Below are 221,685 nucleotides of genomic sequence, written 5' to 3' on the forward strand. Positions count from 1 at the left end.
GTAGCTCACGCCGTCACGCTCACGCAGCCATTGGCAGCGGTGCGCCAGGCCGGCGAAGGTGCGCAGGGTGGCCAGCATCGGCTCGAACGGCAGGCCCACGGCGTGGCCCAGGGCCAGCGCGGCCAGGGCATTGGCCTGGTTGTGCGAGCCGCGAATTTTCAACTCGCTGACTGGCATCAGGTTCTGGAATTCGAACGCCAGGTACTTCTGGCCGTTCTCTTCGCGCAGGCCGAAGGCCTTGAAGTCTGGCTTGTTGAGACCGAAGGTCCAGCACGGCAGGCCCTCGCCCATCAGCGGCCGGGTCAGGGCATCCTGGCGGTTGTAGACCACCTGGCGGGCGCCACGGAAGATCCGGTGCTTGGCCAGGTGGTACGCCGGCAGGCCGCTGTAGCGGTCCATGTGGTCTTCGCTGATGTTCAGCACGGTGGCCACTTCGGCGTTGAGCTGGTCGGTAGTCTCCAGCTGGAAGCTCGACAGCTCCAGCACGTACAGCTCGACGTCGTCGGCCAGCAGGTCGAGGGCCGGGGTGCCCAGGTTGCCGCCCACGGCCACGCGCTTGCCAGCCGCGGCCGCCATGTCGCCGACCAGAGTGGTGACGGTGCTCTTGGCGTTGGAGCCGCTGATGGCGACGATGGGCGCCTGCGCGTTACGCGCGAACAGCTCGATGTCACCCGACAGCCGCACGCCACGGGCAGCGGCCTGCTGCAGCGCCGGCGTGGCCAGGGCCAGGCCGGGGCTCACCAGCAGCTCGCTGGCGCGGCACAGGAACTCCACGTCCAGCTCGCCACAGCGCACTTCAACCTGCGGGTAGTCACGGCGCAACGTCGCCAGCTCCGGCGGATTCTCGCGCGTGTCGGCCACGGCAAAGGCAATGCCCCGGCGCGCCAGGAAGCGCACCAGGGACATGCCGCTCTTGCCGAGGCCGACAACGATGCGGAATTGGTCAGAAGCGATCAGAGACACTCGTTCTACCTCAGTTTCAGGGTGGCAAGGCCGATCAGCACGAGGATCACGGTGATGATCCAGAAGCGGACGATCACGCGCGGCTCGGGCCAGCCCTTGAGTTCAAAGTGGTGGTGGATAGGTGCCATGCGGAACACGCGGCGACCGGTCAGTTTGAAAGAGGCCACCTGAATGACCACTGACAGGGTCTCCATCACGAACACGCCACCCATGATGAACAGCACGATTTCCTGGCGCACGATGACGGCGATGGTGCCCAGGGCAGCGCCCAGAGCCAGCGCACCGACGTCACCCATGAAGACCTGGGCCGGGTAGGTGTTGAACCACAGGAAGCCCAGGCCGGCACCGATCAGCGCGCCACAGAACACGATCAGCTCGCCCGCGCCCGGCACGTACGGGATCAGCAGGTAGTCGGCGAATTTCACGTTGCCCGACAGGTAGCAGAAGATGCCCAGGGCACCGCCCACCATCACGGTCGGCATGATGGCCAGGCCGTCCAGGCCATCGGTGAGGTTCACCGCGTTGCTGGAGCCCACGATCACGAAGTAGGTGAGGATGATGAAGCCCACGCCCAGGTAGATGCTGGCGTCCTTGAACATCGGGATGATCAGGGTGGTTTCCACGGCGCTTGGCGCGGTGGCGTACAGGAAGATCGCCGCGCCCAGGCCGAATACCGACTGCCAGAAATACTTCCAGCGGCTAGGCAGGCCGCGCGAGTTCTTCTCGATCACCTTGCGGTAGTCGTCCACCCAGCCGATGCCGCCGAACAGCAGGGTCACCAGCAGCACGGTCCACACGTAGCGGTTGGTCAGGTCGGCCCACAGCAGGGTGCTGATGCCGATGGCCGACAGGATCAGGGCGCCGCCCATGGTCGGGGTGCCGGACTTGGACAGGTGCGATTGCGGGCCGTCGTTACGCACGGCCTGGCCGATCTGACGAATCTGCAGGGTACGAATCATCCAGGGGCCCAGGAACAGGGCCAGCGACAGCGCGGTCAGCACACCCAGGATCCCGCGCAGGGTCAGGTACTGGAAGACCGCGAAGCCTTTGTAGAACTGTTGCAGATACTCCGCCAGCAGCAGCAGCATTAATGTTTCTCCCCGCTGGAACCGCACAAGGCCGCCACGACGTTTTCCATCGCAGCGCTGCGCGAACCCTTGATCAAAATAGTGGTGTTCTTGCCTTTCTCGGCGCCAAGCGCAGCGATCAGGTCAAGTTGTGTGCCGAAATGGCGAGCATTGGTACCGAACGCATTCACTGCGTGAACCATGTTCGGGCCCACGGCGTACAGGGTGTCGACCTTGCCGAGGGCGTATTCGCCCACCTGCCGATGCCCCTCTTCCGCCCATTGCCCCAATTCGCCGATGTCCCCGAGCACCAGGACGGTGCGTCCGGAAAAGCCGGCGAGTATATCAATGGCCGCGCACATTGAGGTGGGGTTTGCGTTGTATGTATCGTCAATTACACGCACGCCGCTCGGCGCGATCTGCGCCACGGTGCGGCCCTTGACCGGCTGCACGCTTTCCAGGCCACGGGCGATGTCGCCAATGGCCAGACCAAAGGCATGGGCGGCGGCCGCGGCGGCCAGGGCGTTCTGCACGTTGTGGGTGCCCAGCAGGTTCAGCTGGACCCGCGCCGTGCCTTGCAGGCCGTGCAGGTTGAAGCTCGGGCAGCCGCGTTCATCGGCCTGGATGTCGCTGGCGTGGAAATCGGCTGCCGTGTTGGTCAGGGCGAAGCTGAGCACGCGGCGCTGGCCGGCACGGGTGTGCCAGATGCCGTAGGCCTTGTCGTCCAGGTTGAGCACCGCAGTGCCGTCGGCGGCCAGGCCGTCGATGATTTCGCCCTTGGCCTCGACGATCTTCTCCGGCCCGCCGAACTCACCCACGTGGGCGGTGCCGGCGTTGTTGAGGATGGCCACGTGGGGCTGGGTCAGGCCCACGGTGTAGGCGATCTCGCCCAGGCGCGAGGCGCCCAGCTCGATGACCGCGGCGGTGTGCTGCGGGGCCAGTTCGAGCAGGGTCAGCGGCGCGCCCAGGTCGTTGTTCAGGTTGCCACGGGTCGCCAGGACATCGCCCTGGGTGCGCAGGATGCCGGCCAGCAGCTCCTTGACCGTGGTCTTGCCGCTGGAACCGGTGATAGCGGCGACAGGACGGTTGAAACGGGCACGGTTCAGCGCGCCCAGTTGGCCCAGCGCCACGCGGCAATCAGCCACCACCAGTTGCGGCAGGTCGACGCCGGCCACTTCACGCTCCACCAGCGCGGCGACCGCGCCCTTGGCGGCGACGTCGGCCAGGTAGTCATGGCCGTCGAAACGCGGGCCGGTCAGTGCCACGAACAGCTGGCCGGCGACGATGGCGCGGCTGTCGATGCTGACACCGTTGAATTCCACATCCTGGCCATGCAAACGCGCAGCCAGCGGCTTGAGCAGTTCTGCCAGGGACATGGGCTTAAGCATGGTCCACCTCCCAGGTAGCCAGGGCCTTGGCGGCCTCCTCCAGATCGGAGAACGCCAGGCGCTGGCCGTTGATTTCCTGATAATCCTCGTGCCCCTTGCCGGCCAGCACGATCACGTCGTCGGCATTGGCCTTGGCGATGAGCTGGGCAATGGCCGGGCCACGCCCCGAGACGAACTCGACCCGGGCATCAGCGCTGAAACCGGGGCGAATGTCGGCAAAGATCTGCAGCGGGTCTTCGCTGCGCGGGTTGTCGTCGGTGACCAGCACGCGGTCGGCCAGGCGCTCGGCCACTTCGGCCATGAGCGGGCGCTTGCCACGGTCACGGTCGCCGCCACAGCCGAACAGGCACACCAGCTCGCCCTTGGCGTGCGGGCGCAGGGCCAGCAGCACTTTGTCCAGGGCGTCGGGGGTGTGGGCGTAATCGACCACCACCAGCGGCTGCTTGCCACCGCCCAGGCGCTGCATGCGCCCCAGGGGGCCTTCCAGCTGCAGCATCACCTTGAGGATGTCATCCAGCGGGTAATCCAGCGCCAGCAGCGTGCCGACCGCGGCCAGCACGTTGCTGAGGTTGAAACGCCCCAGCAGGCGGCTGCGCAGCACGTGCTCGCCCTGGGCAGTGACCAGGGTGGCGCGCACGCCGTGGTCGTCGAACTCGGCTTCGCGGCAATACAGGGTGGCCGCCGGGTCCAGCAGGCTGTAGGTGATCAGCCGCGACTCATGGGCTTCCTCGGCCAGGGTGCTGCCGAAGGCATCATCCAGGTTCAGCACCCGGCAGCGCAGGCCGGTCCAGCCAAACAGCTTGGCTTTGGCGGCAGCGTAGGCCTGCATGCTGCCGTGGTAGTCCAGGTGGTCGCGGCTGAGGTTGGTCAGCACCGCCACGTCGAATGCCAGCGCGGCCACGCGGCCCTGGTCCAGGGCGTGGGACGACACTTCCATGGCCACGGCCTTGGCCCCGGCCTTCTTCAGGTCGGCCAGGGTCGCCTGCACGGCGATCGGGTCGGGCGTGGTCAGGCGGCCGCTTTGCAGGGCTTCGTAGAAACCGGTGCCCAGGGTGCCGATCAGGCCGCAGCGCTGGCCCAGCAGGTCCAGGGCCTGGGCCACCAGTTGGGTGACGCTGGTCTTGCCGTTGGTGCCAGTGACACCCACCACGTTCAGCAGGCGGCTCGGGTCGCCGTAGAAGCGCCCGGCAATGTCGGACAGCTGGCGCACCAAGCCCTTGACCGGAATCAGCGGCACGTCGGTGATCGGCAGCACGGTGGCGCCGTCCACTTCGTAGGCCACGGCGGCAGCGCCACGGCCCAAGGCGTCGGCGATGTGCGCACGGCCATCGACCTTGGCCCCTGGCACGGCCAGGAACAGGTCGCCGGGGCGCACGCTGCGGCTGTCCAGCGCCAGCTCGCGGATCAATGGATCGCGGTTGGCCTGGGCGAAAATCTTGCTCAGCGGCATGCTCATCAGCCACGCCCTCCCTTGCTGGCCGCAGGCTGGGCCTGGGCTGTTTCCTGCGGGGTGCTCGGCAGGTTGTCGGGGGTCACGTTCATCAGCCGCAGCGTGCCGGACATGACCTTGCTGAACACAGGTGCCGATACCAGGCCACCGAAGTAACCGGCCTTGCTCGGCTCGTCGATGACCACGACGATGGCGTAGCGCGGGTCGCTGAGCGGGCCGAAGCCGGCAAACAGCGAACGGTAGGCGTTCTCGGTGTAGCCGCGCGAACCGATGGTGGCCTTACGGGCGGTACCCGACTTGCCGGCCACGTGGTAGCCCGGCACCCGCGCACGGTAGACGCCGCGCGAGTCCTCGATCACTTCCTTCATCATGCCTTGCAGGGTCTTGGCCACCTGCTCTGGCATCACCCGCGTGGCCGCCGGCTTGCCGTCGACCTTGAGGATGCTCAGCGGCACGATCTCGCCGTCGTTGGCGATGGCCGAATAGGCGTGCACCAGCTGCAGCGCGGTCACCGACAGGCCGTAGCCGTAGGACAGGGTCGCGGTCTCGGCCTTTTTCCAGTCGCGGTGGTTGGGCAGGTTGCCCACGCGCTCGCCCGGGAAGCCCAGGCCGGTGTATTGGCCAAGGCCCACGGCCGACATGGCACGGAAGATGTTCTCGCCGCCGACATCGAAGGCCACCTTGCTCATGCCCACGTTACTGGAGTTGATCAGGATGCCGGTGAGGTCGAGGATCGGGCCCTCGGTCTTGGTCACGTCTTTAATGGTGTAGCGGCCGATCTGCAGGCTGCCGGGGTACACCTCGACCTTGTCGGTCGGCTTCCAGCGCCCGGTCTCCAGGGCCGCGCTCATGGAGATCGGCTTCATGGTCGAGCCGGGCTCGAACACGTCGGTGATCGCCCGGTTGCGCATGGACGCCGGGAACATGGTCTTGCGGTTGTTCGGGTTGTAGGTGGGCTGGTTGACCATGGCCAGCACTTCGCCGGTCTTCACGTCCATGATCACCAGGCTGCCCGCCTTGGCCTCGTTCTCGACGATGGCGTTGCGCAGCTCGCGGCTGGCCAGGTATTGCAGGCGCAGGTCGATCGACAGGGTCAGGGTCTTGCCCGCCTTGGCGTTCTTGGTGACCTGCACGTCCTTGATCAGGCGGCCGCGGCGGTCCTTGATGACCTGGCGCTTGCCCGGCACGCCGGCCAGCCAGTCTTCGTACGCCAGCTCCACGCCCTCGCGGCCGTGGTCGTCCAGGTCGGTGAAGCCGACCATGTGCGCGGTCACGTCACCGGCGGGGTAGAAACGACGAAATTCCTCGATGCCGTAGACACCAGGAACCTTGAGGTCGAGCACGGTCTGGCCCTGCTCCGGCGTAAGGCCGCGCACCAGGTAGATGAATTCCTTGGTGGCCTGGGCGTCGAGGCGCGTCGACAGCTCCTTGGGGTCCTGCCCCAGGGCTGCTGCCAGTGCCGGCCATTTGCTCTTGTCCGCCTGCATCTCCTTGGGGTTGGCCCACAAGGTGGTGACCGGCGTACTGACGGCCAACGGCTCGCCGTTGCGGTCGGTGATCAGGCCGCGGTGCGCAGGAATGGGAATGTGCCGCACGCTGCGGGCATCGCCCTGGCCCTTGAGGAAATCATGGTCGATGACCTGCAGGTCGACGATGCGCCACACGATCGCGCCCACCATGATGCCCAGCAAGGCCACGAGCACCCGGAAACGCCACGGGTACAGGGCGCCGTCGAGCTTCATCATGGCGTCACCATCTTGATTTCGGCGGCGTCGGGAATACGCATTTTCAGTTGGCCGCTGGCCAGCGCCTCGATGCGGCTATGGGCGGTCCAGGTGCTTTGCTCCAGGATCAGCCGGCCCCACTCGGCCTGCGCCTTGTCGCGCTCGCTCAACTCGTTGTACAGGCTGTTGAGCAGCTGACGGTTGAGGTGCGCGCTATAGGACACGGCGATGGCCGACACCAGCACGGCAATGAACAGCAGCAGCATCAGGAAGCTGCCGCCCGGCAAAGGCTTGGCGTAGAGCTTGCTCACCGCAGCTTCTCCGCCACGCGCATGACCGCGCTGCGCGAGCGCGGGTTGGCCTTGAGCTCGGCTTCAGACGCGAACTGGGCCTTGCCGTGAACCTTGATTTTCGGCTCGAACGCCTGGAAGCGCACGGGAAGGTTGCGCGGCAGGTTGTCGGCCTCGCCCTTGGCGAGCTTGCGCATGAACAGCTTGACGATGCGGTCTTCCAGCGAGTGGAAGCTGATGACCACCAGGCGGCCGCCGATTTCCAGCGACTCCAGCGCGGCTTCAAGGCCCGCCTCCAGGTCAGCCAGCTCGTTGTTGACGTGGATACGCAGGCCCTGGAAGGCACGGGTAACCGGGTTCTTGCCCTTTTCCCAGGCAGGGTTGGCGACCTTCAGCACTTCGGCCAGGTCGGCGGTGCGCTCGAATGGCTTGATTTCACGGCGTGCGACCACGGCATTGGCCATGCGCTTGGCGAAGCGCTCTTCGCCGTATTCCTTGAACACGCGGGCAATTTCTTCGGCCGGGGCGTTGGCGATGAACTCGGCGGCGCTGACGCCGCGGCTTGGGTCCATGCGCATGTCCAGCGGGCCGTCGTTCATGAAGCTGAAGCCGCGCTCGGGGTCGTCCAGCTGGGGCGAAGACACACCCAGGTCCAGCAGCACGCCGTTGACCTTGCCGGCCAGGCCTTGGCTAGCAATTTCGCTACCCATTTCCGCAAAACTGCGCTGCACAATGACAAAGCGGCCGTCTTCGGCCGCCAGCGCTTGCCCCGTGGCAATCGCTTGTGGGTCCTTGTCGAAGCCCAGCAATCGGCCGTCCGGCCCCAGGTGCTTGAGGATCAACCGGCTGTGACCACCCCGCCCGAAGGTACCGTCCACATAGCAGCCATCGCCCTGTATGGCGAGAGCCTCGACGGCTTCGTCAAGCAATACGGTGATGTGGTTAAAGCCGCTATCTATAGTCACAGAATCAAATCACGCAGTTCATCAGGCATGGCGCCCGGTTGTTGAATAGCTGCCAGGTCCGCATCAGCAAGCGCGTTCCAGGCATCCTCGTCCCACAGTTGAAACTTGTTCAGCTGGCCTACCAGCATCACTTTCTTGTCCAGCTTCGCGTACTCGCGCAGGCGCGGCGGAACCAGAAAACGCCCGCTGCCGTCGAGCTCCAGGTCAACCGCGTTACCAATCAGCAACCTTTGCAGACGGCGGTTTTCTTCCCGGAGCGACGGCAGCGCGCGCAGCTTTGTTTCAATTAATTCCCATTCGTCCAGCGGGTACACACACAGGCAGCGGTCGACGGCGTCGATGGTCACGATCAACTGGCCATTGGAGCGCGAAACCAGCTCGTCACGGTACCGGCTCGGCATGGCGAGACGGCCCTTTGCATCGAGACTGATGGCATTAGCTCCGCGAAACACAGAGGCGCTTCCCCAAGATTTAGTTTTTCGTGCCTAAAAACCCACTTTGTGCCACTTTCCGCCACTTGCGCACACTATAGGAATGCGCCCACACCACCGTCAAGGCACGCTCGTAAGGAAAACCCTTACAGATCGGCGATTTAGGTGACAAAAGGAAAGAGATGGGCTAAATCGAGGGAAACGCGGGGGTATAAAGCCAAGTTAACTCAAGGGTCTACGCGTCAAACTTAAAGTGATTTATTAAGAGTAAGATTTTTTCGGTATTACCAGGGCCGCTTCTGCTATTGATTGATGCAGAAGGGAAAAGAGGTGGAGAGTCGATCTGTAAGCCGGGTTCTGTCGAGGACAGTCATTCCTCTACGATGGCCATCACTGGACACCTTTAGCAACCTACCCGGTTCCAACGCGGGCCGCGCCATGTGGAACCCTATTTGGTCTTGCTCCGAGTGGGGTTTGCCTAGCCACGAACTGTTACCAGACGTGCGGTGCGCTCTTACCGCACCTTTTCACCCTTACCGGCGCCGAAACGCTTAGGCGGTTATTTTCTGTGGCACTTTCCGTAGGCTCGCGCCTCCCAGGTGTTACCTGGCACTCCGCCCTATGGAGCCCGGACTTTCCTCCCCCCGCTTTTGCGGAACAAAAGCAGGCAGCGACTGTCCAATCGACTCTCCGCCGACAAGGTTACGGAATAGCTAGGCCAGCTGCAAGCTTTAAGCTTCAAGCTGCGCGCTTGAGTGCCTGTCTTGCAGCTTGCCCCTCGCAGCTTTAGCTGCTTTTCTGCCGCTCCAACGCCACCTGGTACAGCACATTCTTGCGCGCCCCGGTAATTTCCGCCGCCAACGCCGCCGCGCGCTTGAGGGGCATCTCCTTGAGCAGCAGGTCCAGCACGCGCATCACCTCGGCGCTCACCACCTCGTCACTTTCGGGCGGCGTCCAGCCTGCCACCAGCACCACGCACTCGCCGCGCTGCTGGTTGCTGTCGCTCTCCACGAAGGCACGCAGCTCGGCCAGCGGCAGGCCCTTGAGGGTCTCGAAGGTCTTGGTCAGTTCGCGCGCCAGCAGCGCCGGGCGCTCGGGGCCGAACACCAGCTCCATGTCCTGCAGGCATTCCAGGATACGGTGCGGCGCCTCATAGAAGATCAGCGTACGCGGCTCTTCGCGCACCTGCTCCAGGCGCGAGCGGCGGCCGACGGTCTTGGCCGGCAGGAAGCCTTCGAAGATGAAACGGTCGGACGGCAGGCCGGCCGCCGACAACGCCGCGATCAGCGCGCAAGGGCCGGGCACCGGCACTACCGGGATACCCGCGGCGCGTACCTGGCGCACCAGGTGGTAGCCAGGGTCGGAGATCAGCGGCGTGCCGGCGTCGGAGATCAGCGCCACGCTCTCGCCCGCCAGCAGCTTGTCGAGGAAGCGCCCGCCCTCGTCGCGCTCGTTGTGCTCGTGGCACGCGGCCAGCGGCGTGTTGATGCCGAAGTGCTGCAGCAGGCGGATCGAATGGCGGGTGTCCTCGGCGGCGATCAGCGCCACGTCGTTGAGGATCTTCAACGCCCGAGCGCTCATGTCGTCCAGGTTACCGATGGGCGTGGCCACCACATAAAGTGTTCCCATCGCGGAATTCGAAGCACCTGGAGCAGTCACAGCACACACCTGTCGTTGGCAAAAGCGGCATTGTAGCGCGCCCTTTCGCCCAGCGGCCAAAAAGCCCGCGGTAAAACCCTGAATGACCTTTGATGCGCCTTTCACGCCAGTGACATCGCACCGGGGGCCGTGCTTGGGTACAATTGCGGGCCTAACCGATCGAGTATCAGGAAGATATACATGACAGCTTGCCTGCGGCTGCTCTCAGCCCTATGCCTTGCCGCCCTGTTGGCGGCCTGCGCCAGCGCGCCTTCCAACAGCCTCGGCGAACTGCCGCGTACGCCTGACGCCACCATCGAGCAACTGCTCGGCCAGGCCGCCTCGGCCAAGACCCCGGCCGACGCCGCCGTGCTGCGCCTGAGCGCCGCCGACCTCGCCTACCGCCAGCACGCCAACCAGCGTGCCGCGCAGATCCTGGCACAGGTGCAGGTCGAGCAGCTCAACGTGGGCCAGCAGATCATCGCCAGCACCCTGGCAGCCGAGCTGGCCCTGGCCCGCAACCAGCCCAAGGAAGCCCTGGCCGCGCTCAACCACCCCAGCCTGCAGCGCCTGAACGAGGCGTCGGTAGAGCAGCAGGTCCGCGCCCACACCGTGCGTGCCCGCGCCCTGGAAGCCGACGGCCAGCCCCTGCCCGCCGCCCAGGAACGCGTGTTCATCGCCCCGCTGCTCAGCGGCGACGCGGCCGCCGCCAACAACGAAGCCATCTGGACCCTGGTCAGCAGCCTGCAGGTCGACCAGCTGCAATCCACCGGCACCGACGACCTGGCAGGCTGGCAGAGCCTGGCCCTGGCCGTGAAGAGCGCCGGCACCCTGGACCAGCAGAAGGCTGCCATCGACAACTGGCGCAGCAGCCACCCCGACCACCCCGCCGCCAAGCAATTGCCGGTGGCACTGGTGAAGCTCAAGGAGCTGACCAGCCAGCCGCTGACCAAGATCGCCCTGCTGCTGCCCCAGCAAGGCCAGCTGGCCTCGGTGGGCAAGGCCCTGCGTGACGGCTTCATGGCCGCCTACTACCAGGCCCAGCAGGCCGGACAGAAGCCACCGGTGGTGGAAGTGTTCGACAGCTCCCGCGTGACCTCCATGGATGACTTCTACCGCCAGGCCCAGGCCGCCGGCGCGCAGCTGGTGGTCGGCCCGCTGGAGAAACCGCTGGTGAAACAACTGGCCGGTCGCCCACAACTGCCCATCACCACCCTGGCGCTCAACTACAGCGACGGCACCCAGGCCAACCCGCCACAACTGTTCCAGTTCGGCCTGGCCGCCGAAGACGAGGCCCGCGAGGTTTCCCGTCGCGCCCGTGCCGATGGCCTGCACCGCGCCGTGGCCCTGGTGCCGCGCGGCGAGTGGGGCGACCGCGTGCTGGCCGCCTTCCGCCAGGACTTCGAAGCCAACGGCGGCCAGCTGCTGGGCTCCCAGCGCGTTGACCAGCCCGTGGCCCTGGCCCAGCAGATCGGCGACCTGATGCAGGCTCGCCAGGGTGGCAACGGCAGCAACGGCTCGCGTCGCCAGGACGTCGACTTCATCTTCCTGGCCTCCACCCCGCAACTGGCCCAGCAGATCAAGCCGACGCTGAACTTCCAATACGCCGGTGACGTGCCGGTGTACGCGACGTCCAACGTCTACAGTGCCAGCGGCGACCAAGCCCAGTACAACGACATGAACGGCGTGCGCTTCTGCGAAACCCCGTGGCTGCTGGACAACAGCAACCCGCTGCGCCAGCAGGTGGTGCACCAGTGGCCCCAGGCCGGTGGCAGCCTTGGCCGCCTGTACGCCATGGGTGCCGACGCCTTTGGCCTGGCCCCGCGCCTGGCGCAGTTGAAAGCGCTGCCGGACAACCGCCTGCAAGGCCTGTCGGGCAACCTGAGCATCAACGCCGGCCAGCGCATCGAGCGCCAGCTGCCGTGGGCCCAGTTCGCCAATGGCCAGGTGCAGCGCCTGCCGGACACTGTGCAGTAATGCTCGCCAGCTCGCCGCGCCAGGCCGGCCAGGAGGCCGAAGCGCAAGCCCTCGCACACCTGCAGCAGCAGGGTTTGCAGGTGCTTGCGCGCAACTGGCTGTGTAAAGGCGGCGAGCTTGATCTGGTCATGCTTGATGGCGATACAGTAGTATTCGTCGAAGTTCGTTACCGCCTGCACGCACAATGGGGTGGCGCGCTCGAAAGTATCGACGCGCGCAAGCGTGCCAGAGTGGTCAATGCCGCACATTCGTTCCTGCACCAGGAAGCACGCTGGGCCAACCACCCATGCCGCTTCGACGTGATCGCCCTGGAAGGCACCGCCAGCAAGGATTTGCGCCTGAACTGGCTACGCAACGCCTTCGACAGCTGACCAGGCCATCGTGAGCGCTGCCGTTTACCCCCTTATTCCAACGTTTTTTGCTCTTTGCTTTGCGGGCTGCACATTCATGTGCCGGGACGCTGAACAGCGCCCGACCAGCCGCCCTAATTAAGGTCACACTGATGGACATGCAATCCCGAATTCGCCAGCTTTTCCAGGCCAGTATCGATACCAAGCAACAGGCGATGGAAGTCCTTGCACCGCACATCGAGCAAGCCAGCCAGGTCATGGTCAACGCGCTGCTCAACGAAGGCAAGATGCTGTCCTGCGGCAACGGCGGCTCGGCCGGCGACGCCCAGCACTTCTCCTCGGAGCTGCTCAACCGCTTCGAGCGCGAGCGCCCGAGCCTGCCGGCCATTGCCCTGACCACCGACAGCTCGACCATCACCTCGATTGCCAACGACTACAGTTACAACGAAGTGTTCTCCAAGCAGATCCGCGCCCTGGGCCAGCCCGGCGACGTGCTGTTGGCGATCTCCACCAGCGGCAATTCCGCCAACATCATCCAGGCGATCCAGGCCGCACATGACCGCGAAATGGTTGTCGTAGCCCTGACCGGTCGCGACGGTGGCGGCATGGCCTCGCTGCTGCTGCCCGAGGACGTGGAGATTCGCGTCCCGGCCCACGTCACCGCACGCATCCAGGAAGTCCACCTGCTGGCGATCCACTGCCTATGCGACCTGATCGACAGCCAACTGTTCGGGAGTGAAGAATGACCCCTAATCGCCTTGGCCTGATGGCCTTGACCCTGTGCCTGAGCCTGACCGGCTGCAGCTCGTTCCTGACGGCTACCCGCGACAAGCCGATCGAGGATGACCGCGGCACCCGCACCTTCGGCAGCAAGATCGACGATTCGCTGATCGAGACCAAGGTGTCGGTGAACGTGGCCAAGGCCAGCCCTGACCTGGACCAGAACTCGCACATCATCGTCAGCAGCTTCAACGGTGTGGTGCTGCTGGCCGGCCAGACCCCGCGCGCCGACCTCAAGGCCATGGCCGAACAGGCCGCCGCCGGCGTGCAGCGCGTCAAGCGCGTGCACAACGAACTGCAGGTGATGGCGCCCTCCTCGATCCTGGCACGCAACAACGACGCCTGGCTGACCACCAAGATCAAGACCCAGATGCTGGCCGACGCCAGCATCCCCGGCTCGCGCATCAAGGTGATCACCGAGAACGGCATCGTCTACATGCTGGGCCTGGTGACCCAGAAGGAAGCCGCCCAGGCAGCCTCGCTGGTGCAGGGCGTGGGTGGCGTGCAGAAGATCGTGAAGCTGTTCGAATACATCGATTGACCGCCTGTAGCCGCTGCCGCCAGGCTGCGCTGGCCCTGTGCCTCACTGAAGATCCTCAGGGTTCACGCCGGCCAGCGCAGCCTGGCGGCAGCGGCTACAGATCCTGGCACAAAAAAAGGCGATCCAACTGGATCGCCTTTTTTGTTACTTGACCACCTTCAAGCTAGGCCGCCCTGCCGGGCGTTGCGGTCGCCCGCCATCGGGCGGCAGGTCATCGTCGCTGCCATCGAGCACGACTTCTTCTTCCTCGGCCAGCGATGGCTCCAGGTCGAAGACCATGCCCTGGCCGTTTTCCCGGGCATAAACGCCCAGGATAGCGCCGATCGGCACGTAGAGCGTGTGCGCAACGCCGCCGAAGCGACCTTCGAAGCTGACCGCGTCGTTGTCCATGTGCAAATGGCGCACGGCACTGGGCGACACATTGAGGACGATCTGGCCATCACTTGCAAAGCCCTTGGGGACCTGCACCGAACGGTGTTCGGAATTGACCAGCATGTGGGGCGTGCAATCGTTATCCACGATCCACTCGTAGAGTGCACGTACAAGGTACGGACGACTGGAGTTCATCAACGGCTCCTTAAACCGGGCGCATTTCACGTTCAGCGGCCGAGAGGCTAGCCTGGAAGGCCTCACGGGCGAACTGACGTTCCATATAGTCCAGCAGCGGCTTTGCAGGCCGCGGCAATTCGATACCCAGCACTGGCAAGCGCCAGAGTATGGGCAGTAGACAGCAATCAACCAGACTTTGCTCCTCACTGAGGAAGAAAGGCTTGTCGGCAAACAGGGGCGAAACGCCCGTCAGGCTCTCACGCAACTCCTTGCGGGCCTGTACACGCGCCGGTTCCTTGGTGCGCGCGTCAAGAATCAGGTCCACCAACCCGCACCAGTCGCGCTGGATCCGGTGGATCAGCAGGCGGCTGTTGGCCCGCGCCACCGGGTACACCGGCAGCAGCGGCGGATGCGGGTAACGCTCATCCAGATATTCCATCACCACGGTGGATTCGTACAGCGCCAAATCCCGATCGACCAGCGTCGGCAGGCTGCCGTACGGGTTCACTTCGATCAGCTTGGCCGGCTGCGAACCTGCCGCCACACTGATGATCTCGGCGCTTACACCCTTCTCGGCGAGAACGATGCGCACCCGGTGAGAATAGTGGTCAGCGGGGTCGGAGTAACAGGCCAACCGGTTGGTCACGCCCATGGCGGTCCTCCTCGCGTATAAAAAACATGAATAACACAAAAACGAGCGCGCCCCTGAAGCACTCCCTCGGCGAAGGTGGCTGGAACGGCTTCCAGCTTCGCCATGCAACGGAGTCGCCAAAGGGGCGCGCGCATTTAACAGCAGATCTTACCGCATATTCAATGAACGTCTTTCCAGTATTCACGTTTGAGCAGGTAAGCAAAGATGAACAAAACCGCCAGGTACAGCAGCACGTACGTGCCGATTCGCTCGGCCTGCAGCTTGTTGGGGTTGGCCGAGTACGCCAGGAAGGTCACCAGGTTCTTGATCTTCTCGTCGAACTGCTCGGGCGTCAGGCTGCCGGTTTTCGGTAGCAGGGTCAGCTGGTCACAGGCCTCGTGGGTCAGCGGCGCGCCGGTGAGCGGGTCGTACTGCTTCTTGCCGTCAGTGACCACCTGCACCTGCTTGCAGCCGATCACCTGGCGGCCCTGCAGGCCGCCCAGCACGTTGGGCATGCCGACGTTGGGGAACACGGCGTTGTTGACGCCCCAGGGCCGCGCAGGGTCCTCGTAGAACGAGCGCAGGTAGCCGTAGAGCCAGTCGGTGCCACGCACCCGCGCCACCAGCGTCAGGTCCGGCGGCGCCGCGCCGAACCAGGCCTTGGCGTCGGCGGGCTGCATGCCGATGGTCATGTGGTCGCCGATCTTGGCGCCGGTGAACACCAGCTTCTGCAGCATCAGGTCGTGGGGAATGCCCAAGTCATCGGCGACACGCTCGTAGCGCTGGAACTTGGCGCTGTGGCAGCCCATGCAGTAGTTGGCGAAGGTGCGGGCGCCGTCCTGCATGGCGGGCTTGTCGGCCAGGTCGATGTCGACCTTCTCCAGCTCCGGGCCTTCGGCAGCCAGGGTCAACGCGGGCAGTAACGCAAGAATGAATACCGCTAATAATTTTTTCATCAGCCAGTCACCCTTTCCGGTACCGGTTTGGTCTTCTCGAAGCGGGTGTAGAACGGCATCAGGATGAAATAGGCGAAATACAGCACCGTGCACACCTGGGACACCAACGTTCGCTCCGGCGTCGGCGGTTGCACGCCCAGGTAGCCCAGGGTCATGAACGACACGCAGAACAGCGTCAGGGCCACGCGGCTGACCCAGCCCTTGTAGCGCATGGACTTCACCGGGCTGCGGTCCAGCCAGGGCAGCACGAACAGCACCGCAATGGCGGCGCCCATGGACATCACCCCCAGCAGTTTGTCGGGCACCGCACGCAAGATCGCGTAGAACGGCGTGAAGTACCACACCGGGGCGATGTGCTCGGGCGTCTTGAAGGCGTTGGCCTGCTCGAAGTTGGGTTTTTCCAGGAAATAGCCGCCCATTTCCGGGAAGAAGAACACGATGGAACAGAACACGAACAGGAACACCACCACGCCGACAATGTCCTTCACCGTGTAGTACGGGTGGAAGGCAATGCCGTCCAGGGGCACGCCGTTTTCGTCCTTGAGCTTCTTGATTTCGATGCCGTCGGGGTTGTTGGAGCCCACCTCGTGCAGCGCCAGGATATGCAACACCACCAGACCCAGGATGACGATGGGCAAGGCAATCACGTGCAGGGCAAAGAAGCGGTTCAGGGTGATGCCGGAAATCAGGTAGTCGCCGCGAATCCACTGGGTCAGGTCATTGCCGATCACCGGGATGGCGCCGAACAGCGAGATGATCACCTGCGCGCCCCAGTACGACATCTGCCCCCACGGCAGCAGGTAGCCCATGAAAGCCTCGGCCATCAGCGCCAGGTAGATGAGCATGCCGAAGATCCAAACCAGCTCCCTGGGCTTCTTGTAGGAGCCGTACAGCAGGCCGCGGAACATGTGCAGATACACCACGATAAAGAACGCCGAAGCGCCCGTGGAGTGCAGGTAGCGCAGGATCCAGCCGTAGGACACGTCGCGCATGATGTACTCGACCGAGGCGAACGCCTCTTCTGCCGAGGGCGTGAAGCTCATGGTCAGCCACACGCCGGTGATGATCTGGTTGACCAGCACCAGCAGCGCCAGCGAGCCGAAGAAATAGAAGAAATTGAAGTTTTTCGGGGCGTAGTATTTGGTGAGGTGCTCTTCCCACATTTTTGTCGCGGGGAAGCGGGCATCCACCCAGGCCATGAACTTGCTCATCACGCTTTCTCCTGATCGACGCCGATGACAATCACATCGTCCGACTCGTAAGAGTGCGGCGGCACCGCCAGGTTGAGCGGTGCGGGCTGGGACTTGTAGACGCGACCGGCGAGGTCGTAGTGGGAACCGTGGCAAGGGCAGAAATAGCCCCCCACCCAATCCTTGCCCAGGTCGGCCGGGGCCACCTCGGGGCGGAAAGTCGGTGAGCAGCCCAGGTGCGTGCAGATGCCGATCAGAATCAGCACCTGCGGCTTGATGGAGCGCAGCTTGGGGTCGACATAGGCAGGCTGGGTCGAGTTCTTGGACTCGGGGTCGGAGAGACGGTCTTCGATCTTGCCCAGGTTGGCGATGATCTCGTCGGTGCGGCGCACCACGAACACCGGCTGGCCACGCCATTCGGCAATCACCTGCTGGCCGGGCTCCACCTTGCTGATATTGAACTTGACTGGAGCCCCCGCCGCCTTGGCCTTGGCACTGGGAAACCAAGACCCCACGAACGGGACCGCAGCCCCTACCGCTCCTGCTGCGCCGACCACGGACGTGGCCGCTACGAGGAAGCGACGCCGGCCTGCATTCACGCCGTCATTGCTCATTCAGTCCTCTCCCATCAGCTTGGTGGCCTGTTGCAACAGGCATCTACATTGTTGGTTCCATCCAGCCAGGCCCGGTCAGCCTGAAAATCTGCCGAATGGTAGTTAAAAGCCCATACATAGACAAGGGAAATACCCGCGGCAAACGACTGCGCCCCCGGCCTTGCGCGGCGTGCGCAGGTGCAGCAAGCCGCTGCACAAAAACTTCGCACCCCACGTCACTCATCGTAGTCGCTGGCGAAGGCCCACGACTGTCACCGTAGTCTAGCCGACATAAAAAAAGCCCGGTTCCAAAGGAACCGGGCTTTTTTTGAACGGAGTCGCGAAGCTTTGAATTAACGCTTCGAGTACTGCGGACGCTTACGCGCTTTACGCAGACCGACTTTCTTACGTTCAACTTCACGAGCGTCACGAGTCACGTAGCCAGCTTTACGCAGGGCGCTACGCAGGGTCTCGTCGTATTGCATCAGTGCACGGGTGATACCGTGACGGATTGCACCGGCTTGACCGCTGACACCACCACCGATAACGGTGACGTAGATGTCGAACTTCTCGGTGGTCTCGGTCAGTTCCAGCGGCTGACGAACTACCATGCGGGCAGTTTCACGGCCGAAGAAAGTGTCCAAAGAACGGTTGTTGATGGAGATGTTGCCAGTACCCGGACGCAGGAAAACGCGTGCGGTAGCGGTCTTGCGACGGCCAGTGCCGTAATTTTGAGTCGCCGACATAATGAACTATTCCGTTAAATCTTCAGTTCTTGGGGCTGCTGAGCAGTATGAGGGTGAGCAGCGCCCGCATAGACTTTCAGCTTACGGTACATGTCGCGACCCAGCGGGTTCTTCGGCAGCATGCCTTTTACCGCGGTCTCGATCACGCGCTCAGGGGCTTTGGCGATCAGCTTCTGGAAGTTGATCGACTTGATGCCGCCCGGGAAACCGGAGTGGGAGTAGTACATTTTGTCAGTGGTCTTGGCGCCAGTGACACGAACCTGCTCAGCGTTGATGACGACGATGTAGTCACCGGTGTCAACGTGAGGGGTGTATTCTGGTTTGTGCTTGCCACGCAGACGGCTCGCGATCTCAGTAGCCAGACGACCCAGGGTCTGACCAGCAGCATCAACGACGAACCAGTCGCGTTTTACTGTTTCCGGTTTAGCAGTAAAAGTTTTCATTCTTTATAGCCTCGAAGGCCGTCCAGCAAAAAGAGACGGCAGATCTTACTGAATAGTGCGTACTTTGACAAGTCAAAGGCAGCCGGATACAGACGCTATCGGGGGCTCGGGTCAGCGCGTCCAATATACGGCAAGATTCTTCGGCGAGCGGCGCATCACTTCCACTGCAGAGAGAGGGGGCGAATTATCCAGATTGCGAAAAAAATATCAACCTGCTTTTATGATTCCTTTGCCTTGAGGAGACGCAGATGGATTATCGCCGACTGGGACGCACCGACATCAAGGTCAGCGCCCTGTGCCTGGGCACCATGACCTGGGGCGAGCAGAACACCGAGGCAGAGGGCTTCGCGCAGATCGAGCGGGCCAAGCAGGCGGGCATCAATTTCATCGACACGGCGGAAATGTACCCCGTGCCCCCCCGTCCGGAAACCTACGCGGCCACCGAAAAAGTCATTGGCAACTATTTCAAAAGCCGCGGTGATCGCGCCGACTGGGTGCTGGCCAGCAAGATCGCCGGCCCCGGCAACGGCATCGCGCACATCCGCGACGGCCAGCTGCGCCACAACCGCCAGCACATCGTGCAGGCCCTGGACGCCAGCCTCAAGCGCCTGCAGACCGACTGGATCGACCTGTACCAACTGCACTGGCCCGAGCGCAGCACCAACTTCTTCGGCAAGCTGGGCTACCAGCACACCCAGGACGAGCTGATCACGCCGCTGGAAGAAACCCTGGAAGCGCTGGACGAGCAGGTGAAGGCCGGCAAGATCCGCCACATCGGCCTGTCCAACGAAACGCCGTGGGGCACCATGAAGTTCCTGCAACTGGCCGAGAGCCGTGGCTGGCCGCGGGCTGTGTCGATCCAGAACCCCTACAACCTGCTCAACCGCAGCTTCGAGGTGGGCCTGGCGGAAGTCGCCATCCGCGAACAGTGCGGCCTGCTGGCCTATTCGCCGATGGCCTTCGGCATGCTCTCGGGCAAGTTCGAGAACGGCGCCAGGCCGGCCAACGCGCGCCTGACCCTGTTCAGCCGCTTCAGCCGCTATTCCAACCCGCAGAGCGTGGCTGCCTGCAGCCGCTACGTGGCGCTGGCTCGCGAACACGGCCTGGACCCGGCGCAGATGGCCCTGGCGTTCGTCACCCAGCAGCCGTTCGTGACCAGCAACATCATTGGCGCCACCTCGCTGGAGCAGCTGGACGCCAACATCGCCAGCTTCGACCTGAAGCTGAGCGACGCGGTGCTGGAAGGCATCGAGGCGATTCACAAGGACCAGCCCAACCCGGCGCCTTGATGGCCCTGACGCGGCCTGCGCCCGCTGCTACGAAGCCCGTAGCAGCGGGCGCAGGCCGCGTCCCCAGCCTCCTCAAATCACCGAACGGGCAATGATCTCCTTCATGATTTCATTGGTCCCGGCATAAATGCGCTGCACCCGCGCATCCGCCCACGCCCGGGCAATCGGGTATTCCCACATGAAGCCGTAGCCGCCGTGCAACTGCACGCACTCGTCGAGCACCTTGCACTGCAGGTCCGAGCCCCAGTACTTGGTCATCGCTGCCGTGGGCACGTCCAGCTCGCCCTTGAGGTGCAGCTCCAGGCAGCGGTCGATGAACACCCGGCCGATCTGCACTTCGGTGGCAATCTCCGCCAGCTTGAAGCGAGTGTTTTGGAAGTCGGTGATGGCCTTGCCGAACGCCTTGCGGTCGCGGGTGTAGTCCAGGGTCCATTGCAGCGCCGCCTCGGCCGAGGACACCGCGCCGATGGCCACGGTCAGGCGCTCCTGGGGCAGCTCCTGCATCAGGTAGGCGAAGCCCTGGCCAACCTGGCCCAGCAGGTTGTCCTTGGGAATGCGCACGTTGTGGAAGAACAGCTCGGAGGTGTCCTGGGCCTTCATGCCCACCTTCTCCAGGCGCTTGCCCTTGTCGAAGCCCGGGGTGCCCGCCTCCACCACGAACAGGCTGGTGCCCTTGGCGCCGGCCTTGGGGTCGGTCTTGGCCACCACTATGACCAGGTCGGCGAGGAAGCCGTTGGTGATGAACGTCTTGGAGCCGTTGATCACGTACTCGTCGCCGTCCAGCACCGCCGTGGTCTTCACCCCTTGCAGGTCGGAACCGGCGCCCGGCTCGGTCATGGCAATGGCGCTCACCAACTCGCCGCTGACCAGGCGCGGCAGGTATTTGTGCTTCAGGGTCTCGCTGCCGTAGTGAAGGATATAGGGCGCGACGATGTCGGAATGCAGCGAGAAGCCAATGCCGCTCAGGCCCAGGCGGCTGATCTCTTCGATCACCACTGCGCTGTAGAGAAAGTCGGCGCCCATGCCGCCGTATTCCTCGGGGATGTGCGAGCACAACAGCCCCGCATCGCCGGCCTTGTTCCACAACTGGCGGTCGATGTGGCCCTGTTTTTCCCACTGGGCGTGAAAGGGCGCGGCTTCTTTCTCGAAGAACTTGCGCACGCTGGTGCGAAACAGTTCGTGGTCGGAGCTGAACACTGTCCTAGGAATCATCCTACACCTCTCGCTGAGCAATCCATGGTAGATAGCTGAGACTAAGCGCGGCGGCATGTATCGGCACTGGACACAAACGCCAAAAAATAAGACGATCCAGCCGCTTATTGACCACTATCCCTTATAAGAATAATGAACATGATGTTTACCCCGAATACCCCGTCCCTGCGGCGCGTGAGCATTCTGGCCATCGACAAGGTGTTCGCCTCGACGCTGATGCATGCCAAGGATTTTTTCCACCTGGCCGGCCTGCGCCATGGCAAACAGATGGGCCAGGGCCTGACGTCGCTGTTCGAAACCCGCCTGATCAGCCCCGACGGCCAACCCGTGATTACCTTCAGCGGCGTACAGGTGCCCGTGGACGGCACCCTGGAAGACGCCGACATCATCGTGCTACCCGCCTTCTGGGATGACTTCGACGCCCTGTGCCTGCGCTACCCGCAGGTGCTGCCGTGGCTGCGCGCCCAGCACGCCCGTGGCGCGGTGCTGTGCGGCGAGGCCAGCGGCGTGTTCTGGCTGGCCGAGGCCGGCCTGCTGGACGGCAAGGAGGCCACCACCTACTGGCGCTTCTTCGGCCAGTTCGCCGAGCGCTTCCCCCAGGTGATGCTCAACCAGGACAAGCACCTCACCGACGCCGACAACCTGTACTGCGCCGCCGGCACCACATCGGCCTGCGACCTGTACATTTATTTGATAGAGCGCTTCTGCGGCGCCAGCGTCGCCCAGGCGGTGTCGCGCGACATCCTCTACGAGGTGCAGCGCAACTACACACCGGGGCGCATGGGTTTTGGCGGGCAGAAACTGCACCAGGACCTGATCATTCTGCAGATCCAGCAGTGGCTGGAGGAGCACTTCGCCGACAAGTTCCGCTTCGAGGACGTGGCGCGCGAGCATGGCATGAGCATCCGCAACTTCATGCGCAGGTTCCAGAACGCCACGGGCGACAAGCCGCTGCACTACCTGCAGCGGCTGCGCATCGAAACGGCTAAGGGTTTGCTGTCGGGCTCGCGCAAGAGCATCAAGACCATCAGCTATGAGGTGGGCTACGACGACGCGAGCTTCTTCGCCCGCCTGTTCCGCCAGCACACGGCGCTGTCGCCGAACCAGTACCGGCAGCAGTTCCTGCAAGAAGCCTGACCCGCCCGTAGCAGCGGCCGTCAGGCCGCGTCCAGCCGTTGCACAAAGGTGTTGCCGGACGCGGCCTGACGGCCGCTGCTACGGGGTCAAGGCTTGTGTGCGCGCGACAGGAATTCGTGCGACTGCATTTCCAGCAGGCGGCTGAGGGTGCGCTGGAACTCGAACATCAGGCGGCCGCCGGTGTACAGGTCCTTCAGCTCGACTTCGGCCGAGATGATCAGCTTCACGTTGCGGTCGTAGAACTCGTCGACCATGTTGATGAAGCGCCGGGCGATGTCGTCGGTGGCCACGCCCATCTGCTCCACGCCGCTGAGCAGCACGGCATGGAAGATCTTGCCCAGTTCGATGTAGTCGTTCTGGCTACGCGGGCCGTCGCACAGTTCGCGGAAGTCGAACCAGGCCACGTCGTCACAGGTCTTGAGCGCGCGAATCTCGCGGTTCTCGATCATCAACACGTCGTTTTCCACCGCCGCGGTGCATTCCGGGGTCAGCGCCTTGAAGCTCTTGCGCAGGCTTTCCGCCGCCGCCTCGTTGAGCGGGTAGTGGAACAGCTCGGCTTGCTCCAGGTGGCGCAGGCGGTAGTCCACGCCGCTGTCGACGTTGACGATCTCGGTGTTCTGCTTGATCAGGGCGATGGCCGGCAGGAAGCGCGCGCGCTGCAGGCCGTCCTTGTACAGGCCGTCCGGGACGATGTTGGACGTGGCCACCAGGGTCACGCCGTTCTTGAACAGCTCTTCCATCAGCGTGCCGAGGATCATGGCGTCGGTAATGTCAGAGACGAAGAATTCGTCGAAGCAGATGACCCGGGCTTCGTCGGAGAAGCGCTTGGCGATCACCGTCAGCGGGTTTTTCTCACCCTTGAGGGTGCGCATTTCTTCGTGCACGCGCTTCATGAAGCGGTGGAAGTGGGTACGCACCTTTTCCTTGAACGGCAGCGCCTCGAAGAAGGTGTCCACCAGGTAGGTCTTGCCCCGCCCTACGCCGCCCCAGAAGTACAGGCCCTTGACCAGGGTCGGCTCTTTCTTGCCGAACAGCTTGCCGAACAGGCCCGGCTTGCTGTCATGCGCCGCGATCAGGTCGTCGTACAGACGCTGCAGGTGACGCACCGCGGTTTCCTGCGCAGCATCATGGAAGAACTCGGGGCGTTTGAGGTCAGCTTGATATCGTTCTAGAGGCGTCATATTCGTTAGCAGGGCAACAAAAACGGGCCGTCACTGTAACGACGACCCCGGGTTATGGCAATTAGACTTGCGACAGTTGGTCGCATTAGTCCTGTTGGGGCTGCAAGGCCACGCGCAGGGCCTCTACCGCGGCATCACGGGCAGCGCTGTCGGCGAAGGCGGGGCTGTCGCCCACGCAGGCGTCATCCAGCCACAGGGTGAAGCCATTGCCTTCGCTGCGCACGTCCAGCGCCGCACCGCTTTGCAGCTGCTTGCTGACCTGGCCGGCGGCCTTGCCGTCGGCGAAGTTGCGCGACAGCAGCAGTTGCTCGCCATCGGCGCCCAGCAGGCGGAAGCGGAAGCTACCGTCCTCGTCGCGGAAGCTGACGAAGCGCGCGGCCTTGGCGGCCTTCTTTTTGGTGGCAGTGGCGACCTGCGCCTGCTCGCGGAACGAACGCAGGCCCACGGCTTCGCGCAGTTCACCAAGGAACGGCGTGGCCACCTTGCGGGCCTTGGCGGCGCCGGCCAGCAGGATGTCTTCCAGGTCGGCCGGGCGGGCGATGAACTGGTGGTATTTCTCGCGGGCTTCGCCCAGTTCGTTGTCCAGCAGGGTGAACAGGCGGCTCTTGGCCTCGCCCCAGCCCAGGCCCTGCAGCAGTTCTTCGCGGAACTCGGCCTGTTGCGCCGGGGTGGCGAAGGCCTGGTACAGGGTGAACAGGTGGGAATTGTCCGGATCCTTGGCCTCGCCCGGCGCACGGGAGTCGGTGACGATGCGCGAGATGGCGTCCTTCATGTCCTTGGCGCTGGTGAACAACGGGATGGTGTTGTCGTAGCTCTTGGACATCTTGCGCCCGTCCAGGCCCGGCAAGGTGGCCACGCTTTCCTCGATCAGCGCCTCGGGCATCACGAAGTACTCGCGGCCCTGGCCGAACAGGTGGTTGAAGCGCTGGCCGATGTCACGGGCCATTTCCACGTGCTGGATCTGGTCACGACCCACCGGCACCTGGTGGGCGTTGAACATCAGGATGTCGGCGGCCATCAGCACCGGGTAGCTGAACAGGCCCATGGTGATGCCGGCGTCCGGGTCTTCGCCGGCTTCCACGTTCTTGTCCACCGAGGCCTTGTAGGCGTGGGCGCGGTTGAGCAGGCCCTTGCCGGCCACGCAGGTCAGCAGCCAGGTCAGCTCGGGGATCTCGGGAATATCGGACTGGCGGTAGAAGGTCACACGGTCCACGTCCAGGCCGGAAGCCAGCCAGGTGGCGGCGATTTCCAGGCGCGAGCGCTGGATGCGCAGCGGGTCGTCGCACTTGATCAGCGCGTGGTAGTCGGCCAGGAAGTAGAACGAATCGGCATCGCTCTGGCGGCTGGCGACGATGGCCGGGCGGATGGCACCGGCGTAGTTGCCCAGGTGCGGCGTGCCAGTGGTGGTGATACCGGTCAGGATACGTGTGGTCATGGGCTAATTCTTGTCTGTCTGCAATCAGTTCGAAAGGCGTGGCAGGACCAGATCTTTCAGGTCGGTCAGCTTGCCATGAAAAAAGTGTCCGCATTCTGCCACTTTCAGCAGCTCATGGGGACGTTGCAGCTGCTCGGACCAGGCATACACCAGGGCCGGGTCCACCACTTCGTCGGTTTCGGGCTGGATCACGGTCAACGTGCCGCCCAACGGCAGGCTATGCTCCGGCGTCAGGCGCATCACTGCCGGCGCCACCATGAACAGGCGCTGCACGCTCTGCCCCGCCCCTTCCAGGCGCCCACCCAGGCCGGCGGCCACGAAACCGCCGAAGGAGAAGCCCAGCAGCGTCAGCGGCAGCTCGGGGTGCTGGCTGCGCAACCAGGCGGCGGCGGCCTGGGCGTCATCGATTTCGCCGTTGCCCATGTCGTGGCTGCCGGCGCTGGCGCCCACGCCACGGTAATTGAAACGCAAGGTAACAAAGCCAGCGTCACGCGCCGTGCGCTGCAGGGTCGAGATGACCTTGTTGAGCATGGTGCCACCCTGCACCGGGTTGGGGTGGCAGATCAGCGCAATGCCGCGCGCGTCGGGGGTGTCCAGGTACAGCGCCTCGAGCTGGCCCTGCGGGCCATCGATGAAAACGGGGGTTTCGCGGATCAGCAAGGGTACACTCCGTGACCTCGAAAGGGGTCGACTCGTCTAGTCGAAGGATTCTGTCTGAAATATTTGCGATTGCTCGCGGTATACAGCGCAGGTTAGAGCCGTTAACGTAAAGCAAAGCCGTTTATAGAGGAAGGACTCGTGGAACACTCGCTCTTAGTTTGGTTGTTGCCGACAATCGCCCTCGTCGTGGGTGTCGTGATTGGCCTGGTCGTCGCCCGCCTCGTGCCCAATGCCGCTCCCAGCAGCACTCAGCGCCAGCTGGACGAGATCCAGGAACGCTTCGACAGCTACCAGAATGACGTGGTCACCCACTTCAACACAACGGCTTCGCTGGTCAAGAAAATGACCCAGAGCTATCAGGAAGTGCAGGAGCATCTCGCCGAGGGCGCCAACCAGCTGGCCCTGGACGAACTGACCCGCCAACGCCTGCTGGCGGCCCTGCACGCTGAAAGTGCCGGCCCCCGCGAACGCCTCACCCCACCGCGCGACGCCGAGCCGCCCCGCGACTACGCGCCCAAGGCGCCTAACTCGCCCGGCATGCTGGACGAGCAGTACGGGCTCAAGCGCAAGTAAGCGCCCGTGTCATTGAAAAAGGAGCCTGTTGGCTCCTTTTTTGTATCCTGCAAGGACAGCTTTCGTGAAACATACCGACTGGCTGCGCCCTGCCCTGCTGGGCACCCTGGTGTTTCTCTGGCTATGGACTGCCGCCGTCTGCCTGGGCCCCGGCTTTGACTGGGGCCTGAAGATCATGGCCGAAGCCGGCGTGCAGGGCTGGCTGGCGAGCCTGGCGGTGATTGGCGGCGCGCTCTGTGATGCCGCGCTCGGGCTGGCCCTGCTGTTCAAGCGCTGGCGGCGCAAGGCGTTGTTGGCGCAGTTGCTGCTGATGATCGCCTACACCCTGTTCATCAGCGTGGTGCTGCCCCATTACTGGTTCGATCCCTATGGGGGCGTGGCGAAGAACCTGGTGCTGATGATCGTGACCTTGTGGCTGCATGGCCAGGAGGCCGTTCGATGAGCCTGTACCTGACGCTCAAGACCCTGCACATTCTGTCGTCCACGCTGCTGTTCGGCACCGGGCTGGGCTCGGCGTATTACGCCATGCGTGCGTGGCGCACGGGTGACGTGGCGGTGATCCGCGCCACCTTCCGCCACCTGGTGTTCGCCGATTGGGCCTTCACGGCCACCACGGCGGTGTTCCAGCCGCTGAGCGGCCTGGGGCTGGCGCATTTGGCGGGATGGCCGCTGGCGAGCCCGTGGCTGCTGTGGAGCCTGGGTTTGTATGTGTTCGCCGGGGTGTGTTGGCTGCCGGTGGTGTGGTTGCAGATTCGCGTGCATCGGCTGGCGGAGCAGGCCGTGGCGCAAGGCACAGGCATGCCGCTAGTGGCCAGGCGCTACATGGCATGGTGGTTTGGCCTGGGGTGGCCGGCGTTCCTGGCGTTTATCGCGATTTTTTATTTGATGGTAGGCAAAGGCGCGTAACCCCGTAGCAGCTGCCGCCAGACTGCGTCGGGGCCCAACGCGTTGTACCTGGTGTACTGCGGTGCCTGGGACGCGGCCTGCGGCCGCTGCTACGGGATTATTCGGCGATAATGCGAACAGCACTTATGAAAAAGCCCGCGACTCTTGCGAGGCGCGGGCTTTTTCATACAGCGGTGGGGCTTAGATCGCGCCGCGCGAACGCAGCAGCTCCAGCACCTGCTTCACGCCTTCTTCCAGCGAAACGCTCTGGGTGTCGACCACCAGGTCAGCGTTCAACGGCACATCGTACGGGAAGGACTCACCCGGGATGTTGTCGCCATCGGCAGCGTACAGGCCTTGCGGGTCGCGCTCGCGGCACGCCTGTGGCGACGCCTGCACGTAGACGGTCAGCAGGCGGTCGGCGCCAATCAGCGCCTTGGCCTGTTCGCGGCCTTCGGCATCCGGCGCCACGAAGGCGGCCAGGGTCAGCAGGCCGGCTTCGTTGAACTGGCGCGCCACGTGGGCGGCACGACGCCAGTTCTCGGTACGCCCGGCGCGGTCCTGCGGCAGGCCCTTGTTCAGGTCGTGACGCAGGTTCTGGCCGTCCAGCACGAACACCGCGCGGCCCATGTCGAACAGCTTGCGCTCCACGGCGTAGGCCAGGGTGCTCTTGCCGGCGCCCGACAGGCCGCTGAACAGCACGGTGGCCGGCTTCTGGCCGAAGCGCAGGGCGCGCTCCTCGGTGGCCACGTGGGCCAGCTTGCCGTGATGGCCCGCCGCGCCGTGCGGTACCACTGGCGGGGCGATGATCATGCCGGCGCCGACGGTGCCGTTGGTCAGGCGGTCGATGACGATGAACGCACCGGTGGTGCGGTTGCTGTCATAGCCGTCCAGTGCGATCGAGCTGTCCAGCGCGACCTTCACGCGGCCGATCTCGTTCAGGGCCAGCGCGCTGCCCGGGCCTTCGGCCAGGGTGTTGACGTCGACCTTGTGGACGATGCTGGCAATGCTGCCCGGCACGTAGCTGGTGGCACGCTTGATGTCGTATTTCTTGCCCGGCAGCATCGGTTCTTCAGCCATCCACACCAGCATGGCGTCGAAGCTGTCAGTCACCGTTGGCACGTTGTCGGCATGCACCAGCAGGTCGCCACGGGAGATGTCGATCTCGTCTTCCATGGTCAGGGTCACGGCCTGGCCTGGGCCAGCCTGTTCCAGCTCACCTTCGAAGGTGACGATGGACTTGACCCGGCTGCTCTTGCCCGACGGCAGCACCACGACTTCGTCGCCCTTGTGCACGACGCCGCTGGCCAGGGTGCCGGCGAAGCCGCGGAAGTTCAGGTTCGGACGGTTGACGTACTGCACCGGGAAGCGCAGGTCGGTCAGGTTGCGGTCGCCCGAGACTTCCACGGTTTCGAGGATTTCCATCAGCGACTGGCCGGTGTACCACGGCGAGCGCTCGCTGCGGTTCACCACGTTGTCGCCCTTGAGGGCCGACATCGGCACGAAGTGCAGGCTGCTCGGCTTCAGGGCGATACCTTCGGCGAACTTCAGGTAATCGGCCTTGATCTCCTCGAACACGCCTTCGTCGAAGCCCTTCAGGTCCATCTTGTTGATGGCAACCACGATGTGCTTGATGCCCAGCAGCGAGGCAATGTAGCTGTGGCGACGGGTTTGGGTCTGCACGCCGTAGCGAGCGTCGACCAGAATGATCGCCAGGTCACAGGTGGAGGCACCGGTGGCCATGTTGCGGGTGTACTGCTCGTGGCCCGGGGTGTCGGCGATGATGAACTTGCGCTTGGCGGTCGAGAAATAGCGGTAGGCCACGTCGATGGTGATGCCTTGCTCGCGCTCGGCCTGCAGGCCGTCCACCAGCAGCGCCAGGTCAATGTCGTCACCGGTAGTGCCGACTTTCTTCGAGTCACGGGTAATGGCTTCCAGGTGATCTTCGTAGATCATCTTGGAGTCGTGCAGCAGGCGCCCGATCAGGGTGCTCTTGCCGTCGTCGACGTTGCCACAGGTCAGGAAGCGCAACAGCTCCTTGCGCTCGTGCTGGCCCAGGTAGGCGAGGATGTCCTCGCTGATCAAATCGGATTGATGCGACATGGTTCGACCCTAACTTAGAAATAGCCCTGACGTTTCTTGTCTTCCATCGAACCGGCGCCATCATGGTCGATGACCCGGCCCTGGCGCTCGGAAGTTCGCGTCAGGAGCATTTCCTGAATGATGTCGGTCAGGCTCTCGGCCTCCGACTCCACCGCGCCCGTCAACGGGTAGCAGCCAAGGGTACGGAAACGCACTTTCTTCTTGACGATCTGCGCCTTCTCTTCCTCGCTGAGGTGCTCGAGGATGCGATCGTCGTCGATCATGATCAAGGTGCCGTTCTTCTCGATCACTTCGCGCTCGGCGGCGAAGTACAGCGGCACGATCGGGATACCTTCCAGGTAGATGTACTGCCAGATATCCAGCTCGGTCCAGTTCGACAGGGGGAACACGCGAATGGACTCGCCCTTGTTGACCTTGCCGTTGTACACGTTCCACAGCTCGGGGCGCTGGTTCTTCGGGTCCCAGCGGTGCTTGCTGTCACGGAACGAATAGACACGTTCCTTGGCCCGCGACTTCTCTTCGTCGCGGCGCGCGCCACCGAAGGCGGCGTCGAAGCCGTACTTGTCCAGCGCCTGCTTGAGGCCCTGGGTCTTCATGATGTCGGTGTGCTTGGAGCTGCCGTGGGTGAAGGGGTTGATGCCCTGCGCCACGCCTTCGGGGTTCACGTGCACCAGCAGGTCCAGGCCCAGTTCTTCAACCATGCGGTCGCGGAACTTGTACATCTCCTGGAACTTCCACTGGGTGTCCACGTGCATCACGGGGAACGGCAGCTTGCCGGGGAAGAACGCCTTGCGTGCCAGGTGCAGCATCACGGCGGAGTCTTTGCCGATGGAATAGAGCATCACCGGGTTATCGAACTCGGCGGCCACCTCACGGATGATGTGGATGCTCTCCGCCTCCAACTGTTTCAAATGCGTCAGTTTGTCGACCATGGCTACTCACGGGGATTACATTCGTTATGGACGGCCTGCGGGCCGTGTTCGAGCCGCCCACTCTAGCACAGCGGCATCTTCTATCTAATTGGGTGGTTAGAACGAAGCAGTATAAGAATATGCCTGGGAGTTTGGGCCCTCCCCATCAGATGGGATTGGGGATGTCGATGAAGATATGCTCCAACGCGAAGCGCCGCGCCAGGTAGTCGCCCAGCGCCTGCACGCCGTAGCGCTCGGTGGCGTGGTGGCCGGCGGCAATGAAGCTTACGTCGTTTTCCCGCGCGCTGTGGAAGGTCTGCTCGCTGGCCTCGCCGCTGATGAACAGGTCGACGCCGGCGGCGATGGCCTGGTCGATGTAGCCCTGGCCGCCGCCGGTGCACCAGCCGACGCGGCGGATCATGTCGCTGCCTTCGATCACCAGCGGCTCGCGGCCCATGACTTCCTGCACCCGGCGGGCGAAATCACGGGCGGTCATGGGCTCGGCCAGCGAGCCTACCAGGCCCACTACCCGGGCGTTGTCCGGGTCCAGCGGGCCTTCCACGGTAATGTCCAACTGGCGGGCCAACTGCACGTTGTTGCCCACGTCGGGGTGCAGGTCCAGCGGCAGGTGGTAGGCCAGCAGGCTGATGTCATGCTTGAGCAGCGTCTTCAGCCGGCGCTGCTTCATGCCCACCACGCAGGGGTTCTCGCCCTTCCAGAAATAGCCGTGGTGCACCAGCACCAGGTCGGCCTGGGCCTCCACCGCCGCGTCCAGCAAGGCCTGGCTGGCAGTGACGCCGCTGACGATGCGCATCACCTGCGGGCGCCCTTCCACCTGCAGGCCGTTGGGGCAGTAATCCTGGATTTTCGCGCTGTTGAGGTAACGGTCGGCTTCTTCGACCAGGGTGCTCAGGGCAACAGCCATAAAAGACTCCTAAATAGCAGTTCAGAGCGGCTAAAGCACTCGTATAATGGCGCCCATTATGAGCCACCCAGGCGGGTTTGGCTCACGCTCCGTGCAAACTCCCAGGATCCGTTAAATGTTCAAGGCACTGCGTTATTTTGGCTGGCCGCTGCTGACTGGTTTACTCATCGCATTGCTGATCATCCAGCGCTTCCCGCAACTGGTCGGGTTGCCAAGCCAGGACGTCAACCTGCAGCAAGTGGCCCAGACCTCCTCCAGCGTGGTCCAGGGCCCGGTCACCTACGCTGACGCGGTGGTGCTCGCCGCCCCGGCGGTGGTCAACCTGTACACCACCAAGGTGGTCAACAAGACCAACCACCCGCTGTTCGAAGACCCGCAGTTCCGCCGCTTCTTCGGCGACAACCTGCCCAAGCAGAAGCGCATGGAATCGAGCCTGGGTTCGGGCGTGATCATGAGCCCCGAAGGCTACCTGTTGACCAACAACCACGTGGTCACCGGCGCCGACCAGATCGTCGTGGCGCTCAAGGACGGCCGCGAGACCCTGGCCCACGTCATCGGCAGCGACCCGGAGACCGACCTGGCGGTGCTGAAGATCGACCTCAAGAACCTGCCGTCGATCACCATCGGCCGCTCCGACAACATCCGCATTGGCGACGTGGCCCTGGCCATCGGCAACCCGTTCGGCGTCGGCCAGACCGTGACCATGGGCATCATCAGCGCCACCGGCCGCAACCAACTGGGCCTGAACACCTATGAGGACTTCATCCAGACCGACGCCGCCATCAACCCCGGCAACTCCGGCGGCGCGCTGGTGGACGCCAACGGCAACCTGACCGGCATCAACACCGCCATCTTCTCCAAGTCCGGCGGCTCCCAGGGCATCGGCTTCGCCATCCCGATCAAGCTGGCGCTGGAGGTGATGAAGTCGATCATCGAGCACGGCCAGGTCATCCGCGGCTGGCTGGGCATCGAAGTGCAGCCGCTGACCCAGGAACTGGCCGACTCCTTTGGCCTGAAAGACCGCCCAGGCATCGTCGTCGCCGGCATCTTCCGCGACGGCCCGGCGCAGAAGGCCGGCCTGCAGTTGGGTGACGTGATCCTGAGCATCGACGGCCAGCCTGCCGGTGACGGGCGCAAGTCCATGAACCAGGTGGCACGCACCAAGCCCAATGACAAGATCAGCATCCAGATCATGCGCAACGGCAAGGAAATGAAGCTCACCGCCGAAGTGGGCCTGCGGCCGCCGCCGGCGCCGAGCGCCACCGAAGAAGTGCAGTAACGAAAAAGCCCGCGCAAGCGGGCTTTTTCATGGAGTGCCGTTACGCAAGCTCCGTAGCAGCGGCCGCCTGGCCGCGTCAGGGCCGCCCCGTCACAGCGCGTCCAGCAGCGCCTGGTTCTGCGCAGGCGTGCCGATGCTGACGCGCAGGAACTGGGCGATGCGCTGTTGCTTGAAGTGGCGCACGATCACGCCCTTCTCGCGCACCTTGGCAGCGATGGCTGCGGCGTCCTGTTGCGGGTGGCGGGCAAAGATGAAGTTCGCCGCCGACGGCAGCACTTCGAAACCACGCTGTTCCAGTTCAGCCACCAGCTTCTCGCGGCTGTCGATCACCAGCTTGCAGGTGTGCTCGAAGTACTCGCGGTCCTTGAACGACGCGGCACCACCGACGATGGCGAGGCGGTCCAGCGGGTAGGAGTTGAAGCTGTTCTTGACCCGCTCCAGTGCCTCGATCAGGTCCGGGTGGCCTACGGCCAGGCCCACGCGCAGCCCGGCCAGGGAGCGCGACTTGGACAGGGTCTGGGTGACCAGCAGGTTGGGGTAGCGGTTGACCAGGCCGATGGCCGTCTCGCCGCCGAAGTCGATGTAGGCTTCATCGACCACCACCACCGAGTCCGGGCTGCCTTTCACCAGCTGCTCCACCGCGTCCAGCGCCAGCAGGCAACCGGTAGGGGCGTTGGGGTTGGGGAAGATGATGCCGCCGTTGGGGCGGGCGTAGTCTTCGACGCGGATCTGGAACTGCTCGTCCAGCGGCACCTGCACGAAGTCGATGCCGTAGAGGCCGCAGTACACTGGGTAGAAGCTGTAGCTGATGTCCGGGAACAGCAGCGGCGCGTCGTGCTGGAACAGGCCGTGGAAGATGTGCGCCAGCACCTCGTCCGAGCCGTTGCCCAGGAACACCTGGTTGGGCTGCACGCCGTAGAACTCGCACACCGCCTGCTTGAGCAGGTCGCTGTTGGGATCCGGGTACAGGCGCAGGCTGTCACCCAGCTCGGCGCGCATGGCTTCGATCGCCTTGGGCGACGGGCCGTAGGGGTTTTCGTTGGTGTTGAGCTTCACCAGGTTGGCGACCTTGGGCTGCTCGCCCGGCACGTAGGGCACCAGTTCCTTGACGAAGGGGCTCCAGAATTTGCTCATGTCTCAGTTCCCTTGCTTGTCGTCGGCGAGAATGCGGTATTCGGCGCTGCGGGCGTGGGCGCTCAGCGACTCGCCGCGGGCCAGGATGGAAGCGGTCTTGCCCAGTTCGGACGCACCTTGCTGCGAGCAGAAGATGATCGACGAGCGCTTCTGGAAGTCATACACGCCCAGCGGCGAAGAGAACCGCGCAGTGCCCGAGGTAGGCAACACGTGGTTGGGGCCGGCGCAGTAGTCGCCCAGCGCTTCGCTGGTGTGGCGGCCCATGAAGATCGCGCCGGCGTGGCGGATCTGCGGCAGCCAGGCCTGGGGGTCGGCTACCGACAGTTCCAGGTGTTCCGGGGCAATGCGGTTGGCGACTTCGATGGCCTGCTGCATGTCCGCCACCTTGATCAGCGCGCCACGGCCGTTGATCGAGGTATTGATGATCTCGGCGCGATCCATGGTCGGCAGCAGTTTGTCGATGCTGGCGGCCACTTTGTCGAGGAACTCGGCGTCGGGGCTGACCAGGATGGCCTGGGCGTCTTCGTCGTGCTCGGCCTGGGAGAACAGGTCCATGGCGATCCAGTCCGGGTCGGTCTGGCCGTCGCACACCACGAGGATCTCGGACGGGCCGGCGATCATGTCGATACCGACCTGGCCGAACACGTGACGCTTGGCGGTGGCTACGTAGATGTTGCCCGGCCCTACTACCTTGTCCACCTGCGGCACGCTTTCGGTGCCGTAAGCCAGCGCGGCCACGGCCTGGGCACCGCCGATGGTGAACACACGGTCGACGCCGGCGATGCAGGCGGCGGCCAGCACCAGCTCGTTCACTTCACCGCGCGGGGTCGGCACCACCATGACCACTTCGGTCACGCCGGCCACCTTGGCGGGAATGGCGTTCATCAGCACGGACGATGGGTACGACGCCTTACCGCCCGGCACGTACAGGCCGGCGCGGTCCAGCGGCGTGACCTTCTGGCCCAGCACGGTACCGTCGGCCTCGGTGTAGCTCCAGGAATCCTGCTTCTGCTTCTCGTGGTAGCTGCGCACGCGGGCGGCGGCGGTTTCCAGGGCCTGGCGCTGCTCGGGGGTAATGCGCGTCAGGGCCAGTTCCAGGCGCTCGCGGCCCAGGATCAGCTCGGCCATGGAAGCCACTTCCAGGCCGTCGAAGCGCTGGGTGAACTCCACCAGCGCCGCGTCGCCGCGCTCGCGCACGGCCTTGATGATATCGAGCACGCGCTGGTTGACCGAATCGTCGGACACGCTTTCCCAGCTCAGCAGATGATCCAGATGGCGCGCGAAGTCCGGATCAGTGGCGTCGAGTCGGCGGATTGCAGTGGACGTGGTCATAGCGGGCCTCAATAGTTGGCGAATGCTGAAAATAGCAAATCTCAGGCGCCGCTAGACTACCAAGCCATCCGCGTGGGCACCTGAGAATTCTGGCTATGACACGGATAGATGGGCGCGGCTCAAGGCCGCGCGAGTGGATCAGCCGCGGTGTCGCGACTCCACAGCCTTGCGCAGGGTGTCGATCAGCGCCTGGATGCGGGCGTGCTGCATCTTCATGGACGCCTTGTTGACCACCAGGCGCGAGCTGATGGTGGCGATCAGCTCCTGGGGTTCCAGGCCGTTGGCCCGCAGGGTGTTGCCGGTGTCGACGACGTCGATGATCTTGTCGGCCAGGCCGATCAGCGGGGCCAGCTCCATGGAGCCGTACAGCTTGATGATGTCGACCTGGCGGCCCTGTTCGGCGTAGTAGCGCTTGGCAACGTTGACGAACTTGGTGGCCACGCGCAGGCGGCCCTTGGGCTCGACGGCACCGATGGCGCCGGCGGTCATCAGCTTGCACTTGGCAATCTGCAGGTCCAGCGGCTCGTACAGGCCCTGGCCGGTGTATTCCATCAGCACATCCTTGCCCGCCACGCCGAGGTCGGCGGCGCCATGCTCGACATAGGTCGGCACGTCGGTGGCACGCACGATCAGCAGGCGCACGTCGTCCTGGGTCGTGGGGATGATCAGCTTGCGGCTCTTATCCGGATTCTCGGTCGGCACGATGCCCGCCTCTGCCAGCAATGGCAGGGTGTCATCGAGAATGCGGCCCTTGGACAGCGCGATGGTCAACATGGAAAACGTCTTTCCTTAATCAGGATTGTGCCCGGTCGCAAACGGCGCCGGGCCACTGCCAGGCCCACAAGGCCTGGCTGGACAGATTCATGGGGCGCGTCCCTGCGCCCGGTAGCAGGTTAGCCCGGCACGCGACGGATCTTCGCGCCCAGCATCTGCAGTTTTTCCTCGATGCACTCGTAACCACGGTCGATGTGGTAGATGCGGTCGATCAGGGTATCACCCTCGGCCACCAGGGCCGAGATCACCAGGCTGGCCGAGGCGCGCAGGTCGGTCGCCATCACTGGCGCGCCCTTGAGCTTCTCGGTACCGGTAACGATGGCGGTGTTGCCCTCGACCTGGATGTGCGCGCCCATGCGGTGCATTTCATACACGTGCATGAAGCGGTTCTCGAAGATGGTCTCGATGACCGCGCCGGTGCCTTCGGCAATGGCGTTCAGGGAGATGAACTGCGCTTGCATGTCGGTCGGGAACGCCGGGTACGGCGCGGTGCGCACGTTGACGGCCTTCGGACGCTTGCCATGCATGTTCAGCTCGATCCAGTCCTCGCCCACGGTGATCTCGGCGCCCGATTCCTTCAGCTTCTCAAGTACCGCTTCGAGAATGGTAGGGTCGGTGTCCTTGACCTTCACGCGGCCGCCGGTGGCGGCTGCGGCCACCAGGTAGGTGCCAGTCTCGATACGGTCCGGCATCACCTTGTAGGTGGCCGAGTCCAGGCGCTTCACGCCATCGATGGTGATGGTGTCGGTGCCGGCGCCGTGGATCTTGGCACCCATGGCGATCAGGAAGTTGGCCAGGTCGACCACTTCAGGCTCGCGCGCGGCGTTCTGCAGCACGCTGCGGCCGTTGGCCAGGGCAGCGGCCATCATGATGTTCTCGGTACCGGTCACGCTGACGGTGTCGAAGAAGAAGTTGGCACCACGCAGGCCGCCTTCCGGCGCCTTGGCCTTGATGTAGCCGCCTTCCACGTCGATGACCGCGCCCATGGCTTCCAGGCCACGGATGTGCAGGTCGACCGGACGCGAGCCGATGGCGCAACCGCCAGGCAGGGCGACTTCGGCTTCACCGAAACGGGCGACCATGGGGCCCAGCACCAGGATCGAGGCGCGCATGGTTTTCACCAGCTCGTACGGTGCGACCAGGGTCTTGATGGTGCGTGGGTCGATTTCGACCGACAGTTTCTCGTCGATCACCGGCTCGATGCCCATGCGACCGAATAGCTCGATCATCGTGGTGATGTCGTGCAGGTGTGGCAGGTTGGCAACGGTTACCGGGCCATCGGCCAGCAGCGTGGCGGCCAGGATCGGCAGGGCAGAGTTCTTCGCCCCGGAAATGCGGATTTCGCCATCAAGACGAACGCCGCCAGTAATAATCAGTTTGTCCATAAGAATCTCGACGCCCTCAGGCTCAGGTGCGCTCAGCCCAGGCTGCGCTGCTGAAAAATTTCATTGTGACCGCATGGATGCTGCCATCGACGATCCAGGGATTGAGATGAGCATAGATCTGCTGCTGACGCTTGACCGGACTCAAGGCGGCCAGCTCGTCACTGATCACGTTCAATTGGAAGTTGCAGCCTTCGCCTTCAACTTCGACCTGGACATTTGCCAGCTGTGCTTCAAGGAAGCTTTTAACTTCTACGGCCTGCATGCTCAACCTCGATCGGCGCCCTGTGCGCGCGGGTCGGCCATCATACAAAAAAAGCCCCTCGCCTGCGAACCCTGGTTGCAAGGACTCGGACGGAGGGGCTTGTTCATTGTGCCTGAATGTTCACGCGGCCGACAAAATACCGCTCACCTGGCACACTTCGGCGATCTGTTGCATGTCGCGCGGCAAGCCCCGGATAGCCAGGGTCTTGCCGGCGGCGATGGCGTCGCGCTGCAGGCACAGCAGCAGGGAAAGCCCCACGCTGCTGGACTTGAGCACGCCCGAACAGTCGAGCACCAGGGCATTGCCGGGGCTGGCCTTGACCAGCTTCTGGCCCTGGTTGCGCAGGGCCTTGCCGGTGCTGTAGTCCAGCACGCCGGTCAACAGCAGCTCGCCGCCAGCGCCTTGGCTGATGGCTGCTTCAGTCATTGCGCAGCACCCGTGCCCTTCTCGGCCTTGGCCTTGGCCACTTCGCCAGCCCAGCCGTCGATGGTCTTGTCCAGGTTGTTGCCGTTGCGCTGCATGGCATCGGCGAACTGGTCACGGAACAGCTTGCCCAGGTTGATGCCGTTGACGATGACGTTACGCACTTTCCATTCGCCGTTCAGCTTGACCAGGGTGTACTGGACCGGATAGACCGCGCCGCTGTCGCCCTTGACGGTCATGTCGACGCTGGTACGGTCGCCCTCGTCGCCCTTGGCCGGGCCGACGGTGATGCCCTGGTTGTTGTATTCGAGCAGTGCATTGCCATAGAACTGCATCAGGCCCTTCTTGAAGTTCTCTTCAAAACGGGTGATCTGTGCAGGGGTGGCGCCCTTCGAGTACTTGACGGTCATGATGCTCTTGGAAATGCCTTCCGCATCGACAGCCGGGCCGATGATGTTGTTCAAGGCGTCATAGAACTTGGTCGGATCCGCCTTGTACTGGGCCTTGTTCGCCGCCAGGTCTGCCAGCAGTTCCTTGGTGGTGCGATCCACCAGGTCATGGGCGGACTGGTCGGCAGCATTGGCCAACAGCGGCACACAGGCCAACAGCACCAGCAGGCCACGTCGCAGGATGGACATCATGGAGTAACTCCTCATTTGGCGTCTTTGTTAACGGTATTGAGCAGGAATTTGCCGATCAGGTCTTCCAGTACAAGGGACGACTGGGTGTCGTGAATGGTTCCGCCGTCCTTGAGCAGGGTGTCTTCACCGCCCACGCTCAGGCCGATGTATTTCTCGCCCAGCAGGCCAGCCGTCAGGATAGATGCAGTGGAGTCGGTCGGCAGGTTATTCACCTTCTTGTCGATCTGCATGGTGACGCGGCCGGTGAAGGTGTCACGGTCCAGGTCGATGGCGGTGACCTTGCCCACGGTGACGCCGGCCATGGTGACCTTGGCGCGCACGGTCAGGCCGGCGATGTTGTCGAAGTTGGCGTACAGCTTGTAGGTATCGTTGGCGGCGCTGGTGGACAGGCCGCTGACGCGAAGGGCCAGCAGAATCAGTGCCAGAATCCCGGCCAGCAGAAACATGCCGACACCGATTTCCAGGGTGCGGTTTTGCATCAGAAATCTCCAAACATCAAAGCGGTCAGAATAAAGTCCAGGCCCAGGATGGCCAGCGAGGCATACACCACGGTCTTGGTGGTGGCGCGGCTGATGCCTTCGGAAGTCGGGTCGCAGTCGTAGCCCTGGAACACGGCGATCCAGGTCACCACGAACGCGAACACCAGGCTCTTGACCACGCCGTTGAGGACGTCGTCGGTGAAATTGACGCTGTTCTGCATGTTGGCCCAGAACGAGCCGTCATACACACCCAGCCAGTCGATGGCCACCCACGAGCCGCCCCAGATGCCCACGACGCTGAAGATCATGGCCAGGATAGGCAAGGAAATGAAGCCTGCCCACAGGCGCGGCGCAGCGATGTACTTGAGCGGGTCGACGCCGATCATTTCCAGGCTCGACAGCTGCTCGGTGGACTTCATGTTGCCGATCTCGGCCGTCAGCGCGGAGCCCGCGCGGCCGGCGAACAGCAAGGCGGTGACCACCGGCCCCAGCTCGCGCAGCAGGGTCAGGGCGACCATCTGCCCCACGGCCTGCTCGGAACCGTACTTGGTGAGAATGCTGAAGCCCTGCAGGGCCAGCACCATGCCGATGAACATGCCCGACACGACGATGATCAGCAGCGACATCACGCCGACCGAATACAGCTGCTTGACCAGCAGCTGGAAGCCACCGCCCACGCCACGACGCCCGACCAGCGCATGCATCAGGAACAGCCCGGAACGCCCCAGCACCGCCAGCATGTCGATGGCCGCGCGGCCGAACAGGCGAATGCGCTCCAGTAGTGATTTCTTGCGCATCAGCGCGTCCCCAGAAGATCGGCGCGGTAGTCCGGCGCCGGGAAATGGAAAGGAACCGGCCCATCGGGGTCGCCTTTCATGAATTGGCGAATGCGAGGATTGTCGGCCGCCATCAGTTCCTGCGGCGTGCCCTGCCCCAGCACCTGCCCGTCGCCCACCACATAGATGTAGTCGGCGATGCTGGCGGTTTCGGCCAGGTCATGGGAGACCACGATGCTGGTAATGCCCAGGGCATCGTTGAGCAGGCGGATCAGGCGCACCAGCACGCCCATGGCGATAGGGTCCTGGCCGACGAATGGTTCGTCGTACATGAGGATCTGCGGGTCCATGGCAATGGCGCGGGCCAGGGCCACGCGACGCTTCATGCCACCGGACAGCTCGTCGGGCATCAGTTCCACGGCACCGCGCAGGCCAACGGCCTGCAGCTTGAGCAGGACGATGTCGCGGATCATTTCCTCGGGCAGGTCGGTGTGCACCCGCAGCGGGAACGCCACGTTCTCGAACACGTCGAGGTCGGTGAACAGAGCGCCGCTCTGGAACAGTACGCCCATGTGCTTGCGGGCGTCGAACAGGTCGCTGCGCGACAGGGCCGGCAGGTTCTGGCCATTGACCCAGACCTCGCCACCACTGGGGCGCAACTGCGCGCCCATCAGGCGCAGCAGGGTTGTCTTGCCGCAGCCGGAAGGTCCCATGATACCGGTGACCTTGCCTCTTGGAATGCGGATATCGACATTGTTGAAGATACTCCGCGAACCGCGCTTGAAGGACACACCCTTCAGCTCGACCGCGTAGTCATTATCGGCACTCATCTAAACTCCTTGCGATGCAGCCTGTCCTCGGACGCTTTCCCCCGTCGCGAAGACACGCGCGCTTCTGGCGGGCCAACTGGCGGCGAACTATATCACCCCAGACACACGCGCCCCAAGGCCGTTCCAAAAGCGAATAGGCAACAAGACATTTAATGGATGACGATCGAACGTGAGGGTTTCGATCAATACGGCTATAATCGCCGCCTTTTCATCAGGCAATACGTTTCCGACATGAGCCAATCCAGCGACCTGATCCAATCGGCACAGCGCACCATCCGCCTTGAACTCGAGGCGGTAGAGGGCTTGCTGGCCCATATTGATGCCGACTTCGTCCGCGCCTGCGAAATGATCCTCGCCAGCAAGGGCCGCGTCGTCGTGGTCGGCATGGGCAAGTCAGGGCATATCGGCAACAAGATCGCTGCGACCCTGGCCAGCACCGGCACCACGGCGTTTTTCGTGCACCCGGCCGAGGCCAGCCACGGCGACATGGGCATGATCACTCGCGATGACATCATCCTGGCCCTGTCCAACTCCGGCTCCACGGCCGAGATCGTCACCCTGCTGCCGCTGATCAAGCGCCTGGGCATCCAGCTCATCAGCATGACCGGCAACCCCGACTCGCCGCTGGCCAAGGCCGCCGAGGTCAACCTGGACGCCCGCGTGGCCCACGAGGCCTGCCCGCTGAACCTGGCGCCCACCTCCTCCACCACCGCGGCTCTGGTGCTGGGCGACGCCCTGGCCATCGCCCTGCTGGAGGCCCGCGGCTTCACCGCCGAGGACTTCGCCTTCTCGCACCCCGGTGGCGCCCTGGGCCGCCGCCTGCTGCTCAAGGTGGAGAACGTGATGCATGCCGGCGAGGAACTGCCGCAGGTGGTTCGCGGCACGCTGCTCAAGGATGCGCTGATGGAAATGACCCGCAAGGGGCTGGGCATGACCGTGGTCCTTGAAGAGGATGGCCGCCTGGCCGGGATATTCACCGACGGCGACCTGCGCCGCACCCTGGACCGCACCATCGACGTGCACAGCGCGCGCATCGAGGAAGTGATGACGCCCCACGGCAAGACCGCCCGCGCCGAGATGCTCGCCGCCGAGGCCCTGAAGATCATGGAAGACCACAAGATCAGCGCGCTGGTGGTGGTCGACAAGCAGGACCGCCCGGTTGGCGCCCTGAACATGCACGACCTGCTGCGCGCCGGAGTAATGTGATGACCCAGCACCTGTTGCAACGCGGCCAGGCCGTGAAACTGGCGGTGTTTGACGTGGACGGCGTGCTGACCGACGGCCGCCTGTACTTCTGCGAAGACGGCAGCGAGATCAAGACGTTCAGCACCCTGGACGGCCAGGGCATCAAGATGCTGATCAACTCGGGCGTGGCCACGGCGATCATCACCGGGCGCAAGAACCCGATCGTCGAGCGCCGGGCCAAGAGCCTGGGCATCGCCCACCTGTACCAGGGCCGCGAAGACAAATTGGTGGCACTGGACGACCTTCTGGCGCAACTGGGCCTAAGCTATGAACAGGTAGCCTACCTGGGCGACGACCTGCCAGACCTGGCCCCCATCCGCCGCGTCGGCCTGGGCATGGCCGTGGCCAACGCCGTGCCGTTCGTGCGCGAGCACGCCGACGGCGTGACCCAGGCCCGTGGCGGCGAAGGCGCTGCCCGCGAGTTCTGCGAGCTGATCCTGCGCGCCCAAGGCAACCTCGAAGCGGCCCTGGCCGCCTATTTATAGAGTTTCCCATGCCGAGTAAAAAACTGCGCAATCTCCTGTTGTTCTGTGTCGTCGTGGCGATCTTCGTCTCCGTCGGCTACTGGAACATCAACCCGGACACCTTCCTCGACAAGCCTGCGGCTGCTGTCGACGAAAGTGCCATCGACTATTACGCCATCAACGCCCACGCTGTGCAGTTCCTGCCTGACGGCGGCGTGCAGTACCGCATGACCGGTGACAAGGTCGAGCACCTGCAGGCCAGCCAGGTCACCAAGGTGACCAACCCGGACATGAACCTGTACCGCGGCACCGTGTACCCCTGGCACGTGACCAGCGACCACGGCGAAGTGAACCCCGACGGTACCCAGGTCGAGCTGATCGACAACGTCCGCGTGGCCCGCACCGACCAGAAAAACCGTCCTACCCTGATTACCACCACGCGCATGACGGTATTCCCACAACAGCAATATGCGCAGACTGACCGAGACGTTAGAATCGACGGCGCCGGTGGCGTCTCGACGGGCACGGGCATGAAGGCATATTTGAAAGACAGCAAGATCAACTTGCTGTCAAACGTAAGAGGACTGTATGAGGCTCGCTAAAACCCTCCCTTTATTGCTCTCCCTGGGCTCTGCACTGGGGAGCGCTGGCGCCTGGGCACTGCCTACGGATCGCGACCAGCCGATCCACATCCAGTCCGACGACGCACAACTGGATGACAAGCAGGGCGTGGCCGTCTACAAGGGCAACGTCATCATCACCCAGGGCACCATGAAGATCACCGGCAACACCGTGACCATCACCCGCAACGCCCAGGGCGACGTCGACACCTTCACCTCGGTGGGCAACCTGGCCTACTACGAGCAGAAGCCGGCGATCGACAAGCCCATCGTCCAGGGCTACGGCAAGACCATCCAGTATTTCTCGGCGCAGAACCGCATCATCCTGATCGACCAGGCCAAGGTGGTGAACGACGGCAACACGTCCGAAGGCGAGAAGATCGTCTATGACACCGTCAAGCAGGTGGTGAACGCCGGCCGCGCCACGGGCGCCAAGGTCACGCCACGACCACGCATCGACATGGTCATCCAGCCGAAAAGCAAAACCGACCAGCAGCAGGGCAAGTAATGGCTATCCTCAAAGCCCAGCACCTGGCCAAAGCCTACAAGGGCCGGCAAGTGGTGCGTGACGTCAGCATGTCCATCGAAAGTGGGCAGATCGTCGGCCTCCTGGGGCCTAACGGCGCCGGCAAGACCACCTGCTTCTACATGATCGTCGGCCTGGTGCGCGCCGATCAGGGCCGCGTGCTGATCGACGACCTGGACGTGAGCCACCAGCCCATGCACGGTCGTGCTCGCTCGGGCATCGGCTACCTGCCGCAGGAAGCCTCGATCTTCCGCAAGCTGTCGGTCTCCGACAACATCATGGCCATCCTGGAAACCCGCCCGGAGCTGGACAAGGCCGGCCGCGTGAAGGAGCTGGAAAGCCTGCTGCAGGAGTTCCACATCACGCACATCCGCGACAACCTGGGCATGAGCCTGTCGGGCGGCGAGCGGCGCCGGGTGGAAATTGCCCGCGCGCTGGCGACCGCGCCCAAGTTCATCCTGCTGGACGAACCCTTTGCCGGTGTCGACCCGATCTCGGTCGGCGACATCAAGCAGATCATCCACCACCTCAAGAACAAGGGCATCGGCGTGTTGATCACCGACCACAACGTTCGCGAGACCCTGGATATCTGTGAAACCGCTTACATCGTCAACGATGGCCAGCTGATCGCCGAAGGCGATGCCGAGACCATCCTGGCAAACCAACTGGTGAAAGAGGTTTACCTCGGCCACGAGTTCCGCCTGTAACGGCGAGGTGTTTGGCTGGTTGCCCGGGGCGCGCCGCGAATTAATTGCGGTGTCGCTCTAGGCAAACACTTCGGTTTCAGGCATATAATTTGCTTACGACAAAAGCCGAGAGCCTCGGCGCCCGTAGTGGATGGCGCTTTGCGCCGGCGAATAAGGTGTTAAGCCCCTGCCATGAAACCATCGCTCGTCCTAAGAATGGGCCAGCAACTGACGATGACACCGCAGTTGCAACAGGCCATCCGCCTCCTCCAGCTCTCCACCCTGGACCTCCAACAGGAAATCCAGGAGGCCCTGGAATCCAATCCGATGCTCGAACGCCAGGAAGAAGGCGACGACTTCGACAACAGCGACCCCATGGCCGACAAGGCCGAGCAACAGGTCACCCCGGAAATCCAGGAGCCCAGCTACCAGGAAACCTCCGCCCCCACCGTCGACAACCTCGAAGACGGCGAGTGGAGCGAGCGCATTCCCAACGAGCTTCCCGTCGACACCGCCTGGGAAGACATCTACCAGACCAGCGCCAGCAGCCTGCCCAGCAACGATGACGACGAATGGGACTTCACCACCCGCACGTCGGCCGGCGAAAGCCTGCAGAGCCATCTGCTGTGGCAACTCAACCTGGCGCCCATGTCCGACACCGATCGCCTGATCGCGGTCACCCTGATCGACTGCATCAACAACCAGGGCTACCTGGACGAGACGCTGCAGGAGATCTGCGACTCCTTCGACCCGGAACTGGACATCGAGCTGGACGAAGTGGAAGCCGTGCTGCACCGCATCCAGCAGTTCGAGCCCGCCGGCATCGGCGCCCGCGACCTCAGCGAATGCCTGCTGCTGCAACTGCGCCAGATGCCCCCACGCACGCCGTGGCTCAGTGAGGCCCAGCGCCTGGTGGCCGACTACATCGACCTGCTGGGCAGCCGCGACTACAGCCAGCTGATGCGCCGCATGAAGCTCAAGGAAGACGAGCTGCGCCAGGTCATTGAACTGGTGCAAAGCCTCAACCCGCGCCCTGGCTCGCAGATCGAGTCCAGCGAAGCCGAGTACGTGGTGCCCGACGTCATCGTGCGCAAGGACAACGAGCGCTGGCTGGTGGAGCTGAACCAGGAAGCCGTACCGCGCCTGCGCGTCAACCCGCAGTACGCCGGCTTCGTGCGCCGCGCCGACACCAGCGCCGACAACACCTTCATGCGCAACCAGTTGCAGGAGGCGCGCTGGTTCATCAAGAGCCTGCAGAGCCGCAACGAGACCCTGATGAAGGTCGCCAGCCAGATCGTCGAGCACCAGCGCGGTTTCCTCGACTACGGCGACGAGGCCATGAAGCCGCTGGTGCTGCACGACATCGCCGAGGCGGTGGGCATGCACGAGTCGACCATTTCGCGGGTGACCACGCAGAAATACATGCACACCCCGCGCGGCATCTACGAGCTGAAATACTTTTTCTCCAGCCACGTCAGCACCTCCGAGGGCGGAGAATGCTCGTCCACGGCGATCCGCGCGATCATCAAGAAACTGGTTGCCGCGGAAAATCAGAAAAAGCCATTGAGTGACAGCAAGATCGCTGGTTTACTGGAGGCACAAGGCATCCAGGTAGCCCGCCGCACTGTCGCCAAGTACCGTGAATCCCTAGGGATCGCGCCGTCCAGCGAACGCAAGCGGCTGATGTGAATCCTGGCAGCGCCAAGGCGCTGCCAGTGGGCTTGCCGGATGTGCCACAGCGTTCCAGTGGCAGGTTAACCAACCTGTCTCTTTATGCACTGGCAATAAGGAGAAAGCGGTATGCAAGTCAACATCAGTGGACATCAACTGGTTGTGACCGACGCCATGCGCACTTACATCGGTGAGAAACTCGACCGATTGGAGCGCCATTTCGACAAGATCACCAACGTGCAGGTCATCATGGAGGTCGAGAAGCTGAAACAGAAAATCGAGGCCACCCTGCGCGTACCCGGTGGCGAAGTCGTGGCAAACGCGGAACATGATGACATGTACGCGGCCATCGACCTGCTGACCGACAAGCTCGACCGCCAACTCAAAAAGCATAAGGAAAAACAGCAGAGTCTGCTGCAAGGCCAGACCGCCCGCTGACACTCCCCCCTCATGATCCGACTTGAAAACATCCTGACCCCCGGCCGTTCCCTCGTGAACGCGCCGGGCGGCAGCAAGAAGAAAGTACTCGAACACATCGCCACCCTCATCGCCCGGGAAGTCCCGGGCCTTGAGATGCAGGTAGTGTTCGAAAGCCTGGTCGCCCGCGAAAAACTGGGCTCGACCGGTTTTGGCAACGGTATTGCCATCCCCCATTGCCGCCTGGTTGGCTGCACCACGCCGATCAGCGCCCTGCTGCACCTGGAGAACAAGATCGACTACGACGCCATCGACGGCGCCCCGGTCGACCTGGTCTTCGTGCTCCTGGTCCCCCAGGAGGCGACCAATGAACACCTGGCGTTGCTGAGCCAGATCGCCGGCATGCTCGACCGCGCCGACGTGCGCGAGCGCCTGCGCTCGGCGAAAAGCAGCGATGCCCTCTATCAGGTTGTGCTGGACGAACAGAAAGGTCATTGACCATGCGCCTGATCATCGTCAGCGGCCGCTCCGGCTCGGGCAAAAGCACCGCGCTGGACGTGCTGGAAGACAACGGTTTCTACTGCATCGACAACCTGCCGGCCGGCCTGCTGCCGGAATTGGCCGAGCGCGCCCTGATCCGCACCGAGCTGGCCCAGCCGCTGGTAGCCGTGTCCATCGATGCGCGCAACCTGCCCAGCGACCTGTCGCGTTTTCCGCAACTGCTGCAGGAAGCCCGCGACAAGCACATCCAGTGCGACGTGCTGTACCTGGACGCCGACGAAGAAACCCTGCTCAAGCGCTTCTCCGAGACCCGCCGCCGCCACCCGCTGAGCAACGCCAGCCGTTCGCTGGCCGAAGCCATCCGGGTGGAAACCGACCTGCTCAGCCCGATCGCCGACCTGGCTGACCTGAAGATCAACACCACCCACCTGAACCTGTACCAGCTGCGCGACTCGCTCAAGCTGCGCCTGCTGAACAAGCCGGAGCCGGGCACCGCGTTCCTGGTGGAGTCATTTGGTTTCAAGCGTGGCATGCCGGTGGACGCCGACCTGGTGTTCGACGTGCGCTGCCTGCCCAACCCCTATTGGAAGCCGGAACTTCGCGACCATTCAGGCCTGGAGCAACCGGTCATCGACTACCTGGCCGCGCAGCCCGACGTCGAGGAGATGTACCAGGACATCTCAAGCTACCTGCTCAAGTGGTTGCCGCGCTTCGCCGCCAGCAACCGCGCCTACGTCACCATTGCCATCGGCTGCACCGGCGGGCACCATCGCTCGGTCTACCTGACCGAACGCCTTGGCCAGGCCCTGCAGCAGACGCTCAAGAATGTCCAGGTTCGCCACCGCGACCTCAGTTGAAAGGATCCCCACCGCGATGCCTGCTCGTGAAATCGAAATCATCAACAAGCTTGGCCTGCACGCCCGCGCGGCCGCCAAGTTCGTCGGCGTCGCCGGCCGCTTCGGCAACTGCCAGGTCCGCATCGGCCGCAACGCCGACAGCATGATCGACGGCAAGAGCATCATGGCCGTCATGATGCTGGCCGCCGGCAAAGGTACCCAGGTGTACCTGTCCACCGAAGGCGAGGAACAGGACGAAGCCATGGCGGCGATCGTCGAGCTGATCAACAACAAGTTCGACGAAGGCGAATGACCGCCCTGCCACAACAAAAAGCCCGGCCAAGTGCCGGGCTTTTTGTTGGGGGGGGCAAACGCGGATGTCAACTCGCGAAATTATCGATCCTTACCTGCCCATCCGGGAAGGTTGCGATAATGTCCAACTCCCCTCCCATCGCCCGGATGTAATTTCGCAGCGTACTGATGTACATATCGGTTCGGCGCTCCATTTTCGAAATAGCCGCCTGGTTGACCTGGAGCGCCTGCGCAAGCGCGGCTTGACTCAACGCCTTGGCCTGGCGCAGTTCATGCAGCGGCATTTCCCGCAGGTGCTGCTGAAAAAGCGCTTCTGCGTTAGCTTGTGATTCTTGCGGCATAGCCGCTTCCAGATCCGAGAATTTCCTAGCCATTATCCATGCCCTCGTCACGAAGGTTTTCAAGGTGCTCATCATAGAGCCGTTCTGCCAGAGGGACGAATATCCGGTACCAACGCTCGTTCCCCTTCTTGTTCCCCCCCAATAGCAACAATGCAGTCCTTCTAGGATCGAACGCGTAAAGCACCCGAATGGGGAAGCCCTTGTGCTGTATTCGAAGCTCGCGAAGGTTCCCCCGGCGAGACCCTTTGATATTGCTGCTATGGGGAAAACCAAGCAGCGGCCCTAACGTTCTCAGTAGCTTGACACTGGCCGCTACAGACTCTTGCTCGCCTGCCTGGAGTTCCTGCCACCACACCTCGAACGTAGCGGTATGTTCGACATCCCAGCTCATCGTTTATTATTCCTCCTGAGGAATATAACCTCAAGGGAATAATCTCACTATTCAGCCTTCACCCCTAAATGCTGAATCATGAGATTTTGTGACCGCCCCCCCAACAAAAAGCCCGGCCAAGTGCCGGGCTTTTTGTTACCTACCACACCCCCGTAGCAGCGGCCACCAGGCCGCGTCCCGGGGCAACCCGTTACAGCAGGTACACCGCGGACGCGGCCTGGCGGCCGCTGCTACAGGAGTGGCGCGAAGCGCGCCAGGGCTTCGGCGATGATGATGGCCGCGCCCGCCAACAGCAGGGCGCTGCCCAGGATCAGCCGCAGCCGGGTCAGCAGCAGGCGCCGATTCAAGCCAGCGCTGCCTTGTAGCGCCGCTCTACCTCGGCCCAGTTGACCACGTTGTAGAAGGCATTGATGTATTCAGGGCGACGGTTCTGGTACTTCAGGTAGTAGGCGTGTTCCCACACGTCCAGGCCCAGGATCGGCGTGTTGCCGTGCATCAGCGGGCTGTCCTGGTTGCCGCTGCTTTCCACCACCAGTTGCTTCTGCGGGGTCACGCTCAGCCATGCCCAGCCGCTGCCAAAGCGGGTCAGCGCTGCCTTGGTGAAGGCCTCCTTGAAGGCATCGAAACCGCCCAACTGCTTGTCAATGGCTTCAGCCACGCTGCCTTGGGGCTGGCCGCCGCCCTTGGGCGCCATCACGTCCCAGAACAGCGAGTGGTTAGCGTGCCCGCCACCCTGGTTGACCACCGCCGGCTGCAACTTCTCGGGCAACTGCTTGACGCTGCCGACCAGCTTGTCGATCGGCCACTCGGCGTACTCGGTGCCTTCGACGGCGGCGTTGAGGTTGTTGATGTAGGTCTGATGGTGCTTGGTGTAGTGGATTTCCATGGTGGCCGCGTCGATGTGCGGTTCCAGGGCATCGTAGGCGTAGGGCAGCGCAGGCAAGGTATAGGGCATTTCAATGGACTCCGTGTTGGGGGGCCGCGCGGCCCCGGGTTTCCTGGCCGAACAACAGCCGGCTGGTGCGCGGGTATTCGCCGTATTCGCTGATGAAGGCCAGCAACTCGGCGTAGGTCTTGCTGCTGTGGCGCAGCGCTGCCTCACGCAGCGCCGGGGTAAGGCGCGGGTCCTGGGCGGCCTGCAACAGGCGCTGGTGGATGGCGCACAGGTACTCGGCGCTCTCCTCCGGCTGCATCAGGCGCAGGTGCAGGTCGGCCAGGTTGTGATGGGAAATCACGCACGCCGCCACCGCTTCGTCGACATCCGCCCAGCGTTCGAACAGCACCTGGGCCAGCGCGAGGGCCTGCAGGTACAACTCCCGCGCATCGACCAAGTCACCGCGGGCGAAGCAGGCGTTGGCCATTTCGATGGTGCGTTTCCAGTGCTGCATGGTGTGCCTCCGAAGCGATAGAACAGCGGCTCAGATGCCGCCGGCGGTGAGCTTTTCCGGGTCCAGCAGGGTTTCCAGCTGGCTGCGTGACAGGTCCGTGTGCTCCAGCGCCACATCAATGATCGGGCGGCCTTCCTTGTAAGCGGTCTTGGCGATTTCGGCGGCCTTTTGGTAGCCGATGATCGGGTTCAGCGCGGTGACCAGGATCGGGTTGCGCGACAGCGCTTCCTTGAGCTTGGCTTCGTTGACCTTGAAGCTGGCAATGGCCTTGTCGGCCAGCAGGCGGCTGGCGTTGGCCATCAGCTCGATGCTCGACAGCAGGTTTTGCGCGACGATGGGCAGCATCACGTTGAGCTCGAAGTTGCCCGACTGGCCGGCGATGGCGATGGTGGTGTCATTGCCGATGACCTGGGCCGCGACCATTGCAGTGGCCTCCGGAATCACCGGGTTGACCTTGCCCGGCATGATCGAGGAGCCCGGCTGCAGGCCTTCCAGCTCGATCTCGCCCAGGCCTGCCAACGGGCCGGAGTTCATCCAGCGCAGGTCGTTGGCGATCTTCATCAGCGACACGGCCGCGCCTTTCAGCTGGCCGGACACGGCCACGGCGGTGTCCTGGGAGCCAATCAGGGCGAACAGGTTCTGGCCCTGGGTGAACTCCACGCCGGTCAACAGGCTCAGCTGGTGGCTGAAACGCTTGGCGAACTGTGGGTGCGCGTTGATCCCGGTGCCTACCGCCGTGCCACCCTGGGCCAGCGATTGCAGGCTGGGCAACAGGCCGCGCAGGTGGCCGATGTTGGCGCGGATCTGCGCCGCCCAGCCGTTGAGCACCTGGCTCATGCGCACCGGCATGGCGTCCATCAGGTGAGTGCGGCCGGTCTTCACGTAGGCATGCACCTGCCCGGCTTTTTGCTCGATCACCTGCACCAGGTGCTCCAGCGCCGGCAGCAGTTGCTCGTGCAGCGCCAGGGCGGCGCTGACGTGAATGGTGGTGGGGATGATGTCGTTGCTGCTCTGGCCACAGTTGACGTGATCGTTGGCATTAACCGTGGCGCCCAGGCGACGGGTGGCCAGGGTGGCGATCACTTCGTTGGCGTTCATGTTCGAGCTGGTGCCCGAGCCGGTCTGGAAGATGTCCACCGGGAAGTGCTGCATGAAGTCTTCGGCCAGCAGCTGCTGGCAGGCCTGGACGATGGCGTCGCCCTGGGCGGCGCTGATCTGCTCGAGCTCGACATTGGCCTTGGCCGCGGCAGCCTTGGCCAGCACCAGCGCGCGAATGAACTGGGTGGGCATGGGTTGCCCGCTGATCGGGAAGTTGTTCACCGCGCGCTGGGTCTGGGCGCCGTACAGGGCCGCCTCCGGCACCTGCAGTTCGCCCATGCTGTCACGCTCGATTCGGGTATTACTCATCGGGATGTCCTTGCAGCAGATCGGAAAAGGAAATCGATGGCAGCAGCGTGCACACGGCCAGTTGCCGGCCATGCTGGTGCCACAGTTGCAGGTGTTCGGGGGTGCGCGCGGCCAGGCGCATGTCGCGTAGCGGGCGGTAGGCCTGGTCCAGGCACAGGCAGCGCCAGTGCCACGGCAGGGCCGGGTCGGTGGCGGTGTCCAGCAGCAGGCGGAAGCAGGTGCGGGCCACGGTCCAGGCCGAGGCGGCGCCACAACTGATGAGGAAACGGCCTTCGGCCATGTAGTCCTCGATGATGCGCGGGTCGTTCGGCGTCAATGCGCAGCGGATCTGCCGGCTTAACCAGCGCCAGTTTTCCAGGTAGGACTGCTCTTGAACGGCGGACTTCATCGACGCGGCCTCATGGCGATAATGATATTTATTATTAATTGATATTGAGAATCAAAACAAGCACAAACAAAAAAGGCGTGACGCCCTAAAGCGTCACGCCTTTGCTCGAATCCCCGTAGCAGCTGCCGAAGGCTGCGTCAGGGGGCAACACCGCATCGCCTGTAGACGCGGCCTGCGGCCGCTGCTACGGGGGTAAGGATCAGCTGCCGGCCACGGTCATGCGTTCGATCAGCACGGAACCGGTGCGCACATTGCTGCGCAGCTCCAGGTCGCTGCCAACGGCGACGATCTGGCGGAACATGTCCTTCATGTTGCCGGCAATGGTCACTTCCTGCACGGGGAACTGGATCTCGCCATTCTCGACCCAGAAACCCGCCGCGCCACGGGAATAGTCACCGGTCACCATGTTCAGGCCATGGCCCATCAGCTCGGTCACCAGCAGGCCGCGGCCCATCTGCTTGATCAGCGCAGCCTGGTCTTGGTCGCCATGGGTGACGAACAGGTTGTGCACGCCGCCGGCGTTGGCGGTGCTCGGCATGCCCAGCTTGCGGCCCGAGTAGGTGCTGAGCACGTAAGACACCAACCGGCCGTTTTCGACGAACGGCTTGGCATAGGTGGCTAGGCCGTCGCCGTCGAACGCGGCGCTGCCCAGGGCACGCTGCAGGTGCGGACGCTCGTCCAGGGTCAGCCACTCGGGGAACAGGGTCTGGCCCATGGCGCCTTCCAGGAACGACGACTTGCGGTACAGGTTGCCGCCGCTCACGGCCGACAGGAAGCTGCCGAACAGCCCGCCCGCCAGCTCGGCGCTGAACAGCACCGGCACTTCGCAGGTAGGCACCGGGCGTGCACCCAGGCGACCGGCGGCACGTTGCGCGGCGCGCTGGCCGATCAGCGCCGGGTCCTGCAGCAGCTCACCCTGGCGGTTGACGTCATACCAGTAGTCGCGCTGCATCTGGCCATCTGCCTCGGCAATCATCACGCAGCTGAGGCTGTGGCGGGTCGAGGCGTAGCCACCGATGAAACCGTGGCTGTTGCCGTACACGCGGCAGCCCTGATGGCTGCTGAGGGTGGTGCCATCTGCGTTGAGAATGCGTGGATCAGCGTCGAACGCCGCGGCTTCGCACGCCAAGGCGCGCTCGATGGCCTGCTCCGGGCTGATGTCCCAGGCGTGGTACAGGTCGAAGTCCGGCTGCTCGCGCGCCATCAGGGCGGCGTCGGCCAGGCCCGAGGCTTCGTCTTCGGAGGTGTGCTTGGCAATGGCCAGGGCCGCCGCCACGGTTTCGCGAATGGCGTCCGGGCCGCTGGCCGAAGTGCTGGCCGAGCCCTTGCGCTGGCCCACGTACAGGGTGATGCCAAAGCCCTGGTCGCGGTTGAACTCCACGGTTTCCACTTCGCGCTGGCGCACCGAGGTCGACAGCCCCTGCTCCAGCGACACCGCCACTTCACAGGCGCTGGCGCCCTGGCGCTTGGCTTCGGCGACGATCTGCTCGACCTGTTCCTGCAGGGCCGGCAGTGCCGCGGGACCGACGCTTTGAATTGCGTTCATGGTGTTCTCCACTCAAATTCTGCTGTCATCAGGGGGTCAAGCTACGACCGGGCCGGACAAGCGGCCCCTGACTGGTTATCATGGCGGCGTTTATTAGCGGACTGCCCCCATGGTTGATTCTTACGACGACTCCCTCGACGAGGGAAAAAGCAAATCTCAGGTCAAACGCGAGCTGCACGCGCTGGTTGACCTCGGTGAGCGCCTGACCACACTCAAGGCCGATGTACTGGCCAAGCTGCCCCTGACCGACGGTTTGCGCCGTGCCCTGGCCGACGCGCCAAAGCACACCGCGAACATCGCGCGCAAGCGGCACATCCTGTTCATTGGCCGGCTGATGCGCGACCAGGACACTGATGCGATCCTGCAACTGCTCGATCAACTCGATGCCTCCACGCGCCAGTACAACGAGCGTTTCCACAACCTGGAGCGCTGGCGCGACCGTCTGGTCTCGGGCACCGACGAGGTGCTGGAGAAATTCGTTGGCGAATACCCCGACGCCGACCGCCAGCACCTGCGCCAGCTGATCCGCCAGGCCCAGCACGAGACCGCGCAGAACAAACCGCCAGCGGCCACGCGTAAAATCTTCAAGTACATCCGCGAGCTGGACGAAGTGCAGCGCGGCTTGCGCTGATCATTCGACCGCCAGCTGTTGTGGGAACTGGCTTGCCAGCGAGCTTCTGAGCACCCGAAAAGCTCGCTGGCAAGCCAGCTCCCACAACATGTTTCACTTAAGCGCCTGTGCCACCCACGGTAATCGCGTCAATCTTCAGCGTCGGCTGGCCAACGCCCACCGGCACCGACTGCCCGTCCTTCCCGCACGTACCCACGCCGCTGTCCAGCGACAGGTCGTTGCCGACCATCGATACCTTGCTCATGGCCTCAGGGCCGTTGCCGATCAGTGTTGCGCCCTTCACCGGGGCGGTGATCTTGCCGTCCTCGATCAGGTACGCCTCGCTGGTGGAGAACACGAACTTGCCGCTGGTGATGTCCACCTGGCCGCCGCCCAGGTTGGCGCAGTAGATACCGCGTTTCACCGAAGCGATGATTTCTGCCGGGTCGCTTTGGCCGCCCAGCATGTAGGTGTTGGTCATGCGCGGCATGGGCAGGTGCGCGTAGGATTCGCGACGGCCGTTGCCGGTGGCGGCCATGCCCATCAGGCGGGCGTTGAGCTTGTCCTGCATGTAGCCGGTGAGCACGCCGTTCTCGATCAGCGTGGTGCACTGGGTAGGCGTGCCTTCATCGTCCACGCTCAGCGAGCCGCGGCGGCCGGCCAGGGTGCCGTCGTCGACGATGGTGCACAGCTTGGAGGCGACCATCTCGCCCAGGCGGCCGCTGTAGTTGGAGCTGCCCTTGCGGTTGAAGTCGCCTTCCAGGCCGTGGCCCACGGCTTCGTGCAGCAGCACGCCGGACCAACCCGAACCCAGCACCACGGGCAAGGTACCCGCCGGCGCCGGAATGGCTTCCAGGTTCACCAGCGCCTGGCGCAGGGCCTCGCGGGCGTAGCCCATGGCGCGGTCGTCCTGCAGGAAGTAGCGGTAGTCGGTACGCCCGCCACCACCGTGGCCGCCACGCTCGCGGCGGCCGTTCTGCTCGACGATGACGCTGACGTTGAAGCGCACCAGCGGCCGTACGTCGGCGGCCAGGCTGCCATCGGCGGCGGCCACCAGGATGCGCTCCCACACGCCGGCCATGCTCACGCTGACCTGCTGGATGCGCGGGTCGAGGGCACGGGTAGCGACGTCGATGCGCTTGAGCAGCTCGACCTTCTCGGCGCGGCTCAGCACGTCCAGGGGGTTATCCGGGGCGTATAGCTGCGCCACGTCCTGGCTGGTGAACGCCTGCACGCGGCCGTTCTGGCCGGCGCGGGAGATCGAGCGGGCGGCGCGGGCGGCCTGCAGCAGGGCGTCCTGGTTGATGGTGTTGCTGTAGGCAAAGCCGGTCTTCTCTCCGGACTGGGCGCGCACGCCCACGCCCTGGTCGAGGTTGAAGCTGCCTTCCTTGACGATGCCGTCTTCCAACGACCACGACTCGGAAATCTGCCCCTGGAAATACAGGTCGGCAGCGTCGATGCCCGGCCCCGCGAGTTCGCCCAGCACCGACTGCAGGCTGTCCAGGGTCAAGCCGCCGGGGGCCAGCAGGTGTTCGCTGACGGTGGATAACATCTCGCTCATAATCACTCCGCGATAGACGCAGGCCGCGTGGCGCCCTGCGAGAAAAAGCGCCGGTGACTGGCCACCGGCATCCGCGCCCGTATGGACGCCTGTTCGCTGCTGTCCCGTTCGGCCAGCAGCACGGCTTCGCCTTGATCACGCTGGGCGACGATGCGCCCCCAGGGATCGACGATGGCCGCGTGCCCGTAGGTCTCGCGCGGCCCTGGATGAGTACCGCCCTGGGCCGCCGCCAGGACGTAGCATTGGGTCTCGATGGCGCGCGCCCGGATCAACACGTCCCAGTGCGCAGCGCCGGTCACCGCGGTAAACGCCGACGGTGCGGTAATCAGTTCGGCGCCGGCCTTGCGCAGTTCGCTGTACAGCTCGGGGAAGCGCAGGTCGTAGCACACGCTCAAGCCCAGGCGCCCCACCGGCGTGTCGGCTACCACTACCTCCTGCCCATGAGCATAGTCGTCCGACTCACGGTAGCGGCCGCGGCTGTCCGCCACGTCGACGTCGAACAGGTGCAGCTTGTCGTAGCGCGCCACTTCCTGGCCCTGGGCGTCGATCAGTAGCGAACAGGCGCGCACCTTCGCGTCGGGCTGCCCTTGCGGCGGCAACGGCAGCGTGCCGGCCACTATCCATAAGTTGAGGTCACGGGCCGTCTGTTTCAACCAGGGCAGGATCGGCCCCCGACCAAGGGCTTCGTCGCGGCCGATTTCAGCGCTGTCGCGGCGGCCCAGGGCGGAGAAGTTTTCCGGCAGCACCGCAAGCTTCGCACCACCGGCGGCGGCTTGCTCCAACAGGCGACGGGCGCTGGCCAGGTTGGCCAGCACGTCGCTCTGGCTGACCATCTGAATCACTGCCAAAGACATGGGGAGCTCCTGCTGCTGTCAGTTCGCTTTCTGGAAGGGCTTGTCGAAGGTAATCTTAGGCTCTTTCCACGGCCCTTCGACCTTGTATTGCACGCTGGCGAAGCGCGCCACGCGGTCGCCCAGCAGCTTGTCGACCAGGAACAGCGCGCCACCCACCGCCGGCGCGCCCACCAGCAGCGCGGCGATCGGCAGGTTGGTGGTCACCGGCAGGGTCACCAGCAGCTTGGCGTCGACCCGGTCCTGGTTCATGTCCAGGGTGCCGTTGAGCTCGAGGTTGGTGGAGGGGCCGGTCATGGTGATCGGCTCGCGGGTCACGTAGACGCCGTTGCTGGCCACCAGCAGGCCCTTGACCTTGTCATAACCCAGGCCCTTGCCCACCAGGTCGGAGAAGTCCAGGCGCAGGCGGCGGCCAATGGAGTTGAAGTTCAGCAGGCCGAATACCCGCAGCGCCTGGGCGCCACCATCAACCTCGACGAACTGGCCACGGTTGAGCGTGGCATCCAGGCTGCCCGAGAAGCGCTTGAGCGCGGCCCAGGCCGGCGACCCCGGCCAACTGCCGTCCACGTTCAGCTCGAAGTCCTGGCTGGTGGTGCTGGGCGCGTAGCCCCAGGCCTTGAGCACATCGGCGAGGTTCTTGCCCTTGAGGCTGCCCTTCAGCCAGCTGGCGGAATTGCCCGGCGCGCCTTCCCAACTGCCCTGCCCCACCAGGCTGATTCCCTTGAGGCCCAGGTCCAGGTCCTTGAGGGCGATGCCCTTGCCGTTAGGACGAATTTTCAGCGCCCAGGCGCCCATCAGGTCGTTGCCCTGCCACAGCTTGAGGATTTTCACGTCCACGGCGGGAATCTTGCGCGGGTCCACCGAGGCCAGCGGGTCGGGGGCGTTCTCGTCGGTCACTGCTTTCGGGTCAGGGGCCGGCAGGTGCACGGCCTGCATGTCCACCAGGATCGGCATGCCCTTGGCGTCCGGCAGGCTGGCGGTGCCGGTGAGCTGCTTGGCGTCCACCGACAGGTTCCAGGCGCTGGAGCTGCGGTTGAGCATGACCCGGGCCTGGTCCAGGTCGAAACCGAAGCCGGTGACCTTGCCGATCTTCAGGTCGACGCTGTTCAGGGCCTGGCGAGCGCTGCCACCGGGGTCGTCACCGGCGTAGCGGTCGACCTGGGCTTTCCATGGCGTCACGTCCAGGCTGTCCAGCGTACCGCGCACCCGCAAGCCCTTGTCGGCCGGCAGTTGCGGCGTGCCGCTGCCCAGCAGCAGTTCGCCACGGCCGTCGGCCAGCTTGCCACCGGGCGCCAGGTAGCTGAGCATGGCCAGGTCGGCGTAGCTGGCGTCGATGCGCCGGTCGGCGCCCTGCAGGTTCATCTGGAACTGGGCATCGCGGGTGTCGCTGGCGGCCTTGCCGTAGGGCGCCGGCAGGTCGATGGCCAGGCCCTTGAGGTCGCTCTTGATGCTTAGCTGGCTGTTGCCGCCCAGGTTGACCTGCAATTGGTACGGCAGGTCGCCGGAAGCCGGCAGGTTGGGGTTCACCTGCAGCCAGTCGGTGAGTTTGCGCAGGGCAATGCTGCCCTTGGCGGTGATACGGGTCAGCGGGCTGCCCGGCTTGCCCTCGGCGAAGATCTGCGCCGTGACAGGCCGGTCGAAGGCCTGGGCGGCGATGTTCTGGCCGCTCAAGCCCTTGTCGAAGTCGAAGCGGAAGTTGCCCTTGAGCTGGCTGAGGTCGAGGGCCGGCTCCTTGATCTTCAGGTCGGCGCCCTGGGTGTTGAAGTCGACCACCACCTTGGGCTCCTCGCCCTTGACCAGCGGAATGTCGAGGTTCAGGTTGCCCTGCAACGGCCCCGTGCCCTGCCAGCCGGCGAAGATCGGCCCGGTGCCGATGGGCGCGTCCTGGAGGATCTTCACGCCGTCGCCCAGGCTGCCGTCGAAGTCGCCCTTCACGTACAGGTGCGCGTGCTGGTCGGCCGGCACGTGGGGCACGGTGACCTCGACGTTGCTGACCTGGGTGTCGAGCAGTTGGCCCTTGCTGGCGAGGATGCGCACGTCGCCGTCCTGGATGAACACGTCGCCCGCCACCTTCGACACTTCCGGCCAGCCCGGCTGGAACGCCAGGCGGGCGTCGTGCACCTTGAAGTACAGAGTAATGCTGCGCGAATGGTCCGGCGCCGCGTGGCTCAGGGAGCCCTGGTACTGGAAGTAGCCCTGGTCCACCGCGCCTTCGAGGATGGCCGTGCGCAGCCAGTGGTCCACCGCCGGGCTGAGCACCTGGGGCAAATACTTGGAGGTGAAGCGGCCGTCGCCCTGGGTCAGGCCCACGCGCAGGTCCATGTAGGGCTCGACGTCGTCGTGGAACGGCAGGCGAATCAGGAAGTCGCCGGCGATGTTGCCCTCGTCGCCCTTCACCTTCAAGTAAGGGGCAACCAGGGTGAAGCCGTCCTGGTTGATTTTCCAGGTCAGGCGCGCGTTGGACTGGTGGTAGTACCAGGGGTTGGCGAAGATCGGGTACAGGTGCAGCATGAACTGGTCAGTGGCCAGGCGCAGCTCGCCCTGGCCCAGGTTGCCGCTGATGGCGCCACTGACACCGCCCGCCGCCGGCGCACCGTGGGTGGCCTGGAAGCCGACGTTGTCGAGGTTGGCGGCGAAGCTCAGGCGTTCGTCACCGGTGGCCTGGGGGCGGTAGTCGAGCAGCACGTTGCGCAGGCCGCCGGTGACCTTCAAGGCATCAATGACCGCGGCCACTTTGTCCGGCACCGGCACCAGGGCGTCGAGCACCGGCGTGATCGGCGTCAGGTCGAGGCGGTCGGCCTGCAGGTGGTAGTTCTGCAGGGTGCTGTCGGTGGCGTCGGCCTGGCGCAGTTGCAGGTGCGACTCCCAGCGGGTCTTGCCCAGGCTCATGGCCAGGGAATCGACCGTCACGTCATAGCCGCCGCTGCTGCGCTGGAACCAGGCATTGAGGGCCAGGTTGTCGATACTTATGGCCTTGCGGTCGGCGTAGGCGCCCTTGAACGTCGGTGCGTTGAGGCGTACTGCCGCGCTTTGCAGGGCCCCCTTGCCCCACTGTGCCCACAGCTCGCCACCGGCTTTGAGCTGGGCCAGCTTCCATTGCTGGGTGAGCCGCGCCGGCAACCAGCGCGCCCAATCACTCTGGGGCAGGCTCAGGTAGGCCTGGGCTTCACCATCCTGCCAGTGGGCGGCGTCGATGCGGGTGCGCAGGCTCAGCGCCAGGGGCTGGCCATCGGGCAGGGTCAGGCGCAGGTCCAGGCGCTGGCGGCTGAAGCCGCTGGTCAGGCTGGCCCCCACGTAGGTGAGGGTCATGGGCGCATGGTCGTAGGGCTCCAGGGTCAGTTGGCTGTCGAGCACCGACAGCTTGCTGACCTGCTGCATGCGCTGCAGCACCTGCCCCGGGTCCATGGGCCCGTTGTTCTGGGCCGGCAGGCCCTTGAGCGACCACTGGCCGTCCTGGCTTTCCTCGGCGGTCAACTGCAGGCCGCTGAGTTCAAGGTGGGCGATGCGCAGCGAGCGGCTGCGCAGGCTGGCCCACAGGTCGGGCACCACGCGCACCTGGTCCAGGCGCAGGGCGCTGTCGCCCTCGCCCACCATCACGTCGCGGGCCATCAGCACGGGCGCCATGCCGCTCCAGCGCCCCTGCAGGGCACCGATGCTCACCGGCAGGCCCAGGGCCTCGCTGGCCTTGTCCTGGGCATCGTAGCGGTACTGTTCGACCAGGGGCACCAACTGCCGGCCCAGGCTCACGTACACCGCCACCAGTACCAGCACCAGGGCACACAGCCCCAGGCCCCAGCGGGTCAGCGCGCCCAGCAGGCGGGTCAGGCGCGCCATGCGCGGAGGGTCCCGGAACAGGCAGTCAGGTCAGTGGCGCAAGGCCATGCGGGGGTGAACGAAATCAGAGCAGCACCACGTCGTATTGTTCCTGGGAATACATGGACTCTACCTGAAAGCGAATGGTTCGCCCGATAAAAGCCTCGAGCTCGGCCACATTGCCCGATTCTTCATCCAGCAGGCGGTCCACCACTTTCTGGTTGGCCAGTACTCTATAGCCTTCGGCCTGGTAAGCACGTGCTTCGCGCAGGATTTCCCGGAAAATCTCGTAACAGATCGTCTCAGGGGTCTTCAGCTTGCCGCGCCCCTGGCAGCTGATGCACGGCTCGCATAGCACCTGTTCCAGGCTTTCGCGGGTGCGCTTGCGGGTCATCTGCACCAGGCCCAGCTCGGTGATGCCGATGATGTTGGTCTTGGCGTGGTCGCGCTCCAGCTGTTTTTCCAGGGTACGCAGCACCTGGCGCTGGTGCTCTTCATCTTCCATGTCGATGAAGTCGATGATGATGATGCCGCCGATGTTGCGCAGGCGCAGCTGGCGGGCAATGGCCGTGGCCGCTTCCAGGTTGGTCTTGAAGATGGTCTCTTCCAGGTTGCGGTGGCCCACGAACGCGCCGGTGTTGACGTCGATGGTGGTCATGGCCTCGGCCGGGTCCACCACCAGGTAGCCACCGGACTTGAGCGGCACCTTGCGGTCCAGCGCGCGCTGTATCTCGTCCTCGACGCCATACAGGTCGAAGATCGGCCGCTCGCCGGGGTAGTGCTCCAGGCGGTCGGCGATCTCGGGCATCAGCTCGGCGACGAACTGCGTGGTTTTCTGGAAAGTTTCCCGGGAGTCGATGCGGATCTTCTCGATCTTGGGGCTGACCAGGTCGCGCAGGGTACGCAGGGCCAGGCCCAGGTCTTCGTAGATTTCAGTCGGCGCGCCCACCGTCTTGATCTGCAGGCCGATCTGGTCCCACAGCCGGCGCAGGTAGCGGATGTCCATGAGGATCTCGTCGGCGCCGGCGCCCTCGGCAGCGGTGCGCAGAATGAAGCCGCCAGCTTCCTTGATACCTTCCTGGGCCACGCAGTCGCTGACCACCTTCTTCAGGCGCTCGCGCTCGGCTTCGTCCTCGATCTTCAGGGAAATGCCGACATGGCTGGTGCGCGGCATGTACACCAGGTAGCGCGAGGGAATCGACAGCTGCGTGGTGAGACGTGCGCCCTTGGAGCCGATGGGGTCCTTGGTGACCTGCACCACCAGGCTCTGCCCTTCGTGCACCAGGGCGCTGATGGTTTCCACCGCCGAGCCTTCGCGCAGGGAAATTTCCGAGGCGTGGATGAACGCCGCGCGCTCCAGGCCGATGTCGACGAACGCCGCCTGCATGCCCGGCAGCACGCGCACCACCTTGCCCTTGTAGATATTGCCGACGATGCCGCGGCGCTGGGTGCGCTCGACATGGACTTCCTGCAGAACACCGTTCTCTACCACCGCCACGCGCGATTCCATTGGCGTGATGTTGATCAGAATCTCTTCACTCATGGCAGGGTCTCGTCAAAGGTAGTCACCGAAAATGATGGATTACGCCGCGCTTGTCGACGTTTCCATTCTCACAGGCTGGCGGCGGCCGCTCAGCCTGTCTGTTGGCCTTGCCAACAGGGTATGCCGAAATGGCCCAGCAGGTCTGCGGTTTCGCACAATGGCAGGCCCACTACCGCAGAATAACTGCCGGCGAGGCTTTCGACGAATATCGCGGCCAGGCCTTGGATGGCGTAGCTGCCGGCCTTGTCCCGGGGTTCGCCGCTGGCCCAGTAGGCGCGCGCCTGCTGCGCGCTGATGGGGCGGAAACGTACGCGGCTGCTGACGCTGCGCACCTCACGGCGCTGGCCCGACACCAAAGCGATGGCGGTCAGCACCTGGTGCTCGCGCCCGGACAGCGCGGCGAGCATGGCCAGGGCATCGGCTTCGTCCACGGGCTTGCCGAGGATACGGTCATCGAGCACCACCGCGGTGTCGGCGCCCAGCACCACGGGGGCGGGGTCGGCAGCGTCCAGCAACGCCAGGCCGGCCAGGGCCTTGCCCAGCGCCAGGCGCTCCACATAGGCCAGCGGGCTTTCGCCGGGCAGCGGGGTTTCGTCGATGGAAGCGCTCAGGGGCCTGAAGGCGACGCCGATCTGGGTCAGCAGTTCACGCCTGCGGGGGGAGCCGGAAGCCAGGTACAGCGGGTGCATGAGGACGTCTCCCTGTCGAAAATCGAATGCCGGGCGCCAGCCCGCGCCGCGCTCAGTTGATACCCAGGCGGCGACGCAGGCCCCGCAGGGCGAAGCTGACCCATGGCCACAGCAGTGCACTCATCAGCGCCGGCAGCAGCAACGCCAGGGTGGGCTGGCGGTTGCCGGTCAGGGCGCTGAGCCACAGTTGGGCCAGTTGCCCCAGGCCGAAGATCACCAGGATCACCAAGCACTGCTGCCATACGTGGAAGGTGCGCATGCGCTGCGCCAGGGACAGGATCAGGAAGCTGATCAGCGTCAGGATCAAGGCGTTCTGCCCAAGGTAGGTGCCGTACAGCACGTCCTCGGCCAGGCCCAGCAGGAACGCCGTGGTCATGCCCACCTTGTGCGGCAGTGCCAGGGTCCAGAAGGTCAGCAGCAGGGCCAGCCACAGCGGCCGGAGGATTTCCATGAACTGCGGCAGCGGCGACACGCTCAGCAGCAGGCCGAGGACGAACGTGAACCAGACGAACCAGCCGTTGCGCGGCCGGGTGCTATTGACCATCAGTGTCTCTCCCGGGAGGTGCCATGGGCACTGGCGGCCGGTTTCGCCGGCGCGGCGGCAGGCGTGGTGGCCGGCTTGGCCGCGGCAGCCGGGTGCTCGGCAGCGGCCGGCGCAGGCGTTGGCGCAGCGCTGGCAGCCGGGGCTGCGGCCGGCGCGCCGGGCACGCCTGCCGTGGCGGTCTGGCCCTGGTGGTCAGCGGCTTCCTGGGCCTGGGCGGCCTCGGTGGCGCGCTGCTCGGGCGAACGGCTGTCGGAGAACACCAGCAACAGGTAGCGGCTGCGGTTCAGCGCCGCCGTAGGCACCGCGCGGACGATGGCGAACGGCTGGCCGGAGTCGTGGATCACTTCCTTCACCGTAGCCACCGGGTAGCCGGCCGGGAAACGCTGACCCAGGCCGGAGCTGACCAGCAGGTCGCCTTCCTTGATGTCGGCGGTGTCCGCTACATGGCGCAGTTCCAGGCGCTCCGGGTTGCCGGTGCCGCTGGCGATGGCGCGCAGGCCATTGCGGTTCACCTGCACCGGAATGCTGTGGGTGGAGTCGGTCAGCAGCAGCACGCGCGCCGTGTAGGGCATCAATTCCACCACCTGGCCCATCAGGCCGCGGGCGTCGAGCACCGGCTGGCCGAGGAACACGCCGTCGCGCTCACCCTTGTTGATCAGGATGCGCTGGGTGAAGGGGTTGGGGTCCATGCCGATCAGCTCGGCCACCTCGACCTTCTCGTTGACCAGCGCCGAGGAGTTCAACAACTCGCGCAGGCGCACGTTCTGCTCGGTCAGGGCCGCCAGCTTCTGCAGGCGACCTTGCAGCAGCAAGGCTTCGGTCTTGAGTTTTTCGTTCTCGGCCACAAGCTCGGTGCGGCTGCCAAACTGGCTGGCCACGCCCTGGTACAGGCGCTGGGGCAGGTCGGTGATCCAGTAGGCCCGCATCAGCACCAGCGACGCCTGGCTGCGCACCGGCTGCAACAGGGTGAAGCGCGCATCCACCACCATCAGGGTGATGGACAGCACGACCAGCACCAACAGGCGCACGCCCAGCGAGGGGCCCTTGGAGAAAAGCGGTTTAATAAGCCGCTCCTCCCAGGCTGATGTTCATTGGCTCATTCATACGGCTTCAAACCGGCCCGGATGCAGATTGACAGAAATGCGCCAACGACAGGCGCAGGCCCGAGGTCGACAGCGCAAACTGTAGACCGGGCCCCGTGGTTGCCGCCAGCGAAGTTATTCGCTGGAGAGCAGGTCCATGGTGTGCTTGTCCATCATTTCCAGGGCACGGCCACCACCGCGAGCCACGCAGGTCAGCGGGTCTTCGGCAACGATCACCGGCAGGCCGGTTTCCTGGGCCAGCAGCTTGTCCAGGTCACGCAGCAGGGCGCCACCACCGGTCAGCACCAGGCCACGCTCGGCGATGTCGGAAGCCAGTTCCGGCGGCGACTGCTCCAGGGCGCTTTTCACGGCCTGGACGATGGTCGCCAGCGACTCCTGCAGGGCCTCCAGCACTTCGTTGGAGTTCAGGGTGAAGGCACGTGGCACGCCTTCGGCCAGGTTACGGCCGCGCACGTCGACTTCACGCACTTCGCCGCCTGGGTAGGCAGTACCGATTTCCTGCTTGATGCGCTCGGCGGTGGATTCGCCGATCAGGCTGCCGTAGTTGCGGCGCACGTAGGTCACGATCGCTTCGTCGAAACGGTCGCCGCCCACACGCACGGACTCGGCATACACCACGCCGTTCAGGGAGATCAGGGCGATTTCAGTGGTACCACCACCGATGTCGACCACCATCGAACCGCGGGCTTCCTCGACCGGCAGGCCGGCACCGATGGCGGCGGCCATTGGCTCTTCGATCAGGAACACTTCGCGGGCACCGGCGCCCAGCGCCGATTCACGAATGGCACGACGCTCCACCTGGGTGGATTTGCACGGCACGCAGATCAGCACGCGCGGGCTTGGCTGCAGGAAGCTGTTCTCGTGAACCTTGTTGATGAAGTACTGGAGCATCTTTTCACAGACGCTGAAGTCGGCGATCACGCCGTCTTTCATCGGACGAATGGCTGCAATGTTGCCCGGTGTACGGCCCAGCATGCGCTTTGCCTCGGTACCGACGGCAACAACACTTTTCTGATTTCCGTGGGTCCGGATGGCCACTACCGAGGGCTCATTCAGGACGATACCGCGCTCACGCACGTAAATAAGGGTGTTGGCAGTGCCCAGGTCGATGGAAAGATCGCTGGAAAACATGCCACGCAGTTTCTTGAACATGGGAAAGTGACCCTAGGCAACGCGTGGGTAAAAAAGTGCGGCAAACTCTAACAACGGCGGGGATTTTGGGCAAGGCGCCAATATGTTAAATTGGCTGTTTTTCCGAGCAGGCCCTCACTCAATCGCGGCCATATGACCGTAGAATTGGCGTTCTGTTCCGACAATCTAACACACGGACTGACACTTCATTCGATTCCGTGCTGTTTTCCACTGGAGATACCCATGGCGCTTGATCGCTCCGACGTGGAAAAAATCGCTCATCTGGCCCGCCTGGGCCTGAATGAAGCCGATCTGCCACGCACCACCGACGCACTCAACAGTATCCTGGGTCTGGTCGACCAGATGCAGGCGGTCGACACCAGCGGCATCGAGCCCCTGGCCCACCCCCTGGAAGCCAGTCAGCGCCTGCGCGCCGACCAGGTCACCGAAAGCAACCATCGCGAGGCTTACCAGGCCATCGCGCCTGCGGTCGAGAACGGCCTGTACCTGGTTCCGAAAGTCATCGACTAAAAGGGAAAAGAGCCTGCCATGCATCAAATGACTCTGGCCGAGATCGCCCGCGGTCTCGCCGACAAGAAGTTTTCCGCCGAAGAGCTGACCCGCACCCTGCTGGCGCGCATCGCCCAGCTGGACCCGCAGCTCAACAGCTTCATCACCGTCACCCCGGAGCTGGCCATCGCCCAGGCCCAGGCCGCCGACGCCCGTCGCGCCGCCGGTGAAACCGGTGCCCTGCTGGGCGCGCCGCTGGCCCACAAGGACCTGTTCTGCACCCAGGGCGTGCGCACCAGCTGCGCCTCGAAGATGCTCGACAACTTCACCGCCCCCTACGACGCCACCGTGGTGTTGCGCCTGGCCAAGGCCGGCGCGGTCAGCCTGGGCAAGACCAACATGGACGAATTCGCCATGGGTTCGGGCAACGAGAACAGCTTCTACGGCGCGGTGAAGAACCCGTGGAACCTGGCCCACGTACCGGGCGGTTCGTCGGGTGGCTCGGCCGCTGCAGTGGCAGCTCGCCTGCTGCCAGTTGCGACAGGCACCGACACCGGTGGCTCCATCCGACAACCGGCAGCTTTTACCAACCTGACCGGCCTGAAACCGACGTACGGTCGTGTGTCGCGCTGGGGCATGATCGCCTACGCGTCCAGCCTGGACCAGGCCGGCACCTTCGCCCGCACCGCCGAAGACTGCGCGCTGCTGCTGCAAGGCATGGCCGGTTTCGACCCGCAGGACTCCACCAGCATCGATGAGCCGGTGCCCGACTACAGCGCTGGCCTGAACGGCTCGCTGCAGGGCCTGCGCATCGGCGTGCCGAAGGAATACTTCGGCGCCGGCCTGGACCCGCGCATCGCCGACCTGATCCAGCAGAGCATCAAGGAACTGGAAAAGCTGGGCGCCACGGTCAAGGAAATCAGCCTGCCGAACATGCAGCACGCCATTCCGGCGTACTACGTGATCGCCCCGGCCGAAGCCTCGTCGAACCTGTCGCGCTTCGACGGCGTGCGCTTCGGCTACCGCTGCGAGAACCCGGCCGACCTCACCGACCTGTACAAGCGTTCGCGTGGCGAAGGCTTCGGCAGTGAAGTGCAGCGCCGCATCATGGTCGGCGCCTACGCCCTGTCGGCCGGCTACTACGACGCCTACTACCTGCAGGCGCAGAAGATCCGCCGCCTGATCAAGAACGACTTCATGGCCGCGTTCCACGACGTCGACGTGATCCTGGGCCCGACCACGCCGAACCCGGCCTGGAAGATCGGCGACAAGAACGCCGACCCGGTCGCCGAGTACCTGGAAGACGTGTACACCATCACCGCCAACCTCGCCGGCCTGCCGGGGCTGTCCATGTCCGCCGGCTTCGTCGATGGCCTGCCGGTGGGCGTACAACTGGTGGCACCGTACTTCCAGGAAGGTCGCCTGCTCAACGTCGCGCACCAGTACCAGCAGGCAACTGACTGGCACACCCGCTCGCCCGAAGGCTTCTAAGGAGAAACTCACATGCAATGGGAAGTCGTCATCGGGCTGGAGATTCACACCCAGCTCACCACCCAGTCGAAGATTTTCTCCGGCAGTTCCACCACGTTCGGCTCCGAGCCCAACACCCAGGCCAGCCTGGTAGACCTGGGCATGCCCGGCGTGCTGCCGGTGCTGAACCAGGAAGCGGTGCACATGGCGGTCAAGTTCGGCCTGGCCATCGACGCCGAGATCGGCCAGCACAACGTGTTCGCCCGCAAGAACTACTTCTACCCTGACCTGCCCAAGGGTTACCAGATCAGCCAGATGGAACTGCCGATCGTCGGCAAGGGCCACCTGGACATCACCCTGGAAGACGGCACCGTCAAGCGCATCGGCGTGACCCGTGCGCACCTGGAAGAAGACGCCGGCAAGAGCCTGCACGAAGACTTCAACGGCCTGACCGGCGTTGACCTGAACCGTGCCGGCACGCCGCTGCTGGAAATCGTTTCCGAGCCGGACATGCGCAGCGCCAAGGAAGCCGTGGCCTACGTCAAGGCCATGCACGCGCTGGTGCGCTACCTGGGCATCTGCGACGGCAACATGGCCGAAGGCAGCCTGCGTTGCGACTGCAACGTGTCGGTACGCCCCAAGGGCCAGGTCGAGTTCGGCACCCGCTGCGAGATCAAGAACGTCAACTCGTTCCGCTTCATCGAGAAGGCCATCAACAGCGAGATCACCCGTCAGATCGAGCTGATCGAGGACGGCGGCAAGGTCATCCAGCAGACCCGCCTGTACGACCCGAACAAGGACGAGACCCGTCCGATGCGCAGCAAGGAAGAAGCCAACGACTACCGTTACTTCCCCGACCCGGACCTGCTGCCGGTGGTGATCGAGGACGCGTTCCTGGACACCGTGCGCGCCACCCTGCCCGAGCTGCCACCGGCCAAGCGCGAGCGCTTCCAGAGCCAGTACGGCCTGTCGGCGTACGATGCCAGCGTGCTGGCTTCCAGCCGCGAACAGGCGGACTACTTCGAGCAAGTGGTAGGCCTGAGCGGTGACGCCAAGCTGGCCGCCAACTGGACCATGGTCGAGCTGGGCAGCCTGCTGAACAAGCTGGGCGTGGAAATCGAGCAGTCGCCGGTCAGCGCCGAGCAACTGGGCGGCATGCTGGTGCGCATCAAGGACAACACCATCAGCGGCAAGATCGCCAAGATGGTCTTCGAAGCCATGGCCAATGGCGAAGGCAGCGCCGATGAGATCATCGAGGCGCGCGGCCTGAAGCAGGTCACCGACAGCGGCGCCATCGAGAAGGTGCTGGACGAAGTGCTGGCCGCCAACGCCGAGCAGGTCGAACAGTACCGCGCCGCCGACGAAGCCAAGCGCGGCAAGATGTTCGGCTTCTTCGTGGGCCAGGCCATGAAAGCCTCCAAGGGCAAGGCCAACCCGCAACAGGTGAACGAATTGCTGAAAAGCAAACTCGAAGGCTGATGCGCCAAGGGGGCACCACAGCTCCTGAATGGCGCCCCCGTAGCAGCTGCCGCAGGCTGCGTCCGGCATCACCTCGGTGAAACGCCGGACGCAGCCTGCGGCAGCTGCTACGGGGCTCAACCTATTCCTGGAGATTGCTGCATGCTGCGCCTGGTTGCCCCCCTCCTGCTACTCACCCTCCTCGCCGGCTGCGCCAGCCACGACATCGACCCCCGCGGCTACGATGAAACGGGCACCGCCAGCTTCTACGGCGCCAGGCACCAGGGCAAGCGCACCGCCAGCGGCGAGCGCTTCGACCAACACGCCATGACCGCCGCCCACCGCCGCCTGCCCTTCGGCACGCGCGTGCTGGTGACCAACCTTGCCAACAACCGCAAGGTCGAAGTGCGCATCAACGACCGCGGCCCCCACACCCGCGGGCGCCTGATCGACCTGTCACATGCCGCCGCAGAACAATTGGGCATGATCGGTAGCGGTTCGGCCAAAGTGCGGGTACAAAGTCTGAGCGACTAGGCCTCAAACCGGAGCTTTACCATTTTCGACCTGGACTCCTTTACCGTCTTCAGCCTGCTGCAACTGGCTGGCGGCCTCGTGCTGCTTATCCTCGGCGCCGAACTGATGGTGCGCGCCGCCGTGCGCCTGGCCGCCAGCTTCAAGGTGCGCCCGCTGATCATCGGCCTCAGCGTAGTAGCCCTGGGCAGCAGCGCGCCGCAGATGGCCGTCAGCCTGCAGGCGGCGTTCAGCCACGCGCCCGACATTGCCGTGGGCAGCGTGTTCGGCAGCAATATCTTCAACATCCTGGTGACCCTGGGCCTGTGCGCGCTGATCATTCCCCTGCGGGTGTCGCGCCAGCTGGTGCGCCTGGACATCCCGCTGATGATCAGCGCCAGCGCCCTGGTATTCGCCATGGCCCTGAACCAGACCCTCGGCCGCCTGGAAGGCGCCGTGCTGCTGGTGGGCCTGGGCGGCTATTTCGCCCTGCTGCTGCGCCAGTCCCGGCGCCACCACCGGCCCCGGGTGCACACCCACGCCGTGGAACGCCAGGGCCCACCACCGTGGCTGAGCAGCGCTGCCATGACCCTGGCGGGCCTGGGCCTGCTGGTGTGGGGCGGCCACCTGATCCTCGGCGCGGCGGTTGAACTGGCCACCGACTATGGCTTCTCCGACCGTATCATCGGCCTGACCATCGTCGCCGTGTCCACCTCGCTGCCGGAACTGGCCACCTCGCTGATCGCCGCCATCCGTGGCGAACGCGAGATTGCCGTGGGCAACGTCATCGGCAGCAACCTGTTCAACCTGCTGGGGGTGCTGGGCCTGACCGCCGTCATCGCGCCCACGCCGCTGTCGGTGTCGCCCAACGCCCTGGACTTCGACCTGCCGGTGATGCTCGGCGTGGCCGTGCTGTGCCTGCCACTGTTCTATTCGGGCTACCGCATCACCCGCGCCGAAGGCCTGGTGCTGCTGGGGCTGTTCGCCGCCTACGGGCTGCACGTGATCACTTTCACCACCGGCATGCCCCTGGCGGGCCGGCTGGAACACCTGATGCTGTTCTACGTACTGCCGGTGCTGGGCCTGTTCGTGCTGGTCAGCACGCTGGTTGCCTGGCGCCGGCAACATTGAGAAAGGAGAAGCTGATGACCGCCAACAACCACAACAAGCCGGGCGTCGAGATGCGCCGCCAGGTCATGGGCGACGCCTTCGTCGACCGCGCCCTGGGCAACGCCACCGAGTTCACCCAGCCGCTGCAGGACTTCGTCAATGAACACGCCTGGGGCAGCGTGTGGAACCGCCCGGGCCTGGAGCTGAAAACCCGCAGCCTGATCACCCTGGCGGCGCTGACCGCGCTCAAGTGCCCGCAAGAGCTCAAGGGCCACGTGCGTGGCGCCTTGAACAACGGCTGTACGGTAGAGGAGATTCGCGAAGCGCTGCTGCACTGCGCGGTGTACGCCGGTGTGCCGGCAGCCATCGATGCCTTCCGTGCGGCGCAGGAAGTCATCGACAGCTACCAGCCGGCCTAGGCCTTGGCGCGGCGCTTGAAGAGGTAGGCCAGCACCAGCACGATGACCCAGGCTGGCATCAGCATCACCGAGATGCGAATGCCCGGCGTCAGCCACATCACCAGCACGATGCCGGCCACGAACAGCAGGCACAGGTAGTTGGTGAACGGGTAGCCCCAGCTTTTGAACGAGGTGTCTTCACCGGCCTGGCGCTTGGCCTTGCGGAACATCAAGTGGGTGATGCTGATGATCACCCAGTTGATGACCAATGCCGCCACGGCCAGGGCCATCAGCAGGCCGAACGCCTGGCCGGGCATCAGGTAGTTGATCAGCACGCACAGGCCGGTGGCGGTGGCCGACACGCCCAGCGCCGTCAGCGGCACGCCACGCTTGTTGACCTTGAGCAGCGCCTTGGGGGCATCGCCCTGGGTGGCCAGGCCGAACAGCATGCGGCTGTTGCTGTACACGCAGCTGTTATAGACAGACAGTGCGGCGGTCAGCACCACGGCGTTGAGCAGCGTGGCGACGATGTTGCTGTCCAGCGCGTGGAAGATAAGCACGAACGGGCTGCCGCCTGTCACCACTTTCTGCCACGGGTACAGCGACAGCAGGATCGCCAGCGCGCCCACGTAGAACAGCAGGATGCGGTAGATCACCTGGTTGGTGGCGCGCGGGATGCTGCGCTTGGGGTCATCGGCCTCAGCCGCGGTGATGCCCACCAACTCCAGGCCGCCGAACGAGAACATGATCACCGCCATGGCCATGGCCAGGCCGGCGATGCCGTTGGGGAAGAAGCCGCCGTGCTGCCACAGGTTGGCCACGGCCGCATCAGGGCCGCCATTGCCGCTGGCCAGCAACCAGGCACCGAAGCCGATCATGGCGATGATCGCCGCCACCTTGACCAGCGAGAACCAGAACTCCATCTCGCCAAACACCTTCACCTGGGTAAGGTTGATCAGGTTGATCAGCACGAAGAAGATCGCCGCCGACACCCAGGTCGGCACGCCCGGCCACCAGTACTGCACGTAGATGCCCACGGCCGTCAGCTCGGCCATGCCCACCAGCACGTACACCACCCAGTAGTTCCAGCCCGACACAAAGCCGGCCATGCCGCCCCAGTAGCGGCTGGCGAAGTGGCTGAAGCTGCCGGCTACCGGCTCGTCCACCACCATCTCGCCCAGCTGGCGCATGATGAAGAAGGCCATCAGGCCGGCGATGGCGTAGCCGAGGATCACCGACGGCCCGGCCATGTTGATGGTCTGGGCAATGCCCAGGAACAGCCCGGTGCCGATGGCACCACCCAGCGCGATCAGCTGGATATGGCGGTTCTTGAGGCCCCGGTGCAAGCCCGTGGGCGTCGATTGTTGGTCCATTGAAGCTTCCTTGAGCTCGGATGACTGCATGACGGCATGCGCAAAGGCGCACAGGATCTAGATCCAGCCGCCCCACTGCAATAGGAAAATGCCGATATTGGTGGTAATTGCAGCACCAACGGTCGTAATAACGATGATGGCCGCAGCCAATTGATGGTTGCCGTTGGCCGCCCGGGCCATGACATAGCTGGCCGCCGCGGTAGGGCTGCCGATGTACAGGAACAGGATGCCCAGTTCCGCGCTCCGGAAGCCGCACAGCCAGGCGCCCAGGGTGCCGAACAGCGGCAGCCAGACCATCTTCACCAGGCTGGCGCTCAGGGCCAGCTTGCCGCTTTCGCGCAGCGCCGCCAGCGACAGGGTGCCGCCGATGCAGATCAGCGCCAGCGGCAGGGTCATCTGCGCCAGGTAGTCGCCGCTGGCCAGCAGCCAGTTGGGCAGGCCGATCTGCAGGTAGGCCATGGGCGCGGCGGCCAGCACGCTGATGATCAGCGGGTTGGCCAGCACGCTCTTGAAGATGCTCCAGGGGTCAGACTTGATGTTGGGGCTGTAGATGGCCAGCACCACGGTCGACAGGCTGTTGTAGAGCAGAATCACCAGGCCCGCGAGAATAGCCCCCAGGGAGATGCCGTAGTCGCCGTACATACTGGCCGCCAGCGCCAGGCCCACCACGCCGTTGTTGCCGCGAAACGCACCTTGGGTATAGATGCCGCGGTCTTGCACCGGGCTGCGCCAGATGGCCATGCCCCAGGCGGCGGCGAAGCTGGCGAAGGTCACCAGCACGAAATACAGCAGCAGGCCCGGCTTCATGGCCGCGTGCAGGTCGGCGTGATAGATGCCCAGGAACAGCAGCGCCGGCATGCAGACGTTGAACACCAGGGCCGAGGCGATATGAATGAAGTTGTCGTTGATCCAGTCGATGCGCTTGAGGAACACACCGAGAAACAGCATCGCGAACACCGGTGCGGTGATGTTCAGCGTCTGTATGAAGATGGCCAGCATGCCAAGGGAACCTGATTGCCCGTTGTTAGGGGGCCAATGATAAGGCCTGCGGGGCTGTTGATGTGAAAATCAATCGTCCGTGACGCGGCCTGCGGCCGCTGCTACAGAGCCCGTAGCAGCGGCCGCAGGCCGCGTCCCGACTTCAGGTAATCGGCGCCGGGTTGAACAGCACGATGTCATTGTGCAGCTTGTGCTTCTCGGCCCAGGTCTGTTCCTTGCCGCTGGCCACGTCCAGGTAGTAGTGGAACAGCTCCCAGCCCAGGTCCTCGATGCTGGCCCGGCCAGTGGCAATGCGCCCGGCGTCGACGTCGATCAGGTCCGGCCAGCGCTGGGCCAGTTCGGTACGGGTCGACACCTTCACCACCGGCGCCATGGCCAGGCCGTACGGCGTGCCGCGGCCAGTGGTGAACACGTGCAGGTTCATGCCCGCCGCCAGTTGCAGGGTGCCGCAGACAAAGTCGCTGGCCGGCGTGGCGCAGAAGATCAGGCCCTTGCGCTGCACCCGCTCGCCCGGCCCGACCACCGCGTTGATCGCGCTGTTACCGGATTTCACGATCGAACCCAACGACTTCTCGACAATGTTCGACAACCCGCCCTTCTTGTTGCCCGGCGTGGTGTTGGCGCTGCGGTCGGCCTCGCCCTTGGCCAGGTAGCGGTCGTACCAGTCCATCTCGCGTACCAGCGCATCGGCCACCGCCGGGGTTTCCGCGCGCGAGGTCAGCAGGTAGATGGCGTCACGCACCTCGGTCACTTCCGAGAACATCACCGTGGCGCCGGCGCGCAGCAGCAGGTCGCTGGCGTAACCCAGCGCCGGGTTGGCGGTGATGCCGGAGAAGGCGTCGCTGCCGCCGCACTGCATGCCCAGGATCAGCTCGCTGGCCGGCACGGTCTCGCGGCGGCGCTCGTTGAGTTTCTTCAGGCGCGTCTCGGCCAGCTCCATGATCTGCTCGATCATCTCGCCGAAGCCGTGGCTGGCGTCCTGCAAGCGGTACAGCCAGGGCTCGCTGAGGTCCACCGAAGCATCGCCTTCGTGCATCACCTGCCCGGCCTGCAGCTTCTCGCAGCCCAGGCTGATCACCAGGGCTTCGCCGCCCAGGTTGGGGTTGCGCGCCAGGTTGCGCACGGTGCGAATCGGGATGTAGGCGTCGGTGGCGGTAATGGCCACGCCGCAGCCGTAGCTGTGGGTAATGGCGACCACGTCATCCACATGGGGGTATTTGGGCAGCAGTTCGTCGCGAATGCGCTTCACCGCATGGTCCAGCACGCCGGTCACGCACTGCACGGTGGTGGTGATGCCGAGGATGTTGCGCGTGCCCACGGTGCCATCGGCGTTGCGGTAGCCTTCGAAGGTGAAGCCTTCCAGCGGCGGCAGCGCCTGCGGCACCTTGTCGGACATGGGCAGGCTGTCCAGCGCCGGCGCCGTTGGCATGCGCAGCAGGTCCTCGCGCACCCAGGTGCCGCGCGGGATGGGTTTCAGGGCGTAGCCGATCACCTGGCCGTAGCGAATCACTTCGCCGCCCTCGGCGATGTCCACCAGGTTGACCTTGTGGCTTTGCGGTACGTGTTCCAGGGTGATCAGGCCGCCCGGCAGTTCGGTGCCTTCCGGCACACCCTGGTCGTTGACGATCACCACAACGTTGTCGCGCTCGTGCAGGCGAATCACCCGCGGCGAGTCAGCGTGCTCAATTAACTGCATGAAACGCGCTCCTCAAATTTTGGCTGGGGACAGCTGTTCTACCGGCTTGCGCGAGCCTTTGCTCGGCGGCTCGGTCAGCTCGACCCGTTTGATCTGGCCGACAATCACCAGGTAGCTGATCACCGCCACCAGCGCGTTGGCGCCGACGAACACCAGGGCCCACTTGAACGAGCCGGTGGTGCTGATGATGTAGCCGATGACGATAGGCGTGGTGATCGAAGCAATGTTGCCGAACATGTTGAACAGGCCACCGCTCAGGCCGGCGATCTGCTTGGGCGAGGTGTCGGACACCACGGCCCAGCCCAGCGCGCCCACGCCCTTGCCGAAGAACGCCAGGGCCATGAAGCCCACCACCATCCATTCGATGTCCACATAGTTGCACGCCACGATGGTGGTCGACAGCAGCAGGCCGCCAATGATCGGCGCCTTGCGGGCAAAGGTCAGGGAGTGGCCACGGCGCAGCAGCCAGTCAGAGATGATGCCGCCCAGCACGCCGCCGATAAAGCCGCAGATGGCCGGCAGCGAAGCGATGAAACCGGCCTTGAGGATGGTCATGCCGCGCTCCTGCACCAGGTACACCGGGAACCAGGTCAGGAAGAAATAGGTGATGCCGTTGATGCAGTACTGGCCCAGGTACACGCCCAGCATCATGCGGTTGGTGAGCAGTTGGCGAACGTAGTCCCACTTGGGGCCTTCGCGCTTGCCCTGGGGCTTGTCGTCCATGTCGACCATGCCGCCGTTGCTGGCGATGTGTTCGAGTTCGGCCTTGTTGATCATCGGGTGCTGGCGCGGGCTGTGGATAACCTTCAGCCACACCAGCGAGAAGGCGATGCCGATGCCGCCCATGATCATGAACACGTGCTGCCAGCCGAAGGTGAAGACAATCCAGCCCATCAGCGGCGCGAACAGCACGGTGGCGAAATATTGCGCGGAGTTGAAGATCGCCGACGCAGTGCCGCGTTCGGCGGTGGGGAACCAGGCGGCAACGATGCGCGCGTTGCCGGGGAACGACGGCGCTTCGGCCAGGCCCACCAGGAAACGCAGCATGAACAGCGCGACCACGGCCGTGGACACGCCAAAATCACCGACGAAGCCTTGCAGCACGGTGAACGCCGACCAGGTGAAAATGCTCAGGGCGTAGACCTTCTTCGAGCCGAAGCGGTCCAGCAGCCAGCCACCGGGAATTTGCCCGGCCACGTAGGCCCAACCGAACGCGGAGAAGATGAAACCCAGGGTGACGGCGTCGATGCCGAGGCTTTTTTGCAGGCTGGAACCGGCAATAGCGATGGTCGCACGGTCGGCGTAGTTGATCGTGGTCACCACAAAGAGCATGAGCAGGATCAAATAGCGGACGTGCGTCTGCTTGGCGGCTTGCATGAAGGTGTACTCCCACTGATTATTTTTTTTAACGCGGGTTTTTCATTCACGGTGTAACAGTGTGGGAGCTGGCTTGCCAGCGAGCTCTTAGGGCCTCAAAAGCTCGCTGGCAAGCCAGCTCCCACTGGCCAGGTAGGAGCAGTAAAGCTTACTGCGGGCCCATCTTGTCCATCAGGGCTGCCAGCATTTCGTACTCTTCGCCGGTCAGGTCGGTCAGCGGGGTACGCACCGGGCCTGCGTCGTAGCCGGCGATCTTGGCGCCTGCCTTGACGATGCTCACGGCGTAGCCGGCCTTGCGGTTGCGGATGTCCAGGTAGGGCAGGAAGAAGTCGTCGATGATCTTGCCGACGGTGGCGTGATCTTCCTTGGCGATGGCGTGGTAGAAGTCCATCGCGGTTTTCGGGATGAAGTTGAACACTGCCGACGAGTACACCGGCACGCCAAGGGCCTTGTAGGCCGCGGCGTAGACTTCGGCGGTCGGCAGGCCGCCCAGGTAGCTGAAGCGGTCGCCCAGGCGACGGCGGATCGACACCATCAGTTCGATGTCACCCAGGCCGTCCTTGTAGCCGATCAGGTTCGGGCAGCGTTCAGCCAGGCGCTCCAGCTGCACGGCGTTCAGGCGGCAGACGTTGCGGTTGTAGACGATGACGCCGATGTTCACCGACTTGCACACCGCTTCCACGTGGGCGGCAACGCCGTCCTGGCTGGCTTCGGTCAGGTAGTGCGGCAGCAACAGCAGGCCCTTGGCCCCCAGGCGCTCGGCTTCTTGTGCGTATTCGATGGCCTGGCGGGTGGCACCACCGACGCCGGCGAGGATTGGCACGCTACGGGCGCAGGTGTCGACAGCAGTCTTGATGACTTGCGAGTACTCGCTGGCAGCCAGGGAGAAGAATTCACCGGTACCGCCGGCGGCGAACAGCGCGCTGGCGCCGTACGGGGCCAGCCACTCCAGGCGCTTGATGTAGCCAGCGCGATCGAAGTCGCCCTGGGCATTGAAATCGGTCACCGGGAAAGACAGCAGGCCGGCGGAGAGGATGGACTTCAGTTCTTGTGGATTCATTATTCGAACACCCTGGTTTGCGTGGAATGTGCGCTCAGCCTTCGCTGATGTCGTACGTCATCGTACAACTGAAATTATGAATGCTCAATAGGCTGGGCGACGAAATGTCATGGGAAGTGCGAAGGGGTCGAAGACGTCTGTGGGAGCTGGCTTGCCAGCGAGCTTTTGAAGGCCCCAAAACTCGCTGGCAAGCCAGCTCCCACACTGCGAATCAGGCGGTTGCCTGGGCCTCTTCATGCGCCTGGCGCAGCCGTTCGCGGCTGTTGGTGAGGTGCAGGCGCATGGCCGCGCGGGCGGCATCGGAATCCTGGCGGGCGATGGCCTCGTAGATTTCCTCGTGCTCGCGGCTCAAGCGGTTCATGTAGTGCTGCTGGTCATCATGGGCCAGGCGCGCCGAGTTCAACCGCGTGCGCGGGATGATGCTGGTGCCCAGGTGGGTCATGATGTCGGTGAAGTAGCGGTTGCCGGTGGACAGGGCAATCTGCAGGTGGAACTGGAAGTCCGAGGCCACGGCGTCCGAGGCGTGCGCGGCGCTTTCGGCCAGCGCATCCAGGGCCGCGCGCATGGCGGCCAGCTGCTCGGGCGAGCGACGCTGGGCGGCCAGGCCGGCCGATTCCACTTCCAGGCTGATGCGCAATTCGAGCACGGCGAGCACGTCACGCAGGGTGACGATGGTCGCCGGGTCGATACGGAAGCCGCTGGGGCTGGGCGTGTCGAGCACGAAGGTGCCGATGCCATGGCGGGTTTCCACCTGCCCCGCAGCCTGCAAGCGCGAGATAGCCTCGCGCACCACGGTGCGGCTGACGCCCTGCTCTTGCATGATCGCCGACTCGGTGGGCAGCTTGTCGCCACGCTTGAGCTCACCCTTGAGGATGCGCTCGGTCAGCACGGTGACCAGTTCCTGGGCAAGGCTGCGAGGTTTGCGACGGCCGCGAGGCGGGGCGATTGGCGTTTCCATGGCGAACTTCTTATCTCGAGATCACGTTTATAGGCGCATCATAGCGCATTCCAGTCGTACGACCACATTACACCGCGGTCGGTGCCCCGGTGATTTGATTCACCAGATGTCCGCCCTCGATGCGCACGTGGCGCGAATGGAAGCGCTTGAGCGTGCTGCGGTGGCCAACGCTGATGATGCTCAAGCCTGGCAGCTGCTCGATCAGGCCCTGGTACAGCGCCGCTTCGTCTTCCTCGTCCATGGCCGACGTCGCCTCGTCCATGTACAGCCACTTGGGCGCGTAGAGCATGGCGCGGGCAAAGGCCACGCGCTGCTGTTCGCCCGGCGAGAGCAGGCGCTGCCAGTGGTTGCCTTCGTCCAGGCGCTCCACCAGGTGCGGCAGGCGGCAGGCTTGCAACACCTGCACGTAGCGTTCCTGGCTGTAGGTGTCGCCCGGCTGTGGATAACTCAACGCCTCGCGCAGCGGGCCGATCGGCAGGTACGGTTTCTGCGGCAGGAACAGCGAGCGGCCCTGGGGCATGCGGATATGCCCGTGGCCGTTGGGCCACAAACGGCCCATGGCGCGCAGCAAGGTGCTCTTGCCACTGCCCGAGCGGCCGCTGACCAGCAGGCGTTCGCCCGAGGCCACAGCCAGGCTGGCGCCCGCCAGCAGGTGGCGGCCATCGGCCAGGTCGAGGTTGAGGTTGTCGACGCTCACTGCCTCGCCCTGCTCTTCCACGGCGATGGCCGGCGCGCGGCTTTCATTGTCGCTCATGGCCTGGCGGAAGCTGATAAGACGGTCACAGGTGGCTTTCCAGCCGGCGATGGTGGAGAAACTGTCGATGAACCAGCTCATGTCGCCCTGCACGTTGCCGAACGCCGAGTTGATCTGCATCAGCTCGCCCAGTTCGATCTTGCCGGCGAAATAACGCGGCGCTGCCACCACGAACGGGAAAATCACTGCCGCCTGGCTGTAGCCGGCGGTGAAGAAGGTCAGGCGCTTGGTGACTTTCATCAGCGCCCAGTAGTTGCTCCACACCTTGCCGAAGCGGGTGGTCAGGCGCTCTTTCTCGTTGGGTTCGCCGCTGTACAGGGCGATGCTCTCGGCGTTTTCACGCACCCGAATCAGCGAGAAACGCATGTCGGCTTCGAACCGCTGTTGCTGGTTGTTCAGCGGGATCAGGCTGCTACCGATCCAGCGGGTCAGGAAGCTGCCGACAATGGCATACACCAGCGCGCACCAGAACATGTAGCCGGGGATGGTCACGCCAAACACTTCGATGCTGCCCGACACACCCCACAGGATCACCGAGAACGACACCAGGCTGACCACCGTGCGGATCAGGCCCAGCACCAGGCTCAGGGTGTCGGAGGTGAAGTTGTTGAGGTCTTCGCTGATCCGTTGGTCAGGGTTGTCGGTGTGGCCGCCCTGCTCCATCTGGTAGTAGCTCTTGTTCTCGAGCCAGCGGTTGAAGTGGCGTTGGGTGAGCCAGCGGCGCCAGCGAATGGTGAGCATCTGCGTCAGGTACAGGCGGTACACCGCGCCCAGGATGGCCACCGCGGCAATGCCGCAGAAATACAGGATCAGGTGGGTGAAAGCAGCGAAGTCTTTCTTCTGCAGGGCGTTGTAGAAGTCGCGGTACCAGCTGTTCATCCACACCGAGATCCACACGCTGAACAGCGACAGGCCGATCACCGAGGCCAGCAGCAGCCAGGCCTTGCCCTTCTCTTCACTGCGCCAGTAGGGCCAGATCAGCTGCCATACCCTTCGAAAAAAATGACCACGCACGGCATCGTTGACCGCGGAATATTCAGCGTTCTGATTCATTGGACAGGCTCGACGGTAGGAGGCCACGCAGGGCAGATCGATCCCGATCCACCCGCGCGGAAAAAAGACTCATGGGTTCGGCGACTCAGCGACGAACCGGGCGCTTCTGGAGTTTGCGCTGCAGGGTGCGCCGGTGCATGCCCAGGGCGCGGGCAGTGGCGGAGATGTTGCCTTCGTGCTCGGTGAGCACGCGCTGGATGTGTTCCCACTGCAGGCGGTCCACCGACATCGGGTTTTCCGGCACCAGGGTGTCCAGGTCAGCGTGTTCGGACAGCAGGGCTGCCAGCACGTCGTCGGCGTCGGCCGGCTTGCACAGGTAGTTGCAGGCGCCGCGCTTGATGGCCTCGACCGCAGTGGCGATGCTCGAGTAACCGGTGAGGATCACCACGCGCATCTCCGGGTCCAGCTCCAGCAGCTTGGGCAGCAGCACCAGGCCCGAGTCGCCTTCCATCTTCAGGTCCAGGGCCGCGTAGTCCGGCAGGTCTTCCTGGGCCAGCTTCAGGCCTTCGTCGGCGCTGGCGGCGGTGGTCACGCGGAAGCCGCGGCGCGCCATGGCGCGGGCCATCACGCGGGTAAAGGTCGAATCGTCGTCGACCAGCAACAGATGCGGCAGCTCTTCGCTTTCGACCTGGTTTTCATCACTCATGTCTGTCTCCTCGGGCGTCACGGGGCAGGCGCAACTCTGTGAGTGTACCGCCCTGCTCATGACTATAGAGTTTTACCGAGCCGCCTGCGCGTGTCACGCTGGCTTTGCTCAAAAACAGGCCAAGGCCGAAGCCCTTGCCCTTGGTAGTAAAGAAAGGTTTGCCGATTTGCTCGGCGATAGCCAGCGGCACGCCCGGGCCGTGGTCGCGAATCACGATGAAGATATCTTCAGCGTTCCAGTCCAGGTGCACTTCCAGGCCTTCGGCGCAGGCATCGGCGGCGTTGTTCAGCAGGTTCAGCAGCGCCTGGGTCAGGTCTGGCGGCGGCGCCAGCTCCGGCACCTCGCCCTGGCCCAGGCGCTGGAAGCGGTAGGTGGCTTCCGGGCGCATCAGGTGCCAGCGGTTTAGCGCCTCGTCCAGCCAGGCCGTCACGGGCTGTTCCATCACCGCCATGCGGCGGTTGGCCTCGGCGGCGCGCACCAGTTGTTGCAGGGTTTCCTTGCACAGCTTGACCTGGTCCTGCAGCACCGACAGGTCTTCCTGCAGCGCCGGGTCGTGGTGGTCCTGGCGCATTTCCTTGAGCAGCACGCTCATGGTCGCCAGCGGCGTGCCCAGTTCATGGGCGGCACCGGCGGCTTCCGTGGCCACGGCCAGCAGTTGCTGGTCGCGCAGGCCTTCCTCGCGGCGCTGGGCACGCATCTGCTCCTGGCGGCGCAGTTCCTCGGCCATTTTCGCGGCAAAGAAGGTGATGACCCCGGCGGCCAGGGCAAAACTCAGCCACATGCCGTAGTTCTGCAGGTTTTCCCGGGCGATCGGCAGCGTTGGCAGCGGATAGAAACGCACCAGCAGCACCGAGTAGCAGGCCAGGGCGATACCCGACAGGATCACCGAATACAGCCACGGCAGCGTCACCGCGGCAATGGTCAGCGGCACCAGGTAATAGGACACGAAGGGGTTGGTGGACCCACCCGAGTAATACAGCAGCGCGCTGTGCAGCAGCAGGTCGCAGGTCAGTTGCAGGGCGTATTCCTGCTCGGTCACCGGCAGCGAGGCGCGCACGCGCAACGCGGTCACGGTGCACAGCAGCAACGACACCGCCAGGGTGGCGCTGAGCTGCAGCCAGGGCAGTGGCAACAGGTGCGTCAGGTAGGCGAAGCCCACCGAGCCGGCTTGCGCGGCCAGCACCAGGAAACGAATAAAGGTCAAGCGCCAGAGGTTCTGGCGTGTAGCGGACAACGGCATAGATGGGGCGAGCATGAGCTCTCCTGATGAGCGCTCCAGGCAGATCGTTGCAAGTATAACCAACTCGCGGCGCGCACAGACAATTGTGCGGCAAAGCGCCACAGGCCGCGTCATGGGCGCCGCATGGTTCCAAGCAGCTCGCGAGACCCGGACGCCGCCTGCGGCAGCTGCTACGGGGGTGGGGAGGCAGTGATGGCAATTGTGTCATAGAAGAAAAAATCATGAGACGCGAGCAGAAATCATTTGATAAAGATTATCAATCACATTAGTTTTACCGCTTCCCCATGTGCACTGCCGCATAGGTCAACACGTCAAATGCCTAAAACAATCAGCATCGAGCCAAGGCCGGCTCTTCAGCAACTGTTCGTGACCCATCGCCAGCGCTTCATCAACGCCGCCACCCGCATCCTGGGCTGTCGCGCGTCGGCTGAAGACGTGGTGCAGGATGCCTTCGTGAAAATGAACGGCAACGGCGAAAGCCCGGGCATCCAGTCCCAGAGCAGCTACCTGATGCGCGTGGTGCGCAACCTGGCCATCGACCACTATCGCCGCCAGGCGCTGGAAAAACGCTACAAGTGCAGCGAAGAGGAAGGCCTGAGCGTGGCCGTGCCCGGCGCCAGCCCCGAGACCCTGCACGAAGACCGCCAGACCCTCGACAAGCTGGCCCTGGCCCTGCAGGACCTGCCGCCGCGCACCCGCTACGCCTTCGAGCAGTACCGGCTCAATGGCCAGTCGCAGAAAGACATCGCCCTGGAACTGGGGGTGTCGCCGACCCTGGTCAACTTCATGATCCGCGACGCCCTGGTGCACTGCCGCAAGACCCTCAACACCCTGGGCTGAAGCCTACGCCCCGGCGCCGTCGAAAGCGCCGGCGAACTCTTCGCGCAGCGCCTGCGCCAGCCACTGCTCGAACCACTGCACGTCCGCCGACAACTGCCCGCTGGGCGTCAGCAGCTGGTAGCTCTCCAGCGGCACCTCCACGTCGATCGCCCGCACCAGCGTGCCGGCCGCCAGCTCGTCGCGCACCAGTACTTCGTTCGCCAAGGCTATGCCCTGCCCGCTCTCGGCCACGGCCAGGGCGTGGTCGTTGCTGACGTAGAGCACGTCCGACGACAGCTGGGCGTCGATGCCCAGGGCCTTGAACCACATGTTCCACCACTCGCCGTCGTCGAAGTGGATGAGGTCCAGCTTCATCAGGTCCTGCACCCGGCGGATAGGCTTGATGCTGGCCAGGTACTTGGGCGTGCAGATGGGGAACACCCGCGGGCAGATCAGCGTGGCGCGGCTGTTGGCGTACTGGCCGGGCATGCCATAGACGATGCCCAGGTCGGCGGTGCGCGCGTCCACCTCGGTGAAGGTGGAGTTGGGCTCGATGGCCACCTTCAAGCCCGGGCGCAGGTGGCGCAACGTCTCGATGCGCGGCGTCAGCCAGCGCTTGGCCAGGCCCGGCACCACCATGATGCGCAGCCAGCGCTCGCTGGCGTGGGGCTGCAGGGCCTCGCCGGCCTCGATGATCTGCTGCAGGGCACGGGAGATCTTCTGGTGATACTTGCGCCCGCCCGGCGTCAGCACCACGCCCCGCGAGGTGCGTTCGAACAACTGCACGCCCAGCCAGTCCTCCAGCAGCTTGACGTGCCGGCCCACCGCCGGCTGGGTCACGTGCAGGGCCTTGGCGGCTTCCACGTAGCTGCCCAGGCGCGCGGCGGCATCGAAGGCGCGGATGGCATTGAGGGGTGGCAGATGCAGGTTGGACATGACGTTTCCGGCCTCGCGCGCTGTTAAATTATTTAACACCACCTATGTTAAAATTGATCTTTCGCCCCGGCAATCCCTCGCTGATAATCAGGCCAACGCAGAACAACAACGGCCCTGCCAAGCGGCCGGTATCACGACTCTCTACTCCTGCCAAAACAACAATATTCCATCGTCCCGGGCTGCATGCGGTGCACTTGGCCGCCTGCTGGAAAGGGCTCGATGGGGGAATCGGAGGTACTGCATGAGCGCCTTGCATTCGCTACAGATGCTGGCTGTTTCCATCCGTTCGGTACGCAAGGTCTATGGCGACCCGGACACCGGGCCCGTGGCCCTGAAGCACGTTGACCTGGACATCCGCGACAACGAATTCTTCACCCTGCTCGGCCCCTCGGGCTGCGGCAAGACCACCCTGCTGCGAATGATCGCCGGCTTCGAGTTTCCCACCCGCGGCGAGATCCAGCTGTACGGCGAAAACATCGCCGACCGCCCGCCCCACCAGCGCCCCGTGAACACCGTGTTCCAGCACTACGCGCTGTTCCCGCACATGAGCATCGCCCAGAACCTGGCCTTTGGCCTGGAATCGCACCCCATGGGCAAGCGCCTGGGCAAACCGCAGGTGGCCGAGCGGGTGCGTGAAATGCTGGCGCTGGTACAGATGGAGCGCTTCGCCGAACGCCGCCCCGCACAGTTGTCCGGCGGCCAGCAGCAACGTGTCGCCCTGGCCCGGGCGCTGGCGCCGCACCCCAAGGTGCTGTTGCTGGACGAACCGCTGTCGGCGCTGGACCTGAAGCTGCGCCAGGCCATGCGCGAAGAACTCAAGGCCATCCAGGCGCGCACCGGCATCACCTTCATCTTCGTCACCCATGACCAGGAAGAAGCCCTGACCATGTCCGACCGCATCGCCGTGCTCAGCGAGGGCGAGGTGCAGCAGGTGGGCCGCCCGGACGAGATCTACGAACGCCCGCGCAACCGCTTCGTCGCCGACTTCATTGGCGAGACCAACCTGATTCCGGCGGTGGTCAGCCGCATCGACGGCGCCAGCGCGCTGTACCAGACCCCAGGCGGCGCTGCCGTCACCGCGCCGGTGCACGAGGGCCTGCGGGTGGGCGCCAGCGTCAACCTGTCGATCCGCCCCGAGCGCCTGCAACTGATCGAGCTGCCCCGCCAGGGCGCCATGGACTGCACCGTGGAGCAGCAGATCTACCTGGGCACCGACCTGCAGTACCAGGTGCGCCTCACCGGCGGCCAGCGCCTGACCGTGCGCGTGCCCAACAGCGGCGGCCAGCGCTTTGCCCTGGGCGGCCGCGCCGGCCTGCTGCTGGAAAACAACAGCGCCAGCGTGCTGGTGGACTGAGGAGGCAACATGGACACAACCACTGTGCTGCCCCGCCCCAGCGCCCTGCTGCGCCGCAAGGCGCTGGGCAACGTGCTGGGCGTGAGCCCGGCGCTGACCGCCATCGGCCTGTTCCTGGTGGTGCCGATACTGATCGTGATGGCCTACTCGCTGATGCAGGCCAACCCCTATGGCGGGGTCGATCATCACTTCAGCACCGAGGCCTACATTTCCCTGCTGTTCGAACGGCAGATGGACGACAGCCTGGCCTTCACCGACGCGTACCTGATGATTGCCCTGCGCTCCATCGGCATCGCCGGGCTGACCACGCTGATCACCCTGCTGATCGGCTTCCCCGTGGCCGTGTGGCTGGCCATGCAGCCGCCCCAGCGCCGCGGCCTGCTGATTTTCCTGATCACCGTGCCGTTCTGGGCCAACCTGCTGATCCGCACCTACGCCTGGATTCTGCTGCTGCGCGACAGCGGCGTGATCAACAACAGCCTGATGGGCCTGGGCCTGATCAAGCAGCCGCTGCCGCTGCTGTACACCGACGGCGCCGTGCTGCTGGGTCTGGTCTACACCTACGCGCCGTTCGTGGTGCTGCCCATCTACGCCACCCTGGAGAAGATGGACATCCGCCTGCTGGAGGCCGCGCAAGACCTGTACGCCGGCAAGTGGCGCACCCTGCGCAAGGTGGTGCTGCCCATCGCCAGGCCCGGCATCATGGCCGGCGCCATCCTCACCTTCGTGCCGTGCCTGGGTGCCATGATTGCCCCGGAACTGCTGGGCGGCGGCACGAAGCTGATGCTCGGCAACCTGATCTTTCGCCAGTTCAGTGACGCCCGCAACTGGCCGTTCGGCGCCGCGCTGTCGCTGGTGCTGATGGCCGCCGTGATGCTGGTGTTGACCCTGTACGCCCTGCGCGCCGAGCGCCAGCGCGTTGCCCAAGGAGGCCTGTGATGTTGCGTCTACTGACCCGTGGCCGGCTGGGGGTGCAGGACTTCCCCGGCTTCGGCGGCTTCAGCTTTTTGTTCTACCTGTACCTGTACGCGCCCATCGTGGTGCTGGTGGTGTTCTCGTTCAACGCCAACCAGTCCGCCACCGTGTGGACCGGCCTGAGCCTGGACTGGTACCGCGCCGCGTTCGCCAACCAGGCCCTGCGCAGCGCCGCCGGCAACAGCCTGCTGGTTGCCTGCTGCGCCAGCGTGATCGCCACGGTGATCGCCACCCTGGCGGCGCTGGGTACCTCGCGCGGGGCGAAATTCAAGGGCATGCAGCTGTCCATGGGCGCGATCATGCTGCCGCTGGTGCTGCCGGAAATCGTCGTCGGCGTCGCTACCCTGGCGCTGTTCTCGTCGCTGGGGGTGTCGCTGGGCTACGGCAACCTGATCATCGCCCACACGGTGTTCTGCATCCCGTTCGCCTACCTGCCCATCCGCGCGCGGCTCAACGACATGGACCTGTCGCTGGAGCACGCCGCAGCCGACCTGTACGCCGGCGCCTGGCGGATCTTCACCAAGGTCACGCTGCCACTGCTGATGCCGGGCATCGTCAGCGGCCTGATGCTGGCGTTCATCGTCTCGCTGGATAACTTCGTGATCTCGATGATGGTCTCGCAGGCGGGCACCACTACCTTGCCGATCTTCATCTTCGGCCTGCTGCGCATGGGCGTGACGCCGGACGTGAACGCGGTTTCCACGCTGATCCTCGGCGTGTCGGTGCTGTTCGTCAGCCTTTCCTATCTGCTCGGCAAAAAGAAAGCCTGAGCCTTTTGTCCAACCGTGGGGGGTTTTGCATGAAGACGTTGATGACCACCGTAGGGATGTCGCTGGCGCTGGGCCTGGCCGGCACCGCGCAGGCGGCGGAGCAGTTGAACGTGGTGAGCTGGAGCGGCTACTTTTCGCCGGAGATTCTCAACAAGTTCGAGAAGGAAACCGGCATCAAGGTGACCGTGGATTCCTACGATTCCAACGAGACCCTGCTGGCCAAGCTGAAACAGGGCGGCAGCGGCTATGACGTGGCGATTCCGTCGCACCAGTTCGTGCCCATCCTGATCAAGGAGCAGCTGCTGGAGCGCTTCGACCCGGCCAAGCAGCCGTACTACGCCAACGTGGTGGACAACCTGAAGAATCCCACCTGGGACCCAGACGGTGCCTACGCCATGCCGTTCATCTGGGGCACCACCAGCGTGGTCCTCGACACCGCGCGCTACAAAGGCCCGCTGGACAGCTACGACGTGCTGTACCACCCGCCGGCCGAGCTGCAGGGGCGCATCAACATGTTCGACTCCTCCAGCGAGGTGATCGACACCGCCAGCCTGTACCTGAACATTCCGCTGTGCAGCGAAGACCCCAAGCAGATGCAACAGGTGCTGGCGCTGCTCAAGGCGCAGAAGCCGTTCGTGAAGACCTACAGCTCCAAGGCCGGCTCGATTCGCGAGAACCTGGCCGCGGGTGAAGTCGACATGTCGATGTTCTGGGGTGGCTCGGCCATGCGCGCCCGCGAGATGAAACCGAGCCTGGCCTACCTGTACCCCAAGCAGGGCGTGATGGCCTGGGTGGACAACATGGTCATCCCCAAGGGCAGCCAGCACCCGGACAACGCGCGCAAGTTCATCGCCTTCCTCAGCCAGCCTGAAAATGCCGCCATCACCCAGAACTTCCTCAAGCACCAGAGCCCGATCAAAGGCGTGGAGCCGTTCCTCGACGCTAGCCTGAAGGATGCGCCGGAGCTGCACATTCCCACCGGCACCAAGGTCGTGTTCAGCCAGACCTGCGGCGAGGGCGCCATCCGCCTGGCCGACCGGCTGTGGACCAACCTGATGCGCTGATGCACCCCTGCCCCGCCAGGACGGCGGGGTCTGTTTTCCTGTTACCAAGGTTGCTGCCATGAACACCCCGACTGTCAACGAGCTGGTGCTGCTGCCGGCCCATGAGCTTGCCGAACGAATCCGCCTGCGCCAGGTGTCCTGCCGCGAGGTGATGCAGGCCTACCTGGCCCACATCGAACGCTTCAACCCGCTGGTCAACGCCCTGGTCAGCCTGCAACCGGCCGAACGGTTGCTGGCCCAGGCCGACGAGCGCGACGCGCAACTGGCCCAAGGCGTCTACCTGGGCTGGATGCACGGCCTGCCCCACGCCATCAAGGACCTGTCGCTGACCCAGGGCATTGCCACCACCCTGGGCTCGCCGCTGTACCGCGACTTCATTCCCGAGCGCGACGGCATCATGGTGGCGCGCATCAAGGCCGCCGGCGCGATCATCATCGGCAAGACCAACACCCCGGAATTCGGCCTCGGCTCGCAAAGCTACAACCCGCTGTTCGGCGCCACCGGTTGCGCCTTCGACCCCAGCAAGACCGCCGGCGGCAGCAGCGGTGGCGCCGCCGCGGCCCTGGCCCTGCACCTGGTGCCGGTGGCCGACGGCAGCGACATGATGGGCTCGCTGCGCAACCCGGCGGCCTTCAACAACATCATCGGCTTCCGCCCGTCCCAGGGCCGCGTGCCTTTCGACGACGCCGCCGACCTGTTCTTCGACCAGCTGGGCTACGAAGGCCCCATGGGCCGCACCGTGCGCGACACCGCCCTGCTGCTATCGGTGCAGGCCGGCCATGACCCGCGGGCACCGCTGTCGCTGGCCGGCGACGGCAGCGAATTCGCCGCGCCCCTGGCCCGTGACTTCAAGGGCACCCGACTGGGCTGGCTGGGCGACTTCGGCGGCTACCTGCCCATGGAGCATGGCGTCACCGCCCTGTGCGAAAAGGCCCTGGGCGACTTACAGGCGCTGGGCTGCAGCGTGGAGCACGCCGACCTGGGCTTCAGCCCGGAACGCCTGTGGGACTGCTGGCGCACCCTGCGCCACTGGACCGTGGCAGGCTCCCTGGGCAAGGCCTACCAGGACCCGGCCAAGCGCGCGCAGCTCAAGCCCGAAGCGCAATGGGAAGTGGAAAACGGCCTGGGGCTGAGCGCCAGCGCCGTGCACCAGGCCGGCGTCACCCGCACCGACTGGTACCGCGCTATCAACGCGCTGTTTGAACGCTACGACTACCTGCTGCTGCCCAGCGCCCAGGTCTTCCCGTTCGACAAGCGCCAGCACTGGCCCGCCGAAGTGGCCGGGCGCAGCATGGACACCTACCACCGCTGGATGGAAGTCGTCATCCCCGGCACCCTCAGCGGCTGCCCGGTGGCCAACGTGCAGGTGGGCTTCAACGCCCAGGGCCTGCCCATGGGCATGCAGATCATCGGCCGCCACCAGGCCGACTTCGCGGTGCTGCAACTGGCGCATGCGTATGAGCAGGCGAGCCGGTGGTTTGCGCGGGTGCCGGCGCCGGTGTTGAACCTGACGACGTAAACCTTGCAGCCGCTGCCGCCAGGCTGCGCTGGCCCTCGTGCACGCTGCAGATCTTCACCGTGGCACACGCACTGCGCAGCCTGGCGGCTGCGGCTACAGGTCCGGTGGTCGGTGGCGCGGTTGCTCGGGAGGCGTGGCGCGATTGTGGCGCGATTCAAAATAATCGCGCCATTTGCGCCCCCACACGCACCCCGTAGCCGCTGCCGCCAGGCGGCGCTGGCCCTCGTGTACGCTGCAGATCTTCACCGTGGCACACGCCCTGCGCAGCCTGGCGGCAGCGGCTACAGGTCCGGTGGTCGGTGGCGCGGTTGCTCGGGAGGCGTGGCGCGATTGTGGCGCGACTCAAAATAATCGCGCCATTTGCGACCCGACACGCTGCCGCCAGGCTGCGCTGACCCTCGTGCGCGCTGAAGATCTTCACCGTGGCACACGCCCTGCGCAGCCTGGGGGCAGCGGCTACGAAAAGGCCCGCATCGCGCGGGCCTTTTCGTGGGTCAGGCTTTGCGCGTATTAGGCAGCAATATCGTCAGGATGCCGAACAGCGGCAGGAACGAGCACAGGGTGTACACGTACTCGATGCCGTGAATGTCCGCCAGATGCCCCAGCAGCGCAGCGCCGATGCCGCCGAAGCCGAACATCAGGCCGAAGAACACCCCGGCGATCATGCCGACGTTGCCGGGCACCAGTTCCTGGGCGAACACCACAATGGCCGAAAACGCCGACGCCAGGATGAAACCAATGATCACGCTGAGCACCGTGGTCCAGAACAGGTCCACGTAAGGCAACGCCAGGGTGAACGGCGCAACGCCCAGGATGGAGAACCAGATCACCGCCTTGCGGCCGATCTTGTCGCCGATGGGGCCGCCGAAGAAGGTCCCCGCCGCTACCGCCCCGAGGAACAGGAACAGGTGCAACTGCGAGCTGGCCACCGACAGCTGGAACTTCTCGATCAGGTAGAAGGTGAAGTAGCTGGTGAAGCTGGCCATGTAGAAGTACTTGGAGAACACCAGCAGGCCCAGCACCACCAGCGCGGCGGTGACGCGGCGCTTGGACAGGCCGTGGGTGGCCTGGCCGCCCTTCTTGGCCTTGAACAGGTTCAGGTGTTCCTTGTACCAGCGGCTCAGCACCCAGGTCACGCCCAGGGCGAACAGCGCGAAGACGCCGAACAGCGCCACGTTGCCCTGGCCGAACGGAATGATCAGCGCCGCCGCCAGCAGCGGCCCGAACGCGGAGCCGGCGTTGCCGCCCACCTGGAAGGTCGACTGCGCCAGGCCATAGCGGCCACCGGAGGCCAGCCGCGCGATGCGCGAGGTTTCCGGGTGGAAGGTCGACGAGCCAATGCCCACCAGCGCCGACGCCACCAGAATCATCGGGAAGCTGCCGACGAAGGCCAGCATCACGATACCCACCAGCGTACAGATAGTGCCCAGCGGCAGCAGGTTCGGCTTGGGGTTGCGGTCGGTATAGAAGCCCACCCACGGCTGCAGCAGCGAGGCGGTGATCTGGAAGGTCAGGGTAATCAGGCCCACCTGGGTGAAGCTCAAGCCGTAGTTGGCCTTGAGCATCGGGTAGATGGAGGGCAGTACCGACTGGATCAGGTCGTTGATCAGGTGCGCCAGCGCGCAGGCGCCGATGATGCGCATCACCAGGGGGCTGGTCTGCGCCGCAGCGGCCGCCGGGGCCGAGCTGGTTTGAACGTTGGTTATGGCCATCAGGCAAATCTTCCACACAACGGGTAGGAACGCTGCTCAGCGTGCCGCAAACGAGTGCACGTCCAGCGCATGGGGTCCTAATGTGCCATTTTTCGGGGCGGGATTGCTAACAATGAAACAATTTATGTCCAAACGGCCCGGGTTTTCCGGCCCGTTCGTCCGTGTGGACCCTAAGCTTTTGATCACACGTAAAAAATTTTCAAAAAGATGATTGACACATGTTCGTTCTGAGGGAATAATGCGCGCCATCTTGGCTACATAGCTCAGTTGGTTAGAGCATAGCATTCATAATGCTGGGGTCCGGGGTTCAAGTCCCTGTGTAGCCACCAAGTACGAAAAAGAGCTTACCGAAAGGTAGGCTCTTTTTTTTTTGGCTTGGGAAAAGTCCTACGCAATTTTGGGGTTACGCTGATATAGGGTCTTTGCTGGCAGACGTATGCTGGCGGTTGTCATATTTCAGTAGGAGCTAGTGCCGCGGGCGTATGCCGTTGGCACCTTAAACCCATGGATAACCTTGCCACCTCCGATTCACGTTGCCCACATACCCGGGAGGGCTTCATGAATAACGCTCACCCCACACCCCAATGCCGTTATCCGTTTCGACGGAGCAGGGTCATAGTCATCGACCCTGATCGGAATTTCGGCGGAGCCATATTGTCAGCTAGCGGTATCGATACGGCCCTGCTGTATCAAGCCTATCTGGCGGAAGGTGAAGATCGCGAGCGCGTTGCCGCGCTGTACGAGATTCCAGCGAGCGATGTCGCAGCCGCAGTCGCCTTTGAAACCGGGAGCGCGGCTTGAAGTTTCTGCTCGACCACAACCTGCCTCCGGCGTTGGCCAGAGCGCTGAATGAATTATCCAAAGCAGATGGCCACAACGTTTACCCCTTGAGGGACCGCTTTGCGCCCGAGACCAGTGACCAATGCTGGATCCGCGTACTAAAGGCTGAAGGTGACTGGATTGTCATTTCACAGGACAGGTTTATCAAGGGAGACACCGAGCGCCAGGCGTTCAGGACGTCTGGCATTCCTGTATTCTGCCTGGCTAGGCAATGGGCCGCGGAAACCTACTGGAGCAAAGCCCACAACCTCATCCGCTGGTGGCCTGCGATTGTCCAGCAGTCATCGCTGATCAAAGGTGGCGCTGGGTTCAAGATCAGCTGGCGCTACTCGCCTCCCGGCAAGTTTGAGCAGCTGAAAATTTAACCAGCCTCGGCCTGCACCTGCCCGTAGCAGCGGCCGCCAGGGCGCGTCCCAACCCACCTTGGCATTGCCCGTGACGCGGCCTAACGGCCGCTGCTACAGGCTGGTGACACACCTTGTCTGACTGCGGCATTTCTGGATCTTTGGGAAAGGCCCTATTCTGCGGTTGGCCGCTTCGGATTGTTTCCCCCGAGGGAACCCGCTGAAACAAACCCGCCCCACAACCGTCACAAACCACTGCTACCCTCCCGGCCAGTATTTTTTTGTTACGCCTGACCAGGGATGCCGTGATGAGTGACAAGACTGACGATACCCAAGCCCCCTCCTCCCCCTTGCTGCCCGACACCAGCCGCCGCCGTTTCCTGGGTGGCGTGGCGGTGCTGGGCGTGGGCGCGGCGACGCTGAGCGCCTGTGGCAGCACCAACGACCAGCCGGGCAAGGCCGACGAGCATCCGCTGTCGCCCACCGAGCTGGACAAGGCGCTGGCCGACAACGTCAAGACGGTGGTGGTGATCTACGCCGAGAACCGCAGCTTCAACAACTTGTTCGCCAACTTCCCTGGCCTGGAACAACCGCTGGCGGCGCTCAAGCCCGAGGAGCACCAGCAGCGCGACCGTGACGGCAGCCTGCTCAAGACCCTGCCACCGGCCTGGGGCGGCACCCTGCAGCTTGGCCCGCAAACCGTGGATGGCGTGACCTACGCCCCGGGCGTGCAGTACCAGGAAAACCTGCCCAACGCGCCGTTCGCGCTGAAAGGCCCGAACCAGGAAGACCTGCCGCTGAGTGTGGTGACCCGCGACCTGTGGCACGTGTTCTACCAGAACCAGATGCAGATCAACGGCGGCAAGAATGACCAGTTCGTGGCCTGGGCCGACTCCGGTGGCCTGACCATGGGCTACTACGCGCAGACCCAGTATTCCCTGCGCCTGTGGGACGTGGCGCGCGAGTTCGTGCTGTGCGACAACTTCTTCCAGGGCGCCTTCGGCGGCTCGTTCCTCAACCACCAGTACCTGATCAGCGCCACCGCGCCGTTCTACCCCAACGCCACCAGCTCGGTGGCCAAGGAACAGATCGCCACGCTGCAGAGCGATGACCCGCTGGACACGCGCCTCAAGCCCCTGGACAAGTCCCCGGCCAGCGCCATGACCGGCGCCCCGGCGTTCGGGCCCAGCGCGCTGACCCCGGACGGCTTCGCCGTGAACACCATGGCGCCACCCTACTGGCCAACCTGGATCCGCGACCCGGAACGCCCAGACTACTCCAAGCCGGACCTGGCCAGCGTGCTGGTGCCCCAGAGCCACGAACACATCGGCGACAAACTGAGCAAGAAGAACGTCGACTGGGCCTGGTACGCGGGCGCCTGGCAGGCCACCCTGGACCAGTACAAGGACTCGGGCGGCATCCCCAAGATCCCCAACTTCCAGTACCACCACCAGCCGTTCAACTACTTCAAGCAGCAAGGCCCGGAGAACCCGGCCGAGCGCCAGAAGCGCCTGCGCGACGGTGGCCTGGGCGACGAGCCCGGCAGCAACAAGTTCCTCGCCGACGCGGCCGCCGGCAAGCTGCCCGCCGTGACCTTCTACAAGCCCCAGGGCAACCTCAACATGCACGCCGGCTACGCTGACGTGGCCGCCGGCGACCGGCATATCGCCACCGCCCTGAAGGTGCTGCGCAACAGCCCGCAATGGAAAAACATGGTGGTGGTGGTCACTGTCGATGAGAACGGCGGCTGGTGGGACCACGTGGCGCCACCCAAGGGCGACCGCTGGGGCCCGGGCACGCGCATTCCGGCGCTGGTGGTGTCGCCGTTCGCACGCAAGGGCACGGTGGACCACACGGTGTATGACACCGCGTCGATCCTGCGGCTGATCACCCGGGTGTTCAAGCTGGAGACGCTGGACGGCCTCAAGCAGCGCGACGACGCCATGGTGGCACGCGGGCAGAAGCCCATGGGCGACCTGACCAATGCCCTGAAATTCTGAGGCCGACACCGTTCCGTAGCAGTGGCCGCCAGGCCGCGTCATGGCGGCCACGGTGCGCGGCGGCGTCATAGCCGCCGCGCCACCAGCCGCCGGTTCCACGCCTGCCCTACCACCAGCACCAACCCTACACCCACCACGCTGGCGGCATAATGCTGCACCGCCACGCTACCCGGCAGGTACCCCGCCAGCGCCGGATCCGCCACCGCCATGCCGCCGGCAATCCAGCCAATCAACGCCCCGCCCAGCTGAATCACCACCGGGAAACGCTCCATGGCCGCCAGCACCAGGCGGCTGCCCAGCACGATCACCGGGATGCTGATCAACACCCCGAAGCTGACCAGGTAGATATTCCCAGCGCCCGCGGCGGCCACCGCCAGCACGTTGTCCAGCGACATCACCGCGTCGGCGATGATGATGGTCTTGATGGCATTGAACAGGTGCACATCGCCACGAATGTCGGCATGCCCGTCCTCTTCGCGAATCAGCAACTTCACGCCGATCCACAGCAACAGCAGCGCGCCCGCCAGTTTCAGGTAAGGCAGCGACAACAGTTGCATGGCAAAGAACAACAGCACCACGCGCAGCAGGATTGCCCCCGCCACACCGCCCAGGATGGCCTTGCGTCGTTGTTCGCGCGGCAGGTTGCGGCAGGCCAGGGCGATGACCACGGCGTTGTCGCCGCCCAGCAGCAAATCGATGGCGACAATCTGCAACAGCGCGGTCCAGACAGCGGGGTCGGTCAACCAGGACATGAAATAAACTCGCAGGGCCTTGAATAGTCATTGACCATTGTCGCCAGGAATCGGTCAATGGGCGCCTGACTTACTTTATTCCGGAGGGAACCCATGAGCGCAACGGTCCTGGTGCTGGTGGAAGCCGTCAACGACTACCTGCACATCCTTGAAGACAGCGGCTTCACGCTGATCCTGGCGCCCACCCGCGAGCTGCGCGCCGCCGCCATCCGCGACCACGGCCAGCGCATCACCGCCGTGCTCACCCGTGGCCCGCTGGGGTTCTTCGCCGATGAAATGGCGGCGCTGCCGCACCTGAAAATCATCTGCGTGATCGGCGCCGGCTACGAGCACGTGGACCTGGCCGCCGCCCATGCCGCCGGCATCACCGTGACCAACGGCGCCGGCGCCAACGCCTCGTCGGTGGCCGACCACGCCATGGCCCTGCTGCTGGCGCTGGTGCGCGATATTCCAGGGGCCGATGCCTCGGTGCGCCGCGGTGAATGGCGCAAGCTCAGCCGCCCCACCCTGGAAGGCGGCCGCCTGGGCATCCTGGGCCTGGGCGCGGTGGGCCTGGCGATTGCCAAGCGCGCCGCGCGCGGTTTCGACATGACCGTCACTTACCACAACCGCCGCCCACGCACCGACGTCGACTACCACTACTGCGCCAGCCCGGTGGAACTGGCGGCCTCCTGCGATTACCTGGTGATCGCCACCCCGGGCGGCCCGAGCAGCCAGCACGCCATCGACAAAACCGCGCTACTGGCCCTGGGGCCGCACGGTTTCATGGTGAATATTGCCCGCGCCAGCGTGATCGCCACCGCCGACCTGATCGAGGCCCTGCAGCAACGCACCATCGCCGGCGCGGCGCTGGACGTGTTCGACGACGAGCCCGCCGTCCCTGACGCGCTCAAGGCCCTGGACAACGTGGTGCTCACGCCACACGTCGCCGGCCTGTCGCCCCAGGCCTCCGAGGCCACGGTAAGCCTGGTGAACCAGAACCTGCTGGCCTTCTTCGCCGGCCAGCCGGTGCTGACGCCCATTCCCTACCCGTGAGGCTCAGGCCTGGGGGTGCTGGTAGCGGTACTCCTGGGTAATGCCGGCGTAGCTGTAGGCCGAGGCGCGGCAATCGATCACATGCACGTTGGAGTGCGAGTGCAGGTTGCCGATGCGCTCGGCCAGCAACGCGTAGGCCTCGCGCTGGAACCGCGCCTTCTGGTCCTTGGTGGTGGTTTCGTCAGTAATGGTCACCTGCAGGCGGAAGGCGTCCTTGCCCAATTCGGCCAGGCTGCGGTTGTGGATAAACCACTGGGCGCGGGGCAGGAAATCCACGGTCACTGTGGTGCTCTGCTGCTGTTTGTCGAGGATGACGCAGGTCAGCTCGGTCAGTTCCCGCGCCAGCACAGGCACCAGGGCGTCCTTGGGTTCACCGGAAATCAGTAAGGTCAGGCCAGGCATGATATTGCTCCTTGTGAGTGGATTGCGCCCTGATCATCGCCCTTGCTCCATCATCGGAAAAGCGGGATATTCAGAGCACATCCATCGGCAAAAGGCGTGATGACCGTGAGCCGCTTCGACCTCGATTTGCTCAACACCCTGACCGTGGTCGCCGAGGCCGGCACCCTGGCAGCGGCGGCCGAACGCCTGCATCGCTCGCAGTCCGCGGTCAGCGAGCAGCTGCAGAAACTGGAAAGCTTCTGCGGCCAGCAGCTGTTCACCCGCAGCAAGCGCGGCACCCGCCTCACGCCTGCGGGCGAGCGCCTGCTGGGCCACGCGCGGCAGTTGCTGGACCTCAACGACCAGGTGCTGCACGACATGCGCGGCACCGGCCTGAGCGGCGACCTGCGCCTGTTGATCACCGACTACTTCCGCCCCAACGCCATCGCCCCGCTGCTCAAGCGCCTGGCCGAACTCTACCCTGGCCTGCGCCTGCACGTGACCGTGCGCAAGAGCGCGCTGATCGAGGCCGAACCGGCAGATTTCGACATCGGCCTGTACATGCAGATCCTCCACGACCACGCCCAGCCACTGCTGGCGGGCGTGGAACCGGTGCGCGACGAACGCCTGCACTGGGTGATCGCCGAACACCTGGCCGCCGAACGCCCCGCGACCCTGCCACTGGTGGTGCTGCCCGCCACCTGCTCGCTGCAGGGCCTGGCACTGAACATTCTCGAACGCGCCCGGCGGCCCTACCTGGTGGCCCATTCAGCCTCGGGCGTGGCCGGCCTGCAATCAGCCTTGAGTGCCGGGCTGGGGGTGGCCTGCCTGAATGAGTCGTCGATACCGCCGGGCACGGTGCCGGTGCCGGCCAGCTGGCAATTGCCGGCGCTGCCAGCTGTGCAATTCCGCGCCAAGGTCAACGCGCACAGCGGTGCCTTCGCCCGCGACGTGCTGGGCGTGCTCAAGGCGCATTTAACCTGACGCTGGCTGCAGGCAATAGGACGTGCGCGCGCTGTAGTCACCACCCCAGGTGCGGTAGCCGGTGGTGTCCAGGTGCACGCGCCCGGATGGGTAACGGCTGAGGCCCAGCTGCCATTCGCCGCCGTGCTGCTTCCAGAAATCGCACAGGCGCTGCGGGTCGGCGCTGCCTTCGGGAAACGCCAGGTCCACGGCAAACGCCTGCACATGGGCGCTATGGGCGGCGCCGCCGGCGCAGGCGTTCAGGCGCTTGCCGCGGTACGCCGAGACCACCTCGAAACGGCCCAGCACACCTTCGCGCTTGAGCGTGGCCAGCAGCTGCAAGGTCGACTCCACCGCCGGCCAATGGCTGGCCGGCGGCACCGCGAACGGCTGCGCCTGGCACTGCTGCCAGTCACTGGCCGTGCGCAGCAGCTGGTACAGCGGCACCACGGTGTCGACCTTGCGCTGCACCAGGAAGCGCTCGAAGGCGGCGGTATCGTGATGGCGAAACCAGGCCACGAACAGGGCTTCGTCGCGTGGGTCGTCAGCGTGGGCCACGCCTGCCAGCAGGGCCAGGGTCACCATCAGCACGGTTTTCATGGGGTTGAAGTGTAGCCATCGGCAGCGGCTACAAGACCACACACTTTTTTTCTCGGAAAGCATTCCCCGGTAACGCACACTCGCGCACTATTCGGCCTCTCACTGACAAGGAGTTATGCATGCCAAAGGTTTCCGCGCTCGCCACCGCACTTGCCGCCCTGACCCTGGCCGGGGCCGCCCAGGCAGACATCCAGATCGACCTGGGCAGCACCCAGCGTGTGACCCAATTGTTTGCCTACCCCAATAACTGCAATGTCATCTGCTACAAGAACTGGACGCTGGAGCAGACCGTCGAGCACTACCTGGACCAGAGCCTGAAACGCGACGGCTACAGCCAGGCCACCGTGCGGGTGACCACCGACAACCAGCAGGTGTTCGCCACCCTCAAGGGCGTGCCCGACAACTACGACCAGCCGCTGGTGCAGCTGCTCAACGCCGGCGACCTGGCCTACAAGGGTGCCAGCCAGCTCAACGCCGACAATAAGTGGGCCTACAACTGGTACCTGTTCCTGCCCCTGGGCATGGCCCTGGAAAACCGCCGCAGCGTCGAGCTGCTGCACTTCCCGCCAGACTATTCGCTGACCCAGGCCCAGGACTACCTGCGCTCCAACACCACTGACCGCTGGGCCCAACTGCTCACCGACAACGGCGTGGCCGCCGAGCAGACCCCGGGCTACCAGACCATCATCGACATCGCCCCCATCGCCGCGCCCGCCACCGCCGGCAAGGACCTGGAAGGCGTGTACGGCTACTTCCAGGACTACCAGACCACCATGGTCAAGCAGGTCAGCCAGAACCTGGCCGGGCAGACCCTGCCCATGGTCGCGTTCGGCGCGCCGGTACGGGCCTGGATCAAGGCGCAATACGGCCAGAGCCTGAACGTGCTGGGCCTGGCCAGCATCAGCCCCAACCCTGGCCAGAACGTGCCGGTGCTGGGCGCCAACCACCCCAGCTACATCTGGAACGCGGCAGACCCGGCCAACTACGACAACAACGTGCAGGAAGCCGATGCCGTGGGCCTGAAGGTGATGGGCCAGGACCTCAGCGCCGCCTGCTGGCAGGCAGGCATGGGCGGCAACCCGAAGGCCGACGCCCAGGCGACCCTCAGCGCCTGCATGCAGAAATGGCAAGTGACGGACAAGGAGCAGACCTGCGAACTGTTCTACACCTCGGTGCGCCATGACACGGCCGAGCAGGCCAAGGCGAAATGCGCCACGGCGCCGGTGAGCAAGGTGCTGAAGAGCCTGAAGGCACCGCTGGTGGTGCCTGAAAGCATCTAACTCGTAGCAGCTGCCGAAGGCTGCGTCCAGGCCCGACGCGATAGGCGTGGGGCCTTTGACGCGGCCTGGCGGCCGCTGCTACGGGAGTCAGTCTGGCTCTTACAGCGGGCGCAAACGGTACTGCGGCGGCAGTTGCTCGAAGCCGCTGATGTTGGCGCCCAGGCTTTTCCACAGGCCATCCTTGATGCCGTAGATGCAACCATGCACCGACAGCGGCTGGCCGCGGTGCCAGGCGTTCTGGACGATACTGGTGTGCGCCACGTTGGCCACCTGCTGAATCACGTTCAGCTCGCACATACGGTCCACCCGCTCCTCCTCGGTGGGCAGCTCGGCCAGGGCCAGGCGGTTTTCGTAGTACAGGTCGCGAATCGAGCGCAGCCAGCCGTCGATCAGGCCGAACTGGCGGTCCTGCATCGACGCCCGCACGCCACCACAGCCGTAGTGGCCGGTAACCAGGATGTGCTTGACCTTGAGCACGTCAACCGCGTACTGGATCACCGACAGGCAGTTGAGGTCGGTGTGCAGTACCACGTTGGCGACGTTGCGGTGCACGAACAGGTCGCCCGGCAGCATGCCGACGATCTCGTTGGCGGGCACACGGGCGTCCGAGCAGCCAATCCAGAGAAACTCCGGGGTCTGCTGGCGCGCCAGCTTGGCAAAGAAGTCGGGATCCTTCTGCTTGATGCCTTCAGCCCAGCGGGCGTTGTTATCAATCAGTTCCTGTAGATCGTTCATGTTCTAGCCTCGAAATTGGTGCGCAACCTATGACTGGCGCCGGGCGCGCCGGGTCACGCGCAAGCCGCGATGGCCGGCTCGATACAGGGGGAATCTTCATGAAGGCCACGGGTCCACCCTATTAAGGCCCCAAACATGAGGAATTGCCATGACCGAGTCACACCGCCCGATGCACGCGCCACAACCGGCGCCCATCGACGACAACGAAGACCGCATGGGCTCCATGGAAGAGCTGCATCTGGACCAGGATGAGCCATCGGCAAAGATCGGCGACGAGATGACCAACCCGGAGCTGGAACAGCAACTGCCACCACGCCGCGCCCGCGAAGCCGGCATGACTGGGGCCTCGATGGACGACCATGAGCCCACTGACGACGACATGAGCCCCGAGACCTTGATAGAGGAAGACGGCGCCCGCGACGCCGACGAACCCGGCCGTGGCCGCGCGGCAGACTCATCGCTGAGCGTGGTGGACGAGGACGACATCGGCGGTGGCGATGGCCTCGACGAAGCGGAGTGGGCGCAACTGGACCCACTGGACGGCAAGCCGGAAAATCGCTGACGGCATGCGGCGCCGCCCTTGCGGGCAGCGCCGCGCCTACCTCAGAACAGCACCGTCCACAGGGCGATTACCGCGTACCACAGCACCGCCGAGCGCAGCAGCAGGTCCCACAGGTTGTCCAGGCTGGCGACCCCCGCTTCGCCTGCGGCCGAATCCGGCAGCTCGCCGGCGACACGGCCGACATCGGCAATCAGCTTTTTCGCGCCGATGTGCCAGTGCAGCACTTCATGCAGCATCACCTTGCCCACCGCGACGAAGTTGCCCACCAGGGCGAAGCTGGCGGCCAGCATCCGCACCGGCAGCCAGTCGAAGGCATGGCGAATGCTGCCTGCGCGCGCAACGACGCCCGGGTGCGTCGAATGGGCGACCGCCAGCGCCAGCAGGCGGTACACCAACGCCGCCACCGGGCCCAGCAGCACGTACCAGAAAATCACCGCGAAGAAGCTCTGGTAGGCCTGCCACAGGAACAGGTTCTGCACCTTGGCCAACAGGCTCGCCTCGTCGTCCCCGGTAACCCCCAGGTCACGCTCGGCCACGTGCACCGCGGCCTGCTCATCACCCCGGCGCCAGGCGTCACGGAACGGCCCCAGCGAAGCCTTCACGTCACCGCGCCCCAGGCTGTAGATCACCACCCACAGGTGGATGGGAAACGCGATCAGACCGTAAGCCACAGGCTTGAGCGCCAGCAGCACGACGCCCAGCACGATGGCTGGCAACAGCACCCACAGGGCCAGGATCAGCGCCGGCTCCTTGGCCAGTTTCGGTTTCGCCTCCAGCCGCGCCAGCTCCTTGAGCCAGGCGCCATCACGTTGCAGGCGGTGACGCAGGGCCGAAAACTTCTCGACCCACAGCACCAGCACCAAGACCAGAAAACTCATTGTTCGCCCTCGTTGGCCGCCAGGCTGGCGCGGTAACGCGCCCAGTCGAAATGCGGCCCTGGATCAGTCTTGCGCACCGGGGCAACGTCGCTGTGCCCGCAGATGCGCGTCGGGGTAATGCCCGGGTAATGCGTCAACAGCTGCCGGGTCAGCTGCGCCAGCGCCTGGTACTGGGCATCGGTGAAGGGCTCGAAGTCGGTGCCTTCCAGCTCGATGCCGAGGGAAAAATCGTTGCAGGCCTCGCGCCCCTCGAAACAGGACACGCCGGCATGCCACGCACGCTGCAAGCAGGAGACGAATTGCGTCACCTCACCGTCACGCTCGATCAGGAAGTGCGCGGACACCCGCAGCTCGGCGATGGTCTCGAAGAAAGGGTGGGCCGTGGTGTCCAGCTGGTTCTGGAAGAACTGCTGCACGCGGCCGGTCTTGAACTGCCCCGGCGGCAGGCTGATGTTGTGGATCACCAGCAGGGAAATCTCGCCATCCGGGCGCTCGTTGAAGTTCGGCGAAGGGCAGTGCTGGGCGCCCTGGCACCAGCCAGTGGCAGGATCGATGTGCATCCGTGGCTCCAGGAAGAGGGTTGCTGGCAGTCTACTTGCTTTTCAGCTGCCGCAGGTTGCTGACCACCGAGTCCAGGGCGCGGTCGAACAGCAGGGCGTCATCGAGGATGCGCACGCTGCCATTGCGGAATTCCAGGGCCAGGCCGTTGCGAGTCTTCTCCAGCACCTTCATGCCGGTGCGGTTGACGAACACGTACTTGTCGGTGGCCTCGATGATCGCGGTCAGCTTGCAGCGCAGGCGGTGGTCGTGGTCTTCCTGGATCTCCACCCAGCAGCCAGCCCGCAGCTTGGCCACCTGCAACAGGCCCGGGTCATCGGCAGGCAGGCGCACTTGAGGCTCGCTGGCCTCGGCATCGCCATGGCCGGCCAACACGATCTCCTCCACCACGGCCACCAGCGCCGGCGGCTCCTGCCCCGCCACCAACGGCGCCGGGTGCAGGGCGCCACGCTTGAGCGCCTGCACGTGCAGCAGCTCCAGCTGGCTGAAGAATTCGCTGGTGGCAAAGGGGTCGAACGCCGAGCTGGTCAGGCCATCGCGCAGCGCCTTGAGCAGGCCGGGCACCACCTCCAGCAGGCGCTGGTGGGCGTCGGGCTCGTCATGGGGCTCTACGCTCCAGATCAGCTCGTCCATGGTGTTCAGGCCGTCCTGCCATTGCGTGGAACCGTCGCCGTGCTTGAGGCACACCAGCAGCAGCACCTTGCTCCAGGCTTCCTCCAGCAGGCGTACCACGACCACCGGCAGTACCTTGCCCAGCAGCCGGCGGTTGAGCTCCTGTTGCACCCGGTGGCGTGCCAGCTCGGCCTTGGCGCGGCCTTCCTCGGCGTCGCGGGTGCGCTGCTCCAGCAATTCGCTGCGGCGGCGCTCGTCGGCGGTAAAGGCCAGGAAGTCGGCGAGCAGCTCGGAGAAAATCGCCGGGTCGTCGACAAAGTCGTTGAGCAGGCGCTGCACGATCTGCTCGATGCGCAGGTACAGGCTGTCGCGTTGATAGTCGTCGCGGTTGCCCCAGCCCATGGCAGCCGAGGCAATTTCGTTGAGCAGCCGCCGCGCCGGGTGGCTGCCGCGGCTGAAGAAGCTCTTGTCGAGCACCGCCACCTTGAGCATCGGAATCTGCAGGCGGCCGATCAGCGCCTTCAGCGAGTCTGGCAGGGTGCGATCATCGAGGATGAATTCGAACAGCATGGCGATCAGGTTGATGACGTCTTCGTCCACCACCCCGATCACCCGAAACTTGCCACTCTTGACGCTGACCCGGGTCAGCAGCTGTTCCAGCTGGTAGCGCAGGTCGTAGTCGTCCTGCGCCGCCTGGGACGACGGCACGTACTGCTGCAAGTGCGACAACAGGCGCATCAGGTCGTTGGTGGTGATGGGCTGGGCTTCGTGGCTGGCCTCAAGCTTGGGCGCCACACTGCCACGCAACTGGCGCAGCAGGTCCTGCAGGGCGCCGAACACCTCCTGCACGCTTTCATCCAGCTGCGCGGCACTTGGCGCGGCGGGGCCGGTGGCGTCATCGCGGCGCGGGTGCTCGCGGGCCGGGGGCCGGTCGGCGCTGCGGCGGGCCGGCGCGGCCTTGAGTTCGGGCAGCACGCCGGTGGCAATCAGCAGCTGGTTGGCCTCGGCGTACAGCTGGTCGCAATCGCTGAGCACGTACTTTTCGAACAGCTTGAGCACGATCAGCTTGACCTTGATCTCCACGCCCAGGTTGCGCCCCGCCTCCAGGAAATAGTCGCAGAGCATGGCCGGGCCCAGGGGGTTGCTGGCGTCTTCCAGGCGGCGCAGCACCAGGGAGTTCAGGCGCGCGGTCAACTGCCCCAGGGCAAAGCCGTCGCGGGCCAGCACCTTGCCCACCATGGCGTCCAGCGCCACGGTGCGCTCCAGGTCGTCGTTGGCCACCAACTCTAGCTTGTCGTAGTTGACCGGGGCAGCCACCACCGGCTCGGCGATTTCGTACTGGCCGATGGCGACGAAGGCTTCGTAGAGGCGTTCGAGGAAACCGCGCTCGATGCTCTTGCGCTTGAGGCGCAGGTCGCGCATGGCCTCGAAGAACGTATTCTGTTCGACATTGTTCTGGGCCCGGTCGGCCATCTCGAACAGCGTGTCGTCGGCGTTGTCGAACAGTGCCTGCAAGCCCTGGCGCAACTGCTGGGCGGCCTTGTCGCGCACTTGCAGGAGGACAACGGGCAGGCGTGCCAAGGGCGTCTGACTGGCTTGGTCAGCAGCGGCCTTGTTCAACGGCACGACTTTCCCATCGTTGTGCATCCCGTCCTCCTGAAAGAATGAGGTCCTGTTTGCGTGTCGCTCTAGTATGCAGGTTCCCGGCACCCGCCCACAGCTCTCTGCGCAACGCTTTTTGTAAGCGCCAGCACGCAGAACGAAAACAATATGGACCGACGTCAAAGTCATGACGCCAATAACAAGGCGCTCATTATCTGCAAATCCGGGCGGCAGCGCTAGAGCGCCTGAACGGGTTATTTGCAACCCGATGCGAAGTGGACAACAAAGATGGCAAAAAGCTCCCACGCACGGCTCTATTTCGTAGCCTGGCGCCACCGGGCCGCAAGCCGCTCGCAAGGCTTCGCGCCAGGGCATCACTGCCCTATAATCCGGCCACTTTGCCTGTGGAGCCTGCTATGCCGAATCTACGCCTCGCCGACCTGACTGCCGAGATCGAAGCCAACGTGCGCCGTGCGTTGCTCGAGGACATTGGCAGCGGGGACATCACCGCCCAGCTGATCCCGGCCGAGCGCCTGGCAAAAGCCACCATCATCACCCGCCAGGACTGCGTGGTGGCCGGCACCGCTTGGGTGGACGCGGTGTTCCGCCAGCTCGACCCGCGGGTGGCCGTGCACTGGCAGGTCAGCGACGGCCAGCGCGCCAGCGCCAACCAGGCCCTGTTCCACCTCGAAGGCCCGGCGCGCTCGCTGCTCAGCGGCGAGCGCACGGCGCTGAACTTCCTGCAGATGCTGTCCGCCGTGGCCACCCAGGCCCAGGCGTTGGCCGACAAGGTCGCCGGCACCCAGGTCAAGTTGCTGGACACCCGCAAGACCCTGCCCGGCCTGCGCCTGGCGCAGAAGTACGCGGTAACCTGCGGCGGCTGCCATAACCACCGCATTGGCCTGTACGACGCCTTCCTGATCAAGGAAAACCATATTGCCGCCAGCGGTGGCATTGCCCAGGCCATCAGCGCCGCGCACCGCATCGCCCCCGGCAAGCCGGTGGAGATCGAGGTCGAAAGCCTGGACGAACTCAAGGAAGCCCTGGACGCCGGCGCCGACATCATCATGCTCGACGAGCTAAGCCACGACGACATGCGCGAGGCCGTGCGGCTGAACGCCGGCAAGGCCAAGCTGGAAGCCAGCGGCGGCATCAATGAAAGCACCCTGTTGCCCATTGCCCAGACCGGTGTGGACTACATCTCCATCGGCACCATGACCAAGGACGTCAAGGCCATCGACCTGTCGATGCGCCTGAGTCTGTGACACCACCACCCACGAGATGAACGAAGGTATTGGAGTACTCGCAGTGACGAACACGCTCAACCCCGGGGCCGACAAGGTCTACATCATCCGCATCGACGGCACCCGCCTGGGGCCCTTCCAGACCCGGGTCGAACCCAACAAGGCGCTGATCTACGAAGTAACCCTCAACGCCGGCGCCGGCGACACCCTGGAACACCACAGGGACAACGGCCAGGTGGACAAATACCTGATCACCAACACCCACTTCCAGCCGCAGATGACCAGCGTGGCGGCGCACTACACCGTGCGTTGGCGCCAGGAAGGCTGACGCCCCCCGTAGCCGCTGCCGCAGGCTGCGCTGGCCCTGATATTCACTGGAGATTTCCAGCGAGGTTCAAGGTCTGCGCAGCCTGCGGCAGCGGCTACAGTGGCTTGAGCGGCAACGCGCCCACCTGCGGCCGCGCAAACAGATAGCCCTGCATCAACTCAATGCCCAGCGCCAGCAGCGCATCACGCTCGCCATCCGTCTCCACGCCCTCGGCCAGCAAGGTTATCCCCAGCCGCTGCGCCACCAGCACGATCCCCGCCACAATGGCCTCGCGCACGCCGTCGCTGTCGATATTGCGCGTCAGCGCCATGTCCAGCTTCAACACCTGCGGCTGGAACGTCGCCAGCAGGTTCAGCCCCGAATAACCTGAACCGAAATCATCGATGGCGGTGGTAAACCCCTGGCGCTCATACGCCTTGAAGATCGACTTCAAGTGCTCCGGGTCTTCCACCTTCTCGCCCTCGGTCACCTCGAACATCAGCCGCTCCAACGGAAACGCCGAGGCCCGGGCCGCCTCCAGCGTCGCGCGGATGCAGGTTTCGGCGCGGTACACCGCGTTGGGCAGGAAGTTGATACTCAACTTGCAGTCGGGGATAGCCACAAGCCCTAGCCTAGCGGCCGTCTCGATGGCCTTGACCCGGCAAGCCTGGTCGAAGCGGTAGCGATTGCCGTCATTGACCTGGCCCAGCACGCTGGCGGCCGACTCGCCATTGGGCCCGCGCACCAGCGCCTCGTAGGCGTACAGCAGGCCGCTGCGCACGTTGACAATGGGCTGGAAGGCCATGGTGAAGTCGAAATCCAGCGCCTCCAGGTTGCGGCATTGGGCGCAGCTGGCGGGCTCGAAGGGCGAAGGAAAAAAGGTACGGGTCATAAGGCCCCCTGAAAACGTGGCACGTGGGTAGTGTTGCAGCTGGAGCACTTGGCCATCATCGCATTTGACTAACGTCCGGCGCGCAATTTTCTTCAATCAACTCGATAGCAATGCCAATGCATTGCCGAACCGCGCGCGCCCTGATTAGTTCCGAAAACATGCAGAACCGTTGCGCATCACCACCCCGCGCCCTATCGCCAATCAACATAGCCCCGCCCCTTCCCCTGACTACGCTGGAATATGCAAATCTCCCCTCAGTGGGCCCTCCAGCCAATACAGGTACTTCACCATGAAAGGGATCTGCTTGACCGCCCTGGTCATTCTGCTCGCCGGCTGCGCCATGCACGACGAACGCACCAACGACCCCCGCGACCCTTCGGCCAACGCCATGGACCTCAAGGGCGACGCCATCAGCAGCGCACTGGTAGGCCGCCCGCACCGCGGCATCAACCGTGACGGCCAACCCTACAGCGAGACCTTCCAACCCGACGGCACCGCGGTGCTCAGCATGGGCGGCACCGGGCCGCAGAAAGGCAGCTGGCAAGTGACCGAAAGCACCCTGTGCGTGAACTACGCGGCGTATGGCAACAAGTGCAACAACGTGAAGGCGGATGACCAGTGGATCTGGTTGATCGATACCACGAACATGACCACGAACAATCGCATATCGCGGCATTGAGGGAGGAAGGTGCTGGTGGCGCGGGGGGAGATGGTGCCGGGGATAGGAATCGAACCTACGACCTTCGCGTTACGAGTGCGCTGCTCTACCGACTGAGCTACACCGGCGGTTAAGTCAAAATAGTAACAGGTAAAAAACAGCGATACAACTTAGTCAATCAAACGCAAACCCAATTCAATTCAATTCAATTCAATTCAATTCAATTCAATTCAATTCAATTCAATTCAATTCAATTCAATTCAATTCAATTCAATTCAATTCAATTCAATTCAATTCAAGACTATGCATCCGGCGGGAGCGAAATCCACGGAAATATTTGAATTCATTGAGCAACTCCAGGTGCCGTCGGATGATCGGGTAATACTAATTACGCCCCCAGATACCAAGTAGACCGGATTAATCAACGTACAAGAAAGAGTTTCTGCGCCATTTTGCGAGACTAGCGCCAGAGAACACCTATTGGTCGACACATAACTGGCCACATCGCTCAATGCAGGGGATGCCACTCCAGAAGAAAGTGCATCTTCAACTCCCACTTTCAACGATGTCAACTCAGCAACTGCTGCAGCCACAGTAGATTTCGCAGTGTACCGAAGATAGTTTGGAATCAACAAGGCGCCGAGAACCCCTATAATGGCAACTGCGACTATAAGTTCCAAAAGCGTAAATCCATTTTGAGCCATCTTTGACGAACTCATAAATCTCCAATACTTGAGAAGAGGGGGCGACGCCGCCCCCCCTAAGCTAAGCATTAACCACCGCAGCTTTTAGGCAGCAGAGTAGTATCGGTCACGGTCGAAGAGCAAGCCCACACACCAGTATCCTGAGTACGGGTCCATACCACGTTTTTACCTTGAACGATGGAAGGAGCGTTGGTGATAGTACAAGTGATAGTAACGTTCGCTGTAGCAGAACCGGCAATTGCAATGGCAGAGCAGTTCGCACTGGATGCAGCGCCACCGGCCAGCGCCAGAGTCGGGGCGACGTTGGAGTTGACGGCGTCATCCACGCCTACCTTCATTGCCGACGTTTCTGCAATGGCAGCAGCAACCTTCGATTTTGCCTGATAGCGGGTATATTGGGGTATGGCGATAGCGGCAAGGATACCGATGATCGCTACCACGACCATCAGTTCTATCAAGGTGAAGCCTTTCTGATTTTTCATATTGAAAAATTCTCCGTTTGTATGCAGATATCAGGACAGCTACCACAGGACGACGCAAGCTACGTGCCAGAGTAGATCCTCGGCCCAGTCCGGTTTACAAGGCACGATTTGGAACCGGGAGGCTGACGCCAAGAGCAAGAAACTGACAATTTTTGTCACGCTGCACTGATCGATTTGGCTACCAGGCTCGACTAAGCTATAAACGACCGATTAGATGTGACCGGTGCTCAAATGAACGATATTGCCTTGACAGGCTTGGCCAAGCATTTGGTCCAAGCAGAACTGCTTACCGACAAAAGCGCCTTGCTAGCGCTTCAGCAAGCTCAGAGGAATCGGATCTCGTTTGTTCACTTCTTGGTACAAAGCAAGCTTGTCAAAAGTCGCGAGATTGCGGAAATTGCGTCAGAACAGTTCGGCGTCTCATTTCTCGACTTGTCGATGCTGGACAAGGAGAGCCAACCCAAAGGACTCGTTAGCGAAAAGCTTGTCCGCCAGCACCATGCCCTACCCTTGTGGCGGCGCGGAAACAAATTATTTGTCGGAGTTTCGGATCCCACGAATCACCAGGCAATAACAGACATACAATTCAGCACCGGCCTCACGACGGAAGCAATCCTCGTGGAGGACGATAAGCTGGGCGACGCTATTGAGAAATTTTTTGACAGTGCTAGTACTGGGCTAGAGGAAATGGCCGATGTCGATCTTGATGGCCTTGATGTTCAAGCGATCGACCATGATAGAGATGAGCCCATTGCGGGACAAGATGCGGATGACGCTCCAGTGGTACGTTTCGTTAACAAAATGCTACTGGATGCCATTCGCGGCGGCTCTTCAGACTTACACTTTGAGCCGTATGAAAGAACTTACCGCGTGCGTTTGCGCACTGATGGGATTTTACGAGAAGTCGCTAAGCCGCCTATCAACCTGGCAGGTCGAATTGCTGCCCGCTTGAAGGTCATGGCAAGCCTTGATATTTCTGAACGCCGGAAACCCCAAGACGGCCGGATCAAGATGCGTATATCGAAAAACAAAGCCATCGATTTTCGGGTCAACACGCTTCCAACGCTTTGGGGTGAAAAAATCGTCATGCGCATCCTCGACCCATCTAGCGCCCAAATGGGCATTGACGCTTTGGGTTACGAGCCGGGACAGAAGGAGCTTTACCTTCAAGCGCTGCGTCAACCCCAAGGAATGATTTTGGTAACGGGTCCGACGGGGTCAGGCAAAACGGTATCGCTGTATACCGGCCTGAACATACTTAATACTGTGGATATAAACATTTCCACGGCAGAGGACCCGGTGGAAATTAACATGGAAGGGATTAATCAGGTCAATGTGAATCCCAAGCAGGGTCTCGACTTCGCGCAAGCATTGCGCTCATTCCTACGGCAAGATCCGGACGTGATCATGGTCGGCGAAATTCGCGATCTGGAAACTGCTGAGATCGCTATCAAGGCCGCGCAAACTGGTCACCTCGTGCTATCAACCCTTCATACCAACAGTGCAGCCGAGACCTTGACACGCCTGCAAAACATGGGAGTCGCCGGGTTCAACATTGCGACCTCCGTGAGCCTGATTATCGCTCAGCGGTTGGCGCGTAAACTTTGCCCACATTGTAAAAAGATCGCGGACATCCCACCAGAAACTCAAGCAGAAGAAGGCTTTCCAGCAAATCTCATCGGCACATTCAAAATTTACGAACCCGTTGGATGTGATCTTTGCAATGGCGGCTATAAGGGCCGCCAAGGCATCTATGAGGTAGCCCGAAACACCCAGGAACTCCAAAGACTTATTATGGAGCAAGGCAACTCCATAGAAATCGCGGAACAAATGCGCAAAGACGGTTTTAATGACCTACGGACATCCGGGCTTATGAAGGTGATGCAAGGGGTTACAAGCCTAGAAGAAGTTAACCGAGTCACCAAGGATTAACAAATGGCGCCAAAACCAGGCACACCGAAAATTAGCACCTATACATGGGAAGGCACTGACCGCAAAGGTGCTAAAATGACCGGCGAGCTTGCCGGCCCGAGTGTACCATTAGTAAAAGCACAACTGCGAAAACAGGGAATAAATCCTGGAAAAATCAAGAAGAAATCCGAATCGATTTTTAAGCGCGGAAAAAAAATCAAGCCGATGGACATCGCGCTCTTTACGAGACAAATGGCAACAATGATGCGTGCAGGCGTACCGCTGCTTCAATCTTTTGATATCATCGGCGAAGGTTTTGACAACCCTAATATGCGTTCCTTGGTCGACGGCTTAAAACAAGAAGTTGCCGCAGGAAATAGCTTCGCCACCGGACTCAGAAAACGACCGGAAATTTTTGATGAACTCTATTGCAATCTTGTAGACGCCGGGGAGCAAGCTGGGGCATTAGAAACCTTGTTGGACCGAGTCGCAACATACAAAGAGAAAACTGAAGCCCTTAAAGCAAAAATCCGGAAAGCAATGACTTATCCTGCCGCAGTAATAGTGGTAGCCTTCATTGTGTCGTCCATCCTATTGATCAAAGTAGTTCCGCAATTCCAAATTGTCTTCCAAGGCTTTGGGGCAGAGCTGCCAGCATTTACGATGATGGTCATAGGCCTCTCGGAGATCATGCAGTCTTATTGGTGGATAGTCTTAGCAATCTTGATTGGCATAGTCTTTTTCTTTAAACAAGCGATGAAGAAAAGTCAAAAATTTCGCGACACAGTAGATAGACTTCTATTAAAACTCCCCATCGTAGGCGGCATCCTTTACAAGTCTTCTGTAGCGCGTTATGCACGAACACTTTCTACTACATTTGCTGCAGGCGTACCTTTGGTTGAAGCTTTGGATTCAGTATCCGGAGCAACAGGCAATATTGTTTTTAAAAATGCGGTAGGTAAAATTAAGCAGGACGTCTCAACAGGTATGCAATTAAACTTTTCCATGCGTTCTACTAGTGTTTTCCCGACAATGGCGATCCAAATGACTGCGATCGGCGAAGAGTCTGGTGCACTGGATGAAATGCTCGCGAAAGTGGCAACCTACTATGAAGACGAGGTAGATAACATGGTAGACAGCCTTACTAGCCTTATGGAACCACTGATCATGGCGTTTCTCGGCGTAATCGTCGGCGGCCTCGTCATCGCCATGTACCTCCCCATCTTCCAACTCGGCTCAGTCGTCTAACCCATGCCCCTATCCGACTACCTGGCCACCACCCCCGTGGCCTTCACCCTCTGCGCCCTGATCCTGGGCCTCGTAGTGGGTAGCTTCCTCAACGTCATCATCCACCGCCTGCCGAAAATGATGGAGCGCGACTGGAAAGCCCAGGCCCGCGATATCCTCGGCCTGCCCGCCGAGCCAGAGGGCCCGCGCTACAACCTGATGCTGCCCGCCTCGGCCTGCCCGCACTGCCAGCACAAGATCCGCGCTTGGGAAAACATCCCCGTGGTCAGCTGGCTGGCGCTGAAGGGCCAATGCAGCCAGTGCAAAGCCCCCATCAGCAAACGCTACCCGCTGGTGGAGCTGGCCAGCGGCCTGTTGAGCGCGTTCGTGGCCTGGCATTTCGGCTTCGGCTGGGCCGCCGGGGCGATGATGCTGCTGACCTGGGGCCTGCTGGCCATGAGCATGATCGACGCCGATCATCAGTTGCTGCCCGATGCGCTGGTGTTGCCGCTGCTGTGGCTGGGGCTGATCCTCAATGCCTACGGCATTTTCACCAGCCTGAGCGACGCACTGTGGGGCGCGGTGGCCGGCTACCTGGCGCTGTGGTTGGTGTTCTGGCTGTTCAAGCTGGTGACCGGCAAGGAAGGCATGGGCCATGGCGACTTCAAGCTGCTGGCGATGCTCGGCGCCTGGGGTGGCTGGCAGGTGCTGCCGCTGACCATCCTGCTGTCGTCGCTGGTGGGCGCCATTCTCGGGGTGATCCTGCTGCGCCTGCGCAATGCTGCGCACAGCACGCCGATCCCTTTCGGGCCGTATCTGGCCATTGCGGGCTGGATCGCATTGCTGTGGGGTGGTCAAATAACCGCTTCCTACATGCAGTTTGCTGGTTTCTGATGACTACAGCTTCTTCGACGCCCTGGATCCTGGGCCTTACCGGCGGTATCGGCAGCGGCAAGAGTGCCGCCGCCGAGCGCTTCGCCGAGCTGGGCGTGCACGTGGTGGACGCCGACCAGGCGTCGCGCTGGGTGGTCGAGCCGGGGCGCCCGGCCCTGGCCGAGATTGCCCGGCACTTCGGGCCCGGGGTGTTGCAGGCCGATGGCACGCTGGACCGCGCGGCGCTGCGCCGGCTGATTTTCGAGGACGCCGAGCAGCGGCGCTGGCTGGAAGGCCTGTTGCACCCGCTGATTGCCACCGAGATTGCCCAGGCGCTGGCCAGGGGCACTTCGCCCTATGCGGTGTTCGTCTCGCCGCTGATGGTGGAGTCAGGGCAGTACCGGCTGGCCCAGCGCCTGCTGGTGATCGATGTGCCCCAGGCGCTGCAGATCGAGCGTACCCTGCGCCGCGACAACACCAGCCTTGAGCAGGTGCAGGCCATCCTCAAGGCCCAGGCCACCCGCGAGGAACGCCTGCGCCACGCCGATGATGTGCTGGTCAATGACCGCGACCTGGGTGCCTTGCGCGCCGAAGTCGAGCGGCTGCATGATTTTTACCTGACGTTGACTGGAGGCCAATCATGAGCCAACCCCTGACCGTACAATGCCCCACTTGCGGGGCGCCGGTGGAATGGACCGCGGCCACCCCAACCCGACCGTTCTGCTCCGACCGTTGCAAGCTGATCGACCTGGGCGCCTGGGCCGCCGAGGAACACAAGATCCCGGTGGCGCCGGACGCCGAGGATGAGCTGTTCTCGGGCGACCTGCCCCACAGCGAGCACTGATATACCCCTGTAGCCGCTGCCGTAGGCTGCGCTGGCCTCGTGCCCCACTGGAGATTTTCAGGGTTCACACCGGCCAGCGCAGCCTGGCGGCAGCGGCTACAGAGCTCCGCGCGCCATCCGGGGGGCATCACTCATCCTTCCACGGCGCCGCCAGGTACCGCGTGCGGTTAAAGGTTTCCAGCCATTCAGGACAAAACACCACCAACGCCGTGACGATCACCCCATTGATAAACGCCTCGGGAAAGATCACCAGCCACAGGTAGCCGACAAAGTCCCAGATCCACTCCGGCAGCGCGAAGCGCCCGTCCAGCCACAACAGCCCCAGCCCGGCGAACACGCACAGCAACGCCGCCAACGCGGCAGGAAAGAACCCTGAGCAGAAGATGTAGACGAAGGGATTCTTCGGCTGCGCGCGCTCCACCAACACGGCACAGACTTCCGTCACCAGCACCGGCAGGCCGATCAGCAGCAGGCCATTGATGCCGGCGGCCAGCAGGTCCTGGCGCCCCAGCAGCACCAGGCCCATCTGCGCGGCCAGGCCGCCGAGCAGCGCCAGCGGCCAGTCCAGCAGCAAGGTCACGGCGGTCATACCGATGAAATGGTAGGACACCCCGGTGTCGAAATCGCGCCGCACCAGCCACAGCAGGAACAGCGCCAGCACCGTGCCGAACAGCAGGTGCTGGCGGCGGCTGTCACTGAACAGTTCAACCCAGGGTGCGCGCCAGGCGGCCCAGCCCAACACCGGTATATACAGGCACCAGCCCACGCTTAGCGTCGCGCCGGACAGCACCTGCGCGCTGATCATTTTTGCGCCTGTTCCAACGCCGTCCTCAACGCAGCGGCGTCGGTGAACGCGTGTTGGGCTACCACCCGCTGGTGGTCCAGCTCCAGCCACAGCACCGAGTCATCGGCCACGCCGTAGTTGGGAGCGATGCGGCCTTCGCGGTCGAGCACCACGCGGTAGTCGTAGGAACGCATGGACGGCAGCGCGAACATCCTGGCAATCAACGCCGGCATGCGCTGGATGTCCGCCAGGAACACCGCCTTGCGCCCTTCCAGGTAGCCCTTGGGCTGGCCTTGCAGCGCGGCGTTGACCAGCTTGGCGCCGCCCATGTCGCGGGCCACCAGCAGAATGCGCGCGTCTTCGTTGAGGCTGTAGGGCGCGTCAAACTGGTCCAGCAGCGTCCACGGCGGCAACCGTTCGCCCACCTCCAGGGCCATGGCCCAGCAGGGCAGCAGGCTGAGCAGCAACAGGGTCCAGAACTTCATGTGCAGGTTCCTCTGGCGAATGTGCTTGTTGGCAGTTTACACCCCACACCGTGACACAGCGTGTGCAAGTCATTCACGGCAAAGCGCATTTGACCCGCTAAGCTTGTGTGCATGGATGACTCAGATTACCTGCGCCTGCTTACCATCCAGGCCGAACAAGCCAATGCGTTCCTGTCCAATGCCCGCAAATGGGAGCGCGAGCGTTGGGTGTGCCAGCGCCTTCTGCAAGGCCTGAACATCCCGTACCGCGCCGAGGAGTTCAACCCGGCGGGCCAGGAGCCGCCCGACGTGCTGTTCCGCGACGCCAGCTTCGAGGTGTTTTTCGTGCTGGACGAGGGCCGGCGCCTGAATGACGAGTGGCGCGAGGAGCTGCAACGGCGCCGCAGCGCCTTTTCCCTGGCCCAGCTGGTGCGGCGCGAGGCCCGGCCCAAGCGCATCGGCGCGCCGGAACTGCTGCAGCGCCTGGCCCCCACCCTGCGCAAGAAGTCGCACAACTACAAGGAACGCGGCCTGGACCTGGGCGAGCTGGACATCATTGCCTTCGCCAGCCTGAAGCGCGAGGTGCTGGACCTCAACAGCCATTTCCCGCCCCCTACCGAGTACCTGCGCCAGGGCTGGCGCTCGCTGTCGCTGGTGGGCCCGACCTTCGCCCGGGTGCTGTTCGCCCATCCGGATGCGCCGGACTTCCTGCGCAGCAACCTGGGGCGCAGCATTGTGTTTGATGTGGGGATCAGCCTCTAGAACGCGCGGGGGCCGGACGCCGCCTGCGGCAGCTGCTACGGGGGTGGAATGGTTGTATGATTTGCGGTGGGAACACTGTACTTTTCCTACAGTCAGAAGCGTCTACCTTGCGAGGCCATGATGAGCAGCCGTCTGAATCCCGAAGATCAGCAACGCGTGGATCACTACCTGCAGCTGCCCCAGCACAAAGTCGAGCGCCGGCCCTTTCGGCCGTGGATGCTCCTGGTGCTGACGGTAGCCGTCACCATCGGCCTTGGCCTGTTGAGCCGCCTGATCAGTTACCTGGTGCTTTGAGCTGCCTTGCGCTCGCCCTTCCCACTGACCTACAGAATTCCGTAAACCTTATGAGTACTTTGAATGACACATCGTATCGTGATTGTCGGCGGCGGCGCCGGCGGCCTGGAGTTGGCGACCCGCCTGGGTAAGACCCTGGGCAAGCGTGGCACCGCCAGCGTGACCCTGGTCGACGCCAACCTGACGCACATCTGGAAACCGCTGCTGCACGAAGTGGCCGCCGGCTCCTTGAACTCCTCGGAAGACGAGCTGAACTACGTGGCCCAGGCCAAGTGGAACCACTTCGAGTTCCAGCTGGGGCGCATGAGCGGCCTCGACCGTGCGGCCAAGCAGATCCAGCTCGCCGCCACCATCGACGAGAATGGCCTGGAGCTGCTGCCTGCGCGCACCCTGGGCTATGACAGCCTGGTGATTTCGGTGGGCAGCACCACCAACGACTTCGGCACCCTGGGCGCGGCGCAGAACTGCCTGTTCCTGGACACCCGCAAGCAGGCCGAGCGTTTCCACCAGCAGCTGCTCAACCACTACCTGCGCGCCCATGCCCACAGCGACCTGGACAGCCAGATCAGCGTCGCCATCGTCGGTGCCGGCGCCACTGGCGTGGAGCTGGCCGCCGAGCTGCATCACGCGGCCCACGAGCTGGCGGCCTATGGCCTGGACAAGATCAAGCCGGAAAACATGCGCATCACCCTGATCGAAGCCGGCCCGCGGGTGCTGCCTGCCCTGCCGGAGCGCATCGGCGGGCCGGTGCACAAGACCCTGGAAAAACTCGGCGTCACCGTGCTGACCAACGCCTCGGTCAGCGAAGTGGGCCCCGACAGCCTGAAGACCGCCGATGGCAAGGTCATCCCCGCCAGCCTGAAAGTCTGGGCGGCAGGCATCCGTGCGCCGGCGTTCCTCAAGGACATCGACGGCCTGGAGACCAACCGCATCAACCAGCTGCAAGTGCTGCCGACCCTGCAGACCACCCGCGACGAGAACATCTTCGCCTTCGGTGACTGCGCGGCCTGCCCGCAGAAAGGCACCGACCGCAACGTGCCACCGCGCGCCCAGGCGGCCCACCAGCAGGCGTCCCTGCTGGCCAAGTCGCTGAAGCTGCGCATCGAGGGCAAGGAGCTGCCGGAATACACCTACAAGGACTACGGCTCGTTGATCTCGCTGTCGAAGTTCTCTGCAGTGGGCAACCTGATGGGTAACCTGACCGGCAGCGTGATGCTGGAAGGCTGGCTGGCGCGCATGTTCTACGTGTCGCTGTACCGCATGCACCAGATGGCGCTGTACGGCACCTTCAAGACCATGATGCTGATGCTCGGCAGCCGCATCGGCCGCGGCACCGAGCCGCGCCTGAAACTGCACTAACAGCCCCCGCAGTTACGTAGCCGCTGCCGCAGGCTGCGCTGGCCCTGAGCCCCACTGAAAATCTCCAGTGAGGCATGGGGCCAGCGCAGCCTGCGGCAGCGGCTACGTCGTTTGTGGCGTATGGATTTGCGACAAGCTGCGCTTTACCGGCGACAGGGCTCTTGCTATACCTGTATATACAGGCTTATATAGCTACCCTCTCAACCTAACACCAGGACACCGCCATGCCCGCCACCCTGCAGATCCTGCCCGGCCATTTCGACCTCGACCAACTGCGCGCCATCTATCAGCACCAGGCTCCCTTCGAGCTCGACGCCTCGGCCCGGGATGTAGTGGCGGCCAGCGCCAACACCGTCAGCCAGATCATCGCCAACGAACGCACCGTCTACGGCATCAACACCGGCTTCGGCCTGCTGGCGCGCACCTCCATCGCCACCGACAAGCTGGCCAAGCTGCAGCGCAACCTGCTGCTGTCGCACTGCACCGGCACCGGCCCGCTGCTGGATGACGCCAGCGTCGGCCTGATCATGGCGCTCAAGGTGGCCTCCCTGGCCCGTGGCTTTTCCGGCGTACGCTGGGAGCTGATCGAGGCGTTGCGCCAGCTGTATGCGGCCAAGGTGTTCCCATGCATTCCGTCCCAGGGCTCAGTGGGCGCATCGGGCGACCTGGCGCCCCTGGCGCATATGTCGGCGGTGCTGATTGGCGTCGGGCGCGTGCGCCATGAAGGCCGTGAGATGGACGCGGTCGAAGGCCTGGCCATCGCTGGCATGACGCCGCTGGAGCTGGGCCCGAAGGAAGGCCTGGCGCTGATCAACGGCACCCAGGTGTCCACCGCCCTGGCCCTGCGCGGGCTGTTCGCCGCAGAAAAACTGTTCAGCGCCGCCGTGGTTGCCGGCAGCCTGACCGTGGAAGCGCTGAAGGGCTCGGCGGTGCCGTTCGACCCACGTATCCAGGCGGTGCGTGGCCAGCCTGGGCAAATCGCCGCCGCGGCCTATTATCGCGACCTGCTGGGCGCCACCAGTGAGATCCGCCAGTCCCACGCCGACTGCAAGCGCGTGCAAGACCCTTATTCCCTGCGCTGCCAGCCGCAGGTGATGGGCGCCTGCCTGGATCATATGCGCTTTGCCGCCGGGGTATTCCTGCGCGAAGCCAACGCCGTGTCCGACAACCCGCTGGTGTTCAGCGCCGACGGTGACGTGCTGTCGGGCGGCAACTTCCACGCAGAACCGGTGGCCATGGCCGCCGACGTGCTGGCCCTGGCCATCTCGGAAATCGGCGCGCTGTCCGAGCGCCGCACCGCGCAGCTGGTGGACCCGGCGCTGTCCGGCCTGCCGGCGTTCCTGGTGCGCGAAGGCGGCCTGAACTCCGGGTTCATGATCGCCCAGGTCACCGCTGCCGCCCTGGCCTCGGAAAACAAGACCCTGGCCCACCCCGCCTCCATCGACAGCCTGCCCACTTCCGCCAACCAGGAAGACCACGTGTCCATGGCCACCTTCGCCGCCCGCCGCCTGCTGGACATGGCCGGCAACAGCAGCGCCGTGGTCGCCATCGAACTGCTGGGCGCAGCGCAGGGCATCGACCTGCTGGCACCGCTGCAGACCTCGCCAAAGCTCACCGAAGTCATGCACTTCATTCGCGAGGGCGTGGCCCACTACGACGAGGACCGCTACTTCGCCCCGGATATCGCCGCCGCCCGCAGCTGGGTGGAAGATGGCGTGTTTGGCCGCTGGCTGGCCTTCGCCGAGCTGTACCAGGGATGAACACCCGGCCAGCCCAGGCGCTGTACCAACGCGCCAAGGACTTCGTGCTGGACAAGGTCCACGCCGGGCACTGGAAGCCCGGTGACCTGATTGCCTCGGAAAACCAGCTGGTGCAGACCTTGGGCATGTCGCGCATGACCGTCAACCGCGCCCTGCGCGAGCTGGCCGAGGAAGGCCGGCTGGTGCGGGTCAACGGCGTGGGCACTTTCGTGGCCGAGCCCAAGCCGCAGTCCAACCTGATGCGCATCAGCAATATCGGCGACGAGATCCTCGCCCGTGGCCACCGTTATGAATGCCGCATGCTGCACATGGGGCGTGAAGCCGCGTCCCTGCAGGTGGCGGCGGCCATGGGCCTGGCCACCGGGGCATCGGTGTTTCACCTACTGTGCGTGCACCTGGAGGAAGGGGTGCCGGTGCAGCTGGAAGATCGCTACGTGAACCCGGACCTGATCCCGCAGCTGCTGGCACAGGACTTTGGCGCCCAGCTGCAACCTGCCAGCTACCTGCTGCAGGTGATTCGCCCGGACGAGATGGAGCACATCGTCGAAGCCGGGCACCCCAGCGAGGAGGAAGCGCGGCTGCTGCAGATGGAGATGGATGAGGCGTGCCTGGTGCTGCTGCGGCGCACGTGGAATGCGGAGCGGGCGGTGACTTATGTGCGGCTGGTGCACCCGTCGTCGCGCTATCGGCTGGGTAGCCGGGTAAAGGTGTAGATCGAGAAACAGCAGGCATAAAAAAAGGCGTCCACGAGGGACGCCTTTTTTCTGAAGATGGTCGGGGTAAGGGGATTCGAACTCCTGACATCCTGCTCCCAAAGCAGGCGCGCTACCGGACTGCGCTATACCCCGGTACAAAAAAGGCACCCAGAAGGCGCCTTTTTTGATGCCTTCCAGTGTTACCCGGAAGGGCTTTTAAGATCTGACCCAGCGAACTGGAATCAAAAATGGTGGGTCGTGTGGGACTCGAACCTACGACCAATTGGTTAAAAGCCAACTGCTCTACCAACTGAGCTAACGACCCAAAAATGGTCGGGGTAAGGGGATTCGAACTCCTGACATCCTGCTCCCAAAGCAGGCGCGCTACCGGACTGCGCTATACCCCGATATGAAATTTGGCTCCGTGACCAGGACTCGAACCTGGGACCCAATGATTAACAGTCATTTGCTCTACCGACTGAGCTATCACGGAACTATAAATTTCAGTACTGCAAGTTTCGAATCTGTATTCCTACCGCTTCGAACTCTTCGGCTTTCCCGTATCGCTACGTTAGTGCCTCTGAGGCGCGCTATTCTACAACCTTCAAAACCCTTGTCAACCCCTAATTTTCATTCAACTTACTGAATTTCAAACTATTTTCAGATCCCGGTGTAGCGTGGTGATCTGTGGGTTGCCGTTACAGCGAGGCGAACTTTACTCAACCTTTTTGAGAAATGCAAATAGAAACATGCATTTAGCTGCAATTTTTTTCAAAGTGCCGATTTTCCAGGGCCGAAACGCCGTAGCCGCTGCCGCAGGCTGCGCTGGCCCTATGGCACACCTGTAATTTCCCGGGTGTACTACAGGGCCAGCGCAGCCTGGCGGCAGCGGCTACAGAGACTCAACCATCAGGCGAAGACGATTTCGTCGTCCGCAACGCTAGCAGTAATGGTCGTGCCCGGCAGGAACTGCCCGGACAGAATCAACTGCGCCAACGGGTTCTCGATCCAGCGCTGGATCGCGCGCTTCAGCGGCCGCGCGCCATACACCGGGTCGTAACCCACGGCAATCAGCTTGTCCAACGCCTCTTCGCTCAGCTCCAGGTTCAGCTCGCGCTCGGCCAGGCGGCGGCGCAGGCGGCCGAGCTGGATTTGCGTGATGCCGGCGATCTGGTCGCGGGCCAGCGGCTCGAACACCACCACCTCGTCGATACGGTTGATGAACTCCGGCCGGAAGTGCGAGCTTACCGCGTCCATCACTGCGGCACGCTGGGCCTCGCGGTCCCCCACCAGCTCCTGGATCTGCGCGGAGCCCAGGTTGGAAGTCATCACGATCACGGTGTTGCGGAAGTCCACGGTGCGGCCCTGGTTGTCGGTCAGGCGGCCGTCGTCCAGCACCTGCAGCAGCACGTTGAACACGTCCGGGTGAGCCTTCTCCACCTCGTCCAGCAACACCACCGAGTACGGCCGGCGGCGCACGGCCTCGGTCAGGTAGCCGCCCTCTTCATAGCCGACGTAGCCCGGTGGTGCACCGATCAAGCGAGCCACGGAATGTTTCTCCATGAACTCGGACATGTCGATGCGCACCATGGCCTCCTCAGTGTCGAACAGGAACTCGGCCAGGGCCTTGCACAGCTCGGTCTTGCCCACGCCGGTAGGGCCCAGGAACATGAACGAGCCGCTGGGGCGATCCGGATCCGCCAGGCCGGCACGGGAGCGGCGCACGGCGCTGGAAACCGCTTCCACGGCCTCGTTCTGGCCGATCACGCGCTTGTGCAGCAGGCTTTCCATTTTCAGCAGCTTCTCGCGCTCGCCTTCGAGCATCTTCGCCACCGGAATGCCGGTCCACTTCGACACGACTTCGGCGATCTCTTCCTCGGTGACCTTGCTGCGCAACAACTGGTTGTCGCTCTTGCCGTGCTGGTCGACCATCTGCAGGCTGCGCTCCAGGTCCGGGATCACCCCGTATTGCAGCTCGGCCATGCGGCTCAGGTCGCCACGGCGGCGGGCGGCTTCCAGCTCCTGGCGCGACTGTTCGATTTTCTGCTGGATCTGCGCCGAGCCCTGCACTTCGGCTTTCTCCGAGGTCCAGATCTCTTCCAGGTCGGCGTACTCACGCTCGACGCGGGCGATTTCCTCGGTCAGCTTCTCCAGGCGCTTGATCGCCGCTTCGTCGTCTTCTTTCTTCAGGGCCTGGGACTCGACCTTGAGTTGAATCAGGCGACGCTCCAGGCGGTCCAGCACTTCAGGCTTGGAGTCGATTTCCATGCGGATGCGGCTGGCGGCTTCGTCGATCAGGTCGATGGCCTTGTCCGGCAGCTGGCGGTCGGTGATGTACCGATGGCTGAGCTTGGCCGCGGCAATGATCGCGCCGTCGGTGATCGCCACCTTGTGGTGCACCTCGTAGCGCTCCTTCAGGCCGCGCAGGATGGCGATGGTGTCTTCTTCGCTCGGCTCGTCTACCAGCACTTTCTGGAAGCGCCGCTCAAGGGCCGCGTCCTTCTCTATATATTGGCGGTACTCGTTGAGCGTGGTGGCGCCCACGCAGTGCAGCTCGCCACGGGCCAGGGCCGGCTTGAGCATGTTGCCGGCGTCCATGGAGCCCTCGCCCTTGCCGGCGCCGACCATGGTGTGCAGCTCGTCGATGAACAGAATGATCTGCCCTTCCTGCTTGGACAGGTCGTTGAGCACGCCTTTGAGGCGCTCTTCGAACTCGCCGCGGAACTTGGCACCAGCGATCAGCGCGCCCATGTCCAGGGACAGCAGGCGCTTGCCGCGCAGGCCGTCCGGCACTTCGCCGTTGATGATGCGCTGGGCCAGGCCCTCGACGATGGCGGTCTTGCCCACGCCCGGCTCGCCGATCAGCACGGGGTTGTTCTTGGTGCGGCGCTGCAACACCTGGATGGTGCGACGAATTTCGTCGTCACGGCCGATCACCGGGTCCAGCTTGCCCTCTTCGGCGCGCTTGGTCAGGTCGACGGTGAATTTTTCCAGGGACTTGCGCGAGTCTTCGGCGTTGGCGTCATTCACCGCCTCGCCGCCGCGCAGGTTGGTAATGGCGTTCTCCAGGGCTTTCTTGCTCACGCCCTGGCCGAGCAGCAGCTTGCCCAGCTTGCTGTTCTCGTCCATGGCCGCCAGCAGCACCAGCTCGCTGGAGATGAACTGGTCGCCCTTCTGCTGCGCCAGGCGGTCGGCCTGGTTGAGCAGGCGCGCCAGGTCCTGGGACATGTTGACGTCGCCGGTAGGGTTCTGGATTTTCGGCAGGCGGTCGAGCTCCTTGCTCAATTCCTTGCGCAGGCTGTTCACGTCGAAGCCCACCTGCATCAGCAGCGGCTTGATGGAACCGCCCTGCTGGTCGAGCAAGGCCTGCATCAAATGCGCAGGCTCGATGGCCGGGTGGTCCATGCCCACCGCCAGGGATTGGGCATCGGACAGCGCCAACTGCAACTTGCTGGTCAAACGGTCTATACGCATATGTCACCTTCCTATAGGGGCAGGCCGGAGCGATGGACACACCTGATGAAGAAAAACCTGCCTGAGATACCGATATAGATGGGGGGCATTGTTCAAGATTCAAGCGGCAGGGGCTTGACCCACATCAATAACGCACACTACCCGTAGCCGCTGCCGAAGGCTGCGCTGGCCCCGTGCCTCGCTGAAGATTTTCAGGGTTCACACAGGCCAGCGCAGCCTAGCGGCAGCGGCTACGAAGTGTCGTGGTCAGGCGTTATCGAGCCAGATCAGCGACGCGAAGCGGCCGGTCTGCGGCGCACGCCGGTAGGAGAAGAAGCGTAGATCCTCGATGGTGCATTCACCACCGCCGTACACCGCGGTAATGCCCATCGCCGCCAGGCGCAGGCGCGCCAGGGCGTAGATATCGGCCATGAACTTGCCCGGCGCGGCGCCCGGCACGAAGGCTGCGGCGGTCTGCGGGTGGCTGGCCATGAAGATGTCGCGCACCTCGGCGCCCACCTCGAAGTTGCGCGGGCCGATGGCCGGGCCCAGCCAGACCAGGATCTCGCTGGCCGGCACCGCCAGGCTTTCCGCCGTGGCCTCCAGCACACCGGCGGCCAGCCCGCGCCAGCCGGCATGGGCAGCGCCCACGCGGGTGCCGGCGCGGTCGCAGAACAGCGCGGGCAGGCAGTCGGCGGTCATCACCGTGCAGGCGATACCAGGGGTGGCCGTCCAGCTGGCGTCCGCCTCGGCGATGACCGCCGGGTTGGCGTGCGCCACGTGGATGCCGTGCACCTGCTTGAGCCACGCCGGCTGGATGCCGAACGTGCGCGTCAGGCGCAGGCGGTTCTCGGCCACCGCCGCGGGCGTGTCGCCCACGTGGTCACCGAGGTTGAAATGCTCGAAAGGCGCGGCGCTGACGCCGCCCTCTCGCGTGGTGACGCAGGCCTTCACGTTGGCCGGTGCCGGCCAATCGGGGAAAATCAGGTCCTGCGTCAGGTCACTCATCCGACGAACGCCTCGCGGTCCTGCTTGAGCAGCGACAGCAGCCAGACGAAGTCATCCGGCAGTGGCGATTCCCAGCTCATGCGCTGGCCGGTGGTGGGGTGTTCCAGCTCCAGGAAGCGCGCGTGCAGCGCCTGGCGCGGGAAGGTCTTCAGGGCATCGACCATGGTCGCGCTGGCGGCCGGCGGAATGCGGAAGCGCCCACCGTAGGCCTGGTCACCCACCAACGGGAAGTTGATGTGCGACATGTGCACGCGGATCTGGTGGGTACGGCCGGTTTCCAGCTTGACCCGCACGTGGGTGTGCGAGCGGAAGCGCTCCAGCACGCGGTAGTGGCTGACGGCTGGCTTGCCGCCTTCCATGACCGCCATGCGCTGGCGCTGCTGGCCGTGGCGACCGATGGGGGCGTTGATCTTGCCCCCGGCGGTGACCACGCCGATGACGATGCACTCATAAATCCGACTGACGGTACGGCTTTGCAGCTGCGCGACCAGCTTGGTCTGCGCCTGGATGGTCTTGGCGACCACCATCAGGCCCGTGGTGTCCTTGTCCAGGCGGTGCACGATGCCGGCGCGCGGGACATTGATGATGTCCGGCACGTGGTGCAGCAAGGCGTTGAGCAGGGTGCCATCGGCGTGGCCAGCAGCCGGGTGCACCACCAGGCCCGCAGGCTTGTTGATGACCAGGATGTCGTCGTCCTCGTAGACGATGTCCAGCTCGATGTCCTGGGCGATCCACTCGCCCTGGGCTTCCTGTTCGGCGGATAGGGCCAGGATGGCGCCGCCGTGAACGATGTCACGTGGGCGCAGCACGCCACCGTCCACGGTCAGGCGGCCTTCTTTGATCCAGGCGGAAAGGCGCGAGCGAGAGTGCTCGGCGAACAATTGTGCGGCGACTTGATCGAGGCGTTGGCCGCCCAATTCGGACGGTACCTCTGCGCTAAGTTGTATGATCTCGGACATGCTCGGACTGTGCGGCGGCACAGCCTTTGGTTTCGGCTGCACGCTTGTGGTTAAATACGGCGTCTTTTGCCCCGAGGCTTCCACGGGGCGCTCATCATAACAGGACGGTCACGCCCAAGACAGCGGCCGTCATAGGGACGCAAGCCGCCATGCAAGTGAAACACCTGCTGCTGATCGCCATCCTCGGACTCACGGCCGCCTGTTCGTCGAAGAAGGAAGTGGTCGACGAAAACCTGAGCGAAACCGAGCTGTACCAGCAGGCGCAGGCCGATCTGGACAACCACAGCTTCACCAGCGCCACCGCCAAGCTGAAGGCGCTGGACTCCCGCTATCCGTTCGGGCGCTACGCCGACCAGGCGCAGCTCGAGCTGATCTACGCCAACTACAAGAACTCCGAGCCTGAAGCGGCCAAGTCGGCTGCCGAGCGTTTCATTCGCCTGCACCCCCAGCACCCGAACGTCGACTACGCCTACTACCTCAAGGGCCTGACCTCGTTCGACCAGGACCGCGGCCTGCTGGCGCGCTTCCTGCCGCTGGACATGACCAAGCGTGACCCGGGTGCAGCCCGCGACTCCTACAACGAGTTCGCCCAGCTGACCAGTCGCTACCCCAACAGCCGCTACGCCCCTGACGCCAAGCAGCGCATGATCTACCTGCGCAACCTGCTGGCGGCCTACGAGATCCACGTGGCCGACTACTACCTGACCCGTCAGGCCTACGTCGCCGCCGCCAACCGTGGCCGCTACGTGGTGGAAAACTTCCAGGAAACCCCGTCCGTGGGTGACGGCCTGGCCGTGATGGTGGAAGCCTACCAGCGCATGGGCCTGGACGACCTGGCCGCCACCAGCCTGGAAACCCTGAAGCTGAACTACCCTGACCACCCGCAACTGGTGGACGGCAAGTTCGTGCCGCAACAGGCCGAAGCGGACAACCGCTCGTGGCTGACCAAGGCCACCCTGGGCCTGGTAGGCACCAGCGCGCCACTGCCACCGGGTGAAACCCGCGCCAACCAGGAACTGACCAAACAGTTCCAGGACGACAAGGACGCCATCCCGCACGAGCTGCTGCCAAAAGACCAGGGCGGTACCGCCGACGAGCCGGCCAAGCCGGTAGACGACGCACCGAAGAAGAAGCGCGGCTTCTTCAGCTACCTGACCTTCGGCCTGTTCGACTGAGCAACGCCGCATTGAAAAAGAGGCCTTCGGGCCTCTTTTTTTGTATCCGCAGAAATATATTTCTCGCCCGTGCACCTGTAGCCGCTGCCGCAGGCTGCGCTGGCCCTTTCATACACCAGATGCCCCATGGGTGTACTCGCGGACCAGCGCAGCCTGGCGGCAGCGGCTACAAAGCAGGCGCCATCAAAAAGATATCACCGCCGATACCCGGCACCGCTTGTCCCCTGCCCGGCCCGCTCCTACACTGCCGCATCTCCCTCAAGTTCGAGCCGCTGAACATGATTCGCCTGATTTTCTGGATCGCCATTGTCTTCGCCATCCTGTGGCTGTGGCGCAAGGTCAAGCCACGGCCCCAGGGCCCGGCCCGCACCGGCAACGACCAGCCGCTGCTGATGGTGCGCTGCGCCCACTGTGGCGTGCACCTGCCGCAGAACCGCGCGTTGGGCAACGGCCAGCAGTGGTACTGCAGCCAGGCGCACCTGGACCAGGGCCCGGCGCCACGTGAGCGCTGAGACCTTCCTGCCGGGCGGCCCCCAGGCGCGGCGCCTGCTGCGCCTGTACCATCTGTACCGCCTGACCATCGGCATCACCCTGATCCTGCTGATTTCCAGCAACATGGATGACAAGCTGCTGGAGCTGGCCAACGGCGCCTGGTTCCGCACGGGCAGCTGGGCCTACCTGTTGTTCAACATCGCCGCCGTCATCCTCCTGGAAAAGCTGCGCCCGCCCGGCCACGTGTTCGCCCTGGCGCTGCTCGACATCCTCATGCTCTCGGGGCTGTTCTACGCCGGTGGCGGCACGGGCAGCGGCATTGGCAACCTGATGATCGCCTCGGTGGCCATGAGCAACCTGCTGCTGCGCGGGCGCAACGGCCTGCTGATCGCCGCGCTGGGCAGCATCGGCATCATCTACCTGACCTTCTACCTGAACTTCCTGCGCCCCAACTCCGCCACCAACTACGTGCAGGCCAGCACACTGGGGGTGCTGTGCTTTGCCGTGGCGCTGATGGTGCAGGCCCTGACGCGGCTGCTGCGGGTCAGCGAGAGCCTGGCCGAGCAGCGCGCCAGCGACGTCACCAACCTGGAAGAGCTCAACGCGCTGATCCTGCAGCGCATGCGCACCGGCATCCTGGTGCTGGATACGGTCAACCGCGTGCAGCTGGCCAACGAAGGCGCGCTCAAGCTGATCGGCCAGTTCAACCTGGGCGGCCAATTGATCACCGCCTACTCACCGGAGCTGGTGGAGCGCCTGCTGCAGTGGCGCACCAACCCTACCCTGCGCCTGCGCAGCCTGAAGTTCACGCCCACCGGCCCTTCGGTGCAGCCCAGCTTCATCGCCCTGCGCCGCGGCGAGCAGCAGCAGACCCTGGTGTTCCTCGAAGACCTCTCGCAGGTCGCCCAACAGGCCCAGCAACTCAAGCTGGCTGCCCTGGGCCGGCTGACCGCGGGCATCGCCCATGAAATCCGCAACCCGCTGGGGGCCATCAGCCACGCCGGCCAGTTGTTGCAGGAGTCGGAAAACCTCGACCCCGCCGACCTGCGCCTGACCGAGATTATCAAGGACCAGTCCAAGCGCATGAACCTGATCATCGAGAACGTGCTGCAGCTGTCCCGGCGCCGCCAGGCCGAGCCCGAGCCGCTGGACCTGCGGGCGTTCCTCGAGCGCTTCCTCGCCGACTTCCGCACCACCGCCACGCCGCGCCAGGCCCTGCACCTGTACGTCACCGACGGGCCGATCGAGACCCGCATGGACCCGCACCACCTGACCCAGGTGCTCAGCAACCTGGTGGAAAACGGCCTGCGCTACAGCGCCCACGCCCATGGCCAGGCCCAGGTGTGGCTGAACCTGTTCGTCGACCCGACCAACGGCCTGCCGATTCTCGACGTGCTGGATGATGGCCCGGGGTTTTCAGCCGATCAACTGCAACACATCTTCGAACCTTTCTTCACCACCGAAACCAAAGGAACAGGATTGGGCCTCTACATTTCCCGTGAACTGTGCGAAAGCAACCAGGCGCACCTAGACTACAAGCCACGTGAACGCGGCGGCAGTTGCCTGCGTATCACGTTCGCCCATGCACGGAAGCTGAGTTGAACATGAGCCAACGGCAAAAGATCCTGATCGTCGACGATGAGCCGGATATCCGCGAACTCCTGGAGATCACCCTGGGCCGGATGAAACTCGACACGCGCAGCGCGCGCAACGTCAAGGAAGCCCGCGAGCTGCTGGCCCGCGAGCCGTTCGACCTGTGCCTGACCGACATGCGCCTACCCGATGGCACCGGCCTTGAGCTGGTGCAACATATCCAGCAACGCTTTCCCCAGCTGCCGGTGGCGATGATCACCGCCTATGGCAGCCTCGACACCGCCATCAACGCCCTCAAGGCCGGTGCCTTCGACTTCCTGACCAAGCCCGTGGACCTGGCGCGCCTGCGCGAGCTGGTGGCCAGCGCCCTGCGCCTGCAAGGCCCGGCCGGCAGCGAGCAGAGCATCGACGACCGCCTGCTGGGCGACTCGCCACCGATGCTGGCCATGCGCAAGCAGATCGGCCGGCTGGCGCGCAGCCAGGCGCCGGTGTACATCAGTGGCGAGTCGGGCAGCGGCAAGGAGTTGGTGGCGCGGCTGATCCACGAACAGGGCCCGCGCGCCGAACTGCCGTTCGTGCCGGTGAACTGCGGCGCCATTCCCTCGGAGCTGATGGAGAGCGAATTCTTCGGCCACCGCAAAGGCAGCTTTACCGGCGCCGTGGAAGACAAGCCCGGGCTGTTCCAGGCCTCCAACGGTGGCACGTTGTTCCTCGACGAGGTCGCGGACCTGCCGCTGGCCATGCAAGTGAAACTGTTGCGCGCCATCCAGGAGAAGGCGGTGCGCAGCATCGGCGGCCAGAGTGAAGTGGTGGTGGACGTGCGCATCCTCTGCGCCACCCACAAGGACCTGAACGCCGAAGTGGCGGCCGGGCGTTTTCGCCAGGACCTCTACTACCGCCTCAACGTCATCGAACTGCGCGTGCCTTCCTTGCGCGAACGCCGCGAAGACATCGCCCTGCTGGCCACTCGCGTGCTCAAGCGCCTGGCCCACGGCAGCGGCCTGCCCCCGGCGCAACTGAGCCCGGCGGCGCTGGAAACCCTGAAGGGCTACCGTTTCCCCGGCAACGTGCGCGAGCTGGAGAACATGCTCGAACGCGCCTACACCCTGTGCGAGAACGAGCGTATCGAGCCCAGCGACCTGCGCCTGAGCGAATCGGCCCCGACCACCGAAGGCGGCCTGCCCGACCTGACCAACGTCGACAACCTGGAAGATTTCCTCGAGAACATCGAGCGCAAGCTGATCCTGCAAGCCCTGGAAGAAACCAGGTGGAACCGCACGGCAGCGGCGCAACGGCTGAGCCTGTCGTTCCGGTCGATGCGTTACCGGCTGAAGAAGCTGGGCCTGGAGTAAAAAGAACCGCTGCACCCTACGCGGCCTTTCTGGAACTACGTGGCGCCCGTGACGCGGTCTGCGACCGCTGCTACAGGGACGTCGTAGCAGCTGCCGAAGGCTGCGTCCGGGGCCCACGCGACTTTCCTGGAACTACGGCTACGCGGCTATGCCAAACGTTCGGTGGGGTTGTAGGGGGCGGGGTCGATGATCGGCTCGCGCCCCAGCATCAGGTCGGCGAACAGCTGGCACGAGGCCGGCGCCAGCACCAGGCCGTTGCGGTAGTGGCCACAGTTGAGCCACAAACCCTCGAAACCTTCCAGCCGGCCAATGAACGGGATGCCTTCCGGCGACCCTGGCCGCAAGCCCGCCCAGTGTTTCACCGGCGTCGCCTGCGCCAGCGCCGGCAACAGTTCCACGGCCGAAGCCTTGAGGCTTTCCAGCGCACTGACGGTCGGCGTCTTGTCGTAACCTTCATGCTCCAGCGTGCTGCCCACCAGGATATGCCCGTCGCGCCGCGGGATCGCATAGCGCCCCTTGGCCAGCACCATGCTCGGCAGGAAGTCCGCCTCGCACTTGAACAAAATCATCTGGCCCTTCACCGGCTCCACCGGCAAGCGCACGCCCAGGCTTTCCAGCAGGTCGCCGCTCCAGGCGCCAGCGGTCAGCACCACCTGGTCGGCACGTAGCACGCCCTCGGCCGTGTCCACCCCGACCACTGCCTGTCCGTCGCGCAGGAACCCGCGCACCTCGCAATGCTCACGCACGGTGACGTTGGCGCAAGCCAGCAGCGCCGCCTTCAGCGACTTCACCAGGCGCGGGTTGCGCACGTTGGCCACGTCGGCCATGTACACCGCGCTGCGGTAGCCACCGCCCAGCACCGGCACGTCGTCGTAGGCTGCGGAAATATCCACCTTGCTCAGCGGTCGGTTCAACCGCACCGCCCAGGCCAGGGCTTCGTCCTCGTCGGGCAGGTCCAACCAGTACAGGCCGGTGGTATGCACCTCAGGGTCGATGCCGGTGTCGGCAAACAGCCGCGCGCCCAATTGCGGGTAGAAGTCCTGGGACCAATGCGCCAGCGCCGTCACCGCCGCGCTGTAACGCCAGGGGTACAGCGGCGAGACGATGCCGCCGCCCGCCCACGACGACTCCTGGCCCAGGCCTGAACGGTCTAGCAGGGTTATATGGCCCACGTGGGGGGCCAGGTTGAGGGCGGTCAGCAGGCCGATGACGCCGCCGCCGACGATGATCAGTTCTTGTTGTGTGGGCATGCTTGGTCCAAGGGTGAAAAGGTGATCAACGGCCCCAGCAGGTGGCCAGGCTGGTGGAGCCGCTGACAGTGCGGGTGCCATCCTGCTGCAGGGTAAAGATGCCGCAGGTATCAGATGCCATCAAGGTACCGGCAATCGGCGTGGCTGTCAGGGTATAAGTGGTCGCCAGGCGGCTGGTGAACTGCACGGTGTACCAGGCGTTGCTCGACGGCGGCGTGAAGCTCGAGGTGCCATCGGCGTAAGAACCGGTCTTAGAATAGAAGCGCTCCAGGTTCTGCGCCGTCTCCGACATAAGCTCGACGATCTCCGCCCGGTGTGTGCGCCTCACGTAGTTGGTGTATGAGGGATAGGCAATGGCGGCCAGGATGCCAACGATCGCCACCACGACCATCAGTTCTACCAAGGTAAAGCCAGCTGTCTTGCTACGCATGCTCATGTTCCTTCATTGAATTTGCCGCCACATGATCCGCCCTGGCGACGTTGTCACCCCCAGCTCCCCTTGGGACTTTTTCTCGCCACTGGACAGGTTGACGATTTTCACCTGGGCGCCATTGGTCGAAAGGATGGCGTTGATGTTGGGGATACCCGTTGAGTAGTAAACCCCGGCCACTATGGTGTCACTGGAGTTGACCAGCAGGTCCCCCGTGGTGTCCAGCACCGGGTAGCTGAACATGCTGCCATTGATGGCGTCCAGCTCCACAAGGTAGCCCGAGCCCTGGCTGGAACAGGGGTCGGTGGTATCGACGTAGGCCGTGGTGAAGATGATCCGCCCGTTGGTGGTCAGGGCCGGGTAGATCACCCGCTGGCCGGTCAGCTGGGTACCCAGCACCAGCGGCAGGTACCAGCCCTTGAGCGAGGCATAGTTGGTGGCCGTCGTGGATGTCAGCAAGTACTGGCTGGTGCCCACGGTGGTGATGGCGGTGATCGACTGGGGCTGCAGGTTGGCCACGGTGTAGTTGCCGGCACCGTTGTCGGCGTCCCACACCGCGTAGAACCCCTGGGCGGCGGTGGTGGTCTTGTCCGCTGTTTCCAGCAGCTTGCCAGTGCCGAAGTACACCATCTTGCCGCTGGTGGTGTTGTTGATCAGCAGCGGTTGCGCGGTAATGGGCTGGTTGGCGCCGCCTGGGGCGGTGAACAGCGGGTTGCCGGAAAACGCCACGCCCCAGCTGGCCGTGGAAGTGCTGCTGAGGTCGAACTTCCACATGTGCCCCAGCAGGTCGCCGCCGTAGGCAGCCTGCACCACGTTGGAGGCGTTGACCTTGAGCTTCACTGACGACAGCCCGTTGCTGCCGTTGGTACTCTCGGCGACGATCTCCTTGATCAGCGCACCGGTGGCCAGGTTCACCACGAACAGCGAAGCCACGCCTTTGGTGCTGCCATAGCCGTTGGCGATGAACGCGGCCCAGGTGCCATCGGGCATGCGCGCCACTTCCGGCTTCGAATAGGCGTAGCCCAGGTTGGCGAACGCCGTGGCGGTGTCGGGGCGCAATTCCCACAGCGCCTTGACCACGTTGCCGGCGGTGGCGTCGTACAGCTGGATAGCCTCGTAGGCCTTGCCACCGGCCCCGGTGCCTCCCAGGGCCAGGGTCTTCCAGCCGCTGTTGATCTGCGCATCGTAGATGCCTATCTGCCCATCGTTGAGGAACGCGTGGGCAGTGCCATTGATGTAGCCGGTGTCCGACACCTTGTACAACGATGCCAGCGCTGTCGAGGGCATGTAGGCGTAGGTCCGCGCGCCTGTTGCGGCGTTGAGGACGTTGGTGTAGCCGTCGTTGGCGTTGACCACAAGGCTGGCGGTCATGCCGACGGCCTTGGTGGCCAGGTAGGCCGTGTAGGTGGTGTCGTTGGTCAGGTCCGACGCGGTTTGCGCGGTGGGCGACGCCAGGGCCAGGGTCGAGTTGATGATATCGCCCATCAGCACGCTGCGCGTGCGCAGCCCGGTGATGTTGGTGCCCTGGCTCCAGGCCACCAGGTTGGCACCGGTGATGCCGGTGGGCAGGTTGGCGTTGAGCACCGCCTGCTGCGCGCTCGAGTAGTTGCCGTAGGCCATGGTGATGGGCGCGGCGGTGCTGGTGTTGTACGACTCGAACAGCGGCGTGATGGTGCCTGCCGCCATGGTGGTGTTGGTGGTCCAGGTGGGCGTGGTGCCGATGACCCCAGTACTGCTAAGTGGGTAGTTGTTGACGATGCCGCGCCAGTCCACCGGGTCATACAGGGTCTGGTAATAGGCCGTGCTCGCGCTCAGGGTGGATGAACTGGTGGTACCGGCGCCCCCGGAGCCCGCCTTGGAGGTGATGTCGCTCAACGCCGAGGACAACGCAGTGGTCAGGGTGGCGCTGTCGGTGGCCAGGTAATACTTGCCGTGGCCATAGCTGGCGGTGTCGAGCAGCATCTGGTTGCTGGCGGTGAAACCCACGGCGTAGGTCGACATGTTCTGCGTGGGGAAGTCCACCGCGTCCCAGCTCTTGCCGGCGGCATCGGTGCCGTTGCTGGCAGTGCGCATGTCGATGTCGTAGGCGAACTTGGCAAGGTCATCGAGGTACAGCGTGTCGCCCTCGGCATCGCCGTTGAGGTTGTTGCCGTCGTTGTTGATGCCGTCCCAGTTGGGCAGGTTTTTGCCGCCCAGAGGATCGTTGGTCGGGAACGTCCGGTCATAGGTGGGCAGGCCGTCAGTGATCACCACGCCGAAGTTTTTCTGGCAGCGCCACTGGATGGGGCTGGTGTAGGTGTTGGGCGTGGAGTTGTAGTACGGCGCCATGCCGCGCATGTAGCGGGTGATTTCGTAGTAGGTCTCTGCCAGCGGCGTGTTGGAACTGGCGGTCAGCGCGGCGATGGAGTTCTTCAGGTTGTTGAAGTTGCTGTCCGCCGTGGCCTGGCTGACGGCGGTCACCGTGCCGCTTGCCGCCACCGGCGACAGGTCACTGATAGCCTGGGCGATCTTGCCGCCGGGGCCGGGGTCGGAGTTGGTCGGCGGGTTGAAGGTGGCCAGGCCGATGCGCAGCGCCCGGTTGGCGGTGATCAGGCTGGTGGCCACGCTGATGGCCGTGAGGATCCGCGTGCTGTTGGTCACCGTGATGGTGTTGCCGGCGAGGGCCTGGGCCACCAGGTAGTTGATGTAGTTGATCGGGTAGCGGGTCAGGCCGCTGCCACGGGGGTCGGGCAGCGTCAGGCAGAGCACGGTGGTGGCATTCTTGTAGAACGAATATTGGCCGCTGCTGCAGTAGGAGGTGCTGAGATTGCCCACGAACACGTAGTCGGCGCTACCGTTGCTGATGGCGTTACCCGGGGCATAGCCACCACAGATGAACAGGATGCACCCGCGCGTTACTGCGTAGCTGGTGGGGTAAGTCAGTGCGGAGTTGAAGCCCGAGTCCATCAGGATGCTGTCCATGCTGCCGGAGTTGTCCACCAGCAGCATGAGGTTGGGCGGCACGGCGGCGGCGCTCAACAGCGGCGAAGTCGAGGGCGCGAACGCGTCAGCGGGGGTGCCGATGAACAGGGTCAGCACCAACCCCATGAGCAGGCTCAGCCACCGTGGCAATGGCTGCTTGTTACTTGACATAGATGCTCTCCACCACGCTGCGCGGGTTGGTCGTGGCTACCGCGGTGAAGCCGATGGCCGTGATGCGATAGAGCGAGGCGCTGGTGGTACCCGAGGTGTTGTTCACCGGATCGCTGGTGGTGCCCACCAACTGCACGCCGTAGAAACCGGTGGTGCCCACGGCGACCCAGGTGATGCCCGCAGTGCCGTACACCCCTGCCGCGGTGACGTTGTTGTAGTCCGACGCTGGCGGCGGCGCGCAGCCGGCGACGCCCGAGCAGGCCGTGAGGCTGTACGAGGTGGCGGCCACCGCGTTTTCGCCCACGCGCAGTGCGGCTTCGGCAGCCTGGAAGGTGGTGTTGCGGGTCTGTGCACTATTGGCCATCTTTTCCTGAAGAGTGGCGTTCTGCATGGACGAGACGCCGATCATGGTGATCAGCAGCAACATCACCAGTGCCACTAACAACACCATGCCCTGCTGCCTTCCGCCGCCGGGGGCGCAGCTGATATTTCGCAGGTTGCTCAAGGGCGCCTCCTTCAGGGCAAGCGGTTGCGAATGCCCGCCACGGCCGCGAACGTGCGCGGCTGCAATCGGCCATTGGGGTCGGTGAGGGTCAAGCTGATCCGCACACTGCGGATCAGGCCGGGCGTGACGGGTGCGGCGCTGTAGGACGTGATGGGACTGGAAAGGCTGGTGTCGGTGGCCACGCCGAACATCACGCCGAAGCTGCTGACATTGCTCAGCAGCGTATATGCCGTGGTACCAACGGTGGTAGTCAAGGTCTGCGCGCTGCTGTTGTAGGTATAGATGACCTTGCGGATCGGCAATGCCATCTGCCCGGCGCCCGCGACCTTGGCGCCGCCGTAGACCATGGCCGGGCTGCTGACGCAATCGGTGAGAATTGTCCAATTGGGGGCGCCACCGCTGCTGCCGACGTCACCGGTAATCAGCGTCAACACTTGCGTGGTGCCACTGGTGACGTAGCTGATCGGCGTGGCAGCTGCCAGCAGGTAGTCAGGGGCACTGGCATCGGGCGTCACCGTGGCGATGCAGCCGAACATGCCCACCATACGCACCTCCTGGAGCATTTTGCTGAGACCGTAGCGGGCGTCTTCTTGCATTGCCGCGGCGGCATTCTGCGCCAGGTAGGTGTTTTTTGCGGAGACAAAAATCTGCGTCACCCCCAGCAGGATGACCAGCCCCAGGGTCAACGCCACCATCAACTCGATCAGCCCGAAGCCGGCTGCCTGCTTTCTCATTGGGTCACCGTGGCGTTGTTGAAAGCTCTGGAGACCAGCGTGAAGGTCTGCGTGGTGGTGGGGTTGGTTACCGTGGTGGCATTAATGGCGTTGAGTGACATTCCGGCGCGCGAATCATCCCAGGTGATAGTGATGGTAATCACGTTGCTGGCGATGGCAATGGTGCCTTCCCCCGTGTTGTTGCTGAAGGTCGCGATATTGCTCTTGAAGTCGGACCAGTCGTACGCTCGCGGGTTGGTGGTGTCGGTGCTGGTCGCTACGGCCCTGGCCGAGGCCAGGCTGTAATTCGCCCCACTGTTGGCGCGGATACGGTCCAGCATGTCATAGGCTATGAAGCTTGCCTGGGTACGCATGGATGAACTGTCGGTGTATTTCAAGGCATTGAGCTGGATGGCCGCTGCCCCCAGCAAGCCGATGCACATCACCAGCAAGGCCACCAGCACCTCAATAAGGGAGAAGCCCCGCTGTATGGGTTTCAAGCTCATGAGCATACCCCGCTCAATACCACGCGCCCGTTCAGGCATACCCCAAGGTTGCGGGTGACCGTAGCCTGGGTGTAGGTGAACGTGAGCGCGGCCGCCGGGTAGGTCAGCCCCCCAAGGTTGTTGAACTCGATGTAGGTGGGTGCCGTGTTGAACGTCAGGCCCGCACTGCTGGACATGCCCGGTATGACCCGCAATGTAGTACCCGTGGAGCTCAGGGTGATGTTCAGCACGCCGGTCCAGACGCCTGGGCTGGCCGGCGTGATACGCACGCTCAAGCCGCGATTGATGGCTTCCAGCCGGGTGTAGTTGAGGGCCCGGTACAGGTCACCGGTCTCGGAGTCGGCGCGGTTGTTGGCGATGAGCTTGCTGAAGGAAGGCAATGCGACAGCGGCCATGATCGCCAAGATCGCCACGGTCACCACCATCTCCACCATGGTAAATCCATTACGTCTTGAATCCATTTTCCCCACTCCCCCCGGATGCGCTGGACTATAAACCAGCAGTGCCTGCGCCAAAGCACGGCACAGGATATACGGTTGTTCCAGAGGGATCAGCGTTCATCTGTACAAAGACGTCTCGGGTTTGCCACGCAAGGAGCACAGGCATGCACCAACAAGGTTTTTCACTGCTGCAATTGATGATCGCCACGGCGGTCGCCGGGGTGCTGATGCATCTGGCCCTCCCCCACTACCAGAGCATGACCCAGGCACTGCGCCGCCAGGTGCTGGCGCAGGAGCTGCACGACAGCCTGCGTGCCACGCGCACCGAGGCGGTGCTGCGCGGCCGCGATGTGCTGATGCATCCACTGGAAGGCAACTGGGCCAATGGCTGGCGGATCGTGGTGGCGCCTGACGAGGCAGTGCTACGGGTGCACCAGGGCAACCCCAAGGTGCGGGTGCAAGGCAACGGCCCGGTGCGCGGCCAGGTGCGCTTCAATGCCAATGGCTGGGGAAGGCTGGAAGGCGGCGGCTTTCTGGCCGGTACTATCCATGTGTGCGATGGGCTGGGCTACAGCGATTATCAGGTGGTGGTGGCCATGTCCGGCCGCGTGCACCTGACAAACAAAAGGGCCCATGAGGCCCTTTGTTCAGTACAACGTTCAGATCGCCTTGACGCGTAGTTCCTTGGGCATCGAGAACGTGATGTTCTCCGGGCGGCCGTCCAGTTCCTCGGCGCCCGTGGCGCCCCACGCATGCAGCTGGTCGATCACGCCGCGCACCAGCACTTCGGGTGCCGACGCGCCGGCGGTGATGCCGATGCGCTGCACGCCGTCGAACCAGGCCTTTTGCATGTCCTCGGCACCGTCGATCAGGTACGCCGGGGTGGCCATGCGCTCGGCCAGCTCGCGCAGGCGGTTGGAGTTGGAGCTGTTGGGGCTGCCCACTACCAGCACCACGTCGCACTCGTCGGCCAGCTGCTTGACCGCGTCCTGGCGGTTTTGCGTGGCGTAGCAGATGTCGTCCTTGCGCGGGCCGCCGATGTTGGGGAAGCGTGCGCGCAGGGCGTCGATGACGCGACTGGTGTCGTCCATCGACAGGGTGGTCTGGGTGACGAAGGCGAGGTTGTCGGGGTTGCGCACATCGAGCGTGGCAACGTCCTTCTCGTCTTCCACCAGGTAGATGGTGCCGCCGTTGGTGGCGTCGTACTGGCCCATGGTGCCTTCCACCTCGGGGTGGCCGGCGTGGCCGATCAGGATGCATTCGCGGCCGTCACGGCTGTAGCGGGCGACCTCGATGTGCACCTTGGTCACCAGCGGGCAGGTGGCGTCGAACACCTTCAGGCCACGGCCCGCAGCTTCCTGGCGCACGGCCTGGGAAACCCCGTGGGCGCTGAAGATGACGATGACGTCGTCCGGCACCTGGTCCAGTTCCTCGACGAAGATGGCCCCGCGGTTGCGCAGGTCTTCGACCACGAACTTGTTGTGCACCACTTCATGGCGCACGTAGATCGGCGGGCCGAAGACTTCCAGGGCGCGGTTGACGATTTCGATCGCCCGGTCCACGCCAGCGCAGAAGCCACGGGGGTTGGCGAGTTTGATTTGCATGCTAGGCCTCGTGTCAGCGCGCTGGCGTCAGGCTCAAAGAGCCTTGACGTCGATGATTTCCACTTCGAAGTTCAGGGTCTTGCCAGCCAGCGGGTGGTTGAAGTCGACGGTCACTTGCGCGTCGTCGAACGCTTTTACCACGCCAGGCAGTTCAGTATTGGCCGCGTCGTTGAAAATCACCAGCAGGCCTTCCGACAGCTCCATGTCCTGGAACTGGGAGCGTGGCATGATTTGCACGTTCTGCGGGTTGGGCTGACCGAAGGCGTTCTCCGGCGGCACGACCACGGTGCGCTTGTCCCCGGCCTTGAAGCCGAAGATGGCGGCCTCGAAGCCTGGCAGCAGGTTGCCGTCGCCGACCTTGAACACGGCCGGGGCCTTGTCGAAGGTGCTGTCGACGGTGTCACCGTTTTCCAGGTGCAAGGCGAAGTGCAGGGTCACTTCGGTGTTTTGAGCGATACGCTGCTCAGTCATTGACCGCTTCTCCGGTTTTCTTGCTCTTGAACATATCCAGGGCCAGCATCACGGCGCCCACGGTAATGGCGCTGTCGGCCAGGTTGAACGCCGGGAAGTACCAGCGGTTCTGCCAGTGCACCAGCACGAAGTCGATCACGTGGCCCAGCACGATGCGGTCGTACAGGTTGCCCAGCGCGCCGCCCAGCACCAGCACCAGCGCCACGGCCAGCCAGTTCTCGTTGCGCCCCAGGCGCTTGAGCCACACCAGCAGCACGGCGCTGACCACCACGGCGATCAGCGCGAACAGCCAGCGCTGCCAGCCCGAGCTGTCAGCCAGGAAGCTGAACGCCGCACCGGTGTTGTAGGCCAGGGTCCAGCTGAAGTAGTCGGGAATGACCACCATCTGCTGGTACAGGCTCAGGTTGCTCTGGAAGTAGAACTTGCTGGCCTGGTCGAGGACCAGGACCAGCACGCTCAGCCAGAGCCAGCCCAGGCGCCCGAAGCGCCCGGCATCGGCCTTAGGCATAGTGACGTACCTCACCGGCACCGCTGATGTTGTCGACGCAACGGCCGCAGATTTCCGGATGCTCGGCGTTCACGCCGATGTCATCGCGGAAGTGCCAGCAACGGGCGCACTTGGTGTAGCCGGACTTGACCACTTTCAGCTTCAGGCCCGCCACTTCGGTGACCACGGCATCGGCCGGGGCATCGACGAACGGCGCGACCGTGGCCTTGGAGGTGATCAGCACGAAGCGCAGCTCGTTGCCCAGCTTGGCCAGGTCGGCGCTCACGGTTTCGTCGGCGTACAGGGTGACTTCGGCCTGCAGGTTGCCACCGATAGCTTTCGCCGCACGCTGGTTCTCCAGTTCCTTGTTGACCGCGGTCTTCACCGCCATCACGCCTTCCCAGTACTGGCGACCCAGCTCGAAGCCTTCCGGCAGTTCGGTCAGGCCCTGGTACCAGGTGTTGAGCATCACCGATTCGTTGCGCTCGCCCGGCAGGTACTGCCACAGCTCGTCGGCGGTGAACGCCAGGATCGGCGCGATCCAGCGCACCAGCGCCTCGGAGATGTGGAACAGCGCGGTCTGGCACGAACGGCGTGCGGTGCTGTTGGCGCCGGTGGTGTACTGGCGGTCCTTGATGATGTCCAAGTAGAAACCACCCAGCTCCTGCACGCAGAAGTTGTGGATCTTGGAGTACACGTTCCAGAAGCGGTATTCGCCGTAGTGCTCTTCCAGCTCGCGCTGCAGCAGCAGGGCGCGGTCGACGGCCCAGCGGTCCAGGGCGATCATTTCCTCGGCCGGCAGCAGGTCGGTGGCCGGGTTGAAGCCCGACAGGTTCGACAGCAGGAAGCGCGCGGTATTGCGGATACGACGGTAGGCGTCGGCGCTGCGCTGCAGGATGGTGTCCGACACGGCCATTTCGCCCGAGTAGTCGGTGGCCGATACCCAAAGGCGCATGATGTCGGCGCCCAGGGTGTCGTTGACCTTCTGCGGGGCGATGACGTTGCCCAGCGACTTGGACATCTTGCGGCCGTTCTCGTCCACGGTGAAGCCGTGGGTCAGCAGCTCGCGGTACGGCGCGTGGTTGTCGATGGCGCAGCCGGTCAGCAGCGACGAGTGGAACCAGCCGCGGTGCTGGTCGCTACCTTCCAGGTACAGGTCGGCGCGCGGGCCGGTCTCGTGGCCCATCGGGTGCGAACCGCGCAGCACGTGCCAGTGGGTGGTGCCGGAGTCGAACCACACGTCCAGGGTGTCGCTGATCTTGTCGTACTGGGCCGCTTCGGCGCTCAGCAGCTCGGTGGCGTCCAGCTTGAACCAGGCCTCGATGCCTTCCACTTCAACGCGCTTGGCGACTTCTTCCATCAGCTCGACGGTGCGTGGGTGCAGCTCGCCGCTTTCCTTGTGCAGGAAGAACGGGATCGGCACGCCCCAGTTGCGCTGACGCGAGATGCACCAGTCCGGACGGTTGGCGATCATCGAGTGCAGGCGCGCCTGGCCCCAGGCCGGGACGAACTTGGTCTCTTCGATGGCTTTCACCGCGCGGTTGCGCAGGGTGGCGCCTTCGACAGGCTGCTTGTCCATGCCCACGAACCACTGCGCGGTGGCGCGGTAGATCAGCGGGGTCTTGTGACGCCAGCAGTGCATGTAGCTGTGGCTGATGGTCTCGGTGTTCATCAGCGCGCCGACTTCGGCCAGCTTGGCGATGATGTTCGGGTTGGCCTTCCAGATGAACTGGCCACCGAAGAACTCCAGCGAGTCCACGTACACGCCGTTGCTCTGCACCGGGTTGAGGATGTCGTCGTTGACCATGCCGTACTTCTTGCAGGTCACGAAGTCGTCTTCACCGTAGGCAGGCGCCGAGTGAACCACGCCGGTGCCGGCGCCCAGTTCCACGTACTCGGCCAGGTAGACTGGCGAAGTGCGGTGGTAGAACGGGTGCTGGAAGTGAATGTTTTCCAGGGCCGAGCCCTTGGCGGTGGCAATCACGTTGCCGGTCAGGCCGTAGCGGCTCAGGCAGGCTTCCACCAGCTCTTCGGCCAGGACCAGCAGGCGGTCACCGACGTCCACCAGGGCGTAGGTGAAGTCGGGGTGCACGTTCAGCGCCTGGTTGGCCGGGATGGTCCACGCGGTGGTGGTCCAGATGACGATGGCGGCGGTCTTTTCCAGGCCCGGCAGGCCGAAGGCGTCGGCCAGGCTCTGCTGGTCGGCGACGTTGAAGGCCACGTCGATGGTGTCGGATTTCTTGTCCTGGTATTCCACTTCCGCCTCGGCCAGGGCCGAACCGCAGTCGAAGCACCAGTTCACAGGCTTCAGGCCCTTGAACACGAAGCCGTTCTTGACCATTTCCGCCAGGGCGCGGATCTCGCCGGCCTCGTTGGTGAAGTTCATGGTCTTGTACGGGTTGGCCCAGTCACCCAGCACACCCAGGCGGATGAACTCGGCCTTCTGGCCCTCGATCTGCTCACTGGCGTAGGCGCGGCACAGCTCGCGGGTCTTGTCGGCGCCCAGGTTCTTGCCGTGGGTGACTTCGACCTTGTGCTCGATCGGCAGGCCATGGCAGTCCCAGCCCGGCACGTACGGCGCATCGAAGCCGGCCAGGGTCTTGGAACGGATGATCATGTCCTTGAGGATCTTATTGACCGCATGACCGATGTGAATGCTGCCGTTGGCGTACGGAGGACCGTCGTGCAGGACGAACTTTGGACGGTCCTTGCCAATCTCACGCAGCTTCTGGTACAGGCCAATGCTGTCCCAGCGCTGCAGAGTTTGCGGCTCGCGCTGGGGCAGGCCGGCCTTCATTGGGAAGGCGGTGTCCGGAAGGTTTAGCGTGGCTTTGTAGTCGGTCATTTCAGGCTCTTGGGTTAGCAGTTGGCCGATGCTCAAGGGCATAGGCTCGGGCGGCGGCGACATCCGCATCGATCGCCGACTTCAGCGCCTCAAGGGAGGCGAAACGCTGCTCATCACGCAGCTTGTGGTGGAATACCACCGTCAAACGCCGGCCATAGAGGTCACCGGCAAAGTCCAGCAAATGTACTTCCAGGTGGGCACTGCCATCACCTGCAACGGTTGGCCGCACGCCTATGTTGGCGACTCCCGGCCATAGCGTGCCGTCGATTTCGGCGCTTACCTGGTACACCCCGGTAAACGGTACGCGACGGCGCTTGAGCTGCACGTTGGCGGTGGGCCAGCCCAGTTGGCGGGCCAGCTTCTGGCCGTGCAGCACCCGCCCGGCAATGCGGTACGGGCGGCCGAGCAGTTGCTCGGCCAGGGAAAAATCGGCGGCGGCCAGGGCCTTGCGCACCTGCGTGCTGCTGACGCGCACGCCATCGAGCTCGACGGTCTGCGCCGCTTCCACGGTGAAGCCCTGGACCACGCCTGCCTGCATCAGGAAGTCGAAGTCGCCCAGGCGGTCGCAGCCGAAGCGGAAGTCATCCCCCACTTCCAGGTGCTGCACACCCAGGCCATCGACCAATATGGTGTCGACGAACTCGGCGGCGCTGAGCTTGCTCAGGCGCTGGTTGAAGGCCAGGCACAGCACGCGGTCGACGCCCTCCTCGGCCAGCAGCGCGAGCTTGTCACGCAGGCGCGCCAGGCGCGCCGGGGCCGTCTCGGGGGCGAAGTACTCGCGCGGCTGCGGCTCGAAGATCACCACGCAGCTGGGCACGCCCAGCTCCCGGGCACGCTCGCGCAGCCGCGCCAGGATAGCCTGGTGGCCACGGTGAACACCGTCAAAGTTGCCAATAGTGGCGACACAGCCCCGATGTTGGGGCCGCAGGTTGTGGAGGCCTCGAACCAGCTGCATAACGCGCTTCTTGCTCATAAAGTGGCCGATTATAACCACACACGGGCGCTGGCGACAGGCGCCACCGCCCGCCATGGGGCACTAAACCGGAAAACCGACGCCGGACGGTCAGGCCAGCCCGCGGCGGGCAAAGTCCCGCAGCCGGAAGCCGAACGCGAACAGCACACCGAAATACACTACCACGCCTGTCAATACCAGGGCGCCCAGGCGCAGGAAACGCGCCAGCATCTGGCCGTCGGACCAGGCCGGCATATAGTGCATCAAGCCCAGCAGCACGGCGGCCATGGCGATTACTGCCAGCAACAACTTGACGAAAAATGTCATCCAGCCCGGCTGCGGCTGGAACATGTCCTGCTTGCGCAGTTGCCAGAACAGCAGCCCGGCGTTCAGGCAGGCACCGCCGCTGATAGCCAGGGCCAGCCCGGCGTGGGCCAGCGGGCCGATGAACACCAGGTTCATCAATTGCGTGGCCACCAGGGTAAAGATGGCGATCTTCACCGGCGTGCGGATGTTCTGCTGGGCATAGAAGCCAGGGGCCAGCACCTTGATCAGAATGATCCCCAGCAGGCCCACGGCGTAGGCAATCAGTGCGCGCTGGGTCATGGAGGCATCGAAGGCGTCGAACTTGCCGTACTGGAACAACGCCACGGTCAGCGGCTCGGACAGCAGCGCCAGGGCCACGGAACACGGCAGCACCAGCATGAAACACAGGCGCAGGCCCCAGTCCAGGATGCGCGAGTATTCCTGGCGGTCACGGTTGGCGTAGGTCTTGGCCAGGGTGGGCAGCAGGATGGTGCCCAGGGCCACGCCCAGCACGCCGGACGGCAGCTCCATCAGCCGGTCGGCGTAGTACATCCACGACACCGAGCCCGCCGCCAGGAACGAGGCGAAGATGGTGTTGATGATCAGCGAGATCTGGCTCACCGACACGCCGAGGATCGCCGGCCCCATCTGTTTCATCACCCGCAGCGCGCCGGTGTCGCGCCAGCTGAAGCGCGGCAGCACCAGCATGCCGATCTTCTTCAGGTGCGGCAGCTGGTACAGCAGTTGCGCCAGGCCACCGGCCAGCACGCCCCAGGCCAGCACCATGATGGGCGGGTGGAAATAGGGGGTCAGGAACAGCGCGAAGATGATCTGCGCGATGTTCAGCAGCGTCGGGGTAAAGGCCGGCACCGAGAAACGGTTCCAGGTGTTGAGGATGGCGCCGACGAACGATGACAGCGAGATCAGCAGTATATAGGGGAAGGTCACCCGCAGCAGGTCAGCCGTGAGCTGGAATTTTTCCGGCGTGTCGGCAAAACCCGGGGCCGTGACCCAGATGACGAACGGCGCGGCGATCATCCCCGCCACCGTCACCAGGGCCAGCACCAGGGTCAGCATGCCGGCTACATAGGCAATGAAGGTGCGCGTGGCCTCCTCGCCCTGCTGGCTCTTGTACTCGGCCAGGATCGGCACGAAGGCCTGGGAGAAAGCCCCTTCGGCGAAGATCCGCCGCAACAGGTTGGGTAGCTTGAAGGCAATGAAAAAGGCGTCGGTAGCCATGCCGGCGCCGAAGATACGGGCGATCAGGGTGTCGCGCACGAAGCCCAGCACCCGCGAGATCATGGTGATGGAGCTGACCGCAGCCAGTGACTTGAGAAGATTCATCGAAAGATTTTTCTGCCTTCTGGACGAAAGAGCAGCGCGAGAATGCGCCCAACTGTGCGATACTCCGCGCCGCATCAGCAGGCAGAGCCAAAACTCGCGAGTTTACAGGTCATGCGCCAGAAGTGAATCACTTCACTCTGGAGAGTGACCACTCAGCGGAACGTCTCACCCACCCTTGACAATAGATCCAGTCATCGGCATGATTCGCGGCCTATTTTGTTTGCTATTTAAAAAGTCTTTCGAGGAGCTCGACGGTGGCCAACTCACCTTCCGCCAAAAAACGTGCTAAACAGGCTGAGAAGCGTCGCAGCCACAACGCCAGCCTGCGTTCCATGGTCCGCACCTACATCAAGAATGTAGTCAAAGCCATTGACGCAAAAGACGCCGAAAAAGCACAAGCTGCTTACGTTCTGGCCGTGCCAGTTATCGACCGTATGGCCGATAAAGGCATCATCCACAAGAACAAGGCTGCTCGCCATAAAGGCCGTCTGAATGGCCACATCAAAGCACTGGTTCAGGCTGCCGCCTAAGCAATTGCTTGATGTACCAAAAAACCGACCCTAGGGTCGGTTTTTTGTTGCCCGCGATAAAGCTACCGCTTAAAACGTGATCAGGCCCTGGGACACGGCAATGCCAATCGCATGCCCGCGATTGGTCGAGCCCAGCTTGTGGCCCGCGTTAGCGATGTGAAAGTCCACGGTGCGCTCGGCACAGCCGATGATGCGACCAATTTCCCAACTGGTCTTGCCCATGCTCGCCCAGCCCAGGCACTCCGCCTCCTTGAGCGTCAGGCAGGTCTCTGGCGACTGCTCGATGACCATGCGCCGCTGCAAACCCTCGATCAGGTAGGGCACCAGCATGAACAACATGCCCAGGTCATCGTCACGCCCAACCTGCACCCCCTCCCCCGCAACATGTGCCACGCTGAGCGACCCCACCAGCGTCTTGCCGCGCAGCGGAATGCTGACCCCACCCTGCAAGCCCTCGGCCGCCAGCGCCTCCCAGTACTCCCTGGTGCGCCCCCGCGCGCGACGCTGGGCACGTTCCCAGAACAGCGGCTTGAGGTGCTGGCGACAGTGGCGAGCAATAGGATCGATGTCCTGGTAGCGCTCGCGCTCATAATGCTCCAGCCAGCCACTGGGGAAGTTGGTCAATGGGCGAACGGGCTCGGCCCCTTTGACCGAACCAAACGACATCGAATAATAACGAAAGCTCATGCGCTTCAATATCCGGCGCAATCGCAACTCCCAACCGCGCTGATGAGCACGCCCCGCCAACAAGGCAAAGTCTGCCAGTAATGAACTTTCCAACAGACGAACGCTGTCGACCGACTGATTCGAAATCCGGCTTTTCATATTATTTCGCACTCAATTTACACTGCAACCATTACAAGGGGGACAGCGCTATCCCCCTCCATGGCAACACCCACGACCCATGGGCCCTGCCGTCGCGCCGGCGTGCGACGGGCGGGACACTACGCATGGACGGAAAACGTGTCAATGCGCCGAAACACTTTGGATTAGCCGGGAAGCGCAACCCTGGAAAGTGAATAACGAGGGAACATTCAGCATTGAATCAAGGCGCCACGCTTTGTTTCAACGGGTTAAAAAGATATTTTCGAAAATAGCCGACAGCAACCCACATAACAAAATTCCCGGCGCAGCAATACTGTACTTTCCCCAAGGAAACCAACCCCCGTCATTAATCGCAGATTAATTAATTACAATAATATTCAAGAGGGAACTATAGACCTGTACATTAATCCCGCGCATAAAAAACGGCGAGCAATGCTCGCCGTTATGTGCAGCCGTCAGACCACGCCCGGTTACGGCTGGGCCCAGGGCAGGATCGGAATGGCCGTCACCGCGTTCTGCGGGCTACCCTCGATGAGGCGGTCGCTGTACACCAGGTACACCAGGGTGTTGCGCTTCTTGTCCAGGAAGCGCACCACCTGCATGGTCTTGAACACCAGCGAGGTGCGCTCCTTGAACACCTCCTCGCCATCCTTCAGGTCATCGGGCAGACGGATGGGCCCCACCTGCCGGCAGGCGATTGACGCCTCGGCACGATCTTCAGCCAGGCCCAGGCCACCCTTGATGCCACCGGTCTTGGCGCGCGACAGGTAGCAGGTCACGCCCTGCACCTTGGGATCATCAAAGGCCTCGACGACGATACGGTCGTTGGGGCCCACGAACTTGAACACCGTCGACACCTGGCCAATTTCCTCGGCCGAGGCAAACAACGGCAATGCCAGCAGCAGCCCGACCGCCGCCTTGATGATCACGCCCATGAGTATTCCTCAGACCAGGATGAGATTGTCGCGGTGCACCAGCTCCGGCTCGGCGATGTAGCCCAGCAGGCGCTCGATGACCTCGGAGGACTGGCCGATGATTTTCTGCGCCTCGGCAGCGCTGTAGTTGGCCAGGCCGCGGGCGACTTCACGCCCGTCGGGCGCCAGGCACACCACCATCTCGCCACGACGGAAACCGCCCTGCACACCCTTCACACCTACTGGCAGCAGGCTCTTGTGACCTTCCAGCAGAGCCTGCACAGCACCAGCGTCCAGGGTCAGGGTGCCACGCGTCTGCAGGTGGCCAGCCAGCCACTGCTTGCGCGCTGCCAGCATGCCGCGCTCGGGCGACAGCAGGGTGCCCAGGCGCTCCCCGGCCTTGAGGCGGTCCAGCACGCGCTCCAGGCGCCCGCCAACGATAATGGTATGGGCACCGGAACGGGCAGCCAGGCGCGCAGCGCGCAGCTTGGTCTGCATGCCGCCGCGGCCCAGCGCGCCACCGGTACCACCCGCCACCGCGTCCAGCGCCGGGTCATCGGCACGGGCTTCGTAGATCAGCTGCGCATCGGGGTTGTTGCGCGGGTCGGCGTCGAACATGCCATCACGGTCGGTGAGGATCACCAGCAGGTCAGCCTCCACCAGGTTGGCCACCAGGGCCGCCAGGGTGTCGTTGTCGCCGAAACGGATCTCGTCGGTGACCACCGTGTCGTTTTCGTTGATGACCGGGATCACCCCCAGCTGCACCAAAGTGCGCAGGGTGCTGCGGGCGTTGAGGTAGCGCTTACGGTCGGACAGGTCGTCGTGGGTCAGCAGGATCTGCGCCGTGTGCCGTCCATGCTCGGCAAAGCTCGACTCCCAGGCCTGCACCAGGCCCATCTGGCCGATGGCAGCAGCCGCCTGCAGCTCGTGCATGCCACTGGGTCGCTTGGCCCAGCCCAGGCGGCTCATGCCGGCCGCTACCGCGCCCGACGACACCAGCACCAGCTCCACGCCAGCCTCGTGCAACGCCACCATCTGCTCAACCCAGACGCCCATGGCGGCACGGTCCAGACCCTTGCCGTCAGCTGTCAGCAACGCGCTGCCGATTTTCACGACCCAGCGCTGCGCACCCGTCACCTTGCTCCGCATGTTCTTCCAACCTATGCCCGGGAGAATTAATTCGTAGAAACCAAAACGCCGCTCCCTGGGGAGCGGCGCTGTAGTTTACTACGGGTCCTGCATCAAGCGGTGTGTCAGTTACGACCTCTTCGCGGGCAGAGCCCGCTCCCACAGAGCCCGTGACCGGCCTCAACGCGTGGGAGCGGGCTCTGCCCGCGAAGAAAACACCACCAATCAGTCGCGCACGTAGATGATTTCCGGACCGTCTTCAGCGTCCTCTTCATCCCAGAAGCTGTCGTCCTCGCCAATGTCGTGGACGCTCTTCACGCCGCTGCGGCGCAGGGCACGGGCATCGTCCAGGGCTTGCAGCTGGGCGCGCGCCTCGTCTTCGATGCGCTGGTCCAGGTCACGCAGTTCTTCGGCGTAGGCCGGGTCGTTGGCCAGGCGGTCGGCACGGTCTTCCAGGTAGCGCATCAGGTCGCGAGTCAGGCGCTCGGTCCCTTCCTTGGCGATGGCCGAGATCACGTAGACCGGACCTTCCCACTGCAGGCGCTCGACGATTTCCTTGACGCGCGCCTCGTGCTCTTCTTCCAGGATCTGGTCGCACTTGTTCAGTACCAGCCAGCGCTCGCGCTCGGTCAGCGACGGGCTGAACTTGGTCAGCTCGTTGACGATGACTTCAGCAGCATCGGCCGGGCTGGTTTCGTCCAGCGGCGCCATGTCCACCAGATGCAGCAGCACGCGGGTACGCGCCAGGTGCTTGAGGAAACGAATGCCCAGGCCAGCACCGTCGGAAGCACCTTCGATCAGGCCGGGAATGTCGGCGATGACGAAGCTCTTCCAGCGGTCGACGCTGACCACGCCCAGGTTCGGCACCAGGGTGGTGAACGGGTAGTCGGCGACTTTCGGCTTGGCGGCCGATACCGAGCGAATGAAGGTGCTCTTGCCGGCGTTCGGCAGGCCCAGCAGGCCGACGTCGGCCAGCACTTTCATTTCCAGCTTCAGGTCACGCTGCTCGCCCGGCTTGCCTGGCGTGGTCTGGCGTGGCGCACGGTTGGTGCTGGACTTGAAACGAGTGTTACCCAGGCCGTGCCAGCCGCCATGGGCAACCAGCAGGCGCTGGCCGGCCTTGACCAGGTCACCGATGATTTCCTGGGTGGCCGCGTCAATCACGGTGGTGCCGACCGGCACGCGCAGCTCCAGGTCTTCACCCTTCTTGCCGGTGCAGTCGGTGCTGCCGCCGTTCGAACCGCGCTCGGCGTCGAAGTGACGGGTGTAGCGGTAGTCCACCAGGGTGTTCAGGTTTTCGTCGGCGATCATGTAGATCGAGCCGCCGTCACCACCATCACCACCGTTGGGGCCACCGTTCTCAATGAACTTTTCCCGGCGGAAGCTCATGCAGCCATTGCCGCCGTCGCCTGCTTTTACCCGGATGGATACTTCATCAACAAATTTCATGAAAAACGCCTCTCGCCTTACGGACGAGCCAAAAAAAGCAAAGACATAAGGCTCTTGCAAAAATGAGCGCGGCGGACCCCATCAACGATACTCGCGCCAGCGGCCCATGCAAACCTTTGCAAGAGACTCACCCCACAAACGAAAAAGCCCCGTCGCGAGACAGGGCTTTCCAAGCGAACTCGCGATTAGGCCGCGACTACGCTCACGTAACGACGACCGAAGGCGCCTTTTACTTCGAACTTGATCACGCCTTCGACTTTAGCGAACAGAGTGTGATCTTTACCCATGCCAACGCCGTAGCCAGCGTGGAATTGGGTGCCGCGCTGACGCACGATGATGTTGCCTGCTTTGATAGCCTGGCCGCCATACATCTTCACGCCAAGGCGTTTGGCTTCTGAGTCGCGACCGTTACGGGTACTACCACCAGCTTTTTTGTGTGCCATGAGTCAATTCTCCTAGTGAGGAATTAGGCTGAAATTAAGCCTGAATACCGGTGATTTTGATCTCGGTGTACCACTGGCGGTGGCCCATGCGCTTCATGTGGTGCTTACGACGACGGAACTTGATGATACGAACCTTGTCGTGACGACCTTGGGAGATCACTTCAGCAACAACGGTAGCGCCAGCAACAACTGGTGCGCCGATGTTGACGTCGTCGCCATTGGCGACCAGCAGAACGCGATCAAAGGTAACGGATTCGCCAGTGGCGACTTCCAGTTTCTCGATCTTCAGGTACTCACCCGGGGCGACTTTGTACTGCTTGCCACCGGTAACAATTACTGCGTAAGACATGGTATTTCTCCGATAATCCTGCTCACCCAGCTCTTTATAAGTAGAGTGTCGGCTGGCATGGCTGCATGGGGTGGAACGACCCAAATGCAATTGCGTAAGGCAGGTGCTGCCCAGGAAGTTCAGGGTGCGCGATTGTACGCAAGCCCCGCCCGCCTTGCAATAGGCCGTCCATCGCGCCTTGACAGGGCCGGACCTGAGACCTAGCATGCCGCGCAACCCTTCTGGAGCACCTGTCGCTGATGCAACCCCAAGCTTTCTACCGCGCGGTGGCGGACGATTTCAACGCCGTCGACGTCATCATCAAGAAGCAACTGACTTCGCGCGTACCGCTGGTGTCGAAAATCGGTGACTACATCACGTCGGCCGGGGGCAAGCGCCTGCGTCCTTTATTGGTGCTGCTGTGCGGCAAGGCCCTGGGGCGCGAAGGCGACCAGTTGCGCCTGCTGGCGGCCACCATCGAATTCCTGCACACCGCCACCCTGCTGCACGACGACGTGGTCGACATGTCCGGCATGCGCCGTGGCCGTTCCACCGCCAACGCCATGTGGGGCAACGCCCCCAGCGTGCTGGTAGGCGACTTCCTGTACTCGCGCTCGTTCGAGATGATGGTCGAGCTGGGCTCGATGCCGGTCATGCGCATCCTGTCCCAGGCCACGCGCGTCATCGCCGAGGGCGAGGTGCTGCAATTATCCAAGGTTCGCGACGCCAGCACCACCGAAGAAGTGTATATGGAAGTTATTCGCGGCAAGACCGCGATGCTCTTCGAAGCGTCCACCCACAGCGCCGCGGCCCTGGCCGAAGCCACGCCAGAGCAGGCCGAAGCGCTGCGCACCTTCGGCGACCACCTGGGCGTGGCCTTCCAACTGGTCGACGACCTGCTGGACTACAAGGGCGACGCCGAGACCCTGGGCAAGAACGTCGGTGACGACCTGGCCGAGGGCAAGCCGACCCTGCCGCTGATCTACACCATGCGCGAAGGCACCGCCGAGCAGGCTGCCCTGGTGCGTCGTGCCATCCAGAAAGGTGGCATCGAAGACCTGGAAAGCATCCGCGCCGCCGTGGAAAGCTCCGGCGCCCTGGCCTACACCGCCAACCTGGCCCGCGACTATGTGAAGCGCGCCATTGCCTGCCTTGATGTGCTGCCGCCCAGCGAATACCGCGACGCGCTGGTCGAGCTGAGCGAATTCGCCGTAGCCCGTACGCACTGATCCTGTAGCCGCTGCCGCCAGGCTGCGCTTGTCCTCATCCTCACTGTAAATCTGCAGTGTACTCGGGGGCCAGCGCAGCCTGCGGCAGCGGCTACGGTGCTTTCGGCTCCTCCTTGGGCTAAAAACCCTATACAATGCGCGCCTTTATTTTGCCCGCACCGAGGATCCCGCGTGAGCACTCTGCCTGCCTGCCCCAAATGCAACTCCGAATACACCTACGAGGACGGCACCCAGCTGGTGTGCCCGGAATGCGCCCACGAGTGGCCGGCCAACGGTGAAACCGAGGCGGCTGGCGATGACGCGGTGAAGAAGGACGCGGTAGGCAACGTGCTGCAGGACGGCGACACCATCACCGTGATCAAGGACCTCAAGGTCAAGGGCACTTCGCTGGTGGTCAAGGTCGGCACCAAGGTGAAGAATATCCGCCTGTGCGACGGCGATCACGACATCGACTGCAAGATCGACGGCATCGGCCCGATGAAGCTGAAGTCCGAATTCGTCCGCAAGGTCTGAGCCGACGAATGGTTGCGAGGCTGCCCGCTGCGGCCTCCGCCCACCTCCCCCGCCCCGCCGCGAAAAAATTGACGCGATAGATCCTTGCTATTCTTTGAATAAGAATTATTCTCATTGAACGCTTTCAAGGAGAATCATCATGACCTATCTCATCGACGCCTGGCTGGACCGGCCACACCCTTACCTGCGCATTCTCCATCGGGAGACGGGCGAAGTGTGTGCGGTGCTGGAAGAAGAAGCGCTGGACGAACTGCGCGACCAGGGTGACCTGGACCTGTCGGGCCTGAGTTCCAGCGAGCCGATCGTGCTCAAGGAGCTGGTGCGCAACCTGTTTCTGTTCTGCTATGCCCGAGCGTTGTGCCCGGTAAGCAGCCTGCATTGAACCGCAACCCCGTAGCAGCTGCCGCAGGCTGCGTCCGCCACCACCACGGATCCGTGGCGCCTGGGACGCGGCCTGGTGGCCGCTGCTACGGGTGAGTAGTGCTTACAGTACGTCCAGCAGCTCTACGTCGAACACCAGCACGCTGTGCGGCGGGATGCTGCCAACGCCCTGGGCACCGTAGGCCAGTTCGCTTGGCACGTACAGGCGCCATTTGCTGCCGGCGTTCATCAGTTGCAGCGCCTCGGTCCAGCCTGCGATCACGCCGCTGACCGGGAATTCGGCCGGCTGGCCACGCTCGTAGGAGCTGTCGAACACGGTGCCGTCGATCAGGGTGCCGTGGTAGTGGGTGCGCACGCTGTCATCGCGCGAAGGCTTGGCGCCTTCACCGGCGGTCAGCACTTCGAACTGCAGGCCCGAAGCCAGGGTGGTGATGCCGTCGCGCTTGGCGTTTTCAGCCAGGAACGCCAGGCCAGCGCCGGCGGCCGCTTCGGCCTTGGCAGCCGCTTCGGCTTGCATCACTTCACGAATGACCTTGAAGCTGGCAGACAGGTCTTCCTGGCTGACGCGGCTTGGCAGGCCGTTGAAGGCGTCGGTCAGGCCGGCCAGGATGGCGTCCAGGCTGACACCCGGCGGAGGGTTGTCGCGCAGCTGGTCACCCAGCTGACGGCCAATGCCGTAGCTGACGCGGGTTTCGTCGGTGGACAGGTTTACTTCGGACATCTTCGTGCTCCGCTGCAGGGCCCGGCAGCGGCAACCATGACGTCGCCTGCCTCCCCGGGCCCAAACCAAAAGGGCAAGCAGACTAGCACACTGAAGTGGCCAGTCCAGCCTGCCCGGGCCGTCAGTGGCGGGAGCGGAAGGAGATGGGCACGCGCAGGTCTTCCTCGGCGCTGTCGCCCAGGCCGCACATCTCATCATGCACCGAGCCGTGCACCAGGTGGAACGGCATGGCCGGCAGGGTCTGCAGCAGGTCGCGGGCATGCTCCACCGAGCGCAGGTGCAAGGCGTGGCCGGTGGCGTCGTTGAGCGGGTGGGACTTGCCGTGCATGCGGGCTTCAAGCAGGTAGATGCCGCCTTCGAGCGAGATCAGGTTGAGCTCGTCGATCATGCCGGCATTGGCGTGGGTGGTCAGTTCCTGAAAATTCATGACTGCACCTCAGGTAATTCGAATGGATGTCACCGCTCATTTTTCGTACAGCGGCGCACAAAGCACAAGGCGGCCGCCACGCCGCCCGTCCGATAGCTGTCGGTCAGTGCTTGGTGATCTTGTCCAGGTAACCCATGGCGAACGCGGACACCACGAAGGTCATGTGGATGATCACGTACCACATCAGGTATTGCGGCTCGATGTTGCGCGCGTCCATGAACATGCGCAGCAGGTGGATCGAGGAAATGGCGACGATGGACGCGGCCACCTTCATCTTCAGCGAACTGGAGTCCATCTTGCCCAGCCAGCTGAGCTTCTCCTCGCCTTCGTCGACGTCCAGCTGCGAGACGAAGTTCTCGTAGCCCGAGAGCATCACCATCACCAGCAGGCCACCCACCAGCGCCATGTCGATCATCGACAGCAGCACCAGGATCAGGTCTGCCTCGCCCATGGAGAACACGTTGGGGATGACGTGGAAGACCTCCTGGAAGAACTTCAGGGCCAGCGCCAGCAGCCCCAGGGACAAGCCCACGTAGATCGGCGCCAGCAACCAGCGCGAGGCGTACATGGTTTTTTCGATAAAGCGTTCCATTGAAAACTGCACCTGGGCGGTAAAATCGGGACGCGATTATACCTGCCAAGTGCACACTCTTGTGGGAGCTGGCTTGCCAGCGAGTTTTTGAAGGCCCTCAAAAACTCGCTGGCAAGCCAGCTCCCACAAATTTCCCACCGCGACATTCAAGACGAACAGCGGTGACAGCGCTCGCCGTTGATCTTGCGCAGCTGCGCCTGCAAGTGCAGCGACCAGATCTGCGGGTCACCCGCCACCTGGTAGCCGTGCAGCGTCAGGCTGTCGACGATGGCCTCCATCACCGACTCGGCCACGGTGGGGCCGGGGAAAGGCCCCTGGGACTTGATGGCGGAGGGTTGTTCGCCGGCCATGCCAGCGGCAAAAAGCAGTGTCCACATCCCGGTATCACCGGCCAGTGGGCGTATGCTGCATTCGATTCGGGTCACCAGACCCAGGCATTGGCGAGTAAGGCTGAGGTTGCGCGGCATGGCGTCGCTCCTCAATAAAGCTTTTGCTTCAACCTTCAAGGGAAGGCTGTTTCAATCCTGCGACCCGTGGCTATCCATGCCCTGAGGATAGAAGAAAACCTGGGCTGGCAATGTGCGACTGCGCAGTCAGGCGCCGAATGGTCATCCGGCGCCCTCCCCGCCTCAGGCTGGCTTGACCTGGGCCAGTTCGGCCTCGGCGTGCTCCTTCTCGGCTTCCTTGAGGTCTTCCTCGCTGATCATCTCGGCAATTTCCCGCAGGCGCTCCACCACCCGCGCGTTGACGCTGCCCTCGGGGAACTCGCCGTTGGCGTCCGGCGAACCGGCGTCCTCGCCCACCAGCAGGCTCAGGGCCTCGTCGGCCTGGCGCACGGCGTAGACGTGGAACTGCCCGGCACGCACGGCCTGCAGCACCTTCTCGTCGAGCATCAGGGTGGCGACGTTGGCGTGAGGGATGATGGCCCCCTGCTCGCCGGTCAGGCCGCGGGCCTCGCACAGGCGGAAGAAACCTTCGATCTTCTCGTTGACCCCGCCTACCGCCTGCACTTCACCGAACTGGTTGATGGAGCCAGTGATGGCGAAGCACTGCTTGAGCGGCGTGCGCGACAGCGCCGAGATCAGCGTGCAGGCCTCGCCCAGCGAGGCGCTGTCGCCGTCGACGTAGCCGTAGGACTGCTCCAGCGCGATGCTGGCCGAGATCGCCAGGGGGAATTCCTGGGCGTAGCGGCTGCCCAGGTAACCGGTGAGGATCATCACCCCCTTGGAGTGGATCGGCTGGCCCAGGTTGACCTCGCGCTCGATGTCGACGATGCCGCTGCCGCCCGGGTACACCGTGGCGGAGATACGCGCCGGCACGCCGAAGGCCGAATCACCGACCTCCAGCACCGTCAGGCCGTTGCACTTGCCCACGGCGGCGCCGTCGGTGTCGATCAGGATGATGCCCGCCAGCATGTCGTCGAGGATCCGCGCCGACACCCGTCCGGTACGCGTGGCCTTGGCCTTCAGGGCCCGGTCGATGTGGCCGGCGTCGGTCATCTCGTCGTTGGCCAGGTGGCGAATGAAGTCCGCCTCGCTGACCAGCTGGAACAGGTCGCCGATACGTGCCGACAAGCGCCCCTGGTGTTCGGCCAGGCGCGCGCTGTAGGTGGCCAGGCGCGCCACGGCGTCGGCGGTCAACGGCGCCATGCCCTCTTCCGAGGTGCGGGTCTTGAGCAGCTGGGCGAACTGCTCCAGGCTCTCGTCGACCATGGGAATGTCTTCGTCGAAGTCCACCAGCACCCGGAACATCTCCTGGAAGTCCGGGTCGGCGTCCTGCAGCGCGTAGTACAACTGGCGCGAGCCGATGATGATGACCTTGACCTGCAAGGGGATCATCTGCGGCGTCAGGGTGACGGTGGCCAGGCGGCCGTACTCGCCCAGCGGCGATTCCATCTTCAGCTTGCGCGACTGCAGGGCGCGCTTCAGGGCGTCCCACACGAAAGGCTCGCCGAGCATTTTCTCGGCTTCCAGAATCAGGAAACCGCCATTGGCGCGGTGCAAGGCACCCGGGCGCAGCTGCCGGTAGGTGGTGTACAGCGCGCCCTGGTCGGTGCTGTATTCGATGCGCCCGAACAGGTTGTCGTAGGTGGGGTGCGGCTCGAACACCACCGGCGCGCCGCCATTGCCCGGGTGGCCGACCACCAGGCTGGGGGCGTATTGCTCTTCGAGCAGCTTGCGCGCCTGGGCGTCGGTCTTGCTGTCGTCCACCAGTTGCTCGACCACGGTCTTGAGCAGGTACACCTGCATGGCCTGCAGGTAGGCGCACACCGCAGCGTTCTCGGCGTATTTTTCCGACAACGGCGACAGCAGCGGCTGCAGGGCCAGGGTGATGGTTTCCTCGTTCAGCTGGCGCAGCTGGTTGCCCGACTCGCGCTTCCACTGGGGCAGGCTGGCCAGCTCCTCGTTGAGGCGCTCTTCGAGGTCGGAAATGTCCGAATGGAAACGCTCGCGGTCGGCCTCAGGCAGCTGAGCAAACTCGGCCTCGTCCAGCGCCTTGCCGTCGAGCATGGGCGTGAAGGCGATGTTGCTGCTGTCACGGTACAGGGCCACGTCCTTTTCCAGCGACAGGCGCTCGATCACGTCCAGGGCGCGGTCATAACGCTGGTTGAAGGCGCGGTCGATGCCGCTCTTCTTCTGCTGATAGGAAGGGTGTTCGAACACCGCCGGGAAGGTCGACAGCAGGTTGTCGATCAGCCCGCCGATGTCGGCGATGAAGGCGCTGGCGGTGCCAGGCGGCAGTTCCAGGGCGCGCGGCTCGCGCGGCTCGTCGAAATTGTTGACGTACACCCAGTCCGGCGGGGTCTGCAGGCGCTTGCCTTCGGCCTTAAGGTAGCGTTTGACGAACGAGAAGCGGCCGGTGCCCGGCTCGCCCATGACGAATACGTTGTAGCCGGGGCGGGGCATGGCCACGCCGAATTGCAGCGCCTCCACGGCGCGTTCCTGGCCAAGCACACCGCGAAAGGGCTCCAGATCATTGGTGGTGGAGAAGCTGAACTGTTCAGCGGAAAACGGACGGGTCAGCGCTTCTGGCGCAAGACGCAAGCTGGCAGCAACAGGATCAGGCATCGGGCATCCTTACTTCGGCGGGGCAGATGACGGCATTCTGGCGCCGATAAGCGCCAGCCTGCAAGCGACATGCGCGGTGGATGCGGACGCGGCCTTGCGGCCGCTGCTACGGGGATGGGTGTAAGGCTCAAAAGGCAGTTTTTCAGTTGAACTGTGAATCCCCGCCTAAACTCCAAACTGCGTCCTGGAGCCGTGCCGTCCCAGGCAGTCCTGAACCTTGAGTTTTGCACCTTCAAAAGAGAACAAAGCTATGAAACGGATTCTTCTGGGTACGCTCTTCACTGTTGTCTCGCTGAACGCCATGGCCCAGGCCCCTGGCGGCCCGGACTGCGGTTGGGGGAACATGCTGTTCCAAGGCCAGCGCGGCACCCCCGCGCACTTCCTGGCATCCACCACCAACGGCACCTCGGGCAACGCCACCTTCGGCATGACCTCGGGCACCAACGGTTGCTCCACCAACGCCGCGCTCACCTACGGTGGCAAGTCGTGGATCGCCATGAATGGCATGATGAATGAACTGTCCGAGGACATGGCCAAGGGCCAGGGCGAAGCCCTGACCACCTACGCCGTGGTACTGGGCGTGGCGCCACAGGACCGCGCCTACTTCGAATCCGTCACTCACCAGCACTTCCAGGACATCTTCACCACCGCCAACGTCACCGCCGACGATGTCCACGCCAACACCCTGCACGTGCTGAAAAACGACCCTCGCCTGGCCAAGTACGCAACCGAGGCCTAAGCTCGAACCGCCCGCCCTTCGGGGCGGGATTTCCACGCCACTGCGGCACGCCTTTTCGTCCATCTGACTTAGTTGCCAAAGATGCTCAAACGCCTTGCTTACCTGGCGCTCTGTGTCTGCGCCCCGCTGCATGCCGCACCTCACGTGGATCCATCCCGCATCACCGCCCTGGCAGCCGACCCGTACTGGCTCGCCCTGGGCCACTACACCGCGGCCAAACTGGGCGGCTGGCGCAGCTACGTGGATGACAGGCGCTTTTTCCTGGCCGCCGACGGCGCCCACCACCCGGACCAGGAACTGGCGGCCACGGTCACGGCGCTGTACGCCGCTGCCAGCCTGGGCAACCAACAGGCCCAGTGCGTGTTTCCCGCGCGCACCCGCTGGTTGCGGCAACAGCTGGACCTGCACGATTTACCCACGCCCGAGTGCAGCGAATTCCAGCAGTGGTACAAGGAAATCTCCCCCCACCACACCGTGCTGGTGTTCCCCGCGGCCTACCTCAACAGCCCCTCGTCCATGTTCGGCCACACCCTGCTGCGCATCGACCAGGCCGAAGCCAGGCAGGACAAGACCGCGCTGCTCAGTTCGGCGATCAACTTCGGCGCCTACATCGAGGGCAACGACAACAGCATCCTCTACGCCTGGAAGGGCCTGGCGGGCGGCTACCCGGGCATGTTCTCGCTGGTGCCCTACCAGCAGAAACTGGCCGAATACCGCAGCCTGGAGAACCGCGACCTGTGGGAGTACCACCTGGACCTGACGCCCGAGGAAACCGGACGCATGGTGGAGCACGTGTGGGAGCTCAAGCAGATCCGCTTCGACTATTTCTTCTTCGACGAAAACTGCTCGTACCGCCTGCTGGAGCTGCTGCAAGTGGCGCGCCCCAGCCTGCAGCTGACCGGGCAATTCCCGCTGACGGCCATCCCCACCGACACGGTGAAGGCGGTGAAGCAGGCGGGCATCGTCGGCGAGATCGACTACCGGCCTTCCCGCGAACGGGAGCTGCTGGCCCGTGCCAAGCCCCTGGATGCCGATGAGCAACAGTGGGTGCTGAAGGTGGCCGCCGACACCGGGCAGCTGCAGAACCCCGCCTACAGCGCCTTGCCGGCCCCGCGCCGGGCGCTGATCCAGGACGCCGCCTACCGCCTCGAGCGCTACCGCGCCACCGCCCAGGAGCGCGACCCGGCCAGCGCCCAGCGCAGCTTCCAGCTGCTGCGCGCCATCAGCCAGAACCCGCCGCCGGAGCTGCAGGTAGAGCGCCCCGGCCTGCCGGAAGACGGCCACGACTCGCGCACCTGGCAGGTGGCTGCGGGCAACCGCGACGGCAAGAACTTCGCCGAGTATGGCCTGCGCATGGCCTACCACGACCTCAACGACAACAGCGAGGGCTTCCCCCTGGGCGCGCAGATCGAGATCCTCAACACCAGGCTGCGCCAATACGAGGGCAACCGCTGGCAGTTGCAGCGCCTGGACCTGGCCACCATCCGTTCAATGACCCCGCGCAACGAGCTGCTGCAGCCCTTGTCCTGGCAGGTGACCGGCGGCCTGGAACGGGTGCTGGGCAAGCACGGCAGCGAGACCCTGGTCAGCCACGTCAACGGCGGCGCCGGCGGCACCTGGCAACTGGGCGAACACACCCTGGCGTTCGCCCTGGGCACCGCGCGGCTCGAACACAACAACGACTTCTCGGCCATGCTCTCCCCCGCCGCCGGCTTCGACAGCGGCCTGCTGTGGCGCAACCGCCTGGGTAACCTGCGCCTGGAAGCCCAGGGCGACTACTTCCTCAACGGCGAGGTACGCCGCACCCTGAGCCTCAACCAGCAGTGGGAGCTGTCCCGCAACCTGGGCCTGCGCTTGAGCGCCCAGCGCGACTTCAGCGAGCTTGCAGGGCCACGCAACGAGGTGATGCTGGAGCTCAAGTGGTACCACTACTGACAATTCCATCACACGGCGTTGACGGGGCGGCAACCAAATCGAACCTAGACTTGACTCACGGGTCCACCGTTTGACCGTCGCAGTTTCCAGGCGGGAGCGGTGGGCATGAAACGGGAGTCGGATCATGTGGCGCTGTGTGGTGGTTTTGATGGTGGTGGCGCTGGCGGGATGCCAGTCCACCCATGAGCAAATGGTCAGCCAAGGGTACCCGCCGGGCTACGCCGACGGGTTCAAGGATGGCTGCGGCAGTGGCCGGGAAGCGGCAGGCGTCAACGGCTTCTTCCGCAAGGACGTGCCGCGCTACCTCAACGAGAAGGTCTACGCCACCGGCTGGGATGACGGCTTCAGGCAATGCCAGGCCAGCGCCAGCGCGCAGCCGGACCAGAGCGACTGGAGCGTGCAGCACGGCGACGACCGCGAGCGGGCGTGGCAGCAGCAGAAAACCCAGGGCGAAGGCCGCGCGTACCACCCTTGATTGCTGCCGACCAACAAATGCGTAGCCGCTGCCGCCAGGCTGCGCTGGCCAGCGTGAACCCTGAAGATTTCCAGCGAGGCATAGGGCCAGCGCAGCCTGCGGCAGCGGCTACGCGTTTGCGGTACGGCCCATAAAAAACGGGGCCCGAAGGCCCCGTTTCTGTTTACGCCAGTTTCTTGTGGCGTACCCGGTGCGGCTGGGCCGCTGCGTCGCCGAGGCGCTTCTTGCGGTCGGCTTCGTATTCGGTGTAGTTGCCTTCGAAGAACACGGCCTGCGAATCATCCTCGTACGCCAGGATGTGGGTCGCCACGCGGTCCAGGAACCACCGATCGTGAGAGATCACAATGGCGGCGCCAGGGAAGTCCAGCAGCGCTTCTTCCAGCGAACGCAGGGTTTCCACGTCGAGGTCGTTGGATGGTTCGTCGAGCAGCAGGACGTTGCCGCCCTCTTTCAAGGTCAGGGCCAGGTGCAGGCGGCCACGCTCACCACCGGACAGGTCCTTGACGAACTTCTGCTGGTCGCCGCCCTTGAAGTTGAAACGGCCGACGTAGGTGCGCGACGGGATCTCGTAGTTGCCGATGCGGATGTTGTCCGAGCCGTCGGAGATCTGCTGGAACACGGTCTTGCTGCCGTCCAGGTCGTCACGGCTCTGGTCCACGCAGGCCAGCTGCACGGTTTCACCGATCTCGATGCTGCCCGAGTCCGGCTGTTCCTTGCCCATCAGCATGCGGAACAGGGTCGACTTACCGGCACCGTTACCGCCGATCACGCCGACGATGGCGCCCTTGGGCATGGCGAACGACAGGTTGTCGATCAGCACACGGTCGCCATAGCCCTTGGTGACGTTCTTGAACTCGATGACCTTGTCACCCAGGCGCGGACCGGCCGGGATGTAGATCTCGTTGGTTTCCGAACGCTTCTGGAATTCCTGCGACTGCATTTCCTCGAAGCGCTGCAGGCGAGCCTTGGATTTCGACTGGCGGGCCTTGGCGCCCTTGCGCACCCACTCCAGCTCTTCCTTCATGGCCTTTTCATGGGCCGACTGCTGCTTGGATTCCTGGGCCAGACGGTCGGACTTGGCTTCCAGCCAACCCGAGTAGTTGCCCTCGTAAGGAATGCCGGCGCCGCGGTCCAGTTCCAGGATCCAGCCTGCCACGTTGTCCAGGAAGTAACGGTCGTGCGTGATCGCTACCACGGTGCCCGGGAAGTCGTGCAGGAAGTGCTCCAGCCAGGCTACCGAGTCGGCGTCCAGGTGGTTGGTCGGTTCGTCGAGCAGCAGCATGTCGGGGGCCGACAGCAGCAGGCGGCACAGGGCCACGCGGCGCTTTTCACCACCCGACAGGTGTTCTACCTTGGCGTCCCAGGCCGGCAGGCGCAGGGCGTCGGCCGCCACTTCCAGCTGGCGCTCCAGGTTGTGGCCGTCGCTGGCCTGGAGGATGGCCTCGAGCTTGGCCTGTTCGGCAGCCAGTTTGTCGAAATCGGCATCCGGATCGGCGTAGGCGGCATACACTTCATCGAGGCGCGCCTGGGCGTCCTTGATGACGCTGACCGCTTCTTCCACCACTTCACGCACGGTCTTGGCCGGGTCAAGTTGTGGCTCCTGCGGCAGATAACCCACGTTGAGCTCGGGCATCGGGCGGGCTTCACCGTCGAATTCCTTGTCGACGCCGGCCATGATTTTCAGCAGGGTGGATTTACCCGAGCCGTTGAGGCCCAGCACGCCGATCTTGGCGCCAGGGAAGAACGACAAGGAAATGTTTTTGAGAATTTCCCGCTTCGGCGGCACAACTTTGCTCAGCCGATGCATGGTGTAGACGTATTGAGCCATGAGAAACCTGGTGACAGTAGACAGATGAAGAATCCGCGAGATGGTCAAAGCTACCGGAATGCGCGAGACAGGGCAAACGACCTGCAAGCACTGGTGGCACATGGCCATAAAACAAGGCATGCTAGCCGCCCTTCGGGCGTCCGGCTTATAGTGCGCGCAGTTTATGGCCAGGGGGCCCTTTGCAGCGGGCTGCAAGCCCTGTTGCCAGCCACTTGCCACAGCCAGCCAGACCGCAGGATCACAGTTTGACCAACCTCAACCAGCCGTCATCCCTGCGCTCCCCGATCAACGCGACCGGCGAGCCGACGCGCGGCACCTTAAAAAGCGCCCTGGCCCTGCTGGCCTTGCTGCTGACCCTGCTGGTGTGGCAACTGCTGGACCAATTCAAGCATAGCGTTGCCGACCAACGGCAGCGCACCCTGGACTACACCACGGTGCTGGGCGAGCACCTGGGGCTGAACATGGCCCTCAAGGGCCAACAGGCGCTGTACCGCGCCACCAGCGGCGACGCGCAGACGCCCCAGGGCGTGCAGGCGCTGCTGCAGGCGCACCTGCCGGCCCTGCAGAGCGTGGCCCGGCTCGACAGCCAGGGCAACGTGCTCGCCGACAACGGCCATGCCGCCGCCGGCTACGACCTGCCCAGCCTGGTGAAGCGCAGCCTGGGCGAGAGCTTCCACTTCAGCCAGAGCCCCGACGCCCATCAGGTATACCTGCTGCTCAGCGCCAGCGAGCGCCCCGGCGAAGGCTACTGGCTGCTGCGCCTGGACACCTCCATCTATTCCATCCTCACTCACCGGGTCGACCCTACCGCCCCGCCGCGCTGGCTGCTGGAAAGCCGCGAGCCGGCGCTGGTGCTGCAACGCGACCCGGCCAGCAGCGAGACCGGCCTGGCCCTGAGCGCCCGCGAGCAGGCCCAGAGCGTCACCAGCGTGCCGCTGGCCAACACCGACTGGCAACTGCGCACGCTGTTCGACGAACACGACGCCGAGTTGCAACTGCTGCCCGCCCTGATCGGCAAGTTCCTGCTGCTGGGCGCCTGCTCGCTGCTGCCGCTGCTGGCGCTGTTCAACCTGCGCCGCCGCCAGCGCCAGCTGCATGAAGACCGCCGCCGCTACCAGGACATCTTCGAGGGCACCGGCGTGGCGCTGTGCGTGCTCGACCTGTGCGCCCTGCAAGACTTCCTCGCCGCCAACGGCATCGCCACCCCTGCCGAGCTGGACACCTGGCTGGCGGCCCAGCCGGCACGCCGCGAGGCGCTGATGCAGCAGCTGCGCATCACCGAAGTCAACCAGATGGCCCTGGGCCTGCTCAACGTCGAAGACAGCCAGGGCGCCTGGCAGCGCCTGTTCGGCAGCGACCGGCTGGACAACGCCAGCGTCGGCCGCCAACTGCTGGACACCCTGTTGGGCGAGCAGCGTGAGCTGGAAACCGAAATTCGCATCAACGACCGCCTGGGCCAGCACCAGTACCTGTGGCTGACCCTGCGCCTGCCCCACGCCAGCGGCGACCACGGCTCGGTGATCCTCAGCATCAACGACGTCACCAGCCGCAAGAGCGTCGAGCTGTCACTGGTGGAACGCGAAGGTTTCTGGTCGGACGTGGTGCGCACCGTGCCCGACCACCTGTACGTGCAGGACGTGTTGAGCCAGCGCATGATCTACAGCAACCACCATTTGGGCCAGACCCTGGGCTTCAGCAAGGCCGAGCTCGTGCAGATGGGCGAATACTTCTGGGAGATCCTGCTGCACCCCGAGGACGCCGGCGACTACCAGCGCATGCGCCTGGCCCGGCGCCAGGACGCCGACCTGCAGCTGCTGCAGTGCCAACTGCGGTTCAAGCACAAGGACGGCCGCTGGCTGCGCTTCGACATCCGCGAACAAGCCCTGGCCCGCGACAGCGAAGGCCGCGCCACGCGCATCATCGGCGTGGCCAAGGACGTCACCGAACAGATCGAGGCCAGCGAGTCCCTGCGCGACAGCGAGCAGCGCTACCGCATGCTGGCCGAAAGCATCAGCGACGTGATCTTCTCCACCGACAGCCAGCTGGCCCTCAACTACGTCAGCCCCTCGGTGCAGGCAGTGCTGGGCTACGACGTGAAGTGGGTGTTCGACAACGGCTGGCAATCCACCATCGCCAACCCGCAGCAGCTGACCGGCATCTACCAGCTGATCGAACGGGTCAGCAAGGTGCTGGACCAGCCCGAGGAACTGGCGGCCCTGCGCAACCAGCTGACCACCCAATTGTTCGTGCTCGACTGCCTGCGCGGCGATGGCCGCAAGATCCCCATCGAGCTGCGCCTGGTGCTGGTGTGGGACGACCACGGCACCTTCGAGGGCATCCTCGGCGTGGCCCGCGATATCAGCCAGCAGCGCCGCGCCGAGAAAGACCTGCGCATGGCCGCCACGGTTTTCGAGCACTCCACCTCCGCCATCCTGATCACCGACCCGGCTGGCTACATCGTGCAGGCCAACGAGGCGTTCAGCCGCGTCAGCGGCTACGAAGTGGCGCAGGTGCTGGACCAACTGCCGACCATGCTCACCGTCGACCAGGAGCAACAGGCGCACCTGAGCTACGTGATCAAGCAGCTGCACACCCGCGGCACTTGGGAAGGCGAGGTGTGGCTCAAGCGCCGCAGTGGCGAACATTACCCGGCCTGGGTGGGCATCACCGCAGTGTTCGACGACGAAGGCGACCTGGCCAGCTACGTGTGTTTCTTCAGCGACATCAGCGAGCGCAAGGCCAGCGAACAGCGCATTCACCGCCTGGCCTATTACGACGCCCTCACCCACCTGCCCAACCGCACGCTGTTCCAGGACCGCCTGCACACCGCGCTGCAGCAGGCCGAGCGGCAGAAGTCGTGGGTGGTGCTGATGTTCCTCGACCTCGACCGTTTCAAGCCGATCAACGACTCCCTGGGCCACGCCGCCGGCGACCGCATGCTCAAGGAAATGGCCACGCGCCTGCTGGCCTGCGTGGACGACGAAGACACCGTGGCGCGCATGGGCGGCGACGAGTTCACCCTGCTGCTGCAACCGCGGGCCACCCGCGAGGCGGCGCTGAACCGCGCCATCCACGTGGCTGAGCAGATTCTCACCAGCCTGGTGACGCCGTTCGTGCTGGAGAACCGCGAATTCTTCGTCACCGCCAGTATCGGCATCGCCCTCAGCCCGCAGGACGGCAGCGAGCTGAGCCAGCTGATGAAGAACGCCGACACCGCCATGTACCACGCCAAGGAACGCGGCAAGAACAACTTCCAGTTCTACCAGGCCGACATGAACGCCAGCGCCCTGGAGCGCCTGGAGCTGGAAAGCGACCTGCGCCACGCCCTGGAGCAGAAAGAGTTCGTGCTGTACTACCAGCCGCAGTTCAGCGGCGACGGCAAGCGCCTGACCGGCGCCGAGGCGCTGCTGCGCTGGCGCCACCCCCGCCGCGGCCTGGTGCCGCCGGGCGACTTCATCCCGGTGCTCGAGGAGCTGGGCCTGGTGGTGGACGTCGGCGACTGGGTGCTGACCGAGGCCTGCCGCCAGCTGCGCGCCTGGCACCAGGCCAAGGTGCGCGTGCCCAAGGTGTCGGTGAACATCTCGGCACGGCAGTTCTCCGACGGCCAGCTGGGCACGCGCATCGCCAACATCCTCAAGGAAACCGGCCTGCCGCCGGCCTGCCTGGAGCTGGAACTGACCGAAAGTATCCTGATGCGCGAAGTCAACGAAGCGATGCAGATCCTCGACAGCCTGAAGTTCCTGGGCCTGAGCATCGCGGTGGACGACTTCGGCACCGGCTACTCGTCGCTCAACTACCTCAAGCAGTTCCCCATCGACGTGCTGAAAATCGACCGCACCTTCGTCGACGGCCTGCCCGAGGGCGAGCAGGACGCGCAGATCGCCCGCGCCATCATCGCCATGGCCCACAGCCTGAACCTGGCGGTGATCGCCGAGGGCGTGGAAACCCACGAGCAGCTGGACTTCCTGCGCGAGCATGGCTGCGACGAGGTGCAGGGCTACCTGTTCGGCCGGCCCATGCAGGCCAGCCGCTTCGAGGCGCAGTTCAGCAACGACGCGCTGTTCATGTTCGACTGAACAGTGTGGGAGCTGGCTTGCCAGCGAGCTTGTGGAGCCCCCAAAGAACTCGCTGGCAAGCCAGCTCCCACAGAAGCGTCATGAACACCACTCGTCAAGGCAATGACTGCCTTTCATATGCCAGATAAAACGCGATGGGGTAGAATGCGCGCCTGATCACCTTTTTCCAGCACGATCCTTGAGGACCGCCATGTTCAGCCGTGATTTGACCCTTGCCAAGTTCGACGCCGATCTCTTTGCCGCCATGGAGCAAGAAGCTCAGCGCCAGGAAGAGCACATCGAGCTGATCGCCTCGGAGAACTACACCAGCCCAGCCGTCATGGAAGCCCAAGGCTCGGTGCTGACCAACAAGTACGCCGAAGGCTACCCAGGCAAGCGCTACTACGGCGGCTGCGAGTACGTCGACGTGGTTGAGCAACTGGCCATCGACCGTGCCAAGCAGCTGTTCGGCGCCGACTACGCCAACGTCCAGCCGCACGCCGGCTCCCAGGCCAACGCCGCCGTCTACCTGGCCCTGCTGCAGGCCGGCGACACCATCCTGGGCATGAGCCTGGCCCACGGCGGTCACCTGACCCACGGTGCCAGCGTTTCCTCGTCGGGCAAGCTGTACAACGCTGTCCAGTACGGCATCGACGCCAACGGCCTGATCGACTACGACGAAGTCGAGCGCCTGGCCGTCGAGCACAAGCCGAAGATGGTCGTGGCCGGTTTCTCCGCCTACTCGCAAGTGCTGGACTTCGCCCGCTTCCGCGAAATCGCCGACAAGGTAGGTGCCTACCTGTTCGTCGACATGGCCCACGTGGCCGGCCTGGTCGCCGCTGGCGTCTACCCCAACCCTGTGCCGTTCGCCGACGTGGTCACCACCACTACCCACAAGACCCTGCGCGGTCCACGTGGCGGCCTGATCCTGGCGCGCGCCAACGCCGACATCGAGAAGAAGCTGAACTCCGCCGTGTTCCCAGGCGCCCAGGGCGGCCCACTGGAGCACGTCATCGCCGCCAAGGCCGTGTGCTTCAAGGAAGCGCTGCAGCCTGAGTTCAAGGCCTACCAGCAACAAGTGGTGAAGAACGCCCAGGCCATGGCCGGCGTGTTCATCGAGCGCGGCTTCGACGTGGTGTCGGGCGGTACTCAGAACCACCTGTTCCTGCTGTCCCTGATCAAGCAGGAAATCTCCGGCAAAGACGCCGACGCTGCCCTGGGCAAGGCGTTCATCACCGTGAACAAGAACTCGGTGCCAAACGACCCACGCTCCCCGTTCGTCACCTCGGGCCTGCGCTTCGGCACCCCGGCCGTGACCACTCGCGGCTTCAAGGAAGCAGAGTGCAAGGAACTGGCCGGCTGGATCTGCGACATCCTGGCGGACCTGAACAACGAAGCGGTGATTGACGCCGTTCGCGAGAAGGTCAAGGCCATCTGCGCCAAGCTGCCGGTCTACGGCAACTGATAGCAGCACCCTGACGCAAAAAAAACCGGCTCATCGAGCCGGTTTTTTTATGCCCGCACAACCCGTAGCAGCGGCCAAAGGCCGCGTCCAGGGGGCCGGACGCAGCCTGCGGCAGCTGCTACGGGGTGCCGGGGTGGGGGGTTGGGTATGTTTTGTCCAGTTGTAGCGGGTGCGCGTAGGGGCTGTCCCACAGTTGGGCATGCAGCTGGCCTACGCGCGTGGCCATGGCCGGGTTGCGCATCACCACCTCCAAGTTGCGCGACTTGTCCATGTAGCCGCCCAGCCAGTTGCTGGTGCCCACCCAGGCGACCTGGCCGTCGATTTCCATGGTCTTGCTATGGGTGACCCGCGCGTAAGGGATGAAGCCCGTGGGCGCCTCGGGAATGGTGACGATGCGCACCTGCACGTTAGGCAGCACCGCCAGGCTTTTCAGATAGTCCAGCTCGGGCTCCGCGGTGTTCCAGTCGGACACCATCAGCTTCACCAGCACGCCGCGGGCTGCCGCAGCGCGCAGGGCGTTGTCGATAACCGGGTAATAAGGGCGGGTGTGGTCGGGGCCGTAGGACAGCGGCGCATAGTCCAGCAGCTGCACGCGCACCTCATGTTTGGCCTCGGCCAGCAGTTGTGGCAGCTCCTGTTCCGAGTCGCCCACACCCGGCGGGTTGAAGCGCGCCGGGCTGGCCACCAGGTAATTGCCGGTGCGTGGCGCAGGTGCGCCCTGGGCCGGCTGCGGCACCGGCTGGTGCTGGCTGAGGGCCTGCTCGGCGGCCCAGTCCTGGTTGAAGATGGCCTGCACCTGGGCGGCCATCTGCGCCTCGCTGATCAACACGCCGGTCTCGTGGATATGCTCCATCGAACGCCAGTCGAAATTCTGGCTGCCGACGAAAGCCCGCGTGCCGTCCACCACCATGAACTTGGCGTGGATGATGCCGTTGCCGGTCAGCTGCGCGTAGGGCAGCACGGCGAAGCTCAGGTTGGGGATGGCCCGCAGCCGCGCCAGGGTGGCCGGGTCGGAGAGCTTCTGGCCCTTGTCTTCCAGCAGGAAGCGGATCTTCACCCCGCGTTCGCCAGCGGCCTGCAGGTGCTTGATCACCTGCTCCATCACCGAACCTGAGTGGTCCACGGCGTAGAACTGTTCGATGTCGATGCTGTGGCGGGCGTTGTCGAACAGCTGCATCCACACCGGCCCCGGCGCGCGCAGGTCGGGGGTTTGCAGGGTGGTGGCCAGCGGCACCGTGTGCACCAGCTCGAAGCCGGGAATGCTGGAATCGGCGCGTGCCGCCGGCAGTGCCAGCAACAGGGCAAGGGCCAACCATGGCCGTGGGGTATGGCGTGAACGCATCGGTGCTCCGCTGTCAGGGGGTGGGCAGGGGCGCCACGCTAACAGCGAAACATGACCGATCGGTTAAGCCTGCAACGCGGCAAAGCCGGCGCGGATCTTTTCCTCGGGCAGGTCGTCGGCGATGAACACCATCACGCTCTCGCGTGCCTCCCCCGGGGCCCACTCGGTGTCCCAGTCGAAGCCGTACAGCTTGAGCACGCCCTGGAACACCAGGCGGCGGTCTTCGCCGGCGATGTTCAGCACGCCCTTGTAGCGCAGCAGCTGGCGGCCGTGGTCTTCCAGCAGCTGGTTCATGAAGTCGCTGAGGCGGTCGATGTCCAGCGGTTGGTCGGTGCGCAGCACCAGACTGCTGATGCGGTCCAGGCTGCCGGCGGCCACCACCGGGCGCAGATTGAGGCTGGCGTTGAGGTTGAAGCCGCGCACGTCCAGCAGCTCGGCCAGGTCGATCTCGCCGTGCTGCACCACGCGCATCGGGGCGCGGCGGTTGATGCGGGTCAGGCGCTGGCCAAGGGCCTCGAAGGCCTGGGCACTGACCAGGTCGGTCTTGCTCACCAGCAGGCGGTCGGCAAAGCCCACTTGGGCCTGGGCGATGGTCTGCGCCAGATGCACGTCGGCGTTGGCGGCGTCCACCAGGGTGATGATGCCGTCGAGGATGTAGCGCTCGCGCAGTTCCTCGTCGATGAAAAAGGTCTGCGCCACAGGCGCGGGGTCGGCCAGGCCGGTGCACTCGATCACCAGGCGGTCGAAGGCCAGCTCGCCGCTGTCCAGGCGTTCCAGCAGCAGGAACAGCGCCTTGGTCAGGTCGGTGTGGATGGTGCAGCAGACGCAGCCGTTGGCCAGGGTCATGACCTGCACCGGGGCGTCGCCCAGCAGCTGGGTGTCGATGCCGGCGTCGCTGAATTCGTTCTCGATGACGGCTATTTTCAGACCGTGCTCGGCCTTGAGCAGGTGGCGCAGCAAGGTGGTCTTGCCGGCGCCCAGGAAGCCGCTGAGGATGGTGACGGGAATGGGGGAAGACAAATGCATACTCCAAGGTAACCCCCGTAGCAGCTGCCGCCAGGCTGCGTCACAGGCGCCGCACATAGCAGACGCAGCCTGCGGCAGCTGCTACGGGGGTGTCACAAAAAAACATGCCCCCGGCAAGTGGGGGCATGGGTCAAATCAACAACACTTCGGCCCGCCCTTGCCGCCGTAGCGGGCCTCCTGGCGTTCGCGGAAGAACGCCTCGTAGTCCATCACCGGCTTGTCCGGGTGCTTGGCCTGCATGTGCGCTACGTAGTTGTCGTAGTCGGGCATGCCGACCATCAGGCGCGCGGCCTGCCCCAGGTATTTGCCCAGCCGGCTCAGGTCATTGAACATGTCTGCCTACCTCGTTCATCACGCGTCCGGGACCGCCTGGAAAGGCGATTCCTTGTCGGTGCGCTCGGTCTTGCCCCAGGCCGCGATACCGACCTTGATGGCATAGAACAGGATCGCGAACACCACGAACAGGAACAGCCCGGTCAGCGCCGCGTTGGTGTACGCGTTGAAGATCACGTGCTGCATCTGGTTGATGTCCTTGGCCGGGGCAACGATCTGCCCGGCGTCCAGCGCCGCGCTGTATTTCTTCGCCAGGGCCAGGAAACCGATGGCCGGGTTGGCGTCGAACAGCTTGATGAAGCCCGCGGTAGTGGTGCAGATCAGCAGCCACACAGCGGGAATCAACGGCACCCAGATGTAGCGCTGGCGCTTCATCTTGATCAGCACCACCACGCCCAGCATCAGCGCGATACCGGCCAGCATCTGGTTGGAGATACCGAACAGCGGCCACAGGGTGTTGATGCCGCCCAGCGGGTCGACCACGCCTTGATACAGCAGGTAACCCCACAGCGCCACGCAACCGGCGGTGCCGATGATGTTGGCGGTCCACGACTCGGTGCGCTTCAGCGCCGGCACGAACGAGCCCAGCAGGTCCTGCAGCATGAAGCGCCCGGCACGGGTGCCGGCGTCTACTGCGGTGAGGATGAACAGCGCCTCGAACAGGATCGCGAAGTGGTACCAGAACGCCATGGTGTTCTCACCCGGCAGCACGTGGTGCAGGATCTGCGCGATACCCACGGCCAGGGTCGGCGCGCCACCGGCACGGGCCAGGATGGTGTTCTCGCCAATGTCGTGGGCCACGGCCGTCAGGGCGTCCGGGGTAATGGCAAAGCCCCAGTTGCTGACGGCGGTCGCCACCGCCACCACGTCAGTACCGACCACGGCGGGCGGGCTGTTCATGGCGAAGTACACGCCTGGCTCGATCACCGAGGCAGCCACCATGGCCATGATCGCCACGAAGGATTCCATCAGCATGCCGCCGTAACCGATGTAGCGGGCGTTGGTTTCGTTATCCAGCAGCTTGGGCGTGGTGCCCGAGGCAATCAGCGCGTGGAAGCCCGACACCGCGCCACAGGCAATGGTAATGAACAGGAACGGGAACAGGCCGCCCTTCCACACCGGGCCGGTGCCGTCGATGAACTGGGTCAGCGCCGGCATTTTCAGCACCGGGGTGGTGATCAGGATGCCGATCGCCAGGGCAATGATGGTGCCGATCTTCAGGAAGGTCGACAGGTAGTCACGCGGCGCCAGCACCAGCCATACCGGCAGCACCGCCGACACCGCGCCGTAGCCGATCAGCATCCAGGTGATCTGGATGCCGGTGAAGCTGAAGATCTTGTTCCACGCCGGATCAGCGGCAATCTGGCCCCCCAGCCAGATCGAGCCCAGCAGCAGCAACACGCCGATGATCGAGATCTCGCCGATGCGGCCCGGGCGGATGTAGCGCATGTACACGCCCATGAACATCGCGATCGGGATGGTCGCCATCACCGTGAACATGCCCCATGGGCTGTCGGCCAGGGCCTTGACCACGATCAGCGCCAGCACCGCGAGGATGATGATCATGATCAGGAAGCAGCCGAACAGGGCGATGGTGCCGGGAATGCGGCCCATCTCCTCGCGCACCATGTCCCCCAGCGAGCGCCCGTTGCGCCGCGTGGACATGAACAGCACCAGGAAGTCCTGCACCGCGCCGGCCAGCACCACGCCGGCGATCAGCCACAGCGTGCCGGGCAGGTAGCCCATCTGCGCGGCCAGCACCGGGCCCACCAGCGGCCCTGCGCCAGCAATGGCGGCAAAGTGGTGACCAAAGAGGATGTGCTTGTTGGTCGGCACATAGTCCAGACCGTCGTTGTTGAGCACCGCCGGCGTGGCCCGACGCGGGTCGAGCTGCATCACGGTGTTGGCGATGAAGAGGCTGTAGTAACGGTAGGCAACCAGGTAGATAGCCACCGCCGCCACCACAATCCACAGTGCGTTGACCGCTTCGCCGCGGCGCAACGCCACGACGCCGAGGGCGCACGCTCCCAGTACTGCCACGATCAGCCATGGCAGATGGCGGAGCGGACTATTGTTGTTGTTCATTTTTTTTATTCCAACCAAGTGGATACGAAAGTCAGCCCTGCGAGTCTAGCGAGACTGCACGGAAAGACCACCCCTTACGTTGGTCTAGAGCCTTCTTTTACAGGACGACCATCATTTTTATCCGCCCTTGCGTGGCACTTGGCAAGCACCAGCAGACCAGTGAACACCGCGGCCAAACGCCGGTCGCAATAAGTAAGCCCCGCACAGGAATGCCCCCATGCCCAAGGCTCCGTTTCCACCGCCGCTGCTGTACCTGACCTTCATCGCCGTGGCCATCGCGTTGAGCTACGCCCTGCCCCTGCCCGTGCCCGACACCAGTTGGACCCGCGCCACTGGCGTGGCCCTGATAGTGCTGGGCCAGGGCCTGTCGTTCTGGGCCATGCTGCGCTTCAAGCGCCAGGCCACCAGCCCCAGCAACTTCGAACAGCCGGACCAATTGCTGCAAAACGGCCCCTTCGCCGTGTCACGCAACCCGGTGAACCTGGGCGACACCCTGTCCTACGCCGGCATCGGCGTGCTGCTGAGCAGCCTGTGGCCATGGCTGCTGCTGCCCGCCCTGATCGCCATCATGAACCGCGCCGTCATCCGGCCGGACGAGGCGCAGCTGGAGCAACAGTTCGGCGACACCTATCGTCAGTATTGTCGACGGGTTCGAAGATGGCTTTGAGACACTAAGCTATAGTCAGGGGAATCGCAGAGGGCCGCAGCCATGACCGATACCCACGACGAGCGCCGCCGCTTCAAGCGCGTCGCCTTCGACGCCAAGACCCAGATCAGCCAGGGCGACCGCAACTGGTCGGTGAAACTCATCGACCTGTCCCTGCGCGGCGCCCTGATCCAGCGGCCTGACCACTGGGACGTCGACCCGCGCAAGCACTTCCAGATCAACATCCACCTCACCGACCTGATCGAAGTGCGCATGGACGCGGAATTGCGCCATGAAGAGCATGGGCACCTGGGGTTTGCGTGCCTGCACATTGGCCTGGAAGATATTGGCCATTTGCGCCGGATCATCGAGTTGAATCTCGGGGATATGGAGGAGCTGGAGCGGGAGTTGGGGGCGTTGGTGGAGGTTTGAGGGGGAAGCTGCCCCCAGGACTGTAGCCGCTGCCGCCAGGCTGCGCTGGCCAGTTGCCTCACCATAGACTCAATCTTCGGCACCGGTTACATCAGCGCTCTCTGCGCGATGCACACCTACCTGCCGGCTGCCTGAGCGCGAGAATGCCCGAAGCCACTGCACCCGTGCCGCTACACACCAGTCTCATCAAGCTTGCAAAGGACGAACGCACTATCTGAAGCGAAAACACTCAATTCAATGGAATCAAATCTGTTTTTATCAGTGCCTTGTAGTACAAATTCGCTGAGCGAGGCCTTCACATCGGAGCATATTTCCAAAAAATACTCATCACCTCCTACCACGCTCAACCCGCGATCAAATCCAACCTTGAAAATAGAAACCCAGAAAAACAAAGACATCAAAGTTGAGCCAGGGCCGCCAAAGCAATCCATTTCATCGCTGGCAAAATGGAATGCTGCCAGACTGCTATAGCTCCGCTCCGACATAGCGAATTCGTACAGCCCCCTCGCAACCTGCAACGCATCCAGGTACCCATCCCATTTTGTCATTGCTCATCTCTAGTAAATATATTCAGCTGAATGACTGGATTACGGACCATTTCCCGTGGATCTAGTGCGCTGACGCGTTAACCGAGCCTGCGAACACCTCCAATAGATTCTTCGAAACGCTCATTCCAGCCATCCGAACAAAACCAGAAGTCTCCTACAAACCGTAGGGAAACCTTCCCAATGGATATCCCATCACCCAGCCCCCAAGGCAGGAAGTACCATGAACAGCACCGCCCTCAACGACCTCAGCAAATTCCTCAGCTACGTCCTACGCCACGAGCCCCAAGCCATCGGCCTTACCCTGGACAGCGAAGGCTGGGCCGACCTCGACCAACTCATCCGCGGCGCAGCCACCCAGGGCCGCACCCTGAACCGAGACCAGATCCAAGCCGTAGTCGACACCAGCGACAAAAAACGCTTCGCCCTGTCCAGCGACGGCCAGCGCATACGCGCCGTGCAAGGCCACTCCACCACCAGCGTCAACCTGCAGCTAGAAGCACAAGAGCCACCGACCGTGCTCTACCATGGCACTGCCACCCGCTTTCTGGATTCCATCCGCGAACAAGGCCTGATCGCCGGCGCGCGCCACCACGTGCACCTGGCTGCAGACATCACTACGGCAGCGGCCGTGGGGCAGCGCTATGGCAAGCCTGTGGTGCTGCGCATCGAGACACAGGCGATGCAGCAGCAGGGCTTCACGTTCTTTCGAGCGGAGAATGGGGTGTGGTTGGTGGAACGCGTGCCTGCGCAATTTCTGAGGCTGGACACGGAAAAGGCGGAACCAAGCCAAGGCTGACGGGTTATGAAAATGCGCCGCCAGTTTCTGCGCGCATCCCCCACCCCAAGCAAGCTCTGTAGCCGCTGCCGCCAGGCTGCGCTGGCCAGCAGCCCCGCAGCCCATGCCAAGCGTGCACCTGCGTCCGGAACAATTAACGCGCTCCCCCATCTTTGCGGCAGGTCTACCTCCCTCCCTCTCACCTTCTGTTTCTAAACGTTTTAGCCTCTTGCGCCCACACCTCGCGACCACGATCATCGCTTGCCGAAATAATTATCGTGGCTACATTAACTGTGCGATTTCCGTACGATCCAGGAAAGAGCGCCCCTAACCTGGCAGAGCGTGAAATATCGTTTGATAGCGCCCAGGAGTTCGACTGGTCAACTGCCCAGGTGCGGCAGGATCTCAGGTTCGACTACGCCGAACCGCGTTACCAGGCAATTGGGTTTATCCACACACGTTTGCACGTGCTGATCTTCACACCGCGCGATAACACGGTGCACGTCATCAGCCTCCGCAAGGCAAACAAACGAGAGGTTCGAGGCTATGCACAAGTCCACCAAATCTGACCAACCGGATGCAGTCAGCCCTGAATGGTCCGACGCCGACTTCGCGCAGGCCAGGCCCGCCAGTGAAGTGCTTCCTGAGCTATTTGGGGCACTGCAAGCACGTGAAATGCTGAAACCCAAGCGCGGTCGGCCGAAAGCCGAGGTGTGCAAAGAACACGTAAACCTTCGGTTGGATGCCTCCGTGCTGGATGCCTTTCGCGACTCGGGCCCAGGCTGGCAAACCAGGCTGAACGCTGCCCTGGCGGACTGGCCCACCCACCACTCGCCCGCCGACCTGACGCGATAAACCGCTGATCCCATCCCCTGTAGCCGCTGCCGAAGGCTGCGCTGGCCAGCCGCCTCACCCTGGATCCCAGGGGTAAAGTCCAACCTTCGGCAACGGCTTTATCAGCCGTTCATCCCCTCCACCACGGCGTCCACCAGCGCCTGGGCGCTGACTACCAACTCAAGCACCGCCACACCAGCGCGGTGTTGGGGTGACCGCTGTCGGTGAATTCGTAGGCGGCTTCTTGGGCGCACTTCAACAGATGGGAAGCGCGGGTCAGGGCGTCCTCGGCGCTTATCCCACCGGAAACCTGGAACATTGGCTTGGCATCGGAGTCGGTCACGCCGAACGCGCGGTTGGTCGTGACATAGCTGGCCTCGCTGAATGAGGTGAGCATCGTAGGCTCTTGAATAACTCGGTCCATCGGTAACTCTCCTGATCAGGGTCGCCACATTGACCTGCTAACTGCCTGGAGCACGAGAATTCCCAAAGGCCCTGCGATCGCTCCAACTACACACCGGCCTCATCAAGCTTGCAAAGCACGAACGCACTTTCTGAAGAGAAAGCATGTAATCAAGTCTGCAACAACCCGCATACAGACGCAAACTCTGCCATTGATTCTCCGGGCGGAGCCTACTCGAACATCGATACCAAACCAGGATTAAAAAATATAATGCACCCCGCTTCAACATCATCAAACCCACCAAAAAACTTCACCACAACTGCACCACGACCCACAAGCAATTTTATAAAATTCCGATCACTTACCAAGTCCCCACTCCAACCATTCGCAACCAGCGCTGACAAATCAACCCCATCCGGTATCGCGACACAATAAACACAGTTTTCTCCAACCAAAAACTCTGAAGCATAGTTAGACTGAAACTCATCAACCTTAAGCATGCCATAAAAGCGTATCGCGCTCGGTCGTTCAAGACAAAACTCAAAAACACTAGCTTCACAATGTCGATCTGGATCATATCCATTGAGCCCCGACCAGAGTCTTTTATAACGGGTTATTCGGGTATCTTGCTGCCAAGCAGATTGCCCAACCAATAGCCACACCGTTAAATTCAAATGCTCCGACGAAAATACGAGTCGCAACTCTCGCAATAAAGACCTTGCCGAGCGGCGAAGGTCACTGCCTTTTACTTTCCAGACTCCTCCTCCAATGCGGCCTTTATCATCACCTAAAAACAAAGTATGCACCACATTAGGAAAGGACAAATCTATACTTGTATTTTTAAGCATTTTAGTAGTCATAGTGATTACCTGCCTAATCTGCCAGCCCATTCAACAAGCATACTATCTAATCCAGCTTTCGATCAGACTCAGCCAGCCAAAAACCCAAACTCAAATGCAAAACAAGCGACATTCGTCATCACAGAAGCATCTTGGATGCCGCACAGTCCCCACCACTTACTACCTGATACCACCCAAAACCCCGATAAAACATTTCCAGCTCTAAGAGCTTAATCAGCGTGATGAACGATACTCTAACGCTGCCCTTCAACGTTTTGACTACCGTGGGCATCAAGGTTTCGAAGGCCGCTCGCGCCTTAATATCCTTCGCCCAAGCTTCCCGCCTCGCAGGGATCCATCATGGCTGGCCATAGGGGCAAAAACTGGGCAGCCATCAGCTTAACGATAAAGACCGGTTTACTTCACTGCGCCAAATCACGCATCCAAGCTACTACGCGAAAGCCCACCAAAAAGAAATTAGACAAATAACTTTCCCTTGGAACACTTTAAACCTCGACATCTCCAGTCATGATATCTCAAGCCAGAAATTTTCGGACATTATATTCCACGCCCCCCACCCCGCCTTGCCATCATTCATACAAACACCTTCAACAAAATACCTGTCTCCTACCAACATTGAAGTAGCACTACTTACATAATCCTTCTCAAATCGACCTATTACCAGTTCAGAATTCGCCTCATATGCATCCAGCACCTCATGCACATGACTGATACGATCAAACACCAGCCAGCAGCCGCCAACGTATTCATGCATCGCGAACCTGCTTTCAGCTTTATTGCTGGAATAGACCCAGTCTCCGTCCTTGTTCTTCCCCCTCAGCAACTCGTCTTCAACCGCCCAATCAAAATATTCACTCCCCCTCACCGGATCATAAATATATCGGACAGGAAAGAACCTTTCCACCGAAGTACTTTCTTGCTGCTCACAACTTACAAAGTTGCACCCCGCTTCCGAAAAAAAATCCTTCATGAAAGGAAGGGCCAAGCCCTTAACCACATAAATCTTAAACCTATCCCCTTCAACAACAGCGACACCAAATACACAATCAAATAAAACTAGCGCACCAAAGTCCAAAAACACTCTCACTTTACTTTCTCCAATACGACAGTCTTCATACTATCCAAATTGGTAATTACGCTTCCATCAGCACGAACAAATATGTGAGACGCAAATCTCTTATCCAATGGACCATCCTGCACCACCTTTAGGCCTAGGTTGTTGAGTTCGGCCGGGGAGGGTAATTTTCCGTAGGGATTAGCAGCATTTGCGTTCACAAATATCCTGCCTCCAGGTTCCAGAACTCTAGTAGCTTCAGGCAAGAAATCCATCATTTGAAACGTCCCTCCGTCACTTTTAGGTATAAACGGATTACTCGCAATTACCTCTTTTACTGAATCATTTTTTAGAGGGAGGTTCCGCGCATCCGGCGACACACTCCAAGCGGACCGCTCAAAACCAAGCTACAAATCAAGTTTACGTTTTCATTGGAGAAGGCCGACTCACCTTTAAATTGCCCAAACACGTCAGACATCGCGCTCAGATACTCAGACGCGTTCGGCAACCCCGAATCAAATATAACCTTCCCCGCAACACCATTACTAGTGAAGTGCACAAAACATGCCCCCCCCCTGAACCATCCCTCCAGCCCCTTTTGCACCACTAAGCCTACATCTGTTACCTAAACATAATTGCGCATGGAAACTCACCTTCAATAACTTCAGGTGACCGGAAGTAATAAATCACCCTAAGGCTTTCCAAACTCTTATGAATAAATGCACCATCAGACATAACGCGATAAGATGCGCATTCCAAAAAATGATCAGGATCAAGGGATTTTAAGGCACTTCGGATGCTGCCGTAGTTCATTTCCGTCCCAAATGGAAGAAACTCGGCCGGAGGGGGACTCTTAGCCAGGTCATCATTTTCAACATCTTTAAAATAAACTCGCCGAAATGCCGACTCACTACATGCCCAGAAAATTGAAACAAGCGTTACCTTTTCTTTATCGCCTTCAAAAGAACTGTCTACCAGAAAATATTTCGAATCCGAAACCTTATAAACACCATCATCCAGGGCTATCCCACCCTCCAATAGATCAACGGAACTTTCAACACTTAACTTATGCAATAACGGACAATCAAACATCTTCAACCCTCCTAACCTATTGTGGCCATTTGAATATTCGCCCCTCAACCTGGCCTGCCTTCAACGCACTCTCTGCCGATACCTTAGCCTGCCCATCTGGCATGTTCTTTACAGAGTTGATGATCTCTGCCTGCCATGCCTGCAATTTAGATAGAGGTAGAGAAGATGGATATTTCCCACCGGGAGCACGATACTTGGCATCCCAAACAATTACAGATCGTGTTGCAGGATCATATGTAATGTAATCGGCCCCCGGTAGTTATGCCTTCCCTGGCCCAGAAATAGACACCCAGCCTGATTCAGGAGCTTTATTCCAGCCTCGCGCCTCACCGATTGCACCAATAAACTTAGAATATGGTGCCCATCCGTCGGTTACTTTTGCAATTATCCCTGACTCGGCTCGATTACTCGCTTCTGCACCATCGAAGCTCGCGTCGTTAGCGGCAGCTTATCCAATACTTACAACACTCACTTCTCCAGAAACCAAACCGGATGCATTGTCTTCAGCAACATCAGCTATCCTGCGTCAGTATCTTTACAAACTGCTCAAATACCTGAGAAATAGATTCTTCCTCTTCTGGAGAAAGCAACACATTCATAACCTGTTCATCAAGAACACAGTCATATATATCAATACCCACCCAACCTTCAGACCAAAATTCGACAGTTCCTAGCTTGTTAAAACCTTCCAACTCTATCCTTTCAAGGTCTCCAAAATCCCCACCAGCAAATGATGAGTACTCTAGAGAAAACCCCTTCAAATGTGGTTTTACGCGTTCATTAAACCAAGAGCCATCCATAAGGTTTCTCACTTCCTCTCTAGAACTTCAATATTCTTGACCGTCGGAAGATGCTCACCGCTCTGTTTATTAAGAAAAAACTGCTGAGACTTACCTGCATCAGGGCCAATAATTTTAAACCTGCCATCTTTGCCGCCTTGCAGCAAGCTGTTAGCTGGAACTTCAAACTCACCATGGACAGAGCCTTTGGGTGTAGCTCCCTATAAAGTTGGAAATGCCATTAATTGAAATAAAGTTTGTCCTCCAGCGCCTTGTGCAGGGGGGGCGGAATGATACTCCGCAGGCTTTTCTTGGTTTCCATATCCGTGATTAGTGTTATCCATTCTCTTAACCTGCCGGCCATACTGGCCGTAATCGTTCACAGATTTTTGCTGTTTCCCAGCCGCGGGAGTTTACCTCTACTGTGTCACACTCTCAATTCCAGGAGTCGTCTGATGCGGTTTCCTCCCGGTAAATACCTCGCCTGGAAACGTTCCTTCCGTTGCAGAAACTTTCGTCCGTCCGTCGCAACTGTACCTGCTATTTCTTTTGAACCAGATAGCCTCCGGTGGGCATAGCCTATTTGTGATTCGAAACTAGAAAGAGATCTGACCCAAGAGCTCTTTTACTTTCGCAGCATCTTCAAGATGGCGTTTAAGATGGTTCTCACACGCTAATCGAATGTATTCAGAACAAACAGCTTTTCTCACGACAACTGTATCTTCATCCTTAAGCGGATAGCCATAAGCAAATTCCACCCCCTCAAAATGCTTCTCATCAAACGGACTATTCCCATCAGAGGAGTTACAGTACGCCCCATCGGCACTGACCCCCTACCTCTTAACGATATAGCCAACCGCCTCCACGAAGCAGCCATGATTATACGTTCTCTCAAAATACCCTTTAACGGCCCAATAAGGATCTGACTCACCGTATGCCTGACCGGCAAGGAGATCAAGCAAGGCTCAGAAACTAGCCCACCACCTTTAACAGAGACCACACCCGCAGCGCTCAGGAGCGATTTAAACTGAGCCCTCACGTTACGTTCTCCGTCATCTTGACAATATATAACCCCAACACCTTCGACTTCCGTCCCCCCCGGAATTTTACGCTCGTTACGCTGCTCAATTTTTCCTCCCAGAATACTCTCCAGGACATCTCTACACTGTTCCCACTGGTCATCTAGACGCTCACCTTCACCCGGATCCACCAACAACCCCACATTAAGACGGATAACCCCTAAGCTCTTTCAACTCTCCCGCTCGAAGCGCCGCGGTGGTTAATGGGGCTAGCTCTTGGGGAATTCTTAAAATCAATAATATATACCTTGTGGCAAGCACTCATTTCTTGACCCATTTCCCTTCGGCAAAAATTCGAGTGGCGGAAGTTTGCGTTTGAATGTTGCACACTCACTCCACCGTTGGTTTAAAACACTTGCCCGCACACAAATAGCAGATAAAAATTCACCCATAGAAGTCAGAAAACCACCAAACTCATCATCACCCCTCAATAATTTCTTAAAATAGACAACCCACCACTATCCTCAACCTATTTTTAGTGCGCCTTGCGATAGCGGACTCAAAGCCGAAGGCCATATTGTTTTATCGTCAAACAAAGCACCTTGAAACATTGCACCCTCCCATCTAGAAAATCCCAAGTCAGCACCACAAAGATTTGCAAACTCAAAGTTTGCCCCTGCGACATCAGCCCCGGACAAATTGGCGAGTGCAAGATCACTTTCTGAAAAGTCTGCGAATACTGCGATCGCCCCCAAAAAATTGCAATTTTTCAGCTTTGAGTGCCTAAAACTTGAGTTCATAAGCGCTGCTCCTTGAAAATCAGCTCCCACCAACTCAGCCCGATCGAAGGCCGCATTTCGCAAGTCTGCCTTAGAGAAATTTGCATAACCCGCATCCACCCCTTCAAGAATGGCCCTATGCAGATCAAGGCTTGTAAAATCGGCATTCCTCATAGACTCACAGGCCAATTCGATACTGGCCCGCCCCTCACGCTCTATAATAATCATTTGTTACCCCAATCAAACGGGTCGATATTTATCTCACCGATAGGACGCGTCCTATCCGCTTTGCTAGGCGAGAGTGCTCCAGGCACTTTATCTGGTTCTAGCCCAAGTACCTTTGCTGCGATATAACGATGATTACCATCTACAATCACTTGTCCATCCACTTTAATAGCCGGTGCAGTTTCCCCACTTAACAACCTATCCACATACCGCTGAATAGCAGGTAAAGAAACCCCGCCTTGAGCACTCATCGTTTTGTCCCCTTTGAGAGCTTGTTGAATAATCTCAGGGGTAACATCCGCTCCCTTTGAAACCAAAGCAGAGCGTTTTACTGTAGCACCTCCAGCACGGCCAGATAATGTTGTGCCTTGGACCACTTGTGCAGCAAGGTTCTCTAACTGCCCTAAGGACCCACGCTCCGCGACCGCTTTCGCAGACGCAATAGTTTGACCGGCTTCTAAATTACTGTTCGCTATATGACCAACAACTGCTGCTGCGCCCGCTTCATCCTTGCTCCGCAGGTCCGCGGTCAGCGCTAAAAGCTTCGCATCTTCCGCCACCAAGCGCTGCGATATGTTGACGCATTCTGAAAGTGAGCGTTGGCACAAGGATGACAACTCTTCGTTTCGCTGTATGTCGATCGAGGCATAGCGCTCTCTAACCGCCCGCTTACCCTCCTCGGTGCTTTGGGCATCAATCTCCGCCAACATCTGTTCCACTTCCTCGTGATACAGATAATTGAACGTTGTCGCCTTCTGCGCGAGTTGAGCCCCAGTGTTCAGATCCCCATCCACCGCCGCCGCCGCAACCAACCCAGTCAACTGCGAAAGCATCAACTGAAGATCCCGGTTATCCCCAGCGACCGCAGCCATTTGATTGATCAGCGCTTCATTCAATCCAGCAGCAACTGCTCCCGTTTTGAAATCGCTCCCCGTGGCTTCCGCCAGCAGCCCACCCATGATTGCGTGCGCCGCAATCTTCTCGATGCTGCCATTAGGGAACTTGGCGTAGTCGCCAACGAAGTTGAAGCCCGTGGCCATAGCCACGTTGCCGGCCTCACCCGCTAGCGCGGATCCGAAATTCTTGCCGAAGCTTCCACCATCGATCGCCGTCGAGATCCCGCTACTGATTGCCGCTCGCCCAACAGCACGCGTAGTGGTATCAACAGCTGAGCTCCACCGCAGGATATCCTTGGATGAGTTAGTAACTGCCAAGGTAGAGCTGGTGGTAGGCGCGACGCCCTGGACGCCGCTAGCACCCGCTGCTGCGGTACCGCCTTGGGCCGAGCTGGTGAACCAATTGGTATCGGCGTACTCAAGCGCCCCAGCTGTAAGCGTGGCAATAGCTGCATTCTTGAGGCTGCTTGCACTTAGGGTGTCCTTCAACACGGCACCCAAGTCGCCGTCATTGCTGATGGCACTATTGATGCCCGTCGAGGCGAAACTCACGCCCGCAGCCGTGCCCATCGTGCCGAAGCCAAAACCAGCCGGCCCCATGACGAACGTCAACATGATCGCCATGGCGATTTGCGCGCCCGCGCCTAGTCCGTGGTTTTCATACTTGAAGCTTTCGTGGATTTCCTTGACCTGGCGCCAGTCAATGTCTCCCCGGGCTTCTGCCTGTTTCATCCAGGCCAGTTGAGGGTCTGCCTTGACCATGGCATCGATGGTCTGGCTTACGGACTGCTGATTGACCTCCCTGATGTCGACCCGTATGCCATTCGCCGCCTTGATGATGAGCTGCCCCTGCGCCACCAACTCACTCTGCCGCAAGGTCTCATCGGTATTGCCCTTACCCTTCGCACTGAACCACGACAAGTCGCTCTTGCTCTTGGTATGGCTCTCATCATGCAGATCCTTCACCCCCTCAAACGTAACCGCCCCACCACTCACCAGCGTGATGTCTTTCCCGCTCTCAAGCTTCGCCACCTGATAGCGCTGATCCCCGCCACTCTCGATGGTCAGGTCGCCCCCGGTCTTGATCTCGGTGCCCACGTTGGTCTGCTGCGTGACCTCGTCACGCTGCATTTTCTTGGCGCCCCAGCCGCCGTTTTCCTTCATGTCGTAGAGGGTGTGGGTGCTGTCCTGGGCGGCCAGCAGGTTGGTCTGCTCGCCGCTGTACAGGTAGGCCTCGTTGCCGGCGGTGATTTTGCTGGCGACCAGGGTAGTGTCGCGCTGGGCTTCGCTGGTGAAGTTGTTGCCCGCGGTGAAGGTGGAAGCGCGCTGGGTGGTGGTGTCGTTTTCTTCCTTGATGCGTTTTTTGCCGTCTTTGCTGCGGCTTTCCACGTTGTGGACGTCGCCTGCGGAGGCCACGTTGAAATCTCGCTCCACCGCAACGTTGATGTCATTGCCGGCCTTGACGTCGCTGGCGATGAAGTTGCCGTCCTGGCCGGCGCGGAAGTTGACGTCGCCGCCGGCAGTGACGGTAGCGGCAAGGTTCTTGACGTCGGTGGTGACACTGGAGTTGTGTCCGCCGTTGTGGAATTCGTGTTTCTCGCTGACGTCTTGCTTGGCAACGATGTTGATGTCACGCGCAGCGGTGATATCAACATTGGCGCCCGCCTTGACGCTGCCGTGGTTGGTGAAGTCTTGGCCGGACTGGGCGGTTAAATTGTCCCCCGCCGTTATCCGCCCCCCCTCATCCGTAACGGTCCGCATCCCCGCCCCATCACGCACCGCAATCGCCGTACGGTCATTGACGATGTCGCCCTTGAGCGTGACCAGGTCCACCTGCTGGCCACGAATATCCCCCGCCAGCGCATTGCGAATACTGTCCTGCGCCAACAGGCTCAAGCGCTCATTGGCCTCGGCAACCCCGCCGTTGTAGACACTCCCGCCTGCGCTCGCACTGAGGTCGTTGCTGGCACTCAGGGTGCCCACGTTGATCAGGTCATTGCCTGCCATCAGCTTCAGGTCACGACCCTGGACCAGCGCGCCGCCGTTGACGTTGCGGCTGTCGGCCTGGGCCAGGTACAGCACCGGCACCAGTACGCTCTGGCCGTCGATGACGCGGTTTTCCATCCACACGATGTCGTGGGTCAGGGCCGCGACCTGCTGGGCGCTCAGGCCCACGCCCACGCTGAGGTTGAGCGCGGCCTTGCTGGCCAGGGCGTTGTCCATCAGGTAGCGGTACTGCTCGTAGTCGCTGGTGAGGCTGGCGGCCAGGAAGCGCTGGCCGGTGCGGGCCACCACGGCGTCGCTGATCAGGCGGGTCTCGTAGCGGCCGTCGCCCAGGCGGCGGGCGGCTTCGTCGCTGCTGTAGCCGATCTGGCCCAGCAGGTAGTCCGAGCTCATGAACTTGCTCGGGTCGGTAAGATTGGGGTTGGTCTCGATCAGGTACTGGCTGTGCGGATTCTGGCTGGGCACGAACAGGCCGTACTGGCCCTGGGGCAGGCGGAAGCTGCTGGAGGCAGTAGGGTCGACGGCGGCGAACGGCACGCCGGTGAAGTCCACCGGAATGTAGCTGACGCGCACGGTACCGTCGGCGTCAATGCGCTCCACGCGCTGCACGTCCTTGGCTTGCAGCGGCGTGGCGCTGCTGTGCTCGGGGCTGAGCTGGATTTCGACGGCACCGACCCGCTGGGTGGCCTCGCTGTCCAGGTGGCCGGTGAGCTGCGCCTGGGTCTGCTCCAGCAAGGTGCCGTTCTGGATCTGCGTGGTGACGTTCAGCGCCACGCTGCCGCCCGCCTGCAGGGTGCTGGTGTAGTTGTGGCTGGCGTCGGGGTTCCAGGTGGTGACGTCGCTGTCCTGCCGGAAGCGGCTGTCGCTGGAACGGGCGATCAGTTCGTTGAAGCGGGCCAGGTCGAAGTTGCCGGCGGCGACGGCGGCGTTGAACGCCGGCACGTCGATGAATTCCATCTGGTCCCAGTAGCCGGTGCCGATGCGCGCCGGGGTGCTGATGACGATGACCTGGCTGCCGCTGCGCGACGAGGCGCCCTGGTTGAGGAGGCTGTCGGCGTTGATGGTGAGGTTGCCGTTGGCGGCCATCAGGCTGTAGCGGTTCTGCACGTCGCTGGCGTTGAGGGTCATGCCCTGGCCAGCCACCAGGCGGGCCATGGGCGAATCCAGCAGTACGCTCTCATCGAGGGTCTTGGTGATGATGATGGCGCCGCGCTTGAAGGAATCGTGGCCGCCGCAGTGCTGGCCGCATCGCCATTCCAGGCTGCCGCTGGTGACGGCCTTGGCCAGTTCGAACTGGGCCTTGGCGTTCTCGATGCTGACGGCATTGAGATCCATGGCGCCCAGGCTTTCGACGCTGCCCGAGAGGTTGCTGAAGGTGCTGGCGCGGCCGCCGTCGTAGCCGGCGAAGCTCAGCGCGCCCTGGCTGTAGAGTTCGCCGTAGGTGTTGCTGAAGCGGTCGCTGCGCAGGGTCATGTCGCCGGCGCTGAACAGCAGGGTGTCGGCGCTGTTGCTGATGGCGCCCAGGGCCTTGAGGCTGAGCGTGCCATTGGCGCCCAGGGTGCCGTTGTTGGTGATGTTGGCGGCGCTGATGCTCAGGTTGCGGCTGGCGATCAGGCGCCCGTCGTTGGTGAGGTCGCCGCTCAACGTCAGGGTGGTGTCGCCGGCGCTGGCCAGGCGCCCGCCCAGTTGCGTGAACGCTTGGGCGCTGGCCCGCAGGTGGCCCTGGCTGGAAATGCGCCCGCGGTTGACCAGGTCGCCGATCAGGCCCATGGCCAGGTCCAGGTCGCTGGCCAGTTCGCCGGCGTTGTCCAGGCTGGCGACGTTGAGGGTCAACTGGACGGACGTGGCCAGGCGGTCGCCGGCCAGCAGGGCCAGGGCGCCGCCGCTGGTCACGCTGAGTGCGCCGTCGAACTGCGCGCGGCCGACGCTGCGAATGCTGCCCAGCTGCCAGTCGGCGCTGCCGGTGCCGGTGATGCTGCCTTGGCTGCCGTCGAGGCTGGCGGCCTGCAGGCTGAAGGCCTGGCTGTAGAGTTGCAGGGTGCCGCTGTTGACCAGCGCGCCGCCGAGGGCGAAGCGGCTTTGCGCGCCACCCAGGGCCCGCAGGCGGCCGCTGTTGTTGAGGTCACCCACAGTAATGTCCAGGCCGCCGGCAGACTCGATCAGGCCCTGGTTGTTGAGTTGGTCGGCGAGCTTGAGGGCGACGGTGGCGCCGCTGATCTCGCCATCGGCGCCGTTGTCCAGGCGCCGGCCATCGAGGCTGAGGTCGCCACTGGCGAACACCTTGCCGGCGCGGTTGGTGAGCTGGGCAACTGCCAGTTTGAGCTTGCCGGCCAGGCTGGAGAGCATGCCGGCGCGGCTGTCGTCGGCGCTGTTGTCGAGGCTGCCGGCAGTGATATCCAGGGTGTCGGCCAGCACGCTGCCGCCCTGGTTCTGCAGGGTGCCGTCGCCCAAGGCAAGGGTCAGGGCGCCGCCCTGGGCGCGCAGCAGGCCCTGCTGATTGAGAACGCTGGTGGCGGTAATCAGCAGGCCATCGGCACCGGCCAGGATCTGCCCGCCCTGGCGGTTGTCGAGCTGGCTGCCGCTGACCTCCACACGGTTGCCGCTGAGGCTGCCGTTGCGGTTGTCCAGCTGGTTGAAGCCTTGCAGCCACAGGGCCTGGTCGGCGGCGTCGATGACGCCAGTGGCGTTGTCGAGCACACCGTTGATGGTCAGGCGCACGGCGCCGCCGTTGCCCAGCACGGCGCCCTTGGCGCTGTTGTCCAGCTGGTTGGCGACGAGGGTCACGGCCTTGCCGCTGATGACACCGGCATGGTTGTCGAGCGTCGGCGCGCTGATGTGCAGGGCGGCGTCGCTCTGGAGGCGCCCGCCGCCGTTGGCGAGGCTGCCCAGGGCCAGGCGGGCGCCGCCGAGACCGGCGGCGACCAGGCCGGCGTCGCGGTTGTCGAGGTGGCTGGCGGTGAGGTCGAGGGTATCGAACAGCAGGCTGCCAGCACGGTTGTCGAACCCGGCCGCCGCGTTGTCGAGCACCAGGGCCTGGCCTTGCAGCTTGCCGTGGCGGTTGTCCACCGCGCTGGCCTGCAGGCTGAACAGGGTCTTGGCCAGGGCGCGGCCGGCCTGGTTGTCGAAGCGCTGAGCCAGGCGCAGGTCGAGGCTGCCAGCGGTGGCGATAATCTGGCCGCCGGCGCTGTTGTCGAGGCTGTCGGCCGCCACGCTGACGTCGCCACCGCTGAGGGTGCCAGCGCGGTTATCGACGGTGCCGGCGCTTGCGTCCAGGCTTGTGCTGGCCTCGATGCGCCCGCCCTGGTTGTCGAGCAGTGTGCTGGCTTGCACCTTGGCGGCGCCCGCGCTGGCCGAGACGATACCGTTGCGGTTGTCCAGTTGCCCGACGCCGAGGTCAAGGCGGTCGGCCAGCAGGCTGCCGCCGCGGTTGTCGAAGGTGCTGGCCACTACCTTGAACTGCCCGCCCACCACCTCCAGGCGGCCGGCGCGGTTATCCAGGCTGGTGAGGCTGAGGTCGACATTCTGCCCGGCGCCGAAGCGAATCAGGCCGCCCAGGTTGGCGAGTGCCGGGGTGTTGAGATTGAGGCTGTTTGCCCCGCGCAGGCGCGCAGTGCTGCCGTTGTTGGTGACCTGGGCGCTGTGCAGGCTGACGTCGCGGCCCTGGATTACCCCGCCGTCGTTGCGCAGGCTCTTGGTGCCGCGGGCGTCGAGGGTGCGGCTGGCGATCACGCTGGCGCTGTTGCTGAGCTCGGCGGCGTGCAGAGTCACGTCGCCCTGGCTGTTGCGGGTGTTGTCGGCGTTGACGCCGGCCTCGATCACGCCGCTGTTGGTCAGTTTGCCGTCGGCACTGAGGGTGATGCTGTCACGTGCGGTCAGGCTGGTGCGGTTGTCGATTGCACCGGCGCTGCGCAGGTCAACGCGGGTGCCGGCGTACACCGGGCCCTGGGCGTCGATGGCGGTGGCCTTGGCCACCACCGCACCGTTGGCGCTGACGTTGGCCAGGGTCAGCTTGCCGTTGGCGTCGATCTGCACGTCGCCGGCGCTGGCTGCCAGGTCGCCGGCCAGGCGCACACCCACGCCCTTCTCGGTGCCCACCAGCTTCACTGCCCCCACGTACATGCCGCCCAGTGCGCTGCTGTCGATCGCCAATGCCGGTTTGTCCGAGGCATCATCGGCGCGCGGGGTGGCCTGCAGGGTGTCGGCGTTGACGTCGTTGCGGCCGGTGACCACGGCCAGGTTCCTGGCGTACAGCTTGGCGTTGAGCTGGGTGGAGCGGGTGATCAGCTCGAACTGGTCGACGTTGCTGGCGTCGAGGCCGGCGCCTTCGATGCTGATGTCGCCGCCATCGACCTGGAAGCGGTCCAGGCGGCCGCTGCCGTCGAGCACCGGCTTGCCGGTGGTGAGGGTGGCCCGTGGAGTGTTGATGAAGCCGCAGCCGTTGCACGTGACGCCGTAGGGATTGGCGACGATGACCCGCGCGGCCTGCCCGGCCACTTCCGTGTAGCCCTTGAGCTGGCTGCGGTTGTTGCCGGTGACCTCGTTGAGGATAGTGCTGGCGGCCTGGCCGTTGAGGTTGCCGTTGCCCAGGATAATGCCGCCCAGCTGGGTGGCCTGGGTGCGGCCAGTGGCGTTGTTGAGGATGACGCCCTGACTGCCGACGTTGTAGTCCTGGAACTGGTTGTGCGACAGGCCGCTGGCGTTGGGCGCGGCGATGTTGACCACCGGCACGCCGTTGCCCGCCGCCCCCACCGTGGTGCCCGCGCCGCTGACCACGATGCCCTCGGCCTGGGCCCACAGCGGCTGCCAGAACATGACGTTGGCCAGCAGGAACGCCAAGGCGCGCTTGGGCAGGCCCCAGAAGCGTTCGCGGGGCTGCAGGGCGGCCGAAGGTTGGCGGGCCAGGAAGGCAAGATGACGGGCGTCCATGTCGGGTACTCGTTGCAGCAAAAATTAGAGAAAAAGGTTCAGGCTGAAGTAGATCGGCGTCTCGCGGTCGGCGACGGCGCCGGGGCGTTCCAGCGAGTGGGCGAAGGTGACGCTGGCGCCCAGGTAGCGGCCGCGGGCAAACAGTTCCACGGCGTTGCCGCTCAGCCGTCCGTGCTGGTCGGTGTCGGTGTGGTCGCGGCTGATCACGCCCTGGTCGTAGGCCAGGGCCAGGCCGTATTCGGTGAGTGCCGGGCGCAGGCGGTCCCAGGCCACGGGGCGGCTCCAGCGCACTTCGTTGCGCCAGTAGCCGCCGCTGTCGCCCATCAGGTATTGGTCCTTGAAGCCGCGCACCGAGGACAGGCCGCCGACGCTGATGCGCTGGTTGCCGAACAGGGGGTCGTTGCTGTGCTGGCCGGTGGCGAGGCTGCTGAAGGTGAAACTTTCACCCAGCAGTTGGAAGGGCAGCAGGTAGCTGGCGGTGGCGGTGTACTTGCGGTAACGCGCGGAGGGCCCACCGTTGCCCGGGTCACCTTGGGCGCCCAGGGCGCCGATGCCCTTCTGGGTGGCCAGGTCGAGGTTGACGAAGGCATTGCCCAGCCGGCGGCCGTGGTTGATGCCGTAGCTGAGCTCGGTGAGGGTGTTGCTGCTGCCGCTCAGGTAGGCGCCGTCGTTGTAGTTGCGGGTGGCCAGCCGCGTGAGACCGACGTTGACCGCGGTCTTGCTCAGGGCATCACGGTGGATGACACGCTCGGCGCGCAGTTGGTGGCTGCTGCTGTCGCCGCTTTGCAGGAAGCTGCCGTAGCCCTGCGGCGTGACCCTGGAGCGGTAGGCACTCTGGCTATAGCTGTAGTTGAAGGTCCACCAGCCCCACGGCAGGTTGTAATTGAGCAATTCGTTGTGGGAACTGTGGCCCGAGTCGCTGACGGCATCGTGGCCGGCGCGCAGCATCAATTCGTCGGCCAGGCCCAGCGGGCTGTCCCACTCAAGCCCCGTGTTCCACTGTTGCTCGCCGGTGCTGCGCTGGCCGTCGTTGCTGCGGCCCAGGGAAGCGCGCCAGGGTTTTTGCGGTGTGTTGGTGACCGTCACCTCGCTGCCACCCACGGCCTGGCCGGGGCTGAGCTCCATGCGCGCCTGGTTGGACGGCAGACGGTTGAGCTGATCCACCAGTTGTTCGATCTCGCGCAAGTTGAGCACCTGCCCGGCGCGCCCCGGAAAGCTCATGGCCAGTTCGCGCTCGCTGATGCCGCTGCCCGCCCCACCCTTGAGGCGTTCCAGGCGCCCTTCCACCACTTGCACCACCAGCGTGCCGCTGCCCAGGTCCTGGGGCGGCAGGTAGGCACGGCTGGTCACCAGGCCACGCGCCAGGTAGTGGTCGGTGATGGCCTTGAGCACTTCGTTGAGTTGCGCCACGCCCAGGCACTGGCCAAGGAACGGCGCCAGCAAGGGTTCGCGCTCAGTGGCACTCAGGTGGTCGGCGCCCTTGAGCTCGATGTGGCGGATGGTGAAACAGCGGGTGTCAGCCGGGACTGCGGGGGCGGCTTCGGGGATCGACTGGCCGGGGAGGTTCTTCAGGTCTTCAAGGCGCCGCTGCTGGTCTTGTAGCAGGCGGTTCTGGCGTTCGCGGATCAGGTCCTGGTCGCCTTGGGGCGCGGGGGCAGCGACAACAGCGGCGGGGGCGCAGAAAAGGCTGGCAAACAGCAACAGCCAGGCCGTTTTCCGTGGTCTGGGAGCAGACATTGAATCGATCCTTGAAACGTCAGGGGCGCGAAAGAGCGGCGATACTAGGGGGAGCGCCTCCCGAGGTCAAATTCACGATACAATTTCGAACAATTCAAAACATTGGCAGCTATGGTGCCGATTGAGTGGCTATTGTCGATAAAATACAGATAAACAGGTAAAAACCAGCACAGATGATTTACCGGCATTACCCCGCAATGTCGGAATGCGAAAACCGACAAACGGTCAACCCGTAGCAGCTGCCGCCAGGCTGCGTCCGCCCCCCACGCGGCTCACCTGGAAAAAAGCGGACGCGGCCTGGCGGCCGCTGCTACGGGAACGGGGTTATTCGAAGAGGGCGTCGAGGGCCTGCTCCAGGCGGGTCACGCCAATGACCTGCAGGCCGGCCGGCGCTTCCTTCGGCGCGTTGCCCTTGGGCACGATGGCGCGCTTGAAGCCGTGCTTGGCGGCTTCCTTGAGGCGTTCCTGGCCGCTGGGCACCGGGCGCACCTCGCCGGACAGGCCCACCTCGCCGAACACCAGCAGATCATGCGGCAGCGGCCGGTTGCGCAGGCTGGACATGATGGCCGCCAGCAGCGCCAGGTCGGAAGCGGTTTCCAGCACCTTCACGCCGCCCACCACGTTGAGGAACACGTCCTGGTCGTGGGTGGGAATGCCGCCGTGGCGGTGCAGCACCGCCAGCAGCATCGACAGGCGGTTCTGGTCCAGGCCCAGGGTCACGCGGCGCGGGTTGGCCAGGTGGCTGTCGTCCACCAGCGCCTGCACCTCCACCAGCATCGGCCGGGTGCCTTCCCAGGTGGCCATGACCACGCTGCCCGGCACTTCCTCCTGGGCGCGGGTGAGGAAGATGGCCGAGGGGTTGGACACCTCTTTCAGGCCCTTGTCGGTCATGCCGAACACGCCCAGTTCGTTCACCGCGCCGAAGCGGTTCTTCACCGCGCGCAGCAGGCGCAGGCGGCCGTCGGACTCGCCTTCGAAATACAGCACGGTATCGACCATGTGCTCCAGCACGCGCGGGCCGGCCAGGGCGCCTTCCTTGGTGACGTGGCCCACCAGGAAGATGGCGGTGCCGCTCTGCTTGGCGTAGCGCACCAGCAAGGCGGCGCTCTCGCGCACCTGGGAGACGCCGCCGGGGGCGGACTGCAGGGCCTCGGTGAAGATGGTCTGGATGGAGTCGATGACCATCACCTTGGGCTGCTCGACCCGGGCGGTGGCGATGATGGTCTCGATGCAGGTCTCGGTCATGACCCGCAGCTTGTCCTGGGGCAGGCCCAGGCGGCGCGCGCGCATGGCCACCTGCTGTTGCGATTCCTCGCCGGTGACGTACAGCGCCGGCATGCGCGCGGCGATGTTGCACAGGGTCTGCAGCAGGATGGTGGACTTGCCGATGCCCGGGTCACCGCCAATCAGCACCACCGAGCCGTCCACCAGGCCGCCGCCCAGCACGCGGTCGAGCTCGGTGGAGGCGGTGGTGAAGCGTGGAATTTCCTCGACGCTGACCTCGGCCAGGGTCTTGATCTGCGCCTGCTGGCCCGCCCAGCCGGTGCGGCCGCTGGGGGGCGCGGCAGCGCCAGCCTCGATCATGGTTTCGGTCAGGGTGTTCCAGGCGCCGCACTCGCCGCACTGGCCGGCCCATTTCGGGAAGGTGGCGCCGCACTCGGTGCAGCCGTACAAGCGCTTGGCCTTGGCCATGAGGAATACCCCTGTATATAAAAACAGTCATCATACCGATCCTGGCCGGATTCGGTAAAACTAATAGGGAGAAGCCGGGTCATTGTTACCAGGTAACGAGCACGGCGCGCTTCGCTGTCTTACACTGCCTGCAACCATTCATCTGTAACAAGGGATATCAAAAGCATGGGCGTACTAGCTGAGTTCAAGGCCTTCGCGGTCAAAGGCAACGTGGTCGACATGGCCGTGGGTATCATCATTGGCGCAGCGTTCGGCAAGATCGTCTCGTCGTTCGTGGGTGACGTGGTCATGCCGCCGCTGGGGCTGTTGATTGGCGGCGTCGATTTCAGCGACCTGGCGGTGACCCTCAGGGAAGCCCAGGGCACGGCGCCGGCCGTGGTGCTGGCCTACGGCAAGTTCATCCAGACCATCATCGACTTCCTGATCGTGGCGTTCGCCATCTTCATGGGCGTCAAGGCCATCAACAAGCTCAAGCGCGAAGAAGCCGCCGCCCCTACCCTGCCGCCTACCCCGACCAAGGAAGAGCTGCTGTTGGGTGAGATTCGTGATTTGCTCAAGGAGCAGAATGCGCGGCCGTGACGCAGCCTGCGGCAGCTGCTACGGGGTGCGTGACCGCGCGCCCCGCTATCACCAATAGTTCTCTACCGCTATCTGCCCTGGCTTGCGGGTCAGGGTCAGGCGCATGTCGCGGGCCTTGAGCACCGCGCGGGTGTCGTCGATCATCTGCGGGTTGCCGCAGATCATCACCCGTGAATGCTCCGGCGCCAGCGCACAGCCGGCCGTCGCTTCCAGCTCGCCATTGTCGATCAGCGTGGTGATGCGCCCGCCCAGCGCGCCCGGGTACTGCTCGCGGGTGACGATGGGAATGTACTGGAACTTGTGCGCGTATTCCGCCAGGTACTCACGCCCGGTCAGCTCGGCGATCAGCGGCTGGTACGCCAGCTCGCGGCCTTCGCGGGCGCTGTAGACCAGGATGATGCGCTCGAATTTCTCCCACACTTCGAAGTCCTGCAGGATCGACAGGAACGGCGCCACCCCCGTGCCCGTGGCCAGCAACCACAGGTCGCGGCCGTCGATGAAGCGGTCCGGGGTCAGGTAACCGAACGCCTGGCGGTCCACCAGCAGCGTGTCGCCCTCGCGCAGGCGGCTCAGCTCGCTGGTGAACTCCCCTCCCGGCACCACGATGGAAAAGAACTCCAGGAACTCGTCATGGGGCGAGGACACCATCGAATAGGCACGCCACGCCACGCTGCCGTCAGGCTTGGTCACCCCCAGGCGGGCGAACTGCCCGGCGCGGAAACGAAAGCCGGGGTCGCGGGTGGTCCTCAGGGTGAACAGGCTGGGGGTCAGCGGCTGTACCTCGAGCAGCGTCTGGCGGGTGAAATTCTCGGCGCTGGCGGTCATGACGGTCTCCGTGGGAACAGTGCTCCTAGTGTCCAGCAAAGCGGCAACCAGGAACACCCGCAAGTTGTAATGACTTTTTCATGCATTAGCCAGACGATAACTACATTTTATCGACGTAATTAACTCGTATCAAAGCATTAATCACCTAGAATGAAGCGACGGGGCAGTACTTGGATCCATATCGGGCAGCTCAACTGGAGTGTCGTCATGAAAATGTGGCATGAAGCGCAACTGCATCACCTGCAAGGCATGGCCGAACGCAAGGATATAGTAGAGAGCGCTTTGGACCTGGCCCGCGACCTGGGCTTCGACTATGCAACCTTCGTCACCGGCCCCGGCCAGGTCATGCCGCACCGCATGGCCCTGAACAATATGCCAGCCGCATGGCGCCAGCGTTATCGGCAGCAGGGCTATGGCGCTACCGACCCCAGCGTCAGGCATTGCCGGCACTCGGTGGTGCCGTTGCTGTGGACTGACGGCTTGTTCCGCAGCACCCCCGAGTTCCGCCAGGACGCCTGGAGCCACGGCATTCGCCATGGCCTGAGCCTGGCCATCCACGACAGCGACCACCACGTCAGCATGTTGACCCTGGCCCGCCAGCACCTGCCGGTGAGCGCCGACGAATTCTGCGCGAAGGTGGGCCAGTGCCTGTGGCTGGGCAACCTGCTGCACCAGCGCCTGGGCGCCCGGCAGGCCAGCGCGGACGGGGACACCCACGGCCAGCTGTCCGGCCGCGAGCTGGAGATACTGCGCTGGTCGGCCGAGGGCAAGACCGCCGGCGATATCGCCGCCATTCTCAGCCTTTCCGAGCGCACGGTGAACTTTCATATCAGCACGGCCGTAAAGAAAATGGGCATGGGCAACAAGCTCTCTGCCGTGGTTCACGCTGCCCAAGCTGGCCTGCTGTGAGCCCCACGCCTGCATAATTCTGCAAATGGACGTAGAATTCACGACCCGGAGCACCCCATGGTGCCTCCCTGCTGCGAGTTTGGTACCGCCGAGACTTGCGTAAATCTACAGCTGCCCACCCCGAGTCTCTGCCCCATGCCCGTGTTGACCACGCCCTTCGCCCAGCTCGACCTGATCCGCCAGCCCGACCAGCCCAACGAACCGCTGCAGGCGTTCGACGCCGCCGACGAATACCTGCTCAACCACCTGGCCGAGCAGCAGTTGCCTGCCAGCACCCGGGTGCTGGTGCTCAGCGACAGCTTTGGCGCCCTGGCCATCAGCCTGCAAGGCCAGTTCGAACTGGTCAGCAGCGGTGACTCGTTCCTGGGCAGCCAGGCGCTGGAAAAGAACCTGGTGCGCAACGGTCGGCCCTTCGACGCCATCGGCGTGCTGCCCGCCAGCCAGCGCTGGGACGGCCTGTTCGACCGCGTGCTGATTCGCGTGCCCAAGACCCTGGCGCTGCTGGAAGAGCAGTTGATTCGCCTGCAGGGCCACCTGGCGCCCGGCGCCCAGGTGGTGGCCGCCGCCATGGTCAAGCACCTGCCGCGGGCGGCCGGCGACCTGCTGGACCAGTACATCGGCCCGGTCAGCGCATCGCTGGCAGTGAAAAAGGCCCGGCTGCTGATCGCCACCGCCGAGGCACGCGGCCCGTTCACCTCGCCCTACCCGAGCCGCTATCGCCTGGACCAGCCGGCGCTGGAGTTGCTGAACCATGCCAACGTGTTCTGCCGCGAGGGCCTGGACATCGGCACCCGCGCCTTCCTGCCCCACCTGCCTACTGGGCTAGGCAGCGCCCAGGTCGCCGACCTGGGCTGCGGCAATGGCGTGCTGGGCATCGTCAGCGCCCTGCAGAACCCGCAGGCGCACTACACCCTGGTGGATGAGTCGTACATGGCCGTGCAGTCGGCCGCCGAGAACTGGCAGGCCGCCCTGGGTGAGCGCGAAGTGACCGTGCGCGCCGGCGACGGCCTGGCCGGCCAGGCGCCGCAGTCCCTGGACGTGGTGCTGTGCAACCCGCCGTTCCACCAGGCCCAGGTGGTGGGCGATTTCCTGGCCTGGCGCATGTTCCAGCAGGCGCGCGAGGCGTTGGTGGTGGGCGGCGCGCTGTACATCGTCGGCAACCGCCACCTGGGCTACCACAGCAAGCTGGCGCGGCTGTTCCGCGGCGTCGAGCAGGTGGCAGCCACGCCCAAGTTCGTGATTCTGAAAGCCCGCAAGTGACCGTGTGGGAGCTGGCTTGCCAGCTTCCACATACACAAAAAAAAACCCTCCGAAGAGGGTTTGAAAACCGCTGCCTGTGCAAAACAGCGGTGGGATGAGACGGTATTTCAGTGGGACTTCATGCCCGCCGCAGTCATGAACATGCGCAGCAGTTCAGCGACGATGCCCAGGGCCACGATACTTCCGGCCCAGATCACCAGCAGCCAGCCCACGCGTTTCCACCAGGGGCTGTTGGCAGCCGGGTCGGGTTCATGTTCCTTGCTGTTCATCGCATGCTCTCCTGTGTACGTCCGTAGCAGCTGCCGCAGGCTGCGTCCGGTTCCCCGCGTTGGGGGCGTTGGACGCGGCCTGGGGCCGCTGCTACAGGGTTCTGTCAGTGGTAGCCATCCTCAGGTTTCACCTTGCCGCGGAACACGTAGTAGCTCCAGAAGGTGTAAACCAGGATGAACGGGATGATGAACAGCGTGCCCACCAGGATGAAGCCCTGGCTTTGCGGCGGCGACGCTGCGTCCCAGATCGACACGGCCGGCGGGATGATGTTCGGCCACAGGCTGATACCCAGGCCGCTGTAGCCGAGGAAGATCAGGATCAGGGTCATGATGAACGGCATGTAGTGGGCGCGTTGCGACACCGACTTCAGCAGCGCGTACACCGACAGCAGCACCAGCAGCGGCACCGGCATGAACCACAGCAGGTTAGGCATGCTGAACCAGCGGGTGGCGATGTCGGCATGGGTCAGCGGCGTCCAGATGCTGACGATACCAGTCACCACCAGCAAGCCCAGGGTCAGCGGCTTGGCCAGCTTGTGCATGGCCTCCTGCAGGCTGCCTTCGGTCTTCATGATCAGCCAGGTGCAACCCAGCAGGGCGTAGGCCACGATCAGCGCCAGGCCGCAGAACACGGTGAACGGCGTCAGCCAGTCCAGGCCGCCGCCGGCGTAGGCACGGTTGACCACCGGGATGCCATCGATGTAGGCACCCAGGGCCACGCCCTGGGCAAAGGTGGCCAGCAGCGAACCGCCGATGAACGCCTTGTCCCAGATGTGACGCTTGTTGGCGCGGGCCTTGAAGCGGAACTCGAACGCCACGCCACGGAAGATCAGGCCGATGAGCATCAGGATCAGCGGCATGTACAGCGCTTCCAGCACCACCGAGTAGGCCAGCGGGAAGGCGCCGAACAGTGCCGCGCCGCCCAGTACCAGCCAGGTTTCGTTGCCGTCCCACACGGGGGCGACGGTGTTCATCATTACGTCACGATCGGACTCGCCCTTGAGGAACGGGAAGAGAATCCCGATACCCAGGTCGAAGCCGTCCATGATCACGTACATCATGACGCCGAAGATAATGATCACGGCCCAGATCAGTGGAAGATCGATACCCATGACTCAGTTCCCCTTGTTCAGGCTGTCGGCGTGGCCTTCTTCGCTGCCTTCGTGGGCGGCGGAGAGAGGACGTGCAGGCGTACGCGTTTGACCAGGGCCACCATGGGTAGCTTCTGCGCCTTCGTGGGTTTTCGGACCCTTGCGCACCAGGCGCATCATGTAGCCGAAGCCGGTGCCGAACAGCGAGAAGTACACCACCACGAACAGCACCAGGGTGATGCTCATCTGCGTCACGCTGTGGTTGGACACTGCATCGGCGGTGCGCAGCAGGCCATACACGACCCACGGCTGACGGCCGATTTCAGTGGTGAACCAGCCCGCCAGCAGGGCGATCAGGCCCGATGGGCCCATGCACATGGCCAGGGTCAGGAACAGGCGGTTGGTGTACAGGCCACCGCGCCAGCGCAGCCAGGCACTCCACAGGCCCACGGCGATCATCAGCATGCCCAGGCCGGCCATGATGCGGAACGACCAGAACACGATCAGCGAGTTCGGGCGGTCTTCAGGCGGGAACGACTTCAGCGCCGGGATCTGCTTGTCCAGGCTGTGGGTCAGGATCAGGCTGCCCAGGTACGGCACTTCGATGGCGTACTTGGTCTTCTCTTCCTTCATGTCCGGGATGCCGAACAGGATCAGCGGGGTCGGCTCGTTGCCGACGTTTTCCCAGTGGCCCTCGATGGCGGCGATCTTGGCCGGCTGGTGCTCCAGGGTGTTCAGGCCGTGGGCGTCACCGACGAAGGCCTGGATAGGCGCGACGATCAGCGCCATCCACATGGCCATGGAGAACATCTTGCGGATGGCCGGGTTGTCGCGGCCACGCAGCAGGTGCCAGGCCGCCGAGGCGCCGACGAAGAACGCTGTGGCGACGAACGCGGCGATAGCCATGTGCGCCAGGCGGAACGGGAACGAGGGATTGAAGATCACCGCCAGCCAGTCCACCGGAATCACGCGACCGTCGACGATCTCGTAGCCCTGCGGGGTCTGCATCCAGCTGTTGGAAGCCAGGATCCAGAAGGTGGAGATCAGCGTGCCCACGGCCACCATGACGGTGGAGAAGTAGTGCAGGCCACGGCCCACACGGTTCCAGCCGAACAGCATGACGCCGAGGAAACCGGCTTCCAGGAAGAACGCGGTCAGCACTTCATAGGTCAGCAGCGGCCCGTTGACGGCGCCGGCGAAGTCCGAGAAGCGACTCCAGTTGGTGCCGAACTCGTAGGCCATGACCAGGCCCGAGACCACGCCCATGCCGAAGTTGACGGCGAAAATTTTCGACCAGAAATGGTACAGATCGCGATAGGTGTCATCCTTGGTCTTGAGCCACAGGCCTTCGAGCACGGCCAGGAAACTGGCCAGGCCGATGGTGATGGCGGGGAACAGGATGTGGAACGAGACCGTAAACGCGAACTGCATTCGGGCGAGATCTAGAGCCTCTAAGCCGAACATATGGTTTCCTCTATCAGATGAATCATCTGCGTGCGTCGGGGGACGCCCCCGTCAACTCGCACCGACAGCCCTCACGGTTAATGAGTGCGGCGCGCGAAATGTGTTCTGAGTATTCAAGTGTGGCAGTGACCAATGGCCTCAACACAACGCGGCTGCAACGTGTATTGACCAGGATCAATGATCCCTAAAAGAGTAGACCCAATCCGCGCAGTTAACTGCGTGGTCTATTGTCACGCGGCACGTTGCCTCACCCTTCTAAAGCAGGGGGTTCGGCCAATTTCGGGGATCGCGCGAGAGGATTGCGGCGAATGGCAACGAATGCCATTTACGTAACCTGCAGTTACAAACTAGTGATAATCTCGCGCCTCCCGCCCGCGAGGTTGCCCTGCCCCATGTCCAGTTCCGCTGTACTGCTGCTGCGTCATCACCGTCCTTTCATGGCTTTCTGGCTGGCGCGGGTGTGCACCGCCAGTGGCTTCCAGATGCTCACAGTGGCCATTGGCTGGCACCTCTACCAGCTGACCGGCAGCGTGCTCGACCTGGGCCTGGTGGGGCTGGTGGAATTCACCCCGCGGGTGCTGTTCATGCTGCACACCGGGCATGTGGCCGACCGCTATGACCGACGCAAGGTAGCTGCCATCTGCCAGACGGGGCAGGCGCTGGTGGCCCTGGCCCTGGTGATCGGCAGCAGCACCGACAGCGTCAGCCGCGACATGATCTTCGTGCTGGCCTTCCTGCTGGGCAGCGCCCGGGCGTTCGAGATGCCCACCACCCAGGCGCTGCTGCCCAATATCGTGCCCACCGAGTTGTTCCCCCGCGCGGTAGCGGCCTCGGCCTCGGCCATGCAGACCGCCACCATCGTCGCGCCGGCGCTGGGCGGCTTTCTATATGCGTTCGGCAGCGTGTGGGTGTACGGCCCTACCGTGGTGCTCTATGTGCTGGCGCTGTCGCTGATGCTCAGCCTGCCGGCGCGCCAGACCCCGCTGAACAAGGGCAAGGCCACGCTGCAGTCGCTGCTGGCCGGGATCAACTTCATTCGCAGCCGCCCGGACATTCTCGGTGCCATTTCCCTGGACCTGTTCGCGGTGCTGCTGGGCGGCGCCACCGCGCTGCTGCCGGTGTTCGCCCGCGACATCCTGCTGACCGGCCCCTGGGGCCTGGGCCTGCTGCGCTCGGCGCCAGCGGTGGGGGCGCTGCTGATGTCGTTCTGGCTGTCGCGCTTCCCCATCGAGCGCAAGGTGGGCCGCACCATGTTCGCCGGCGTCGGGGTATTTGGCGTGGCGACCATCGCCTTCGGCTTGTCCACCTCGTTCTGGTTCAGCCTGGCGACCCTGGCGGTGCTGGGCGCGGCAGACATGATCAGCATGGTGATCCGCGGCGCATTCGTGCAATTGGAGACGCCGGACGAGATGCGCGGCCGGGTCAGCGCCGTGAACGGCCTGTTCATCGGTGCCTCGAACCAGCTGGGCGAGTTCGAATCGGGCCTGACGGCGCACTGGTTCGGCACGGTGCCGGCAGTGGTGCTGGGCGGCGTGGGCACGCTGGTGGTGACCGGCACCTGGATCAAGCTGTTCCCGACCCTGGCCAAGCGCGATCACATGCTGAACCGCGAGAAACCCCTGTAACCATCTCGCTTACTGTGGGAGCTGGCTTGCCAGCGAGCTGTGGAGGCCCGAAAAGCTCGCTGGCAAGCCAGCTCCCACATCACGCGGGGTTAAAGCGACACACGCATTCACCGCCAGCCAGCCATGCTGGTATGATGCGCGGCTTTTTTCGGCCCCTCGGCGAGCTTGTGCTTTGCTTGAGGGGTCAATTCATTCACGGCGCCGGGGCGCGCCACGGGGATCAGGCATGCTGGAAAGGCTGTTTCAACTAAAAGCACACAACACCAACGTGCGTACCGAGATACTGGCGGGCATCACCACGTTCCTGGCCATGGCCTACATCCTGTTCGTCAACCCGAGCATCCTCGGCGAGACCGGCATGGACAAGGGCGCGGTGTTCGTCGCCACCTGCCTGGCCGCCGCCATCGGCTCGACCGTGATGGGCCTGATCGCCAACTACCCGATTGCCCTGGCACCGGGCATGGGCCTGAACGCCTTCTTCACCTACACCGTGGTGCTGCACATGGGTTACACCTGGCAGACCGCGCTGGGCTCGGTGTTCATCTCGGCCGTGCTGTTCTTCCTGCTGTCGATCTTTCGCATCCGCGAATGGATCGTCAACAGCATCCCGCTGCCGCTGCGCTCGGCCATTGCCGCGGGCATCGGCCTGTTCCTGGCGCTGATCGCCCTGCACAACGCCGGTATCGTGGTCGGCAACCCGGCCACCCTGGTTGGCCTGGGCGACCTGAAGCAGCCTGCACCGATCCTGGCCACCCTGGGCTTCGTGCTGATCGTGGCCCTGGAAGCCCTGAAAGTGCGCGGCGCCGTGCTGATCGGCATCCTGGCAGTGACCATCGTCTCGATCCTGATGGGCTTCAGCCCGTTCGGCGGCGTCACCTCCATGCCGCCATCGCTGGCCCCGACCTTCCTGCAGCTGGACATCAAGGGCGCGCTGAACGTGGGCCTGGTGAGCGTGATCTTCGCCTTCCTGTTCGTTGACCTGTTCGACAACTCCGGCACCCTGATCGGCGTGGCCAAGCGCGCCGGCCTGATGGGCAAGGACGGCCACATGCCGAAAATGGGCCGTGCGCTGATCGCCGACAGCACCGCGGCCATGGCCGGTTCCCTGCTGGGCACCTCCACCACCACCAGCTACATCGAGTCGGCGGCCGGCGTGAGCGCCGGCGGCCGTACTGGCCTGACCGCCATCGTCGTGGCCCTGCTGTTCATCCTGGCGCTGTTCTTCGCCCCGCTGGCCGGCAGCGTGCCCGCCTTCGCCACCGCCCCTGCCCTGCTGTTCGTGGCCGTGCTGATGATGTCGGGCCTGGCGGAAATCAACTGGGACGACATCACCGAAGCCGCCCCGGTGGTAGTCACCGCCCTGGCCATGCCGTTCACCTACTCGATCGCCAACGGCATTGCCTTCGGCTTCATTTCGTGGACACTGATCAAGCTGCTGTCGGGCCGCACCCGTGACCTGAACCCGGCGCTGATCATTCTGTCGATCCTGTTCGTCATCAAGCTGGGCTGGTTCAACGCATGAGCACGGTAGTGAACCCGGCGGACTACAGCCGCCAACTGGACGAGAAAACCGCGCGCCTGCGCGAGCTGCTGGCGCCGTTCGATGCCCCGGAACCTGCGGTATTCGACTCGCCGCGCGAGCATTACCGCCTGCGCGCCGAGTTCCGCCTGTGGCGCCAGGACGGCCAGCGCCACTACGCCATGTTCGCCCCGGGTGAGAAGCACACGGCCATCCTCATCGAGGAGTTCCCGATCGCCAGCCTGCGCATCAACGAACTGATGCCCAAGCTCAAAGCTGCCTGGCAGGCCAACGACGCCCTGAGCAACAAGCTGTTCCAGGTGGAGTTCCTCACCACCTTGGCCGGCGACGCCATGGTTACCCTGTGCTACCACCGCCCGCTGGACGAGCACTGGCACGTGGCCGCCGAGCAACTGGCCGCCGACCTGGGCATCAGCCTGATCGGCCGTTCCAAGGGCAAGCGCGTGGTCATTGGCCGCGACTTCGCCGTGGAAAAACTGGACGTGGCTGGCCGCGTGTTCAGTTACCAGCAGCCTGAAGGCGCGTTCACCCAGCCCAACGGCACGGTGAACCAGAAGATGCTGACCTGGGCCTATGAGGCCCTGGGCCAGCGCGACGACGACCTGCTGGAACTGTACTGCGGCAACGGCAACTTCACCCTGCCCCTGGCCACGCGGGTGCGCAAGGTGCTGGCCACCGAGATCAGCAAGACCTCGGTGAACGCCGCGCTGAACAACCTGGCCAACAACGCCGTGGACAACGTCACCCTGGTGCGCCTGAGCGCCGAGGAGCTGACCGAGGCGCTGAACGAGGTGCGGCCGTTCCGTCGCCTGCAGGGCGTGGACCTGAAGAGCTACCAGTTCGGCAGTGTGTTCGTCGACCCGCCGCGTGCCGGCATGGACCCGGACACCTGCGAGCTGACCCGTCGTTTCGACAACATCCTGTACATCTCCTGCAACCCGGAGACCCTGGCCGCCAACATCGCCCAGTTGCACGATACCCACCGTATCGAGCGTTGCGCGCTGTTCGACCAGTTCCCGTATACCCACCACATGGAATCGGGTGTGTTGCTGGTTCGTCGTTGAGCCAGAAATGACGCGGCCTGCGGCCGCTGCTACAAGTCCCGTAGCAGCGGCCGCAGGCCGCGTCATCCTGTTAGAACGCGAAACACGAACAGCCAAACGCGCCCCAGAACCCCTGGAAATCACTGACCGGCACGCTCGACTGCCGCGCCCTGTCGTGGCTGTGCGCATGCACCCCGCATGGCCCGCTGCACTGGTGCACCTGCTGCAGCACCGGCGACTGCGGCCGCCAATGGCCCGGGACGATGGCCACTGGCGACCAGTCCGGCGTCACCGGCAGGGTTGGCGGCGCCAGCTTGTCGAATTCGCCCGCCGCGTGCACCACCTTGCCGTCCACCACGGTCAGCAGCGACTCGATCCACTTGATCGCCTCTTCCTCAACGCTGAAATAGTCCGCCGACAAGGCCACCAGGTCCGCCAGTTGCCCAACCTTGATCTGGCCTTTCTTGCCCTGCTCGGATGAGAACCAGGCGCTGCCATGGGTGTACAGCTCCAGCGCGGTATCGCGCTCCAGCCCCTGTGGGTAAAGCTCCAGGCCGCCCACGGTCTTGCCGCTGACCATCCAATACAGCGAGGTCCATGGGTTGTAGCTGGACACCCGCGTGGCGTCGGTGCCCGCGCCCACCGGCACGCCCTCCGCGAGCATGCGCTGGATGGGCGGGGTCTGCTCGCCAGCCTTCTTGCCGTAGCGGTCGACGAAGTATTCGCCCTGGAAGGCCATGCGGTCCTGGATGGCGATGCCGCCGCCCAGCGCCTTCACCCGCTCGATGTTTTTCGGCGTGATGGTCTCGGCGTGGTCGAAGAACCACGGCAGGCCGTTGAAGGGAATGTCGCGGTTGACCTTCTCGAACACGTCCAGCATCCGCGAAATCGACTCGTCATAGGTGGCGTGCAGGCGGAACGGCCAGCGCTGCTCCACCAGGTGGCGCACCACCGGTTCCAGGTCCTGCTCCATGGTGGCCGGCAGGTCCGGGCGCGGCTCCAGGAAGTCCTCGAAGTCGGCGGCGGAGAACACCAGCATCTCGCCGGCGCCGTTGTTGCGCAAAAAGTCGTTGCCCTGGCCGTAGCGGGTGCTGGCGGTCCAGTGCTGGAAGTCGGCCAGCTCTTCCTTGGGTTTCTGGGTGAACAGGTTGTAGGCGATGCGCACGGTCAGTTGGTCCTTGGCCGCCAGTTCGTTGATCACCTCGTAGTCATCGGGGAAGTTCTGGAAGCCGCCGCCGGCATCGATGGCACTGGTGACGCCCAGGCGGTTGAGCTCGCGCATGAACTGGCGGGTGGAGTTCACCTGGTACGCCAGCGGCAGCTTCGGCCCTTTGCTCAGGGTGGAATACAGGATCATGGCGTTGGGGCGGGCCACCAGCATGCCGGTGGGGTTGCCCTGGGCGTCGCGCTGGATCTCGCCGCCGGGTGGGTTCGGGGTGTTGCGGTCATAGCCCACCACGCGCAAGGCGGCGCGGTTGAGCAGCGCGCGGTCGTACAGGTGCAGCACGAACACCGGGGTGTCGGGTGCGGCCTTGTTCAACTCGTCCAGGGTGGGCATGCGCTTTTCGGCGAACTGGAATTCGTTCCAGCCGCCCACCACCCGCACCCACTGCGGCGCCGGGGTGCGCAGGGCCTGCTCCTTGAGCATGGCCAGGGCATCGACCAGCGACGGCACGCCTTCCCAGCGCAGTTCCAGGTTGTAGTTGAGGCCACCGCGGATCAGGTGCAGGTGCGAGTCATTGAGCCCGGGGATGACCGTGCGGCCGCGCAAGTCGATGACCTGGGTGGCGCTGCCGCGCAGGGCCATGGCCTCGGCGTCGGTGCCCACGGCGACGAACTTGCCGTCCTTGATGGCCACGGCGCTGGCCGTGGGCTTGGCGCGGTCGACGGTGTGCAGGCGGCCGTTGTGCAGGATCAGATCAGCAGTGACGGTGGTGTTCATGACAGGGTTCCTTGTTGTCTGGGGTCAACGGGCGTGGGGCTTAGCGGGCTTGCAACCAGTTGCTCAGCCAGCGGGTGGCCCGCGGCATGAACACGTAGACCACCAGCAGCACGACGCTCAGGGTGATGACGGTGTTGGCCGGGGCATAGCCGCCCAGCCAGGGAAACAGTTTGAAAACCGGTGCCCACAACAGCGGCACGATGAAGCTCAGCGGCAGGATGACCATGAAAGTCACGCAGGCCTGCTTCCAGCGCGGCGGCTGGGGTGCGCCGGCGTCCACCGGGGTGAACCAGAATTCGCGGTCGTTGTTGATTTCCAGTTGGTCGCCGTCGGCCAGCATGGGCTTGGCTTCTGCCACCAGGCGCTGGCGGTCGGCGGAATCCAGCCAGCTTTGCAGCTGTTCGGTGCTGGCGAAGCGCAGCACGCTGGTGAACAGTTGCAGGCCGTTGCTGTGGCCGCGCATGACATCGATGCCCAGGTGGCCGGGATAGCTGCGGGCGATACCGATGATGCGGCGCAGCCATTCTTCGTAACGCGATTCCTGGCCTTTGCTGATGCGATGGCGAACCAGCAGGGTGACGACGCCATCGGCCATTTCGATGTTCATGCCTGACTCCTTTCACACAAATGCGGGAAAGCGAACCGGGACCTTGCGGCCCCGGGCGCTGAGCTTAGTTGACCTGGCGTTGTGGGGCCTTGTGCACCATGGTGTAGGCGTAATCCACGCCCATGCCGTAGGCGCCGCTGTGCTCGCGCACCAGGCCCATCACCGCGTCGTAGGTGTCCTTGTGCGCCCAGTCACGCTGGAATTCGAGCAGCACTTGCTGCCAGGTCACCGGTACCGCGCCAGCCTGGATCATGCGCTGCACCGACATGTCGTGGGCTTCCTGGGTGGTGCCGCCGCTGGCGTCGGTGACGATGTACACCTCATAGCCTTCGGCCATGGCTTCCAGCGCCGGGAAGGTCAGGCACACCTCGGTCCACAGGGCGGCGATGATCAGCTTCTTGCGGCCGGTGGCCTTGACCGCCTCCACGAACTTGGCGTCTTCCCAGCTGTTCATCGACGTGCGCTCGATTGGCTTCTGGCCAGGGTTCACCCCCAGCAGTTCCGGCCAGATGAAGCCGCTGAAGCTTTCGGTTTCAACCGAGGTGTAGATGGTCGGCACGTTGAAGATCTTGGCCGCCTTGGCCAGGCCCACGGTGTTGTTCTTCAGGGTCTGGCGGTCGATGGACTGCACGCCGAAGGCCATTTGCGGCTGGTGGTCGATCAGGATCAGGGCGGCGTTGGTTGGGTTCAGCAGTTCGCGGATGGACATGGTGTATTCCTTTTCTGATGTCGATAATCGGGTTTGAGTTGGCTGACGCTGTTCCCTTCGTTGGGCGCTGTGTGCGTCTGGCTTGGTGCTAATGTAGGCGCGTGCAATATCCGAGACAATTCCCTAAAATCGAGAATCATTGATTCCATTTTGGGGACACCGATGGACCGTATCGACGCCATGCGCGCGTTTGTCACCACCGTCAACGAGAACGGCTTCGCTGCAGCCGCCCGCGCGATGGACGTGCCGCGCTCGAAAATCAGCAAGCAGATCCAGGCCCTGGAGGAAGACCTGGGCGTGCAATTGCTGCAGCGCACCACCCGCAGCCTGCACATGACCGAGGCCGGCGCCGAGTACTACGAGGCGGTGCGCGAGGTGCTGGCGTCGGTGGATGAAGCCGAGCAGCGCGCGCGCAGCGGCCTGGGCGAGGCCCGTGGGGTGCTGCGGGTGAACGCGCCCATGTCGTTCGGCCTGCGCAAGCTGGGGCCGCTGATTCCGCTGTTCCATGAACAGCACCCACAGATCGAGCTGCAGCTGGTGCTCAGCGACCAGCAGGTGGACCCGGTGCGCGGTGGCTTCGACGTGACCATCCGCATCGCCAGCCTGGGCGATTCGAGCATGGTGGCCAAGCAACTGGCGCCGGCGCCACGGGTGCTGGTGGCTTCCCCCGCCTACCTGGAGCGCCACGGCATGCCACAGGAACCGCGCGACCTCACCAACCACCAGTGCCTGAACTATGGCTACCTGCAAAGCGGCGTCAGCCTGCAGTTGAGCAACGGCCGCGAGACCCAGCGCGTGCACGTCACCGGCCCGCTGCACGCCAACAACGGCGACCTGCTGGCCACCGCTGCCGAGGGCGGTATGGGCATTGCCCTGCTGCCTTCGTTCATCGTCGAGGAAGCGCTGGCGGCAGGCCGCCTGGTGGCCGTGATGTGCGAGTGGCAGGCGCCAGCCATCAGCATCAACGCCGTGTACCCCACGGCGCGGCGCGTGCCGCAGAAGACCCGCGCATTCATCGAGTTCATGGTGGCGCACCTGGCCCCCACAACCCCGTAGCAGCAACTGTCTTGTGGGAGCTGGCTTGCCAGCGAGCTTTTATGGCCCCAACAGCTCGCTGGCAAGCCAGCTCCCACAAGAACCCGGGCTTACTCGCGAAAATGGCTGGCCACCTGGCGCATGTCGTTTTCGTCCAGCACTCCGGCGGCAGCCTTCAGCTCTACCGATGCCAGCAACCAGCCGTGCTGCGCCTCGTGCAGTTCCAGGCGGGCGCGGTACAGCTGTTGCTCGGCGTCCAGCACGTCGAGGTTGATGCGCTCGCCGCCCTGCTGGCTACGCCGCGTGGCATGCAACTGGGCCTCGGCGCTGGCGGCGGCCAGGCGGTAGGCGTGCACCCGCGCGGCGCCGCTGCGGGTGGCGTTGTAGTGGCGGCGCAGGTTGTTGAAGGTGGCCAGGGCCTGGCCGTCCAGCTCGTGCTGGGCCTGGGCCAGGCGGCTGGCGGCCTGGCGCGTGGCAGCGCTCACCCCGCCGCTAGCAAACAGCGGCACGTTCAGTTGCAGGCCAACGGTGTTGGTGTCGAACGCCTGTTGATAACTGCTTTCTGAATCCGACTGCGACTGGCGGTTGCTGGCGAACAGGCTCAGCTTGGGCAGGTGCCCGGCGCGCTGGCGCTGCACCTCCTGCTCGGCAACGTCCAGGCCGCGCCGGCGCGCCAACAGCTCGGGGTTGCGGCTGCTCGCCAGCTGCTGCCAGGCCTCGAACGTCGCGGGCTGCAACGCGGGTAGCTGGATGTGCTCCGCCAACGGCTGCAACTGCGTCGGCGCCTGCCCCAGCAGCGCCTGGAGCTCGCGCGCGGCGCTGTCCTGGGCGTCCAGGGCCTCGAGCTCCTCGGCAACTGCCAGGTTCAGCCGCGCCTCGGTCTCCAGCACGTCGGTGCGGGTGGCAACGCCGTCCTCGAACAGGCTGCGGTTCAGCGCCAGCCGCTCACCCAGGGCGTGCTTGCGCTCGCGGCTCAGCTGCGTGCGCCGCGCCGCCAGCAGCGCGTTGCTGTACAAACGCACCACCCGCACCCGCAGCGCCTGCTGCTGGCCCTGCCACTGGGCCTGGGCCTGGTGCGCCTGGGCATCGCCTTGGCGCCAGCGCGCCAAGGCGTCGAAATCCAGCAGTGGCTGTTGCAGGCTGAGGGTGGCGGCGTGGCTGCGGTAGTCACGGTCCTGGCGTTGGCTGCCCTGGCTGACCTGCGACTGGTTGCGCGAGTGGCTGTAGCCCCAGCTCAACGTCGGCAACAGCGCGGCGCGGCCGATGGCCCGCTGTTCGAGCCCGGCCTCCCGCGCCGCGCCCGCCGCCTGCCAGGCCGGGTCGTTGCGCCGGGCCAGCTGGTAGGCGTCCAGCAGGCCCAGAGCCTGGGCGTTGCTGGCGAGGGCCAGCGAGGCGAGCAGCAGCAGTACAGGTTTCATCACTCCTCCACCAACGCGAGGTGGCTGCGGTCGCGCAGCGGCTTGAGCAGGTAATTGAGCAGCGAGCGCTCGCCGGTGCGCACGAAGGCCTGCACCGGCATGCCCGGTTGCAGGGTCAGCCCGGCCAGCTGCTCGGCGCCGGTGACTTCGGCGCGCAGCAGGTAGTAGGGCTCGCCGTTGCGCTCATCCTGCTGGCGGTCGGCGCCCACCAGAGTCACCCGCCCGGCCACTCGCGGGGTGGTGCTTTGGTTGAACGCCGGAAACAGCAGTTCCACCGGCAGGCCCGGGCGTACCTTGTCGACCATGTCCACCGGCAACCGCGCTTCCACCTGCAAGGGTTTGCCGGCCGGCACGATCTCCAGCAGCACTTGCCCGGGAGCCACCACCTCGCCCACGGTGCTTACCTGCAAACCGCTGACGCGCCCGGCCGCCGGGGCTATCAAGGTGCTGGCAGCCAGCTCCTGTTCGGCCACCGCCAGGCGATGACGCAGCTCTTCGGCCTGTTGCCGGGTGTCGGCCAGCTGGCTGCCGGCATCACGGCGAAACGCCTGGGTCAGGTGCTGCAGGCGCAGGCGCTGCTCGTCGACCTGCCGCTGCAACAGCCCTGCCCGCCCCTCGTCGACGCTGATGACCGCCGTCAGCTGCGCCAACTGGCGCTCGTCGGCCAGCACCCGGTGGCGGCTGACGTGCCCTTCGGCGCCCAGGCGGCGCAAGCTGGCCAGTTGGGTCTCCAGGCTCGCTTGCTGGGCACGCAGGCTGTGCAAGGACGCCTTGAGGCCGCGTAACTGCGCCTCGCTGCCCTGGATGGCGGCCCGCATGGCCGCGCGTTCGCTACCCAGGCTGGCGGTGCGGCTGGCGTGAATCTGGCCCTGTAACGCTATGGCGTCCGGGCTTGAAGCCTGTGGGAACACCGGCATTGTTTCCTGCTGTTCGGCCGCCAGGCGCGCGCCTTGTGCCTCGGCGGCCTGCCATTGGCTGCGCAGGCTGCGTACCTGGCTGTGCAGCAGCGGCTGGCGCAGGCGCAGCAACGGCTGCCCCGCGGCCACAGACTCGCCGTCGCTGACCAGGATGCTGTCCAGCACCCCGCCGCTGGCGTGCTGCACGGTCTGCCGTTGGCCCACCACGGTGAGGTGCCCGGCCACTGCCACGCCCTGGTCCAGCGGCGCCCACATGGCCCAGGCGAAAAAGCCGCCCACGCCCAGCAGCAACACGGTCCAGCCCAGGCGCGCCGCTGCGCGATCATCCTTGAGCCTGCTCATGCCGCCACTCCCTGTTCGGCCAGCACCGTGGCAGCGGGGCCGAAGCGGTGCAGGTGGCCCTCGCGCAGGATCAGCAGGTGGTCGACGCGGCTGAGCACGTTGGCACGGTGAGTCATCAGGATCACCGTGCGCTGCAGCGCCTTCAGGCGGTCGATGGCCGCCAGCAATGCCCGCTCGCCCGCCTCGTCGAGGTTGGCGTTGGGCTCGTCCAGCACGATCAGCGCCGGCAGCCCGTACAGCGCCCGCGCCAGGGCGATGCGTTGCTTCTGCCCACCGGACAAGCCGGCGCCGCCCTCGCCCAGGCGGGTGTCGTAGCCCTGGGGCCATTGCAGCACCAGTTCATGCACGCCGGCCAAGGCTGCGGCGGCCAACACCTTGTCGGCGTTGGCCGGGCCGAAGCGGGCGATGTTTTCCGCCACCGTGCCGGCAAACAGCTGGATGTCCTGGGGCAGGTAGTCAATCTGCGGCCCCAGTTGCCGCAGCGGCCAGTGGCCCAGCTCGGCGCTGTCCAGCCGCACCTGGCCGGCCATGGGCGGCCATACCCCTACCAGCACCCGCGCCAGGGTCGACTTGCCGCTGCCGGACGGCCCGATCACCCCCAGCACGCTACCCGCCGGCAGGCTAAGTGCCAGCCCGTGCAACGTCGGCGCGCTGCAACCGGGTGGGCCGGCGTCAACGCTTTGCAACGCCATCGCTCCCTTGGGCGCCGGCAAGCGCTGCGGGTCGGCTGCCGGCGGGTGCTCCCGGAGCAACTGCACCAGGCGCTGGTAGGCATCGCGGGCCGGCCCCCATTGCTTCCAGGCGCCGATCAACTGGTCGATGGGCCCCAGCACCCGCCCCATCAGGATCGAACCGGCAATCATCATCCCCGGGCTGATCTGCTGCTGCACCGCCAGCCACGCCCCCAGCCCCAGCACCAGCGACTGCAGCGCCAGGCGGATGCCCTTGGCCCAGGCGCCCACCGCCGCCGAGCGTTCGCTGGCCAGCCCATACAAGTTCAGGAACGCTTGCTGCTGCACCTGCCAGCGCCCACGCAATGCATCGAGCATGCCCATGGCCTGCACCGCCTCGGCATTGGCCAGGTGCGCCGTGGCCTGCTGCGTAGCCGCCTGGGCCAACAGCCCTGCACGCGCCTGGAGGCCACCGCACAGGCGCTCGTTGAGCCACGCCAGCAGCACCAGCACCACCGCGCCGCCCAGCGCCAGCCCACCCAGCGCCGGGTGGAACACGAACAGCACCCACAGGAACAACGGAAACCACGGCGCATCGAACAGCGCGAACAGCGCCGTGCCGCTGGCGAATTGCCGCAGGCACGCCAAATCCGCCAACGCCTGCCGCGCCGCACCGTGGCCGCTGCGCAACTGCGCGGCGTGGGCGGCATCGTGCACCCGCGCCTGCAAACCCTGCTCCAGCTGCGCACCCAGGCGAATCACCAGCACCCCGCGCAGCCAGTCCAGCGTGCACATCAGCGCCAGCAGCCCCAACACCATCAGGGTCAGCATCAGCAGGGTCATTTCGTTGCCCGAGGCCAGTACCCGGTCATACACCTGCAGCATGTACAAGGCCGGGGCCAGCATCAGCAGGTTGATCGCCGCGGAAAACACGCCGATGTCCACCAGCGAACGCCGGGCAGCCGCCAGCGCACTGCGCAATTCATTGCCAGAGCGGTGCATTCAGAGGGTTCCTTGCAAAATATTCACAGAAGCCCGCCGAGCGGCGTTGACGGCACGCCCGGCGCTCCCCACAATTCAGGAGCGCCATGACCCTGGCCTAGAGAACTCGGGTCACAGCGCTGTGTCAGCGGAGCGGGTGGGAGAGCAATCTTCCACTCGCTTTTTTACGCCTGCGGTTTAGGCGGCGAAGGCCCAGTCCCACCAGGATTGCTCGGCGTTCGCCACGACCAGGTTCGGCAGGGCGACAGGTGCAGCTACCGGTGCCGCGGCAGCTACCTGGTCAAAGGTGGCGGCGGTGGACAGGTTGTACTCCGAGAGCAGTTTGTTGAGGGTTGCCTCCAGCGGGTCGGCGTTGCCGTTCATGAGGCCGTAGACGACTTCGTGGACGGGGTTGCCGGCGCGGCCTGCGCCTTCCGGGGCGGAGAGGTCGAGGCCGTTGAAGGAGACGTTGTTTTTAGCGAGGGAAAAATCGGCGCCTTTGCCACCGGTGAGATCCCGACCCAGTTCGACGTTGTCCAACGTGCCCCACAGGTAGTGATTCAGGTTGGGATCAGATACGCCGAACAACTTGAACACATAGTTCAACCCGCTGGCGGTATCACTTTCGGCAATAACTGCATAGTCAGAGACTTTACTTGGCGTCGCATATTGCTCCCCGGTGAACGAAGGGAGCATACCTGCAGTGTTGAAGCCACCGGTAGCCCCAGCACCGTGCCCTGCTGTCACAAACCCAGTTTCCCAGGTTTGCAGGTAATCGCTGATTTTGGTAGCACCCAACTCAGCCTTATAGCTAACAGAAACGCTCATAAACACACCTCTCAATATCGACGGATATAGCCGCCACTTTCTGCCCTGAAGCGGGCAAACCTTTTACCTCATCAAATTCTTTAGAAGCTGTACTGCAAAGTTCCAGTCAGAGTTCGCCCACGCGCGATTGCAAGATTCTCGAAATCAGCTTTTGGCACAAAGTAAGCCTCATCCGTTGCATTTTCCAACGCAAGAAAAGCGCTGAGCTTTTTTGTCACGGCGTAACTTCCGTATAGATCATAGGCAATGTAGGAAGGCCAAGCTGCCAAATCCCAACGCTGGCGATTCGCGCCTTTATCCAGGTCTTTGCCGTAGCCGGCGCTGTATCTTGCACGGAGCCCGACATCAAGCTTTTTTTCAAAGAACCGGGCACCCAGCGTCACTGAGCCCTTATCTGCCGGTGTATACGTTGCATTACCAACGATAAAGTTACACCTAACCTCCTTATTTGCTTCAGCGTCATTTACGAATAGGTATTTTTCACTATGAGGTGCACTGATCGCCTTCGTCGCACCGCCCATGAAATGCGAGGGACCACAGAAAGTGTTCTGCCCAATCAATCTTGTGTAAGTAAAATTAGCATAAACCCGTTCAAGATCGTAATCAAGCTGATACTCAACCCCACGATAGCGCACTTGTTTCTGATTGTTTACGTTAGCAAGATTTGCAAATCGACCATACGGATCAGTTCTTGGAGGAATCACCTCAAGCATCAAAAACATCATATTATCAATGCGAGTGTCAAAATAATTCACCTTCATTGCAAAGCGATCACCTGCTACCAACATTGATCGCTTGAATATATTTAAACCCAGTTCCCAATTCGTCGAAGACTCCGGCTCAAGCGTAGGATTTGGGAATAACAGGGCGCTCCCACCACGCGAGTGTGGGCTTCCGGACATGAACATTTCGGTTACGCTAGGTGGCCGCCACCCCCGCCCCCAACTGGCATAAAGCTGCGCCCATTCGACACCAGGCTTGATGCCCAGCCCAAAATTCGGCGACCAACGCCCGCCGCTTACATCGACATTGTCACGATACTCGACCGGACGTTTTCGGTAGTAATGAAAACCAACCGGTGGATACTCATATCGTGTGGAATGCGACTCGCCGTAAGCCCGAAATTGGTCGTAGCGAAATCCCGCATCAGCGGTCAGCCAACCACCGTAGTCGTACTGCCAGCGGTTGAAAATGCTGGCCATGGCGCGATTCCCCTCGGGAGTGGCGCCAATAATCAATGGCGTAGTGTCCTGATTCTTTGCGGGTTTGAAGTCGCTTTGGGGACTGAAGTTGTCATGAAAAACCTCTCCACCCACCGTCCATCGCGATTGCCCGTGGTGACCATGATCGAATCGCGCCACGTTCTGCAGCTGCATGCCCCACGTCGATGTACGGTATAGCGAATCAAACGGCGCAATGGCGTTACCCGAATCTTTCGATGCTTCATGCCCCTTGTTCCAGCGCGCAAGCCGAGTGTCAACGAAGTAGGCCTTGGCCTGAACGTCCACCAGCGGGTTTTCTGGTTGGTAGCTGTAGTCCAGTGCATAGTTCTGGACATTCATCCTATCGCGGTTAATACGGATATATCCTGCGAATGGCTGCCCCAACAACGGCCCGGCAGTCGCACCATCCGCACTGATACGCAGGTAACTCGCTTGAATCCGCTGATCATTAGGTAGATTCAAACCAAACTTAAACATCTGCGAACGATTGGCCCCATCCATGAAATCCACGTCCGACGCCAGCCACTTGCGAAATGTCTCTTCGGATAAGTTTCGACTACCCAACTGCTCCCCCAACCGCCGATCATTATTATTCCCCGCCCGATAATCCCCGAACCGCCGCTCACTCACCCCCAGCAAGATATCCCCACGCTCATCACCAATCGCCAACACCCCGCTGCCATTGAAGTGCGTGCCGTTGCCCAACTTGCCTATCCCGTGCCCCACCCGCACGCGGCCGCCGACGTCCTTGCCGTCCTGCAGGAAATCGCTGGCCTGGAAGGTGCGAAACGTCGCGATGCCGCCCAGCACGCCCGCGCCGCCCTGGCCGGCCTGGGTGCCTTTTTCGATATCGACGCCGGCCACCATCTCCGGGTCCACCAGGATCACGCCGTTGCGCTGCTGGTGGCCGCTGACGTTGAAATTCTGGCGCATGCCATCGATGTTCATGTTCACGCGGCCGTAGTCCTGGACGCCGCGGATGTTCACCGACAAGCCGGGGTCGCGCTGGTTGACGGCGGTGTAGACGCCGGTGCTTTCCTCGAGCATGTCGGCGCTGTGGCGCGGCGGGCGGTTGTCGATCATGCGGCGGCTGATGTGCGAGACGCCGCGCGGCTCGTGGTACACCCAGTCGCCAGCCTTGGCGGGGGTATCGGAGTCGGCGCTGATATCGATCATGTCCAGTTCCAGCGCACCACCGTCGACGGCGCCGGGGCGCGGCACCAGGCTGAGGTGGCCATTCTCGCCGTGGCGCAGTATCAGCGGGTGGCCGCTGATGATCTGCTCCAGCGCCGCTTGCGCGGTGTAGCTGCCCTTGAGTGCGGTGCTGCGCAGGCCGGCCAGCAGGCGGTTGTCATACAGCAGCGTGACGCCAGTAAGCTGGACGAATTGCTCGACTGCCTGCTTCAGCGGCTGTTCGGGGATGTCGAAGGCCTGGGTACGCGACTGGGCGCTGGTGCCGCGGCGCTCGTCCGCGTACGCCAGCCCTTCCCCGGCCAGCAGCGTGAACAAGCCCATGTGGATGGCAAGTGCGAGCCGGCAGGTCGCCGGGGTTGCCTTGCGGTGGGTGACAGACATTGAGTTTCCCTTGTTGGCAGTTGCTTGTGATGAGAATGAATCTCGGTAGCAAGACGCTGCAGCGGGGAAAACTCAGTAAATTAATTTGTATCAGCCCTGGCGGGCGTTAATCCAACGCACCTAATGCCGCCCAGGTCTGCCGCGCGAACGCCAGGGCCTGGGCGTGCCGCGGGTCCTGGGCCAGCCATTGGGCGAGTTCGGCCTGCTCGACCGGGCTGAGTTCACCGGCCTGCTGGCGGACCAGCCAGCGGGCGGCGGTTTCAATCAGGTGCGGGGGCAGAGGCGCTGGGTTCACGGCAAGGCTCGGTGGTAGGCGAAGCCCTGACTATGCCACTGTCGCCCTACATTTGTCGTAGGGCATTTCCCACAGTCCTACTGCAAACGCTGCATGATCATGGCGAGTCCTTTTGCCAGATGCTTCTGCACGCAGCTGTCGGAAATTTCCATCCTGCAGGCTACCTCGGTGTGGGTCAGGCCTTCCAGGCGGTTCAGTTGCAGCACCTCGCGGGTGCGCGGCGGCAGGGCTTCAATGGCGTCGCGCAGGGCCTGGCGCTGCTGCTCGAACATGGCGCGGATTTCCACGCAGGCGTCGGGCGCCTCCAGGGTGGCGATCAGCTCGGGCGTCAGCGGCTGGATGTTGCGCCGTTGCTGCTGGCGCAGGTGGTCCACCAGCAGGTTGCGGGCGGTGCGGTACAGGTAGGCCGGCGCTGGGCACGGCTTGCCCTGGCAGTGTTGCTCCACCAGGCGCAGGTAGGCGTCCTGCACCAGGTCGGCCGCCAATTGCGGGTCGCCCAGGCGCTGGGTGAGGTAGCCGCGCAGGGCCCGGGCATGGCCGAGATAGAGGCTTGAGAGTTCCGTATCCGACAACAACCGATTCCCTGGAGAGTGACGCATGAGGGCGGCATCTTAGGGTGTATCGCAAATGAGGATCAAACGTAACGCCATGTTGAATTGTGTCGGTTTGTCTGACGAGACATTCTCGGGCACAAATTAATTTGACCAAATTAACTGGTTAGTACAATTTATAGGCACCCTGCTTCACCGTCTCACACCAAAAATAACAAGGGAGAGTCCCCCATGAGCCGTACCGTACTGGTGCTCAACGGCCCTAACCTCAATATGCTCGGCACCCGCGAGCCCGCCACCTATGGCCGCGAAACCCTGGCCGACGTCTCTGCCCTGTGTGCCCGCACTGCCCAGGAGCGCGACCTTGTGGTCGAATTCCGCCAGAGCAACCATGAAGGCGAAGCCATCGACTGGATTCACCAGGCCCGCGGCCGCTGCGCAGCGATCGTGATCAACCCGGGTGCCTGGACCCACACCTCCATTGCCATTCGCGATGCCCTGACCGCCAGCGAGCTGCCGGTGATCGAAGTGCACATCAGCAACGTGCACGCACGCGAATCGTTCCGCCACCACAGCTACATCTCCGGCATGGCCGTGGCGGTGCTGTGTGGCTTTGGCACCCATGGCTATCGGTTGGCGCTTGAACACGTCGGCCACCTGTTGAACAACAAGGGTTAACTCGCATGTCCCAGAACAAGAAAACCAGCGTACTGGCCGGCCTGATTGGCGCTGGCATCCAGGCCTCGCGCACCCCTGCCCTGCACGAGCGCGAAGGCGCCGCCCAGGACATCGGCTACCTGTACCGCCTGATCGACCTGGACCAACTGAAGCTCGACACCAGCCACCTGGAAGAACTGCTGACCGCCGCCCAGCGCATGGCCTACACCGGCCTGAACATCACCTTCCCGTGCAAGCAGGCGATCATTCCGCTGCTCGATGACCTGTCGCCCGAGGCCCGTGGCATCGGCGCGGTGAACACCGTGGTGCTCAAGGACGGCAAGCGCGTCGGCCACAACACCGACTGCCTGGGCTTCGCCGAAGGCTTCCGCCGTGGCATGGACGGCGCCGCACGCGAACGCGTGGTGCAGATGGGTGCCGGTGGCGCCGGTGCGGCCGTGGCCCACGCGCTGCTGATCGAGGGCGTGCAGCAGCTGACCATCTTCGACGTGGACGCCAGCCGCGCCCAGGACCTGGCCGACAACCTCAACCAGCACTTCCCGGGCAACCGCGCCCGTGCCGGCAGCGACCTGGCCGCCGCCATGAACGAGGCCGACGGCATGGTCAACACCACGCCCATGGGCATGGCCAAGCTGCCGGGCATGCCCGTGCCGGCCGAGCTGCTGCGCAAGGACCTGTGGGTAGCCGAGATCGTCTACTTCCCGCTGGAAACCGAGCTGCTGCGCACCGCCCGTGCCCTGGGCGCGCGCACCCTGGACGGCGGCACCATGGCGGTGTTCCAGGCGGTGAAGGCGTTCGAGCTGTTCAGCGGCATCGTGCCGGATGCCGACCGCATGACGGCGCATTTCAACAGCATGTAATACCCTGACGCGGCCTGCGGCCGCTGCTACGAAATCCCGTAGCAGCGGCCGTAGGCCGCGTCCAGCCTCACAACACCGGCCGCAGCAGCGCCTGGGCTTCGTACAGCGCCGGCAGGTAGCGCTGCTGCATGGCCTGGGTGCTCAGCCGGGCCACCTGGGTAGTGATCGACAGGCTCGCCTTCAGCTCCCCCTTGCGGTCGCGCAGCGGCACGCTCAGCACCGCCATCCCCACCTCGTACTCCTGGTCCACGCAGCAGAAACCCTGCTCGCGCACCCGCGCCAACTCTTCCTGCAAGGCCGCGACACTGGTCCGGGTGTACGGCGTCAGCGCGCGCAATTCCACGCTGTCCAGGTAGGCTTGCAGCTCGTCGGGCTCCAGTGTCGCCAGCCACACCCGGCCACTGGCCGTGCAATACAGCGGCAGGCGCGAGCCCGGCCGGATCGACAGCGACGACACATGGCTGTAGCGGCTGCGCACCACGTGGATGATGTCATCACCGTCGCGCACGCCCACCGACACGTGCTCCTGGGTAGTACGTGCGACCTGCTCGACGATGGGCCGCAGCATGCGCGGCAGCTGCGCCGAATCGACGTAGGCCTGGCCGATGCGCAAGGCCTTGGCAGTCAGCCAGTAGTGACGGCCATTGGTTTCGACGAAGCGCTCGTGCACCAACGTCAGCAGGAAGCGCCGCGTTGCACTCTGGGTAAGGCCCGACAGGCTGGCCGCCAGCGGCACGGTCAGGCGCGGGTGCTCTTCGCTGAACAGTTGCATCAGGGCCAGGCCCTTCTGCAGCCCGGCGATCAGGTCACGGTCATGAATGGTCGGTTGCTTCATCACGGCCCCGGCAGGAATTATCGATCGATAGTGCGATTATCGCAGTGCCCCCGCGATTAACAACTGAAACCGCGTTCTGCCGCGTTGTCGCCCTCTGCCGCCCGCCGCACCATGGCCTGACAACAACAGGCAACGGTCCAGGAGATCGACATGATTCGCGGCTCGACGCAGCTGGTGGCCATTCTCGGCACGCCCATCGCCCAGGTTAAATCCCCGGAAAACTTCAACCGCTGGTTCGCCGACAACGACCGCGACATCGCCATGCTGCCGGTGGACATGGGCGCCGACGCGCTGCCAGCGTTCATCCACACCCTGCGCGGCTGGCACAACCTGCGCGGTTGCGTGGTGACGGTGCCGTACAAGCAGGCCGTGGCACCGCTGCTGGACGCCCTGACCGAACGCGCCGCCGCGCTGGGCATGGCCAACGTGATCCGCCGTGAAGCCGACGGCCGGCTGGTGGGCGACCACCTGGACGGCACCGGTTTCCTCAAGGCCGCCGCCGCCCATGGCTTCCAGGCCGCCGGCAAGCGCGCGCTGGTGGTGGGCGCCGGTGGCGTCGGTGCGGCCATTGCCTATGCGCTGGCCGAAGCCGGCCTGGCGCAGCTGGTGATCGCCGACATGCGTGCCGCCCAGGTCGACGTACTGCGCGGCATCCTGCTCAAGGCCTTCCCAGGCCTGGACGTGCAAGCCACCTACACTGACCTGAGCGCCTTCGACCTGGTGGTCAACGCCACCCCGGTCGGCATGGGCGACACCGGGCAGATGGCGCTCCCTGCCGAACAGCTGGCCACCTTGCCCAGCGCCGCGCTGGTGGCCGACGTGGTGACATCGCCGCAGATCACCCCGCTGCTGGCCCAGGCCCGCGCCCAGGGCTGCCGCATCCAGACCGGCCCGGAGATGGCCCGCGCGCAGATGGGCAACCTCGGCGCCTTCATGGGCGTGACGCCCGAAGACGCCTGAGGAACCCGCCATGAACGCAGCTGTACAACCCTGGACCCACGCCTTCGACCTGGTGGTGCTGGGCAGCGGTGCCGCCGGTTTCGCCGCCGCCACCACTGCCGCCTGCCGTGGCCTGAGCGTGCTGCTGGTGGAAAAGGCCGAGACCTTCGGCGGCACCTCGGCGATCTCCGGCGGCGCGGTGTGGGTGCACGGCACCGACCAGGCCCGCGCCGCCGGCGTGCAGGACAACGCCGAGGCAGTGCGCACCTACCTCAAACGCACCATCGGCCCCGGCTACCGCGCCGAACTGATCGAGGCCTACATCGAACGCGGCGCCGAAGCCCTGCGCTATCTGGAACAGCACAGCGAACTGCAATACGCCCTGCGACCGTTCTCGCCCGATTACTACCCCGACGAGCCGGGCGCCACCGACACCGGCCGGGCCCTGGAGATGGTGGAATACGATGGCCGCCGCCTGGGCCCGGCGTTCAAGCACCTGCGCAAGCCCACGCCAGGCATGCTGCTGTTCGGCGGCATGATGGTCAACCGCGTGGACATCCAGCACTTCCTCAGTTTCCGCCGCTCGCCGCGCTCGCTGTGGCATTGCTTGAAACTGATGGCGCGCTACGGCCGCGACCGCCTCAGCCATGACCGTGGCACCCGGCTTACCGTGGGCAACGCGCTGATCGCGCGGCTGGCCACCACGGCCTTCGACAAGGGCGTGCAACTGTGGCTCAAGGCCCAGGCCACCCAGCTGGTGACCAACGATGGCGCGGTGATTGGCCTGGTGATTCGCTACAACGGCCAGGACCTGCGGGTGCAGGCCCGTGCCGGCGTGGTGTGCGCGGCCGGTGGCTTTGCCGCGGCCGCCGACGCCGGCGAGCGCCGCCCTGCCACCGGCCCCGGGCACCTGACCATGTCGCCCGCTGGCAACAGCGGCGACAGCCAGGCCCTGGCCACCGCCGTGGGCGCCCGCCTGGGCGAAGGCCTGGCGGCGGACTTCTTCTGGGCGCCGGTGTCGCAGCTGCGCCGCGCCAATGGCGAGACCGAGCGCTTCCCGCACCTGGTCACCGACCGTGCCAAGCCCGGCATCATCGCCGTGAACCGCCACGGGCTGCGCTTCGTCAACGAGGCGAATTCGTACCACAGCTTCGTCCAGGCCATGCAGCAGGACGGCAACGCGCCGTGCTGGCTGATCGCCGATGCCCAGGCCCTGAACGCCTACGGCATGGGCCTGGCACGGCCGCGGCCTGTGGATAACAGCGCCTTGATCGACGCCGGCTACCTGCACCGCGCCGACAGTGCCGAACAGCTGGCACGGCAGATCGGCATCGACCCCGCCGGGCTCGCCGCCACCCTGCGCCAGCACAACGCCGACGCCGTGACCGGCACAGACACTGCGTTCGCCAAGGGCGGCAACAGTTACAACCGTTCCCTGGGCGACCCGCACCACGGGCCCAATCCGTGCCTGGCACCGCTGACCCGCGCGCCCTGGTACGCCATCCGCGTGGAGACCGGCGACCTGGGCTCGGCGCGCGGGCTGGTCACCGACGCCAACGCCAACGTCCTCGACCGCCAGGGCCAGCCCATCGCCGGGCTGTACGCCGCCGGCAATGACATGAACTCGATCATGGACGGCACCTACCCCGGCCCCGGCATCACCATCGGCCCGGGCCTGACCTTCGGCTACATCGCCGCTACCCACGCCGCCGCGCGCCTGCGCGCCGGCCACACTACCCCACTCGAGGCTTGACCATGTTCTACGAACTGCGCACCTACACCCTCAAACCCACCAAACTGGCCGACTGGCTGGCGCTGTACCAGAGCGATGCGCTGGCGGTGCAGACCGAGCACCTGGGCCAACTGGTGGGTTTCTTCACCACCGAGATCGGCGACGTAAACCAGGTGGTGCACATCTGGGCCTGGGAAAGCCTGGACGACCGCATGGCCCGCCGCACCGCCATGGCCGCCGACAGCCGCTGGATGGAGTTCAGCCGCAAGAACAAGGAGCTGGACGCGGTGGTGAAGCTGGAGTCGCGGATGATGCGGCCGACCGCGTTCTCGCCGCTTAAATAAAGGG

At 63.7% G+C, this 221,685-nt stretch carries 212 protein-coding genes, 6 tRNA genes, 1 other RNA gene and 2 pseudogenes (1 of these 221 cut by a window edge); 85 read left to right on the forward strand and 136 right to left on the reverse strand.

All coding sequences use genetic code 11. The features are described from left to right. The 10 genes from murD to rsmI all read right to left on the reverse strand — a co-directional run. Positions 1 to 963 carry the 5' portion of a UDP-N-acetylmuramoyl-L-alanine--D-glutamate ligase gene (murD, locus tag AC0J42_RS25860; protein ID WP_473004436.1) on the reverse strand. The gene continues 384 nt to the left of window position 1, outside the view, so only the first 963 of its 1,347 coding nucleotides appear in the window; it begins with the start codon at positions 961 to 963; its stop codon lies off the left edge, out of view. 5 nt (positions 964 to 968) lie between these two features. Further along, a complete protein-coding gene (gene mraY, locus AC0J42_RS25865) occupies positions 969 to 2,051 on the reverse strand; it encodes a phospho-N-acetylmuramoyl-pentapeptide-transferase (RefSeq protein ID WP_416426836.1) in 1,083 nt (360 codons plus the stop codon). Further along, positions 2,051 to 3,418 (reverse strand): UDP-N-acetylmuramoyl-tripeptide--D-alanyl-D-alanine ligase, encoded by a 1,368-nt coding sequence (locus AC0J42_RS25870; RefSeq protein ID WP_416426837.1) that lies wholly within the window; start codon positions 3,416 to 3,418, stop codon positions 2,051 to 2,053. The genes mraY and AC0J42_RS25870 overlap by 1 nt, the downstream gene beginning before the upstream one ends. After that, positions 3,411 to 4,874, reverse strand: coding sequence for a UDP-N-acetylmuramoyl-L-alanyl-D-glutamate--2,6-diaminopimelate ligase (locus AC0J42_RS25875; protein ID WP_473004437.1), 1,464 nt, complete (start codon positions 4,872 to 4,874; stop codon positions 3,411 to 3,413). Before AC0J42_RS25875 ends, AC0J42_RS25870 begins: the two co-directional genes overlap by 8 nt. Further along, a complete protein-coding gene (locus tag AC0J42_RS25880) occupies positions 4,874 to 6,610 on the reverse strand; it encodes a peptidoglycan D,D-transpeptidase FtsI family protein (RefSeq protein WP_416427465.1) in 1,737 nt (578 codons plus the stop codon). The genes AC0J42_RS25875 and AC0J42_RS25880 overlap by 1 nt, the downstream gene beginning before the upstream one ends. Then, on the reverse strand, positions 6,610 to 6,903 hold the full coding sequence (ftsL, locus tag AC0J42_RS25885) for a cell division protein FtsL (RefSeq protein ID WP_416426839.1): 294 nt from the start codon (positions 6,901 to 6,903) through the stop codon (positions 6,610 to 6,612). Before ftsL ends, AC0J42_RS25880 begins: the two co-directional genes overlap by 1 nt. Further along, positions 6,900 to 7,847, reverse strand: a complete 948-nt coding sequence (gene rsmH / locus AC0J42_RS25890) for a 16S rRNA (cytosine(1402)-N(4))-methyltransferase RsmH (protein ID WP_473004439.1) — start codon at positions 7,845 to 7,847, stop codon at positions 6,900 to 6,902. Before rsmH ends, ftsL begins: the two co-directional genes overlap by 4 nt. Next, a complete protein-coding gene (gene mraZ / locus AC0J42_RS25895; RefSeq protein WP_416426841.1) occupies positions 7,844 to 8,299 on the reverse strand; it encodes a division/cell wall cluster transcriptional repressor MraZ in 456 nt (151 codons plus the stop codon). The genes rsmH and mraZ overlap by 4 nt, the downstream gene beginning before the upstream one ends. 309 nt (positions 8,300 to 8,608) lie before the next feature. After that, positions 8,609 to 8,968: RNase P RNA component class A (gene rnpB, locus AC0J42_RS25900), an RNA gene on the reverse strand. Positions 8,969 to 9,064: 96 nt separating this feature from the next. Then, positions 9,065 to 9,907, reverse strand: coding sequence for a 16S rRNA (cytidine(1402)-2'-O)-methyltransferase (rsmI, locus tag AC0J42_RS25905; protein ID WP_416426842.1), 843 nt, complete (start codon positions 9,905 to 9,907; stop codon positions 9,065 to 9,067). A 210-nt stretch (positions 9,908 to 10,117) separates the two neighbouring features. Here rsmI and AC0J42_RS25910 point away from each other — a divergent pair, with 210 nt between their 5' ends. The 4 genes from AC0J42_RS25910 to AC0J42_RS25925 all read left to right on the forward strand — a co-directional run bounded on the left by AC0J42_RS25910 (position 10,118) and on the right by AC0J42_RS25925 (position 13,564). Beyond that, a complete protein-coding gene (locus AC0J42_RS25910) occupies positions 10,118 to 11,893 on the forward strand; it encodes a penicillin-binding protein activator (RefSeq protein ID WP_473004441.1) in 1,776 nt (591 codons plus the stop codon). After that, positions 11,893 to 12,264 carry a YraN family protein gene (locus tag AC0J42_RS25915; RefSeq protein WP_473004442.1) on the forward strand — a complete coding sequence of 124 codons (372 nt, stop codon included), beginning with the start codon at positions 11,893 to 11,895 and terminating at the stop codon, positions 12,262 to 12,264. Before AC0J42_RS25910 ends, AC0J42_RS25915 begins: the two co-directional genes overlap by 1 nt. Before the next feature lie 131 nt (positions 12,265 to 12,395). After that, positions 12,396 to 12,989 carry a phosphoheptose isomerase gene (locus tag AC0J42_RS25920; RefSeq protein ID WP_416426845.1) on the forward strand — a complete coding sequence of 198 codons (594 nt, stop codon included), beginning with the start codon at positions 12,396 to 12,398 and terminating at the stop codon, positions 12,987 to 12,989. Beyond that, complete coding sequence (locus AC0J42_RS25925) at positions 12,986 to 13,564, forward strand: BON domain-containing protein (protein WP_416426846.1); 579 nt, start codon at positions 12,986 to 12,988, stop codon at positions 13,562 to 13,564. Before AC0J42_RS25920 ends, AC0J42_RS25925 begins: the two co-directional genes overlap by 4 nt. A gap of 144 nt (positions 13,565 to 13,708) precedes the next feature. Here the strand turns inward: AC0J42_RS25925 and AC0J42_RS25930 are convergent, their stop codons facing one another. The 7 genes from AC0J42_RS25930 to rplM all read right to left on the reverse strand — a co-directional run bounded on the left by AC0J42_RS25930 (position 13,709) and on the right by rplM (position 18,672). Beyond that, the gene (locus AC0J42_RS25930; protein WP_416426847.1) at positions 13,709 to 14,131 is read right to left on the reverse strand and encodes a ClpXP protease specificity-enhancing factor; all 423 of its coding nucleotides are present in this window, start codon (positions 14,129 to 14,131) and stop codon (positions 13,709 to 13,711) included. Positions 14,132 to 14,141: 10 nt separating this feature from the next. Beyond that, positions 14,142 to 14,765 (reverse strand): glutathione S-transferase N-terminal domain-containing protein, encoded by a 624-nt coding sequence (locus AC0J42_RS25935; RefSeq protein WP_416426848.1) that lies wholly within the window; start codon positions 14,763 to 14,765, stop codon positions 14,142 to 14,144. 158 nt (positions 14,766 to 14,923) lie between these two features. Next, the gene (locus AC0J42_RS25940) at positions 14,924 to 15,700 is read right to left on the reverse strand and encodes a cytochrome c1 (RefSeq protein ID WP_416426849.1); all 777 of its coding nucleotides are present in this window, start codon (positions 15,698 to 15,700) and stop codon (positions 14,924 to 14,926) included. Next, positions 15,700 to 16,911, reverse strand: coding sequence for a cytochrome b (locus tag AC0J42_RS25945; RefSeq protein ID WP_416426850.1), 1,212 nt, complete (start codon positions 16,909 to 16,911; stop codon positions 15,700 to 15,702). The genes AC0J42_RS25940 and AC0J42_RS25945 overlap by 1 nt, the downstream gene beginning before the upstream one ends. Further along, complete coding sequence (gene petA, locus AC0J42_RS25950) at positions 16,911 to 17,504, reverse strand: ubiquinol-cytochrome c reductase iron-sulfur subunit (RefSeq protein ID WP_416426851.1); 594 nt, start codon at positions 17,502 to 17,504, stop codon at positions 16,911 to 16,913. Before petA ends, AC0J42_RS25945 begins: the two co-directional genes overlap by 1 nt. 332 nt (positions 17,505 to 17,836) lie before the next feature. Beyond that, entirely contained in the window at positions 17,837 to 18,229 is a 393-nt protein-coding gene (rpsI, locus tag AC0J42_RS25955; RefSeq protein WP_027976848.1) for a 30S ribosomal protein S9, read from the reverse strand. Positions 18,230 to 18,243: 14 nt separating this feature from the next. Continuing rightward, entirely contained in the window at positions 18,244 to 18,672 is a 429-nt protein-coding gene (gene rplM, locus AC0J42_RS25960) for a 50S ribosomal protein L13 (RefSeq protein ID WP_158155250.1), read from the reverse strand. A 248-nt stretch (positions 18,673 to 18,920) separates the two neighbouring features. Here rplM and AC0J42_RS25965 point away from each other — a divergent pair, with 248 nt between their 5' ends. Beyond that, the gene (locus AC0J42_RS25965) at positions 18,921 to 19,961 is read left to right on the forward strand and encodes an NADP(H)-dependent aldo-keto reductase (RefSeq protein WP_416426852.1); all 1,041 of its coding nucleotides are present in this window, start codon (positions 18,921 to 18,923) and stop codon (positions 19,959 to 19,961) included. A 72-nt stretch (positions 19,962 to 20,033) separates the two neighbouring features. Here AC0J42_RS25965 and AC0J42_RS25970 read toward each other — a convergent pair whose 3' ends face one another. After that, positions 20,034 to 21,173 carry an acyl-CoA dehydrogenase family protein gene (locus AC0J42_RS25970; RefSeq protein WP_473004445.1) on the reverse strand — a complete coding sequence of 380 codons (1,140 nt, stop codon included), beginning with the start codon at positions 21,171 to 21,173 and terminating at the stop codon, positions 20,034 to 20,036. 240 nt (positions 21,174 to 21,413) lie between these two features. On the opposite strand from AC0J42_RS25970, the gene AC0J42_RS25975 reads away from it, so the two are divergent. Beyond that, entirely contained in the window at positions 21,414 to 22,310 is an 897-nt protein-coding gene (locus AC0J42_RS25975; protein WP_416427466.1) for a GlxA family transcriptional regulator, read from the forward strand. A gap of 86 nt (positions 22,311 to 22,396) precedes the next feature. On the opposite strand, the gene zapE is transcribed toward AC0J42_RS25975, so the two are convergent. The 3 genes from zapE to AC0J42_RS25990 all read right to left on the reverse strand — a co-directional run bounded on the left by zapE (position 22,397) and on the right by AC0J42_RS25990 (position 25,586). Next, on the reverse strand, positions 22,397 to 23,491 hold the full coding sequence (zapE, locus tag AC0J42_RS25980) for a cell division protein ZapE (RefSeq protein WP_416426854.1): 1,095 nt from the start codon (positions 23,489 to 23,491) through the stop codon (positions 22,397 to 22,399). Between the two features lie 85 nt (positions 23,492 to 23,576). Next, positions 23,577 to 24,926 carry a tryptophan--tRNA ligase gene (locus AC0J42_RS25985; RefSeq protein ID WP_473004446.1) on the reverse strand — a complete coding sequence of 450 codons (1,350 nt, stop codon included), beginning with the start codon at positions 24,924 to 24,926 and terminating at the stop codon, positions 23,577 to 23,579. Between the two features lie 24 nt (positions 24,927 to 24,950). Continuing rightward, entirely contained in the window at positions 24,951 to 25,586 is a 636-nt protein-coding gene (locus AC0J42_RS25990; protein ID WP_473004447.1) for an alpha/beta hydrolase, read from the reverse strand. A 138-nt stretch (positions 25,587 to 25,724) separates the two neighbouring features. Between AC0J42_RS25990 and AC0J42_RS25995 the strand changes: the two genes are divergently transcribed. The 3 genes and pseudogenes from AC0J42_RS25995 to AC0J42_RS26005 all read left to right on the forward strand — a co-directional run bounded on the left by AC0J42_RS25995 (position 25,725) and on the right by AC0J42_RS26005 (position 27,065). Continuing rightward, complete coding sequence (locus AC0J42_RS25995) at positions 25,725 to 26,159, forward strand: Z-ring associated ZapG family protein (protein WP_416426856.1); 435 nt, start codon at positions 25,725 to 25,727, stop codon at positions 26,157 to 26,159. An 82-nt stretch (positions 26,160 to 26,241) separates the two neighbouring features. Beyond that, positions 26,242 to 26,601: pseudogene (locus AC0J42_RS26000) on the forward strand (DoxX-like family protein); the annotation flags it as partial. Next, positions 26,598 to 27,065 (forward strand): DUF2269 family protein, encoded by a 468-nt coding sequence (locus AC0J42_RS26005; RefSeq protein WP_416426858.1) that lies wholly within the window; start codon positions 26,598 to 26,600, stop codon positions 27,063 to 27,065. The pseudogene AC0J42_RS26000 and the gene AC0J42_RS26005, both read left to right, overlap by 4 nt. Before the next feature lie 180 nt (positions 27,066 to 27,245). Here AC0J42_RS26005 and cysN read toward each other — a convergent pair whose 3' ends face one another. The 3 genes from cysN to AC0J42_RS26020 all read right to left on the reverse strand — a co-directional run bounded on the left by cysN (position 27,246) and on the right by AC0J42_RS26020 (position 30,983). Beyond that, the gene (gene cysN / locus AC0J42_RS26010; RefSeq protein ID WP_473004448.1) at positions 27,246 to 29,147 is read right to left on the reverse strand and encodes a sulfate adenylyltransferase subunit CysN; all 1,902 of its coding nucleotides are present in this window, start codon (positions 29,145 to 29,147) and stop codon (positions 27,246 to 27,248) included. Positions 29,148 to 29,161: 14 nt separating this feature from the next. Continuing rightward, the gene (gene cysD, locus AC0J42_RS26015; RefSeq protein WP_008365348.1) at positions 29,162 to 30,079 is read right to left on the reverse strand and encodes a sulfate adenylyltransferase subunit CysD; all 918 of its coding nucleotides are present in this window, start codon (positions 30,077 to 30,079) and stop codon (positions 29,162 to 29,164) included. A 145-nt stretch (positions 30,080 to 30,224) separates the two neighbouring features. Then, positions 30,225 to 30,983, reverse strand: a complete 759-nt coding sequence (locus AC0J42_RS26020; protein WP_416426861.1) for a Nif3-like dinuclear metal center hexameric protein — start codon at positions 30,981 to 30,983, stop codon at positions 30,225 to 30,227. Positions 30,984 to 31,098: 115 nt separating this feature from the next. Between AC0J42_RS26020 and algW the strand changes: the two genes are divergently transcribed. After that, on the forward strand, positions 31,099 to 32,262 hold the full coding sequence (algW, locus tag AC0J42_RS26025; RefSeq protein ID WP_416426862.1) for a Do family serine endopeptidase AlgW: 1,164 nt from the start codon (positions 31,099 to 31,101) through the stop codon (positions 32,260 to 32,262). A 90-nt stretch (positions 32,263 to 32,352) separates the two neighbouring features. Here algW and hisC read toward each other — a convergent pair whose 3' ends face one another. The 10 genes from hisC to AC0J42_RS26075 all read right to left on the reverse strand — a co-directional run bounded on the left by hisC (position 32,353) and on the right by AC0J42_RS26075 (position 40,298). Beyond that, complete coding sequence (hisC, locus tag AC0J42_RS26030; RefSeq protein ID WP_473004450.1) at positions 32,353 to 33,396, reverse strand: histidinol-phosphate transaminase; 1,044 nt, start codon at positions 33,394 to 33,396, stop codon at positions 32,353 to 32,355. Positions 33,397 to 33,399: 3 nt separating this feature from the next. Beyond that, positions 33,400 to 34,728 (reverse strand): histidinol dehydrogenase, encoded by a 1,329-nt coding sequence (hisD, locus tag AC0J42_RS26035; protein ID WP_473004451.1) that lies wholly within the window; start codon positions 34,726 to 34,728, stop codon positions 33,400 to 33,402. A gap of 138 nt (positions 34,729 to 34,866) precedes the next feature. Further along, the gene (hisG, locus tag AC0J42_RS26040) at positions 34,867 to 35,502 is read right to left on the reverse strand and encodes an ATP phosphoribosyltransferase (protein ID WP_249671737.1); all 636 of its coding nucleotides are present in this window, start codon (positions 35,500 to 35,502) and stop codon (positions 34,867 to 34,869) included. Between the two features lie 119 nt (positions 35,503 to 35,621). Next, entirely contained in the window at positions 35,622 to 36,887 is a 1,266-nt protein-coding gene (murA, locus tag AC0J42_RS26045; protein ID WP_027976827.1) for a UDP-N-acetylglucosamine 1-carboxyvinyltransferase, read from the reverse strand. 22 nt (positions 36,888 to 36,909) lie between these two features. Then, entirely contained in the window at positions 36,910 to 37,149 is a 240-nt protein-coding gene (locus AC0J42_RS26050) for a BolA family protein (RefSeq protein WP_027976826.1), read from the reverse strand. A gap of 120 nt (positions 37,150 to 37,269) precedes the next feature. Beyond that, positions 37,270 to 37,575, reverse strand: a complete 306-nt coding sequence (locus AC0J42_RS26055) for an STAS domain-containing protein (protein WP_416426865.1) — start codon at positions 37,573 to 37,575, stop codon at positions 37,270 to 37,272. Next, entirely contained in the window at positions 37,572 to 38,213 is a 642-nt protein-coding gene (locus tag AC0J42_RS26060; RefSeq protein WP_416426866.1) for an MlaC/ttg2D family ABC transporter substrate-binding protein, read from the reverse strand. The genes AC0J42_RS26055 and AC0J42_RS26060 overlap by 4 nt, the downstream gene beginning before the upstream one ends. Positions 38,214 to 38,224: 11 nt before the next feature. Continuing rightward, positions 38,225 to 38,692, reverse strand: coding sequence for an outer membrane lipid asymmetry maintenance protein MlaD (gene mlaD / locus AC0J42_RS26065; RefSeq protein ID WP_416426867.1), 468 nt, complete (start codon positions 38,690 to 38,692; stop codon positions 38,225 to 38,227). After that, complete coding sequence (gene mlaE, locus AC0J42_RS26070) at positions 38,692 to 39,489, reverse strand: lipid asymmetry maintenance ABC transporter permease subunit MlaE (protein ID WP_416426868.1); 798 nt, start codon at positions 39,487 to 39,489, stop codon at positions 38,692 to 38,694. The genes mlaD and mlaE overlap by 1 nt, the downstream gene beginning before the upstream one ends. Then, on the reverse strand, positions 39,489 to 40,298 hold the full coding sequence (locus tag AC0J42_RS26075; protein ID WP_473004452.1) for an ATP-binding cassette domain-containing protein: 810 nt from the start codon (positions 40,296 to 40,298) through the stop codon (positions 39,489 to 39,491). Before AC0J42_RS26075 ends, mlaE begins: the two co-directional genes overlap by 1 nt. A gap of 231 nt (positions 40,299 to 40,529) precedes the next feature. Between AC0J42_RS26075 and AC0J42_RS26080 the strand changes: the two genes are divergently transcribed. From AC0J42_RS26080 to AC0J42_RS26125, 10 genes are all read left to right on the forward strand, one after another. Next, positions 40,530 to 41,504 (forward strand): KpsF/GutQ family sugar-phosphate isomerase, encoded by a 975-nt coding sequence (locus AC0J42_RS26080; RefSeq protein WP_473004454.1) that lies wholly within the window; start codon positions 40,530 to 40,532, stop codon positions 41,502 to 41,504. Further along, positions 41,504 to 42,028, forward strand: coding sequence for a KdsC family phosphatase (locus tag AC0J42_RS26085; protein WP_473004455.1), 525 nt, complete (start codon positions 41,504 to 41,506; stop codon positions 42,026 to 42,028). Before AC0J42_RS26080 ends, AC0J42_RS26085 begins: the two co-directional genes overlap by 1 nt. Before the next feature lie 8 nt (positions 42,029 to 42,036). After that, entirely contained in the window at positions 42,037 to 42,609 is a 573-nt protein-coding gene (gene lptC / locus AC0J42_RS26090; protein ID WP_473004457.1) for an LPS export ABC transporter periplasmic protein LptC, read from the forward strand. Then, entirely contained in the window at positions 42,596 to 43,135 is a 540-nt protein-coding gene (gene lptA, locus AC0J42_RS26095; protein WP_416426873.1) for a lipopolysaccharide transport periplasmic protein LptA, read from the forward strand. Before lptC ends, lptA begins: the two co-directional genes overlap by 14 nt. Beyond that, positions 43,135 to 43,860 carry an LPS export ABC transporter ATP-binding protein gene (gene lptB, locus AC0J42_RS26100; RefSeq protein ID WP_416426874.1) on the forward strand — a complete coding sequence of 242 codons (726 nt, stop codon included), beginning with the start codon at positions 43,135 to 43,137 and terminating at the stop codon, positions 43,858 to 43,860. The genes lptA and lptB overlap by 1 nt, the downstream gene beginning before the upstream one ends. A gap of 171 nt (positions 43,861 to 44,031) precedes the next feature. Beyond that, positions 44,032 to 45,528 (forward strand): RNA polymerase factor sigma-54, encoded by a 1,497-nt coding sequence (locus AC0J42_RS26105; protein ID WP_416426875.1) that lies wholly within the window; start codon positions 44,032 to 44,034, stop codon positions 45,526 to 45,528. Between the two features lie 111 nt (positions 45,529 to 45,639). Continuing rightward, the gene (gene hpf / locus AC0J42_RS26110; RefSeq protein WP_416426876.1) at positions 45,640 to 45,948 is read left to right on the forward strand and encodes a ribosome hibernation-promoting factor, HPF/YfiA family; all 309 of its coding nucleotides are present in this window, start codon (positions 45,640 to 45,642) and stop codon (positions 45,946 to 45,948) included. Between the two features lie 12 nt (positions 45,949 to 45,960). Then, positions 45,961 to 46,425 carry a PTS IIA-like nitrogen regulatory protein PtsN gene (gene ptsN, locus AC0J42_RS26115; RefSeq protein WP_416426877.1) on the forward strand — a complete coding sequence of 155 codons (465 nt, stop codon included), beginning with the start codon at positions 45,961 to 45,963 and terminating at the stop codon, positions 46,423 to 46,425. 2 nt (positions 46,426 to 46,427) lie between these two features. After that, the gene (gene rapZ / locus AC0J42_RS26120; RefSeq protein WP_416426878.1) at positions 46,428 to 47,285 is read left to right on the forward strand and encodes an RNase adapter RapZ; all 858 of its coding nucleotides are present in this window, start codon (positions 46,428 to 46,430) and stop codon (positions 47,283 to 47,285) included. 16 nt (positions 47,286 to 47,301) lie between these two features. Further along, a complete protein-coding gene (locus AC0J42_RS26125) occupies positions 47,302 to 47,577 on the forward strand; it encodes an HPr family phosphocarrier protein (protein ID WP_416426879.1) in 276 nt (91 codons plus the stop codon). A gap of 67 nt (positions 47,578 to 47,644) precedes the next feature. On the opposite strand, the gene AC0J42_RS26130 is transcribed toward AC0J42_RS26125, so the two are convergent. The 7 genes from AC0J42_RS26130 to pmbA all read right to left on the reverse strand — a co-directional run bounded on the left by AC0J42_RS26130 (position 47,645) and on the right by pmbA (position 53,037). Further along, positions 47,645 to 47,950 (reverse strand): XRE family transcriptional regulator, encoded by a 306-nt coding sequence (locus AC0J42_RS26130; protein WP_473004459.1) that lies wholly within the window; start codon positions 47,948 to 47,950, stop codon positions 47,645 to 47,647. Continuing rightward, positions 47,943 to 48,308 (reverse strand): type II toxin-antitoxin system RelE/ParE family toxin, encoded by a 366-nt coding sequence (locus AC0J42_RS26135; RefSeq protein WP_473004460.1) that lies wholly within the window; start codon positions 48,306 to 48,308, stop codon positions 47,943 to 47,945. Before AC0J42_RS26135 ends, AC0J42_RS26130 begins: the two co-directional genes overlap by 8 nt. 343 nt (positions 48,309 to 48,651) lie before the next feature. After that, entirely contained in the window at positions 48,652 to 49,263 is a 612-nt protein-coding gene (locus AC0J42_RS26140; protein ID WP_473004461.1) for a superoxide dismutase, read from the reverse strand. Position 49,264: 1 nt separating this feature from the next. Continuing rightward, positions 49,265 to 49,696, reverse strand: coding sequence for a hypothetical protein (locus AC0J42_RS26145; RefSeq protein WP_416426881.1), 432 nt, complete (start codon positions 49,694 to 49,696; stop codon positions 49,265 to 49,267). A gap of 30 nt (positions 49,697 to 49,726) precedes the next feature. Beyond that, positions 49,727 to 51,103 carry a class II fumarate hydratase gene (locus AC0J42_RS26150; protein ID WP_416426882.1) on the reverse strand — a complete coding sequence of 459 codons (1,377 nt, stop codon included), beginning with the start codon at positions 51,101 to 51,103 and terminating at the stop codon, positions 49,727 to 49,729. Beyond that, positions 51,096 to 51,491 carry a FagA protein gene (locus AC0J42_RS26155; protein ID WP_473004462.1) on the reverse strand — a complete coding sequence of 132 codons (396 nt, stop codon included), beginning with the start codon at positions 51,489 to 51,491 and terminating at the stop codon, positions 51,096 to 51,098. The genes AC0J42_RS26150 and AC0J42_RS26155 overlap by 8 nt, the downstream gene beginning before the upstream one ends. 199 nt (positions 51,492 to 51,690) lie before the next feature. Next, positions 51,691 to 53,037, reverse strand: a complete 1,347-nt coding sequence (gene pmbA / locus AC0J42_RS26160; RefSeq protein WP_416426884.1) for a metalloprotease PmbA — start codon at positions 53,035 to 53,037, stop codon at positions 51,691 to 51,693. 109 nt (positions 53,038 to 53,146) lie between these two features. Here pmbA and yjgA point away from each other — a divergent pair, with 109 nt between their 5' ends. After that, positions 53,147 to 53,668: a ribosome biogenesis factor YjgA gene (gene yjgA, locus AC0J42_RS26165; protein ID WP_416426885.1), complete on the forward strand. Its 522-nt coding sequence runs from the start codon at positions 53,147 to 53,149 to the stop codon at positions 53,666 to 53,668. Between the two features lie 97 nt (positions 53,669 to 53,765). Here yjgA and tldD read toward each other — a convergent pair whose 3' ends face one another. From tldD to mreB, 8 genes are all read right to left on the reverse strand, one after another. Beyond that, positions 53,766 to 55,208: a metalloprotease TldD gene (gene tldD, locus AC0J42_RS26170; RefSeq protein ID WP_416426886.1), complete on the reverse strand. Its 1,443-nt coding sequence runs from the start codon at positions 55,206 to 55,208 to the stop codon at positions 53,766 to 53,768. Between the two features lie 2 nt (positions 55,209 to 55,210). Next, entirely contained in the window at positions 55,211 to 56,062 is an 852-nt protein-coding gene (locus tag AC0J42_RS26175; protein WP_473004463.1) for a carbon-nitrogen hydrolase family protein, read from the reverse strand. 18 nt (positions 56,063 to 56,080) lie between these two features. Continuing rightward, on the reverse strand, positions 56,081 to 59,893 hold the full coding sequence (locus AC0J42_RS26180) for a YhdP family protein (RefSeq protein WP_473004465.1): 3,813 nt from the start codon (positions 59,891 to 59,893) through the stop codon (positions 56,081 to 56,083). Positions 59,894 to 59,957: 64 nt separating this feature from the next. Then, positions 59,958 to 61,415: a ribonuclease G gene (gene rng, locus AC0J42_RS26185; protein ID WP_416426889.1), complete on the reverse strand. Its 1,458-nt coding sequence runs from the start codon at positions 61,413 to 61,415 to the stop codon at positions 59,958 to 59,960. A gap of 89 nt (positions 61,416 to 61,504) precedes the next feature. Continuing rightward, a complete protein-coding gene (locus AC0J42_RS26190; RefSeq protein ID WP_473004466.1) occupies positions 61,505 to 62,104 on the reverse strand; it encodes a Maf family protein in 600 nt (199 codons plus the stop codon). A gap of 52 nt (positions 62,105 to 62,156) precedes the next feature. Next, positions 62,157 to 62,648, reverse strand: a complete 492-nt coding sequence (mreD, locus tag AC0J42_RS26195) for a rod shape-determining protein MreD (RefSeq protein WP_416426891.1) — start codon at positions 62,646 to 62,648, stop codon at positions 62,157 to 62,159. Further along, positions 62,648 to 63,676, reverse strand: a complete 1,029-nt coding sequence (gene mreC / locus AC0J42_RS26200; RefSeq protein WP_473004467.1) for a rod shape-determining protein MreC — start codon at positions 63,674 to 63,676, stop codon at positions 62,648 to 62,650. The genes mreD and mreC overlap by 1 nt, the downstream gene beginning before the upstream one ends. Before the next feature lie 189 nt (positions 63,677 to 63,865). Then, positions 63,866 to 64,903: a rod shape-determining protein MreB gene (mreB, locus tag AC0J42_RS26205; RefSeq protein ID WP_008371426.1), complete on the reverse strand. Its 1,038-nt coding sequence runs from the start codon at positions 64,901 to 64,903 to the stop codon at positions 63,866 to 63,868. A gap of 222 nt (positions 64,904 to 65,125) precedes the next feature. Between mreB and gatC the strand changes: the two genes are divergently transcribed. The 6 genes from gatC to AC0J42_RS26235 all read left to right on the forward strand — a co-directional run bounded on the left by gatC (position 65,126) and on the right by AC0J42_RS26235 (position 70,359). Continuing rightward, entirely contained in the window at positions 65,126 to 65,413 is a 288-nt protein-coding gene (gene gatC / locus AC0J42_RS26210; RefSeq protein WP_008371428.1) for an Asp-tRNA(Asn)/Glu-tRNA(Gln) amidotransferase subunit GatC, read from the forward strand. 18 nt (positions 65,414 to 65,431) lie between these two features. Further along, complete coding sequence (gatA, locus tag AC0J42_RS26215) at positions 65,432 to 66,883, forward strand: Asp-tRNA(Asn)/Glu-tRNA(Gln) amidotransferase subunit GatA (RefSeq protein WP_473004469.1); 1,452 nt, start codon at positions 65,432 to 65,434, stop codon at positions 66,881 to 66,883. A 12-nt stretch (positions 66,884 to 66,895) separates the two neighbouring features. After that, positions 66,896 to 68,341 carry an Asp-tRNA(Asn)/Glu-tRNA(Gln) amidotransferase subunit GatB gene (gatB, locus tag AC0J42_RS26220; protein ID WP_473004470.1) on the forward strand — a complete coding sequence of 482 codons (1,446 nt, stop codon included), beginning with the start codon at positions 66,896 to 66,898 and terminating at the stop codon, positions 68,339 to 68,341. Positions 68,342 to 68,482: 141 nt separating this feature from the next. Beyond that, complete coding sequence (locus AC0J42_RS26225; protein WP_416426893.1) at positions 68,483 to 68,854, forward strand: septal ring lytic transglycosylase RlpA family protein; 372 nt, start codon at positions 68,483 to 68,485, stop codon at positions 68,852 to 68,854. 54 nt (positions 68,855 to 68,908) lie between these two features. Further along, positions 68,909 to 69,961 (forward strand): calcium/sodium antiporter, encoded by a 1,053-nt coding sequence (locus AC0J42_RS26230; RefSeq protein WP_416427469.1) that lies wholly within the window; start codon positions 68,909 to 68,911, stop codon positions 69,959 to 69,961. 14 nt (positions 69,962 to 69,975) lie between these two features. Beyond that, positions 69,976 to 70,359 (forward strand): carboxymuconolactone decarboxylase family protein, encoded by a 384-nt coding sequence (locus AC0J42_RS26235; RefSeq protein WP_416426894.1) that lies wholly within the window; start codon positions 69,976 to 69,978, stop codon positions 70,357 to 70,359. Here the strand turns inward: AC0J42_RS26235 and AC0J42_RS26240 are convergent. The 9 genes from AC0J42_RS26240 to AC0J42_RS26280 all read right to left on the reverse strand — a co-directional run bounded on the left by AC0J42_RS26240 (position 70,356) and on the right by AC0J42_RS26280 (position 81,509). Next, positions 70,356 to 71,711: an amino acid permease gene (locus AC0J42_RS26240; protein WP_416426895.1), complete on the reverse strand. Its 1,356-nt coding sequence runs from the start codon at positions 71,709 to 71,711 to the stop codon at positions 70,356 to 70,358. The genes AC0J42_RS26235 and AC0J42_RS26240 overlap by 4 nt on opposite strands. A gap of 57 nt (positions 71,712 to 71,768) precedes the next feature. Further along, on the reverse strand, positions 71,769 to 72,710 hold the full coding sequence (locus AC0J42_RS26245) for an AEC family transporter (RefSeq protein WP_473004472.1): 942 nt from the start codon (positions 72,708 to 72,710) through the stop codon (positions 71,769 to 71,771). A 142-nt stretch (positions 72,711 to 72,852) separates the two neighbouring features. After that, complete coding sequence (garD, locus tag AC0J42_RS26250) at positions 72,853 to 74,406, reverse strand: galactarate dehydratase (protein ID WP_416426897.1); 1,554 nt, start codon at positions 74,404 to 74,406, stop codon at positions 72,853 to 72,855. Between the two features lie 12 nt (positions 74,407 to 74,418). Beyond that, positions 74,419 to 75,783, reverse strand: a complete 1,365-nt coding sequence (locus AC0J42_RS26255) for an MFS transporter (RefSeq protein ID WP_473004473.1) — start codon at positions 75,781 to 75,783, stop codon at positions 74,419 to 74,421. A 148-nt stretch (positions 75,784 to 75,931) separates the two neighbouring features. After that, positions 75,932 to 76,843, reverse strand: a complete 912-nt coding sequence (gene kdgD / locus AC0J42_RS26260; RefSeq protein WP_027976790.1) for a 5-dehydro-4-deoxyglucarate dehydratase — start codon at positions 76,841 to 76,843, stop codon at positions 75,932 to 75,934. 211 nt (positions 76,844 to 77,054) lie between these two features. Next, positions 77,055 to 77,801, reverse strand: coding sequence for a FadR/GntR family transcriptional regulator (locus AC0J42_RS26265; RefSeq protein WP_027976789.1), 747 nt, complete (start codon positions 77,799 to 77,801; stop codon positions 77,055 to 77,057). Positions 77,802 to 77,868: 67 nt separating this feature from the next. Continuing rightward, positions 77,869 to 79,608 (reverse strand): ABC transporter ATP-binding protein/permease, encoded by a 1,740-nt coding sequence (locus AC0J42_RS26270; protein ID WP_416426899.1) that lies wholly within the window; start codon positions 79,606 to 79,608, stop codon positions 77,869 to 77,871. An 85-nt stretch (positions 79,609 to 79,693) separates the two neighbouring features. Next, positions 79,694 to 80,254 (reverse strand): response regulator transcription factor, encoded by a 561-nt coding sequence (locus AC0J42_RS26275; RefSeq protein ID WP_416426900.1) that lies wholly within the window; start codon positions 80,252 to 80,254, stop codon positions 79,694 to 79,696. Continuing rightward, on the reverse strand, positions 80,247 to 81,509 hold the full coding sequence (locus AC0J42_RS26280) for an ATP-binding protein (RefSeq protein WP_416426901.1): 1,263 nt from the start codon (positions 81,507 to 81,509) through the stop codon (positions 80,247 to 80,249). The genes AC0J42_RS26275 and AC0J42_RS26280 overlap by 8 nt, the downstream gene beginning before the upstream one ends. Before the next feature lie 300 nt (positions 81,510 to 81,809). Here AC0J42_RS26280 and AC0J42_RS26285 point away from each other — a divergent pair, with 300 nt between their 5' ends. Next, positions 81,810 to 82,334, forward strand: a complete 525-nt coding sequence (locus tag AC0J42_RS26285; protein WP_416426902.1) for an RNA polymerase factor sigma-70 — start codon at positions 81,810 to 81,812, stop codon at positions 82,332 to 82,334. A gap of 3 nt (positions 82,335 to 82,337) precedes the next feature. Here AC0J42_RS26285 and AC0J42_RS26290 read toward each other — a convergent pair whose 3' ends face one another. After that, a complete protein-coding gene (locus tag AC0J42_RS26290; RefSeq protein WP_416426903.1) occupies positions 82,338 to 83,249 on the reverse strand; it encodes a LysR substrate-binding domain-containing protein in 912 nt (303 codons plus the stop codon). Positions 83,250 to 83,490: 241 nt separating this feature from the next. Between AC0J42_RS26290 and AC0J42_RS26295 the strand changes: the two genes are divergently transcribed. Genes AC0J42_RS26295 through AC0J42_RS26315 form a run of 5 tightly spaced genes read left to right on the forward strand, consistent with a single transcriptional unit; the run spans position 83,491 to position 88,931 of the window. After that, on the forward strand, positions 83,491 to 84,603 hold the full coding sequence (locus AC0J42_RS26295) for an ABC transporter ATP-binding protein (RefSeq protein ID WP_416426904.1): 1,113 nt from the start codon (positions 83,491 to 83,493) through the stop codon (positions 84,601 to 84,603). A 9-nt stretch (positions 84,604 to 84,612) separates the two neighbouring features. Further along, positions 84,613 to 85,542 (forward strand): ABC transporter permease, encoded by a 930-nt coding sequence (locus tag AC0J42_RS26300; RefSeq protein ID WP_473004474.1) that lies wholly within the window; start codon positions 84,613 to 84,615, stop codon positions 85,540 to 85,542. Then, a complete protein-coding gene (locus AC0J42_RS26305; protein WP_473004475.1) occupies positions 85,542 to 86,348 on the forward strand; it encodes an ABC transporter permease in 807 nt (268 codons plus the stop codon). The genes AC0J42_RS26300 and AC0J42_RS26305 overlap by 1 nt, the downstream gene beginning before the upstream one ends. A 29-nt stretch (positions 86,349 to 86,377) precedes the next feature. Then, positions 86,378 to 87,412, forward strand: coding sequence for an ABC transporter substrate-binding protein (locus tag AC0J42_RS26310; RefSeq protein ID WP_416426907.1), 1,035 nt, complete (start codon positions 86,378 to 86,380; stop codon positions 87,410 to 87,412). 58 nt (positions 87,413 to 87,470) lie between these two features. Continuing rightward, positions 87,471 to 88,931: an amidase gene (locus tag AC0J42_RS26315; RefSeq protein WP_473004476.1), complete on the forward strand. Its 1,461-nt coding sequence runs from the start codon at positions 87,471 to 87,473 to the stop codon at positions 88,929 to 88,931. Positions 88,932 to 89,425: 494 nt separating this feature from the next. On the opposite strand, the gene AC0J42_RS26320 is transcribed toward AC0J42_RS26315, so the two are convergent. After that, positions 89,426 to 90,643 (reverse strand): MFS transporter, encoded by a 1,218-nt coding sequence (locus AC0J42_RS26320; RefSeq protein ID WP_416426909.1) that lies wholly within the window; start codon positions 90,641 to 90,643, stop codon positions 89,426 to 89,428. Between the two features lie 252 nt (positions 90,644 to 90,895). Here AC0J42_RS26320 and AC0J42_RS26325 point away from each other — a divergent pair. The 4 genes from AC0J42_RS26325 to AC0J42_RS26340 all read left to right on the forward strand — a co-directional run bounded on the left by AC0J42_RS26325 (position 90,896) and on the right by AC0J42_RS26340 (position 93,827). Beyond that, positions 90,896 to 90,972: transfer RNA gene (locus tag AC0J42_RS26325), tRNA-Met, on the forward strand. 229 nt (positions 90,973 to 91,201) lie between these two features. Continuing rightward, on the forward strand, positions 91,202 to 91,444 hold the full coding sequence (locus AC0J42_RS26330; protein ID WP_416426910.1) for a DUF433 domain-containing protein: 243 nt from the start codon (positions 91,202 to 91,204) through the stop codon (positions 91,442 to 91,444). Continuing rightward, positions 91,441 to 91,848 (forward strand): PIN-like domain-containing protein, encoded by a 408-nt coding sequence (locus AC0J42_RS26335; protein WP_473004477.1) that lies wholly within the window; start codon positions 91,441 to 91,443, stop codon positions 91,846 to 91,848. Before AC0J42_RS26330 ends, AC0J42_RS26335 begins: the two co-directional genes overlap by 4 nt. Before the next feature lie 287 nt (positions 91,849 to 92,135). Then, positions 92,136 to 93,827, forward strand: coding sequence for an acid phosphatase (locus AC0J42_RS26340; protein ID WP_473004478.1), 1,692 nt, complete (start codon positions 92,136 to 92,138; stop codon positions 93,825 to 93,827). A 65-nt stretch (positions 93,828 to 93,892) separates the two neighbouring features. Here AC0J42_RS26340 and AC0J42_RS26345 read toward each other — a convergent pair whose 3' ends face one another. Next, on the reverse strand, positions 93,893 to 94,579 hold the full coding sequence (locus tag AC0J42_RS26345) for a TerC family protein (RefSeq protein WP_473004480.1): 687 nt from the start codon (positions 94,577 to 94,579) through the stop codon (positions 93,893 to 93,895). Positions 94,580 to 94,672: 93 nt separating this feature from the next. Here AC0J42_RS26345 and AC0J42_RS26350 point away from each other — a divergent pair, with 93 nt between their 5' ends. Continuing rightward, positions 94,673 to 95,614 carry a 2-hydroxyacid dehydrogenase gene (locus AC0J42_RS26350; protein ID WP_473004481.1) on the forward strand — a complete coding sequence of 314 codons (942 nt, stop codon included), beginning with the start codon at positions 94,673 to 94,675 and terminating at the stop codon, positions 95,612 to 95,614. 3 nt (positions 95,615 to 95,617) lie between these two features. On the opposite strand, the gene AC0J42_RS26355 is transcribed toward AC0J42_RS26350, so the two are convergent. Beyond that, positions 95,618 to 96,016, reverse strand: coding sequence for a tautomerase family protein (locus tag AC0J42_RS26355; RefSeq protein WP_473004482.1), 399 nt, complete (start codon positions 96,014 to 96,016; stop codon positions 95,618 to 95,620). 105 nt (positions 96,017 to 96,121) lie between these two features. On the opposite strand from AC0J42_RS26355, the gene AC0J42_RS26360 reads away from it, so the two are divergent. Then, positions 96,122 to 96,979, forward strand: coding sequence for a LysR family transcriptional regulator (locus AC0J42_RS26360; RefSeq protein ID WP_473004483.1), 858 nt, complete (start codon positions 96,122 to 96,124; stop codon positions 96,977 to 96,979). On the opposite strand, the gene AC0J42_RS26365 is transcribed toward AC0J42_RS26360, so the two are convergent. After that, positions 96,971 to 97,558: a D-Ala-D-Ala carboxypeptidase family metallohydrolase gene (locus AC0J42_RS26365; RefSeq protein WP_473004484.1), complete on the reverse strand. Its 588-nt coding sequence runs from the start codon at positions 97,556 to 97,558 to the stop codon at positions 96,971 to 96,973. The two genes, AC0J42_RS26360 and AC0J42_RS26365, sit on opposite strands and share 9 nt — an antisense overlap. Before the next feature lie 119 nt (positions 97,559 to 97,677). On the opposite strand from AC0J42_RS26365, the gene AC0J42_RS26370 reads away from it, so the two are divergent. Next, a complete protein-coding gene (locus AC0J42_RS26370) occupies positions 97,678 to 98,838 on the forward strand; it encodes a hypothetical protein (RefSeq protein ID WP_473004485.1) in 1,161 nt (386 codons plus the stop codon). 99 nt (positions 98,839 to 98,937) lie between these two features. Here the strand turns inward: AC0J42_RS26370 and can are convergent, their stop codons facing one another. Continuing rightward, positions 98,938 to 99,573, reverse strand: a complete 636-nt coding sequence (gene can, locus AC0J42_RS26375; protein WP_416426919.1) for a carbonate dehydratase — start codon at positions 99,571 to 99,573, stop codon at positions 98,938 to 98,940. A gap of 148 nt (positions 99,574 to 99,721) precedes the next feature. Here can and AC0J42_RS26380 point away from each other — a divergent pair, with 148 nt between their 5' ends. Then, entirely contained in the window at positions 99,722 to 100,135 is a 414-nt protein-coding gene (locus tag AC0J42_RS26380) for a serine kinase/phosphatase (RefSeq protein WP_416426920.1), read from the forward strand. 41 nt (positions 100,136 to 100,176) lie between these two features. Here AC0J42_RS26380 and ampE read toward each other — a convergent pair whose 3' ends face one another. Genes ampE through AC0J42_RS26395 form a run of 3 tightly spaced genes read right to left on the reverse strand, consistent with a single transcriptional unit; the run spans position 100,177 to position 103,830 of the window. Beyond that, complete coding sequence (gene ampE, locus AC0J42_RS26385) at positions 100,177 to 101,013, reverse strand: regulatory signaling modulator protein AmpE (RefSeq protein ID WP_473004486.1); 837 nt, start codon at positions 101,011 to 101,013, stop codon at positions 100,177 to 100,179. Beyond that, positions 101,010 to 101,573 (reverse strand): 1,6-anhydro-N-acetylmuramyl-L-alanine amidase AmpD, encoded by a 564-nt coding sequence (ampD, locus tag AC0J42_RS26390; protein ID WP_473004487.1) that lies wholly within the window; start codon positions 101,571 to 101,573, stop codon positions 101,010 to 101,012. The genes ampE and ampD overlap by 4 nt, the downstream gene beginning before the upstream one ends. A 31-nt stretch (positions 101,574 to 101,604) precedes the next feature. Continuing rightward, positions 101,605 to 103,830 carry a DUF1631 domain-containing protein gene (locus tag AC0J42_RS26395; protein ID WP_473004488.1) on the reverse strand — a complete coding sequence of 742 codons (2,226 nt, stop codon included), beginning with the start codon at positions 103,828 to 103,830 and terminating at the stop codon, positions 101,605 to 101,607. A 371-nt stretch (positions 103,831 to 104,201) separates the two neighbouring features. On the opposite strand from AC0J42_RS26395, the gene nadC reads away from it, so the two are divergent. Beyond that, complete coding sequence (gene nadC, locus AC0J42_RS26400) at positions 104,202 to 105,050, forward strand: carboxylating nicotinate-nucleotide diphosphorylase (protein WP_473004490.1); 849 nt, start codon at positions 104,202 to 104,204, stop codon at positions 105,048 to 105,050. 43 nt (positions 105,051 to 105,093) lie between these two features. Beyond that, a complete protein-coding gene (locus AC0J42_RS26405; protein WP_416426925.1) occupies positions 105,094 to 105,357 on the forward strand; it encodes a hypothetical protein in 264 nt (87 codons plus the stop codon). A gap of 94 nt (positions 105,358 to 105,451) precedes the next feature. Here AC0J42_RS26405 and AC0J42_RS26410 read toward each other — a convergent pair whose 3' ends face one another. Beyond that, positions 105,452 to 106,228 (reverse strand): EAL domain-containing protein, encoded by a 777-nt coding sequence (locus AC0J42_RS26410; protein ID WP_473004491.1) that lies wholly within the window; start codon positions 106,226 to 106,228, stop codon positions 105,452 to 105,454. Between the two features lie 289 nt (positions 106,229 to 106,517). On the opposite strand from AC0J42_RS26410, the gene AC0J42_RS26415 reads away from it, so the two are divergent. Beyond that, complete coding sequence (locus AC0J42_RS26415; protein ID WP_473004492.1) at positions 106,518 to 106,907, forward strand: hypothetical protein; 390 nt, start codon at positions 106,518 to 106,520, stop codon at positions 106,905 to 106,907. A 31-nt stretch (positions 106,908 to 106,938) separates the two neighbouring features. Here AC0J42_RS26415 and AC0J42_RS26420 read toward each other — a convergent pair. The 3 genes from AC0J42_RS26420 to AC0J42_RS26430 form a co-directional block, all read right to left on the reverse strand. Then, positions 106,939 to 107,014 (reverse strand) — tRNA-Thr (locus AC0J42_RS26420). Between the two features lie 162 nt (positions 107,015 to 107,176). Further along, positions 107,177 to 107,605 carry a pilin gene (locus AC0J42_RS26425; RefSeq protein ID WP_473004494.1) on the reverse strand — a complete coding sequence of 143 codons (429 nt, stop codon included), beginning with the start codon at positions 107,603 to 107,605 and terminating at the stop codon, positions 107,177 to 107,179. Between the two features lie 53 nt (positions 107,606 to 107,658). Beyond that, the gene (locus tag AC0J42_RS26430; protein ID WP_473004495.1) at positions 107,659 to 108,072 is read right to left on the reverse strand and encodes a pilin; all 414 of its coding nucleotides are present in this window, start codon (positions 108,070 to 108,072) and stop codon (positions 107,659 to 107,661) included. A 231-nt stretch (positions 108,073 to 108,303) separates the two neighbouring features. On the opposite strand from AC0J42_RS26430, the gene pilB reads away from it, so the two are divergent. From pilB to yacG, 5 genes are read left to right on the forward strand one after another with little or no spacing between them, the layout of a single operon-like run. Next, the gene (gene pilB / locus AC0J42_RS26435) at positions 108,304 to 110,004 is read left to right on the forward strand and encodes a type IV-A pilus assembly ATPase PilB (RefSeq protein ID WP_473004496.1); all 1,701 of its coding nucleotides are present in this window, start codon (positions 108,304 to 108,306) and stop codon (positions 110,002 to 110,004) included. Between the two features lie 3 nt (positions 110,005 to 110,007). Continuing rightward, the gene (locus tag AC0J42_RS26440; RefSeq protein ID WP_473004497.1) at positions 110,008 to 111,231 is read left to right on the forward strand and encodes a type II secretion system F family protein; all 1,224 of its coding nucleotides are present in this window, start codon (positions 110,008 to 110,010) and stop codon (positions 111,229 to 111,231) included. A gap of 3 nt (positions 111,232 to 111,234) precedes the next feature. Next, positions 111,235 to 112,104 (forward strand): prepilin peptidase, encoded by an 870-nt coding sequence (locus AC0J42_RS26445; RefSeq protein WP_473004498.1) that lies wholly within the window; start codon positions 111,235 to 111,237, stop codon positions 112,102 to 112,104. After that, on the forward strand, positions 112,104 to 112,727 hold the full coding sequence (gene coaE, locus AC0J42_RS26450; protein WP_008371538.1) for a dephospho-CoA kinase: 624 nt from the start codon (positions 112,104 to 112,106) through the stop codon (positions 112,725 to 112,727). Before AC0J42_RS26445 ends, coaE begins: the two co-directional genes overlap by 1 nt. After that, positions 112,724 to 112,927 carry a DNA gyrase inhibitor YacG gene (gene yacG, locus AC0J42_RS26455; RefSeq protein ID WP_416426934.1) on the forward strand — a complete coding sequence of 68 codons (204 nt, stop codon included), beginning with the start codon at positions 112,724 to 112,726 and terminating at the stop codon, positions 112,925 to 112,927. The genes coaE and yacG overlap by 4 nt, the downstream gene beginning before the upstream one ends. A 127-nt stretch (positions 112,928 to 113,054) precedes the next feature. Here yacG and AC0J42_RS26460 read toward each other — a convergent pair whose 3' ends face one another. Together AC0J42_RS26460 and AC0J42_RS26465 are read right to left on the reverse strand one after the other, a co-directional pair. Continuing rightward, entirely contained in the window at positions 113,055 to 113,732 is a 678-nt protein-coding gene (locus AC0J42_RS26460; RefSeq protein ID WP_473004500.1) for an energy-coupling factor ABC transporter permease, read from the reverse strand. Further along, a complete protein-coding gene (locus AC0J42_RS26465; RefSeq protein WP_473004501.1) occupies positions 113,729 to 114,196 on the reverse strand; it encodes an FAD/FMN-containing dehydrogenase in 468 nt (155 codons plus the stop codon). The genes AC0J42_RS26460 and AC0J42_RS26465 overlap by 4 nt, the downstream gene beginning before the upstream one ends. 111 nt (positions 114,197 to 114,307) lie before the next feature. Between AC0J42_RS26465 and AC0J42_RS26470 the strand changes: the two genes are divergently transcribed. The 5 genes from AC0J42_RS26470 to hutC all read left to right on the forward strand — a co-directional run bounded on the left by AC0J42_RS26470 (position 114,308) and on the right by hutC (position 119,063). After that, a complete protein-coding gene (locus tag AC0J42_RS26470) occupies positions 114,308 to 114,937 on the forward strand; it encodes a DUF1780 domain-containing protein (RefSeq protein WP_416426936.1) in 630 nt (209 codons plus the stop codon). 120 nt (positions 114,938 to 115,057) lie between these two features. Then, entirely contained in the window at positions 115,058 to 115,231 is a 174-nt protein-coding gene (locus tag AC0J42_RS26475) for a DUF3094 domain-containing protein (RefSeq protein ID WP_416426937.1), read from the forward strand. Between the two features lie 63 nt (positions 115,232 to 115,294). Beyond that, complete coding sequence (locus AC0J42_RS26480; RefSeq protein WP_416426938.1) at positions 115,295 to 116,590, forward strand: NAD(P)/FAD-dependent oxidoreductase; 1,296 nt, start codon at positions 115,295 to 115,297, stop codon at positions 116,588 to 116,590. 224 nt (positions 116,591 to 116,814) lie between these two features. Continuing rightward, positions 116,815 to 118,350, forward strand: coding sequence for a histidine ammonia-lyase (gene hutH / locus AC0J42_RS26485; protein WP_473004502.1), 1,536 nt, complete (start codon positions 116,815 to 116,817; stop codon positions 118,348 to 118,350). After that, the gene (hutC, locus tag AC0J42_RS26490; RefSeq protein ID WP_473004503.1) at positions 118,347 to 119,063 is read left to right on the forward strand and encodes a histidine utilization repressor; all 717 of its coding nucleotides are present in this window, start codon (positions 118,347 to 118,349) and stop codon (positions 119,061 to 119,063) included. The genes hutH and hutC overlap by 4 nt, the downstream gene beginning before the upstream one ends. Positions 119,064 to 119,121: 58 nt before the next feature. Here the strand turns inward: hutC and AC0J42_RS26495 are convergent. From AC0J42_RS26495 to rluD, 7 genes are all read right to left on the reverse strand, one after another. After that, a tRNA-Pro gene (locus tag AC0J42_RS26495) sits at positions 119,122 to 119,198 on the reverse strand. Between the two features lie 96 nt (positions 119,199 to 119,294). Beyond that, positions 119,295 to 119,370: transfer RNA gene (locus tag AC0J42_RS26500), tRNA-Lys, on the reverse strand. 5 nt (positions 119,371 to 119,375) lie between these two features. After that, positions 119,376 to 119,452: transfer RNA gene (locus AC0J42_RS26505), tRNA-Pro, on the reverse strand. A gap of 10 nt (positions 119,453 to 119,462) precedes the next feature. After that, positions 119,463 to 119,538 (reverse strand) — tRNA-Asn (locus AC0J42_RS26510). 416 nt (positions 119,539 to 119,954) lie between these two features. Further along, the gene (clpB, locus tag AC0J42_RS26515; RefSeq protein ID WP_416426941.1) at positions 119,955 to 122,519 is read right to left on the reverse strand and encodes an ATP-dependent chaperone ClpB; all 2,565 of its coding nucleotides are present in this window, start codon (positions 122,517 to 122,519) and stop codon (positions 119,955 to 119,957) included. 246 nt (positions 122,520 to 122,765) lie between these two features. Beyond that, positions 122,766 to 123,506, reverse strand: coding sequence for a peptidoglycan editing factor PgeF (gene pgeF, locus AC0J42_RS26520; RefSeq protein WP_473004505.1), 741 nt, complete (start codon positions 123,504 to 123,506; stop codon positions 122,766 to 122,768). Next, positions 123,503 to 124,465 (reverse strand): 23S rRNA pseudouridine(1911/1915/1917) synthase RluD, encoded by a 963-nt coding sequence (gene rluD / locus AC0J42_RS26525; RefSeq protein WP_416426943.1) that lies wholly within the window; start codon positions 124,463 to 124,465, stop codon positions 123,503 to 123,505. The genes pgeF and rluD overlap by 4 nt, the downstream gene beginning before the upstream one ends. A gap of 149 nt (positions 124,466 to 124,614) precedes the next feature. Between rluD and AC0J42_RS26530 the strand changes: the two genes are divergently transcribed. From AC0J42_RS26530 to AC0J42_RS26545, 4 genes are all read left to right on the forward strand, one after another. Continuing rightward, the gene (locus AC0J42_RS26530) at positions 124,615 to 125,640 is read left to right on the forward strand and encodes an outer membrane protein assembly factor BamD (RefSeq protein WP_416426944.1); all 1,026 of its coding nucleotides are present in this window, start codon (positions 124,615 to 124,617) and stop codon (positions 125,638 to 125,640) included. Positions 125,641 to 125,918: 278 nt separating this feature from the next. Continuing rightward, positions 125,919 to 126,152 carry a PP0621 family protein gene (locus AC0J42_RS26535; protein WP_473004506.1) on the forward strand — a complete coding sequence of 78 codons (234 nt, stop codon included), beginning with the start codon at positions 125,919 to 125,921 and terminating at the stop codon, positions 126,150 to 126,152. Continuing rightward, entirely contained in the window at positions 126,142 to 127,734 is a 1,593-nt protein-coding gene (locus AC0J42_RS26540; RefSeq protein WP_416426946.1) for a sensor histidine kinase, read from the forward strand. The genes AC0J42_RS26535 and AC0J42_RS26540 overlap by 11 nt, the downstream gene beginning before the upstream one ends. A gap of 2 nt (positions 127,735 to 127,736) precedes the next feature. Continuing rightward, a complete protein-coding gene (locus tag AC0J42_RS26545; protein ID WP_416426947.1) occupies positions 127,737 to 129,077 on the forward strand; it encodes a sigma-54-dependent transcriptional regulator in 1,341 nt (446 codons plus the stop codon). Positions 129,078 to 129,223: 146 nt separating this feature from the next. Here AC0J42_RS26545 and thiO read toward each other — a convergent pair whose 3' ends face one another. The 7 genes from thiO to AC0J42_RS26580 all read right to left on the reverse strand — a co-directional run bounded on the left by thiO (position 129,224) and on the right by AC0J42_RS26580 (position 136,074). Continuing rightward, on the reverse strand, positions 129,224 to 130,327 hold the full coding sequence (thiO, locus tag AC0J42_RS26550; protein ID WP_473004507.1) for a glycine oxidase ThiO: 1,104 nt from the start codon (positions 130,325 to 130,327) through the stop codon (positions 129,224 to 129,226). A gap of 25 nt (positions 130,328 to 130,352) precedes the next feature. Then, positions 130,353 to 130,757 carry a type IV pilin protein gene (locus AC0J42_RS26555; protein ID WP_416426949.1) on the reverse strand — a complete coding sequence of 135 codons (405 nt, stop codon included), beginning with the start codon at positions 130,755 to 130,757 and terminating at the stop codon, positions 130,353 to 130,355. A gap of 12 nt (positions 130,758 to 130,769) precedes the next feature. Next, on the reverse strand, positions 130,770 to 133,889 hold the full coding sequence (locus AC0J42_RS26560; protein ID WP_473004508.1) for a pilus assembly protein: 3,120 nt from the start codon (positions 133,887 to 133,889) through the stop codon (positions 130,770 to 130,772). Beyond that, positions 133,879 to 134,340 (reverse strand): pilus assembly PilX family protein, encoded by a 462-nt coding sequence (locus tag AC0J42_RS26565; protein WP_416427470.1) that lies wholly within the window; start codon positions 134,338 to 134,340, stop codon positions 133,879 to 133,881. Before AC0J42_RS26565 ends, AC0J42_RS26560 begins: the two co-directional genes overlap by 11 nt. A gap of 65 nt (positions 134,341 to 134,405) precedes the next feature. Then, on the reverse strand, positions 134,406 to 135,128 hold the full coding sequence (locus tag AC0J42_RS26570; RefSeq protein ID WP_473004509.1) for a PilW family protein: 723 nt from the start codon (positions 135,126 to 135,128) through the stop codon (positions 134,406 to 134,408). Further along, positions 135,125 to 135,613 (reverse strand): type IV pilus modification protein PilV, encoded by a 489-nt coding sequence (gene pilV / locus AC0J42_RS26575; RefSeq protein WP_473004510.1) that lies wholly within the window; start codon positions 135,611 to 135,613, stop codon positions 135,125 to 135,127. The genes AC0J42_RS26570 and pilV overlap by 4 nt, the downstream gene beginning before the upstream one ends. Continuing rightward, positions 135,610 to 136,074, reverse strand: a complete 465-nt coding sequence (locus tag AC0J42_RS26580) for a GspH/FimT family pseudopilin (RefSeq protein WP_473004511.1) — start codon at positions 136,072 to 136,074, stop codon at positions 135,610 to 135,612. Before AC0J42_RS26580 ends, pilV begins: the two co-directional genes overlap by 4 nt. A 143-nt stretch (positions 136,075 to 136,217) precedes the next feature. Here AC0J42_RS26580 and AC0J42_RS26585 point away from each other — a divergent pair, with 143 nt between their 5' ends. Next, entirely contained in the window at positions 136,218 to 136,733 is a 516-nt protein-coding gene (locus AC0J42_RS26585; protein WP_473004512.1) for a GspH/FimT family pseudopilin, read from the forward strand. Here the strand turns inward: AC0J42_RS26585 and ispH are convergent. From ispH to murJ, 6 genes are all read right to left on the reverse strand, one after another. Further along, positions 136,713 to 137,657 carry a 4-hydroxy-3-methylbut-2-enyl diphosphate reductase gene (ispH, locus tag AC0J42_RS26590; RefSeq protein WP_416426954.1) on the reverse strand — a complete coding sequence of 315 codons (945 nt, stop codon included), beginning with the start codon at positions 137,655 to 137,657 and terminating at the stop codon, positions 136,713 to 136,715. The two genes, AC0J42_RS26585 and ispH, sit on opposite strands and share 21 nt — an antisense overlap. Positions 137,658 to 137,690: 33 nt before the next feature. Further along, positions 137,691 to 138,128 carry an FKBP-type peptidyl-prolyl cis-trans isomerase gene (gene fkpB / locus AC0J42_RS26595; RefSeq protein ID WP_416426955.1) on the reverse strand — a complete coding sequence of 146 codons (438 nt, stop codon included), beginning with the start codon at positions 138,126 to 138,128 and terminating at the stop codon, positions 137,691 to 137,693. After that, complete coding sequence (gene lspA / locus AC0J42_RS26600) at positions 138,121 to 138,636, reverse strand: signal peptidase II (RefSeq protein WP_416426956.1); 516 nt, start codon at positions 138,634 to 138,636, stop codon at positions 138,121 to 138,123. The genes fkpB and lspA overlap by 8 nt, the downstream gene beginning before the upstream one ends. Continuing rightward, positions 138,629 to 141,460, reverse strand: coding sequence for an isoleucine--tRNA ligase (gene ileS, locus AC0J42_RS26605; protein WP_473004513.1), 2,832 nt, complete (start codon positions 141,458 to 141,460; stop codon positions 138,629 to 138,631). The genes lspA and ileS overlap by 8 nt, the downstream gene beginning before the upstream one ends. 1 nt (position 141,461) lies before the next feature. Further along, complete coding sequence (gene ribF / locus AC0J42_RS26610; RefSeq protein ID WP_416426958.1) at positions 141,462 to 142,415, reverse strand: bifunctional riboflavin kinase/FAD synthetase; 954 nt, start codon at positions 142,413 to 142,415, stop codon at positions 141,462 to 141,464. A gap of 108 nt (positions 142,416 to 142,523) precedes the next feature. Continuing rightward, complete coding sequence (gene murJ / locus AC0J42_RS26615; RefSeq protein WP_416426959.1) at positions 142,524 to 144,062, reverse strand: murein biosynthesis integral membrane protein MurJ; 1,539 nt, start codon at positions 144,060 to 144,062, stop codon at positions 142,524 to 142,526. 254 nt (positions 144,063 to 144,316) lie between these two features. Here murJ and rpsT point away from each other — a divergent pair, with 254 nt between their 5' ends. Continuing rightward, complete coding sequence (gene rpsT / locus AC0J42_RS26620; RefSeq protein WP_027981210.1) at positions 144,317 to 144,592, forward strand: 30S ribosomal protein S20; 276 nt, start codon at positions 144,317 to 144,319, stop codon at positions 144,590 to 144,592. A gap of 69 nt (positions 144,593 to 144,661) precedes the next feature. Here the strand turns inward: rpsT and AC0J42_RS26625 are convergent, their stop codons facing one another. The 6 genes from AC0J42_RS26625 to rplU form a co-directional block, all read right to left on the reverse strand. Then, positions 144,662 to 145,417: a LuxR family transcriptional regulator gene (locus AC0J42_RS26625; protein WP_473004515.1), complete on the reverse strand. Its 756-nt coding sequence runs from the start codon at positions 145,415 to 145,417 to the stop codon at positions 144,662 to 144,664. A 470-nt stretch (positions 145,418 to 145,887) separates the two neighbouring features. After that, positions 145,888 to 146,352: a CreA family protein gene (locus AC0J42_RS26630; RefSeq protein WP_473004516.1), complete on the reverse strand. Its 465-nt coding sequence runs from the start codon at positions 146,350 to 146,352 to the stop codon at positions 145,888 to 145,890. 9 nt (positions 146,353 to 146,361) lie between these two features. Continuing rightward, a complete protein-coding gene (proB, locus tag AC0J42_RS26635; protein WP_416426962.1) occupies positions 146,362 to 147,480 on the reverse strand; it encodes a glutamate 5-kinase in 1,119 nt (372 codons plus the stop codon). Positions 147,481 to 147,684: 204 nt separating this feature from the next. After that, positions 147,685 to 148,908 carry an Obg family GTPase CgtA gene (gene cgtA, locus AC0J42_RS26640; RefSeq protein WP_416426963.1) on the reverse strand — a complete coding sequence of 408 codons (1,224 nt, stop codon included), beginning with the start codon at positions 148,906 to 148,908 and terminating at the stop codon, positions 147,685 to 147,687. A 185-nt stretch (positions 148,909 to 149,093) separates the two neighbouring features. Next, positions 149,094 to 149,351: a 50S ribosomal protein L27 gene (rpmA, locus tag AC0J42_RS26645; protein ID WP_003281574.1), complete on the reverse strand. Its 258-nt coding sequence runs from the start codon at positions 149,349 to 149,351 to the stop codon at positions 149,094 to 149,096. 34 nt (positions 149,352 to 149,385) lie between these two features. Next, on the reverse strand, positions 149,386 to 149,700 hold the full coding sequence (gene rplU / locus AC0J42_RS26650; RefSeq protein ID WP_007950961.1) for a 50S ribosomal protein L21: 315 nt from the start codon (positions 149,698 to 149,700) through the stop codon (positions 149,386 to 149,388). 239 nt (positions 149,701 to 149,939) lie between these two features. Between rplU and AC0J42_RS26655 the strand changes: the two genes are divergently transcribed. From AC0J42_RS26655 to AC0J42_RS26665, 3 genes are all read left to right on the forward strand, one after another. Further along, entirely contained in the window at positions 149,940 to 150,908 is a 969-nt protein-coding gene (locus AC0J42_RS26655; RefSeq protein WP_416426964.1) for a polyprenyl synthetase family protein, read from the forward strand. A 171-nt stretch (positions 150,909 to 151,079) separates the two neighbouring features. Further along, the gene (locus tag AC0J42_RS26660; RefSeq protein ID WP_473004519.1) at positions 151,080 to 151,421 is read left to right on the forward strand and encodes a zinc ribbon domain-containing protein YjdM; all 342 of its coding nucleotides are present in this window, start codon (positions 151,080 to 151,082) and stop codon (positions 151,419 to 151,421) included. Positions 151,422 to 151,560: 139 nt separating this feature from the next. Beyond that, entirely contained in the window at positions 151,561 to 151,803 is a 243-nt protein-coding gene (locus AC0J42_RS26665; protein WP_473004520.1) for a PA4570 family protein, read from the forward strand. Between the two features lie 102 nt (positions 151,804 to 151,905). Here the strand turns inward: AC0J42_RS26665 and AC0J42_RS26670 are convergent, their stop codons facing one another. The 5 genes from AC0J42_RS26670 to AC0J42_RS26690 form a co-directional block, all read right to left on the reverse strand. Continuing rightward, the gene (locus AC0J42_RS26670) at positions 151,906 to 152,523 is read right to left on the reverse strand and encodes an FKBP-type peptidyl-prolyl cis-trans isomerase (RefSeq protein ID WP_416426966.1); all 618 of its coding nucleotides are present in this window, start codon (positions 152,521 to 152,523) and stop codon (positions 151,906 to 151,908) included. 121 nt (positions 152,524 to 152,644) lie between these two features. Then, the gene (locus AC0J42_RS26675; protein WP_416426967.1) at positions 152,645 to 152,950 is read right to left on the reverse strand and encodes a DUF6482 family protein; all 306 of its coding nucleotides are present in this window, start codon (positions 152,948 to 152,950) and stop codon (positions 152,645 to 152,647) included. Between the two features lie 103 nt (positions 152,951 to 153,053). Further along, entirely contained in the window at positions 153,054 to 153,542 is a 489-nt protein-coding gene (locus AC0J42_RS26680) for a TIGR00645 family protein (RefSeq protein ID WP_027981200.1), read from the reverse strand. A gap of 146 nt (positions 153,543 to 153,688) precedes the next feature. Further along, positions 153,689 to 154,009 (reverse strand): PA4575 family protein, encoded by a 321-nt coding sequence (locus AC0J42_RS26685; protein WP_416426968.1) that lies wholly within the window; start codon positions 154,007 to 154,009, stop codon positions 153,689 to 153,691. Between the two features lie 162 nt (positions 154,010 to 154,171). After that, positions 154,172 to 156,610, reverse strand: a complete 2,439-nt coding sequence (locus AC0J42_RS26690; RefSeq protein ID WP_416426969.1) for a Lon protease family protein — start codon at positions 156,608 to 156,610, stop codon at positions 154,172 to 154,174. A 250-nt stretch (positions 156,611 to 156,860) separates the two neighbouring features. On the opposite strand from AC0J42_RS26690, the gene AC0J42_RS26695 reads away from it, so the two are divergent. The 3 genes from AC0J42_RS26695 to AC0J42_RS26705 all read left to right on the forward strand — a co-directional run bounded on the left by AC0J42_RS26695 (position 156,861) and on the right by AC0J42_RS26705 (position 159,759). Next, positions 156,861 to 157,349, forward strand: a complete 489-nt coding sequence (locus tag AC0J42_RS26695) for a DUF3015 domain-containing protein (RefSeq protein ID WP_416426970.1) — start codon at positions 156,861 to 156,863, stop codon at positions 157,347 to 157,349. Positions 157,350 to 157,430: 81 nt separating this feature from the next. Then, on the forward strand, positions 157,431 to 159,284 hold the full coding sequence (locus AC0J42_RS26700; RefSeq protein WP_473004521.1) for an Lnb N-terminal periplasmic domain-containing protein: 1,854 nt from the start codon (positions 157,431 to 157,433) through the stop codon (positions 159,282 to 159,284). Positions 159,285 to 159,408: 124 nt separating this feature from the next. Continuing rightward, positions 159,409 to 159,759, forward strand: coding sequence for a hypothetical protein (locus AC0J42_RS26705; RefSeq protein WP_416426972.1), 351 nt, complete (start codon positions 159,409 to 159,411; stop codon positions 159,757 to 159,759). Positions 159,760 to 159,922: 163 nt separating this feature from the next. On the opposite strand, the gene ettA is transcribed toward AC0J42_RS26705, so the two are convergent. Then, the gene (gene ettA / locus AC0J42_RS26710; protein ID WP_416426973.1) at positions 159,923 to 161,587 is read right to left on the reverse strand and encodes an energy-dependent translational throttle protein EttA; all 1,665 of its coding nucleotides are present in this window, start codon (positions 161,585 to 161,587) and stop codon (positions 159,923 to 159,925) included. 245 nt (positions 161,588 to 161,832) lie between these two features. Between ettA and AC0J42_RS26715 the strand changes: the two genes are divergently transcribed. Then, entirely contained in the window at positions 161,833 to 165,663 is a 3,831-nt protein-coding gene (locus AC0J42_RS26715) for a sensor domain-containing protein (RefSeq protein ID WP_473004522.1), read from the forward strand. A 190-nt stretch (positions 165,664 to 165,853) separates the two neighbouring features. Then, on the forward strand, positions 165,854 to 167,107 hold the full coding sequence (gene glyA / locus AC0J42_RS26720; RefSeq protein ID WP_416426975.1) for a serine hydroxymethyltransferase: 1,254 nt from the start codon (positions 165,854 to 165,856) through the stop codon (positions 167,105 to 167,107). A gap of 118 nt (positions 167,108 to 167,225) precedes the next feature. Here the strand turns inward: glyA and AC0J42_RS26725 are convergent, their stop codons facing one another. The 4 genes from AC0J42_RS26725 to AC0J42_RS26740 form a co-directional block, all read right to left on the reverse strand. Next, positions 167,226 to 168,449, reverse strand: coding sequence for a phospholipase D-like domain-containing protein (locus AC0J42_RS26725; RefSeq protein WP_473004523.1), 1,224 nt, complete (start codon positions 168,447 to 168,449; stop codon positions 167,226 to 167,228). 63 nt (positions 168,450 to 168,512) lie between these two features. Further along, positions 168,513 to 169,475 (reverse strand): GTPase, encoded by a 963-nt coding sequence (gene yjiA, locus AC0J42_RS26730; protein WP_473004524.1) that lies wholly within the window; start codon positions 169,473 to 169,475, stop codon positions 168,513 to 168,515. Positions 169,476 to 169,610: 135 nt separating this feature from the next. After that, on the reverse strand, positions 169,611 to 169,808 hold the full coding sequence (locus AC0J42_RS26735) for a YbdD/YjiX family protein (protein WP_416426978.1): 198 nt from the start codon (positions 169,806 to 169,808) through the stop codon (positions 169,611 to 169,613). An 18-nt stretch (positions 169,809 to 169,826) separates the two neighbouring features. After that, complete coding sequence (locus AC0J42_RS26740) at positions 169,827 to 171,893, reverse strand: carbon starvation CstA family protein (protein WP_416426979.1); 2,067 nt, start codon at positions 171,891 to 171,893, stop codon at positions 169,827 to 169,829. 217 nt (positions 171,894 to 172,110) lie between these two features. On the opposite strand from AC0J42_RS26740, the gene AC0J42_RS26745 reads away from it, so the two are divergent. Further along, entirely contained in the window at positions 172,111 to 172,560 is a 450-nt protein-coding gene (locus AC0J42_RS26745; protein WP_473004525.1) for a methyltransferase family protein, read from the forward strand. 42 nt (positions 172,561 to 172,602) lie between these two features. Further along, on the forward strand, positions 172,603 to 172,971 hold the full coding sequence (locus AC0J42_RS26750) for a PilZ domain-containing protein (RefSeq protein ID WP_416426981.1): 369 nt from the start codon (positions 172,603 to 172,605) through the stop codon (positions 172,969 to 172,971). Between the two features lie 170 nt (positions 172,972 to 173,141). On the opposite strand, the gene AC0J42_RS26755 is transcribed toward AC0J42_RS26750, so the two are convergent. Beyond that, positions 173,142 to 173,519, reverse strand: coding sequence for a hypothetical protein (locus tag AC0J42_RS26755; RefSeq protein ID WP_473004526.1), 378 nt, complete (start codon positions 173,517 to 173,519; stop codon positions 173,142 to 173,144). A 220-nt stretch (positions 173,520 to 173,739) separates the two neighbouring features. Here AC0J42_RS26755 and AC0J42_RS26760 point away from each other — a divergent pair, with 220 nt between their 5' ends. The 3 genes from AC0J42_RS26760 (at position 173,740) to AC0J42_RS26770 (ending at position 175,149) form a co-directional block, all read left to right on the forward strand. Further along, complete coding sequence (locus tag AC0J42_RS26760) at positions 173,740 to 174,315, forward strand: RNA 2'-phosphotransferase (RefSeq protein ID WP_473004527.1); 576 nt, start codon at positions 173,740 to 173,742, stop codon at positions 174,313 to 174,315. 272 nt (positions 174,316 to 174,587) lie between these two features. Continuing rightward, entirely contained in the window at positions 174,588 to 174,863 is a 276-nt protein-coding gene (locus AC0J42_RS26765) for a BrnT family toxin (protein WP_473006906.1), read from the forward strand. Then, the gene (locus AC0J42_RS26770; protein ID WP_473004529.1) at positions 174,841 to 175,149 is read left to right on the forward strand and encodes a BrnA antitoxin family protein; all 309 of its coding nucleotides are present in this window, start codon (positions 174,841 to 174,843) and stop codon (positions 175,147 to 175,149) included. The genes AC0J42_RS26765 and AC0J42_RS26770 overlap by 23 nt, the downstream gene beginning before the upstream one ends. A gap of 151 nt (positions 175,150 to 175,300) precedes the next feature. Here AC0J42_RS26770 and AC0J42_RS26775 read toward each other — a convergent pair whose 3' ends face one another. The 11 genes and pseudogenes from AC0J42_RS26775 to radA form a co-directional block, all read right to left on the reverse strand. After that, the gene (locus tag AC0J42_RS26775) at positions 175,301 to 175,525 is read right to left on the reverse strand and encodes a DUF3077 domain-containing protein (protein ID WP_473004530.1); all 225 of its coding nucleotides are present in this window, start codon (positions 175,523 to 175,525) and stop codon (positions 175,301 to 175,303) included. 236 nt (positions 175,526 to 175,761) lie between these two features. Continuing rightward, positions 175,762 to 176,391 (reverse strand): hypothetical protein, encoded by a 630-nt coding sequence (locus AC0J42_RS26780; RefSeq protein WP_473004531.1) that lies wholly within the window; start codon positions 176,389 to 176,391, stop codon positions 175,762 to 175,764. A gap of 505 nt (positions 176,392 to 176,896) precedes the next feature. Next, entirely contained in the window at positions 176,897 to 177,478 is a 582-nt protein-coding gene (locus AC0J42_RS26785; RefSeq protein WP_473004532.1) for a hypothetical protein, read from the reverse strand. 588 nt (positions 177,479 to 178,066) lie between these two features. After that, positions 178,067 to 178,537, reverse strand: a complete 471-nt coding sequence (locus tag AC0J42_RS26790; RefSeq protein ID WP_473004533.1) for a hypothetical protein — start codon at positions 178,535 to 178,537, stop codon at positions 178,067 to 178,069. A 512-nt stretch (positions 178,538 to 179,049) separates the two neighbouring features. Then, on the reverse strand, positions 179,050 to 179,337 hold the full coding sequence (locus AC0J42_RS26795; protein WP_473004534.1) for a hypothetical protein: 288 nt from the start codon (positions 179,335 to 179,337) through the stop codon (positions 179,050 to 179,052). Positions 179,338 to 179,345: 8 nt separating this feature from the next. Then, positions 179,346 to 179,483, reverse strand: coding sequence for a hypothetical protein (locus tag AC0J42_RS26800; protein WP_473004535.1), 138 nt, complete (start codon positions 179,481 to 179,483; stop codon positions 179,346 to 179,348). A gap of 429 nt (positions 179,484 to 179,912) precedes the next feature. Next, a pseudogene (gene cdiI, locus AC0J42_RS26805) lies at positions 179,913 to 180,086 on the reverse strand (ribonuclease toxin immunity protein CdiI); the annotation flags it as partial. Positions 180,087 to 180,859: 773 nt separating this feature from the next. After that, positions 180,860 to 181,342, reverse strand: coding sequence for a pentapeptide repeat-containing protein (locus AC0J42_RS26810; RefSeq protein ID WP_473004536.1), 483 nt, complete (start codon positions 181,340 to 181,342; stop codon positions 180,860 to 180,862). Beyond that, the gene (locus AC0J42_RS26815) at positions 181,339 to 189,165 is read right to left on the reverse strand and encodes a two-partner secretion domain-containing protein (RefSeq protein WP_473004537.1); all 7,827 of its coding nucleotides are present in this window, start codon (positions 189,163 to 189,165) and stop codon (positions 181,339 to 181,341) included. The genes AC0J42_RS26810 and AC0J42_RS26815 overlap by 4 nt, the downstream gene beginning before the upstream one ends. Before the next feature lie 24 nt (positions 189,166 to 189,189). Beyond that, the gene (locus AC0J42_RS26820; protein WP_473004538.1) at positions 189,190 to 190,902 is read right to left on the reverse strand and encodes a ShlB/FhaC/HecB family hemolysin secretion/activation protein; all 1,713 of its coding nucleotides are present in this window, start codon (positions 190,900 to 190,902) and stop codon (positions 189,190 to 189,192) included. Positions 190,903 to 191,226: 324 nt separating this feature from the next. Further along, positions 191,227 to 192,594, reverse strand: coding sequence for a DNA repair protein RadA (radA, locus tag AC0J42_RS26825; protein ID WP_473004539.1), 1,368 nt, complete (start codon positions 192,592 to 192,594; stop codon positions 191,227 to 191,229). A gap of 165 nt (positions 192,595 to 192,759) precedes the next feature. On the opposite strand from radA, the gene mscL reads away from it, so the two are divergent. Next, positions 192,760 to 193,173: a large-conductance mechanosensitive channel protein MscL gene (gene mscL / locus AC0J42_RS26830; protein WP_416426990.1), complete on the forward strand. Its 414-nt coding sequence runs from the start codon at positions 192,760 to 192,762 to the stop codon at positions 193,171 to 193,173. 48 nt (positions 193,174 to 193,221) lie between these two features. Here the strand turns inward: mscL and AC0J42_RS26835 are convergent, their stop codons facing one another. Continuing rightward, positions 193,222 to 193,998 (reverse strand): ferredoxin--NADP reductase, encoded by a 777-nt coding sequence (locus AC0J42_RS26835; RefSeq protein WP_473004540.1) that lies wholly within the window; start codon positions 193,996 to 193,998, stop codon positions 193,222 to 193,224. Positions 193,999 to 194,205: 207 nt separating this feature from the next. Here AC0J42_RS26835 and AC0J42_RS26840 point away from each other — a divergent pair, with 207 nt between their 5' ends. Next, positions 194,206 to 194,907, forward strand: coding sequence for an autoinducer binding domain-containing protein (locus tag AC0J42_RS26840; RefSeq protein WP_473004541.1), 702 nt, complete (start codon positions 194,206 to 194,208; stop codon positions 194,905 to 194,907). 135 nt (positions 194,908 to 195,042) lie between these two features. Beyond that, on the forward strand, positions 195,043 to 196,167 hold the full coding sequence (locus tag AC0J42_RS26845; RefSeq protein ID WP_473004542.1) for a methyltransferase: 1,125 nt from the start codon (positions 195,043 to 195,045) through the stop codon (positions 196,165 to 196,167). Positions 196,168 to 196,274: 107 nt separating this feature from the next. Here the strand turns inward: AC0J42_RS26845 and AC0J42_RS26850 are convergent, their stop codons facing one another. The 3 genes from AC0J42_RS26850 to AC0J42_RS26860 all read right to left on the reverse strand — a co-directional run bounded on the left by AC0J42_RS26850 (position 196,275) and on the right by AC0J42_RS26860 (position 198,991). Next, the gene (locus tag AC0J42_RS26850) at positions 196,275 to 196,436 is read right to left on the reverse strand and encodes a DUF2474 domain-containing protein (RefSeq protein ID WP_416426994.1); all 162 of its coding nucleotides are present in this window, start codon (positions 196,434 to 196,436) and stop codon (positions 196,275 to 196,277) included. Between the two features lie 104 nt (positions 196,437 to 196,540). Beyond that, positions 196,541 to 197,548 carry a cytochrome d ubiquinol oxidase subunit II gene (cydB, locus tag AC0J42_RS26855; RefSeq protein ID WP_416426995.1) on the reverse strand — a complete coding sequence of 336 codons (1,008 nt, stop codon included), beginning with the start codon at positions 197,546 to 197,548 and terminating at the stop codon, positions 196,541 to 196,543. A gap of 3 nt (positions 197,549 to 197,551) precedes the next feature. Further along, complete coding sequence (locus tag AC0J42_RS26860) at positions 197,552 to 198,991, reverse strand: cytochrome ubiquinol oxidase subunit I (protein WP_416426996.1); 1,440 nt, start codon at positions 198,989 to 198,991, stop codon at positions 197,552 to 197,554. Between the two features lie 392 nt (positions 198,992 to 199,383). Here AC0J42_RS26860 and AC0J42_RS26865 point away from each other — a divergent pair, with 392 nt between their 5' ends. From AC0J42_RS26865 to trmA, 3 genes are all read left to right on the forward strand, one after another. Next, positions 199,384 to 200,616 (forward strand): MFS transporter, encoded by a 1,233-nt coding sequence (locus AC0J42_RS26865; RefSeq protein ID WP_473004543.1) that lies wholly within the window; start codon positions 199,384 to 199,386, stop codon positions 200,614 to 200,616. 226 nt (positions 200,617 to 200,842) lie between these two features. Continuing rightward, positions 200,843 to 202,138 carry an NCS2 family permease gene (locus AC0J42_RS26870; RefSeq protein WP_416426998.1) on the forward strand — a complete coding sequence of 432 codons (1,296 nt, stop codon included), beginning with the start codon at positions 200,843 to 200,845 and terminating at the stop codon, positions 202,136 to 202,138. Beyond that, the gene (gene trmA / locus AC0J42_RS26875) at positions 202,135 to 203,220 is read left to right on the forward strand and encodes a tRNA (uridine(54)-C5)-methyltransferase TrmA (RefSeq protein WP_473004544.1); all 1,086 of its coding nucleotides are present in this window, start codon (positions 202,135 to 202,137) and stop codon (positions 203,218 to 203,220) included. Before AC0J42_RS26870 ends, trmA begins: the two co-directional genes overlap by 4 nt. 70 nt (positions 203,221 to 203,290) lie before the next feature. Here trmA and AC0J42_RS26880 read toward each other — a convergent pair whose 3' ends face one another. The 3 genes from AC0J42_RS26880 to AC0J42_RS26890 all read right to left on the reverse strand — a co-directional run bounded on the left by AC0J42_RS26880 (position 203,291) and on the right by AC0J42_RS26890 (position 206,457). Next, a complete protein-coding gene (locus tag AC0J42_RS26880; protein WP_473004545.1) occupies positions 203,291 to 205,141 on the reverse strand; it encodes an amidohydrolase in 1,851 nt (616 codons plus the stop codon). A 40-nt stretch (positions 205,142 to 205,181) separates the two neighbouring features. Continuing rightward, positions 205,182 to 205,748, reverse strand: a complete 567-nt coding sequence (locus AC0J42_RS26885; RefSeq protein WP_416427001.1) for an antibiotic biosynthesis monooxygenase — start codon at positions 205,746 to 205,748, stop codon at positions 205,182 to 205,184. 64 nt (positions 205,749 to 205,812) lie between these two features. Continuing rightward, positions 205,813 to 206,457: a hydrolase gene (locus AC0J42_RS26890; RefSeq protein WP_416427002.1), complete on the reverse strand. Its 645-nt coding sequence runs from the start codon at positions 206,455 to 206,457 to the stop codon at positions 205,813 to 205,815. Positions 206,458 to 206,619: 162 nt separating this feature from the next. Between AC0J42_RS26890 and AC0J42_RS26895 the strand changes: the two genes are divergently transcribed. After that, positions 206,620 to 207,513 carry a LysR family transcriptional regulator gene (locus AC0J42_RS26895; RefSeq protein WP_473004547.1) on the forward strand — a complete coding sequence of 298 codons (894 nt, stop codon included), beginning with the start codon at positions 206,620 to 206,622 and terminating at the stop codon, positions 207,511 to 207,513. A gap of 89 nt (positions 207,514 to 207,602) precedes the next feature. Here AC0J42_RS26895 and AC0J42_RS26900 read toward each other — a convergent pair whose 3' ends face one another. The 7 genes from AC0J42_RS26900 to AC0J42_RS26930 all read right to left on the reverse strand — a co-directional run bounded on the left by AC0J42_RS26900 (position 207,603) and on the right by AC0J42_RS26930 (position 216,314). Beyond that, entirely contained in the window at positions 207,603 to 208,910 is a 1,308-nt protein-coding gene (locus AC0J42_RS26900) for a TolC family outer membrane protein (protein ID WP_473004548.1), read from the reverse strand. Beyond that, entirely contained in the window at positions 208,910 to 210,169 is a 1,260-nt protein-coding gene (locus tag AC0J42_RS26905; RefSeq protein WP_473004549.1) for an HlyD family type I secretion periplasmic adaptor subunit, read from the reverse strand. The genes AC0J42_RS26900 and AC0J42_RS26905 overlap by 1 nt, the downstream gene beginning before the upstream one ends. After that, positions 210,166 to 211,842, reverse strand: coding sequence for a type I secretion system permease/ATPase (locus AC0J42_RS26910; RefSeq protein ID WP_473004550.1), 1,677 nt, complete (start codon positions 211,840 to 211,842; stop codon positions 210,166 to 210,168). The genes AC0J42_RS26905 and AC0J42_RS26910 overlap by 4 nt, the downstream gene beginning before the upstream one ends. 177 nt (positions 211,843 to 212,019) lie before the next feature. Continuing rightward, positions 212,020 to 212,649 (reverse strand): heme acquisition protein HasA, encoded by a 630-nt coding sequence (locus AC0J42_RS26915; RefSeq protein ID WP_473004551.1) that lies wholly within the window; start codon positions 212,647 to 212,649, stop codon positions 212,020 to 212,022. An 80-nt stretch (positions 212,650 to 212,729) separates the two neighbouring features. Beyond that, on the reverse strand, positions 212,730 to 215,447 hold the full coding sequence (locus AC0J42_RS26920) for a TonB-dependent receptor (protein WP_473004552.1): 2,718 nt from the start codon (positions 215,445 to 215,447) through the stop codon (positions 212,730 to 212,732). Between the two features lie 106 nt (positions 215,448 to 215,553). Further along, positions 215,554 to 215,742 carry a FecR/PupR family sigma factor regulator gene (locus AC0J42_RS26925; protein WP_473004553.1) on the reverse strand — a complete coding sequence of 63 codons (189 nt, stop codon included), beginning with the start codon at positions 215,740 to 215,742 and terminating at the stop codon, positions 215,554 to 215,556. A gap of 77 nt (positions 215,743 to 215,819) precedes the next feature. Continuing rightward, positions 215,820 to 216,314 carry an RNA polymerase sigma factor gene (locus AC0J42_RS26930; RefSeq protein WP_473004554.1) on the reverse strand — a complete coding sequence of 165 codons (495 nt, stop codon included), beginning with the start codon at positions 216,312 to 216,314 and terminating at the stop codon, positions 215,820 to 215,822. Positions 216,315 to 216,524: 210 nt separating this feature from the next. Between AC0J42_RS26930 and aroQ the strand changes: the two genes are divergently transcribed. Beyond that, positions 216,525 to 216,971 carry a type II 3-dehydroquinate dehydratase gene (aroQ, locus tag AC0J42_RS26935; protein WP_416427011.1) on the forward strand — a complete coding sequence of 149 codons (447 nt, stop codon included), beginning with the start codon at positions 216,525 to 216,527 and terminating at the stop codon, positions 216,969 to 216,971. Positions 216,972 to 216,976: 5 nt separating this feature from the next. After that, positions 216,977 to 217,831, forward strand: coding sequence for a shikimate dehydrogenase (locus tag AC0J42_RS26940; RefSeq protein WP_416427012.1), 855 nt, complete (start codon positions 216,977 to 216,979; stop codon positions 217,829 to 217,831). A gap of 67 nt (positions 217,832 to 217,898) precedes the next feature. On the opposite strand, the gene AC0J42_RS26945 is transcribed toward AC0J42_RS26940, so the two are convergent. Beyond that, on the reverse strand, positions 217,899 to 218,666 hold the full coding sequence (locus AC0J42_RS26945; RefSeq protein WP_473004555.1) for an IclR family transcriptional regulator domain-containing protein: 768 nt from the start codon (positions 218,664 to 218,666) through the stop codon (positions 217,899 to 217,901). 150 nt (positions 218,667 to 218,816) lie between these two features. On the opposite strand from AC0J42_RS26945, the gene AC0J42_RS26950 reads away from it, so the two are divergent. Genes AC0J42_RS26950 through AC0J42_RS26960 form a run of 3 tightly spaced genes read left to right on the forward strand, consistent with a single transcriptional unit; the run spans position 218,817 to position 221,681 of the window. Next, positions 218,817 to 219,626, forward strand: coding sequence for a shikimate dehydrogenase family protein (locus tag AC0J42_RS26950; RefSeq protein ID WP_473004556.1), 810 nt, complete (start codon positions 218,817 to 218,819; stop codon positions 219,624 to 219,626). Between the two features lie 10 nt (positions 219,627 to 219,636). After that, the gene (locus AC0J42_RS26955) at positions 219,637 to 221,358 is read left to right on the forward strand and encodes an FAD-dependent oxidoreductase (protein ID WP_473004557.1); all 1,722 of its coding nucleotides are present in this window, start codon (positions 219,637 to 219,639) and stop codon (positions 221,356 to 221,358) included. Between the two features lie 2 nt (positions 221,359 to 221,360). Further along, positions 221,361 to 221,681 (forward strand): NIPSNAP family protein, encoded by a 321-nt coding sequence (locus tag AC0J42_RS26960; RefSeq protein ID WP_473004558.1) that lies wholly within the window; start codon positions 221,361 to 221,363, stop codon positions 221,679 to 221,681. The last annotated feature ends 4 nt before the right edge of the window (positions 221,682 to 221,685 follow it).

This window comes from Pseudomonas sp. Tav-5-1A, assembly GCF_055755055.1.

What these genes read in the sequence shown, in the direction of transcription:
- mraY (WP_416426836.1), bottom strand. Translation starts at nt 2,051, where the DNA reads ATGCTGCTGCTGCTGGCGGAGTATCTGCAACAGTTCTACAAAGGCTTC.
- AC0J42_RS25870 (WP_416426837.1), bottom strand. Translation starts at nt 3,418, where the DNA reads ATGCTTAAGCCCATGTCCCTGGCAGAACTGCTCAAGCCGCTGGCTGCG.
- AC0J42_RS25875 (WP_473004437.1), bottom strand. Translation starts at nt 4,874, where the DNA reads ATGAGCATGCCGCTGAGCAAGATTTTCGCCCAGGCCAACCGCGATCCA.
- AC0J42_RS25880 (WP_416427465.1), bottom strand. Translation starts at nt 6,610, where the DNA reads ATGAAGCTCGACGGCGCCCTGTACCCGTGGCGTTTCCGGGTGCTCGTG.
- rsmI (WP_416426842.1), bottom strand. Translation starts at nt 9,907, where the DNA reads ATGGGAACACTTTATGTGGTGGCCACGCCCATCGGTAACCTGGACGAC.
- AC0J42_RS25910 (WP_473004441.1), top strand. Translation starts at nt 10,118, where the DNA reads ATGACAGCTTGCCTGCGGCTGCTCTCAGCCCTATGCCTTGCCGCCCTG.
- AC0J42_RS25915 (WP_473004442.1), top strand. Translation starts at nt 11,893, where the DNA reads ATGCTCGCCAGCTCGCCGCGCCAGGCCGGCCAGGAGGCCGAAGCGCAA.
- AC0J42_RS25920 (WP_416426845.1), top strand. Translation starts at nt 12,396, where the DNA reads ATGGACATGCAATCCCGAATTCGCCAGCTTTTCCAGGCCAGTATCGAT.
- AC0J42_RS25925 (WP_416426846.1), top strand. Translation starts at nt 12,986, where the DNA reads ATGACCCCTAATCGCCTTGGCCTGATGGCCTTGACCCTGTGCCTGAGC.
- AC0J42_RS25930 (WP_416426847.1), bottom strand. Translation starts at nt 14,131, where the DNA reads ATGAACTCCAGTCGTCCGTACCTTGTACGTGCACTCTACGAGTGGATC.
- AC0J42_RS25935 (WP_416426848.1), bottom strand. Translation starts at nt 14,765, where the DNA reads ATGGGCGTGACCAACCGGTTGGCCTGTTACTCCGACCCCGCTGACCAC.
- AC0J42_RS25940 (WP_416426849.1), bottom strand. Translation starts at nt 15,700, where the DNA reads ATGAAAAAATTATTAGCGGTATTCATTCTTGCGTTACTGCCCGCGTTG.
- AC0J42_RS25945 (WP_416426850.1), bottom strand. Translation starts at nt 16,911, where the DNA reads ATGAGCAAGTTCATGGCCTGGGTGGATGCCCGCTTCCCCGCGACAAAA.
- petA (WP_416426851.1), bottom strand. Translation starts at nt 17,504, where the DNA reads ATGAGCAATGACGGCGTGAATGCAGGCCGGCGTCGCTTCCTCGTAGCG.
- rpsI (WP_027976848.1), bottom strand. Translation starts at nt 18,229, where the DNA reads ATGTCGGCGACTCAAAATTACGGCACTGGCCGTCGCAAGACCGCTACC.
- rplM (WP_158155250.1), bottom strand. Translation starts at nt 18,672, where the DNA reads ATGAAAACTTTTACTGCTAAACCGGAAACAGTAAAACGCGACTGGTTC.
- AC0J42_RS25965 (WP_416426852.1), top strand. Translation starts at nt 18,921, where the DNA reads ATGGATTATCGCCGACTGGGACGCACCGACATCAAGGTCAGCGCCCTG.
- AC0J42_RS25970 (WP_473004445.1), bottom strand. Translation starts at nt 21,173, where the DNA reads ATGATTCCTAGGACAGTGTTCAGCTCCGACCACGAACTGTTTCGCACC.
- zapE (WP_416426854.1), bottom strand. Translation starts at nt 23,491, where the DNA reads ATGACGCCTCTAGAACGATATCAAGCTGACCTCAAACGCCCCGAGTTC.
- AC0J42_RS25985 (WP_473004446.1), bottom strand. Translation starts at nt 24,926, where the DNA reads ATGACCACACGTATCCTGACCGGTATCACCACCACTGGCACGCCGCAC.
- AC0J42_RS26005 (WP_416426858.1), top strand. Translation starts at nt 26,598, where the DNA reads ATGAGCCTGTACCTGACGCTCAAGACCCTGCACATTCTGTCGTCCACG.
- cysN (WP_473004448.1), bottom strand. Translation starts at nt 29,147, where the DNA reads ATGTCGCATCAATCCGATTTGATCAGCGAGGACATCCTCGCCTACCTG.
- cysD (WP_008365348.1), bottom strand. Translation starts at nt 30,079, where the DNA reads ATGGTCGACAAACTGACGCATTTGAAACAGTTGGAGGCGGAGAGCATC.
- AC0J42_RS26020 (WP_416426861.1), bottom strand. Translation starts at nt 30,983, where the DNA reads ATGGCTGTTGCCCTGAGCACCCTGGTCGAAGAAGCCGACCGTTACCTC.
- algW (WP_416426862.1), top strand. Translation starts at nt 31,099, where the DNA reads ATGTTCAAGGCACTGCGTTATTTTGGCTGGCCGCTGCTGACTGGTTTA.
- hisC (WP_473004450.1), bottom strand. Translation starts at nt 33,396, where the DNA reads ATGAGCAAATTCTGGAGCCCCTTCGTCAAGGAACTGGTGCCCTACGTG.
- hisD (WP_473004451.1), bottom strand. Translation starts at nt 34,728, where the DNA reads ATGACCACGTCCACTGCAATCCGCCGACTCGACGCCACTGATCCGGAC.
- hisG (WP_249671737.1), bottom strand. Translation starts at nt 35,502, where the DNA reads ATGTTGACCATCGCGCTGTCCAAGGGCCGCATTCTCGATGACACCCTG.
- murA (WP_027976827.1), bottom strand. Translation starts at nt 36,887, where the DNA reads ATGGACAAACTGATTATTACTGGCGGCGTTCGTCTTGATGGCGAAATC.
- AC0J42_RS26050 (WP_027976826.1), bottom strand. Translation starts at nt 37,149, where the DNA reads ATGCAGGCCGTAGAAGTTAAAAGCTTCCTTGAAGCACAGCTGGCAAAT.
- AC0J42_RS26055 (WP_416426865.1), bottom strand. Translation starts at nt 37,575, where the DNA reads ATGACTGAAGCAGCCATCAGCCAAGGCGCTGGCGGCGAGCTGCTGTTG.
- AC0J42_RS26060 (WP_416426866.1), bottom strand. Translation starts at nt 38,213, where the DNA reads ATGATGTCCATCCTGCGACGTGGCCTGCTGGTGCTGTTGGCCTGTGTG.
- mlaD (WP_416426867.1), bottom strand. Translation starts at nt 38,692, where the DNA reads ATGCAAAACCGCACCCTGGAAATCGGTGTCGGCATGTTTCTGCTGGCC.
- mlaE (WP_416426868.1), bottom strand. Translation starts at nt 39,489, where the DNA reads ATGCGCAAGAAATCACTACTGGAGCGCATTCGCCTGTTCGGCCGCGCG.
- AC0J42_RS26075 (WP_473004452.1), bottom strand. Translation starts at nt 40,298, where the DNA reads ATGAGTGCCGATAATGACTACGCGGTCGAGCTGAAGGGTGTGTCCTTC.
- AC0J42_RS26080 (WP_473004454.1), top strand. Translation starts at nt 40,530, where the DNA reads ATGAGCCAATCCAGCGACCTGATCCAATCGGCACAGCGCACCATCCGC.
- AC0J42_RS26085 (WP_473004455.1), top strand. Translation starts at nt 41,504, where the DNA reads ATGACCCAGCACCTGTTGCAACGCGGCCAGGCCGTGAAACTGGCGGTG.
- lptC (WP_473004457.1), top strand. Translation starts at nt 42,037, where the DNA reads ATGCCGAGTAAAAAACTGCGCAATCTCCTGTTGTTCTGTGTCGTCGTG.
- lptA (WP_416426873.1), top strand. Translation starts at nt 42,596, where the DNA reads ATGAGGCTCGCTAAAACCCTCCCTTTATTGCTCTCCCTGGGCTCTGCA.
- lptB (WP_416426874.1), top strand. Translation starts at nt 43,135, where the DNA reads ATGGCTATCCTCAAAGCCCAGCACCTGGCCAAAGCCTACAAGGGCCGG.
- AC0J42_RS26105 (WP_416426875.1), top strand. Translation starts at nt 44,032, where the DNA reads ATGAAACCATCGCTCGTCCTAAGAATGGGCCAGCAACTGACGATGACA.
- hpf (WP_416426876.1), top strand. Translation starts at nt 45,640, where the DNA reads ATGCAAGTCAACATCAGTGGACATCAACTGGTTGTGACCGACGCCATG.
- ptsN (WP_416426877.1), top strand. Translation starts at nt 45,961, where the DNA reads ATGATCCGACTTGAAAACATCCTGACCCCCGGCCGTTCCCTCGTGAAC.
- rapZ (WP_416426878.1), top strand. Translation starts at nt 46,428, where the DNA reads ATGCGCCTGATCATCGTCAGCGGCCGCTCCGGCTCGGGCAAAAGCACC.
- AC0J42_RS26125 (WP_416426879.1), top strand. Translation starts at nt 47,302, where the DNA reads ATGCCTGCTCGTGAAATCGAAATCATCAACAAGCTTGGCCTGCACGCC.
- AC0J42_RS26130 (WP_473004459.1), bottom strand. Translation starts at nt 47,950, where the DNA reads ATGGCTAGGAAATTCTCGGATCTGGAAGCGGCTATGCCGCAAGAATCA.
- AC0J42_RS26135 (WP_473004460.1), bottom strand. Translation starts at nt 48,308, where the DNA reads ATGAGCTGGGATGTCGAACATACCGCTACGTTCGAGGTGTGGTGGCAG.
- AC0J42_RS26140 (WP_473004461.1), bottom strand. Translation starts at nt 49,263, where the DNA reads ATGCCCTATACCTTGCCTGCGCTGCCCTACGCCTACGATGCCCTGGAA.
- AC0J42_RS26145 (WP_416426881.1), bottom strand. Translation starts at nt 49,696, where the DNA reads ATGCAGCACTGGAAACGCACCATCGAAATGGCCAACGCCTGCTTCGCC.
- AC0J42_RS26150 (WP_416426882.1), bottom strand. Translation starts at nt 51,103, where the DNA reads ATGAGTAATACCCGAATCGAGCGTGACAGCATGGGCGAACTGCAGGTG.
- AC0J42_RS26155 (WP_473004462.1), bottom strand. Translation starts at nt 51,491, where the DNA reads ATGAAGTCCGCCGTTCAAGAGCAGTCCTACCTGGAAAACTGGCGCTGG.
- pmbA (WP_416426884.1), bottom strand. Translation starts at nt 53,037, where the DNA reads ATGAACGCAATTCAAAGCGTCGGTCCCGCGGCACTGCCGGCCCTGCAG.
- yjgA (WP_416426885.1), top strand. Translation starts at nt 53,147, where the DNA reads ATGGTTGATTCTTACGACGACTCCCTCGACGAGGGAAAAAGCAAATCT.
- tldD (WP_416426886.1), bottom strand. Translation starts at nt 55,208, where the DNA reads ATGAGCGAGATGTTATCCACCGTCAGCGAACACCTGCTGGCCCCCGGC.
- AC0J42_RS26175 (WP_473004463.1), bottom strand. Translation starts at nt 56,062, where the DNA reads ATGTCTTTGGCAGTGATTCAGATGGTCAGCCAGAGCGACGTGCTGGCC.
- AC0J42_RS26180 (WP_473004465.1), bottom strand. Translation starts at nt 59,893, where the DNA reads ATGGCGCGCCTGACCCGCCTGCTGGGCGCGCTGACCCGCTGGGGCCTG.
- rng (WP_416426889.1), bottom strand. Translation starts at nt 61,415, where the DNA reads ATGAGTGAAGAGATTCTGATCAACATCACGCCAATGGAATCGCGCGTG.
- AC0J42_RS26190 (WP_473004466.1), bottom strand. Translation starts at nt 62,104, where the DNA reads ATGCACCCGCTGTACCTGGCTTCCGGCTCCCCCCGCAGGCGTGAACTG.
- mreD (WP_416426891.1), bottom strand. Translation starts at nt 62,648, where the DNA reads ATGGTCAATAGCACCCGGCCGCGCAACGGCTGGTTCGTCTGGTTCACG.
- mreB (WP_008371426.1), bottom strand. Translation starts at nt 64,903, where the DNA reads ATGTTCAAGAAACTGCGTGGCATGTTTTCCAGCGATCTTTCCATCGAC.
- gatC (WP_008371428.1), top strand. Translation starts at nt 65,126, where the DNA reads ATGGCGCTTGATCGCTCCGACGTGGAAAAAATCGCTCATCTGGCCCGC.
- gatA (WP_473004469.1), top strand. Translation starts at nt 65,432, where the DNA reads ATGCATCAAATGACTCTGGCCGAGATCGCCCGCGGTCTCGCCGACAAG.
- gatB (WP_473004470.1), top strand. Translation starts at nt 66,896, where the DNA reads ATGCAATGGGAAGTCGTCATCGGGCTGGAGATTCACACCCAGCTCACC.
- AC0J42_RS26225 (WP_416426893.1), top strand. Translation starts at nt 68,483, where the DNA reads ATGCTGCGCCTGGTTGCCCCCCTCCTGCTACTCACCCTCCTCGCCGGC.
- AC0J42_RS26235 (WP_416426894.1), top strand. Translation starts at nt 69,976, where the DNA reads ATGACCGCCAACAACCACAACAAGCCGGGCGTCGAGATGCGCCGCCAG.
- AC0J42_RS26240 (WP_416426895.1), bottom strand. Translation starts at nt 71,711, where the DNA reads ATGGACCAACAATCGACGCCCACGGGCTTGCACCGGGGCCTCAAGAAC.
- AC0J42_RS26245 (WP_473004472.1), bottom strand. Translation starts at nt 72,710, where the DNA reads ATGCTGGCCATCTTCATACAGACGCTGAACATCACCGCACCGGTGTTC.
- garD (WP_416426897.1), bottom strand. Translation starts at nt 74,406, where the DNA reads ATGCAGTTAATTGAGCACGCTGACTCGCCGCGGGTGATTCGCCTGCAC.
- AC0J42_RS26255 (WP_473004473.1), bottom strand. Translation starts at nt 75,783, where the DNA reads ATGCAAGCCGCCAAGCAGACGCACGTCCGCTATTTGATCCTGCTCATG.
- kdgD (WP_027976790.1), bottom strand. Translation starts at nt 76,843, where the DNA reads ATGAATCCACAAGAACTGAAGTCCATCCTCTCCGCCGGCCTGCTGTCT.
- AC0J42_RS26265 (WP_027976789.1), bottom strand. Translation starts at nt 77,801, where the DNA reads ATGGAAACGCCAATCGCCCCGCCTCGCGGCCGTCGCAAACCTCGCAGC.
- AC0J42_RS26270 (WP_416426899.1), bottom strand. Translation starts at nt 79,608, where the DNA reads ATGAATCAGAACGCTGAATATTCCGCGGTCAACGATGCCGTGCGTGGT.
- AC0J42_RS26275 (WP_416426900.1), bottom strand. Translation starts at nt 80,254, where the DNA reads ATGAGTGATGAAAACCAGGTCGAAAGCGAAGAGCTGCCGCATCTGTTG.
- AC0J42_RS26280 (WP_416426901.1), bottom strand. Translation starts at nt 81,509, where the DNA reads ATGCTCGCCCCATCTATGCCGTTGTCCGCTACACGCCAGAACCTCTGG.
- AC0J42_RS26285 (WP_416426902.1), top strand. Translation starts at nt 81,810, where the DNA reads ATGCCTAAAACAATCAGCATCGAGCCAAGGCCGGCTCTTCAGCAACTG.
- AC0J42_RS26290 (WP_416426903.1), bottom strand. Translation starts at nt 83,249, where the DNA reads ATGTCCAACCTGCATCTGCCACCCCTCAATGCCATCCGCGCCTTCGAT.
- AC0J42_RS26295 (WP_416426904.1), top strand. Translation starts at nt 83,491, where the DNA reads ATGAGCGCCTTGCATTCGCTACAGATGCTGGCTGTTTCCATCCGTTCG.
- AC0J42_RS26300 (WP_473004474.1), top strand. Translation starts at nt 84,613, where the DNA reads ATGGACACAACCACTGTGCTGCCCCGCCCCAGCGCCCTGCTGCGCCGC.
- AC0J42_RS26305 (WP_473004475.1), top strand. Translation starts at nt 85,542, where the DNA reads ATGTTGCGTCTACTGACCCGTGGCCGGCTGGGGGTGCAGGACTTCCCC.
- AC0J42_RS26310 (WP_416426907.1), top strand. Translation starts at nt 86,378, where the DNA reads ATGAAGACGTTGATGACCACCGTAGGGATGTCGCTGGCGCTGGGCCTG.
- AC0J42_RS26315 (WP_473004476.1), top strand. Translation starts at nt 87,471, where the DNA reads ATGAACACCCCGACTGTCAACGAGCTGGTGCTGCTGCCGGCCCATGAG.
- AC0J42_RS26320 (WP_416426909.1), bottom strand. Translation starts at nt 90,643, where the DNA reads ATGGCCATAACCAACGTTCAAACCAGCTCGGCCCCGGCGGCCGCTGCG.
- AC0J42_RS26330 (WP_416426910.1), top strand. Translation starts at nt 91,202, where the DNA reads ATGAATAACGCTCACCCCACACCCCAATGCCGTTATCCGTTTCGACGG.
- AC0J42_RS26340 (WP_473004478.1), top strand. Translation starts at nt 92,136, where the DNA reads ATGAGTGACAAGACTGACGATACCCAAGCCCCCTCCTCCCCCTTGCTG.
- AC0J42_RS26345 (WP_473004480.1), bottom strand. Translation starts at nt 94,579, where the DNA reads ATGTCCTGGTTGACCGACCCCGCTGTCTGGACCGCGCTGTTGCAGATT.
- AC0J42_RS26350 (WP_473004481.1), top strand. Translation starts at nt 94,673, where the DNA reads ATGAGCGCAACGGTCCTGGTGCTGGTGGAAGCCGTCAACGACTACCTG.
- AC0J42_RS26355 (WP_473004482.1), bottom strand. Translation starts at nt 96,016, where the DNA reads ATGCCTGGCCTGACCTTACTGATTTCCGGTGAACCCAAGGACGCCCTG.
- AC0J42_RS26365 (WP_473004484.1), bottom strand. Translation starts at nt 97,558, where the DNA reads ATGAAAACCGTGCTGATGGTGACCCTGGCCCTGCTGGCAGGCGTGGCC.
- AC0J42_RS26370 (WP_473004485.1), top strand. Translation starts at nt 97,678, where the DNA reads ATGCCAAAGGTTTCCGCGCTCGCCACCGCACTTGCCGCCCTGACCCTG.
- can (WP_416426919.1), bottom strand. Translation starts at nt 99,573, where the DNA reads ATGAACGATCTACAGGAACTGATTGATAACAACGCCCGCTGGGCTGAA.
- AC0J42_RS26380 (WP_416426920.1), top strand. Translation starts at nt 99,722, where the DNA reads ATGACCGAGTCACACCGCCCGATGCACGCGCCACAACCGGCGCCCATC.
- ampE (WP_473004486.1), bottom strand. Translation starts at nt 101,013, where the DNA reads ATGAGTTTTCTGGTCTTGGTGCTGGTGCTGTGGGTCGAGAAGTTTTCG.
- ampD (WP_473004487.1), bottom strand. Translation starts at nt 101,573, where the DNA reads ATGCACATCGATCCTGCCACTGGCTGGTGCCAGGGCGCCCAGCACTGC.
- AC0J42_RS26395 (WP_473004488.1), bottom strand. Translation starts at nt 103,830, where the DNA reads ATGCACAACGATGGGAAAGTCGTGCCGTTGAACAAGGCCGCTGCTGAC.
- nadC (WP_473004490.1), top strand. Translation starts at nt 104,202, where the DNA reads ATGCCGAATCTACGCCTCGCCGACCTGACTGCCGAGATCGAAGCCAAC.
- AC0J42_RS26410 (WP_473004491.1), bottom strand. Translation starts at nt 106,228, where the DNA reads ATGACCCGTACCTTTTTTCCTTCGCCCTTCGAGCCCGCCAGCTGCGCC.
- AC0J42_RS26415 (WP_473004492.1), top strand. Translation starts at nt 106,518, where the DNA reads ATGAAAGGGATCTGCTTGACCGCCCTGGTCATTCTGCTCGCCGGCTGC.
- AC0J42_RS26425 (WP_473004494.1), bottom strand. Translation starts at nt 107,605, where the DNA reads ATGAGTTCGTCAAAGATGGCTCAAAATGGATTTACGCTTTTGGAACTT.
- AC0J42_RS26430 (WP_473004495.1), bottom strand. Translation starts at nt 108,072, where the DNA reads ATGAAAAATCAGAAAGGCTTCACCTTGATAGAACTGATGGTCGTGGTA.
- pilB (WP_473004496.1), top strand. Translation starts at nt 108,304, where the DNA reads ATGAACGATATTGCCTTGACAGGCTTGGCCAAGCATTTGGTCCAAGCA.
- AC0J42_RS26440 (WP_473004497.1), top strand. Translation starts at nt 110,008, where the DNA reads ATGGCGCCAAAACCAGGCACACCGAAAATTAGCACCTATACATGGGAA.
- AC0J42_RS26445 (WP_473004498.1), top strand. Translation starts at nt 111,235, where the DNA reads ATGCCCCTATCCGACTACCTGGCCACCACCCCCGTGGCCTTCACCCTC.
- coaE (WP_008371538.1), top strand. Translation starts at nt 112,104, where the DNA reads ATGACTACAGCTTCTTCGACGCCCTGGATCCTGGGCCTTACCGGCGGT.
- yacG (WP_416426934.1), top strand. Translation starts at nt 112,724, where the DNA reads ATGAGCCAACCCCTGACCGTACAATGCCCCACTTGCGGGGCGCCGGTG.
- AC0J42_RS26460 (WP_473004500.1), bottom strand. Translation starts at nt 113,732, where the DNA reads ATGATCAGCGCGCAGGTGCTGTCCGGCGCGACGCTAAGCGTGGGCTGG.
- AC0J42_RS26465 (WP_473004501.1), bottom strand. Translation starts at nt 114,196, where the DNA reads ATGAAGTTCTGGACCCTGTTGCTGCTCAGCCTGCTGCCCTGCTGGGCC.
- AC0J42_RS26470 (WP_416426936.1), top strand. Translation starts at nt 114,308, where the DNA reads ATGGATGACTCAGATTACCTGCGCCTGCTTACCATCCAGGCCGAACAA.
- AC0J42_RS26475 (WP_416426937.1), top strand. Translation starts at nt 115,058, where the DNA reads ATGAGCAGCCGTCTGAATCCCGAAGATCAGCAACGCGTGGATCACTAC.
- AC0J42_RS26480 (WP_416426938.1), top strand. Translation starts at nt 115,295, where the DNA reads ATGACACATCGTATCGTGATTGTCGGCGGCGGCGCCGGCGGCCTGGAG.
- hutH (WP_473004502.1), top strand. Translation starts at nt 116,815, where the DNA reads ATGCCCGCCACCCTGCAGATCCTGCCCGGCCATTTCGACCTCGACCAA.
- hutC (WP_473004503.1), top strand. Translation starts at nt 118,347, where the DNA reads ATGAACACCCGGCCAGCCCAGGCGCTGTACCAACGCGCCAAGGACTTC.
- clpB (WP_416426941.1), bottom strand. Translation starts at nt 122,519, where the DNA reads ATGCGTATAGACCGTTTGACCAGCAAGTTGCAGTTGGCGCTGTCCGAT.
- pgeF (WP_473004505.1), bottom strand. Translation starts at nt 123,506, where the DNA reads ATGAGTGACCTGACGCAGGACCTGATTTTCCCCGATTGGCCGGCACCG.
- rluD (WP_416426943.1), bottom strand. Translation starts at nt 124,465, where the DNA reads ATGTCCGAGATCATACAACTTAGCGCAGAGGTACCGTCCGAATTGGGC.
- AC0J42_RS26530 (WP_416426944.1), top strand. Translation starts at nt 124,615, where the DNA reads ATGCAAGTGAAACACCTGCTGCTGATCGCCATCCTCGGACTCACGGCC.
- AC0J42_RS26535 (WP_473004506.1), top strand. Translation starts at nt 125,919, where the DNA reads ATGATTCGCCTGATTTTCTGGATCGCCATTGTCTTCGCCATCCTGTGG.
- AC0J42_RS26545 (WP_416426947.1), top strand. Translation starts at nt 127,737, where the DNA reads ATGAGCCAACGGCAAAAGATCCTGATCGTCGACGATGAGCCGGATATC.
- thiO (WP_473004507.1), bottom strand. Translation starts at nt 130,327, where the DNA reads ATGCCCACACAACAAGAACTGATCATCGTCGGCGGCGGCGTCATCGGC.
- AC0J42_RS26555 (WP_416426949.1), bottom strand. Translation starts at nt 130,757, where the DNA reads ATGCGTAGCAAGACAGCTGGCTTTACCTTGGTAGAACTGATGGTCGTG.
- AC0J42_RS26560 (WP_473004508.1), bottom strand. Translation starts at nt 133,889, where the DNA reads ATGTCAAGTAACAAGCAGCCATTGCCACGGTGGCTGAGCCTGCTCATG.
- AC0J42_RS26565 (WP_416427470.1), bottom strand. Translation starts at nt 134,340, where the DNA reads ATGGTGTTGTTAGTGGCACTGGTGATGTTGCTGCTGATCACCATGATC.
- AC0J42_RS26570 (WP_473004509.1), bottom strand. Translation starts at nt 135,128, where the DNA reads ATGAGAAAGCAGGCAGCCGGCTTCGGGCTGATCGAGTTGATGGTGGCG.
- pilV (WP_473004510.1), bottom strand. Translation starts at nt 135,613, where the DNA reads ATGAGCTTGAAACCCATACAGCGGGGCTTCTCCCTTATTGAGGTGCTG.
- AC0J42_RS26580 (WP_473004511.1), bottom strand. Translation starts at nt 136,074, where the DNA reads ATGGATTCAAGACGTAATGGATTTACCATGGTGGAGATGGTGGTGACC.
- AC0J42_RS26585 (WP_473004512.1), top strand. Translation starts at nt 136,218, where the DNA reads ATGCACCAACAAGGTTTTTCACTGCTGCAATTGATGATCGCCACGGCG.
- ispH (WP_416426954.1), bottom strand. Translation starts at nt 137,657, where the DNA reads ATGCAAATCAAACTCGCCAACCCCCGTGGCTTCTGCGCTGGCGTGGAC.
- fkpB (WP_416426955.1), bottom strand. Translation starts at nt 138,128, where the DNA reads ATGACTGAGCAGCGTATCGCTCAAAACACCGAAGTGACCCTGCACTTC.
- lspA (WP_416426956.1), bottom strand. Translation starts at nt 138,636, where the DNA reads ATGCCTAAGGCCGATGCCGGGCGCTTCGGGCGCCTGGGCTGGCTCTGG.
- ileS (WP_473004513.1), bottom strand. Translation starts at nt 141,460, where the DNA reads ATGACCGACTACAAAGCCACGCTAAACCTTCCGGACACCGCCTTCCCA.
- ribF (WP_416426958.1), bottom strand. Translation starts at nt 142,415, where the DNA reads ATGCAGCTGGTTCGAGGCCTCCACAACCTGCGGCCCCAACATCGGGGC.
- murJ (WP_416426959.1), bottom strand. Translation starts at nt 144,062, where the DNA reads ATGAATCTTCTCAAGTCACTGGCTGCGGTCAGCTCCATCACCATGATC.
- AC0J42_RS26625 (WP_473004515.1), bottom strand. Translation starts at nt 145,417, where the DNA reads ATGAAAAGCCGGATTTCGAATCAGTCGGTCGACAGCGTTCGTCTGTTG.
- AC0J42_RS26630 (WP_473004516.1), bottom strand. Translation starts at nt 146,352, where the DNA reads ATGGGCGTGATCATCAAGGCGGCGGTCGGGCTGCTGCTGGCATTGCCG.
- proB (WP_416426962.1), bottom strand. Translation starts at nt 147,480, where the DNA reads ATGCGGAGCAAGGTGACGGGTGCGCAGCGCTGGGTCGTGAAAATCGGC.
- cgtA (WP_416426963.1), bottom strand. Translation starts at nt 148,908, where the DNA reads ATGAAATTTGTTGATGAAGTATCCATCCGGGTAAAAGCAGGCGACGGC.
- rpmA (WP_003281574.1), bottom strand. Translation starts at nt 149,351, where the DNA reads ATGGCACACAAAAAAGCTGGTGGTAGTACCCGTAACGGTCGCGACTCA.
- rplU (WP_007950961.1), bottom strand. Translation starts at nt 149,700, where the DNA reads ATGTCTTACGCAGTAATTGTTACCGGTGGCAAGCAGTACAAAGTCGCC.
- AC0J42_RS26655 (WP_416426964.1), top strand. Translation starts at nt 149,940, where the DNA reads ATGCAACCCCAAGCTTTCTACCGCGCGGTGGCGGACGATTTCAACGCC.
- AC0J42_RS26665 (WP_473004520.1), top strand. Translation starts at nt 151,561, where the DNA reads ATGACCTATCTCATCGACGCCTGGCTGGACCGGCCACACCCTTACCTG.
- AC0J42_RS26670 (WP_416426966.1), bottom strand. Translation starts at nt 152,523, where the DNA reads ATGTCCGAAGTAAACCTGTCCACCGACGAAACCCGCGTCAGCTACGGC.
- AC0J42_RS26675 (WP_416426967.1), bottom strand. Translation starts at nt 152,950, where the DNA reads ATGAATTTTCAGGAACTGACCACCCACGCCAATGCCGGCATGATCGAC.
- AC0J42_RS26680 (WP_027981200.1), bottom strand. Translation starts at nt 153,542, where the DNA reads ATGGAACGCTTTATCGAAAAAACCATGTACGCCTCGCGCTGGTTGCTG.
- AC0J42_RS26685 (WP_416426968.1), bottom strand. Translation starts at nt 154,009, where the DNA reads ATGCCGCGCAACCTCAGCCTTACTCGCCAATGCCTGGGTCTGGTGACC.
- AC0J42_RS26690 (WP_416426969.1), bottom strand. Translation starts at nt 156,610, where the DNA reads ATGCCTGATCCTGTTGCTGCCAGCTTGCGTCTTGCGCCAGAAGCGCTG.
- AC0J42_RS26695 (WP_416426970.1), top strand. Translation starts at nt 156,861, where the DNA reads ATGAAACGGATTCTTCTGGGTACGCTCTTCACTGTTGTCTCGCTGAAC.
- AC0J42_RS26700 (WP_473004521.1), top strand. Translation starts at nt 157,431, where the DNA reads ATGCTCAAACGCCTTGCTTACCTGGCGCTCTGTGTCTGCGCCCCGCTG.
- AC0J42_RS26705 (WP_416426972.1), top strand. Translation starts at nt 159,409, where the DNA reads ATGTGGCGCTGTGTGGTGGTTTTGATGGTGGTGGCGCTGGCGGGATGC.
- ettA (WP_416426973.1), bottom strand. Translation starts at nt 161,587, where the DNA reads ATGGCTCAATACGTCTACACCATGCATCGGCTGAGCAAAGTTGTGCCG.
- glyA (WP_416426975.1), top strand. Translation starts at nt 165,854, where the DNA reads ATGTTCAGCCGTGATTTGACCCTTGCCAAGTTCGACGCCGATCTCTTT.
- AC0J42_RS26725 (WP_473004523.1), bottom strand. Translation starts at nt 168,449, where the DNA reads ATGCGTTCACGCCATACCCCACGGCCATGGTTGGCCCTTGCCCTGTTG.
- yjiA (WP_473004524.1), bottom strand. Translation starts at nt 169,475, where the DNA reads ATGCATTTGTCTTCCCCCATTCCCGTCACCATCCTCAGCGGCTTCCTG.
- AC0J42_RS26735 (WP_416426978.1), bottom strand. Translation starts at nt 169,808, where the DNA reads ATGTTCAATGACCTGAGCCGGCTGGGCAAATACCTGGGGCAGGCCGCG.
- AC0J42_RS26740 (WP_416426979.1), bottom strand. Translation starts at nt 171,893, where the DNA reads ATGAACAACAACAATAGTCCGCTCCGCCATCTGCCATGGCTGATCGTG.
- AC0J42_RS26745 (WP_473004525.1), top strand. Translation starts at nt 172,111, where the DNA reads ATGCCCAAGGCTCCGTTTCCACCGCCGCTGCTGTACCTGACCTTCATC.
- AC0J42_RS26750 (WP_416426981.1), top strand. Translation starts at nt 172,603, where the DNA reads ATGACCGATACCCACGACGAGCGCCGCCGCTTCAAGCGCGTCGCCTTC.
- AC0J42_RS26755 (WP_473004526.1), bottom strand. Translation starts at nt 173,519, where the DNA reads ATGACAAAATGGGATGGGTACCTGGATGCGTTGCAGGTTGCGAGGGGG.
- AC0J42_RS26760 (WP_473004527.1), top strand. Translation starts at nt 173,740, where the DNA reads ATGAACAGCACCGCCCTCAACGACCTCAGCAAATTCCTCAGCTACGTC.
- AC0J42_RS26770 (WP_473004529.1), top strand. Translation starts at nt 174,841, where the DNA reads ATGCACAAGTCCACCAAATCTGACCAACCGGATGCAGTCAGCCCTGAA.
- AC0J42_RS26775 (WP_473004530.1), bottom strand. Translation starts at nt 175,525, where the DNA reads ATGCTCACCTCATTCAGCGAGGCCAGCTATGTCACGACCAACCGCGCG.
- AC0J42_RS26780 (WP_473004531.1), bottom strand. Translation starts at nt 176,391, where the DNA reads ATGACTACTAAAATGCTTAAAAATACAAGTATAGATTTGTCCTTTCCT.
- AC0J42_RS26790 (WP_473004533.1), bottom strand. Translation starts at nt 178,537, where the DNA reads ATGTTTGATTGTCCGTTATTGCATAAGTTAAGTGTTGAAAGTTCCGTT.
- AC0J42_RS26795 (WP_473004534.1), bottom strand. Translation starts at nt 179,337, where the DNA reads ATGGATGGCTCTTGGTTTAATGAACGCGTAAAACCACATTTGAAGGGG.
- AC0J42_RS26810 (WP_473004536.1), bottom strand. Translation starts at nt 181,342, where the DNA reads ATGATTATTATAGAGCGTGAGGGGCGGGCCAGTATCGAATTGGCCTGT.
- AC0J42_RS26815 (WP_473004537.1), bottom strand. Translation starts at nt 189,165, where the DNA reads ATGGACGCCCGTCATCTTGCCTTCCTGGCCCGCCAACCTTCGGCCGCC.
- AC0J42_RS26820 (WP_473004538.1), bottom strand. Translation starts at nt 190,902, where the DNA reads ATGTCTGCTCCCAGACCACGGAAAACGGCCTGGCTGTTGCTGTTTGCC.
- radA (WP_473004539.1), bottom strand. Translation starts at nt 192,594, where the DNA reads ATGGCCAAGGCCAAGCGCTTGTACGGCTGCACCGAGTGCGGCGCCACC.
- mscL (WP_416426990.1), top strand. Translation starts at nt 192,760, where the DNA reads ATGGGCGTACTAGCTGAGTTCAAGGCCTTCGCGGTCAAAGGCAACGTG.
- AC0J42_RS26835 (WP_473004540.1), bottom strand. Translation starts at nt 193,998, where the DNA reads ATGACCGCCAGCGCCGAGAATTTCACCCGCCAGACGCTGCTCGAGGTA.
- AC0J42_RS26840 (WP_473004541.1), top strand. Translation starts at nt 194,206, where the DNA reads ATGAAAATGTGGCATGAAGCGCAACTGCATCACCTGCAAGGCATGGCC.
- AC0J42_RS26845 (WP_473004542.1), top strand. Translation starts at nt 195,043, where the DNA reads ATGCCCGTGTTGACCACGCCCTTCGCCCAGCTCGACCTGATCCGCCAG.
- AC0J42_RS26850 (WP_416426994.1), bottom strand. Translation starts at nt 196,436, where the DNA reads ATGAACAGCAAGGAACATGAACCCGACCCGGCTGCCAACAGCCCCTGG.
- cydB (WP_416426995.1), bottom strand. Translation starts at nt 197,548, where the DNA reads ATGGGTATCGATCTTCCACTGATCTGGGCCGTGATCATTATCTTCGGC.
- AC0J42_RS26860 (WP_416426996.1), bottom strand. Translation starts at nt 198,991, where the DNA reads ATGTTCGGCTTAGAGGCTCTAGATCTCGCCCGAATGCAGTTCGCGTTT.
- AC0J42_RS26865 (WP_473004543.1), top strand. Translation starts at nt 199,384, where the DNA reads ATGTCCAGTTCCGCTGTACTGCTGCTGCGTCATCACCGTCCTTTCATG.
- AC0J42_RS26870 (WP_416426998.1), top strand. Translation starts at nt 200,843, where the DNA reads ATGCTGGAAAGGCTGTTTCAACTAAAAGCACACAACACCAACGTGCGT.
- trmA (WP_473004544.1), top strand. Translation starts at nt 202,135, where the DNA reads ATGAGCACGGTAGTGAACCCGGCGGACTACAGCCGCCAACTGGACGAG.
- AC0J42_RS26880 (WP_473004545.1), bottom strand. Translation starts at nt 205,141, where the DNA reads ATGAACACCACCGTCACTGCTGATCTGATCCTGCACAACGGCCGCCTG.
- AC0J42_RS26885 (WP_416427001.1), bottom strand. Translation starts at nt 205,748, where the DNA reads ATGAACATCGAAATGGCCGATGGCGTCGTCACCCTGCTGGTTCGCCAT.
- AC0J42_RS26890 (WP_416427002.1), bottom strand. Translation starts at nt 206,457, where the DNA reads ATGTCCATCCGCGAACTGCTGAACCCAACCAACGCCGCCCTGATCCTG.
- AC0J42_RS26895 (WP_473004547.1), top strand. Translation starts at nt 206,620, where the DNA reads ATGGACCGTATCGACGCCATGCGCGCGTTTGTCACCACCGTCAACGAG.
- AC0J42_RS26900 (WP_473004548.1), bottom strand. Translation starts at nt 208,910, where the DNA reads ATGAAACCTGTACTGCTGCTGCTCGCCTCGCTGGCCCTCGCCAGCAAC.
- AC0J42_RS26905 (WP_473004549.1), bottom strand. Translation starts at nt 210,169, where the DNA reads ATGAGCAGGCTCAAGGATGATCGCGCAGCGGCGCGCCTGGGCTGGACC.
- AC0J42_RS26910 (WP_473004550.1), bottom strand. Translation starts at nt 211,842, where the DNA reads ATGCACCGCTCTGGCAATGAATTGCGCAGTGCGCTGGCGGCTGCCCGG.
- AC0J42_RS26915 (WP_473004551.1), bottom strand. Translation starts at nt 212,649, where the DNA reads ATGAGCGTTTCTGTTAGCTATAAGGCTGAGTTGGGTGCTACCAAAATC.
- AC0J42_RS26920 (WP_473004552.1), bottom strand. Translation starts at nt 215,447, where the DNA reads ATGTCTGTCACCCACCGCAAGGCAACCCCGGCGACCTGCCGGCTCGCA.
- aroQ (WP_416427011.1), top strand. Translation starts at nt 216,525, where the DNA reads ATGAGCCGTACCGTACTGGTGCTCAACGGCCCTAACCTCAATATGCTC.
- AC0J42_RS26940 (WP_416427012.1), top strand. Translation starts at nt 216,977, where the DNA reads ATGTCCCAGAACAAGAAAACCAGCGTACTGGCCGGCCTGATTGGCGCT.
- AC0J42_RS26945 (WP_473004555.1), bottom strand. Translation starts at nt 218,666, where the DNA reads ATGAAGCAACCGACCATTCATGACCGTGACCTGATCGCCGGGCTGCAG.
- AC0J42_RS26950 (WP_473004556.1), top strand. Translation starts at nt 218,817, where the DNA reads ATGATTCGCGGCTCGACGCAGCTGGTGGCCATTCTCGGCACGCCCATC.
- AC0J42_RS26955 (WP_473004557.1), top strand. Translation starts at nt 219,637, where the DNA reads ATGAACGCAGCTGTACAACCCTGGACCCACGCCTTCGACCTGGTGGTG.
- AC0J42_RS26960 (WP_473004558.1), top strand. Translation starts at nt 221,361, where the DNA reads ATGTTCTACGAACTGCGCACCTACACCCTCAAACCCACCAAACTGGCC.